Source organism: Herbihabitans rhizosphaerae (assembly GCF_004216555.1).
Classification (GTDB): Bacteria; Actinomycetota; Actinomycetes; order Mycobacteriales; family Pseudonocardiaceae; genus Herbihabitans; species Herbihabitans rhizosphaerae.
The window spans coordinates 57,170-247,260 of sequence record NZ_SGWQ01000010.1; the positions used below are offsets into that span (position 1 = coordinate 57,170).

195 protein-coding genes and 3 pseudogenes (1 of these 198 cut by a window edge) are annotated in these 190,091 nt (G+C 69.7%); 113 read left to right on the forward strand and 85 right to left on the reverse strand.

Annotated elements, in window-relative coordinates; translation table 11 throughout:
* Window positions 1-313 carry the 5' portion of a hypothetical protein gene (locus EV193_RS25185; protein WP_242613656.1) on the reverse strand. The gene continues 182 nt to the left of window position 1, outside the view, so only the first 313 of its 495 coding nucleotides appear in the window; it begins with the start codon at window positions 311-313; its stop codon lies off the left edge, out of view.
* A gap of 163 nt (window positions 314-476) precedes the next feature.
* Window positions 477-1,589 (reverse strand): mannose-1-phosphate guanylyltransferase, encoded by a 1,113-nt coding sequence (locus EV193_RS25190; protein WP_130347151.1) that lies wholly within the window; start codon window positions 1,587-1,589, stop codon window positions 477-479.
* Window positions 1,590-1,625: 36 nt separating this feature from the next.
* Here EV193_RS25190 and EV193_RS25195 point away from each other — a divergent pair, with 36 nt between their 5' ends.
* Window positions 1,626-2,552, forward strand: a complete 927-nt coding sequence (locus EV193_RS25195) for a DNA-3-methyladenine glycosylase family protein (RefSeq protein ID WP_130347153.1) — start codon at window positions 1,626-1,628, stop codon at window positions 2,550-2,552.
* Between the two features lie 274 nt (window positions 2,553-2,826).
* Here the strand turns inward: EV193_RS25195 and EV193_RS25200 are convergent.
* From EV193_RS25200 to EV193_RS25220, 5 genes and pseudogenes are all read right to left on the reverse strand, one after another.
* A pseudogene (locus EV193_RS25200) lies at window positions 2,827-4,377 on the reverse strand (alpha/beta hydrolase); the annotation flags it as partial.
* Window positions 4,313-4,864: an NUDIX hydrolase gene (locus EV193_RS25205; RefSeq protein WP_130347155.1), complete on the reverse strand. Its 552-nt coding sequence runs from the start codon at window positions 4,862-4,864 to the stop codon at window positions 4,313-4,315. The pseudogene EV193_RS25200 and the gene EV193_RS25205, both read right to left, overlap by 65 nt.
* Window positions 4,861-6,261 (reverse strand): coenzyme F420-0:L-glutamate ligase, encoded by a 1,401-nt coding sequence (locus EV193_RS25210; RefSeq protein ID WP_130347157.1) that lies wholly within the window; start codon window positions 6,259-6,261, stop codon window positions 4,861-4,863. Before EV193_RS25210 ends, EV193_RS25205 begins: the two co-directional genes overlap by 4 nt.
* Complete coding sequence (gene cofD, locus EV193_RS25215; protein WP_130347159.1) at window positions 6,197-7,177, reverse strand: 2-phospho-L-lactate transferase; 981 nt, start codon at window positions 7,175-7,177, stop codon at window positions 6,197-6,199. The genes EV193_RS25210 and cofD overlap by 65 nt, the downstream gene beginning before the upstream one ends.
* A 29-nt stretch (window positions 7,178-7,206) precedes the next feature.
* Window positions 7,207-7,962 (reverse strand): site-2 protease family protein, encoded by a 756-nt coding sequence (locus tag EV193_RS25220; protein ID WP_130347161.1) that lies wholly within the window; start codon window positions 7,960-7,962, stop codon window positions 7,207-7,209.
* A gap of 204 nt (window positions 7,963-8,166) precedes the next feature.
* On the opposite strand from EV193_RS25220, the gene EV193_RS25225 reads away from it, so the two are divergent.
* The 3 genes from EV193_RS25225 to EV193_RS25235 all read left to right on the forward strand — a co-directional run bounded on the left by EV193_RS25225 (window position 8,167) and on the right by EV193_RS25235 (window position 13,129).
* Window positions 8,167-8,478: a WhiB family transcriptional regulator gene (locus EV193_RS25225; protein WP_130347163.1), complete on the forward strand. Its 312-nt coding sequence runs from the start codon at window positions 8,167-8,169 to the stop codon at window positions 8,476-8,478.
* A 201-nt stretch (window positions 8,479-8,679) separates the two neighbouring features.
* Window positions 8,680-12,018: a glycosyltransferase family 2 protein gene (locus EV193_RS25230; RefSeq protein WP_242613657.1), complete on the forward strand. Its 3,339-nt coding sequence runs from the start codon at window positions 8,680-8,682 to the stop codon at window positions 12,016-12,018.
* A gap of 31 nt (window positions 12,019-12,049) precedes the next feature.
* A complete protein-coding gene (locus tag EV193_RS25235) occupies window positions 12,050-13,129 on the forward strand; it encodes a DUF2855 family protein (RefSeq protein ID WP_165401498.1) in 1,080 nt (359 codons plus the stop codon).
* Here EV193_RS25235 and EV193_RS25240 read toward each other — a convergent pair.
* Window positions 13,126-14,034 carry a MurR/RpiR family transcriptional regulator gene (locus EV193_RS25240; RefSeq protein WP_165401499.1) on the reverse strand — a complete coding sequence of 303 codons (909 nt, stop codon included), beginning with the start codon at window positions 14,032-14,034 and terminating at the stop codon, window positions 13,126-13,128. The genes EV193_RS25235 and EV193_RS25240 overlap by 4 nt on opposite strands.
* Before the next feature lie 101 nt (window positions 14,035-14,135).
* Here EV193_RS25240 and EV193_RS25245 point away from each other — a divergent pair, with 101 nt between their 5' ends.
* From EV193_RS25245 to EV193_RS25260, 4 genes are read left to right on the forward strand one after another with little or no spacing between them, the layout of a single operon-like run.
* Entirely contained in the window at window positions 14,136-15,029 is an 894-nt protein-coding gene (locus tag EV193_RS25245) for an ABC transporter substrate-binding protein (RefSeq protein ID WP_130347169.1), read from the forward strand.
* 17 nt (window positions 15,030-15,046) lie between these two features.
* Complete coding sequence (locus tag EV193_RS25250) at window positions 15,047-15,949, forward strand: amino acid ABC transporter permease (RefSeq protein ID WP_165401500.1); 903 nt, start codon at window positions 15,047-15,049, stop codon at window positions 15,947-15,949.
* Window positions 15,946-16,734 (forward strand): amino acid ABC transporter ATP-binding protein, encoded by a 789-nt coding sequence (locus EV193_RS25255; RefSeq protein ID WP_130347173.1) that lies wholly within the window; start codon window positions 15,946-15,948, stop codon window positions 16,732-16,734. The genes EV193_RS25250 and EV193_RS25255 overlap by 4 nt, the downstream gene beginning before the upstream one ends.
* Before the next feature lie 15 nt (window positions 16,735-16,749).
* Window positions 16,750-17,901, forward strand: a complete 1,152-nt coding sequence (locus tag EV193_RS25260) for an NAD(P)/FAD-dependent oxidoreductase (protein ID WP_165401501.1) — start codon at window positions 16,750-16,752, stop codon at window positions 17,899-17,901.
* Window positions 17,902-18,020: 119 nt separating this feature from the next.
* Here the strand turns inward: EV193_RS25260 and EV193_RS25265 are convergent, their stop codons facing one another.
* Complete coding sequence (locus EV193_RS25265; protein WP_130347524.1) at window positions 18,021-18,470, reverse strand: metallopeptidase family protein; 450 nt, start codon at window positions 18,468-18,470, stop codon at window positions 18,021-18,023.
* A gap of 87 nt (window positions 18,471-18,557) precedes the next feature.
* Between EV193_RS25265 and EV193_RS25270 the strand changes: the two genes are divergently transcribed.
* From EV193_RS25270 to EV193_RS25315, 10 genes are all read left to right on the forward strand, one after another.
* Window positions 18,558-18,926, forward strand: coding sequence for a DUF3499 domain-containing protein (locus EV193_RS25270; protein ID WP_130347177.1), 369 nt, complete (start codon window positions 18,558-18,560; stop codon window positions 18,924-18,926).
* 3 nt (window positions 18,927-18,929) lie between these two features.
* Window positions 18,930-19,367 carry a hypothetical protein gene (locus EV193_RS25275; protein WP_130347179.1) on the forward strand — a complete coding sequence of 146 codons (438 nt, stop codon included), beginning with the start codon at window positions 18,930-18,932 and terminating at the stop codon, window positions 19,365-19,367.
* Window positions 19,368-19,436: 69 nt separating this feature from the next.
* Complete coding sequence (locus tag EV193_RS25280) at window positions 19,437-20,792, forward strand: phosphomannomutase/phosphoglucomutase (RefSeq protein WP_130347181.1); 1,356 nt, start codon at window positions 19,437-19,439, stop codon at window positions 20,790-20,792.
* Between the two features lie 48 nt (window positions 20,793-20,840).
* Window positions 20,841-21,053 (forward strand): Trm112 family protein, encoded by a 213-nt coding sequence (locus tag EV193_RS25285; protein ID WP_130347183.1) that lies wholly within the window; start codon window positions 20,841-20,843, stop codon window positions 21,051-21,053.
* A complete protein-coding gene (locus tag EV193_RS25290; protein ID WP_130347185.1) occupies window positions 21,050-22,138 on the forward strand; it encodes an SIS domain-containing protein in 1,089 nt (362 codons plus the stop codon). Before EV193_RS25285 ends, EV193_RS25290 begins: the two co-directional genes overlap by 4 nt.
* 42 nt (window positions 22,139-22,180) lie before the next feature.
* Entirely contained in the window at window positions 22,181-23,419 is a 1,239-nt protein-coding gene (gene manA / locus EV193_RS25295) for a mannose-6-phosphate isomerase, class I (RefSeq protein WP_130347187.1), read from the forward strand.
* 64 nt (window positions 23,420-23,483) lie between these two features.
* The gene (locus EV193_RS25300) at window positions 23,484-24,425 is read left to right on the forward strand and encodes a cation diffusion facilitator family transporter (RefSeq protein ID WP_130347189.1); all 942 of its coding nucleotides are present in this window, start codon (window positions 23,484-23,486) and stop codon (window positions 24,423-24,425) included.
* Between the two features lie 88 nt (window positions 24,426-24,513).
* Window positions 24,514-26,079 carry an APC family permease gene (locus EV193_RS25305; protein ID WP_130347191.1) on the forward strand — a complete coding sequence of 522 codons (1,566 nt, stop codon included), beginning with the start codon at window positions 24,514-24,516 and terminating at the stop codon, window positions 26,077-26,079.
* A 281-nt stretch (window positions 26,080-26,360) separates the two neighbouring features.
* Window positions 26,361-26,984, forward strand: a complete 624-nt coding sequence (locus EV193_RS25310; RefSeq protein ID WP_130347193.1) for a DUF4360 domain-containing protein — start codon at window positions 26,361-26,363, stop codon at window positions 26,982-26,984.
* Window positions 26,985-27,081: 97 nt separating this feature from the next.
* Window positions 27,082-28,401 carry a glutamate mutase L gene (locus EV193_RS25315; protein ID WP_130347195.1) on the forward strand — a complete coding sequence of 440 codons (1,320 nt, stop codon included), beginning with the start codon at window positions 27,082-27,084 and terminating at the stop codon, window positions 28,399-28,401.
* A 195-nt stretch (window positions 28,402-28,596) separates the two neighbouring features.
* On the opposite strand, the gene EV193_RS25320 is transcribed toward EV193_RS25315, so the two are convergent.
* Window positions 28,597-31,044 carry a lipase family protein gene (locus tag EV193_RS25320; RefSeq protein ID WP_242613658.1) on the reverse strand — a complete coding sequence of 816 codons (2,448 nt, stop codon included), beginning with the start codon at window positions 31,042-31,044 and terminating at the stop codon, window positions 28,597-28,599.
* Between the two features lie 83 nt (window positions 31,045-31,127).
* Here EV193_RS25320 and ahcY point away from each other — a divergent pair, with 83 nt between their 5' ends.
* The 3 genes from ahcY to EV193_RS25335 all read left to right on the forward strand — a co-directional run bounded on the left by ahcY (window position 31,128) and on the right by EV193_RS25335 (window position 35,807).
* On the forward strand, window positions 31,128-32,612 hold the full coding sequence (ahcY, locus tag EV193_RS25325; protein WP_130347197.1) for an adenosylhomocysteinase: 1,485 nt from the start codon (window positions 31,128-31,130) through the stop codon (window positions 32,610-32,612).
* Between the two features lie 186 nt (window positions 32,613-32,798).
* Complete coding sequence (locus EV193_RS25330; RefSeq protein ID WP_130347199.1) at window positions 32,799-33,779, forward strand: DUF222 domain-containing protein; 981 nt, start codon at window positions 32,799-32,801, stop codon at window positions 33,777-33,779.
* 645 nt (window positions 33,780-34,424) lie between these two features.
* A complete protein-coding gene (locus EV193_RS25335; RefSeq protein WP_130347201.1) occupies window positions 34,425-35,807 on the forward strand; it encodes a hypothetical protein in 1,383 nt (460 codons plus the stop codon).
* On the opposite strand, the gene EV193_RS25340 is transcribed toward EV193_RS25335, so the two are convergent.
* Complete coding sequence (locus tag EV193_RS25340) at window positions 35,777-36,433, reverse strand: peptidylprolyl isomerase (protein ID WP_130347528.1); 657 nt, start codon at window positions 36,431-36,433, stop codon at window positions 35,777-35,779. The two genes, EV193_RS25335 and EV193_RS25340, sit on opposite strands and share 31 nt — an antisense overlap.
* Window positions 36,434-36,524: 91 nt before the next feature.
* Here EV193_RS25340 and EV193_RS25345 point away from each other — a divergent pair, with 91 nt between their 5' ends.
* From EV193_RS25345 to EV193_RS25355, 3 genes are all read left to right on the forward strand, one after another.
* Window positions 36,525-37,658 (forward strand): serine hydrolase domain-containing protein, encoded by a 1,134-nt coding sequence (locus tag EV193_RS25345; RefSeq protein ID WP_130347203.1) that lies wholly within the window; start codon window positions 36,525-36,527, stop codon window positions 37,656-37,658.
* 74 nt (window positions 37,659-37,732) lie between these two features.
* Window positions 37,733-39,133 carry a dihydrolipoyl dehydrogenase gene (gene lpdA, locus EV193_RS25350; RefSeq protein ID WP_130347205.1) on the forward strand — a complete coding sequence of 467 codons (1,401 nt, stop codon included), beginning with the start codon at window positions 37,733-37,735 and terminating at the stop codon, window positions 39,131-39,133.
* 2 nt (window positions 39,134-39,135) lie between these two features.
* Window positions 39,136-39,489 carry a hypothetical protein gene (locus tag EV193_RS25355; protein ID WP_165401502.1) on the forward strand — a complete coding sequence of 118 codons (354 nt, stop codon included), beginning with the start codon at window positions 39,136-39,138 and terminating at the stop codon, window positions 39,487-39,489.
* 113 nt (window positions 39,490-39,602) lie between these two features.
* Here the strand turns inward: EV193_RS25355 and EV193_RS25360 are convergent, their stop codons facing one another.
* From EV193_RS25360 to EV193_RS25375, 4 genes are read right to left on the reverse strand one after another with little or no spacing between them, the layout of a single operon-like run.
* Complete coding sequence (locus EV193_RS25360; RefSeq protein WP_130347207.1) at window positions 39,603-40,097, reverse strand: GNAT family N-acetyltransferase; 495 nt, start codon at window positions 40,095-40,097, stop codon at window positions 39,603-39,605.
* Window positions 40,098-40,125: 28 nt separating this feature from the next.
* On the reverse strand, window positions 40,126-41,412 hold the full coding sequence (locus EV193_RS25365; RefSeq protein WP_130347209.1) for a hypothetical protein: 1,287 nt from the start codon (window positions 41,410-41,412) through the stop codon (window positions 40,126-40,128).
* Complete coding sequence (locus tag EV193_RS25370) at window positions 41,412-41,783, reverse strand: hypothetical protein (protein WP_130347211.1); 372 nt, start codon at window positions 41,781-41,783, stop codon at window positions 41,412-41,414. The genes EV193_RS25365 and EV193_RS25370 overlap by 1 nt, the downstream gene beginning before the upstream one ends.
* A 14-nt stretch (window positions 41,784-41,797) precedes the next feature.
* Window positions 41,798-42,433 carry an SAV_915 family protein gene (locus EV193_RS25375; RefSeq protein WP_130347213.1) on the reverse strand — a complete coding sequence of 212 codons (636 nt, stop codon included), beginning with the start codon at window positions 42,431-42,433 and terminating at the stop codon, window positions 41,798-41,800.
* A 161-nt stretch (window positions 42,434-42,594) separates the two neighbouring features.
* Between EV193_RS25375 and EV193_RS25380 the strand changes: the two genes are divergently transcribed.
* Window positions 42,595-43,005 (forward strand): hypothetical protein, encoded by a 411-nt coding sequence (locus EV193_RS25380; protein WP_242613659.1) that lies wholly within the window; start codon window positions 42,595-42,597, stop codon window positions 43,003-43,005.
* 32 nt (window positions 43,006-43,037) lie between these two features.
* Here EV193_RS25380 and idi read toward each other — a convergent pair whose 3' ends face one another.
* Window positions 43,038-43,574 (reverse strand): isopentenyl-diphosphate Delta-isomerase, encoded by a 537-nt coding sequence (gene idi / locus EV193_RS25385; RefSeq protein ID WP_130347215.1) that lies wholly within the window; start codon window positions 43,572-43,574, stop codon window positions 43,038-43,040.
* A 321-nt stretch (window positions 43,575-43,895) separates the two neighbouring features.
* Here idi and EV193_RS25390 point away from each other — a divergent pair, with 321 nt between their 5' ends.
* Genes EV193_RS25390 through EV193_RS25415 form a run of 6 tightly spaced genes read left to right on the forward strand, consistent with a single transcriptional unit; the run spans window position 43,896 to window position 50,418 of the window.
* Window positions 43,896-44,774 (forward strand): SAM-dependent methyltransferase, encoded by an 879-nt coding sequence (locus tag EV193_RS25390; RefSeq protein ID WP_130347217.1) that lies wholly within the window; start codon window positions 43,896-43,898, stop codon window positions 44,772-44,774.
* Window positions 44,774-45,820 carry a polyprenyl synthetase family protein gene (locus tag EV193_RS25395; RefSeq protein WP_130347219.1) on the forward strand — a complete coding sequence of 349 codons (1,047 nt, stop codon included), beginning with the start codon at window positions 44,774-44,776 and terminating at the stop codon, window positions 45,818-45,820. The genes EV193_RS25390 and EV193_RS25395 overlap by 1 nt, the downstream gene beginning before the upstream one ends.
* A 12-nt stretch (window positions 45,821-45,832) precedes the next feature.
* Window positions 45,833-46,819 (forward strand): polyprenyl synthetase family protein, encoded by a 987-nt coding sequence (locus EV193_RS25400; RefSeq protein WP_130347221.1) that lies wholly within the window; start codon window positions 45,833-45,835, stop codon window positions 46,817-46,819.
* Window positions 46,820-46,842: 23 nt separating this feature from the next.
* A complete protein-coding gene (locus EV193_RS25405; protein ID WP_130347223.1) occupies window positions 46,843-48,315 on the forward strand; it encodes a prenyltransferase/squalene oxidase repeat-containing protein in 1,473 nt (490 codons plus the stop codon).
* On the forward strand, window positions 48,308-49,219 hold the full coding sequence (locus EV193_RS25410; protein WP_130347225.1) for a terpene synthase family protein: 912 nt from the start codon (window positions 48,308-48,310) through the stop codon (window positions 49,217-49,219). The genes EV193_RS25405 and EV193_RS25410 overlap by 8 nt, the downstream gene beginning before the upstream one ends.
* A complete protein-coding gene (locus tag EV193_RS25415) occupies window positions 49,216-50,418 on the forward strand; it encodes a cytochrome P450 (protein WP_130347227.1) in 1,203 nt (400 codons plus the stop codon). Before EV193_RS25410 ends, EV193_RS25415 begins: the two co-directional genes overlap by 4 nt.
* 3 nt (window positions 50,419-50,421) lie before the next feature.
* Here EV193_RS25415 and EV193_RS25420 read toward each other — a convergent pair whose 3' ends face one another.
* Window positions 50,422-52,023, reverse strand: coding sequence for a GMC family oxidoreductase (locus tag EV193_RS25420; RefSeq protein WP_130347229.1), 1,602 nt, complete (start codon window positions 52,021-52,023; stop codon window positions 50,422-50,424).
* Between the two features lie 191 nt (window positions 52,024-52,214).
* On the opposite strand from EV193_RS25420, the gene EV193_RS25425 reads away from it, so the two are divergent.
* The 4 genes from EV193_RS25425 to EV193_RS25440 are packed head-to-tail and all read left to right on the forward strand — an operon-like array spanning window position 52,215 to window position 56,066.
* Window positions 52,215-54,656 (forward strand): sensor histidine kinase, encoded by a 2,442-nt coding sequence (locus EV193_RS25425; protein WP_130347231.1) that lies wholly within the window; start codon window positions 52,215-52,217, stop codon window positions 54,654-54,656.
* 48 nt (window positions 54,657-54,704) lie between these two features.
* Window positions 54,705-55,112 carry a roadblock/LC7 domain-containing protein gene (locus EV193_RS25430; RefSeq protein WP_130347233.1) on the forward strand — a complete coding sequence of 136 codons (408 nt, stop codon included), beginning with the start codon at window positions 54,705-54,707 and terminating at the stop codon, window positions 55,110-55,112.
* Window positions 55,113-55,120: 8 nt separating this feature from the next.
* Complete coding sequence (locus tag EV193_RS25435) at window positions 55,121-55,495, forward strand: DUF742 domain-containing protein (protein ID WP_130347235.1); 375 nt, start codon at window positions 55,121-55,123, stop codon at window positions 55,493-55,495.
* Window positions 55,476-56,066, forward strand: coding sequence for a GTP-binding protein (locus EV193_RS25440; RefSeq protein ID WP_130347237.1), 591 nt, complete (start codon window positions 55,476-55,478; stop codon window positions 56,064-56,066). Before EV193_RS25435 ends, EV193_RS25440 begins: the two co-directional genes overlap by 20 nt.
* 125 nt (window positions 56,067-56,191) lie before the next feature.
* Here EV193_RS25440 and EV193_RS25445 read toward each other — a convergent pair whose 3' ends face one another.
* Both EV193_RS25445 and EV193_RS25450 read right to left on the reverse strand, forming a co-directional pair.
* Window positions 56,192-56,725, reverse strand: a complete 534-nt coding sequence (locus tag EV193_RS25445; protein WP_242613660.1) for an NAD(P)-dependent oxidoreductase — start codon at window positions 56,723-56,725, stop codon at window positions 56,192-56,194.
* Window positions 56,722-57,672 (reverse strand): EamA family transporter, encoded by a 951-nt coding sequence (locus EV193_RS25450; protein ID WP_130347241.1) that lies wholly within the window; start codon window positions 57,670-57,672, stop codon window positions 56,722-56,724. Before EV193_RS25450 ends, EV193_RS25445 begins: the two co-directional genes overlap by 4 nt.
* Window positions 57,673-57,734: 62 nt before the next feature.
* Between EV193_RS25450 and EV193_RS25455 the strand changes: the two genes are divergently transcribed.
* Both EV193_RS25455 and EV193_RS25460 read left to right on the forward strand, forming a co-directional pair.
* Window positions 57,735-58,232 (forward strand): MarR family winged helix-turn-helix transcriptional regulator, encoded by a 498-nt coding sequence (locus EV193_RS25455; RefSeq protein WP_130347243.1) that lies wholly within the window; start codon window positions 57,735-57,737, stop codon window positions 58,230-58,232.
* A gap of 34 nt (window positions 58,233-58,266) precedes the next feature.
* The gene (locus EV193_RS25460) at window positions 58,267-58,572 is read left to right on the forward strand and encodes a hypothetical protein (RefSeq protein ID WP_130347245.1); all 306 of its coding nucleotides are present in this window, start codon (window positions 58,267-58,269) and stop codon (window positions 58,570-58,572) included.
* 208 nt (window positions 58,573-58,780) lie between these two features.
* Here EV193_RS25460 and EV193_RS25465 read toward each other — a convergent pair whose 3' ends face one another.
* Window positions 58,781-59,725 (reverse strand): NAD(P)/FAD-dependent oxidoreductase, encoded by a 945-nt coding sequence (locus EV193_RS25465; RefSeq protein ID WP_130347247.1) that lies wholly within the window; start codon window positions 59,723-59,725, stop codon window positions 58,781-58,783.
* 67 nt (window positions 59,726-59,792) lie between these two features.
* Between EV193_RS25465 and EV193_RS25470 the strand changes: the two genes are divergently transcribed.
* Window positions 59,793-60,365, forward strand: coding sequence for a helix-turn-helix domain-containing protein (locus EV193_RS25470; protein WP_130347249.1), 573 nt, complete (start codon window positions 59,793-59,795; stop codon window positions 60,363-60,365).
* On the opposite strand, the gene EV193_RS25475 is transcribed toward EV193_RS25470, so the two are convergent.
* The 3 genes from EV193_RS25475 to EV193_RS25485 all read right to left on the reverse strand — a co-directional run bounded on the left by EV193_RS25475 (window position 60,366) and on the right by EV193_RS25485 (window position 62,273).
* Window positions 60,366-61,118 carry a hypothetical protein gene (locus tag EV193_RS25475; RefSeq protein ID WP_130347251.1) on the reverse strand — a complete coding sequence of 251 codons (753 nt, stop codon included), beginning with the start codon at window positions 61,116-61,118 and terminating at the stop codon, window positions 60,366-60,368.
* Window positions 61,119-61,207: 89 nt separating this feature from the next.
* Window positions 61,208-61,411 (reverse strand): DUF397 domain-containing protein, encoded by a 204-nt coding sequence (locus EV193_RS25480; protein WP_130347253.1) that lies wholly within the window; start codon window positions 61,409-61,411, stop codon window positions 61,208-61,210.
* 10 nt (window positions 61,412-61,421) lie between these two features.
* Window positions 61,422-62,273 (reverse strand): helix-turn-helix domain-containing protein, encoded by an 852-nt coding sequence (locus EV193_RS25485; protein ID WP_130347255.1) that lies wholly within the window; start codon window positions 62,271-62,273, stop codon window positions 61,422-61,424.
* A 149-nt stretch (window positions 62,274-62,422) separates the two neighbouring features.
* Between EV193_RS25485 and EV193_RS25490 the strand changes: the two genes are divergently transcribed.
* Together EV193_RS25490 and EV193_RS25495 are read left to right on the forward strand one after the other, a co-directional pair.
* Window positions 62,423-62,704, forward strand: a complete 282-nt coding sequence (locus EV193_RS25490; protein ID WP_130347257.1) for a hypothetical protein — start codon at window positions 62,423-62,425, stop codon at window positions 62,702-62,704.
* Window positions 62,673-63,326, forward strand: a complete 654-nt coding sequence (locus EV193_RS25495) for a dTMP kinase (RefSeq protein ID WP_130347258.1) — start codon at window positions 62,673-62,675, stop codon at window positions 63,324-63,326. Before EV193_RS25490 ends, EV193_RS25495 begins: the two co-directional genes overlap by 32 nt.
* A 5-nt stretch (window positions 63,327-63,331) precedes the next feature.
* On the opposite strand, the gene EV193_RS25500 is transcribed toward EV193_RS25495, so the two are convergent.
* On the reverse strand, window positions 63,332-63,601 hold the full coding sequence (locus EV193_RS25500) for a hypothetical protein (protein ID WP_130347259.1): 270 nt from the start codon (window positions 63,599-63,601) through the stop codon (window positions 63,332-63,334).
* A gap of 418 nt (window positions 63,602-64,019) precedes the next feature.
* On the opposite strand from EV193_RS25500, the pseudogene EV193_RS25505 reads away from it, so the two are divergent.
* From EV193_RS25505 to EV193_RS25515, 3 genes and pseudogenes are all read left to right on the forward strand, one after another.
* Window positions 64,020-64,133, forward strand: a pseudogene (locus EV193_RS25505) (DNA-binding response regulator); the annotation flags it as partial.
* 126 nt (window positions 64,134-64,259) lie between these two features.
* On the forward strand, window positions 64,260-64,760 hold the full coding sequence (locus EV193_RS25510) for a nucleoside/nucleotide kinase family protein (RefSeq protein WP_165401503.1): 501 nt from the start codon (window positions 64,260-64,262) through the stop codon (window positions 64,758-64,760).
* A gap of 291 nt (window positions 64,761-65,051) precedes the next feature.
* The gene (locus EV193_RS25515) at window positions 65,052-65,699 is read left to right on the forward strand and encodes a LuxR C-terminal-related transcriptional regulator (protein WP_130347261.1); all 648 of its coding nucleotides are present in this window, start codon (window positions 65,052-65,054) and stop codon (window positions 65,697-65,699) included.
* Here EV193_RS25515 and EV193_RS25520 read toward each other — a convergent pair.
* Entirely contained in the window at window positions 65,696-66,367 is a 672-nt protein-coding gene (locus EV193_RS25520) for a response regulator (protein WP_130347263.1), read from the reverse strand. The two genes, EV193_RS25515 and EV193_RS25520, sit on opposite strands and share 4 nt — an antisense overlap.
* Window positions 66,364-67,551, reverse strand: coding sequence for a sensor histidine kinase (locus EV193_RS25525; protein WP_207222801.1), 1,188 nt, complete (start codon window positions 67,549-67,551; stop codon window positions 66,364-66,366). The genes EV193_RS25520 and EV193_RS25525 overlap by 4 nt, the downstream gene beginning before the upstream one ends.
* 156 nt (window positions 67,552-67,707) lie before the next feature.
* Here EV193_RS25525 and EV193_RS25530 point away from each other — a divergent pair, with 156 nt between their 5' ends.
* The 13 genes from EV193_RS25530 to EV193_RS25590 all read left to right on the forward strand — a co-directional run bounded on the left by EV193_RS25530 (window position 67,708) and on the right by EV193_RS25590 (window position 80,135).
* Window positions 67,708-68,628 (forward strand): ABC transporter ATP-binding protein, encoded by a 921-nt coding sequence (locus tag EV193_RS25530; RefSeq protein ID WP_130347265.1) that lies wholly within the window; start codon window positions 67,708-67,710, stop codon window positions 68,626-68,628.
* A complete protein-coding gene (locus tag EV193_RS25535; RefSeq protein WP_130347267.1) occupies window positions 68,625-69,401 on the forward strand; it encodes an ABC transporter permease subunit in 777 nt (258 codons plus the stop codon). The genes EV193_RS25530 and EV193_RS25535 overlap by 4 nt, the downstream gene beginning before the upstream one ends.
* A 154-nt stretch (window positions 69,402-69,555) precedes the next feature.
* Window positions 69,556-69,687, forward strand: a complete 132-nt coding sequence (locus tag EV193_RS25540) for a lasso RiPP family leader peptide-containing protein (protein ID WP_130347269.1) — start codon at window positions 69,556-69,558, stop codon at window positions 69,685-69,687.
* A gap of 104 nt (window positions 69,688-69,791) precedes the next feature.
* The gene (locus EV193_RS25545) at window positions 69,792-71,621 is read left to right on the forward strand and encodes an asparagine synthase-related protein (protein WP_130347271.1); all 1,830 of its coding nucleotides are present in this window, start codon (window positions 69,792-69,794) and stop codon (window positions 71,619-71,621) included.
* Complete coding sequence (locus EV193_RS25550) at window positions 71,618-71,878, forward strand: lasso peptide biosynthesis PqqD family chaperone (RefSeq protein WP_130347273.1); 261 nt, start codon at window positions 71,618-71,620, stop codon at window positions 71,876-71,878. The genes EV193_RS25545 and EV193_RS25550 overlap by 4 nt, the downstream gene beginning before the upstream one ends.
* Entirely contained in the window at window positions 71,875-72,294 is a 420-nt protein-coding gene (locus EV193_RS25555) for a lasso peptide biosynthesis B2 protein (RefSeq protein WP_130347275.1), read from the forward strand. The genes EV193_RS25550 and EV193_RS25555 overlap by 4 nt, the downstream gene beginning before the upstream one ends.
* Window positions 72,291-73,271 carry an ATP-binding cassette domain-containing protein gene (locus tag EV193_RS25560; protein WP_130347277.1) on the forward strand — a complete coding sequence of 327 codons (981 nt, stop codon included), beginning with the start codon at window positions 72,291-72,293 and terminating at the stop codon, window positions 73,269-73,271. Before EV193_RS25555 ends, EV193_RS25560 begins: the two co-directional genes overlap by 4 nt.
* A complete protein-coding gene (locus EV193_RS25565; protein ID WP_130347279.1) occupies window positions 73,268-74,134 on the forward strand; it encodes an ABC transporter permease in 867 nt (288 codons plus the stop codon). The genes EV193_RS25560 and EV193_RS25565 overlap by 4 nt, the downstream gene beginning before the upstream one ends.
* Before the next feature lie 23 nt (window positions 74,135-74,157).
* Window positions 74,158-74,634, forward strand: coding sequence for a MauE/DoxX family redox-associated membrane protein (locus EV193_RS25570; protein ID WP_130347536.1), 477 nt, complete (start codon window positions 74,158-74,160; stop codon window positions 74,632-74,634).
* The gene (locus EV193_RS25575; protein ID WP_242613661.1) at window positions 74,631-75,416 is read left to right on the forward strand and encodes a DsbA family protein; all 786 of its coding nucleotides are present in this window, start codon (window positions 74,631-74,633) and stop codon (window positions 75,414-75,416) included. Before EV193_RS25570 ends, EV193_RS25575 begins: the two co-directional genes overlap by 4 nt.
* Window positions 75,417-75,476: 60 nt before the next feature.
* Window positions 75,477-75,890 (forward strand): hypothetical protein, encoded by a 414-nt coding sequence (locus EV193_RS25580; RefSeq protein ID WP_130347281.1) that lies wholly within the window; start codon window positions 75,477-75,479, stop codon window positions 75,888-75,890.
* Window positions 75,891-75,908: 18 nt separating this feature from the next.
* The gene (locus EV193_RS25585; RefSeq protein ID WP_130347283.1) at window positions 75,909-77,264 is read left to right on the forward strand and encodes a hypothetical protein; all 1,356 of its coding nucleotides are present in this window, start codon (window positions 75,909-75,911) and stop codon (window positions 77,262-77,264) included.
* 54 nt (window positions 77,265-77,318) lie between these two features.
* Window positions 77,319-80,135, forward strand: a complete 2,817-nt coding sequence (locus EV193_RS25590; RefSeq protein ID WP_130347284.1) for an AfsR/SARP family transcriptional regulator — start codon at window positions 77,319-77,321, stop codon at window positions 80,133-80,135.
* 122 nt (window positions 80,136-80,257) lie between these two features.
* Here EV193_RS25590 and EV193_RS25595 read toward each other — a convergent pair whose 3' ends face one another.
* The 3 genes from EV193_RS25595 to EV193_RS25605 are packed head-to-tail and all read right to left on the reverse strand — an operon-like array spanning window position 80,258 to window position 82,584.
* Complete coding sequence (locus tag EV193_RS25595; RefSeq protein ID WP_130347286.1) at window positions 80,258-81,037, reverse strand: MerR family transcriptional regulator; 780 nt, start codon at window positions 81,035-81,037, stop codon at window positions 80,258-80,260.
* Window positions 81,038-81,052: 15 nt separating this feature from the next.
* Window positions 81,053-81,814: an ABC transporter permease gene (locus EV193_RS25600; protein WP_130347288.1), complete on the reverse strand. Its 762-nt coding sequence runs from the start codon at window positions 81,812-81,814 to the stop codon at window positions 81,053-81,055.
* Complete coding sequence (locus tag EV193_RS25605) at window positions 81,811-82,584, reverse strand: ABC transporter ATP-binding protein (protein WP_130347290.1); 774 nt, start codon at window positions 82,582-82,584, stop codon at window positions 81,811-81,813. Before EV193_RS25605 ends, EV193_RS25600 begins: the two co-directional genes overlap by 4 nt.
* Window positions 82,585-82,735: 151 nt before the next feature.
* Between EV193_RS25605 and mtrA the strand changes: the two genes are divergently transcribed.
* From mtrA to secA, 6 genes are all read left to right on the forward strand, one after another.
* Window positions 82,736-83,413 carry an MtrAB system response regulator MtrA gene (gene mtrA, locus EV193_RS25610; RefSeq protein ID WP_130347292.1) on the forward strand — a complete coding sequence of 226 codons (678 nt, stop codon included), beginning with the start codon at window positions 82,736-82,738 and terminating at the stop codon, window positions 83,411-83,413.
* 56 nt (window positions 83,414-83,469) lie between these two features.
* A complete protein-coding gene (mtrB, locus tag EV193_RS25615) occupies window positions 83,470-85,182 on the forward strand; it encodes an MtrAB system histidine kinase MtrB (RefSeq protein ID WP_130347294.1) in 1,713 nt (570 codons plus the stop codon).
* On the forward strand, window positions 85,179-86,903 hold the full coding sequence (locus EV193_RS25620) for an LpqB family beta-propeller domain-containing protein (protein WP_130347296.1): 1,725 nt from the start codon (window positions 85,179-85,181) through the stop codon (window positions 86,901-86,903). The genes mtrB and EV193_RS25620 overlap by 4 nt, the downstream gene beginning before the upstream one ends.
* A gap of 205 nt (window positions 86,904-87,108) precedes the next feature.
* Entirely contained in the window at window positions 87,109-87,777 is a 669-nt protein-coding gene (locus tag EV193_RS25625; protein WP_130347298.1) for a ComF family protein, read from the forward strand.
* 551 nt (window positions 87,778-88,328) lie between these two features.
* The gene (hpf, locus tag EV193_RS25630; RefSeq protein ID WP_130347300.1) at window positions 88,329-89,003 is read left to right on the forward strand and encodes a ribosome hibernation-promoting factor, HPF/YfiA family; all 675 of its coding nucleotides are present in this window, start codon (window positions 88,329-88,331) and stop codon (window positions 89,001-89,003) included.
* A gap of 482 nt (window positions 89,004-89,485) precedes the next feature.
* Entirely contained in the window at window positions 89,486-92,377 is a 2,892-nt protein-coding gene (gene secA, locus EV193_RS25635; RefSeq protein ID WP_130347302.1) for a preprotein translocase subunit SecA, read from the forward strand.
* Between the two features lie 120 nt (window positions 92,378-92,497).
* Here secA and EV193_RS25640 read toward each other — a convergent pair whose 3' ends face one another.
* A complete protein-coding gene (locus tag EV193_RS25640; protein WP_130347304.1) occupies window positions 92,498-93,346 on the reverse strand; it encodes a nuclear transport factor 2 family protein in 849 nt (282 codons plus the stop codon).
* Window positions 93,347-93,420: 74 nt separating this feature from the next.
* On the opposite strand from EV193_RS25640, the gene EV193_RS25645 reads away from it, so the two are divergent.
* On the forward strand, window positions 93,421-93,855 hold the full coding sequence (locus EV193_RS25645) for a MarR family winged helix-turn-helix transcriptional regulator (protein ID WP_242613663.1): 435 nt from the start codon (window positions 93,421-93,423) through the stop codon (window positions 93,853-93,855).
* Window positions 93,856-93,944: 89 nt separating this feature from the next.
* On the opposite strand, the gene EV193_RS25650 is transcribed toward EV193_RS25645, so the two are convergent.
* The 5 genes from EV193_RS25650 to EV193_RS25670 all read right to left on the reverse strand — a co-directional run bounded on the left by EV193_RS25650 (window position 93,945) and on the right by EV193_RS25670 (window position 98,170).
* A complete protein-coding gene (locus EV193_RS25650) occupies window positions 93,945-94,997 on the reverse strand; it encodes a PQQ-dependent sugar dehydrogenase (protein WP_130347308.1) in 1,053 nt (350 codons plus the stop codon).
* 136 nt (window positions 94,998-95,133) lie between these two features.
* The gene (locus tag EV193_RS25655; protein WP_130347310.1) at window positions 95,134-95,439 is read right to left on the reverse strand and encodes a hypothetical protein; all 306 of its coding nucleotides are present in this window, start codon (window positions 95,437-95,439) and stop codon (window positions 95,134-95,136) included.
* A gap of 378 nt (window positions 95,440-95,817) precedes the next feature.
* Window positions 95,818-96,669: an alpha/beta fold hydrolase gene (locus EV193_RS25660; protein ID WP_242613664.1), complete on the reverse strand. Its 852-nt coding sequence runs from the start codon at window positions 96,667-96,669 to the stop codon at window positions 95,818-95,820.
* A gap of 40 nt (window positions 96,670-96,709) precedes the next feature.
* A complete protein-coding gene (locus tag EV193_RS25665) occupies window positions 96,710-97,270 on the reverse strand; it encodes an Rv3235 family protein (RefSeq protein WP_130347314.1) in 561 nt (186 codons plus the stop codon).
* A gap of 132 nt (window positions 97,271-97,402) precedes the next feature.
* A complete protein-coding gene (locus tag EV193_RS25670; RefSeq protein ID WP_130347316.1) occupies window positions 97,403-98,170 on the reverse strand; it encodes a TrmH family RNA methyltransferase in 768 nt (255 codons plus the stop codon).
* 25 nt (window positions 98,171-98,195) lie between these two features.
* Here EV193_RS25670 and EV193_RS25675 point away from each other — a divergent pair, with 25 nt between their 5' ends.
* Genes EV193_RS25675 through EV193_RS25685 form a run of 3 tightly spaced genes read left to right on the forward strand, consistent with a single transcriptional unit; the run spans window position 98,196 to window position 100,954 of the window.
* Entirely contained in the window at window positions 98,196-99,599 is a 1,404-nt protein-coding gene (locus EV193_RS25675) for a WS/DGAT/MGAT family O-acyltransferase (protein ID WP_130347318.1), read from the forward strand.
* A complete protein-coding gene (locus EV193_RS25680) occupies window positions 99,596-100,090 on the forward strand; it encodes a DUF6912 family protein (RefSeq protein ID WP_130347320.1) in 495 nt (164 codons plus the stop codon). Before EV193_RS25675 ends, EV193_RS25680 begins: the two co-directional genes overlap by 4 nt.
* A gap of 18 nt (window positions 100,091-100,108) precedes the next feature.
* On the forward strand, window positions 100,109-100,954 hold the full coding sequence (locus tag EV193_RS25685; RefSeq protein ID WP_130347322.1) for an LGFP repeat-containing protein: 846 nt from the start codon (window positions 100,109-100,111) through the stop codon (window positions 100,952-100,954).
* Here the strand turns inward: EV193_RS25685 and EV193_RS25690 are convergent.
* Window positions 100,914-101,687 carry a S1 family peptidase gene (locus EV193_RS25690; RefSeq protein WP_130347324.1) on the reverse strand — a complete coding sequence of 258 codons (774 nt, stop codon included), beginning with the start codon at window positions 101,685-101,687 and terminating at the stop codon, window positions 100,914-100,916. The genes EV193_RS25685 and EV193_RS25690 overlap by 41 nt on opposite strands.
* 225 nt (window positions 101,688-101,912) lie before the next feature.
* Here EV193_RS25690 and EV193_RS25695 point away from each other — a divergent pair, with 225 nt between their 5' ends.
* Window positions 101,913-102,779: a poly(ethylene terephthalate) hydrolase family protein gene (locus EV193_RS25695; RefSeq protein WP_242613666.1), complete on the forward strand. Its 867-nt coding sequence runs from the start codon at window positions 101,913-101,915 to the stop codon at window positions 102,777-102,779.
* A 6-nt stretch (window positions 102,780-102,785) separates the two neighbouring features.
* On the opposite strand, the gene EV193_RS25700 is transcribed toward EV193_RS25695, so the two are convergent.
* From EV193_RS25700 to wecB, 5 genes are all read right to left on the reverse strand, one after another.
* Window positions 102,786-103,592, reverse strand: a complete 807-nt coding sequence (locus tag EV193_RS25700; protein WP_130347328.1) for an alpha/beta fold hydrolase — start codon at window positions 103,590-103,592, stop codon at window positions 102,786-102,788.
* A 765-nt stretch (window positions 103,593-104,357) separates the two neighbouring features.
* Window positions 104,358-104,894 carry a hypothetical protein gene (locus EV193_RS25705; RefSeq protein ID WP_242613667.1) on the reverse strand — a complete coding sequence of 179 codons (537 nt, stop codon included), beginning with the start codon at window positions 104,892-104,894 and terminating at the stop codon, window positions 104,358-104,360.
* A gap of 53 nt (window positions 104,895-104,947) precedes the next feature.
* Window positions 104,948-106,552 carry a DUF2334 domain-containing protein gene (locus tag EV193_RS25710; RefSeq protein WP_242613668.1) on the reverse strand — a complete coding sequence of 535 codons (1,605 nt, stop codon included), beginning with the start codon at window positions 106,550-106,552 and terminating at the stop codon, window positions 104,948-104,950.
* A 36-nt stretch (window positions 106,553-106,588) separates the two neighbouring features.
* On the reverse strand, window positions 106,589-108,328 hold the full coding sequence (locus tag EV193_RS25715) for a DUF2334 domain-containing protein (protein ID WP_130347332.1): 1,740 nt from the start codon (window positions 108,326-108,328) through the stop codon (window positions 106,589-106,591).
* Window positions 108,325-109,512, reverse strand: coding sequence for a non-hydrolyzing UDP-N-acetylglucosamine 2-epimerase (gene wecB / locus EV193_RS25720; protein ID WP_130347542.1), 1,188 nt, complete (start codon window positions 109,510-109,512; stop codon window positions 108,325-108,327). Before wecB ends, EV193_RS25715 begins: the two co-directional genes overlap by 4 nt.
* A gap of 213 nt (window positions 109,513-109,725) precedes the next feature.
* Here wecB and EV193_RS25725 point away from each other — a divergent pair, with 213 nt between their 5' ends.
* From EV193_RS25725 to EV193_RS25740, 4 genes are all read left to right on the forward strand, one after another.
* Window positions 109,726-109,938 carry a hypothetical protein gene (locus EV193_RS25725; RefSeq protein WP_130347334.1) on the forward strand — a complete coding sequence of 71 codons (213 nt, stop codon included), beginning with the start codon at window positions 109,726-109,728 and terminating at the stop codon, window positions 109,936-109,938.
* 13 nt (window positions 109,939-109,951) lie between these two features.
* Complete coding sequence (locus EV193_RS25730; protein WP_423202223.1) at window positions 109,952-111,199, forward strand: glycosyltransferase family 2 protein; 1,248 nt, start codon at window positions 109,952-109,954, stop codon at window positions 111,197-111,199.
* A gap of 240 nt (window positions 111,200-111,439) precedes the next feature.
* Complete coding sequence (gene pruA, locus EV193_RS25735) at window positions 111,440-113,068, forward strand: L-glutamate gamma-semialdehyde dehydrogenase (protein WP_130347338.1); 1,629 nt, start codon at window positions 111,440-111,442, stop codon at window positions 113,066-113,068.
* A gap of 79 nt (window positions 113,069-113,147) precedes the next feature.
* Entirely contained in the window at window positions 113,148-113,489 is a 342-nt protein-coding gene (locus tag EV193_RS25740) for a hypothetical protein (RefSeq protein ID WP_130347340.1), read from the forward strand.
* Window positions 113,490-113,656: 167 nt separating this feature from the next.
* Here EV193_RS25740 and EV193_RS25745 read toward each other — a convergent pair whose 3' ends face one another.
* From EV193_RS25745 to aroA, 7 genes are all read right to left on the reverse strand, one after another.
* Complete coding sequence (locus EV193_RS25745; protein WP_130347342.1) at window positions 113,657-114,541, reverse strand: NAD-dependent epimerase/dehydratase family protein; 885 nt, start codon at window positions 114,539-114,541, stop codon at window positions 113,657-113,659.
* Window positions 114,542-114,543: 2 nt separating this feature from the next.
* On the reverse strand, window positions 114,544-115,416 hold the full coding sequence (locus tag EV193_RS25750) for an NAD-dependent epimerase/dehydratase family protein (protein ID WP_130347344.1): 873 nt from the start codon (window positions 115,414-115,416) through the stop codon (window positions 114,544-114,546).
* Between the two features lie 69 nt (window positions 115,417-115,485).
* Window positions 115,486-116,334: an SCO4651 family lipoprotein gene (locus EV193_RS25755; protein ID WP_130347346.1), complete on the reverse strand. Its 849-nt coding sequence runs from the start codon at window positions 116,332-116,334 to the stop codon at window positions 115,486-115,488.
* A gap of 84 nt (window positions 116,335-116,418) precedes the next feature.
* Window positions 116,419-117,117 (reverse strand): hypothetical protein, encoded by a 699-nt coding sequence (locus EV193_RS25760; protein ID WP_130347348.1) that lies wholly within the window; start codon window positions 117,115-117,117, stop codon window positions 116,419-116,421.
* Entirely contained in the window at window positions 117,117-117,914 is a 798-nt protein-coding gene (locus EV193_RS25765; protein ID WP_130347350.1) for an SCO4651 family lipoprotein, read from the reverse strand. The genes EV193_RS25760 and EV193_RS25765 overlap by 1 nt, the downstream gene beginning before the upstream one ends.
* Before the next feature lie 72 nt (window positions 117,915-117,986).
* A complete protein-coding gene (rsgA, locus tag EV193_RS25770) occupies window positions 117,987-118,997 on the reverse strand; it encodes a ribosome small subunit-dependent GTPase A (protein ID WP_130347352.1) in 1,011 nt (336 codons plus the stop codon).
* Complete coding sequence (gene aroA / locus EV193_RS25775; RefSeq protein WP_130347354.1) at window positions 118,994-120,298, reverse strand: 3-phosphoshikimate 1-carboxyvinyltransferase; 1,305 nt, start codon at window positions 120,296-120,298, stop codon at window positions 118,994-118,996. Before aroA ends, rsgA begins: the two co-directional genes overlap by 4 nt.
* Before the next feature lie 97 nt (window positions 120,299-120,395).
* On the opposite strand from aroA, the gene EV193_RS25780 reads away from it, so the two are divergent.
* The 4 genes from EV193_RS25780 (at window position 120,396) to EV193_RS25795 (ending at window position 123,442) form a co-directional block, all read left to right on the forward strand.
* On the forward strand, window positions 120,396-121,172 hold the full coding sequence (locus EV193_RS25780) for an SOS response-associated peptidase (protein WP_130347356.1): 777 nt from the start codon (window positions 120,396-120,398) through the stop codon (window positions 121,170-121,172).
* Window positions 121,169-121,780 carry an alpha/beta hydrolase family protein gene (locus EV193_RS25785; protein ID WP_130347358.1) on the forward strand — a complete coding sequence of 204 codons (612 nt, stop codon included), beginning with the start codon at window positions 121,169-121,171 and terminating at the stop codon, window positions 121,778-121,780. Before EV193_RS25780 ends, EV193_RS25785 begins: the two co-directional genes overlap by 4 nt.
* Window positions 121,781-121,903: 123 nt before the next feature.
* Window positions 121,904-122,353 carry a hypothetical protein gene (locus EV193_RS25790; protein WP_130347360.1) on the forward strand — a complete coding sequence of 150 codons (450 nt, stop codon included), beginning with the start codon at window positions 121,904-121,906 and terminating at the stop codon, window positions 122,351-122,353.
* 27 nt (window positions 122,354-122,380) lie between these two features.
* Window positions 122,381-123,442 (forward strand): hypothetical protein, encoded by a 1,062-nt coding sequence (locus tag EV193_RS25795; RefSeq protein WP_130347362.1) that lies wholly within the window; start codon window positions 122,381-122,383, stop codon window positions 123,440-123,442.
* A gap of 7 nt (window positions 123,443-123,449) precedes the next feature.
* Here the strand turns inward: EV193_RS25795 and EV193_RS25800 are convergent, their stop codons facing one another.
* Complete coding sequence (locus EV193_RS25800; RefSeq protein ID WP_165401504.1) at window positions 123,450-124,310, reverse strand: AfsR/SARP family transcriptional regulator; 861 nt, start codon at window positions 124,308-124,310, stop codon at window positions 123,450-123,452.
* 131 nt (window positions 124,311-124,441) lie between these two features.
* On the opposite strand from EV193_RS25800, the gene EV193_RS25805 reads away from it, so the two are divergent.
* On the forward strand, window positions 124,442-124,912 hold the full coding sequence (locus tag EV193_RS25805; RefSeq protein ID WP_130347366.1) for a hypothetical protein: 471 nt from the start codon (window positions 124,442-124,444) through the stop codon (window positions 124,910-124,912).
* Window positions 124,913-125,166: 254 nt separating this feature from the next.
* Here EV193_RS25805 and EV193_RS25810 read toward each other — a convergent pair whose 3' ends face one another.
* Entirely contained in the window at window positions 125,167-130,635 is a 5,469-nt protein-coding gene (locus tag EV193_RS25810; protein ID WP_130347368.1) for an ATP-binding protein, read from the reverse strand.
* A gap of 208 nt (window positions 130,636-130,843) precedes the next feature.
* A complete protein-coding gene (gene ybaK, locus EV193_RS25815; RefSeq protein ID WP_130347369.1) occupies window positions 130,844-131,320 on the reverse strand; it encodes a Cys-tRNA(Pro) deacylase in 477 nt (158 codons plus the stop codon).
* Between the two features lie 350 nt (window positions 131,321-131,670).
* Between ybaK and EV193_RS25820 the strand changes: the two genes are divergently transcribed.
* Window positions 131,671-132,342, forward strand: a complete 672-nt coding sequence (locus EV193_RS25820; protein ID WP_242613669.1) for a sigma-70 family RNA polymerase sigma factor — start codon at window positions 131,671-131,673, stop codon at window positions 132,340-132,342.
* The gene (rsrA, locus tag EV193_RS25825; RefSeq protein ID WP_130347373.1) at window positions 132,339-132,647 is read left to right on the forward strand and encodes a mycothiol system anti-sigma-R factor; all 309 of its coding nucleotides are present in this window, start codon (window positions 132,339-132,341) and stop codon (window positions 132,645-132,647) included. The genes EV193_RS25820 and rsrA overlap by 4 nt, the downstream gene beginning before the upstream one ends.
* 60 nt (window positions 132,648-132,707) lie before the next feature.
* Here rsrA and EV193_RS34815 read toward each other — a convergent pair whose 3' ends face one another.
* Window positions 132,708-132,782: a 50S ribosomal protein bL37 gene (locus tag EV193_RS34815; protein WP_096498094.1), complete on the reverse strand. Its 75-nt coding sequence runs from the start codon at window positions 132,780-132,782 to the stop codon at window positions 132,708-132,710.
* Window positions 132,783-132,911: 129 nt separating this feature from the next.
* Here EV193_RS34815 and EV193_RS25835 point away from each other — a divergent pair, with 129 nt between their 5' ends.
* Both EV193_RS25835 and EV193_RS25840 read left to right on the forward strand, forming a co-directional pair.
* Complete coding sequence (locus tag EV193_RS25835; RefSeq protein WP_130347375.1) at window positions 132,912-133,127, forward strand: biotin/lipoyl-binding carrier protein; 216 nt, start codon at window positions 132,912-132,914, stop codon at window positions 133,125-133,127.
* A gap of 6 nt (window positions 133,128-133,133) precedes the next feature.
* Window positions 133,134-134,654, forward strand: a complete 1,521-nt coding sequence (locus tag EV193_RS25840) for a sensor histidine kinase (protein ID WP_130347377.1) — start codon at window positions 133,134-133,136, stop codon at window positions 134,652-134,654.
* Window positions 134,655-134,777: 123 nt separating this feature from the next.
* Here EV193_RS25840 and EV193_RS25845 read toward each other — a convergent pair whose 3' ends face one another.
* Entirely contained in the window at window positions 134,778-135,032 is a 255-nt protein-coding gene (locus EV193_RS25845) for a WhiB family transcriptional regulator (protein ID WP_130347379.1), read from the reverse strand.
* Between the two features lie 214 nt (window positions 135,033-135,246).
* Entirely contained in the window at window positions 135,247-136,173 is a 927-nt protein-coding gene (locus EV193_RS25850) for a diacylglycerol/lipid kinase family protein (RefSeq protein ID WP_130347381.1), read from the reverse strand.
* A gap of 236 nt (window positions 136,174-136,409) precedes the next feature.
* On the opposite strand from EV193_RS25850, the gene EV193_RS25855 reads away from it, so the two are divergent.
* On the forward strand, window positions 136,410-136,814 hold the full coding sequence (locus EV193_RS25855) for a hypothetical protein (protein ID WP_130347383.1): 405 nt from the start codon (window positions 136,410-136,412) through the stop codon (window positions 136,812-136,814).
* A 113-nt stretch (window positions 136,815-136,927) separates the two neighbouring features.
* Window positions 136,928-137,665: a S1 family peptidase gene (locus tag EV193_RS25860; RefSeq protein WP_130347385.1), complete on the forward strand. Its 738-nt coding sequence runs from the start codon at window positions 136,928-136,930 to the stop codon at window positions 137,663-137,665.
* Window positions 137,666-137,757: 92 nt separating this feature from the next.
* Here the strand turns inward: EV193_RS25860 and EV193_RS25865 are convergent, their stop codons facing one another.
* Window positions 137,758-138,525, reverse strand: coding sequence for a class I SAM-dependent methyltransferase (locus EV193_RS25865; RefSeq protein ID WP_130347387.1), 768 nt, complete (start codon window positions 138,523-138,525; stop codon window positions 137,758-137,760).
* A gap of 74 nt (window positions 138,526-138,599) precedes the next feature.
* Here EV193_RS25865 and EV193_RS25870 point away from each other — a divergent pair, with 74 nt between their 5' ends.
* Window positions 138,600-139,850 carry an aldehyde dehydrogenase family protein gene (locus tag EV193_RS25870; protein WP_242613670.1) on the forward strand — a complete coding sequence of 417 codons (1,251 nt, stop codon included), beginning with the start codon at window positions 138,600-138,602 and terminating at the stop codon, window positions 139,848-139,850.
* Window positions 139,851-139,955: 105 nt separating this feature from the next.
* Here the strand turns inward: EV193_RS25870 and EV193_RS25875 are convergent, their stop codons facing one another.
* The gene (locus EV193_RS25875; RefSeq protein ID WP_130347389.1) at window positions 139,956-140,666 is read right to left on the reverse strand and encodes a MerR family transcriptional regulator; all 711 of its coding nucleotides are present in this window, start codon (window positions 140,664-140,666) and stop codon (window positions 139,956-139,958) included.
* A gap of 400 nt (window positions 140,667-141,066) precedes the next feature.
* Between EV193_RS25875 and EV193_RS25880 the strand changes: the two genes are divergently transcribed.
* The 3 genes from EV193_RS25880 (at window position 141,067) to EV193_RS25890 (ending at window position 143,045) form a co-directional block, all read left to right on the forward strand.
* A complete protein-coding gene (locus EV193_RS25880) occupies window positions 141,067-141,852 on the forward strand; it encodes an amidohydrolase family protein (RefSeq protein WP_130347391.1) in 786 nt (261 codons plus the stop codon).
* Window positions 141,849-142,388, forward strand: coding sequence for a GNAT family N-acetyltransferase (locus EV193_RS25885; protein ID WP_207222802.1), 540 nt, complete (start codon window positions 141,849-141,851; stop codon window positions 142,386-142,388). The genes EV193_RS25880 and EV193_RS25885 overlap by 4 nt, the downstream gene beginning before the upstream one ends.
* Window positions 142,389-142,451: 63 nt before the next feature.
* A complete protein-coding gene (locus tag EV193_RS25890; protein WP_130347393.1) occupies window positions 142,452-143,045 on the forward strand; it encodes a DinB family protein in 594 nt (197 codons plus the stop codon).
* Here EV193_RS25890 and EV193_RS25895 read toward each other — a convergent pair.
* Both EV193_RS25895 and EV193_RS25900 read right to left on the reverse strand, forming a co-directional pair.
* Window positions 143,000-143,878 (reverse strand): phosphotransferase enzyme family protein, encoded by an 879-nt coding sequence (locus EV193_RS25895; RefSeq protein ID WP_130347395.1) that lies wholly within the window; start codon window positions 143,876-143,878, stop codon window positions 143,000-143,002. The two genes, EV193_RS25890 and EV193_RS25895, sit on opposite strands and share 46 nt — an antisense overlap.
* A 31-nt stretch (window positions 143,879-143,909) precedes the next feature.
* The gene (locus EV193_RS25900; RefSeq protein ID WP_207222803.1) at window positions 143,910-144,479 is read right to left on the reverse strand and encodes a TetR/AcrR family transcriptional regulator; all 570 of its coding nucleotides are present in this window, start codon (window positions 144,477-144,479) and stop codon (window positions 143,910-143,912) included.
* A gap of 59 nt (window positions 144,480-144,538) precedes the next feature.
* Here EV193_RS25900 and EV193_RS25905 point away from each other — a divergent pair, with 59 nt between their 5' ends.
* A complete protein-coding gene (locus EV193_RS25905) occupies window positions 144,539-145,705 on the forward strand; it encodes an FAD-dependent monooxygenase (RefSeq protein ID WP_130347397.1) in 1,167 nt (388 codons plus the stop codon).
* Here EV193_RS25905 and EV193_RS25910 read toward each other — a convergent pair.
* Window positions 145,692-146,222 carry a hypothetical protein gene (locus tag EV193_RS25910; protein WP_130347399.1) on the reverse strand — a complete coding sequence of 177 codons (531 nt, stop codon included), beginning with the start codon at window positions 146,220-146,222 and terminating at the stop codon, window positions 145,692-145,694. The genes EV193_RS25905 and EV193_RS25910 overlap by 14 nt on opposite strands.
* A 195-nt stretch (window positions 146,223-146,417) precedes the next feature.
* On the opposite strand from EV193_RS25910, the gene ctaD reads away from it, so the two are divergent.
* Both ctaD and serB read left to right on the forward strand, forming a co-directional pair.
* Window positions 146,418-148,202 (forward strand): aa3-type cytochrome oxidase subunit I, encoded by a 1,785-nt coding sequence (gene ctaD, locus EV193_RS25915; RefSeq protein ID WP_130347401.1) that lies wholly within the window; start codon window positions 146,418-146,420, stop codon window positions 148,200-148,202.
* Window positions 148,203-148,212: 10 nt separating this feature from the next.
* Window positions 148,213-149,439 (forward strand): phosphoserine phosphatase SerB, encoded by a 1,227-nt coding sequence (gene serB, locus EV193_RS25920; protein WP_130347403.1) that lies wholly within the window; start codon window positions 148,213-148,215, stop codon window positions 149,437-149,439.
* On the opposite strand, the gene EV193_RS25925 is transcribed toward serB, so the two are convergent.
* Window positions 149,426-150,382, reverse strand: coding sequence for a pentapeptide repeat-containing protein (locus EV193_RS25925; protein ID WP_130347405.1), 957 nt, complete (start codon window positions 150,380-150,382; stop codon window positions 149,426-149,428). The two genes, serB and EV193_RS25925, sit on opposite strands and share 14 nt — an antisense overlap.
* 91 nt (window positions 150,383-150,473) lie before the next feature.
* On the opposite strand from EV193_RS25925, the gene EV193_RS25930 reads away from it, so the two are divergent.
* The 4 genes from EV193_RS25930 to EV193_RS25945 all read left to right on the forward strand — a co-directional run bounded on the left by EV193_RS25930 (window position 150,474) and on the right by EV193_RS25945 (window position 153,483).
* Complete coding sequence (locus EV193_RS25930; protein ID WP_130347407.1) at window positions 150,474-150,791, forward strand: type VII secretion target; 318 nt, start codon at window positions 150,474-150,476, stop codon at window positions 150,789-150,791.
* Between the two features lie 12 nt (window positions 150,792-150,803).
* A complete protein-coding gene (locus EV193_RS25935; RefSeq protein ID WP_165401505.1) occupies window positions 150,804-151,916 on the forward strand; it encodes a polymorphic toxin type 44 domain-containing protein in 1,113 nt (370 codons plus the stop codon).
* Window positions 151,917-152,229: 313 nt separating this feature from the next.
* Entirely contained in the window at window positions 152,230-152,616 is a 387-nt protein-coding gene (locus EV193_RS25940; protein WP_130347411.1) for a hypothetical protein, read from the forward strand.
* A 93-nt stretch (window positions 152,617-152,709) separates the two neighbouring features.
* Window positions 152,710-153,483 carry a peptidyl-tRNA hydrolase gene (locus EV193_RS25945; RefSeq protein WP_130347413.1) on the forward strand — a complete coding sequence of 258 codons (774 nt, stop codon included), beginning with the start codon at window positions 152,710-152,712 and terminating at the stop codon, window positions 153,481-153,483.
* A gap of 95 nt (window positions 153,484-153,578) precedes the next feature.
* On the opposite strand, the gene EV193_RS25950 is transcribed toward EV193_RS25945, so the two are convergent.
* The gene (locus EV193_RS25950; protein WP_130347415.1) at window positions 153,579-153,785 is read right to left on the reverse strand and encodes a dodecin family protein; all 207 of its coding nucleotides are present in this window, start codon (window positions 153,783-153,785) and stop codon (window positions 153,579-153,581) included.
* Window positions 153,786-153,870: 85 nt separating this feature from the next.
* Window positions 153,871-154,164, reverse strand: a complete 294-nt coding sequence (locus EV193_RS25955; RefSeq protein ID WP_242613671.1) for an HC3 family zinc finger protein — start codon at window positions 154,162-154,164, stop codon at window positions 153,871-153,873.
* Between the two features lie 310 nt (window positions 154,165-154,474).
* Between EV193_RS25955 and EV193_RS25960 the strand changes: the two genes are divergently transcribed.
* Both EV193_RS25960 and EV193_RS25965 read left to right on the forward strand, forming a co-directional pair.
* Complete coding sequence (locus EV193_RS25960) at window positions 154,475-155,335, forward strand: helix-turn-helix domain-containing protein (RefSeq protein ID WP_165401506.1); 861 nt, start codon at window positions 154,475-154,477, stop codon at window positions 155,333-155,335.
* Between the two features lie 16 nt (window positions 155,336-155,351).
* Window positions 155,352-155,549 (forward strand): DUF397 domain-containing protein, encoded by a 198-nt coding sequence (locus tag EV193_RS25965; protein ID WP_130347419.1) that lies wholly within the window; start codon window positions 155,352-155,354, stop codon window positions 155,547-155,549.
* 32 nt (window positions 155,550-155,581) lie between these two features.
* Here EV193_RS25965 and EV193_RS25970 read toward each other — a convergent pair whose 3' ends face one another.
* The 5 genes from EV193_RS25970 to EV193_RS25990 all read right to left on the reverse strand — a co-directional run bounded on the left by EV193_RS25970 (window position 155,582) and on the right by EV193_RS25990 (window position 158,145).
* Entirely contained in the window at window positions 155,582-156,085 is a 504-nt protein-coding gene (locus tag EV193_RS25970) for a hypothetical protein (protein WP_130347421.1), read from the reverse strand.
* Window positions 156,086-156,099: 14 nt separating this feature from the next.
* Window positions 156,100-156,696: an SAM-dependent methyltransferase gene (locus EV193_RS25975; protein WP_130347423.1), complete on the reverse strand. Its 597-nt coding sequence runs from the start codon at window positions 156,694-156,696 to the stop codon at window positions 156,100-156,102.
* A 17-nt stretch (window positions 156,697-156,713) separates the two neighbouring features.
* Complete coding sequence (locus EV193_RS25980) at window positions 156,714-157,118, reverse strand: hypothetical protein (protein ID WP_130347425.1); 405 nt, start codon at window positions 157,116-157,118, stop codon at window positions 156,714-156,716.
* Complete coding sequence (locus EV193_RS25985) at window positions 157,111-157,491, reverse strand: hypothetical protein (protein ID WP_130347427.1); 381 nt, start codon at window positions 157,489-157,491, stop codon at window positions 157,111-157,113. Before EV193_RS25985 ends, EV193_RS25980 begins: the two co-directional genes overlap by 8 nt.
* A gap of 108 nt (window positions 157,492-157,599) precedes the next feature.
* Window positions 157,600-158,145: a TetR/AcrR family transcriptional regulator gene (locus EV193_RS25990; RefSeq protein ID WP_130347429.1), complete on the reverse strand. Its 546-nt coding sequence runs from the start codon at window positions 158,143-158,145 to the stop codon at window positions 157,600-157,602.
* 85 nt (window positions 158,146-158,230) lie between these two features.
* Between EV193_RS25990 and EV193_RS25995 the strand changes: the two genes are divergently transcribed.
* Entirely contained in the window at window positions 158,231-159,166 is a 936-nt protein-coding gene (locus tag EV193_RS25995) for an NADP-dependent oxidoreductase (RefSeq protein WP_130347431.1), read from the forward strand.
* A 4-nt stretch (window positions 159,167-159,170) separates the two neighbouring features.
* On the opposite strand, the gene EV193_RS26000 is transcribed toward EV193_RS25995, so the two are convergent.
* Both EV193_RS26000 and EV193_RS26005 read right to left on the reverse strand, forming a co-directional pair.
* Window positions 159,171-159,500, reverse strand: a complete 330-nt coding sequence (locus EV193_RS26000) for a hypothetical protein (RefSeq protein WP_242613672.1) — start codon at window positions 159,498-159,500, stop codon at window positions 159,171-159,173.
* Window positions 159,501-159,513: 13 nt separating this feature from the next.
* Entirely contained in the window at window positions 159,514-161,616 is a 2,103-nt protein-coding gene (locus EV193_RS26005) for an ATP-dependent DNA helicase (protein ID WP_242613673.1), read from the reverse strand.
* Between the two features lie 118 nt (window positions 161,617-161,734).
* Between EV193_RS26005 and EV193_RS26010 the strand changes: the two genes are divergently transcribed.
* The gene (locus EV193_RS26010) at window positions 161,735-162,601 is read left to right on the forward strand and encodes an immunity 49 family protein (RefSeq protein WP_130347435.1); all 867 of its coding nucleotides are present in this window, start codon (window positions 161,735-161,737) and stop codon (window positions 162,599-162,601) included.
* 221 nt (window positions 162,602-162,822) lie between these two features.
* Here the strand turns inward: EV193_RS26010 and EV193_RS26015 are convergent, their stop codons facing one another.
* Window positions 162,823-163,392, reverse strand: coding sequence for a nicotinamidase (locus EV193_RS26015; RefSeq protein WP_130347437.1), 570 nt, complete (start codon window positions 163,390-163,392; stop codon window positions 162,823-162,825).
* 23 nt (window positions 163,393-163,415) lie between these two features.
* Window positions 163,416-164,702 (reverse strand): nicotinate phosphoribosyltransferase, encoded by a 1,287-nt coding sequence (locus EV193_RS26020; protein ID WP_130347439.1) that lies wholly within the window; start codon window positions 164,700-164,702, stop codon window positions 163,416-163,418.
* Between the two features lie 76 nt (window positions 164,703-164,778).
* On the opposite strand from EV193_RS26020, the gene clpS reads away from it, so the two are divergent.
* The 6 genes from clpS (at window position 164,779) to EV193_RS26050 (ending at window position 168,766) form a co-directional block, all read left to right on the forward strand.
* Complete coding sequence (gene clpS / locus EV193_RS26025; RefSeq protein WP_130347441.1) at window positions 164,779-165,078, forward strand: ATP-dependent Clp protease adapter ClpS; 300 nt, start codon at window positions 164,779-164,781, stop codon at window positions 165,076-165,078.
* The gene (locus EV193_RS26030) at window positions 165,075-165,638 is read left to right on the forward strand and encodes a DUF2017 domain-containing protein (RefSeq protein WP_130347443.1); all 564 of its coding nucleotides are present in this window, start codon (window positions 165,075-165,077) and stop codon (window positions 165,636-165,638) included. The genes clpS and EV193_RS26030 overlap by 4 nt, the downstream gene beginning before the upstream one ends.
* A 91-nt stretch (window positions 165,639-165,729) precedes the next feature.
* Entirely contained in the window at window positions 165,730-166,731 is a 1,002-nt protein-coding gene (locus EV193_RS26035) for a P1 family peptidase (RefSeq protein ID WP_130347445.1), read from the forward strand.
* A 279-nt stretch (window positions 166,732-167,010) separates the two neighbouring features.
* On the forward strand, window positions 167,011-167,466 hold the full coding sequence (locus tag EV193_RS26040) for a M67 family metallopeptidase (RefSeq protein WP_278044216.1): 456 nt from the start codon (window positions 167,011-167,013) through the stop codon (window positions 167,464-167,466).
* A gap of 73 nt (window positions 167,467-167,539) precedes the next feature.
* On the forward strand, window positions 167,540-167,812 hold the full coding sequence (locus tag EV193_RS26045) for a MoaD family protein (protein ID WP_130347447.1): 273 nt from the start codon (window positions 167,540-167,542) through the stop codon (window positions 167,810-167,812).
* A gap of 3 nt (window positions 167,813-167,815) precedes the next feature.
* Window positions 167,816-168,766 (forward strand): PLP-dependent cysteine synthase family protein, encoded by a 951-nt coding sequence (locus EV193_RS26050; RefSeq protein WP_130347449.1) that lies wholly within the window; start codon window positions 167,816-167,818, stop codon window positions 168,764-168,766.
* A gap of 150 nt (window positions 168,767-168,916) precedes the next feature.
* Here the strand turns inward: EV193_RS26050 and EV193_RS26055 are convergent, their stop codons facing one another.
* On the reverse strand, window positions 168,917-169,543 hold the full coding sequence (locus EV193_RS26055; RefSeq protein WP_130347451.1) for a class I SAM-dependent methyltransferase: 627 nt from the start codon (window positions 169,541-169,543) through the stop codon (window positions 168,917-168,919).
* 89 nt (window positions 169,544-169,632) lie between these two features.
* Here EV193_RS26055 and EV193_RS26060 point away from each other — a divergent pair, with 89 nt between their 5' ends.
* The gene (locus tag EV193_RS26060) at window positions 169,633-170,190 is read left to right on the forward strand and encodes a TetR/AcrR family transcriptional regulator (protein ID WP_130347453.1); all 558 of its coding nucleotides are present in this window, start codon (window positions 169,633-169,635) and stop codon (window positions 170,188-170,190) included.
* Here the strand turns inward: EV193_RS26060 and EV193_RS26065 are convergent.
* Window positions 170,187-171,023, reverse strand: coding sequence for an SMP-30/gluconolactonase/LRE family protein (locus tag EV193_RS26065; protein WP_242613674.1), 837 nt, complete (start codon window positions 171,021-171,023; stop codon window positions 170,187-170,189). The two genes, EV193_RS26060 and EV193_RS26065, sit on opposite strands and share 4 nt — an antisense overlap.
* A 110-nt stretch (window positions 171,024-171,133) precedes the next feature.
* Between EV193_RS26065 and EV193_RS26070 the strand changes: the two genes are divergently transcribed.
* From EV193_RS26070 to EV193_RS26080, 3 genes are read left to right on the forward strand one after another with little or no spacing between them, the layout of a single operon-like run.
* On the forward strand, window positions 171,134-171,790 hold the full coding sequence (locus EV193_RS26070; protein WP_130347457.1) for a rhomboid family intramembrane serine protease: 657 nt from the start codon (window positions 171,134-171,136) through the stop codon (window positions 171,788-171,790).
* Window positions 171,791-171,792: 2 nt separating this feature from the next.
* Window positions 171,793-172,593 (forward strand): glutamate racemase, encoded by an 801-nt coding sequence (gene murI / locus EV193_RS26075; RefSeq protein ID WP_130347556.1) that lies wholly within the window; start codon window positions 171,793-171,795, stop codon window positions 172,591-172,593.
* A 34-nt stretch (window positions 172,594-172,627) separates the two neighbouring features.
* Complete coding sequence (locus EV193_RS26080; protein ID WP_130347459.1) at window positions 172,628-173,398, forward strand: MBL fold metallo-hydrolase; 771 nt, start codon at window positions 172,628-172,630, stop codon at window positions 173,396-173,398.
* 18 nt (window positions 173,399-173,416) lie between these two features.
* Here EV193_RS26080 and EV193_RS34240 read toward each other — a convergent pair.
* Window positions 173,417-174,412, reverse strand: a pseudogene (locus EV193_RS34240) (lysylphosphatidylglycerol synthase transmembrane domain-containing protein); the annotation flags it as partial.
* A 120-nt stretch (window positions 174,413-174,532) separates the two neighbouring features.
* Here EV193_RS34240 and rph point away from each other — a divergent pair.
* Window positions 174,533-175,321, forward strand: a complete 789-nt coding sequence (gene rph / locus EV193_RS26090) for a ribonuclease PH (RefSeq protein ID WP_130347463.1) — start codon at window positions 174,533-174,535, stop codon at window positions 175,319-175,321.
* A complete protein-coding gene (gene rdgB / locus EV193_RS26095) occupies window positions 175,318-175,917 on the forward strand; it encodes an RdgB/HAM1 family non-canonical purine NTP pyrophosphatase (RefSeq protein WP_130347465.1) in 600 nt (199 codons plus the stop codon). Before rph ends, rdgB begins: the two co-directional genes overlap by 4 nt.
* 189 nt (window positions 175,918-176,106) lie before the next feature.
* Here the strand turns inward: rdgB and EV193_RS26100 are convergent, their stop codons facing one another.
* The 4 genes from EV193_RS26100 to EV193_RS26115 all read right to left on the reverse strand — a co-directional run bounded on the left by EV193_RS26100 (window position 176,107) and on the right by EV193_RS26115 (window position 178,638).
* On the reverse strand, window positions 176,107-177,003 hold the full coding sequence (locus tag EV193_RS26100) for a serine hydrolase (protein WP_130347467.1): 897 nt from the start codon (window positions 177,001-177,003) through the stop codon (window positions 176,107-176,109).
* Window positions 177,004-177,139: 136 nt separating this feature from the next.
* Window positions 177,140-177,613: a thioredoxin-dependent thiol peroxidase gene (gene bcp / locus EV193_RS26105; RefSeq protein ID WP_130347469.1), complete on the reverse strand. Its 474-nt coding sequence runs from the start codon at window positions 177,611-177,613 to the stop codon at window positions 177,140-177,142.
* A gap of 34 nt (window positions 177,614-177,647) precedes the next feature.
* Window positions 177,648-178,190: a hypothetical protein gene (locus tag EV193_RS26110; protein WP_130347471.1), complete on the reverse strand. Its 543-nt coding sequence runs from the start codon at window positions 178,188-178,190 to the stop codon at window positions 177,648-177,650.
* A gap of 265 nt (window positions 178,191-178,455) precedes the next feature.
* Window positions 178,456-178,638 (reverse strand): hypothetical protein, encoded by a 183-nt coding sequence (locus EV193_RS26115; protein ID WP_130347473.1) that lies wholly within the window; start codon window positions 178,636-178,638, stop codon window positions 178,456-178,458.
* 135 nt (window positions 178,639-178,773) lie between these two features.
* Here EV193_RS26115 and EV193_RS26120 point away from each other — a divergent pair, with 135 nt between their 5' ends.
* Complete coding sequence (locus EV193_RS26120; RefSeq protein WP_130347475.1) at window positions 178,774-180,180, forward strand: amidase; 1,407 nt, start codon at window positions 178,774-178,776, stop codon at window positions 180,178-180,180.
* On the opposite strand, the gene EV193_RS26125 is transcribed toward EV193_RS26120, so the two are convergent.
* Window positions 180,173-180,589, reverse strand: coding sequence for an RbsD/FucU family protein (locus EV193_RS26125; RefSeq protein ID WP_130347477.1), 417 nt, complete (start codon window positions 180,587-180,589; stop codon window positions 180,173-180,175). The genes EV193_RS26120 and EV193_RS26125 overlap by 8 nt on opposite strands.
* A gap of 97 nt (window positions 180,590-180,686) precedes the next feature.
* Here EV193_RS26125 and EV193_RS26130 point away from each other — a divergent pair, with 97 nt between their 5' ends.
* The gene (locus tag EV193_RS26130; RefSeq protein WP_130347479.1) at window positions 180,687-181,088 is read left to right on the forward strand and encodes a YciI family protein; all 402 of its coding nucleotides are present in this window, start codon (window positions 180,687-180,689) and stop codon (window positions 181,086-181,088) included.
* Here EV193_RS26130 and EV193_RS26135 read toward each other — a convergent pair whose 3' ends face one another.
* Window positions 181,089-182,381 (reverse strand): PucR-like N-terminal domain-containing protein, encoded by a 1,293-nt coding sequence (locus tag EV193_RS26135; RefSeq protein ID WP_130347481.1) that lies wholly within the window; start codon window positions 182,379-182,381, stop codon window positions 181,089-181,091.
* 510 nt (window positions 182,382-182,891) lie between these two features.
* On the opposite strand from EV193_RS26135, the gene EV193_RS33505 reads away from it, so the two are divergent.
* Entirely contained in the window at window positions 182,892-183,881 is a 990-nt protein-coding gene (locus EV193_RS33505; protein ID WP_165401507.1) for a DUF6801 domain-containing protein, read from the forward strand.
* A 196-nt stretch (window positions 183,882-184,077) separates the two neighbouring features.
* Entirely contained in the window at window positions 184,078-185,226 is a 1,149-nt protein-coding gene (locus EV193_RS26145; protein ID WP_242613677.1) for a lipase family protein, read from the forward strand.
* A gap of 199 nt (window positions 185,227-185,425) precedes the next feature.
* On the opposite strand, the gene EV193_RS34500 is transcribed toward EV193_RS26145, so the two are convergent.
* The 5 genes from EV193_RS34500 to EV193_RS26170 form a co-directional block, all read right to left on the reverse strand.
* Window positions 185,426-185,560: a hypothetical protein gene (locus EV193_RS34500; RefSeq protein WP_278044218.1), complete on the reverse strand. Its 135-nt coding sequence runs from the start codon at window positions 185,558-185,560 to the stop codon at window positions 185,426-185,428.
* A complete protein-coding gene (locus tag EV193_RS34600) occupies window positions 185,518-185,934 on the reverse strand; it encodes an amidase family protein (protein ID WP_207222808.1) in 417 nt (138 codons plus the stop codon). The genes EV193_RS34500 and EV193_RS34600 overlap by 43 nt, the downstream gene beginning before the upstream one ends.
* A 130-nt stretch (window positions 185,935-186,064) precedes the next feature.
* On the reverse strand, window positions 186,065-187,348 hold the full coding sequence (locus EV193_RS33510; RefSeq protein WP_165401508.1) for a DUF6801 domain-containing protein: 1,284 nt from the start codon (window positions 187,346-187,348) through the stop codon (window positions 186,065-186,067).
* A gap of 497 nt (window positions 187,349-187,845) precedes the next feature.
* Window positions 187,846-188,496: a DUF6801 domain-containing protein gene (locus tag EV193_RS26165; protein WP_130347489.1), complete on the reverse strand. Its 651-nt coding sequence runs from the start codon at window positions 188,494-188,496 to the stop codon at window positions 187,846-187,848.
* Between the two features lie 385 nt (window positions 188,497-188,881).
* Window positions 188,882-190,091 (reverse strand): fibronectin type III domain-containing protein (locus EV193_RS26170; protein WP_130347558.1); only part of this gene is annotated, 1,210 nt, incomplete at its 5' end.

Genomic DNA, 190,091 nt, shown 5'->3' on the forward strand with positions numbered 1-190,091 from the left:
GCGCCGGCCGCGGCGGGGGGTTGATCGACTGCGTGACGTCCGGGATCTCCAGCTCGGAGATGATCGGCAACGGGCCGGTGGTCGGGTCCGGGTCCCCGGCTTGCGGTGCGGCCGGAACGTCAACGGGCGCAACGGGTTCCGGGTTCTGGCGGGCGTGCGGCACCGGAGGCTTGGCACGCTCGCGGCCGGACCGGTTCGGGTAGACCACCATGGTCATTTCGGGGTCGTCCCGGTCCGCCTCGGCGACAACGGCGCGCGGGATCTGGACCGTGTTCATCGCGTCCATGGGCGACACCGCGTCCTCGGGAGTCACGACGAACGCTCCACGCGCTCGAGCACGCGCCAAGAGCGCGTCGGCCCGTTCGCGGGGGTCCATGCGCTGGCCTCTCCTACCTTGATCGGTGTCTTGTAGGCAGGGTATTCCCTTTCGGGTGCCCGCGTCAGCGGACACGGTAATCAAGTGCTTCGGCAAACGCTCACACGCGGTCGGTGTGACCAAGCTCCTTGAGTACCTCGGTCAGCTTCTTGATGTCCTGGGCCCGGTCCCGCCTGCACACGAGCACGGCGTCCTCGGTGTCGACGATGATCAGATCCTGCACGCCCAGGGTTGCCAGCAGGCGACGCGAGGACGGCACCGCGATGACACCCTCGCTGTCCACGTGCACCACCGGCGCCGCCTCGCCGACCGCGACCGTGCGCCCGCCGTCGGTCTCGGTGCCGAGCAGCTCGCCGAGGGCCGCGAAGTCGCCGATGTCGTTCCACCCGAAATCGCCGGGCACGGTGGCCACCTTGCCCTCTTCCGCGGCCGGCTCCATCACCGCGTACTCGACGGCGACCTTGGGCACGGTCGGCCACAGCTCGGCGAGCACGTCCTCGCGCCGGTCGGTGTCCCAGGCGTCGGCGATCGCGTTGACCGGCTCGGCGACGTCCGGGCGGCGCGCTTCCAGCTCGGCGGCGAACAGGTCCACCCGCCAGACGAACATGCTGGCGTTCCACAGGTAGCTGCCGGACTCGACGTACTCGGTGGCGGTGTCGAGGTCCGGTTTCTCCTTGAACTCCAACACCTTCTGGATGACGCCCCGGCGCACCGGCTCGGTGCAGCGCAGGTAGCCGAAGCCGGTCTCCGGGTGCGTGGGGGAGATGCCGATGGTCATCAGGTGACCCTCGCGTGCGCCGTCCACCGCGCGCGCCACGGTCGCGGCGAACTCCGCGGTGTCGGCGATCAGGTGGTCGGCGGCGAAGGACGCCATGATCGCGCCGGGGCTGCGCCGGGCGATGACGGCGGCGGCCAGTGCGATCGCGGCGCACGAGTCCCGGGCGAGCGGTTCGACGAGGATGTTGCGCTCGGGCAGGCCGGGCAGCTGACGCGCGACCGAGGCGGCGTGCGCGGTGCCGGTGACCACCATGAGGCGCTCCGGCGAGGCCAGCGGCGCGAGCCGGTCGTAGGTGGCCTGCAGCAGGGAGCGGTCGGTACCGGTGAGCGGGTGCAGGAACTTCGGGTTGCCCGCGCGTGAGACCGGCCACAGGCGGGTGCCGCTGCCTCCGGCCGGGACGACGACGTGCAGCTCGGGATTCTCTGGTGGCGTCATGGTGCGTTCGACTCTAGTAGTTGTAGTTTCACGGCGATGACGTCATCCACGGTCGAGGAGCGGCACACCAGGTCGTGGGTGCCGCCGTTCCCGCTCGACATCGCCGGGGTGCTGGCGCCGCTGCGGCGCGGGGCGGGCGATCCGGCGTTCCAGGCCGATGACGCGGGCGTGCGCTGGCTGGCCGCGAACACGGCGAGCGGGGTCGGCACGCTCGCGGTGCGCAGGAGTGGTGGCGCGGTCGAGGCGACCGGGTGGGGCCCGGGCGGACTGTCCCTTGTGGACGGTGTGCCGGCGCTGCTCGGCGCGGCGGACGACGACTCGGATTTCGTTGCGCACCACCAAATCGTGGCCGAGTTGCGGCGGCGCAACCCGCACCTGCGGCTCGGGTCGACCGGCCGCGTGTGGGACGTGCTGGTGCCGTCGATCCTGGAGCAGAAGGTCACCGGGTACGAGGCGCGCCGGTCGTGGCGGGAGCTGTGCCGGCGGTTCGGCACGCCGGCTCCCGGTCCCGCGCCGGCCGGCATGTTCGCGCCGCCGACACCGGCCGCCGTGCTGGCGATCACCGACTGGCAGTGGCACGCCGCCGGGGTGGACGGGGCGCGGCGGCGGGCCCTGATCGCCGCCGCGCGGGTGGCCGGCCGGTTGGAGCGGGCGGCGTCGCTGCGCGGCAAGGAAGGACGATCGCTGCTGCGCAAGGTGCCCGGGATCGGCGTGTGGACGGCGGCCGAGGTGGCGCAGCGGGTGTGGGGTGACCCCGACGCGGTGAGTGTCGGGGACTTCCACATTCCGTCGGTCGTCGGACATGTGCTGCTGGGCCGGAAGTTGGACGACGCCGGCATGTTGGAGGTGCTGGCGCCGTACTCGCCGCAGCGGCAGCGGGTGGTGCGCTACATCGAGGCGGGCGGGATCTCCCGGCCCCGCTTCGGCCCGCGCTACGCCGGCCGGGATTACCGTGCGCTCTGAGGGCGCCCGGCCCGATGCACAGCGCGGGACTCACCGGTGCAGGGCGCGGGACTCGCGGGTGCAGGGCGCGGGACTCGCGGGTCAGGGGCGGTGGACGGTGTGGTCGCGCTGCAGTGCGGGGTAGTCCACGGCGCGTACCCGGGCCCGCGTCGACTCCAGGTCCGACCCGCAGCAGTGCCGCCGTGGCCTCGCGGGACGTCACGAGCTCGTCCAACTCGGCCTTGATCTCCTTGTGCGGCAACGAATTCTCGCGCGGGCAGAACCCGTCCGCCGGCGGCCGGTCGTCCACCAGGAACCGCAGCACGGTGTCGCGACCACACGTGTTCGGACTGGCACGCAGCACGCCGTGACCGCCGTGGTCCACCGTGACCAGCCCGGCGAGGCCGCCCAGCGCCGCGCGCATCTCCCGGGCGCCGACCAGCGGGGTGGCCGGGTCGCGCAGGTTCTGCACCAGCAGCACGTTCGACGGTCCACGATCACCGATCGCCACCGGCCGGCGCCGGTCGGCCTTCCAGAACGCGCACGGGTTGACGTTGGCCGCGGCCGGGCCGAACTTCGGGTGCAGCAGGTGTTCGCGCAGCACCGCCCGTTGATAGAACCCGACGTCGCCCGGCCAGTCGGAGTCGTTGCACAGCACGGTCAACTGTCCGGCGGCGTGGTTCTCGTGGTCGGGATAGCCGCCACCGGGCGGCGGGGTTTCGGGTGGCAACGGCTCGCCCTTGTCCAGCTTGTGCCAGCGGTCGGCGACGCTCGGGAACGCGGCGTCCTTGTACAGCCCGTTGAAGATGCCCGCCCGGAACCTCGCGCCGTCCACGTCGCCGACCGGTCGGTGATCCAGTCGGGCGGCCAGCGCGTGGAACTTGGCCGTCACCTCCGACGGGGAGCGGCCGAGCCGGTAGGTGTCGTGCCGGCGCGCCACCCACTCGGCGAGGTCGGGGAAACGATCGTCGAACCCGACGGCGAACCGTTGGTGCGCAAGGACATCGAGCCCGGCGCGGCCCGTCACGCTGTCCAGCACCACCCGGTCGGTGCGCTCCGGGAACAGGGTCGCGTACGTCGCGCCGAGGTAGCTGCCGTAGGAGGTGCCGTAGAAGGAGATGCGCTCCTCGCCGAGGGCGGCGCGGATCCGGTCGACGTCCCGCGCGGTGTTCTCGGTCGAGATGTGCGGCAGCAGATTCGCGGTCCTCGAGTTCGCACACTGATCGGCGACGGTGCGCGCGGTGTCGGCCTGCCGTGCCACGTCCGCCGGCGTGCGGGCGTACGGGCCGATCACCACCCCGCGCTGGTGTTCGCCGAGGTCGCAGGTCACCGGCGTGCTCATGCCGATCCCGCGCGGGTCGAAGCCGATCAGGTCGTAGCTCTTGAGCACCTCGCCCGCGCCGGCGAGCTGTTCGAACTGCAGCGGCATCGGCAGCGCCGGGCTACCCGGGCCGCCGGGGTTGAGCAGCAGCACGCCGCGCCGCCTCGCCGGGTCGTCGGCCACCCGCCGCGAGATTTCCACGTCGATGGTCACACCATCCGGATGGTCGTAGTCCAGCGGCACTCGCAGGGTGGCGCACCGCAGCTTCTCCATCGGCAGACCGTCGACGCGCACACAATCGTGCCACCCCAACGGTTCCGCGCCGGGGCTCGCGTGCGCCACCACGACTCCGGCCACCGGCACCGCCACGGCGATCACGGCGAGCAGAGCAATCTTCGTCCGTTTGATCACGGCGACGACTCTGCCGCGGTCACGGCGAGCACATCGAACCCAGGGCCGATCAGACCCTGGTACGACGACGAGCGAGCGTGACCATCGTCGCGATGCCCGCCGTGCCGTCCTCATCCCGCGGCAGCGCGTCGACGGGCCACCAGCGCAGATCGTCGGACTCGTCACCGCACACCGGCTCCGCGCCGGCCGGCGCGTGCACCAGGAAGCGCACGTCGAAGTGCCGCGTCGGCTTGCCGAGCGAGCAGGTGATCGGGTGCACGGCCAGGTGCAGCGGGTCCGGCTCGATCACCAGACCGTCCACTCCGGACTCCTCGGTGGCCTCCCGCAGCGCCGCGTCCACCAGCGTCGCGTCCTCCGGCTCGCAATGCCCGCCGAGTTGCAGCCACCGGCCGACCCTCGGGTGCAGCGTCAGCAGCACGTGCTCCCCGGTGGAGTCGAGCACCAGCGCGGAGGCGGTCAGATGCCCCGGCTCACAGGCACGCTCGCACGCGTCCGGCCGGGCGGCGAGCAGGCCGAGGAACGCGTGCCGCAGCGACTCCTGATCCTCCGCCGAAGTGTCCCAAGTGGACAGTGCGGCCACCGCAGCGGGGTGCAGGGTCACCGGGAGACCAGCCCTTCGTCGGGGTCGCGCGGCTCGCGCGGGGTCAGCGGCTCGGCGCCGTGGCCGACCGCGACCGCGCCCAGCGGCTCCCAGTCGGCCGGCAGCTCCAGGATCTCACGCACCGGGTCCGGGCAGAAGATCGTCGAGGACACCCAGCAGGACGCCAGCCCCTCGGCCGCCAGCGCCACCAGCAGTCCCTGCACAGCGGCCCCGCCGGCGACCGTGAACATGGTCCGCTCGGCCTCGGTGCGGCGCGCGTCCGGATAGTCGTGCGACCCGTCCCGCACTAGGAACGGCAGCACGATTTCCGTTGCCCCGTAAAGAATGTCGCCCCGTCGTACCCGCTTGGCGATGCTGTCGTCGGACCGTCCGTCGCCGCGCAGGTCGTCCTTCCACGCCTCGCGCATCCCGTCCAGCAGCCGCTTGCGCCGCGACCGGTCGGCCAGGTGCACGAACCGCACCGGCCGGGTGTGGTGCGGGGCCGGCGCGGTGAGCCCGGAGGCGACCGCACGGCGCAGCGCGTCGACGTCCACCGGCTCGTCGGTGAACGACCGCACCGACCGCCGCAGCAGCACCGCCTCGCGATGCCCCTGCGCGATCGCCTCCGCCGTGCCGAGCCGGAACAGGTCCTCGTCCACCGGGCGCACCAGGTCGGCGGCCACCGCGGTCGGGTGCCCGATGTCCAGCCCGCGCAGCACGGCCACCGGCACGCCGCCCAGCTTCCCCTTCACCAGGTCGGCCGCGGCCGCGATCTCGTCGGCCACCGCGACCTCGGTGACCACCAGCTCGTTGCCCTGCTTGTCGACGGTGCCCTCGTAGGAGTGCAACACCTGGATGCCGGACGCGCCGATCGCCGCGTCGGTCTGCCCGACCCGCCACGTGCGGCCCATCGTGTCGGTGATCACCACGGCCACCTCGACGCCGAGCCGCTCGCGCAGCCCGGCCCGCAGCGCGTGCGCCGAGGCGTCCGGATCCGTTGGCAGCAAAGCGATCTCGCCGGATTCCACATTGGACGCGTCCACTCCGGACGCGGCCTGCACGATGCCGAGGTGGTTCTCCGTGATCAGCGTCCGGCCGTGCCGCGCGACGATCCGCACCGATTCGTCGAACACGGCGCGCCGCCGGGCCGCGTCGCGCTCCTCCGGGTCGGCCGGCACCGACCGCAACCGTCCCTCGATCTTGGAGACCACCTTGCTGGTCACCACGACCACGTCGCCCGATCGCAGCCAGCGCGCCGCTTCGGCGATCGCACCGGTGAGGTCGTCGCCGGGACGGAATTCGGGTAGCCCGGTGACCGGGATGATCTCCAGGCCGCGCGGCGCGGCGTGATCGCTAGCCAAGATCGGCCCCCGCGAGCGACAGCGCGGCGCGGGCGATCTCCGCCGTCGCGTCCACATCGGACATGATCAGCGGCAGCGCGCGGGACGCGACGCCCGGCACGTGCGCGGTGTCGCCGGTGTGCACCAGCCAGCCGTCCAGGATGCCGGTCTCCGAGTCGTGCCGGGAGCCGTAGTGCACGCCGACCGCGGCCGCCGTGGTGTCCACGCCGATCGCCTCCAGGCACTTGTCGGCCATGCCGCGCAACGGTTTCCCGCCGATGATGGGGGACACGCCGACCACGCCGGCGCCGGTCTTGCGCAGCGCGTCGCGCACTCCGGGCACGGCGAGCACGGAGCCGACGCTCACCACCGGGTTGGACGGCGCGAGCAGCACCGCGTCCGCCTTCTCGATCGCGTCCAGCACGCCGGGAGCGGGTGTCGACTCCTCCGCGCCGACCGGCACGATCTTGTGCGCGGTCGGCTCGGCGCGGTGACGCACCCACCACTCCTGGAAGTGGATCGCCTTGCGCTCGCCGTCCTCCGAGATCACCACGTGCGTCTCGACCCGGTCGTCGGTCATCGGCAACAGCCGGACGCCGGGGCGCCACCGGTCGCACAGCGCCTCGGTGACCGCGGACAGCGGGTACCCGGCACGCAGCATCCGCGAGCGGATCAGGTGCGTGGCGATGTCCTTGTCGCCGAGGGAGAACCAGTCCGGGTCGGCGCCGTAGGAGGCGAGTTCCTCCTTGACCGTCCAGGTCTCTCCGGCGCGACCCCAGCCGCGCTCGGAGTCGATTCCTCCGCCGAGGGTGTACATGCACGTGTCCAGGTCGGGACAGATGCGCAGGCCGTGCAGCCACACGTCGTCGCCGGTGTTCACCAGCGCGGTGACCTCGTGCTCGCCCTCGCCGACCGCTGGCAGGTCGAGGGCCTTCTTCACGCCGAGCAGGAACCTGGCTCCGCCGACCCCGCCGACGATTACCGCTACCTTCACGGACGCGAGATTAGCCTCCCGGCCGAAGCTCAGCGCCAGAACATGAAATTCGAGTACCCGACGATCCACCACGGCTCGCCGCCGATGCCCTCGAACACCCAGCCGGCCACGTCGAACAGCACGCCGCTGGCGCCCGGGATGCCGATCAGGACGGCGAACAGCACCAGCGGCGCCCAGGGCCGGGCCTTCGCGCCGAGTTCGCGGGCGCGGTGCGACAGGTAGGGCTCCAGCGCGCCCCAGCCGTCCAGGCCCGGGATCGGCAGCATGTTCAGCACGAACGCCAGGATCTGCACCAGCGCCAGGTAGGACAGCGCGGCGGCGAGCATCGGCGCCGGGTTGGTCAGCGCCATCGCGATCGTGATCAGAATGCCCAGCCCCAGGTTGGCCGCCGGACCGGCCAGGGACACCGCCGACTCAACCCCCTTGGAGCGCAGCGAGTAGTGGTTGATCCACACCGCGCCGCCGGGCAGCGGGATGCCGCCGGCCGCGAGCAGCAGCAGCGGCAGGAACAGGCTCAGTACCGGGTCGGTGTACTTGCGCGGGTCGAGGGTCAGATAGCCCTTGAAGTACACCTCGCGGTCGCCACCCCGGAAGGCGGTGAACGCGTGCCCGAACTCGTGCAGACACAGCGACACCGCCCAGCCGCCGATCACCAGCAGCCAGGTGCCGGCGATCGTGCCGGCGCTCTGGTACTCGTTGTCCAGACCTGTCAGCACACCGCCGGCAACGGTCAGCGCGATCAGGCCGAGGAAGATGGGCGACGGGCGCACCACTGATCTCTGCACCCCACCAGTGTGGCGGATCTTCGTCCCGGGTTTTTCTCGCGCCCTCCCTCACCAGGGTGGACCAGGCAATATCGCGTCACCCATGCGTGGACTCGGCTTGACCCGCCGGCACTACACAGGTGTAATCACATTGATGTCATTCGCCGTTCTGGCGAGTGGTGTCCGCCAACGCGGGGAGTGCGAAAGGCGAGGAGGCGGACGGACATGCAGGGAATCGAAGGAGGTCGCGTCGTGGAGTGGGGGGAGCACCCAACCGACGAGTGGGATGCTCTCGCTGATCTGTTCGACGAGACCGAAGAGCAGGAGTGGCAGGACCGCGCGCTGTGCGCGCAGACCGACCCGGAGGCGTTCTTCCCCGAGAAGGGCGGCTCGACCAGGGAGGCCAAGCGGATCTGTCAGGGCTGTGAGGTGCGCTCCGAGTGCCTCGAGTACGCCCTGGCACACGACGAACGCTTCGGCATCTGGGGCGGCCTGTCCGAGCGCGAGCGGCGCAAGCTGAAAAAGCGGGCCGTCTAGGCGGCGCACGGCCGAACGGGCGACTCGACCCGAGGAGTCCGTTCTGCCAGGCTGCGCCTGTCCATTCGCGCGGCTAGTCGAGCGAGGAGGTGACCGCGTGCCTCCCCGGTTCCCCCACCGCGCGGTCCCCGCTGACTGTCCACAGTGGAGTCCCCACTAGTGCCCCGCAGAACACCTCGCGGCTCCGGCACACCGCCGGCCGTGCGCACCGTTCCCGTGCTCGCCGTGCTCGTATGCCATGACGGCGCCGACTGGTTGCCCGACACGCTCGCCGCGCTGGCCGCGTCCACCCCGCGCCCGAGGCACGTGATCGCGGTCGACACCGGGTCCACCGACGACACCGCGCGCCTGCTCGCCGACGCCGAGCTGGACGGCGTGCTCACCCTGGACCGCACCACCGGTTTCGCCACCGCCGTGGCCGCCGCGGTCGACCACGCCGTCGAACGCTGGGGCGATCCGGGCGGCTGGGTGTGGGTGCTGCACGACGACAGCGCGCCCGAGCCGGACTGCCTCGCCACGCTGCTCACCGCCGCCGAGGCGTCACCGTCGGCCGGCGTGCTCGGCCCGCTCGCCCTGGACTGGGACGATCAGCGGCTAGTCGTGGAGGCGGGCCTGTCCACCGACGCGTCCGGCCACCGGCAGACCGGGTTCCGCCCCGGCCAGCTCGACCGCGGCAAGATCCAGCACAACGGCGAGAGCGGCTCCCACCCGTTCGAGCAGAGCACCGAGGTACTCGCCGTGTCCAGCGCCGGCCTGCTGGTGCGCCGCGAGCTGTGGCACCGGCTCGGCGGGTTCGACGAGCACCTGCCGCTGCTGCGCGAGGACATCGACTTCGGCTGGCGCGCCAACCGCGTGGGCATCGTCGTGCTGTGCGTGCCGTCCGCGCGGATCAGGCACGCGCGCGCGGCGACCCGGGGGCTGCGCGCACCGGACGCGGTCCCAGGAAACGGCACTGGCACGTTCCGGCGCGCCGACCGGGCGCACGGGCTGCGCACGTTCCTGGTCAACTGCTCCACGTTCTCCCTGGTGATCGGCGTTCCCCGGCTGGTGCTGCTGTGCCTGCTGCGGACGATCGGGTACGACGTGCTGCGCCGGTTCGGCGACGCGGGGGCGGAGTTGTACGCGGCCCGCTACGTGCTCGGCGGGCGGGCCGACATCCGTGCCGCCCGGGCCCGCCGCCGTGTCGCCGCTCGCGAGGTGGTCAGCTCCGGCGGCGTGCGCGGACTGTTCACCAGCAGGTGGACGCGGCTGCGCAACGGCCTGCGCAGCCTGCTCACCCACATGGCGCGGCGGCGGATCGAGGCGGACGCGGCGCTGGGCCGGCTGCCGGACACGCACCGGGTCGCCCAGACCTCCGACGGCGAGCGCCGTCCGGTCGGGCCGGACGCGATGCCGGCCGGCGCGGTCGGCGTGTCCCGTACGCGGCGGGCTGGGCTGCGCAGGCCGGCCACCGTCGCGGTGTCCCTGCCGACGACGACACTGCCGGCGACCGCGCCCACCGGTGTGCGCCCGAGTCCCCGGCCACGGCCGTCGCCACGTCCGCGCACCGATCAGCCGGTCGAGCACGAGGAGATCGTGTTCGTCGAGGTCGACCGTCGGCACCTGGTGCGGCAGATCCTGCTCGCGCCGCCGCTGCTGCTCCTGATCGGCCTGCTCGTCGTGTCACTGGCGACCAACTGGGACCGGCTCGGGCTCGACCTCGCCGGCGGGCGGCTGCTCCCGGCCGGCCAGCTCGGCGCGACCTGGTCGGACTACCTCGCGGCGTGGCACCCGGTCACCGGTGGCACCGCCGCGCCCGCGCCCGCCGCCCTCGCGGTGCTCGGCGTGCTGGGCGGGGTGCTCGCGCCGTTCGGGGCGGTGCCGGCCGCGGTGGCGCTGCTGCTGTTGTTCGACGCGCCGCTCGCCGGCCTCGGCGCGTACATCGCCACTCGCCAGCTGCCGGTGCCGCGCTGGGTGCGCGCGCTGGTCGCCGCCGCGTACGCGCTGCTGCCGCCGGCCACCGCCGCGGTCGCGCAGGGACGGCTGGACGCGGTGATCGTGCACGTGATGCTGCCGCCCGTGGTGGCCGGGATCGCCGGCCTGCTGGTGCGCGGGCGCAAGGCGACCGGCTCGACGGCGTGGTTGTCCACGGCGGCCGGCTCGGCGATCGGGCTCGCGGTGATCGGCGCGTTCTCACCGCTGGTGCACCTGCTGCTGGTGCTCACGGCACTCGGCGGGTTCGTCATGGTGCCCGGTCACCGGGGTGACGGTCGGCGCCGGGTCGCCGCGCTGTTCGCGATCGTGCTGCTGCCGCTGGCGCTGTTGCTGCCCTGGCCGGCCGTGGTGATCCAGCACCCGGGCGTGGTGCTGCACGGCGTCGGCGCGTGGGTCGCCGAGACGTCGGCGTCCACGGTCGACCTGCTCGCCCTGCACCCCGGCGGGCCGGGTGCCGCGCCGGTGCTCGGCGCGCTCGTGCTGCTCGCCGTCCTGATCGCGCTGGTGCTGCGGCCCAGCCGGTCGATGCTGCCCGGATTCGGACTGGCCGCACTCGGACTGGCCGGCGTCGTCGTGGTCAGCCAGCTCTCGGCGCGCCCGCTGGTCGGCGGGCCGGACGCGCACGGCTGGACCGGCCCGGTGCTGCTGGTCGCCGGCTGGGGACTGCTGCTGACCGTGCTCGCCGCCTGTCGTCCCGGCGGGCCGGTGCTCGGGCCGGCCGCGGTGGCCCGGGTCGCCGCGGTGCTCGGCGCGCTCGCCGTGCTGTCGTTCGCCGCCGGCTCGGTGCTCGCCGGGCGCAAGGGGCCGCTGCGCGCGGACGACGGCGTGGGCCTCGCCTCGACGCTGCGGCACGAACTGGAGAACACGAACCGGTCGGTGCTCACCCTGGCCGCGGGCGGGCAGCCGGTGCGCCAGAGTGCCGGCCGTGCGCCGAGGCTCGGCGACGACGACCTGGTGCCGGTGCCGTCCGCGACCGCTCGACTGTCCCGATTGGACAGTGAGCTGCGCTCGCCGGAGCCGGCCGTGGCGCGGGCGGCGGTGGCGGACGCGGCGACCTCGGGTGTCGCTTTCGTTGTGCTGCCGGACGAATCGGCGGCGGCCGGGCTGCGCGCGGCGGCCGGCGATCTGGTCGCCGACGCACCGTCCACTTCGGACGGTCGGCCGGTGCTGCGGCTGCAGCCGGCCGGCGGTGCGGCGGTGCTGCTGTCCCCGGAGATGGCCAAGCGGGCGACCACGGGCGGCGCGCCGCCGAGCGAGTTGGGCGCCGGCGGGATCGTGCCGGTGGAGGCCGCGCCGCCGAACGTGGCCGCGCGGGTGTCCGACGGGCCGGACGGACGGCTGCTGGTGATCGCCGCCGAGGAGGAGCCAGGGTGGCGGGCGACGGTGAACGGGCGGCAGGTGCCGGTGGTGCGCTCCTGGGGTGACCTGGTGGGGGTGGCCGTGCCGACGCGGGCGGCCGAGGTCCGGCTGGAGCACTCGTCGGCGTTGCGCAGCGTGCTGCTGTTGTCGCAAGGCGCGGTGGTGCTGTTCGCGCTGCTGACCGCGATCCCGTCCCGGCGCCCGTGAACTGTCGGTGGTGCCGGCTAGCGTCGAGCGCGTGCACACCACAGACCTGCTCGTCCGGCGTGACGATCACCGCCGGTGCGAGGTCCGCGAGTCCGAGTTCGCCCCGCTGCGCGAGGGGCAGGCCCGCTTCCGCGTCGACCGGTTCGCGCTGACCTCCAACAACGTCACCTACGCCCTGCTCGGCGACGTGATGGGCTACTGGGGCTTCTACCCGGCCGAGGACGGCTGGGGCCAGGTGCCCGCCTGGGGCTTCGCCGAGGTGATCGAGTCCGCGACCGGCGCGGTGGCCGTCGGCGACCGGTTCTACGGCTACTGGCCGATGTCCAGCCACGCGATCCTGGAACCCGTGGCGCACGGCGGACCGGTGGTCGACGACGCCGAGCACCGCCGCGCCCTGCCCGCGATGTACAACAACTACCTGCCCGCGTCCGCTCCCGACGCACACACCGAGGAGCTCCAGTCGCTGATCCGACCGCTGTTCGCCTCGGCCTGGCTGATCGACGATTTCCTTGCCGCGCAAGGGTTCCGGGACGCGGCGACGGTGCTGATCACGAGCGCGTCGAGCAAGACGGCGGCGGCCACCGCGTGGTGCCTGGCCCGGCGTGCCGAGCGGCCGGCGCTGGTCGGGCTCACCTCGGCGGCCAACACCGAGTTCGTCGCCGGGCTCGCCGGTTACGACCGCGCGGTCGCCTACTCCGACATCGCCTCGGCGGACCTGGCCGGCCCGGTCATGCTGATCGACATCGCCGGCTCGGCCGACATCCGGCGCGCCGTCCACGAGCGCTTCGGCGACGGGCTGTCCTGGACGCTCGGCGTCGGTGGCACGCATATGAGTGAGATCTCCGGGTTGGCCGCACCCCAGGAGGGCGGTGGCGAGTCCGAGATCTTCTTCGCGCCGACCTACCTGGAACAGCGCACCGCCGAGATCGGCTCGCGGGAGCTGCCCGAAATGATCAGCGGTGCGGAGTCGGAGTACCTGGAAGGCGTCGCGCGCACCTGGCCGATCACCCGCGCGTCCGAGCCGGACGCCGTCCGCGCGGCCTGGATCGACCAGGTCGACGGGAAGCGCGACCCCGCCGGCGGCACGATCTTGTCGTTGGTCCGGTCCTAACGCGAGTCGGGCGGGACGCGTGGCTGGGCGGCTCGTGAGGCCGTGGACCGGTGCAGTGGCACGTCGAGGTTTCCGCCCACGATGTCGGCGCGCAGGCGGTTGGTGGTCTTCCAACTGTCGAGCGCCCGGTCGGGGTCGGCGGCGGCCACACCGAGGATCAACGCGTCCACCAGCAGAAGGTTCGCGATCTCGGGGCCGGGCAGCAGATCGTCCGTGGAGGGCGTGACGAGCACGGTGGCCACCCGGTCGGCGAAATGGCTGGCCAACATCTCCGTGATGAGCACGACCGGGCAGCCGATGCGGGCCGCTTCGCTGATCGCCACGTCCTGTTCGCGAACATGGCGCAGTGGCGCGATGATGACCAGCGCCGACCGGGGGCCGAGTTGGCCGAGTGCGTCGGCGAAGTTGTAACCGGTCAGCGCGGTCGCGGTGGCGCTCCGCCCGATTCGCCGTAGCCCCAGCGACATCGCCATGGCCGCGGGTTCGGCCGATCCGTAGCCGACGATCAGGGTGTCCGACGCGGTCGCGAGGGTCTTGATGGCGGCGTCGAACGCCTCGGCGGGGACGGTGCGCGGAAGAGCGCGCGCGAGATGCGCCGCGTCCAGGCTGATCTTGGCCAGCAGCTGACTGCTGTCGTCGGACTGGGTCAGGTTCTCGGCGAGGGTCTGCTCCGGGTCACGGACCTGGTTGAGCATGGCGGCGGCCGCGCGGCGCAGCTCACCGAGCCCGCCGTAGCCCAGTTGCTTGACGGTTCGGATGACCGTCGCGTCACTGACGCCTGCCTGGTCGGCGATCTCCTGCGCGGAGAACACCGAGGCCTCCGCGGGGTGTAGGGCGAGGAAGTCGACCACGCGGAGACCGCTGTCGCTCAGTTGCTCCCTGACCTGGGCGATTCGTTTCGTCAACGATGGCTCCATCTAGCACCCACTAGACATCTGCGATTTCATGAAGTAGACACTACATCACTGCAGGGCGGACATACCACTCGGCGGGCGGAGGTAGTGAGATGCGGCGAAGCTCGTGGCTGATCGTTGTGTCGTTGTTCCAAGCACTGGCCCTGGTGGGCTGCGGTTTGAGCGCGTCGACCTCGGCGGACCCCGGTCTGACGGACCGTCCGCGGGGGCGCTGTGCTCCGGAATTGGCCGCGAGCGTGCCCGCACCGATCCGGCAGCGCGGCGAACTCCTGGTCGGGATGGTTCCGAACAGTCCGCCCATGGCGTATCACGCGGAAGACCACTCCATCGTCGGTTTCGACCGTGACATGAGTCAGGCGATCACCGATGTGCTCTGTTTGAGAGCGAACCCGATTCCCACGAATCTCGACGCGATCGTCCCGGGTTTGGCGGCCGGGCGATTCGACGTGGTTCTCGCCTCGCTCGCTCCCACCGAGGAGCGCAGGAAGAGCGCCGACTTCGTCACGTATTACAACGGCGGGCAGGGCTTTCTCGCCAGGAGTGACACGAACTTCCCGGTGCGGTCCTATCTGGATCTGTGCGGCCGCGCGGTCGGCGTGATAGTCGGATCCGTTCAGCAGGGGCAGTTGGACGAGGCGGCCGATACGTGCCCCAAGGCCGGACGCCCCTCGTGGCGTCTGAGCCTCTTCCCGGACGGGACGGCGACGGTGCTCGCCCTGCGCAGCAGTCGAATCGATGTCCTGTACATGTCGATTTCGCCCACGCAATATGTGGCGAACACGTCGCCGGAGCTGTTCCGCCTGGCCGGTCGGTACAAGCGGTCTCTCGTGGCCGCCGCCCTCAAGAAGAACTCGCCATTGTCGGCTCCGGTCCACAACGCGGTTCGAGCGCTGCTGTCGGACGGGACGTACCACAAGATTCTGGAGAAATGGAAGCTACAGGAAAACCAGCTCGACTCCACTGATCTTCTGAGCGGAAGGCCATGACAGTGATTTCAGATGCCATGACCGCCAGGGACAAGAACGACATCCCGTCCCGGATCGTGCCGAGGAGCAAGTACGGGACCTGGATCGCGGGCGCACTGGTGGTGCTGTTCGTCTTCCTGGCACTCAGATCCGCGTTCGCGAACGACAATTTCGCGTGGCCGGCGTTCGGCCGCTACTTGTTCAGCGAGTCCATTCTGCTCGGTCTTGTCCGGACAATCGAACTGGCGCTGATCGCGATGGCCCTGTCGATTCTGGCCGGCATGGCGCTGGCGATGATGAGGCAGTCCTCGAACAGGGTGCTCAACGCGGTCGCGGGCACCTACATCTGGCTGTTCCGCGCTGTGCCATTGCTGGTGCTGCTCCTGTTGCTCTACAACCTGGCCGCGCTGTATCCGGAGATCTCACTCAGCGTGCCGTTCGGTCCGATCCTGTTCACGATGGAAACCAATACGGTCATCACCGTGGCCGGCGCCGCGATAATCGGGCTCGCCCTACACGAGTCCGCCTACTGCGCGGAGATATTCCGGGCTGGACTGGTCTCCGTGGACCACGGCCAGCGCGAGGCGGCGGAGGCGCTGGGGATGTCGAGTTGGCTCATGACACGGCGAATCGTCCTTCCCCAGGCCATGCGAGCGATCGTGCCGCCGTTGACCAACCAGTTCGTCAGTGTGGTGAAGACAACGTCGATCGTCAGCGTCATCTCCATGCCCGAATTGCTCTACAGCGCGCAGATCATCTATGCGCGGACGTACGAAACCATTCCACTCTTGCTGGTCGTGACCTTCTGGTATCTCGTGTTGACCGCGGTGCTGACCGTCGCGCAGCACTATGTCGAGAAGCGTTTCAATCGCGGCAGGGCCGGGCTTTCGGACTACACGGCGCGGAAGCTGTCCCGGCTGACCCTGGAGGCGGGAAAATGATCGACCTGGCCGAGAAGTCAACCGGCGTCGCCGCAGTCGAGATCCGCGGTGTGCACAAGCTGTACGGATCCCTGCACGTACTCCACGAGATGGACCTGGTCGTGGCGCCGGGCGAGGTCGTCTGCCTGATCGGCCCGTCCGGGTCCGGTAAGAGCACGCTGCTGCGGTGTATCAACAATCTGGAGAAGATCCAGGCCGGCGTGATCAAGGTATTCGGTGAGCTGATCGGTTACCGCCGAGCCGGTGAGCGGCTGATCGAGACCACGAAGCGGGAGACCTGCCGCGCGCGGCAGCACGTCGGCATGGTTTTCCAACAGTTCAACCTGTTCAGCCATCTCACGGCACTGCAGAATCTGATCGAGGCGCCGACTCGCGTTCAACGCCTACCCCGCGAGAAGGCGACAGAGTATGCCAAGGAACTGCTCGGCAAGGTCGGCCTGGCCGACAAACACGCCAGCTATCCCGCGCAGCTCTCCGGTGGGCAACAGCAGCGGGTCGCGATCGCGCGCGCTCTGTGTATGCGACCGAAACTGATGTTGTTCGACGAGCCGACCAGCGCGTTGGATCCCGAACTCGTCGGTGAGGTCCTGGATGTATTGCGCGATCTGGCGAACAACGAGATGACGATGATGGTCGTCACGCATGAGATCGGATTCGCCCGCCAGGTCGCGGACACCGTCGTGTTCATGGACGAAGGACGAATTGTCGAGCAGGGCCCGGCGGCTCAGGTTCTCGATTCTCCACGACACGAACGAACCAAGCGCTTTCTCGAACGAGTCAGCTGACCGAAGGGGATCACCGTGCAGAGCGTTGAGTACATCGTTGTCGGCGGCGGCGTGGTCGGCACCGCCACCGCGTGGAATCTCGCCAGCCGTGGCGCCGAAGTCACCCTGCTGGAAGCGCGCGAATTCGCGTCCGGTGCCTCCGGCGGCCCAGGGCGGCGGGGCGTCCGCGCGGGCGGGCGCGACCTCCGCGAACTGCCACTGGCTCGTCGCGCGCAGGAAATCTGGCCCGAGCTGGAAACGCGGCTCGGCGCGTCGACCCACTACCGGCGCAACGGCATGCTCAGCCTCTACGACGTCGAGATCGCCGGGGTGCTCGGCTGGGAGAGTCTGCCGGCCAGAGCCCAGGCACAGCGTGCGGCGGGCGTGGCCTGCGACATCGTCGACCGTGAACGGCTGGACGAGATGCAACCGGGAATCGCCGACGACGTGCGGTACGCGCTCTACACCCCGAACGACGGCACCGCTGATCACCCCGCGACGACCAGGGCGTTCGCGAAGGCGGCGGTGGAGTCCGGCGCCACCGTCCGGGAACACACGGGGGTGGCCAGAGTCGTGCCGGGCATTGACGACTCCGTCGTCGTGCACCTGACCACCGACGACCGGCTGCGTGCCACCCGAGGGGTGATCATCGCGGCGAACCGGTCGACTCCGCGTCTGCTCAGCGACTCGGTCGGCTTCTCCCTGCCGATGTGGGAGAAGGCGACCCAGATCGCCTTCGTCACGGCTCCTCCCGGCTTTTCGCTCAACCACCAGATCAGCCACACTCGCCGCCGGTTGTCGGTGAAGACGACCGACGAGGGCTCGGTGATGCTGTCCGGTGGGCGGCCCGGTGGATGGGATCCCGTAACCGGCGTCGGCACGACCGCTCCGGACGTCCTGCGCGCCACGTTGGCCGACCTGGCGGCCACGCTGCCGGAATTGGCCGGTGCGGAGGTTCTCGCCGTCGACAACAGCCGGGCCGACACCAGTACGGTCGATCTGATTCCGGTGATCGACACCGTGCCGGGCCTGAACTCGGTGTTCATCGGCACCGGCTGGAGCGGACACGGCTTCGCCCTCGCGCCCGCCGTGGCCGAGGCGCTCACCACCTGGGCGCTGACCGGCGAACGCCCTGAGTCACTGCGCCCCTTCACCCTCGACCGCTTCCGCGTCGCCTGCCCGACCTGACCGGGTACTACAGGGTCTTTCCGGCGTGTCGTGAGCCAGGCTAACGGGTCGAGCCCGCTGAACCTCTTAGCCGCGCTAACGGGTTCAGCGGGCTCGACCCGGTTGTAGCCCTGTAGTAGCTAGTCCAAGGTCTCCGGGTCGATGCCCAGGTAGTCGGCGATCTGGCGGACCAACACCTCGCGCACCAGCTCGGCCAGGTCGGTGCCGTCCTTGGCGCGTGCCTCCAGAGGCCGGCGGTAGAGCACGATCCGCGCGCTGGTCGGCACGCCCCGGCTGTCCATCCCGGCCGGTACTAGGCGGGCCAGCGGCACCCCGCCGTCGGTGAACACCCCGGACTGCGCGTCGGATTCGTGCGGCACCTCGGGCACCTCGTCGACCGCGACGTCCAGCTTCGCCAACCGGTCGCCCCAGCGCTCCTCGATCGGCTCCAGCTCCTCGAGAACCAGCGCGTCGAACCGCTCCGACCGGGTGCTCGCCGCGGGGAGTGACGGCGGCAGCAGCGGCCCGCGCAGCCCGCGTCCCCTGCGGTCCCGGCGCGCCCTGCGGCGTGCGGCGGAGGAAGAGGTCACCACCCGGGCGACTCTACGGCGTCGGCACGCGTGTCGTCCGGTGCGCCTGCGAGCCGACCGGTGGGATAAGCGCTATCGTCACCGATCGTGCGGAGTGTCCGGAAGTGCTCGCGAAGCGGATGCGGCAACGCGGCCGTTGCGACGCTCACCTATGCCTACGCCGACTCCACCGCCGTGGTCGGTCCGCTGGCCACGTCGACCGAGCCGCACTCCTATGACCTGTGCGAGGAGCACGCGGTCAAGCTCACCGTGCCGCGCGGCTGGGAGGTCGTGCGCTACGACGGCGAGTTCGCCGCACCCGAACCCTCGGTCGACGACCTCACCGCGCTGGCCGAGGCCGTGCGCGAGGCCGGCCGGACCAGCGCCCCCGTCGAGCCGCAGCCGGAAGCCCAGGCCGCCGGCCCCGGTGCCCGCCGCGGCCACCTGCGCGTGCTGCCCGACCCCGTCGTCGACTGATACGTGGCCAGCACCTTCGAGCTGGCGTGGACCGACCGTCGGCTCGTCGGCTCCCAGACACCCCGTCGCTTCCTGGACTACGTGATCGACGGGCGCTCGTTCTACGCCGCGCACGGGGGTGATCGGATCTCCCCGTTCGGCTGGTTCGGTGCCGACGCTGAGGACCTTGCCGCGCGCCGACTGTTCGGTCGCGCCGCGCCCCACCTCGGATCGCGCACCGCACTCGCCGTGTGCCCTGAGTGTGGCGAACTGGAATGCGGCGCGATCACCGCGGAGATCGTCGTCGAGGAGCACACAGTCCGCTGGGTCGAGGTGGCCTTCAGCTCCTTCGACTCCGAGGCCGAGGAATACGGCGTCCAGGCCGTGCAGTTGGATGAGTTCGGCGAGCTGGTCTTCGAGAAGGCGGAGTACCACCACGTGCTGTTCAACCGGCCTCGGTAGGCTGCGGCGGCACCTGCACACACCGTGCCTGCCGGCGCCGGAGGCACTACACCGTCCCGGGGAGCTCGCGTGCGTGACCTGTCAGCCGTCTTCAAGGCCTACGACATCCGCGGCCTGGTCGGCGAGCAACTCGACGTCGACGTGGTGCGCGACATCGGCGCCGCGTTCGCGCGGCTCGTCCATCCCGCGCCGGCCGTGGTGATCGGCCACGACATGCGCTCGTCCTCGCCCGGACTCGCCAGCGCGTTCGCCACCGGCGTGATCCAGCAGGGCGTCGGCGTGATCACGATCGGGCTGGCCAGCACCGACATGCTGTACTACGCCTCCGGCAGCCTCGACCTGCCCGGCGCGATGTTCACCGCGAGCCACAACCCGGCCGCCTACAACGGCATCAAGCTCTGCCGCGCCGGCGCCGCACCCGTCGGCCAGGACACCGGGCTCGCCGAGATCCGCGCCGAGGTGGAGCGCGAGGAGCCCAACCGCGAGGGCGTCGCGCCCGGCACCCTGGACTCCCGCGACCTGCTCGCCGACTACGCCGCGCACCTGCGCACGCTGGTCGACCTGTCCGGCAGCCGCCCGCTCAAGATCGTGGTGGACGCGGGCAACGGCATGGGCGGGCACACCGTCCCCGAGGTGTTCAAGGGCCTGCCGATCGAGATCGTGCCGATGTACTTCGAGCTGGACGGCACCTTCCCCAACCACGAGGCGAACCCGCTGGACCCGAAGAACATCGTGGACCTGCAGCGCAAGGTGCGCGAGGTCGGCGCGGACGCGGGTGTGGCCTTCGACGGCGACGCGGACCGCTGCTTCGTGGTGGACGAGCGCGGCGAGCCGGTCCCGCCGAGCGCGATCACCGCCCTGGTCGCGGTGCGCGAGCTGGCCAAGGACCCGGGCGGCACCGTGATCCACAACCTGATCACCTCCAAGTCGGTGCCGGAGATCGTGGCCGAGCACGGCGGCAAGCCAGTGCGCACCCGCGTCGGACACTCGTTCATCAAGGCGGAGATGGCCACCACCGGGGCGATCTTCGGCGGCGAGCACTCGGCGCACTACTACTTCCGCGACTTCTGGCGCGCGGACACCGGCATGCTGGCCGCCCTGCACGTGCTGGCCGCCCTCGGCGAGCAGCACGAGCCGCTGTCCGAGCTGACCGCCGAGTACACCCGCTACGCCTCCTCCGGGGAGATCAATTCCACTGTGGACGATCAGGCCGCGCGCCTGGCCGCCGTGCGGGAATCCTTTGGCAGCAAGGAGAACACGCGCGTGGACGAGCTGGACGGGCTGACCGTGGAGCTGGCCGACGGCTCCTGGTTCAACCTGCGCGCGTCCAACACCGAGCCGCTGCTGCGGCTGAACGTGGAGGCGGCCGACAACGCGTCGGTGGCCAAGCTGCGCGACGAGGTGCTGGCGATCGTGCGCGCCTGAACGTGCGCGATCCCCGGCGAGTGCCAGACTGGACGGCGAGGAGGAAACATGCCTGTCGAGCTTGATCAGCGGTTGTTGGACATCCTCGCGTGCCCGTCCGACGATCACGCGCCGCTGCGTGTCGGCCGGGCCGGCGATCCGGACGCGGACGTGCTGACCTGCACGTCCTGCGGCCGCGAGTACCCGGTGACGGACGGCATTCCGGTGCTGCTGCTGGACGAGGCGACCGAGCCGGCCGGGGACGTGACAGGGGAACAATGACCGCCGTGCTCGACGACACGCTGCTGGACGACCCGGCCAGGCTGACCGAGGCGGACAGCGACGGGTGGCTGGTCGCGGTCGCGCGGGCCGGCGCCCAGGTGCGCGCCACGATCGAGGCGGCGAACGCGATCAGGCTGGACGACGAGCTGGCCGGCACGCCGCGCGCGCTGGTGCTGGTGTCCCGCCCCGGCCTCGGGCCCGCGGTGACGGAGCTGATCGCCGCGCTGCTCGGCCGGTCGTGCCCGGTGCCGGTGGTGATCACCGACATCGTCCCGCCGTGGATCGGCCCGCTGGACGTGGTGCTCGCGCACACCGAGGACGGCGGCGACGCCGTGCTCGCCGAGTCGATCGACCGCGCGTCCCGGTACGGCGCGCGGGTCGTGGTCACCTCGCCGCCGGACGGTCCGGTCGCCGCGGCCGCCGCCGGACGGGCGCTCGCGCTGCCGTCACCGGTCGACGTGCCGGCCGGGTTCGGACTGCCCCGCGCCCTGGCCGCCGGCCTGCTGGCCACCCGCGCACTCGGTCTGCTGCGCGCCGACGTGGACGCGCTGGCCGACGAGCTGGACCGCGAGGCCGAACGCGATCACATGCAGCACGAGTCGTTCGTCAATCCGGCCAAGTCGCTCGCATTGCGTCTCGCCGAGCGCATCCCGCTGCTGTGGGGCCTGGACGACACGGCGACCGCGGTGGCCGCGCACGCCGCCCAGGCGCTGGGCAGCTACGCGGGCATCGCGTGTGACGTGGCGAGCTACCAGCAGGCGCAGACCCGCTCGGCGCTGCACCGTGCGGCGGTCGGTTCCAACACCGCCGCCGACATCTTCGCCGATCCGGATCTCGACGAGTCGCCCACCGGCACGCCGCCCAGGGTGCTGCTGCTCGGGTTGCGCGACGACGAGGAGACCTCCGCTCTTCGCAGGAGTGCTGCGGCGGCACTGCCTACGGCGGACGCGCCCGCGCTCGCCGAGGAGATCTCGGCCGACGAGCCGGGCAGAGCGGCCGTACTGGCCCTGCGGTTCGAGTTCGCCGCGCTCTACCTGGGATTGGCAACGGGAACCATCGGCGGCACCGGCCACTACGCCGCCTAACGCCTAACGCTTGACACAGTCGGGGCACGAGGGAGTTGTTCGGTGAAGCAGTTGCTTGGCGCCGTGCGGGAGTACGCGTGGGGGTCGCGCACCGCGATCGCGGACCTGCTCGGCCGTCCCGTCCCCACGCCACACCCGGAGGCGGAGCTGTGGCTGGGCGCGCACCCCGGCGATCCGTCCTCCGTGATCGACTCCGGCGGGAAGACCTCACTGCTGGACGTCCTCGCCGCCGATCCCGAGGGGCAGCTCGGCGCGACCACCGCGGCGCGCTGGGGCAACCGGCTGCCGTTCCTGCTGAAGGTGCTCGCCGCCGACGAGCCGCTCAGCATGCAGGCGCACCCGTCCGCGCTGCAGGCCGCCGAGGGCCACGCGCGGGAGGAGCGGGCCGGCATCCCGAGGGAGGCGCCGAACCGCAACTACCCGGACCCGACGGCCAAGCCCGAGCTGCTGTGCGCGCTCACCGAGTTCCACGCGCTGGCCGGTTTCCGCGACCCGCACCGGACCGTCGAGCTGTTGCGCGCGGTGTCCACGCCGAAGCTCGCCGGCTACGTGGATCTGCTCGCCGGCGAGCCGAACTCCGACGGCCTGCGCGCGCTGTTCACCACGTGGATCACGTTGCCGCAGCCGGCGCTGGACTCGCTGCTGCCCGAGTTGCTCGACGTGTGTGTGACACACGTGCGCGAGCACGGCGAGTTCGAGTTGGAGTGCCGCACGGTCCTGGAGCTGGGCGAGCGCTACCCGGGTGACGCCGGCGTGCTGGCCGCGCTGCTGCTGAACCGGCTGGTGCTGCGCCCGAACGAGGCGATCTACCTGCCGGCCGGCAACCTGCACGCCTATCTCGACGGCACCGCCGTGGAGATCCTGGCCAACTCGGACAACACGCTGCGCGGCGGGCTCACCCCCAAGCACGTCGACGTGCCGGAACTGTTGCGGGTGCTCGATTTCGCCTGTGGTGACATGCCGATCCTCACCGGCGAGCCGGACGAGCAGAAGCACCTGCTGACGTACCCGACCGACGCGCCGGAGTTCGAGCTGTCCCGGATCGAGTGGGCCGACGGCGAGTCCGATCCGGTGCGGCTGGCCGCCGACGGCGCGCAGATCCTGCTCTGCCTGGACGGCGCGGTGGAACTGGACGGGCCGGCGAGCATGTCGATGCGGCGCGGCGAGGCGGTGTGGCTGGCCGCGTCCGACCCGGACGTGGTGGTGCGGCCGTCCGGCGAACACACGAAGATCTTCCGCGCGACGGCGGGTTCGGAGTTCCCGGCCCACGACACGCTCTAGAGTTACCGCGGTGATCCGGACGAATCGCCCGTAGCGGTCGGGTACGAGAAAAGGGAGACACGCCGTGTCAGCAGGGGGTAGTACCAAGGCGATTCTGGCCGCGTTGTTCGCCAACGCCGGCATCGCGGTCAGCAAGTTCGTCGGCTTCCTGATCACCGGGTCGTCGTCGATGCTGGCCGAGTCGGTGCACTCGGTCGCTGACACGTCCAACCAGGGTCTGCTGCTGCTCGGCCAGAAGACCTCGCTGCGCAAGGCCACCCGCCAGCACCCGTTCGGGTTCGGCCGCGACCGGTACTTCTACTCGTTCATCGTGGCGCTGATGCTGTTCACGCTCGGCTCCGCGTTCGCGCTGTACGAAGGCTTCCACAAGCTCCAGCATCCTGAGCCGCTGACCTCGCCGATCGTGGCGGTGATCATCCTGGTGGTCGCGATCGGGCTGGAGACCTACAGCTTCCACACCGCGATCGTCGAGTCGAGGAAGGTCAAGGGCGACGTGTCGTGGTGGGGCTTCATCCGCCAGTCGCGCACGCCGGAGCTGCCGGTGGTGCTGCTCGAGGACGCGGGCGCGCTGTTCGGTCTGGTGTTCGCCCTGTTCGGGGTCGGCCTCGCGACGGTCACCGGCGATCCGGTGTGGGACTCCGTCGGCACCCTGATGATCGGTGTGCTGCTCGGCGTGATCGCGATCGTCCTGATCATCGAGATGAAGAGCCTGCTGATCGGTGAGGGCGCCACCGACAAGGAGCTCGAGGACATCGTCCACGAGCTGGAGTCCGGCGAGCAGGTGCAGCGCGTGATCCACATCCGCACCCAGTACCTCGGCCCCGAGGAGCTTCTGGTGGCCGCGAAGATCGCCCTGCGGCCGGGGCTGGAGTTGGCCGACGTGGCACGCGCGATCGACAAGGCCGAGCTCAGCGTGCGTTCCGTGGTACCGGCGGCCAAACTGATCTACCTGGAGCCGGACCTGGATCGCGTGGGGAAGACGGCGAGCGCGCCGACCGAAAGTTGATCGCGGTACCGACTCCTGACGGGTTGAGAACGCGCTCGGTGACGCCGCTACGGTGACACCGGCATTTCCGTCAACGAGGAGGGAAACCGTGCCGGGTAACGGGCTGTGGCGCACGAAGTCGATCGAGCAATCGATCAAGGACACCGACGAGCCGGATTCCAAGCTCCGCAGGGACCTGACGGCCTGGGACCTCACGGTCTTCGGTGTCGCGGTCGTGATCGGCGCCGGAATCTTCACCCTGACCGCGCGGACGGCGGGTGACATCGCCGGACCGTCGGTGTCGCTGGCGTTCGTGCTCGCCGCCGTCGCCTGTGCGCTGGCCGCACTGTGCTACGCGGAGTTCGCCTCCACCGTCCCGGTGGCCGGCAGCGCCTACACCTTCTCCTACGCCACCTTCGGCGAGCTGTTCGCGTGGATCATCGGGTGGGACCTGATCCTCGAGTTCGCCGTCGCGGCGGCCGCGGTGGGCAAGGGCTGGTCGCTGTATCTGCAGACGGTGCTCGGCTACATCTTCGGCAAGGGCAACGTCACCACGACGGTGACCATCGCCGGGCTGGACGTGGACTGGGGCGCGCTGCTGCTCATCGTCGTGCTGACCGGGCTGCTGGTCATGGGCACGAAGCTGTCCTCGCGGGTCAGCCTGGTGATCACCGCCATCAAGGTGGCCGTGGTCCTGTTCGTGGTGGGGCTGGGGATCTCCTACATCAACATGGACAACTACTCGCCCTACATCCCGCCGGGCGCGGAGTCCGGCGGCGGCAAGGGCGGCGTGGAGCAGTCGCTGTTCTCGCTGATCTCCGGCGGCGACACGAGCACGTTCGGGTTCTACGGACTGCTGGCCGGCGCGTCGCTGGTGTTCTTCGCGTTCATCGGGTTCGACGTGGTGGCGACCACCGCCGAGGAGGCGCGCAACCCACAGAAGTCGGTGCCGCGCGGCATCCTCGGCTCGCTGGGCATCGTCACCGTGCTGTACGTCGCGGTCTCGCTCGTGGTCGTCGGCATGGTGTCCTACAAGGAATTGGCCACCACACCGGGGCCGGACGGCAAGAAGACGATCGCCACCGCGTTCTCCTTCCACGGCGCGGACTGGGCGGCGAACGTGATCTCGATCGGTGCGCTGGCCGGCCTGACCACGGTGGTCATGGTGATGCTGCTCGGCCAGGTCCGGATCCTGTTCGCGATGTCGCGTGACGGGCTGCTGCCGCGCAAGCTCGCGCACACCAGCTCGCACGGCACGCCGGTGCGCGCCACCGTCCTGGTCGGCGCGCTGGTCGCGGTCGCGGCGACGTTCTTCTCGGCAGACAAGCTCGAGGAGATGGTGAACGTCGGCACGCTGTTCGCGTTCATCCTGGTGTCGGCCGGTGTGGTCGTGCTGCGTAAGAAGCGGCCCGACCTCAAGCGCGGCTTCAAGGTGCCGCTGGTGCCGCTGGTCCCGATCCTGGCGATCCTCGCGTGCCTGTGGCTGATGCTGAACCTGAGCGTGCTGACCTGGCTGCGGTTCATCGTCTGGATGGTGGCCGGCGTGCTCGTCTACTTCGTGTACAGCAGGCGGCATTCGTTGCTGGGCAAGCAGATGAGCGGCGCGACGGACACGCCGTCCGGGACGCCGCCGCCGGTCGACGAAGCGGATCCGAAGGCCACTCCCGACTCGTAGGCCTCGACACAACCGACGCGTCGCCGGTCCCCGGTGGGGGCCGGCGACGCGTTTTTGTGGATCTCCGACCGTGGCCCGAGCGTGATCGTCCGGATCCCGACGGTAATAAGTTGGGTACACGTACCTACGGCACCCGTATTGCTCCGCGCGGGGACATATCCGACAGTCGAAGACTGAACCGGCGGCCCACCGCGACGTGAGGTCGGGGAGCGTAGGCCGGAGGGCGCCGGTCAGAAGGTCGTAATCCCTGCTGTGCTTTCTGCTCAAAGAAAGGTCAGTCTATGTTGACGCTGCTTACCGCAGCTGGTTTGGCGCTGTCCACAATACTTGCGCCGATGGGTGGCGACGAATCCCCGGCCAGCACCCCAACGCCGGATAAGATCACCATTAACGTCGAAACGGTCAACGGATCCGGCTGCCGTCCGGGAACGGCGAAGGTGACCCCGTCGCCGGACAAGACTTCGTTTGCCGTCACCTACAGCGAGTACACCGCCGAGGCCGGGGGCGCGGAACCCACGGACATGCGAAAGAACTGTCAGCTGGTGCTGCGGATCAGCATTCCGCAGGGCTTCACCTATGCGATCGCCCGGGCCGACTACGGCGGATTCGCACGCCTGGCCGGCGGCGCGCATGCCCTGCAGCAGGCCAACTACTACTTCCAGGGCTCGTCGGACAACAACGTGTCCAGTCACCCGATCGATGGCCCGTACAGCGACGACTGGCATTTCACGGACCGGGCGTCGGAGCCGGTCTACGCGCCGTGCGGTGCGGAGCGAATGCTCAACATCAACACGGAGCTGCGGGTCAACACCGGCAGTTCCGGCGATGCGCGCAGTTTCATGACGATGGATTCGACCTACGCCGGTGTCAGGTCCAATTACCACTTCCAGTGGAAAGAGTGCTGAGCGAGGCGGCGTTTAACTGATTCTTGTGCGGTTGCCGGTCTACGGGTCAGACCGGCAGCCGCGCATCCCATCGTCGTTGCGTAACATTCCCGGCATCATGCTGAACACCGTGCTGTGCGTCGACGTCGGCTCGACGTGGACCAAGGCCGCGCTGGTCGCCGGGGACGGCCGGCTGCTCGGCACCGCGCAGCACGCCACCACTCCGCCCGAGGTGCTGGACGGCGTCGCGGCCGTCACCGATTCCCTGCACGCGGCCGAATCCGAGGTGCTGGTGTGCTCGTCGGCCGGCGGTGGGCTGCGGCTGGCCGTGGTCGGGCACGAGCGGCTGATCAGCGCCGAGGCCGCGCACCGGGTGGCGCTGTCGGCCGGCGCGAAGGTGGTGCACGTCGCCGCCGGCGAGCTGGACGGCTCGGGCGTACGCGAGCTGCGTGCGGCGGCGCCGGACGTCGTGCTGCTGGTCGGCGGTACCGACGGCGGCGACGAGAAAGTGTTGCTGCACAACGCGAAACGGCTCGCCGCGAACCGGATCACGCCGCCGGTCGTACTCGCCGGCAACGTGGCGGTGCGCGAGGAGGCGCACGCCGTGCTGGCCGCGACCGGGCGGCGGGTGGTGCCGACCGGCAACGTGCTGCCGGACGTCGGTGAGCTGGCGCCCGCACCGGCCCGCGCGGCGATCCGCGAGGTGTTCCTGCGGCACGTGATCGGCGGCAAGGGCCTGTCCAAGGGCACGCGCTTCCTGCGGCTGGTGCGCACGGTCACGCCGGACGCGGTGCTCTCCGGTGTCGGGCGGCTGGCGAAAGTCCTTGCCGCACAAGAGGAATCGGCCGGCGCGGTGCTGGTCGTGGACGTCGGCGGCGCGACCACCGACGTGTACTCCGCGGTGTCCACTGTGGACGATGACACGCCGGCGACGGCGGTGGCACTGCCCCCGGACCGGCGCACGGTCGAGGGCGACATCGGCATGCGCTGGTCGGCCCAGGGCATCGTGGCCGAGGCGCGCACGGAGAAGCTGATCACCGCGGAGGAGGCCGCCGTGCTGGCCGAGCCGGCACGGCTGCGCGCCGAGCAGGTCGATCTCATACCGTCCACAGTGGACGAGTCCGAAGTGGACACCCGGCTGGCGGCGTTGGCCGCGGTGCTCGCCGTCCGCCGCCACCTGCGGCTGATCGGCGGCTGGCTCGGGCCGAGGGGAGCCGGCCTCGCCGTGCTGTCCGGCGGCGTGTTCCGGCACGCCGGCCCGGACGCGCTGGCCACCGTCGAGGCGACCCTGCGCGCCGATCCGGTGCTGCGGCCCGTTCTGCGCGCCGCGGCGATCACGGTCGACCGCGACTACGTGCTCGCGCCCGCCGGCCTGCTCGCCGACACCTCCCGCGAGTCCACCGCCGACGCCCTGCTCGCCACCCACCTCACCCGCTGATCAACCCCAGCTTTGCGGACTTTAGCCCGCTAAAGTACGGCGTTCCAGGGCCGCGGAACGTGACGTGGTGTGATCGCGCCAGGTCAGAGGGCTGTGGATACGCGACTTGACACAGTTCGCCGCGTGTGCCCGCGTACTTAAGCCCGCTAAAGTACGCACACACGCGCTGAGCTGGGCAAATGCGCCCGGGTTGGGTCAGTTGGCGGTGCTCGGGTCCGTGTCCGCGGGCTCGGACCGCGGAGTGGTCGCCGTGGTCGAGGAGGCGCCGTTCTGGGTGGCGCGCAGTGCGGGCAGGCCGGCGTGCCAGTCGGTGGTCGGCTCGGTCGGGTCGAGCCCGGCGGCGAGCGCGATCGCGCGGTCCCACTCGGGGTCGGCGAAGTACTCTCGGTGGCCCAGCACGCCGGGCACCCACCGCCGGCCGGGGAACGGCCCGGCGAGCGGGTCGGGCAGCCAGTGGTCGCCGCCGAGGATCAGCGCACCCGTCGGCGCGCGGGTGGCCGGCGGCAGCGGGCCGAGCGCCCCGTCCGGCCGATAGCCGACGCCCAGCAGCTCGCCGTCGCACACCTGCCGCTGCCACGTCGTCACCGCGCCGCCGAGGAAGTCCGTGCCACGGCACAGCGCGCGCCATCGTCCGTCGAGCCCGCCGGCGAGTGCGGCCAGCGCGGTGTGCGGCACGACGGCGGGGAACGCACGGGGGTAGGCCCACTGCAACTGCGAGCCGGCGGTCACCAGTCCGACGCGCTCGCGATCGGCCGGCGGCAGCGTCTCCATCAGCCGCGCCGCGGCGAACGCGGCCAGCAGGCCACCCTGGCTGTGTCCGGTGAGCACCACCCGCACGCCCGGATCGCGCAGGTGCTCGCGCGCCCGCGCGGCCAGCTCCGGCACCACCTTCAGCGCGTAGCACGGCGGCACGGTCGGGTGCGCCTCGCGCGGCCAGAAGCAGGCGAGGTCGGCGATCACACCGAGCTGACGCGCGGTCTCCTTCGCTTTCACCGCAATGTAAACGGCACGCAGCAGCCCGGCGGCGAGCAGGCCGAGTGCGAGCACGCCGAGCCCGGACAGTGGCTCGGTCCAGCCCGGTGGGTCCACATTGGACAGACGCATCACCAGCGCCAGCGCGGATCCGATCAGCAGCACGCCCGCGGTCACCAGCGCGACGTGGTGCACGTGCGCGCGGCGCCACCGCGCCCACCACCACGCGTGGTTGGCCAGCGCCAGGTCGTCGGGCCGGCCGTCGTGCAGCAGCGCCGCCTCCGGATCGACCAGCCCGCGCCGCTCCCTGCGCAGCCGGTACAACACGACCAGCCCGATCACCGGCGTGGCGACCAGCACGGTCAGCACCGCGCCGGCGCCCCACAGCAGGGTCAGCGACTGGTACCCGCGAGGCAGCTCCAGCCCGGGTGCGTCGATCAGCCGGCGCACCGCGATGCCCAGCCCCGCACCGAACCCGCCGCCGAGCAGGCAGGCGATGCCCAGCACGGGCGCGGACATCCAGCCGCCGGCCCACGGCCGCAGTTCGCGCGGCCGGGTCGCCCACATCGGACGCGCGAGCAGTGCGGCCGGAAGCAGCAGGACGGCGAACACCACGCACACCACGAACATCGCCGCCGCGATCAGCTCGGCGGTGGAGTCGGTGCCGGAAAGCCTTGTGGGCAAAGGATTCGTGCTCGCGCCGGCGGCGATGACGAGCGTCACGCCGAGGCCGATCAGCAGCCGCCGGGGGATGCGGCCGAACGAGGCGCGCAGCCACCGTCCGCCGCGCTCCGGTGTGGCGCCGGTCGGGTCGTCGATCAGCAGCGCGCCGGCCAGTGCGAGCACCAGCAGCACCATCGCGGTCGTCCACAGCACTCCGGGCAGCGCGCCGGACGGTGGGCTCAGCGGACCGCCGAGCGGCAGCAGGGACACCGTGGCCAGCGCCGCGACCGTGTGCAGGGCGCGCAACGTGGGTGTGTCCGGGTCGGCGGCGAGCCCGGTACCGGGCATCTGCCCGCGCACGTGCCGGTCCTCCAGCTTGCGGGCCGACAGCAGCGAGGAGTCGCCGGTGATGTCCCAGCACGCGGTGGACACCCGGTGCAGGGTGAAGATCACGAGCAGCACGGGGAGCAGCCCGAGCAGTGCCCGCACGGACGGTGTCTCGCGCAGCCAGTCCGGCGCTCCGGACAGGCACGCGGCACCGGGCGAAAGGCATTGCGCCGCAAGGAGATCCAGGCTCACCACGGCGACCTGGGTGACCAGCAGCATGGTCAGCAGCAGCGCGGCGATCCGCAGCAGCGACCGGATTGCCAGGCCCAGCACGGTGGCCGCGCGGCTGTTCGGCGCGACCGGCGGCAGCATCCAGTGCGCCACGTTCGCCAGGGAGAACGGGAACAGCAGCGCCCACGCCGACTTCGCCAGGCCGCCCGAGGTCATGCCGCCCCAGACGTAACCCTCGACGATGCGGGGCAGCGAGCGGCCGTTGGCCCGCAGCATCGGCCCGGGGGCGGGTCGGCGGAGCCGGTCGGCCGGTCGCACGATGCGGCCGAGCCGGTCGCCGCCGACCTCGACGGCCGCCACCGAGTCGACCAGTGACTCCGCTTTCGTGCCCATGATTCCGTGCACGCGCAGCTCGACGACGCGAGTGTCCGGTCCCGGTGGCAGCAGCACCGTCCCGCCTCCCTCGCGCTCGGCTCCCGTCCCTGTTCACACGGTAGTGTCATGGCGTCGCTGATTCTTGGAGGACGCACACGATGACCGTTGAAGATACGCGCACCACGCCCGGTTACGCCCGTACCGTCGGCGATCTCGACTTCGCTGTTGCGGATCTGTCGCTGGCGGAGTTCGGCCGCAAGGAGATTCGGCTGGCCGAGCACGAGATGCCAGGGCTGATGGCACTACGGCGAGAGTACTCCGAGGTGTACCCGTTGCGGGGCGCGCGGGTCTCCGGGTCGCTGCACATGACGGTGCAGACGGCGGTGTTGATCGAGACCCTGGTGTCGTTGGGCGCCGAGGTGCGGTGGTGCTCGTGCAACATCTTCTCCACCCAGGACCACGCCGCGGCCGCCACTGTGGTGGGCCCGCACGGCACGCCGGAGGAGCCGAAGGGTGTGCCGGTGTTCGCGTGGAAGGGCGAGACGCTTCCGGAGTACTGGTGGGCCACCGAGCAGATGTTGACCTGGCCGGGTGGCGAGGGTCCGAACATGATCCTCGACGACGGTGGGGACGCGACCTTGTTGGTGCACAAGGGAACCGAGTACGAGAAGGCCGGTGTGGTGCCGTCGGCGGAGGCGGACGATCCGGACGAGTGGAAGGTCATCCTGGAGACGCTGCGCGCCTCGCTCGCGGCGGACTCGTCACGGTGGACTCGCCTCGGTGAAGGTGTGAAGGGTGTTACCGAGGAGACCACCACCGGGGTGCTGCGCTTGACGCAGATGGCGGCGGCCGGTGAGTTGTTGTTCCCGGCGATCAACGTGAACGACTCGGTGACCAAGTCGAAGTTCGACAACCGCTACGGCATCCGGCACTCGCTGATCGACGGGATCAACCGTGGCACCGACGTGCTGATCGGCGGCAAGGTCGCGGTCGTGGCCGGCTACGGCGATGTGGGCAAGGGCGCCGCCGAGTCACTGCGGGGTCAGGGTGCCAGGGTGATCGTGACCGAGATCGACCCGATCTGCGGGTTGCAGGCCGCGATGGACGGCTACCAGGTCCGCACGCTGGACGACGTGGTGGGCGAGGCCGACATGGTGATCACCACCACGGGCAACAAGGACGTGGTGACCGTCGAGCACATGGCCAAGATGAAGCATCAGGCGATCCTGGGCAACATCGGGCACTTCGACAACGAGCTGGACATGGCCGGTCTGGCGCGCTATCCGGGTATTCACCGGATCAACATCAAGCCGCAGGTTGACGAGTGGGTGTTCCCGGACGGGCACTCGATCATCGTGCTGTCCGAGGGTCGGCTGCTGAACCTGGGCAACGCGACTGGGCATCCGTCGTTCGTGATGTCGAACAGCTTCTCGAATCAGGTGATCGCGCAGATCGAGCTGTTCACGAAGAACGAGGAGTACGACAAAGAGGTGTATCGGCTGCCGAAGAAGTTGGACGAGAAGGTGGCTCGGATTCATCTGGATGCGCTGGGTGGGGAGCTTACGAAGCTCTCGAAGGACCAAGCTGAGTACATCGACGTTGATGTGGATGGGCCTTACAAGTCGGATCACTATCGGTACTGAGTTCGCTTTCTGACGTTTGGCTGCCGCGGCGGTCGCCGGTTGGTGTGACACAGTGCGCGGGTGTTCCGGCGACCGCCTTGCCAACGGGATTTGGGCACGCCTTTTGCTTTGTGGGTCACCTTAATGGGTGACGTTTTTGGGGCTGGGCGGCGGTAGAATTGTGGTGTGTTGGTAATAGGTGAGGAAATGTCTTGGGACGCGGTTCTTGAAACCGCGCCTCGGGTGTTTGGCGAGCCTGAGTTTGATTGGTCGGATGGGCCGTTTTCGCCGGATGAGGCGAGTACGGTGGCGGAGTTGGAGATTGTTGAGCGGGATAAGGCTGCGTTGTGTGCTGATGAGGTTCGGCTGCTGGCTCGGTACGACCAGTTGCGTGGTGGGGTTGAGAATGTGTCTGAGGAGATTGGGCAGGCGTTGAAGTGGGCGCCGGGGCATGCTTCGCATCAGGTGGTGATGGCTGAGGCGTTGGTGGCTCGGCTGCCGGCGACGTTGGCCGCGTTGGGGCGGGGTGTGATTGATTGGGCGAAGGCTCGGGCGATGTATGAGGTCACGCGCCCGTTGTCCGACGAGCACGCCGCGCAGGTGGAAGCGGCTGTGTTGGCGGATGCGCCGCGTTACTACAAGAACTTTCGGGACAAGGTCAACCAGTGGGTGAAGAAGGTCGACCCTGACGGTGCGGAACAGCGTCGGCTGGTGCGTCGCAAGGATCGGTGTGTCACCTTCAAGGTGGAGGATGACGGGGAGGCTTTCCTTGGTATTCGGGGGCCGGTGGAGCAGTTGTATCCGGCGTATGTGCGGATCGACCAGCACGCGCGTCGGTTGAAGCAGCAGGGTGACGCGCGCAGCCTGGATAATTTGCGGTTCGATGTCGCGATGGATCACTTGTGCGGGGAGAATCAGTCGCATATCAAGACGATTGTGTGGGTGACCGTGCCGCACACCACGCTGTTGGGTGTGGATGACAAGCCGGGTGAGCTATTCGGCGTCGATACGCTGCCCGCGCAAGTCGTGCGGGAGTTGGCGGCCGATCAGAAATCGACGTGGCGGCGAATTCTCTATGATCCGGCGACCGGGATGATCACTGATGTGGGGGCGGAAGCGGTATCCGCCGGCGGCGATGGCCGAGAATGTGCGATTGCGGTTCCGCAGATGTACACATCCCGGGTGTGACAGGCCGGCCACACGGTGCCAGATCGATCACACCCTCCGGCACGCCGACCATGGCCGCACCTGTTTGTGCAATCTGAACCCGCGCTGCGAGCGGCACAACCTGTGCAAGGAGAAGCCTGGCTGGCAGGTCGAACAACCCGAACCCGATGTGGTGATCACCCGCAGCCCACTCGGGCATGAGGCAACCGTGCGCGCGGAGCCGATCGCCGATCCCGACCCACCACCCTTCTAGCCGCTACTCCGTTCAGGTGGGCGGCGTAACGACGCGCCCTACACGCTGACCAATCCTCGCGCGAGACGAGTCGATCTCGTCTGATCGCTGAGGAAATCGCATGGAGGTACAGGGCAGGCGCCGTGCTGTCGCACGCGTGGGCACACACCGGTCGCCGAGTGCGCAACCCGAACTTCGGGCCAGGTTGCCGGACGGCGCATACGACTGGGCGGTGCGGGGCGAGGACCGGACCGACGCGTCGTCGTGGAGCCCGACGTGCCGGATCGCCGTCGACTCGACGAAGCCACCAACAGGTTCTCGAGGTGACGCCCTGACCGTCCACTGTGGATCGTCCATAGTGGACACTTGAGATGTGTGTCGAACTGCTTGTGTTCCGGCGGTGCGGCTCGTAATGGCGGGCTAGGGTTCCGCGCATGTCGCTACCGGAGTACCCAACCATCACGCGTGACACCTCGGGGTCGCGTTCGACCACCGTGCTCGTGTGGTGCGCGGCGGCCAGCGTCGCGCTGCTGTTCACCAAGGCCAGCAACCTGTTCGAGATCGTCCCGCTGACCGCGCGAATGGGTGCCACGCTCACCGAGAGCTTCGCGACCTACGCCGTACTCGCCGCTCCGGCGATCGCGCTGGTCGTGTGGCAGCTCACCCCGAGGCGTGGCTGGCCGTGGCTACTACTCGCCGGCGCCGTGCTGGCCGCGCCCGCCTCGTTGATGCAGGTGTGGCACGCCCTGTACGCCGACTGGATGGACGACATCCTGATCATCGCGACCGGCGCCGCTCCGGCGTTCACGGTCGCCGGCCTGTGCGGGGCGGCCACGGTGCTGTGGCAGGCCGGCAACCGCGCGGCCGGCGGCACACTGGTCGGCGCGACACTGGTAGTGCAACTCGTCGCGCCGGTGGTGCTGATGAGCGGGGGCTTCGACGCGCGCGAGACGATCGCCATCGTCGGTCTGGTGCTCGTGGTGCCCGCGATCGTGGGCGCGGCCATCACCGTGTCGGCGTCGACCGTCATCCCGTCGAGCGTGCCCGTCCGACCCGACCTGCGCACCACGATTGCCGGCGCGGTGGCAGCCGTGACTCCGGCGCTGTTCCCGATTCTGCAGCCGAGCCGGCAGGAGATGCGGAGCAACCCGGACACGATCAGCGACTACTTCCTCTACTGCGGCCTGATCGCGCTGGTGATCGCGATCGCGGCGGGCATGGCCGCCGGCCTGCTCAACCTGCTCGCCTCCGCCGCACTCGGCCTGCTACTCGGGGCGTTCGGCATGATGATCATGCCGTCGGTCGAGGTGCTCAGGGAATTCGCCGTGGTCGCGATCATCGCGGCGATCGGCAGCGTGGTGATCGGCGTGCTGGTCGCGCAGTCCCGCTGGCGATTCCAGATCGGCATGGGCGGCCTCGCCCTCGTCGTGGTGGGCCTGTTCGTGTTCTTCCTGATGGTCAACAGCGACGACGTGCGGTCTTACCGCGACTTCCTGGACGGTGCCACGCCGGTTCTCGTGGTGATCGGCGTGATCGCCGCGCTGTCCACGGTGACCTCGGTCGGGTCGGTCGTGGCACGGCGGTCCGACACACCGGCGATCGTGGTCGGACTCACCGTGCCGTTCACCGTCGCGGTGATCGGGCTCATCACCTGGCTGATGCTGACCGCGCCGGACGACAAGGCACCGCTGACGAACATGCTCCCGGCGTCGGCCGCCGGTGTGCTGATCGCCGGCGTACTCGTCGCGATGATCGTCAACCGGTACGGCGAGTCACAGCGGACCGATCACCGGCCGGGCAGCGACACGATCTTGTAGATCCGCACCGGCTTGGCGGGCGCGCCATCCTGCGACCCCGGCGGGCTGATGCCGGCGGCCACGATCCGGTCGAGCGTGTCCATGCCGTGCGTGACCCGGCCGAGCACGGTGTAGTTCGGCTTGATGTTCGCGTGCGAGTGCACGATGAAGAACTCGCTGCCGTTGGTGCCCGGCCCCTGGTTGCCCATCGCGACCGTGCCGCGCGGGTAGGTCTCCTTGCCGGTCACCTCGTCGTCGAACTTGTAGCCGGGCCCGCCCTCCTCGGCGCGGTAGATGTCACCGCACTGGAGCACGCCGAGCCGGGCGGAGTTGGTCAGCCGCCAGCACTGCGAGTCGTCGTAGAAGTCGTTGCGAGCCAGGTGCGCGAAGTTGTGCACCGCGCACGGCGCGTTGTCCCGGTTCATCACCATGACGACGGCGCCGTGGTTGGTGAACATCAGGATCCGCACGTCGCCGTGCGACTTGGCCTTGGCGCGAGGCGGGTCGACGGGCCGCGCCGCCGGGTTCTCCGGGGTCGGCGTGAACGTGCAGTGCACCGGCTTGTGGCCGGGAGCGGCCTGTGCGGGAGCCGCACAGAGTGTCGCCGTACCGAGCATGACGGCGGCGGCGATGGCGATCCGGGACATCGTTGTCATGCGGTCAACGTAGCGCCTGCCGACCCGGTGATCGAGTCCCTTCGCTTGTCCGGACAGTCGAAGAACAGTAGCGTTCACAAATGTGTTCAGACAATCGACGAAGCGGGTGGCCTTCGCCGCCACCGCGATCGCGGTGGCCACAGTGGCCGCCATCGTGCCGTGGTCCGCGCAGGCGGACGGTCGGGCCGACGATCACAGCGACACACTGCGTGTCCTCATCGGTCACCATAACCACGCCGGCCCTGGCGCGGTGGTGGTCGCGGGCAACGGCGCCGGCCCGTGGCACCTGTGGGCCGGAGCAGGCAACGTGCCCCAGAACAAGCCGATCGGCCCCGCCGACCGGATCCGGATCGCGAGCCAGACCAAGACGATGACCGCGGCGATCGTGCTGCAACTGGTCGGCGAGGGCAAGATCGACCTGGACTCGCCGATCGAGCGGTATCTGCCCGGCCTCGTCCAGGGCAACGGCTACGACGGCAACAAGATCAGCGTCCGGCAGATCCTCCAGCAGACCGCGGGGCTCGCCGAGTTCGTCAAGGGCGGCGACAGCATCAACCGCACCTACACGCTGGAGCAGCTCGTCCGCGCCGGCCTGAGCAACCCGCCGGCGTTCGCACCCGGCACGAGCTGGGGCTACTCGAACACCAACTACGCGGTCGCCGGGATGCTCGTCGAGCGGATCACCGGCACGTCGGTCAACGCGGCGATCGCGGATCGAATCACCGTGCCGCTCGGCCTCTCCCAGACCCGGCTGCCCGCACCGGGCGACCACACGATCGGCGCACCCGCCACGCACGGCTACTCGGGCTTCCAGAACGGCTCGATCTTCTTCTGGCAGGACGTATCCAACAGCTTCGAGCCGTCCTACCTGTCCAGCGCCGGCGGGGTCGTGTCGACTCCGGAGGACATGGCGAAGTTCGTCAGCGCGCTGGTGGCCGGCAAGGTCGTGCCGCAGGCGCAGCTCGCCGAGATGCGCAAGATCGTGCCGACCCCGTACTGGGACGGCTACGGGCTGGGCCTGACTCGCCTGGAATTGCCCTGCGGCGGCGAGGCGTGGGGCCACTACGGCGACTGGCTCGGCTACTCCTCGGGCACGATGGCCACCGCCGACGGACGCTACGCGTCGATGGTGACCAACACTCGGGTCGCGACCGCGCTGCCCGAGGGTTCGACGCGTGACAACGTGTTGGAATCCGCGCTCTGCGGCAGCGGGTGACACCTGTCTCACCCGGCCCCGAGCGCTCCGAGGCGCTCGGGGCCACGGCCTGTTCGTCCCATATCGTGTGTCCCATGAGCACACACTTTGACGTCGTGGTCCTCGGCGCCGGGCCAGGCGGCTATGTCGCCGCGATCCGGGCGGCACAGCTCGGTCTGTCGGCCGCGATCGTGGAGACCCAGTACTGGGGCGGGGTCTGCCTCAACGTCGGGTGCATCCCGTCCAAGGCCCTGCTGCGCAACGCCGAACTCGCGCACATCTTCAACCACGAGGCGAAGACGTTCGGCATCCAGGCCAACGGGGGAGTGACCTTCGACTACGGCGCGGCGTTCACCCGCAGCCGGCAGGTCGCCGAGGGGCGCGTCAAGGGCGTGCACTACCTGATGAAGAAGAACAAGATCGCGCAGTACGAGGGCTGGGGCAGCTTCACCGACGCGAACACGCTGCGGGTGAAGCTGAACGACGGCGGCTCGGAGACGATCACCTTCGGCAACGCGATCATCGCGGCGGGCGCGACCACGAAGTTGTTGCCCGGCACCAAGTTGAGCGAGCGCGTGGTCACCTACGAGGAGCAGATCCTCTCCGACGAGCTGCCGGACAGCATCGTGATCGCCGGCGCCGGCGCGATCGGCGTCGAGTTCGCCTACGTGCTGCACAACTACGGCGTGCAGGTGACCATCGTCGAGTTCCTGGACCGGATGGTGCCGCTGGAGGACGCCGAGGTGTCCAAGGAACTGGCCCGCCAGTACCGCAAGCTCGGCATCGACGTGCTCACCTCCACCAAGGTGGAGTCGATCGACGACAGCGGCGACAAGGTCACGGTGACCGTGTCGAAGAACGGCCAGCAGCAGACCATCGAGACCGACAAGGTGTTGCAGGCCATCGGGTTCCAGCCGCGGGTGGAGGGCTACGGCCTGGAGAACACCGGCGTGAAGCTGACCGAGCGCGGCGCGATCGACATCGACGGCCGGTGCCGCACGAGCGTGCCGAGCATCTACGCGATCGGCGACGTCACGGCGAAGCTGATGCTGGCGCACGCCGCCGAGTCGATGGGCGTGATCGCGGCGGAGACCATCGCGGGTGCGGAGACCATGGAGCTGGACTACGCGATGATCCCGCGCGCGACGTACTGCCAGCCCCAGGTGGCCAGCTTCGGCTACACCGAGGAGCAGGCGCGCGAGCGCGGCTACGACGTGAAGGTGGCCAAGTTCCCGTTCACCGCGAACGGCAAGTCGCACGGTCTCGGCGACCCGACCGGATTCGTGAAGCTGATCAGCGACGCGAAGTACGGCGAGCTGATCGGGGGTCACCTGATCGGGCCCGAGGTGACCGAACTGCTGCCCGAGCTCACCCTGGCCCAGCAGTGGGACCTGACCGTGCACGAGGTCGCGCGCAACGTGCACGCGCACCCGACCCTCGGCGAGGCGGTCAAGGAAGCGATCCACGGCCTGGCCGGCCACATGATCAACTTCTGACGATGGCACGCGTACTGGTGATCGGGCTGGATCCCGCCAAGATCGAGGGCTGGGATCCGGCGCCCGTCCAGGCGGCGATCGCCCGAGGTCAGGCCCGGTTCGACGATCTCGGCATCGAGTCCGACATGTGCCTCGTGGTGCCCGACGAGAACCCGGAAGCGGTGATCGTCGAGGCGCTGACCAGTGCCGAGTACGCCTGCGTGGTGATCGGCGGCGGCATCCGCAAGCACGAGCCGCTGCTCGAACTGTTCGAGAAGGTGGTGAACCTGGTCCGGCGGCACGCGCCCGGCGCGGCCATCGCCTTCAACAGCGGCCCCGAGGACACCGCCGACGCGGCTCAGCGCTGGTTGAGCTAGGACTACAGGGCCTTTCCGGCAAATCGTGAGCCACGCTAACGGGTCGAGCCCGCTGAACCTTTTAGCCGCGCTAACGGGTTCAGCGGGCTCGACCCGGTTGTAGCCCTGTCGTACTAAACGGGCGGCAGGGCGAGCCAGTCCTGCCAGGTGATGTCGCGGCCCAGGTAGCGGGCCTTCTGGAAGGGCCAGTCGGCGGCGATCCATTGCGGCACCAGCGCGTCGAGCGCGCGTTCGACCTCGCCGCCGACCAGGTCGTCCACCACCCACCAGGCGATCTCGCCGTCCGAGCCGGTGCGCTCGGGCGGGTCGATGTAGACGCAGCCGAGGATCGCCGTCTCCGCCTCGTCCAGCAGTGCGTAGTTGAACGACTCGTGCGCGGCGATCTCCTTCTCGTGCCGCAGCAGGTCGATCCGGTCCTCTTCGTAGGTCATCGTCGCCGTCGGCCAACCCCAGGCCGGGCCGAAGATCTCCCACAGGCGCTCCCGCGAGCCCATCACGGCGGGGTAGTCGATCGCGGTGTCCGCCTCCCGGATCGGCCGCAGGTGCAGCGCGGTTCCGGGCACCGGGACGTGCACGGGGTGGACGAAGTCGTCAGGCAGCCAGCTCATGCGGCCGAGACTACGTCCGCCCTCGGCGTCACCGGGGCGCGTGCTTGGCTTCGTCCAGCTTCTCCTGGTTGTACTGGTAGTCGATGGAGTCCGCGTACGCCTTCTTGCTCCACTGGTCGAAGCCCTCGCTGAACTGAATGTCCCCGGTGACCGCGCCGACGATCCCGCCGATGATCCCGCCGACCGGGCCGTACTCCCTGTTCCCCTCGGCGGCACCCGCGGTGCTTCCGACCGCGGCTCCGACGTAACCCATGCCCACCATGCCGATGCTGCGGATCACTCCGGCTTCGATCGTCTGCTTGCCTCTGGCGACGTTGTACAGCTCGTCGCCGACGGTCAGGATGTCGCCGATGATCGGGACCGCCTTGCCGCCGATCGCCGGCGCCGCGAACCGGGCGTCGGACGGCACCGTGGCCCGAGGCCGCCCCGGTCCTTCGTAGTCGGCGAATCCCGGTGGCACCGCCTGGGTCGTGACCCCGGACGGCAGCCCCCGCTCCAGCTGTCGCACGAGCCAGAGCATCATGTCGCGGTTCGCGCCGGAGGTCTTGGCCATCTTGTCGAAGTACGGCCCCAGCTTCGAGGTCGAGACGGATTTCGCCGAGGCGATCTCCGTGTACGTCCTCGCCTCGATGTCCAGGTCGTTCAACACCGTGACTACGCGCCGCCGCGCCGTGTTGTGGTGGTCGATGCCCTTGAGCACCTTCTGCGCCGCGGTCCCGCCGACCTGCCAGTTGTCCAGGTTGAATTCCTTCCGCGGGGCCAGATCGCCCTGCAGGTTCGCGTGTGCCTCGTCCTCTTTCTTCCTGGCGCTCTTCACGATGTCACTGCACTCGTTGAACACCTTGACCCGCTCGTTGAACACGTCGACCCTGGCGTCGTAGGCCTTGACCCCCTGGTCGTACGCGGCCCGGTTGTCGGGGGCGAAGTCGTCTGGCTTCTTCGGCGGCGAGCCGACCATCGCCGCGTGGTCGGGCGGCACGATGGTGAAGTCGGTGACGGTCAGCCCGCCGGCCCGTGCCTTCGCCAGCGCCTCGTTCATGGTCTTGACCACGATGTCGATCGAGTCCGCGAAGTCCGTCATTCCCCTCGCGTACAACTCGCAGGTCAACGCGAGGTCGTCGCAGTTGTCGCGGGGGCCGCGCATGACGTCGATGAACCTCTGCTGCGCCGGTCCCCACCAACCCGCGCTTGCCGTCTGCCTACTGCCCTGGGCGGCGTTCCCGGCCTCGTGCGCACCCTTGCCGAGCGCCGCGAAGTCGGCCGCCACCTGCCTGCACCCACCGATATCGCAGACCACCATGGTGTTGATGCTCATCAGTTGGGCCACTTCCGGCCGGGCAGGTAGTTGCCCCGCTCCGGCGCGTCCCACAGACCACCCGGGTCAGAGGCCTCGCCCGACGGCAACTCCCGCAGGCGCATGTTCCCCGCCTGAGTGTTCTCGATCTCGCCGTAGCTCCCGAACGTGTAGTTGATCTTGCTGGCGTTGTCCTCGAGCACCTCCGCCAGGACCACACGCGCGGTGTTGACCAATCGCACCGCCGCACCGACCTGCGCGGAAGACTGCCCCGCGAAGGCGACACAGGGCTGCTGCGCACCCATCGCGTGGTCCAGCGACCTGGCGGCACCCTTGAGCTGCTCGGCGATCCCCGGCAGCACTCCCGGGTCGAATCCGTATCCGTCGGGCATGTGTCCCACTCCTCTCAGCACACGTCGCGGTGGGCCCAGTCCACGACCGGCCCGCTGTATCTGAGTTCCTGGTCGAGCACCGCGTCGAACAGCACGCCGTGCGCGCCCGCCTCGGCTGTGACGGCGTCCAGGTCCTCGGGGTTCACGCGAATCGCCGCCTGATGCTCGCCGCAGCACGCGCGCAGATCCTCCAGTGAGCCGTACGCGAGCAGCATCGGCTCGCCCGGCCGCACGGCGTACAGCTCCACCTGCGCGGCCCTGGCGCCGGGCACGACCGGCAGGGAGGGGATCCACGCCTCGGTCAGCGGGGGGACGTGCTCGGCGTAGGCGAGCGGCTCCATCTCCCGGACGTCCTGCTCGGCGTAGCGCTCGCCCTCCGGGTGCCACGCGTCGATCGCGACCAGCACGGTCGCCTCCATCCTGGCGGGCAGCGCGGACAGCTCCTCCTTGCGCAGGCGCACCCACGGTTGGGCCGGCCCGCACGACTCCACCAGTTCCCGTGGATCGGAGTAGGCGAACAGCAGGACCTCGTGCCGGTCGGTGCGGCGTCCCTCCAGACCGCCGCCTCGCAGGCTCAGCACGAGCAACTCGTCGTCGCCGCGAAGGTCCTCCGCGGCGATCAGCGTGGCGCGCTCCAGCGGTGTCGGCACGACCTGACGGTAACCACGGCCGGCTTCGTGGTGTGCCGTCCGAACAACCCTCAGGCGCGGCTCGATTCGGCCGAGAAAAATCTTCCGCCGATGTCGATTAGTTCCGATCCGGTTCGACGTCTACATAGAAACGGAACTCCCACCGACCATCGGAGATCGCGATGTCCGCCCAGCTGCTCACCCTGCCGGTCCCCTCCCACACCACTCCTGACCTGCACGTTCCGCCGGAACGCCTGCACCGGGACCTGGCCACCACGCTGGTCGCCGAGGACCTCGCCGAGCAGGAGTGGCGGCTGGACTCGCACGAGCGGCTGACCTGCTCGGAGCACGGCCAGTGGCTGCACCGCTGCGTGCACGCCAAGCCGCACGTCAACAAGATCACCGGCTACCGCTGGTGCCGCCCGTGCCGCGCCGAGCTGGAGGTCGCGGTGGACGAGATCGACGGCACGGTCACCGTGCACTGCCCGAAGTGTGACCGCGGCGCCGAGACCAAGGCCGACTTCCAGCTGATCTCCGCCTGCCGGCAGTCGCTGGACGCCGCGCACACCGCCCGAGCGGCCGTCGCGGCCTGATCGACGCCCGGCCGCCCGGTGGGAGTTCCGTCCTAATGCCGAGCGGCCGTCACGAGTCTCAGTACCGAGGACAGCCACGGCGTGTACGCGTGCGGGTCGTCCGCCATCGCCGAGTGCACGTGCGCCGGGTCGAGCCAGGTGTAGTCGGACACCTCGGCCGGGTCGGGTGCCGGCTCGCCGTCGGTGAGCGTGCCGAGCAGTACGTGATCCCATTCGTGCTCGACGAAGCCGCTGCCGGTGTCCGCCGCGCGATAGGTGAACGAGCCGACCTCGGTCAGGGTGGCCGTCAGCCCGAGTTCCTCCGCGAGCCGGCCGACCGCCGCCTCCTCGACCCGCTGCCCTGGAGCGGGGTGGCCGCAGCAGGTGTTCGACCAGCGCGAGGCGAACCGGGTCTTCACCGGTGCGCGGCGCTGCAGCAGCAGCCGGCCGTCCGGGTCGACGAGCTGTACGGAGAACGCCCGGTGCAGTCGTCCCGGCGCGGTGTGCGCCTCGGTGACCGTGCACGTGCCGATGCCGACGCCGGTCGCGTCCACCAACTCGACGGGGAGCTGTTCGCGTGAATTTCCCATATAGCCACCTTGTTTGTTGATTTTTGTCACCCGCGGCCTCGGATGGTGTACCAAAGATCGCGACGACCCGAGAGTGTGACGTGCCACAGGCAGAAGGGTGCCCGGCCACATGGTGCGACTTGTGACTCCCGCGCGGCCTGGAGCCGCGGTCTGGTGGATCCCGCGCGGCGAACGGCCGTGGGCCGATTATTGGGTGGCACAAGACGCTAGCCGTCGGCGTGATCAGCTACTAGCCTGCCCTCGGTCAGCGCCGACTGTGACGAACTCGTGAATTATCTGTTCCCCCGCCGGATACGACACGAACGGACCGACCAATCAACTATGACCACGACCCCCAACGGTATCGTCCGCAATTCTTACGAACGCGACGTCTGGCGTTACTACCACGAAAAGCGGCAGGACATGATCAACCTGCTGCCCGGCGAACCTGACGGCTTCTATCACCACCATTTTGGTATCGGTGATTTCGACCGTTCCGTCGCCGACCTGCCGGAAGTGGAGCGCGAGCCGAAGGTCTTGGCGGAGATCCATCGACTGGAGAACGCGCTCACCGACCTGATCGTCGACGCGTTGGACACCGTCGGACCGGAAACGCGGATCCTGGACGCCGGCTCCGGCCGAGGCGGAACCAGCTTCGTGCTGCACGACAGGTTCGGCTGCTCGGTCGACGGCGTCAACTTCGCCTCTTATCAGGTGGAGTTCGCCCAGGAACTGGCCAAGGCCAGGGACTGCGCGGACAAGGTGCGGTTCCACCAGCGGAACATGGTGGACACCGGATTCCCCGACGACTACTTCGACGTCATCGTGACGAACGAGACCACGATGTACGTGGACCTGCCCGAGGCGTTCCCGGAGTTCGCGCGCGTACTCAAACCGCACGGCCGCTACGTGCTCATCACCTGGTGCATCAACGACGCCGTCTGCGACGGAAGTTCGGACATCGATCAGATCGACAAGAACTACGTCAGCAAGATGCACCCGCGCAGCGGTTACTTCGCCGAACTGGCCAAGCACGGATTCGTGCCCAACCACGTGTTGGACTTCAGTCGGGACGCCGTGCCCTACTGGGAACTGCGCCAGCTGTCAAAGCATCGCACCGGAATCGAAGACGCGTATCTGTCCGCGTATCGGCAGAACGCGATCCAGGAAATCCTGGTGGCGACCGACTACGTGCCCACCTCCGCCGAGGGGCGAGGCTGATGGGTCGGACACTGTGTGCCCAACCCGTCAAGGACCGCGTCGACGCCGAGCTGATCGCGTTCTTCGACGCGACCGCGAACTCGATGGAACCCGATGCCGCCGAACTGCTGGTCCCGTTGCGGGCGATGCTGACCCGTGGCAAGCACGCGAGCACCGCGTTCTGCCACAACACCTATCGGGCACTCGGCGGCGATGACACCGCCGCCGTCTGGCCGAAGGTGTGCGCCGCGTTGGAACTCGCGCACCTGGCGATGCTCACCCACGACGACGTCATCGACCGCTCCGCCACCCGCCGCGGCCAGGACGCCGTGCACCGCGCCTACGCGAGCCAGCACCTCGCGGCCGGGTGGACCGGCGACGCCAGCCGGTACGGCATGGACATGGCGCTGTGCGTCGGCGACCTGCTGGTCATCCAGTCCGAGACGCTGATGGACTCGGCCAGCCCGGACACCGCGCAGGCCAAGGCCCTGATGCGGGTGATGCGCCAGATGTACCGGGACGAGGTGTACGGCGAGACCCTCGAACTGCGCGCCCAGCAGGACCGCGTCTACCAGCCCGACCGCTGCGCGAAGGTCGCCCGCTGGAAGACCGGCCGCTGGATCGCGTCGGTCAGCGCCTGCGGTGCCGTGTCCGCGCACGCCGATCCGGAAACCGTGGCGGTCATGGACCAGTTCGGCGAGCTGATGGGCTTCGCCTACCAGATGCGCGACGACCTGCTCGGGGTGTTCGGCGACTCGGCGGTCACCGGCAAGCCCACCATGGACGACTTCCGCGACGGCAAACCCACGGTGCTCATCGCGCTCGCGATCAGCCAAGCGGACGCAGCCGGTATCGAGACCATCGAGGAGCTGTACGGGAAGCCGACGCTCAGCGAGGACGACGGAGACGTCCTCCGCGCGGTGATCGAGGAGTCGGGCGCGGTCAAGAGGGTGGAGGAGATGATCAACGCGCACATCGGGAAGGCGGAGGAACTGCTGTCCGCACACCGTGCCGAGAGCTCCGACCTGCTCGCCCTCGCCCACGCGGCGCTGAACCGGTCGTCCTGAGAGGCACGCTCGATGGAGGACCGGATTCGCCGGACGCACGAGCTGATCGGACCGGCCCTGCGGGCCCAGGTGGACGCGATGCACCCGGACCTGGCGCGCGCGGTGGGCTATCACCTCGGATGGTGGGACGAGCACGGCACGCCGTCGCGGGCCTACGGCAAGGCGTCCCGCGCGACGATCTGCCTCGCCGCGTGCACCGCGCTCGGCGGCCGGCAGTCCGACGCCGTGCCCGCGGCGGCCGCGCTGGAGATGGTGCACCAGCAGTCGCTGATCCACGACGACATCATCGACGACGACACCCTGCGCCGGGGCCGGCCCTCGGCGTGGACGGCGTTCGGGACACCGGTCGCGATCCTCGCGGGCGACTCGATGGCCGGCGCCGCGTTCGCGCTGCTGGCAGCGAAGGACGGACATGCCGCCGATGTCCTGCGATCGGCCTATCTCCGCGTGTGCGACGGCCAGGCCGCCGATCTGGCTCTCGAAGGAGATCTGACCGCCACCCCGGAGGCATACGTGGAGATGGCGCTCGGCAAGGCCGGCGCGCTGTTCGGCGCGTCGACCGCGATCGGTGCCGTCATGGCCGGGGCCGACCAGGACACCGTTGAGCGGATGCGGCAGGCCGGCATCGACATGGGCGTGGCGATGCAGGTGGTCGACGACATCCGGTCCATCTGGCAGCCGAGTTCGGGCACCGGCAAGACCACCAAGGGCGACCTGGTCCGCGGCAAGCTGACCTACCCGGTGATCGCCGCCCTGCGGTCGCCGGACTCGGACGAGCTCGCCGCACTCCTACGGGACCCGCAGGAGTGCGACACGGTCAAGGCGGCGGCACTGGTGGAGGACCTCGGTGGCCGGGCCGACGCCGAGGAGTTCGCCGCGCAACGCCTGCGCCTCGCGCTGGGCGGGCTGGCCGCCGTGCCGATGAGCGACGAGGGCCGCGAAGACCTGCTGCGGGTTTTCACCTGGGCGTCCGCCACGCATCTGCTCACCCAATTCTGACAATCTCGAAGGGAGCGTCCTCGATGCGCGATGCGATCGAACGGGCGGACACGATCGTCGGGGAGTTGGACAACCGGCCGGTCGCCGGGTCGGCGTACTCGACCGCGTGGGCCGCCAGACTCGTCCACGACGACGGTCGGCCGGTGTTCGAACAGGCCCGCGAGTGGCTGCGAACCCACCAGCACGCGGACGGCTCGTGGGGCAGCGCTGTACCGAACGCGTACGACCGGCTGGTGTGCACGCTGGCCGCCGTGCTGACCCTGTCCGAGGTGCCCGGCGAGTGGGCGGCCGGGGCGGTGCGCGCCGGGGTCGACTACCTCCGCGAGCACGCGGCGGACTGGCGGGACGCGCCTGGGCAGATCATCGGGTTCGAGATCGTCGCGCCGTACCTGGTCGAGCAGGCGCGCGCGGCCGGCCTGCTGGAGATCGACTCGCGCACCGAACTGGCGCTGCTGCGCGAGGAGAAGCTCGCGCTCGTGCCGGAGGGTGCGCTGACCAGTCAGCCGACGGCGCTGCTGTACTCGCTGGAGGCGTTGGACGATCTGGTCTCCGTGCCCGACGTGTTGAAGTTCGCCGCGCCGGACGGCTCGATGTCCAGCAACCCCGCCGCGACGGCCGCGGTCTGGGCGGCGACGAAGGACCCGGCGGCGTTGACATACCTGCGGGACGCGGCCCGATCCGCCGGTGACGGCGGGCTGCCGGAGATCTATCCGATCGACGTGTTCGAGCCGGCCTGGACGATCTACCTGCTCGATCGGGCCGGCCTGAAACCGAGCGGCGTGCAGCAGCACGTCGAGCGCTTTCTGCGACTGAGCGGCGAGGACGGCGCGCCGCTCGGGAGCAGTGCGGACTTCCCGCTGCCGGATTCCGACTGCACCGCACTGGTCGCGATCGTCGCGCACTCCTTCGGCTACGAGACCACGCCGCTGCTGGAGGCGCTGCTGCCGTTCGAGCGGGACGATCATTTCGCCGGCTTGCCCCATGAGCGGTTCGCGCCGGTGAGCGGCAACGCGCACGTGCTGGAGGCGCTTTCCCAGCAGCCGCACCGGTTCGCCGCACAAATCGGCAAGACCCGGGACTTCTTACTTGACGCCCGGCGCGAATCCGCGTGGTGGCACGACAAATGGCATTTCTCCGACCACTACGCCACCGCGCAAGCCGTGTTCGGACTCGCCGGCGCCACCGAGCCGGGCACGCTCGCGGGGACCTGGCGGTGGCTGCTGGACGGCCAGCACCCGGACGGCTCCTGGGGTGCGGCCGGCGGGCAGGCCGAGGACACCGCCTACGCCGTGCTCAGCCTGGACGCACTCGCGCCGCACCACGGTCCGGTGCCCGAGGACACCTATCGCCGCGCGCACGCCTACCTGCGCGAGCACCTCGACGCGCCGGACTACGCCGAGTTGTGGATCGGCAAGAGCCTGTACACGCCGCCGACCGTCGTGCGCGCGGCGGTCGCCGCCGCCTGGGTCATCAGCGGGCAGGCCGACGATGAGTGAGCCGACCTACGCGACGGCCGCGCAGTGCGTGCACCTGTCCGCGCTGGGCCTGGCGGCCTGTGCAGACCTGCAGCGCTGGGCCGCCGAGGAATGGCCCACCTTCCCGCAACTGCACCTGGCCGGCGCTGGCTACGGCGAGGCGATGGTCGCCCCGTGGGCCACGGCGGACCAGGTGCGGCTGACCGGCCGGATGTGCGTGTGGGCGCACGCGCTGGACAAATTCGTCGACCGCGAGATCACCGAGCGCGCCCAACTCGACGATTTCGTCGACCGCTGCAATACCGTCGTCCGAACAGGCGAACCCGATCACGGTAATCAGTTGCTTCGGATTCTGTCCGACTGGCAGCGGGAATTCGCCGAGCTGCCGGACTATTCGCCGCTGGCCGCGGTGTGGGAGCGGAAGTTCGATTCCTGTCTGCGCGGCCACCAGTACAACTGGGTCGTGGGCTCGGCGCGCGAGCGGGGCGAGGAACCGGAGGTCGATGTCGCCGCGTACCTCGCGCACTCCGACAGCGTCGCGGTCGGACTGGTCCAGGTGCCGCGGTGGGTGGCCTACGGCGGCGCCGAACTGCCCGACCGGTTGGACGTGCTGCTCCCCGCGCTCGACCACATCGCGGTGGCGGTCCGGCTGGCGAACGACCTCGCCACCATCGACCGGGAGCGCGACGAGCCGGGGCAGAACAACATTCTGATGTACGGCGTCTCGCCGGACTGGGTGCGCGCCGAGTACGTCGACCGGGTGGCGGCGGTCCGGCGGCGCCTCGCCCCGCTCGTCGAGGAGAACTTCATGCCGGCGATCGGACTCGTCCGGCTCGCCGAGTGGTCCGTCGGCGTCTACGAGCGCAGGGACATGGCCCCGGCCATGTCGCTCCCCGCAGCAGGAAGTGAGGCACGAACCCGGTGAACACGCGGAATACGACCCCAGCCGATGTCCCGGTTCGGGATTTCAACCATCACGCCGATCCGGATCTCCGTATCGACCCGTTCGCCACATTCGACCGATTCCGCGACGAGCGGGTGTTCTGGACCCCGGAACTGGACGGTTTCTGGGTTCTCACCCGTTATGACGACATTCGCGCGGTATTGCGGGACACGGAGCGATTCTCCAACGAGAGCACCGCGATTCCGCCGATCGACTGGAATGGTCAGCGGCTGATACCGGTCGAACTGGATCCGCCGGACCACGGCAAGTACCGCACCCTGCTCACCCGCTATCTGAACGGCCCCGCCAACGCCGTGCTCGCCACGGCCGTGGAGAAGGAGTGCCTGCGGCTCGTCGAGCGTCTCGCCCCCGCCGGCGAGTGCGAACTCGTCGGGGACTTCGCCCGCAAGCTGCAGAACGCCCTGCTCGGTGCGATGTTCGACGAGCCGGGCGAGGAGGACGACGTGCCCGACTTCGGGCGGTTGTCCGACGACCTCGTGCAGGCCAGCGAACCGGCCCGCCGCAGCCGCGCGATCCGCGACATCATGGCCTACCTGCGGCGGGCCATCGCCGGGCACCAGACGCGGCGCACCGACAGCACCTCGCTGATCGCCTCCCTGTCCGGCGCGGAGATCGACGGCCGGCCGCTCAGTGAATCCGAGACGCTGAACATGGCGTTCCTGATGACCATGGCGGCCATCGACACGCTGACCAGCTCGATGAGCTTCGGCTTCCGCTACCTCGCCGAGCATCCCGCGCACCAGCGCCGGCTCGCCGAGGACCCCGGTGCCGCCGCCGCGGCCGCCGACGAGTTGCTGCGGTTGCACTCGGTGGTCAGCATCGCCCGCATCGTCGCGCGTGACACCGAGTTCGCCGGCGTCCGGATGCGCGCCGGCGAGCGGGTCATGCTCAGCCTGTCACTGGCCGGACGTGACCCGCACCAGTACCCGGAGGCGACCACCGCGGACTTCGATCGCCCGAACCGCGCCAGCCACCTGGCGTTCGGCTTCGGCGCGCACCGCTGCGCCGGCGCGCGCATCGCCACCGGCGGAATGATCGCGGCACTGCGCGAGTGGCACGCCGCCATTCCGGAGTACTCGGTGCGGCTGGGAACCGAGCTGGTCACCGGTGGCGGCGCGGCCGCCTCACTGGAAAGCCTGCCGCTGGTCTGGAAAACCTGACAGTCAGGCGTCCTCAATGATCAGGTCGGCGGCCCGCCAGCCCAGTGCGGAGACCGGGCCGTTGAGGTTGCCGGAGACCAGAGTGGGGAACACCGAGGCGTCGACGACGCGCAGGTTGGCCACGCCGCGCACGCGCAGCCGCGAGTCGACCACGTCGTCGTCGTTCGGGCCCATCGCGCACGTCCCGACGGCGTGGTAGCCGGCACTGCCCACGGTCAGCGCGAAGTCCTGGATCTCCTGGTCGGTGTCGACCTCGGGGCCGGGCAGGGTTTCCCGCTCGACCCGCTTGGCCAGCGGGCCGGTGCCGAACAGGCCGCGCAGGGTGCGGAAGATCGCCACCGTCGTGGTGCGGTCGTACTCGGTGTCGAGGTAGTTGGCGTCGATGTCCACCGGCGCGTCGGGATCCGCCGAGGTGATCCGCACGCTGCCCTCGCTGGTCGGCCGCAGCGCGTAGCCGATGCCCATCATGCCGGGCTCGCGTTCGATCTCCAGCGCCTTGCCCTGCTCCCGGGGCGCGATCGAGAACGGCGCGATCTGGAACTGCGCGTCCGGGCGGTCGAGGTCCGGCCGGGTCTTGAAGAACCCGACGATCTCGAACGCGGGCGCGGCGAGCACCCCGGTCTGGCTCGTCTGGTACTCGACCATCGCCGCCTGCTGGCCCTCGGGAGTGCTCAGAATCTTGTTGTAGCCGAGGTCCTCGGTGAGGCGGACCTGCATCTGGAACGCGCGGTGCTCGCGCATCCGGGCGCCGACATTCGGGCTGTCCACCACGACGTCGACACCGGCTTCGCGCAGCGTCTCGGCGGGGCCGACACCGGAGAGCTGGAGGATCTTGGGACTGGCGAGCGCACCGGCGGCGAGGATCACCTCGCGGGTGGCCGTGGCCTCGAACGCCTCGCCGTCCTGCCGCCCCAGCACGCCGACCGCGCGACCGTCCTCGATCACCACCCGGTCGACCGTCGTGTGCACGGCGACGGTGAGGTTGTCCCGCTCGGCGACCGGGTGCAGGAACGCGCCGGCCGCGCTGACCCGCAGGCCGTCGCGGATCGTGGCCATCGTGTAGCCGACGCGCTCGTCGTCGTTCTCGTTGAGGTCCTCCGCGCGCTGCCAGCCGAGCTCGCCGCCGGCGTCGATCACGTCGTCGAGCAGCGGGTCGCCCTCGGTGCGGGTGGACACCCGCAGCGGCCCGCCGGCGCCGCGGACGTCGGACGCGCCGAATGGATTGTCCTCGATCTCCTTGTAGGCGGCCAGAATGTGGTCCCAGCCCCAACCCGGGTTGCCGAGCCGCTCCAGCTCGTCGTAGTCCTCGCGGCTGCCTCGGTTGTAGACCATGCCGTTGACCGAGCTGGACCCGCCGAGCGTCTTGCCGCGCAGCCAGACCTCTGGCTCGCCCGCGGGTCCGAACGGGTGGGTCGGGTGGAACCACATGGCGTCCGGGTCGCCGAACAGTTGGGCGGCCGCGCCCGGTATGGAGATCATCGGATTGGTGTCCTGGTCACCCGCCTCGATCAGCAGCACGGAGACGTCCGGGTCCGCGGAGAGACGATTGGCCAGCGCACATCCCGCCGGCCCGGCACCCACGATGACGTAGTCGAACTCTGCCACGGAGAACTCCCGTCGTTGCTGGATCATGACCTGCCGACGTCCGGCAGGCGGCACGCTAGTACGCCTGATCGACTGGCGGTAGAACTATTTTCGAACCGCACCTGTAGTGGGTTCACACCACAGCGTTAACCCGATAGTGTGCCGACATTGATCGATCCGGGCGGTGGGTAGATCAGGTTAGGAGTCCGGTTGTGCGGCTTGCTCCCGGAAAGAGCAGCGGGCTTCGGAGCATCAGGCTGCGGATGCTCGCCATCGTGCTCATTCCGAGTGCGGCGCTGTTGATCCTCGGTGTCGGCGCGTCCGGCTACCTGGTCTATCAGGGATCCACGGCCCAGGATTGGGCCACGACCATGCGGGAAACCGCGCCACCCGGCACCCAGTTCGTCGCGGAGGTCGAGGAAGAGCGCCGGCTGAGCCTGTTCCGCCTCGGCGGGGAGCGGGCGGCCGCCGAGCCGCTCGCGGCGCAGCGACAGCGGCTCGACACGTCCCTGCTGGGCATGCAGTCGATGTCGGCCAGCTTCTCCAAGCTGAACCCGGACGCGCTGAAAGAAGGCAACGAGGCCTTCCAGAAGGTGCTCGCGATGCTCCCGACGATCCGTCAGGGAGTCGACGCGGGCCAGGCGCCTCCGATGGACGTCTACGCGTACTACAGCGGGTTGACCGAGGCCGTCCGGATGGGTGTGCAGGGCCTGGCGAAGACCGCGCCGGACCCGGTGACCGCGGTGGAGGAGTCGACCTCGGTCACCGTGTTCACCGCCGCGGACGCCATGTCCAGGGGCCACGCCCTCGCGGTCGGCGCGGTGGTCAACGGCGGGCTGTCCGTCGCGGAGTACCAGGAGTTCTCCCGGCAGGTCGGCCGCTACCGCACCACGATGGAATCCACGGTCCCGCTGCTGAGCAAGCCGCTGCAGGAGCGCTACGCCACGCTGGCCGCGAGCGACCAGTGGAAGCGGCTCGGCGAGGTGGAGAACGCGCTGCTGCTGCGCGGGCCCCGGCCGGGTCCGGCGCGCGACCTGCGGCCGTTGCCGATCAGCATTCCGGACTGGCAGGCCTCGGCGTCCCACGTGAACACCGAGCTGCTCGACATGTACTCCGAGCACCACAGCTACGCCCAGTCCGTCGCCGAGGAGACCGGCGAGCGCACCTTCGTCAACTCGCTGCTGGCCGGCGGCGGGATCCTGCTGCTCACGATCATCGCGACCTGGGTCGCCATCGTGCTGTCCAACCGGGTGGTCCGGCGGTTGAAGAAGCTGCGCGCCGAGACGCTGGAGCTGGCCGACAAGCGCCTGCCGATGATCGTCGACCGGTTGCGCGGCGGCGAGCAGATCGACGTCGCCCGCGAGGTGCCGCCACTGGACCACGGCGCGGACGAGATCGGCCAGGTCGCCGAGGCGTTCAACAAGGCCCAGCGCACCGCGGTCATCGCGGCCGCGCAGGAGGCCGAGATCCAGAACGGCGTCAAGGCGGTGTTCCTCAACATCGCCCACCGCAGCCAGGTCGTGGTGCGCCGCCAGCTCGAGGTGCTGGACAAGGCCGAACGCGAGCAGGAGGACCCCGACCAGCTCGAGTGGCTGTTCCAGCTCGACCACCTGGCCACCCGCGCGCGGCGCAACGCGGAGAACCTGATCATCCTCGGCGGGGAGCAGCCGGGTCGCCAGTGGCGCAACCCGGTGCCACTGCTGGAGATCGTGCGCAGCGCGATCGGCGAGACCGAGCAGTACCGCCGCGTGCAGACCGGCCGGCTGCCCGATCTGGCGATCTCGGGGGCCGCGGTCGCCGACCTCATCCACCTGCTCGCCGAGCTGGTGGACAACGCGACCCAGTTCTCTCCGCCGGACTCGCGGGTGGAGGTGCGCGGCAACACGGTGGGCAAGGGCGTCGTGGTCGAGATCGAGGACCAGGGCCTCGGCATCCTCACCGACATTCGCGAGGGCATCAACACCTCGCTGCAGAACCCGCCGGACTTCAGCGTGATGGCGCTGTCCGAGGAGACACAGCTGGGCCTGTTCGTGGTGTCCCAGCTGGCCGCGCGGCACGGCATCAGCGTCACGCTGGTGGACTCCGCGTACGGCGGAATCCGGGCGATCGTGCTGATTCGGTCGGCGATCATCGCGCAGGACCCGGACGAGCCGGCTCCCGCGGAGCAACCGCAGGAAGGCGCCACCGAGCGGGAGCCGGATATCCTGCGGCGGCTGCGAAGGCTGTCGGACTACTCGGCGCACGAGTACTACTCGTCGGCGGCGCCCACCCAGGTGCTGGACGCTCCGGCGACGAGCACGGGTTCGACGGAAGCCGACCCGGCGGTCCAGTGGCCGCAACAAGAGGTATCGAACGGTGCGCACCACTCCGAGGTCGCCGATCAGCGTGGCTCGGCGCCGACAGAGGTGATCACGGGTAACGGCCGCAACGGGGGCGGCGATGCCCAACGGGCCGAGGACGGGCGGCCGGAACTGCCGCGCAGGCGGCGGCAGGCCAATCTCGCGCCACAACTGGCCAGCGAAACCGAGCTACCGGTGGAGCAGAGCCAGACCCAGCCGGACGACGATGCCGACGGCGTCTCCACCGCCGAGCGTGCTCGCGACCGGATGGCGGCCTTTCAGCGGGGTACCCGGGAGGGGCGGGCGGCACCGTGAGTTGGTCGTCCGCCTGATGTTCGTCGAGTCGATCAAGACAGGGGAGCCATGGAGAACTCCGGCACGACCGATCTGAACTGGTTGCTTGACGACCTGGTCACGCGGGCGGTTGGTGCGCGACACGCGGTCGTGTTGTCCACCGACGGCCTGTGCGTCGGCCGGTCCCGCGACCTGAACAGGGAGGACAGCGAACAGCTTTCGGCGATGGCGTCGGCGTTCCAGAGCCTCGCCAGGGGCGTCGGGCGCCACTTCGAGGGCGGTGAGGTCCGGCAGACGGTCGTCGAACTGGACAACGCCTACCTCGTGGTGACCTCGGCGGGCACCGGCGCCTGCCTCGCGCTGATCGCCTCCGAGGACGCCGACATCGGCATGCTGGCCTACGAGATGAACATCATGGTCAAGAAGGTCGGCGCTTACCTTGTGGCGAAGCCGCGTGTATCCGGCTTCCACATGTGACCGCGCCCATGAAGCACGGTCGGGAGTCCTGGTACGACGACGAGGCCGGTCCGCTGGTCCGGCCCTACACCGTGACGCGCGGTCGTACCAGGTCGGGTCATGGCCTCGACCTGGACATGATCACGCTCGTGGTGAGCAACGCGTCCGGTCACACCGTGGTGGATCCGGAGTACGCGCAGATCCTGCGGATGTGTCGGTACCCGCTGTCGATCGCGGAGGTCAGCGCCAAGCTCGGGCTGCCGCTGGCGGTGATCAAGATCCTGATCGCCGACCTGATCGAGGACGGACTGCTGATCTTCCGTTCGCCCCCCTCGCCCCTGGACACGGAGACCCCGGACATGGACATCCTGCAGGCGGTACTCGATGGCATCCGTAGGCTCTGACCCGCGCACCGAGCCGGGACTCGGGACATCGGCGGTCAAGGTGCTGATCGCCGGCGGCTTCGGCGTCGGCAAGACCACGATGGTCGCCTCGGTGAGCGAGGTGGCGCCGCTGCGCACCGAGGAGCGCATCAGCGACATGGGCGGGAAGGTCGACGACCTCGGCGGCGTGGAGGGCAAGAACACCACGACGGTGGCGCTGGACTTCGGCCGCATCACGATCAACGAATCGCTGATCCTGTACCTGTTCGGCACGCCGGGCCAGGAGCGGTTCTGGTTCATGTGGGACGAGCTGTCCCTGGGCGCGCTCGGCGCGGTGGTGCTCGCCGACACCCGCAGGCTGGACCGCTGTTTCGCCGCCGTGGACTACTTCGAGCGGCGCCAGATCCCGTTCGTCCTCGCGGTCAACAACTTCTTCGGCGAGCAGCGCTACACCGTCGATGAGGTCCGCGACGCCGCCGACCTGGACTCCAACGTGCCGATCATGCAGTGCGACGTGCGCCAGCGGGAGTCCAGCAAGGTCGTCCTGTCCACCCTGCTGGAACACCTCATGACGATGGCCGCACAACGCTGACCTCCGCCAGGGCGACTGCCGAACACGCCGTGCTGTCCGAAACTTAGCGATCGCTCCGTTCATGTTTTGCGTACTTTAGCCCGCTAAAGTCCCTCGGCCACGGAGAAAGCCCAGGTCACGCAAGATCAATAGGCAGCGGTGAATCTGGTCCGGCGGTGTTTGGGGTGCTCGATCTCGTCCAGGAGTACTACCGCGAGGTCCTCGATCGAGATCGTCGACTCGCCGTTCGCGTCCACGACCAGCTCGTCGGACCCCAGCCGGTAGACGCCGGTGCGCTCGCCCGGCACCAGGTTCGCAGGCGGGCTCAGATACGTCCAGTCCACTGTGGACTCACGGAGGACCGCGTGCTGTTCGGCGCACGCGCGGGCGATGTCGGCGGCCACCTCGGGCAGGTATCTCCGGTCGTCCAGCACCAGGCCGCCGCCCGGCGCGCGCAGGGTGGCCGCGCCGCCGACGAGCAGCAGCCGGGTGCCGGACCGGGCCACGCCGGCCAGCAGCGCCTTCGCGGTCTCGACCAACTCGTGCTCGCTGCCGTCCGGCGGGCGGGTGGCGCTGATCGCGGCGTCGTGGTCCCCGGTCAGTCGGGCTACATCGTCCACAGTGGACGCATCGCCCCGGACCTCGTTGGGGTGCAACGGTTTCCGCACGACGGCGGTCACCCGGTGGCCACGGGACTCGGCTTCGGCGACGACCCGCCGGCCGACAGATCCACGTGCTCCGAAAACGACGATTCGCATGTCTTCTCCTTGGGGGTACGGGTCCGGCGGATGTTCTGTCCGACGACGGCGCCCACCGCGAGCAACGCTCCGAGGGCTTGCAGGGCGGTGAGGCTCTGGCCGAGCACGATCCAGCCCAGCGCGGTGGCCACGAGCGGGCTGAGCACGCCGAGGAACGTGACGTTGGTCGGCGAGAGCGCGCGGATGCCGCGGAACCACAGCACATAGGCGAGCGCCGCGCCGATGGTTGTCAGGTAGGTGTACCCGGCGATGTTGCCGGCGGTCAGCACCGGTGGCCCTCCCTCGACGAGCAGGGCTACCGGGAGCAGTAGCAGTCCACCCGCGACGAGCTGCCAGCTCGTGGTGGTCAGCGGCGACTCCGGCGAGGTCCACCGTTTGCTCAGCACCACGCCGAGCGCCATGGACAGCACTCCGCCGAGTGCCGCGGCCACGCCCAGGAAATCCAGCCGCGCGTCGGCCTTGAGTACCAGCAGGCCGACGCCCAGCACGCCGGCCGCACCCGCGACCAGCGTGCGGCCGGTCAGCCGCTCGCCGAGCAGCCCGACCGAGAACGCCGCGACGATCAGGGGTTGCAGCGCGCCGACGGTCGCGGCGACGCCGCCGGGCAGCCGGTAGGCCGCCACGAACAGCAGCGCCATGAAGACGGCCATGTTGAGCGCGCCGAGTACCAGCGCGCGCCACCACCACACCCCGCGCGGCAGCCGTCGCGTGAACGCGAGCAGCAGCAGACCGGCCGGCAGGGTGCGCAGGAGCGCGGCGAGCAGCGGCCGGTCGGGCGGCAGGAGTTCGGTGGTGACCAGGTAGGTGGAGCCCCACACGGCGGGCGCCACCGCGGTGACCAGCAGCACGGTCGTTCGATTGCTTAGCACTAAACTAATGTACCTCAGCGCTAAACTAGTTTGTCAAGATGTCTTACCGCTAAACTGTTCGCGTGGCGGATCACGTTGACATGGTGTTGCGGCAGTGGGCGGACGAGCGGCCAGACCTGGACGCCTCGCCGATGGCGATCGTGGGCCGGCTGAGCAGGCTGTCCCGCATGGTCGACAACGCGTTGACCGACTACTTCGCCGAGCATGGGCTGGACCGGGCGTCCGTCGACGTGCTGTTCACCCTGCGCCGCAGCGGCTCGCCGTACCGGCTGACACCGTCGGAGCTGACGCGCTCCTCGATGGTCACGTCCGGCGCGATCACCCAGCGGCTCGACCGGCTGGAGGCGCGCGGGCTGATCGCCAGGAGGCGCAGCGAGGCCGACGGTCGCGGTGTGGTCGTCGCGCTCACCGACGAAGGGCACGAGCTGACCGAGGCGGTGCTGCCCGGGCACCTCGACAACGAGCGCAGGCTGTTCGACGCGCTCACTCCCAGCCAGCGTGACACGTTCGCTCGAACGCTGCGCAAAGTGCTGGAATCGTTGGGGGACAAGACGGATTGACTTCTAGTTAGCTAGAGGTTCTACCGTTGTGATCATGACTGTTGTACTGCTTGGCAGAGAGCCGAAAGTCGTCAAGAGTGTCGGGTCCGAACTGCGTGCGCGAGGCTTCTCCGTCGTCGAGTGCACGGGTGACGACGAGGCCGTGGCCGCCGTCGATTCCGGCGACGCCACCGCCATCGTGATCGGTGGCGGCGTCGAACCGGCGAGCCGCGAGCGGGTCACCTCGGCCGCGCGGGCGCACGGCGTCGCGGTGGTGGCCGGTCGGCGCGGCGACGGTCCGCTGGCCACCTACGTCGACGAGGTGCTGGTGCCCGAGCTGCGCGAGGTCAGCGCGGCATAACGCTGCTTCGCCTGTCCGCGCGACGAGCGGGATTAAGCCCGCTGAAACCTCTTCACGTCCAGCGCGCCCGTGGCGCTAGATGCGGGGATGAATCGGGCAAACAACCACAACTCGGGCCGCCAAGCGGGAATGAGCCCGCTGAATCCCGTCCGTGGAGCGGGATTGAGCCCGCTGAATCCCGCTCGCGTTCGGCGTGCGGTTGGCGAGGTCAGTGCGGGGTGAGGCTGTTTCGCCTGTCCCGCACGGCATTTCGGGTGTCCTCGCCGACCAGATCGGCGTTGATCATCGCGGCCGCCTTGGCACCCCCGGCGGCGGCGGTGATCACCTGCGCGCTGGGATCGGTGACGTTGCCGGCGACCCACACGCCCGGCACGCTGGTGCGGCCGGTCTCGTCCGAGGCGACGTAGCTGCCGCCCCACGGGTGCTCGGTCGTGGTGATCCCGAGCCCGGCGAGCACGCCGGCGCGGGCCACGAATTTCGGCGTGACGAACAGCGCGCGCAGGCCGATCACCTCGCCGGTGCGCAGCCGCACGCCGGCCAGCTCGTCGGCCACCACCTCCAGCCCGGCCACCTCGCCGTCGACCACGGAGATGTCGCGCGCGGCGAACTGCTCCCACTCCTCGTCGGTGGGCTCGGCGCCGGTGTGCAGCAGCAGCGTGACGTGCGGGGTCCACTGGCGAACCAGCGTCGTCACGTGCATCGCGTTCGGAGTCGTGGCGAGCACGGCCACCGGCTGATCGCGGATCTCCCAGCCGTGGCAGTACGGGCAGTGCAGCACGTCCCGGCCCCACCGATCGCGCAGACCGTCGAGGTCGGGCAGCTCGTCGGTCAGCCCGGTGGTGACCAGCAGCCGGCGCGCTCGCACGGTGCGATTCTCAAGGGAGACAACGAATTCGTCGCCGTCGGCGATCGCGGAGGTCACTTCGGCGGTGACGATCTCGCCGCCGTAGCCGCGCACCTCGTCGCGGCCGATCTCGAGCAGTTCGCGCGGGGGCAGGCCGTCGCGGGACAGAAAGCCGTGCAGGTGCGCGGCCGGTGCGTTGCGCGGCTCGCCGGAGTCCACGACCAGCACCGAGCGCCTTGCCCTGGTGAGCATGAGCGCGGCGTTCAGTCCGGCCGCGCCACCACCGATGATCACTACGTCGTATGTCATGCCGCCACGGTGCGCCTTCCCGCCGCGAACTGGCAAACCACGTTGCCGATCTGGCAAACTGGACGCCATGGCGGAGGAAATGGACGAGGTGCTCACCGCGGTCGGCCCTCGGCTGCGGGAACTGCGCCGGCGCGCTGGCGCCACCCTGGCGTCGCTGTCGGAGATCACCGGGATCTCGGTGAGCACGCTGTCCCGGCTGGAGTCGGGTGAGCGCAAGCCGAGCCTGGAGCTGTTGCTACCGCTCGCGCGGGTGCACCGGGTGCCGCTGGACGAACTGGTCGGCGCACCGGAGACGGGCGACCCTCGGGTGCACGCGCGGCCGATCCGCCGCGACGGGCGCACCTACCTTCCGCTGACCAGGCGGCCGGGCGGCGTGCAGGCGTACAAGCTGATCCTGCCCCCGGGCGAAGGAGAGCCGGACCCGCGCGTGCACGAGGGCTACGAGTGGTTCTACGTGCTCAACGGGCGGGTGCGCCTGGTACTCGGCGAGCGCGAGACCGTGCTGAAACCGGGTGAGGCGGCCGAGTTCGACACGCATGTGCCCCACTGGTTCGCCGCCGCGGACTCGCGACCCGCCGAGATCCTGTCACTGTTCGGGCCGCAGGGAGAGCGGCTGCACGTGCGGGCCCGTACTACCTGATCAGGGCTTCGTGCCGCCGTCGCCCTTCTTGTCGGTGAGCAGCGCCGTGATCCTCTCGATGCCCTTGCGCATGTCGGACATCTCGCCGTGGACCTGCGTGAAGCCCTCGCGCATCTCGCTCCGCAAGGACCTGATCTCGGCACCATGCTGGACCAGCGTTTGGCCTTGTTGGACCTGGGTTTCGCGGAGGGCGCTGATGTCGACGCCTTGTTGGACCTGGGTTTCGCGGAGGGCGCTGATGTCGACGCCTTGTTGGACCTGGGTTTCGCGGAGGGCGCTGATGTCGACGCCTTGTTCGATCTGGGTTTCGCGGAGGGCGCTGATGTCGACGCCTTGCTGGACCTGGGTTTCGCGGAGGGCGCTGATGTCGACGCCTTGCTGGACCTGGGTTTCGCGGAGGGCGCTGATGTCGACGCCTTGTTCGACCTGGGTTTGACGGAGGGCCTTGATCTCCAGGCCGTGCTCGATCTGGACCGTGCGCAGGGTGGTGATCTCGACGCCGTGCTCAGTCTGGGTCTGGCGGATGGCGGTGATGTCGCGCCCGTGGTCGATCTGGATCTGGCGGATGGCGGTGATGTCGCGGCCGTGGTCGATCTGGGTTTCGCGGAGCGCGTTCAGAGATCCGGTGTGGGCGCGCAACTGCTGCTGGACGTCGCCCACGTCTTCGTGGGCCGTGGCGGCCAGGAATCGGGCGGCTATCGCGTGGTCGCGCGCCTCCGCCACTTGGCGTCGGATGCCCTCGTACTTGCTCATGATCTCCCCATGGGGTCGGTGCCTGTGCTGACGAGGCCATCTTCACCAGGAAGCCGGATTACGCCAAATGGCCTATCCACAGGCCGAAGTTATCCACAGGAAGGCATGGGCCCCTTGACAGAGGTGATCAGCGCGGTCACGGTCACGGGCTCGACGGCCATCACCACGTGGGGGTTCTTCGAGTCACGGAACAGCGCGCCGGCGGCGGGCCAGGCCAGCTCGACACAGTCGGTCTGATTGGCGCTGTAGGTGCTCTTGCGCCAGGTGAGCCGGTCGTGATCAGGCGTGGTCATCGTGCTCCTCTCACGGGGCGCCCAGCTCGCTCGCCAGGCTGGCGATCCACTCCCTCGATTGTTCCGGGTCCAGCGCGACGGTGTCGAGCCTTGCCAGGATCTTCTGGTAGGAGGCGACGGTCTCCTTGCGTTCGGGGAACACGCTGGTGTTCTCGTTCTCCAGGTGCAGCACCGGGTTGATCTCGGTGAACTCCATCAGCACGAAGGGCGTCGCGATGGCGGCGTGGAAGCCGACCTCGTCCGGGATCACCCGAATGACGACGCGCGGGCGCACCGACAGCCGCAGCAGGTGGTGCAACTGGTCCGATTTGATCTCAGGCCCGGGGCCGGTGCGGCTCAGCGCGTACTCGTCGACGAAGAACCGGCACAGCGGAGCGCGGCGGCGGTCCAGGATCTCCTGACGGTGCAGCCGTGCTTCGATCCGCTCGTCGATCTCGTCGGGCGGAATGGTCACCGATTCGGCCATGATCGCCCGGCTGTAGTCGGGGATCTGCAGCAGGCCAGGTATGAGATGGCCGTGGTAGGCGTTGATCGCCGCCGCCGCGTCCTCGTGATCGATCAACGTACGGAGTTCAGCCGGCAGGCGGTCGCCGAACTCCTGCAACCAGCCCGGCTCGTGCGCCCGCCGGTTCAGTTCCAGCAGCCGTTCGCGCTCCTCGCCGACGATGTCGCACATGGTCAGCAGCGACGACACGTCCGCTTCGCTCACCCCGCGTGTCGCGCGCAGGATGTGGCTGATCTTGCTCGGCGACCAGCGCATGCGGCGGGCCACCTCCTTGCTCTCCAGTCCGCGCTCGCGAAGCGCACGACGCAGCGCCAGCCCCAGTTCACGCATCCGGACCGTGGATTCCTTGTCGCCCATGGCTTTCCCCTCCTTTAGGTGCCACCACGTTATGGCGGTCGGCCGCCGTGCACCGGCGCGGCGCGCGCGAATTCCCCCTATCGGAGCTGGAAGCACCTCAGGTAACCCGGTCGAGTAGACGTGCCGAACTCCGACAGACGGGACACCACATGCTCGAGCACGACCAGAACCTGTTGGTACGCTTCACAAAGCTCGCCAACGAAGTGTCCACATTGGACACACGGGCGGCCCGCGATCTGGCGCGCGAGCTGTCCCAGGCGCTCGGGTGGACCAACGCGTCGGAGCAGGCGTGCCGGATGCGGCGGCTCGCACTGTGCATGCTCGACCTGGCGCTGGAGTTCCAGGACCGCGCCGCCGACCTGGACCGCGTGATCATCGACATGCCCGTAGGCTGCCCGCGTGGGGCGATTGATCGTGATCGAAGGGCTTGACGGCGCCGGCAAGCGGACCATGTCCGACGGGCTGACCGGTGCGCTGGAGCGTCGTGGCGCGCGCGTGGTGCGCCGGGCGTTCCCGCGCTATGACGAGGACGTGCACGCGGCGTTGATCAAGGACGCGTTGCACGGGCGGCTCGGTGATCTCGGCGAGTCGGCGCACGGTATGGCTGTACTTTTCGCGCTGGATCGCTTGGGCGCCAAGGAAAAGCTGGCCGCGGACCGGGCCTCGGCCGACGTCGTGCTGCTCGACCGCTACATCGCCTCCAACGCGGCTTACCTCGCCGCACGGCTGCGGCAGAGTGCCGCCGGCGAGGGCGTGACCTGGGTGCGTGAGCTGGAGATCGACCGCTTCGGCATTCCCGTGCCGGACGCGCAGATCCTGCTCCGGGTGCCGTCCGACGTGGCCGCCGCCCGGGCCGAGCGCCGCGCTCGCGAAGAGACTGATCGCGAGCGGGACACCTGGGAGTCGGACGGCGGCCTGCAGGCGCGCGTCGAGGTCGTCTACGAGGACCTGGCCGCCGCGTCCTGGCTGTCCCCGTGGCAGGTCGTCGACGGACTGTCCACAGTCGATTTCGACGCCCTCACGGTGACCCTTCTCGGCGGCTCACCGGGATAACCCAATTAGTTGGTGATGAGCCACAAATGCCACGGCACGTTTGGCGCGGGTGCCCCGCCTGGCTCGTAAAGGCAGCTGAAGTTGTCGTACCAGCCGTTGTTCACTTGCCAAATGCCCTGGTTAACGCACGTGTCGGAGTCCTTATACCACCCGCCGGACGTGCTCCCGGCCGGCCCGACGTCGTTCGAGGTCGCCGCGCTCGCCGGGGCCGCGAAAGCCACGGAGCCGACGACCGCCACCGCGGCCAGTACGCCCGCGAAAGTCTTGCTTGTCATGTATTCCAACCTTCGGTCAATGGCACAACAAATGACCACAGATCGGCTATGTCAATGACCCCGCCCCAGATCCCCATTGACCGACACCGAAAACGAGGCCAGTCATGCTGCGCTACAAGGAAATGGTTACACCTCGACTACTACCCACGATTCGGCACGCTGTCAAGGCGAGCGTGCCGCCGTCCGACGGCCGGTCTGGAGTGACCGCCGCCGAGCTTGATCGGCTGGCGCTGATCCGGTAACTCGCGTGGTGCTGGATGTGGACGGCGCTGCGAATGCTCGAGTCGTTGGGGGATCAGAGGTGCACCGCGCAGGTGTGGCTGCGTATCGGCCGTGCCCAGGTGGGCGATGCACAGCGCGGGACTCACGGGTGCAGAGCGCGGGACTCGCGCGTTCACGACACGCGCGAGGCGGGAAGATCGCGTCACGCGTGCTGGTAGTGGATGACGATCCGGCTCTCGCCGAGATGCTGACGATCGTGTTGCGAGGCGAGGGGTTCGACACCGCGGTGGTCGGCGACGGCTCGCGATCTGGCGCGTGAGCTGTCCCAGGCGCTCGGGTGGACCAACGCGTCGGAGCAGGCGTGCCGGATGCGGCGGCTGGCACTGTCCATGCTGGACTTGGCGCTGGAGTTCCAGGACCGCGCCGGCAAGCGGACATGTCCGACGGGTTGACCGGTGCGCTGGAGCGTCGTGGCGCGCGCGTGGTGCGGCGGGCGTTCCCGCGTTACACCGAGGACGTGCACGCCGCGTTGATCAAGGACGCGCTGCACGGGCGGCTCGGCGAGTCGGCGCACGGTATGGCTGTACTCTTCGCGCTGGATCGCTTGGGCGCCAAGGAAAAGCTGGCCGCGGACCTGGCCTCGGCCGACGTGCTGCTGCTCGACCGCTACATCGCCTCCAACGCCGCCTACCTGGCCGCACGGCTGCGGCAGAGCGCCGCCGGCGAGGGCGTGACCTGGGTGCGTGAGCTGGAGATCGACCGGTTCGGCATTCCCGTGCCGGACGCGCAGATCCTGTTGCGGGTGCCGTCCGACGTGGCAGGTCGTAGACGGACTGTCCACAGTAGACTTCGACACCCTCGTGGCGACTCTTCTCGGCGGCTCGCCAGCCCGGCGGTCAGAGTAGTCCACCCATTTTACGATAACGCGGCGCGGTAATCACTACTGCGAATGAGTGCACTGTCGCGCGTCTTTTGAGTATCATCGAAGTGGTTGTCCGGCATATGCCTGATGGGGTACCATTTTGGTGGGGAGATGCGGATCCATCTGGGGTGATTACTACTCGTCCTGGTGCGACTGCCAGGCGTTACGCCGGTCTGGGGAAATAGTTTCACGTGTTTGAGATGGCTTCGTCGAACGCGCCGGCGTGCCTATCTGCTGGGGGAGATCGAATTGGGTGACACGCATTCTGATTGTGACGTTTATTCGGATTCCAATGCGCTCGTTCGGGTGGCATTGATCGAAGAGGATCCGTTGTACCGTTCCGCCGTTCGCCGGGTGGTCGAGGACGCTGGAGCCGTGACCGTCGTCGGCGAGGCGGCCAGCGTCGACGAGTTCGCCGCAGGCCAGTCATCCGGCGGGCACATCGACGTCGCGGTGATCGGCATGTACGACATCACGGCGTGCATCGCGGCGGTCCAGGCACTCACCGATGGTGGCGTGACGACCAACGGCTCGACGCCGCGCGGCGTCCTCGTCATGGCGCCGCGGTACTCCGACGACGCGCTGCTGAGCGTGCTGCGCGCGGGCGCCCGCGGCTACGTGATCAAGGGCGGATCGCACCGAGAACTGCTGCTCGGGCTGCGCGTGGTCGCGGACGGCGGCGCGATGTTCGGCTCCGCGGTCGCGGGCAGGCTCGGCGGTTACCTCGCCGAACCGCGCGACCACGACGGCCAGCACCCGTTCCCGGCGCTGACCGCGCGGGAGCGGCAGGTCCTCGAGTTGATCGCGAAGGGGCACAGCAACAGGAGGATCGCCCGCGCGCTCGTGCTGTCCGAGAAGACCGTGCGCAACCACGTGACCCGGCTGTACCGCAAGCTGGACGTCACCGACAGAATCGCCGCCGCCACTCGCGCCCGCGACAACGGAATCAGTTAGCGCGCAGGCGAGATCAGGCCGGTTTCGTACGCGATGATCACCAGCTGGATCCGGTCCCGCGCGTCCAGCTTGTCGAGCAGGTGGGCCAGGTGCGTCTTCACCGTCGCCGTGCTCACGTGCAGATGCCTGGCGATCTCCGGATTCGACAGGCCCTTGGCGACCAGCACGAGCACCTCGCGCTCGCGCGCGGTCAGCCCGCTCAGTTCCGACGGCACCACTGTCGCCGGCTCCGGGCGGCGACAGAACTCGGTGATCAGCCGGCGGGTCACGGCCGGTGCGAGCAGGCTCTCGCCGTCTGCCACCACCGACACCGCGCGCAGCAGATCGGCCGGCGGGATGTCCTTGAGCAGGAACCCGCTCGCGCCCGCGCGCAGAGCGGCGAACACATAGGCGTCCAGGTCGAACATGGTCAAGATCAGCACCTTGACCGCGCTGGTCGCCTCGCCGTCACACAGCGCCTTGGTCGCCTCGATGCCGTCCATCTCCGGCATCCGCACGTCCATCAGCACCACATCGGGCTTGTGCTCACGCGCCGCGTCGACCGCCGTGCGGCCGTTGTCCGCCTCGGCGACGACCGTGAAGCCGGGCTCGGAGTCGATCAACAGCCGGAAACTCCCGCGCAGCAGCGCCTGATCGTCGGCGACCAGGACGCGGATCGGATCACTCACGAATCCCCCCGCTGGAAGGGAAGCCGCGCGGACACCGCGAACCCGCCGTCGGGTGACGGGCCCGCGTCGAACGTGCCGCCGTAGAGCGCGACCCGCTCCCGCATGCCGATCAAGCCGTGCCCCGCCGTGCTCCCGCCGCGATCGGGGGCGCGGCGAGGACCATGGCCGGCGGCGCCCCCGTCCACCACGTCGATGCACAGCTTGCCGCCACTGTCGGTGACCGTCACCGTGCACGTGGTCGGCGCGGCGTGCTTGATCACGTTGGTGAGCGCCTCCTGCACGATCCGGTACGCCGAGCGGTCGACCCCCTCCGGCAGGTGGACACCGACCCGGGAGTCGATGTCCACCCTCACACCGGCCATCGACGCCCGCTCCACCAGCTCGGGCAGGCGTTCCAAACCGTGCCCTGGCCGGCGGTCGGCCGCCGCCTCCTCGTCCTCGCTGCGCAACACCCCCAGCATGTTGCGCATCTCGGCGAGTGCACTGCGGCTGGCCGACTCGATGTCGCGCAGGGCCGCGCTCGCCTCGTCCGGCCGGCGGGCCAGCACGTGGTTGGCGACTCCGGCCTTCACGGCGATCAACCCGACCTCGTGCGCGACGATGTCGTGCAGTTCGCGGGCGATCCGCAGGCGCTCCTCGGCGACCGCGCTCGCCGCGACCTCGCGGACCGAGCGCGCGGCGTACGCCCGGCGCTCGTGCATCGCCCGCCCGGCCGTCCACGCCGCGCCGGCCAGGGCGGCGCCGACCACGTGCGTCGCCACGGTGCTCGCCTGCCAACTCGACGAGCCCACCATCAGCCCGCCGGCCAGGACGATCACGCTGGTCAGGCCGATCAACGAGGTCGGAATCCAGCGCGACGCCGGCACCGTGGCGCCGACCAGGTACAGGGCGAACGCCGTCGCCAGGAACGGCTCGCGGAGCACGCCGAGCGCGGCGGCGAGGACCGACGCGGCGGCCACCACCACGAGAACCGGCACCGGCCACCGCCGGCGGAACGCGACCGGTAGCCCCATGATCGCCGCGACGCCGAGGCGCACCGGCACCGGGACGGCGCCTATCTGCTGGTAGTTCGAGATCACGAAGAACACCGCGGTGAAGGTGACCGCGGCGATACGGTCGAGGACGACGAGCTCGCGCCGGCTCAGGCGCCTGGTGAACACCTGGTGCCGTGCGGACTCGACCACGCGGCCACCGTACTGCGGTTGATCTGGCCCGGCATCGGCCGCGAGAACGTCATCCTCGCGGATGATGCCGCGCGCCGGCGTCGGTTGCGGGAGCGAGGCGGGAAATCGGGTCGCCGGCCGATGTCGCGCGTACCGGTCCTGCGGCACGGTCGGTACGTGATTGAAATACGCGAGCTGACCAAGCGATACGGGCCGGCGGTCGCCGTCGACGGGCTCACCTTCGACGTCGCTCCCGGGCGGGTGACCGGGTTCCTCGGACCGAACGGCGCCGGTAAGTCCACGACCATGCGGATGCTGCTCGGGCTGGACCACCCGAGCGGCGGGCGCGCCCTGCTCGGCGGCCGCCCGTACCGCGAGCTGCGCGAACCGTTGCGGATCGTGGGCGCGCTGCTGGAGGCACGGTCCACGCACGGCGGCCGGACCGCCTACCACCACCTGCTCTGGCTCGCCGCCACCAACCGGATCCCGCGCCGCAGGGTGGACGAGGTGCTCGGGCTCGTCGGGCTGGAGTCGGCCGCCGGCAAGCGGGCCGGCACGTTCTCACTCGGCATGAGCCAGCGGCTCGGCATCGCGGCGGCGCTGCTCGGCGATCCGGAGATCGTGCTGCTGGACGAGCCGGTCAACGGGCTCGACCCGGAGGGCGTGCGCTGGATCAGGACGCTGATGAAGGACCTCGCGGCCGAGGGGCGCACCGTGCTGGTGTCCAGCCACCTGATGAGCGAGATGGCGATCACCGCCGACCACCTGATCGTGATCGGCCAGGGCCGGCTGCTCGCGGACACCACGGTCGACGAGTTCGTCGCCGCCAGCCGCCGCGGCCATGTGCGGGTCAGCACACCGGAGGCGGACCGGCTCGCCGCGCTGCTCGACGGCCGGGCCGTGACCGTGCGCCGGGTCGATGGCGCGCTGGAGATCACGGGCATGGAGGCCGGCGCGGTCGGGGCCGTCGCCGGGGCCAACGGGATCGCGCTGGACGAGCTGAGCACGCGCTCGTCGTCGCTGGAGGACGCCTTCCTCGAGCTGACCGCCGGCTCGACCGAGTACAGCAGCCGCCCGCAGGCGGAGGAGGTTCGATGAGCGTGTCCAACTCGCCGTTCGCCGTGCTGCACGGCGAGTGGATCAAGATCCGCACGGTGCGGTCGACGCTGCTGTCGCTGGCCGTCGCGGTCGTGGCCAGCGTGGGGCTCGGCATCCTCAACGGCTCGTCGGTCCGCTCCGCGCTGGACGCGAAGAGCGACATGGTGCGGCCGGATTTCGACCCGATCAACTCCGGGTTCGTCGGCGTGCAGTTCGGCCAGCTCGCCCTGATCGCGTTCGGCGTGCTGCTGGTCTGCTCGGAGTACACCTCCGGCACGGTCCGCGCGGCGCTCGGGGCGGTGCCGGGGCGCGGGTTGCTCTACGCCGGCAAGATCACCGTGGCCGCGCTGGTCGCGCTCGCGGTGGCGGCGGTAACCGTGCTGATCGCGTTCGTCGCCACACAACGGGCACTCGGCCCGTACGGCGTGACGCTGGGGCAGGGCGAGTCGGTGCGGGCGGTCGTGGGTGCGCCGCTGTACCTCGCGCTGCTGTGCCTGCTGGCGGTCGGGGTCGGCATGATGCTGCGCAGCTCGGCGCTGGCGCTGACCGTCATGTTCGTGTTCGTCTTCGTGCTCTCGCCGGTCGCGAGCAGCGTCCCCGGGCTGCGCGAGGTCGCGCGGTATCTGCCCGACCAGGCCGGCGCGCAGATCATGAAGGTGGGCGCACAGGCCGACCCGGTGGTCGGGCCGGTCGCCGGGCTGCTGATCCTCCTCGCCTGGACCGTCGCGGCGCTCGCCGGTGGATACGCGGTGCTCGCCCGGCGGGACGCGTGACGAATGTCCCGGAACGGGATCGGGACACGGTGGGGAACATTGTCCCGGCCACCCGGGACATTTTCTCCGATACGTTCGGAAATGTCCGCGGACAAACTGGGGGATTTCAACCGGGCCCCCTTCTTTCCCGATACGCTTTCGGAGGAGATCAATTATGGAGAACACTCAGTACGAGACGCCGATGCTGGCCGAGATCGGCGACTTCGCCGAGCTGACGCTGTGCACCCCGTGGGGCGACTGCCGCGACTTCCTGGGCTGCGGCCGCGCGCCGATCTGCGTCGGCTGACCTCTCGGGTGACAGTTGGCCGGCGATGGCCACAGTCGAATTCGTTCGATTTCAGTCATCGCCGGCTCTCGCCGTGAACATTTATCGAGAAACAAACTGGGGCCATGGAATTCATCGTTCTTCCGGATCATCCGGAAGCGTGGGACGCATTGCGCGATCGGCCGGAACTGGCCGGCGCGCGCACCGTCGGTCACCCGTCGGGCCGGCCGTGGCTGGTCGGCTGGTGGCGCGAGGACGATCTCGCGCTGGTCACCGCGCCGGATCGCCGCCTCGCCCTGATCGGCCGCACCACGCTCGACCCGGACGAGGCCGCCCGCGCGCTGCGGCGGGCCAGGACGCCGCACGACCTGGACGCGTACGCCCGGCGCACGGTCGGCAGCGTGCACCTGGTCGCCTCGCTGGACGGGCAGGTGCGGGCGCAGGGCACGGTGTCCACCGCACGGCAGCTGTTCACCGCGAGGATCGACGGCCGCACCGTCGCGGCGAGCAACCCTGGCCTGCTCGCCGAACTCACCGAGTCCCAGCTGGACGAGCGCGCGCTGGCCGTGCGGCTGCTCGTGCCGCAGGTGCCGTGGCCGCTGTCGGCCGGCTGTGTGTGGTCCGGCGTCGAGCCGCTGGCCGCCGGCTCCTGGCTGCACCTGGACCGGGCCGGCGCCGCCCACCAGATCCGCTGGTGGCGTCCGCCCGTCTCGGACCGGCCGCTCGCCGAGGCCGCCGGCGCGGTGCGAAACGCCCTGACCGACGCGATCACGGCGCGGGTGGCCGGGCGCGGAACGGTCAGCGCCGACCTGTCCGGCGGGCTGGACTCGACCGCGCTGTGCTTCCTGGCCGACGCCGAGGGCGCCGACCTGCTCACCTACCACGTGACACCGCTGGACCGCGCCAACGACGACACCGCGTTCGCCGAGCGCGCCGCGGCCATGATGCCGCGCGCCCGGCACCACACGATCCCGGCGCAGCGCCCGGCCAGCTGGTTCGACGTCGACCCGGAGCGGTACCGGGCAGCCGACACCGGCGAAGGGCCACCGGTGTGGGGCGCCGGGCTCGCGCACCTCGCCGAGCTGTCCGAGACGGCCGCGTCGGCCGGATCCACCCTGCACCTGATGGGCATCGGCGGTGACGAGCTGTTCGGCGCCATGCCCGCCTACCTCTGGTCGCTGATCCGCCACGACCCGCTGCGCAGCCTGCCGGTGATCCACCGGTACCGGCTGCACAACCGGTGGCGGCTGGACGCGGTCGTGCGCGGCCTGGCCGACCGGACCCACTTCGCCGGGGCGCTGGCGCGGGCGGCGCGCGAGCTGACCGCTCCGCTCCCGCGTCCGCCCGCCCTGCAACTGGGATGGACCGGTGGCAGCCGGATGCCCGGCTGGGCAACGCCGCACGCGGTGGACCTGGTGCGCGAAGCGTTCACCGCCGCCGCGCGCGCCGGCACCGAGCCGCTGGACGCCGACCGGGTCCGCCATCAGGTGCTGGAGTACCTGATGTACGAGGGCACCCTCATTCGCCAGACCAGGCGCGCCATGGCGGCGTCCGGGGTGGAGTGGGACGCGCCGTTCCTGGACGACCGGGTGATCGAGGCCGCGCTGTCCGTGCGGATCCAGGACCGTGTGCGGCGCGGCCGGTACAAGCCGGTCCTGGTCGAGTCGCTGCGCGGCGCCGTGCCGGACGACGTCCTCGACCGGCGCACCAAGGGCGAGTTCAGCGCCGAGATGTACCAGGGGATGAGCCGCAACCGGGAGAAGTTCCTCGCGCTGTGCGACGACCTGCGGCTCGCCGATCTCGGGCTGGTCGACCCTGCCGCCCTCCGGTCCGCACTGCACGGCCCGTCGCCGGAGAGCCGGCATCTCGCCCCGTTCGAGAACACCGTGGCGTGCGAGAGCTGGCTGCGCGGCTCGGCGTCGCCCGCCCGTCAACCCGCAGGAGGATCACGATGACCATCGCGTTGTCCCCGCACGTGCTCGCCACCGAGACCGAGGGCGGGCTGGTGCTGCTCGACGAACGAGCCGGAAAGTACTGGCAGCTCAACGGTTCCGGCGCGACCACCCTGCGGCTGCTGCTGGACGGGCGCTCCGCCGAGCAGGTGGCCGACGAGCTGACCAAGGGCGACCCCGGCGCGGTGCCGCGGGCCGTCGCCGACGTGCGCGCGCTGGTCGACTCGCTGCGGGCGGCACGACTGGTGGTGGCGTCATGACGATCCCGGTCACCGCCGAGGAATCGGTGCCGCTCACGCTCGGCGGCCAGGTCCTGACCCGCGTGTCGGTCGGCCTTGCCCGGCTGCTCGTCCTGCTCCCGCCCCGGCGGCTGCGCCAGACGCTGCGGCTGATCAGCACCGGCGCCCGGCCGGCGACCGAGGAGCAGGCGCGCTTCGCCCGGCAGGCGGCCGTCACGGTCAGCCACCGCTGCGCCGGGCTCGGCTGTCTGCAGCGGTCCGTCGCCGCGGCGATCCAGTGCCGGTTGCGCGGCACCTGGCCCGACTGGTGCACCGGCTTCCGGGAGCGACCGTTCGGCGCGCACGCGTGGGTCGAGGTGAACGGATCACCGGTCGGCGAGCCGTCCGACATGTCCAGGTTCCACACGGTGATGGCCGTGCGGGGGTGCCGGCCATGACCTCCGTATCCGACGCGCCGGCCGTGCGCACCGAGGAGCTGTACAAGTTCTACGGCACCACCGAGGCCGTGTCCGGCCTGGACCTCGTCGTGCCGGCGGGCATCACCTTCGGGTTCCTCGGGCCGAACGGCGCCGGCAAGACCACCACCATCGGGATGCTCTGCACCCTGCTGCTGCCGACCTCGGGCCGCGCCGAGGTGTCCGGCTACGACGTGGTCGCCCAACCCCACGAGGTCCGCGACCGGATCGGGCTGGTGTTCCAGGAGTCCACCCTGGACCTGGACCTCACCGCCGAGGAGAACATGCGCTTCCACGCCGAGCTGTTCGGGTTGTCCCGCCGGCAGAGCAAGCCCGCCGTGGACGCGTTGCTGGACCTGGTGGAGCTGACCGATCGCAAGGACAGCCCGGTCCGCGACTACTCCGGCGGGATGCGCAGGCGCCTGGAGATCGCCAGGGGACTGCTGAACACGCCGAGTGTGCTGTTCCTCGACGAGCCGACGACCGGCCTCGACCCGCAGACCCGGGTCGCGATCTGGGAGCACCTGCACCGGCTGCGGCGGGACAGCAACGTGACGCTCTTCCTCACCACGCACCACCTCGAGGAGGCGGAGAACTGCGACCGGATCGCGATCATGGACCACGGGGACGTCGTGGCGCACGGCACGCCCGCCGAGCTCAAGGCCGTCGTCGGCGCCGACCTCGTGGTGCTGCGGACCGGCGACGACCACGCCGCCGTGCGGGCCGCGCGGGAGGGCTTCGGCCTGGACGGCGAGATCGGCGCGGACGGCGTGCGGCTGCGGGTCGACGACGGGGCCACGTTCGTGCCGCGGCTGTGCGCCGGACTCGGTGTCGCCGTGCACTCGGTGACCGTCAAACCGCCGTCGCTGGACGACGTGTTCCTGCACTACACCGGCCGCAGCATCCGAGACGACGCCGGGCCGACCACGCTCGCCGACATCGGCAGGAGGAGCGCATGACCCAGGTCAGCGACACACCCCGGGCGCGCACCGAGGCACCGCCGGAGCCGGCGCCCGCACACCCGCCGCGACGAAACCTGCGCGCGATCAGGATGCTCTGGTACCGCGAGGTCGTCCGGCTCGGCCGCAACCGCACGCGGATCGTGATGGGGCTGGTCACGCCGCTGATGTTCCTGCTGATCCTCGGCACCGGACTGGAGTCCGCCGCCGGCCAGGTCGGCGAGGGCCTGCGGCAGTACCGCAGCTACCTGTTCCCCGGAGTGCTCGTGATGGCCACCCAGGCGCCCGCGATCGCGGTGGGCATCTCCGTGGTGTGGGACCGTCAGGCCGGGTTCCTCCGCCAGGCCCTGGTCGCGCCGGTGCACCGGGTGAGCCTGCTGCTCGGGCTCTGCCTCGGCGGGGCGATGTCCGGCGCGCTCTACGGCGGGCTGGTGCTGCTGATCGCCGGCCCGGTCGGGGTGCCGTACCACCCGGCGCTGCTCATCGCGCTGGTCGAGGTCTCGCTGGTGGCCCTGATGTTCACCGCGCTGGGCATTCTCGCGGCGGTGTGCATCAGGAAGATCGAGACCTTCCAGGTCGTGGTCAGCCTGTGCCTGATGCCGCTGATGTTCCTGTCCGGGGCGATGTTCCCGCCGGGCGGGCTGCCCGGCTGGCTTGGCACCGCCGTTCAGCTGAACCCGCTGACCTACGCCATCGACGCGATCCGCCGGACGCTGCCGGGCGACCTGGACATGGGCGGGTACGCGGTGGGCCCGCAGCTGTGGGGCTGGACGCCGCCGGTGCTGGTCGAGCTGGCCATGGTCGTGGCCCTGGCATTCGGCGCGCTGCTGGTCGCCGCCCGCCGATTCTCCCGCGCGGAGTGACCGTGGGTCGGCTCGCAGCTGTCATCGACCTCGTCGCCCGGCTCGGTCTCGCGGTGGTGTTGCTGGTGTCCGGGGTCCTCAAGATCGCCGATCCCGGCCAGACCTACCTCGCCGTCCGCGCCTACGACGTGCTGCCGGACGCACTGGTGCGGCCGGCGGCGACCGTACTGCCGCTGGCCGAGCTCGCGCTGGGGGCGCTGCTGCTGATCGGTCTCGGCACGCGGGTGGTCGCGGTCCTGTCGGTGCTGCTGCTGGTGGTGCTCACGGCTGGGGTGGCGCAGGCGTGGGCGCGCGGGCTGTCCATCGACTGCGGGTGTTTCGGCGGCGGTGGTGAGGTGGCCGCCGGGCAGACCGAGTACCCGCTGGAGATCGCCCGCGACCTGGTGTTCCTCGCCATGGCGGGGTGGCTCGTGGCGCGGCCGCGCTCGCGGCTGTCGGTGGACGGCGTGCTCGGCGCGCGGGCCGGTGGAGAAGTCGTTCGGAAGGGGGCCGACTGGTGAGTTCGACGGACAGGGACAGGCGTGGCGCGGCGGTGCTGGCGGCCGCACAGCGGGAACGGCGCAGGCGCAGGCTGCTGACCGGCGCGATCGCGGTGGCGGTGGTGGCCGCCGTGGTGGTGGTCGGGCTGCTGGCCACCGACGCGTCGAAGAACGAGACCGAGGGGCAGACCATCCGGGTCGTGGACCGGGCGCGGCTGCTGCCCGAGCACGCCGGCGCCAGGGACGGCGTCGTCGTCGTGTCCGGCAGTCCGACCGCGAAGATCACTCTCGACGTGTACGCGGACTTCCTCTGCCCGGTGTGCGCGAAATTCCACGAATCGAGCGCCGACCGGATCGACCAGCTCACCAACGAGGGCGTGCTGCGCGTGCGCTATCACATGGTGCCGCTGCTGGAGCACGGATCCGATCCGCCCGGCTACTCGGTCGACGCCGCGAACGCGTCGCTGTGCGCCGCCGACGCCGGCCGATTCGTGCCGTTCCACGACAGCCTGCTCGCCGGCCAGCCCAGAGAGGGCGGCCGCGGCTACGACAAGGGTCAGCTGACGACCCTCGGGCGAGACGTGGGCATCACCGCGCCCGCCTTCGCAGAATGCGTCCAGTCGGGACGGTACGACCAGCGGTTGCGCGACGAGTTGGCCAGGACCGTGGCGAACCCGGCGCTGGGACAGCCGGACGGCTCGGGCCGCACCCGGTTCGGCACCCCGACAGTGGTGGCCAACGGGACGCTGGTGCGGACCACCGACGCCGACTGGCTCGCCGGCGTGCTCTCCGCCCGTCCATAGCGGTTCCTTAGTGCCGTGCGATGACATCCCTGCCCAGAGGCGAGGCAGGGGAGGAGCACGATGTCAGCGGCTACCTATCGAGCGTTGCGAGGTATCGACAAGCACCTCGATGAGATGGCCCGTCGCCCCGGTGCGAACGGCACGGACGAGTGGCGGCTGGCGATCATGCGCAGCCGGGCGGCCGTGCGGGTCGACGCCGCCGCGAAGCAGCTCGCGGCCGAGGCACAGGCGAAGGACGCGCCCGCCGAGCTGAGAGGTTTGGCGGAGCTGGTCCGGGCGGGCGGGGCGACCTGGGGTGAGTGCCTGCTCGGCAAGGTCGACGAGCTGCCGGAGGTCAGCGCCTGGCTCGCCGCCGCGCGGGACAGCGGCTCACCGGTGGAACTCCCTCGGGAAGAACCTCCCGAGAAGAAACCGCGCCTCGATTACAACGACGACTACAGCAAGAACACCTACCTGCGGGACGACGACTTCTGAACTCGAAAGGATCTGAACATGTCCAACGCGGATTTTGACGCGCAATACGCAGAGGTTGCCGACGAACCCCGCTCGGGGCCGATCGACAAGTTCATGCATCTCGGCGGCACCTTTGACGAGAAACTCGCCGACCTGTGCCAGAATATCTACGAACGCTACGAAGGCAAGCTCACACCACTTGAGAAGGCCGCAGGGGGCGGGTACGGCAACGATCAGTTACGCGAATTTCGACTGGGCGATTATCTGGACGATATGCGGAAGCTGACCTTGGAAGAGTTTCCAGTGTTCTTCGATGCCGCGAGTTTTGATCGTTTCGCTGATATCACCACATCGCTCGATCTGGCCGTGTCAAAAATCAATGAGGCCAGGGGGTACGAAGGCATTGGCGATCTCCAGTCGCTTTTCCAGCACTGGGAGGGTACCGCGGCGGATCATTTCTCGGATTCGCTGAAACCGCTCGGCACTGCGATGCGGTACCAGATCGCCTTCGCCGGCGAAATCGGCGCGGCCTCGGCGCACTACGAGCACCTGATGAAGTCCATGCGGGTTGACGCGTACGGCCTGGCCAAGAATCTGATGGCGAAGGTCGATCCGCCCGATTCGGGATCAGGTCTGGAAACCGCTCTCCTGGTGGCCGGCCTCATCGCCGGCGGAGCGGCGCTGTTCGCCTCGGGTCCGTTGGCCGGCGTGGCCGGCGCGGTCGCCGTCGGCGAGTGGGGGATCGCCGCGACAAGCGGTCTGCTTCAGGTTCAGGCGCTCGATAAGGATGAAGTCGGCGACCGTGCGATAATTGGTGGACACCCCCGTGAATACATTCCGTCGTGTGAGACGCGGATCGAGGAAATCCTCGGCACCGGTGCCAAGAAGGGTGAGACGGTGATGCATGCGCTCGCCGCGGACATGAAGCACAAGGACATGGACTTTCTTTTCCTGCCCCGGACGGAGCTCCGCGGAATGACCGAGCCGGACAACCGGCGGTTCAAGGCGTCGGAGGGGTACAAGGTCGACCAGGTCGCGGACCTGCGAAAAGCCGGTGTGGCCACGCTTCCGACCATGGCGCAATATTTCGAAGAGGCCCGCAAGGCGGTTGAAGATCTCTCCGTCCATTTTTTCGACGGCATCGGCCAATCGGCGGTCGCGAACCAGCAGCGGAACACGTTCCTGCACGCGGCGACGACTCTCGGCGACTCTTTCACCCGAACACGAGATTACCTGTATGAGGCCGGCGTCGCGATGACGCACATCGCCGACAACTATTCCAGGATGGAAGGCCGGCACGCCGAGATGATCACCAAGTACAAGACCAAGATGGACAACCCGGATGTCACCGCTCCCTACGACAGGTACAAGCCGTCCAAGGAAAAGACCACGTAACCGTCTGCCCCGGGTTAGAGTCCGGAGAAATTTGGTCCGGCGGTGCGAGGTGCGATGGCGGCGGGGGAGCAGGGCTGGTCGTTCGACGTGCTCGGCCCGTTGCGTGTGACGCGCGACGGCGAGCCCGTCGAACTCGGCGCGCCGCAGGCCAGAGCCGTGCTCGCCGTGCTGGTGCTGCACGCCGGCCGCGTGATCTCGGCGGAACGGCTCATCGACGAGGTCTGGGGCGCCTCGCCACCGCCCTCGGCCCGGGTGCAACTGCAGGGCCTGATCTCCCAACTTCGGCGGTCCCTGCGGACCGATGCGCGAGAGGCGTTCATCGCGACCGGAGCGGGCGGCTACGAGCTGCGCGCCCCGGTCGGTACTCGAGACGTCGACCGCTTCGAGGAGCACGTTGCGGCCGCGCGCGACTTGATCTCAGCGGGTGATGTCGTGGAGGGAGCGGCTCGGCTGCGGACGGCGCTGGCGACATGGCGCGGCCGTCCGCTCGACGGCATCGAGGTGCCGGCCGCGCGGCAGGCGGCCGAGCACCTGAGTGAGCTGCGGCTCGGTGCGCTGGAGGACGTGGTCGCGGCCGAACTGGAGTTGGGTGAGCACGGCTCGTTGGTGGGCGAGTTGGCCGCACTGGTCGAGGAGAACCCGCTGCGTGAACGGTTCCGGGGCCAGCGCATGATCGCCCTGGCTCGCTCCGGCCGGGTGCCCGAGGCCCTCGACGCGTACCGCGAGTGGCACTCGCTGCTGGTGGATGAGCTGGGTGTCGAGCCGTCGGCCGAGGTTCGGGCGATCCACGCGGGTGTTCTGCGGGCCGAACCCGGACTGCGACCCGAGGCGGTCAACTCGGTGATCGATCCGGCGAAACCGCGCCAACTTCCGCCGGATCGCAGCGGCTTCATCGGACGGCGGCAGCTTCTCGGCGAATTGACCGACGAGTTCGTCCGGCCACGTGACACGCCACCGGTCGTGGTCGTCACCGGTGCGGCCGGCAGCGGGAAAACGGCATTGTCGGTGCGACTCGCGCATTCGGTCGGCGATTCCTATCCGGACGGGCACTTGTTCGCCCAACTTCGCGGCACCAGCGCCGACCCGGTTTCGCCGAAAGCGGTACTGGCCAGGTTTCTGCGCGCGCTGCGAGTTCCCATCGACATGATTCCCGCCGATCTCGACGAATGCGCGGCGCTCTTCCGGGACATGCTCAGCGGCCGGCGGGTGCTACTCGTACTGGACGACGCCGCCGATGAGGCACAGGTCCGCCTGCTCATTCCGGCGGAGGCGATGTGCGCGGTCGTGATCACCAGTCGGCAGCGGCTGAGCGGCCTGGAATGGGGGCGTTCGGTCAAGATCGGCGCGTTGACCGACACCGAGTCCACCGCGCTGCTCGCCGAGGTGGTCGGCGGAGAACGGGTGGCGGCCGATCCGGAAGCGGCGCGCACTCTCGCGGATTACTGCGGCGGGCTTCCGCTGGCGCTACGCATCGTCGGCGCACAACTGGTCGACCGTCCACATTGGACACTCCTGGACATGGTCGACCGGATGGCGGCCGAGCGCGGCAGGCTGGACTGGCTGGCGGCGGGCGACATCGCCGTGCGGGCCAGCTTCGCGCTGAGCTACGAACGCCTCGGCGCCACACATCAGACGCTGTTTCGCCGGCTCGGCCTGCTGCCGGTGCCCACGTTCGCGTCGTGGGTGGCGGCGGCGTTGGTGGACACCGACGAGGCCACCGGCGAGCGGCTGCTGGCCGACCTGGTCGCCACCAACCTGGTGGAACCGGTCGGCCGGGCGTCCGGTGGGCCTCGGTACCGCCTGCACGACCTGCTGCGGGTGTTCGCCGCCGAGACGGTGGAGCGGGAGCCGGAGGCGGAGCGCACGACTGTGGTCGAGCGCGCGGTCGGGGCGTGGCTGTACCTGGCCGAACAAGCCGCGGCGCGTCTGCCCGGCAGCGTGCTGCAACCCGCGCCGGGGCACGCCACGCGGTGGGCTCGCGGACTCGGTGAGGCCGACCGGTTGGTGGCGGACGCGATCGGCTGGTTCGACGCCGAACTGCCGGGCCTCGACTCGGTGATCGCGGTGGCGGCGGGTCAGGGCTTGGCCGAGCACGCCTGGGAGCTCGCGGTGGTGTGTGGCGTCTACTTCGATCATCAGGCCGTGTACCCGCAGTGGCGCCAGTGCTACCTGCGCGCGCTGCCCGCCGCTCGGGGCGCGGCGGCCGATCGGGGTGTGGCGTCGCTGCTGCGCGGGCTCGGCCAGATCGACATCTACGAGGACCGCTTCGCCGATGCGGTCGCCGCACTCGAGGAGTCCAAGGAGATCAGCGAACGGATCGGCGACCGGCACGGGGTCGCCAGGGCGATCCTCGGTCTGGGCACGATCCACCGGGTGCAGGGGCGCATGGCCGAGGTGCTGGGCTGTGGCGACGAGGCGATTCCGGTTCTGGACGAGCTGGGCGACCTGCACGGCGGCGTGCAGGCGCGGATCGGTCGCTCCGGCGTCTACCTGTCGGAGGGTCGGATCGACGAGGCGCGGGACGTTCTGGACGACGCGATGCAGATGTGCGCGAAGCTGGGCGACCAGCACCGCACCGCGAACGTGCACCTCGCCTACGGCGAGATGCGCCTGCGGGAGAACAACGCGACCGGCGCGATGAAGCACTTTCGGACGGCGTTGCGGATGCTCGAGTCGTTGGGGGACCAGAGGTGCACCGCCCAGGTGCGGCTGCGCATCGGCCGTGCCCACGTGGCGCTCGGCCACGACGCCGAGGCGACCTCGGTGCTGGCCGACGCGTCCGCGCAGTTCGCCACCCTCGGCAACGGCACCCGCGAGGCCGAGTGCGCACTGCTGCTGGGCCAGATCGCCGCCCGTACCCGCACCGTCTGATCGCGAGTTCCGCGCTCGGACACGGTGAGTCCCGCGTTGGCGCACGTGTGGGCGATGCAGGGCGCGGGACTCACGGGTGCACAGCGCGGGACTCGCCGGTGCACAGCGCGGGACTCGCGAGTTCAGCCGTCGGCGGGTACTCGCTCGACGCGGGTCCAGCCCTTCCAGCCTCGCTCCTCCAGGATCGCCAGGAGCCGCTTGGCGCCCGGTGCGTTCTCGAGCAGGGTCGCGTCCAACAGATCGGCGAACTGGTCGTCGAACGTCTCGTCGGTGCCGTCGGCTCTCACCTCGCCGGCCTCCACCGCGCGAACCATCAGGCGTTCCAGGATGTCCGCGATCTCGTAGATCCGCGGATTGTCGGCCGGCAAGTCGAGCGCCCCGTTGATCAGGCTGTAGAGCTTCACCATGTCGGGGTCGTTCAGTCGCTCGTGCTTGTCGGCGATGATGGCGTCGATTTCGTGCGGTATCTGGGCGGCGACCATGATCCAGACATCCCGCTCCATCTCGATGTACCGCTCCTCGACGCCGAGATCGCGCAGCCGGTCGAGGTAGCCCACGACGCTGGCCGGGAGCGCCAGGTGTTCTCCGGCGGCGAGCCGGGCGAGCCGTTCGCGAGTGTCCCGCAGCCGCCGGATCTCGGCGCGCAGGTCCTTGTCGATCTCCCGGACGCCCTCGGCGAACTCCTCCGGGCCGGCGTCGAGGAGTTCCTGTACCCGGGCCAGCGGCACGCCGGCGGCCGCCAGGGTGTGGATCCGGATCAGTCGCACGACCGCGGCGGCGTTGTAGATCCGGTAACCGGAGTGGTCGCGTTCGGGCTCCGGCAGCAGCCCGATCTGGTGGTAGTGGCGTACCGCGCGCACCGTCACCCCGGCGTACGCCGCCAGCTGACTGATGGTGAGCACGGGTCTCAGACTGCCTCAGGAAATCTTCCGGCGATAGGTGACCATCGCGAAGACGTACGCCACGACGAGGATGCCGACGCACCAGGCGAGAGCTGTCCAGATGTCGCCGCCGACCGGCCGCTCGGCGAACAGGTCGCGGATCGTGTTGACGATCGACGTCACCGGCTGGTTCTCGGCGAACCAACGCACCGGGCCGGGCATGGTCTCGGTGGGCACGAACGCCGAGCTGAGGAACGGCAGGAAGATGAGCGGGTAGGAGAACGCGCCGCCACCTTCCGCTGTTTTCGCGGAGAGACCGGCGATCACGGCGATCCAGGTCAACGCCAGGGTGAACAGGAGCAGGATGCCGAGGACCGCGAGCCAGGCCAGCACTCCGGCCCCCGAGCGGAAGCCCATGAGCACAGCCACGCCCACGACGACCACGAGCGAGAGCAGGTTGGCGACCAGCGAGGTCAGCACGTGCGCCCACAGCACGCCCGACCGTGCGATCGGCATGGAGTGGAATCGTTCGAAGATCCCGCTGTTCATGTCGGTGAAGAGCCGGAGCGCGGTGTAGGCGATGCCCGACGCGATCGTGATGAGCAGGATTCCGGGCAGCATGTAGTTCACATACGAGACCGGCCCGGTGTCGATCGCGCCGCCGAATACGTAGACGAACATCAGCATCATCGCGATCGGCGTGATCACGGTCGTGATGATGGTGTCCATGCTGCGTGTGACGTGGCGCAGAGTCCGTCCCGTGAGCACGACGGCGTCGCTGAAGAAGTACGTGGTCATCCTTGTTTCCTCGTGTTCGTGCCGATGACCGCGAGGAAGATCTCCTCCAGGGTCGGCTGCTTCTCGACGTACTCGACGTTGGCCGGCGGGAGGAGCTGCTTGAGCTCGGCGAGGGTGCCGTTCACGATGATCCGGCCCTCGTGCAGGATCGCGATCCGGTCGGCCAGCTGTTCGGCCTCGTCCAGGTACTGCGTGGTGAGCAGCACTGTCGTGCCGTCGCCGGCGAGCTCCTTGACCGTGTGCCACACCTCGATGCGCGCCTCGGGGTCGAGCCCGGCGGTCGGCTCGTCCAGGAAGATCACCGGTGAATTCCCGATCAGGCTCATCGCGATGTCCAGACGGCGGCGCATGCCACCCGAATACGTCGACACCCTGCGTGTGGCCGCGTCGGTCAGCGAGAAACGCCGCAGCAGGTCGTCCGCGATCGCGCCAGGGTCCTCGAGGTGCCGCAGCCTGGCGACCAGAACGAGGTTCTCCCGACCGGTGAGGATCTCGTCGACGGCCGCGAACTGACCCGTGAGGCTGATCGATTCCCGGACGTTCTCGGCCTGCGTGGCGACGTCGAAATCGTTGACGCTCGCCGTCCCCGCGTCGGCCTTGAGCAACGTGGACAGGATCTTCACCACCGTGGTCTTGCCCGCCCCGTTCGAGCCGAGCAGAGCGAAGATGCTCCCTGGCTCCACGTCGAAATCCACACCGCGCAGTACCTCGAGCGTCCCGTACGACTTCTCCAGACCCCGCACACGAATCGCCGTCTTCTCCATGGGCATGGTCAGAGGATGGAGGGTTGACCCGGCGTCAGGGTCAAGGATGAGTTTCCGGCCCGAAATCGAGCGGGGTTCGGGTTCGGGCGACACGCGCGAGGCGGGAAGATCGCGGGTAGTGGGACAACACACCGTGACGAGTGGGACGATGGGCAGCATGAAGTCACGCGTGCTGGTAGTGGACGACGATCCGGCTCTCGCCGAGATGCTGACGATCGTGTTGCGAGGCGAGGGGTTCGACACCGCGGTGGTCGGCGACGGCTCGCGGGCCCTGCCGGCGCTGCGCGAGCTGAAACCCGACCTCGTGCTGCTCGATCTGATGCTGCCCGGAATGAACGGCATCGACGTGTGCAAGGCGATCCGCTCCGAGTCCGGCGTGCCGATCGTCATGCTCACAGCGAAGAGCGACACCGTGGACATCGTGCTCGGCCTCGAGTCCGGCGCCGACGACTACGTGGTGAAGCCGTTCAAGCCCAAGGAGCTGGTCGCGCGCGTACGCGCCCGGCTGCGGCGCACCGAGTCCGAGCCGGCCGAGACGCTGGCGATCGGCGACCTCACCATCGACGTCCCCGGGCACGAGGTCACCCGCGAGGGCGTCGCCATCCAGCTCACCCCGCTGGAGTTCGACCTGCTCGTGGCCCTTGCCCGCAAGCCGCGACAGGTGTTCACTCGCGAAGTCCTGCTCGAGCAGGTGTGGGGTTACCGGCACGCGGCGGACACCCGGTTGGTCAACGTGCATGTCCAGCGGCTGCGCTCCAAGGTCGAGAAGGACCCGGAGCACCCCGAGGTCGTGCTCACCGTCCGCGGTGTCGGCTACAAGGCCGGGCCTCCGTGACCAGTGCCCGGCGGTAAGTATTGAGAACGTTCGTCACCCGCCACGCCCGTGCGGCAGTGCGGAGCGTCGGGCGGGCCGTCGCCTTCTGCCGCAAGCGGTCCGCCGCCTTCGGTGAACTGTGGCGCCGCTCGCTGCAGATCCGCGTCGTGGTCAGCACCCTCGCGCTGTCCTCGGCCGTGGTGTTCGTGCTGGGCATGGTGCTGCAGAGCCAGATCAGCGACCGTCTGCTGGCCACCAAGACCGAGGCGGCCGTGGCCCAGACGATGGCCGCGGTCAAGTCCGTCGAGCCCGCGCTGACCAGTATCAACCCGGTCTCCGACGACGTGCAGCTGCGCCTGGCCAGCGCCCTGAGCGAACTCACCAACAGCTCCGACCAGCAGGGCACGGCCGACTCGGTGGCCGGTGCGTTCGAGCCGGTGTTCGCCTACGACGAGCGCGACCTCAGCTCCTGGAAGGCGGTCGGGCCGTACTCCGACGTGCCGGCCGGTCTGCGCGCCGGCGTGCAGAAGGGCAGCCCCACCTCCCAGATCCACACCGTGGACCGCAACGGCGACCGCACCACGTTCCTCATCGTCGGCGCGCCGGTCCCCAACACCCTGCAGCCGCTGCAGGTGTACCTGCTGTTCCCGCTGACCACCGAGCAGAACACGATCAACCTGGTGCAGAGCACGCTCGTGGTGGGCGGGCTGGTGCTGCTGCTCCTGCTGGCCGGCATCACGAACCTGGTGACCCGCCAGGTGGTGCGCCCGGTCCGGCGCGCGGCCGAGGCGGCGGAACGGTTCGCCGAGGGCGAGCTGGACGAACGCATGGTCGTGATCGGCGAGGACGACGTGGCCCGGCTCGCCGAGTCGTACAACCAGATGGCCGAAAGCATCCAGCGGCAGATCCGGCAGCTCGAGGAGTTCGGCCAACTGCAGCGGCGGTTCACCTCCGACGTGTCGCACGAGCTGCGCACCCCGCTGACCACCGTGCGGATGGCCGCCGACGTGCTGCACGCGTCCCGGGCGCAGTTCCCCGGCGGGTTGGCGCGCTCGACCGAGTTGCTGGTCGACGAGCTGGACCGGTTCGAGGCACTGCTCGCCGACCTGCTGGAGATCAGCCGGTTGGACGCGGGCGTCGAGGAGCTGGCCGCCGAGGCGATCGACGTGCGCGCGATGGTCGAGCGGGCCGTCGAGTCGGTCCGGGTCATCGCGGACAACGCCGGCTCCCCGATCGAGCTGGACCTGCCCGAGCACGAGGCGACCGCCGAGGTGGACGCGCGCCGGGTGGAGCGGATTCTGCGCAACCTGCTGGCCAACGCCGTCGACCACGGCGAGGGGCGGCCGGTCGTGGTCCGCCTGGCCTACGACGAGCACGCGCTGGCGATCAGCGTGCGCGACTACGGCGTCGGGCTGCGTCCCGGCGAGGCGGAGCTGGTGTTCAACCGGTTCTGGCGGGCCGACCCGTCGCGCAACCGGCACACCGGCGGCACCGGTCTCGGCCTCGCGATCAGCGTGGAGGACGCGCGGCTGCACGGTGGCAGACTGGAGGCGTGGGGCGAGCGCGGCGAGGGCGCGCAGTTCCGGCTGACCATCCCGCGCGAGCAGGACGTCGAGCTGGGCGAGAAGGACAGCCCGCTGCCACTGCGCCCGGAAGACGCGTCGTCGGAGCAGGTGCCCGAGGAGGTTACGGTCACGCCGCAGCCCGCCGAAGTGTCCACAGTGGACGGTGAGGTGGACGCGCCGGCCAAGCTGGAGCGTCACACGCAGGAGCGGGAGGAGGTCCGATGACCACACGGTCGCGCGCCGCCGTACTGCTGGCGCTGGTGTTCGCGCTGGTGACGTCGTGCGCGAACATCCCGGAGGAGTCGCTGCCGCAGCCCGTGCGCGAGGGCAACGTGTCCAACCCGAACGCGGTGCCGCAGCCGCCGAAGGACGCCGACCCGTTCACCCTGGTGCGCAACTTCGTGATGGCCAGCGGCGACTCCGACCAGGCCAAGGGCTATCTCACCGAGGACGCGCGGCGGCGCTGGCCCGGCGATGCCGGTCTGCTGATCGTGGACGACACGTTCGGCACCGTGCCGCCGTCCACGTCCGACGACACCTCGCCGAACGAGCAGACCGTGGTGCTGCGCGGCCGCACGTTCGGCCGGATCGGGTCGGACAAGGCGTTCATCGCCAACGCCGGCCAGATCGACGAGCACGTGCGCGTGGTGCGCCAGCAGGACGGCCAGTGGCGGATCACCCAGCCGCCGAGCCGCTACGTGCTCACCAAGGAGGAGTTCGACAGCCGCTACACGCGGACCGACCTGTACTTCTTCGAGACGTCGCTGGGCGTGCTGGTGCCCGATCCGCGCTACGTGCCGACGCAGCCGCGCAACGGCCTGCCCGCGCGCGCGATCGACGCGCTGCTCTCCGGGCCGTCCGACGCGCTGCGGTACTCCCTGCCCCGGCCGTTCCTGCCCGAGACGCGCGCCAACGTCGGTTACAACACCAACGGCACGCTCGTGGTGAACCTGACCAAACTGGGCGAGCCGAACGCCGACCAGCGCAACCTGATCGCCGCGCAGATCGTGCTGTCGCTCAAGGACGTCGCCGCCACCAAGATCCGCATCGAGGCCGACGGCGAGCCGCTGATCGCCGACCATCCCGACTGGCGGGTCACCGATGTGCCGTCCTACTCGCATGTCGCGACGCCGCGGGCCGACCTGCCGGGGCTGCTGGTCAGCACGGACGGCCGGGTGCGCTCGCTGCGCGACGGGCAGCCGGTGCCGGGGCCGGCCGGCAGCGGCGAGTACAACGTGCAGAACGCCGCGCAGTCCATCGACGGCGTCCAGCTCGCCGTGGTGGAGCAGACCGCGACCGGAGCGCGGCTGCGGGTCGGCCGGTTCGGCGAACAGCTGCGCGAGGTGCCGGTCGCCGCCGCGACGCTGACCAGACCGACCTGGCAGGCCAGCAACGCGCCCAACGGCAGCGGCGAGCTGTGGACGGTCGCCGACGGCAACACGATCCTGCGGGTCGTGCGCACCAGTCAGAACAGCTGGGTGCAGACGCCGATCGACGCCTCGGAGCTGTTCCAGTACGGCCCGATCACCGAGCTGCGGCTGTCCCGCGACGGCGCGCGGCTGGCGGCGATCGCGGGCGGCAAGCTGGTCGTCGGCACGGTGGTGCGGACGCCGAACTCGGTGTCGGTGGCCTCACCGCGGCTGCTGCAGCAGGGCATGCTCTCCGACGACGTGGTCGGCGTGGACTGGCTGGACCAGACCAGGCTGGTCGCGGTCACCAGCCAGGGTGGGCTGCCGGTGGTGAACGTGTCGGTGGACGGCATGCAGATGGACCGCTACAGCAGCTCGAACCTGACCGCGCCGGTGCGCGGTGTCACGGCCGCGCCGAGCCGGCAGGTCGTGGTGATCGACAGCGAGGGCATGTGGACCGCCTCGGACGTCGGCCAGGTGTGGCGGCCGCACCCGCAGAAGTGGGGCGCCGGCGCGAAGGTCTTCTACCCCGGTTAGCGCCTGCTACTTGTAGCCCTTCACGGCTACGGCGGGTCGAGCCCGCTGAACCCGTTAGCAAGCCGAACGGGTCGAGCCCGCTGAACCCGTTAGCGTGGCTAACGACACGCCGAGGCGGGCCCCTGGTACTTGTCCGCGCGGACCCAGGGTGGCCTTGGGTGCGCCGAATCGCTGGTTTGTCGGTGCGCGTGCCGATGGTGGGCGCATGACCGATCTTCGCGCGCCGATGCGGCTGCTGCTCGACCTCGTCCTGCCCGTGCGCTGTGCCGGGTGCGGCCGGCCCGAGCACGCCTGGTGTCCCGCCTGCCACGCCGGCGTGGACGGCCCGTTCCCGGTGCGAAGACGCGGCGGCCCGCCGATGTACGCGCTGGCCGCCTACGCCGGTCCAGCCCGCCGGGCGGTGCTCGCCTACAAGGAGCGCGGTCGGCGTGATCTCGCCGCGCCGCTGGGCCGGATGCTCGGCGCAGCGCTGCCGTCGCTGCCCGGCGTCCAGCCGTGCGCCGGCACGTGGGTGCTGGTGCCCGCGCCGTCCCGGCCGTCGGCGGCACGACTGCGCGGCGGCTCGCACATGCTGCGGCTGGCCCGGCACACGGCGGCCACGCTCGCCGAGTCGGGGCGGGCCGCGGCGGTGGCGCCAGCGCTGCGGCTGCACCGGCGCACCCGCGACTCGGTCGGCCTCGACCCGGCCGCGCGCGCCGCGAACCTGGCCGGCGGGATGCTGCCCAACCCAGCCGGCTGTCCGCCGCCGGATACCTCGGTCGTCGTGCTGGACGACGTGATCACCACCGGCGCGACGGCCGCCGCGTGCGTGGCGACGCTGGCGCGCGCCGGCGTCACAGTCACCACCGTGCTCGCCTTGACGGTGGCCGGGTGAAGCCCGCACTGTGGGACGTGGACGCCAGGTGTACCCCCGGAAGAGTGAAGATGGCGGGGGAACCACACCAAGGTGATCAACGTTGGCCGGGTATGAGACGGCTCGGCGAGACGACGGTGAGCCCTTTGGAGGTGCCCGTGACGCCGGTCGACCGAGTCGAGACACCGCCCACAGCGGGGCAGACACTGCGCCAGAGGGGTGAAAGGCGTCCCTTGCGTCTGGACGCGGCGAGCCGACACGAGTATTGGGGTCTTCCCTGGTCGTCGCGCTACGTGACCCTCGGTCGCGGTCGGCCATTCCCCGCCCCGGGGGCTGTTGCTTCCCAGTTTTCCCAGCTAACGTGCGTCGCTATCGGAGAGATCCGAGCTCCGGCGTTCGGTGAGGAGGTGACCAGCCCATGACACTGGCGCCGGAGGACCACTGAGGCCGGTGGAGATCTCGTCCGAGGAGACGTCCCGGCCGACCCCCTTCGCTCTCGTGGCCGCTCGGTTGAACCGGCATTCCGGCGCCGAAGCAGTTGCACCAGAACTCGCAACGAGTGGAGGTCGCGTATGGACATCGTCGTGAAGGGTCGCAACGTCGAGGTGCCCGCTCATTACCGGGCGCACGTCGAGGACAAGCTGACCCGGCTCGAGCGCTACGACCGCAAGGTCATCCGCTACGACGTTGAGTTGTTCCACGAACCCAACAGGCGGCAGCAGAAGAACTGTCAGCGCGTCGAGATCACGGGGAAGGGGAAGGGCCCGGCCGTCAGAGCCGAGGCAAGTGCCGGCGACTTCTATGCCGCACTCGACAGCGCGGTGACAAAACTCGAGAACCGGCTCCGCCGGCTGCACGACCGCAGGCGGGTGCACTACGGACGACGCAGCCCGGCCTCCGTCGCGGAGGCCACCGCCCTGAACAACGGCAGGGCCAACGGGCGCTCGGTCGCCCGTACCGCGGTGCTGGAAGCACCGGAAACCGAGAGCACGGGGAGCATCGACAGCGTCGAAGGCGTGCCCGAGGTTCCGGAACAGCGTTGGGCCGACGGCGTTCGTGACCGTGCGCCAGGCCAGGTGATGCGGGAGAAGGAGCACCCCGCCAAGCCCATGACCGTCGACCAGGCCCTCTACGAGATGGAACTGGTCGGACATGACTTCTACCTGTTCGCCGACGCGGACTCGGGCCAGCCGTCCGTCGTCTACCGCAGGAAGGGATTCGACTACGGCGTGATCCGGCTCGTTTAGCCGAAACAAGCGAATCCCTCCGGTGTGGCCTCGCAGGTCCGGGGGGATTCGCTTGTTTCTTTATCGAGGGCAAGGTCGCCGAGTCGGCTTCGCCGACGGCCTGTGGTTGTTTTGCTTGGGTGGTTGGGGGCCGCGAGGTGGGTGGCTGAGTTGATTGGGTGGTCCAGCCACGCCACCTCCACGACAGCGGGCTCGTTCCTCGCCCGCTGTCCCTCCGGCGTCGTAAGGGCGACCGTCTCGACAATGAGTTTCGACCTCAGCGGGCTTTCGCTCGGTGCGGTCAACACACCCGGCTGCGTGAGGTCAGTGGTGTGTCTGGGGCAGTGGGAACCCTCGGTGGGCGGTGCCCGTTGGGCCTGGGTGGGCCCGGCCGTGACGGATAAGTACCCGCGTCGGTACACCGTGCTGGGAGGGTTGCCTACGATGATGCCGAAGGCACGTCTGTTCGGACGTGTGACGAACCAGCTAGCGAGGTCGACCGGATGGTGTTCTCCCGACTGCTCCGCGCGGGCGAGGGAAAGATGCTCAAGCGTCTGTCGCACATCGCGGCGAGCGTCAACGGGCTCGAGGACGATGTCGTCGACCTGACCGACGCGCAGCTGCGTGCGAAGACAGACGAGTTCCGCAAGCGGCACGATGACGGCGAGAGCCTGGACGACCTGCTGCCCGAGGCGTTCGCGGTGGCCAGGGAGGCCGCCAAGCGGGTGCTCAACCAGCGTCACTTCGACGTGCAGGTGATGGGCGGCGCGGCGCTGCATCTCGGTCAGGTCGCCGAGATGAAGACCGGTGAGGGCAAGACCCTGACCTGTGTGCTTCCCGCGTACCTGAACGCGCTGTCCGGCGACAGCGTGCACGTGGTCACGGTGAACGACTACCTGGCCAAGCGTGACGCCGAGTGGATGGGCCGAATCCACCGGTTCCTCGGGCTCGAGGTCGGCGTGATCCTCTCCGAGCTGACGCCCGACCAGCGCCGCGAGGCCTACCACGCGGACATCACCTACGGCACCAACAACGAGTTCGGCTTCGACTACCTGCGCGACAACATGGCGTGGAGCCTGGACGACTGCGTGCAGCGCGGGCACAACTTCGCCGTGGTGGATGAGGTCGACTCGATCCTGATCGACGAGGCGCGCACCCCGCTGATCATCTCCGGCCCGGCCGACCAGTCCTCCCGCTGGTACACCGAGTTCGCCCGCCTGTCGCCGATGATGCAGAAGGACACCCACTACGAGGTGGACGAGCGCAAGCGCACGGTCGGCGTGACCGAGAAGGGCGTCGAGCTCGTCGAGGACCAGCTCGGCATCGAGAACCTGTACGAGGCGGCCAACACCCCGCTGGTCGGGTACCTGAACAACGCGCTGAAGGCCAAGGAGCTCTACAAGAAGGACAAGGACTACATCGTCCGCAACGGCGAGGTCCTGATCGTCGACGAGTTCACCGGTCGCATCCTCGCCGGGCGCCGCTACAACGAGGGCATGCACCAGGCCATCGAGGCCAAGGAGAAGGTGGAGATCAAGGCCGAGAACCAGACGCTGGCCACGATCACCCTGCAGAACTACTTCCGCCTCTACGACAAGCTCTCCGGCATGACCGGTACCGCCCAGACCGAGGCGGCCGAGCTGCACCAGATCTACAAGGTCGGCGTCGTGCCGATCCCGACCAACCGGCCGATGGTCCGGCTCGACCAGGCCGACCTGATCTACAAGACCGAGCAGGCCAAGTTCGACGCGGTCGCCGAGGACATCGGCGAGCGGCACGAGAAGGGCCAGCCGGTCCTGATCGGTACGACCAGCGTCGAGCGGTCCGAGTACCTGTCGAAACTGTTGGTGCGCAAGGGAATTCCGCACGAGGTGCTGAACGCCAAGCACCACGAGCGGGAGTCGGCGATCATCGCCCAGGCCGGCCACAAGGGCGCGGTCACGGTGGCCACCAACATGGCCGGTCGAGGCACCGACATCATGCTCGGCGGCAACCCCGATCACCTCGCCGAGGAGGAGCTGCGCTCGCGCGGGCTGGACCCGGTCGAGACGTTCGAGGAGTGGAAGGTCGCGCTGCCCCAGGCGCTGGAGAAGGCGCGCGAGGCCGTCTCCGCGGAGGCCGAGGAGGTCATCGACGCCGGCGGCCTGTACGTGCTGGGCACCGAGCGGCACGAGTCGCGCCGTATCGACAACCAGCTGCGTGGCCGCTCCGGCCGTCAGGGTGACCCAGGCGAGTCGCGGTTCTACCTGTCGCTCGGTGACGAGCTGATGCGCCGGTTCAACGCCGCGATGGTCGAGACCGTGATGACCCGGCTGCGGGTGCCCGAGGACGTGCCGATCGAGCACAAGATGGTCACCCGGGCGATCAAGAGCGCCCAGTCGCAGGTCGAGCAGCAGAACTTCGAGGTCCGCAAGAACGTCCTCAAGTACGACGAGGTGATGAACCAGCAGCGCACCGTCATCTACGACGAGCGGCGCCGCGTGCTGGAGGGTGAGGACCTGCAGGACCAGGTCCGGCACATGATCACCGACGTGGCCACCGCATACGTCAACGGTGCCACCGCCGACGGGTACGCCGAGGACTGGGACCACGAGAAGCTGTGGACCGCGCTCAAGCAGCTGTACCCGATCTCGCTCACCTGGGACGAGCTGGTCGACCAGGTCGAGAACGAGGGCTCCGACCTGACCGCCGAGACGCTGCAGGAGGCGATCACCGCCGACGCGCTGGAGGCCTACGAGCGGCGTGAGGCGGACATCAACGCGCAGGTCGGTGACGGTGCGATGCGCGAGCTGGAGCGGCGGGTCCTGCTGTCGGTGCTGGACCGCAAGTGGCGCGAGCACCTCTACGAGATGGACTACCTCAAGGAGGGCATCGGGCTGCGCGCGATGGCCCAGCGCGACCCGGTGATCGAGTACCAGCGCGAGGGCTTCGACATGTTCAACGTCATGCTCGACGCGTTGAAGGAGGAGACCGTCGGCTTCCTGTTCAACCTGCAGGTCGAGCAGGCCGAGACGCAGGAGCAGGCGCCGCAGCAGGCGGTGCCCGCCGGTGTCACGCCGAACGGTGACGGGCAGACGCCCGGCGCCCCGTCCGGCCGGCACGCCGCGCGGCCCTCGCCGGCACCCCGGGACGGTGTGCCGCCGGAGACCGACGCGGAGAAGACCACCCAGATCCCGCCCGCGCTGCGGGGCCGGGGCCTGGACCAGCCGGACCAGCCGCGTGGCCTGACCTACAGCGGGCCGACCGAGTCCGGCGACGTCGAGTCGCACGGCGGCGGTGACGGCGACTCGGACGGCGCGCAGGGCGGCACTCGTCGAGAGCGTCGCGAGGCGGCCCGCGCGCAGGCCAAGCAGACGCGCGGCAAGAAGGGCGGCAAGAAGGGCGCCCGCCGCTAGGCCGCGTCTGACAAACCCATGGTCGCGGTCTTCGCGACGAAGCCCATCGACCGAGGTTCATCAGACACGTCCTGGCCGGTCGATCGCCGGCCGCGGCGTCGCCTTCGGGTGGGGCCGCGGTCAGACGGCGATGTCCTCCTGCTTCGCCGACCTGGACACCGCTTCCCTGATCGTGTCCGCGACGTCGGTGAGGTCCTGGATGTGGACGATCCGGCTGATCAGCCCGTCGTGGAAGTGCACGACCCAGGCCCACTCGGCGCTGTGGGCCACGCCGGTGTCCTTGACCCGGAAGGTCTCGGCGCCCACGATCACCACTCGCGAGCCGTCGCCGTAGTACTCCAGCGGCTTCTCGAACGGGTGGAACTCGACGAGGCCGGCGGCGTGGGTGAAGTAGTCGGCCACGGCGCGCTTACCGTCGAGGTCTCCGACGGGCAGCTCGAAGACCACGTCGTCGGCCAGCGCGTCCATGAAGGGCTGGAAGTCGTCCGACTCGCCGCGCTCCAGTGGATCCCAAATGCGCCGCAGCAGTGCCACGTTCGACGACGCGGCCGCCTCGGGCAGTCGCTGGGCGACGTCCGCTGGATGGAACGCGTCGAGCAGGGCCGCGTGCGGCGACCGCTGCTGGGCGTCCATCCAGAGCGGGTAGGTCACGTAGACCAGCTCGGCGCCGGTGTCACCGGTGGAGTAGACCAGTTCCGTGTCCTTGCGGAGGTAGATCAGCTCGCCGACGCCGGCCGTGGTGCCGTGCCCGTCGGCCGAGGTGACCGTGAAGGTTCCCTTGGTGACCACGAGAACCTCGTCGTAGGTGACCACCCAGGCGTTGGACTCGCCTGGCGCGTACCGGGCGAAGCCGACGCCCATCGCGACGTCGTCGTCCGAGTCGACCACGTCGCCGAGGAAGATCTGGCGCTCGCGCGCCTGGTACCAGGTGTCCACGTCGTCCGGTGTGTAGCGGCTGATTGCCGGCATGACTCGCTCCTTCGTAACCAACTGTGATAGTCAAAAATTGTGACTAACTCAGTTGTACCATAGGATTCCAAAGCGTGAGCTCTCACCGAAGGCCCGGCCTGGGCGTCCTGGCCGCCCGGCTGCTGTTCGCGGTCCAGGACGAGCTGTACGAGCGTCTGGAACTGGCCGGCCACGGGCGGGTCACCCGGCTGCACGGCGCGGTCTTCGCCCACCTCGACGAGGACGGCACCCGCACCAGTGAGATCGCGCGCCGGTCGGGGCGTCACAAGCAGGTCATCGGCCGGATCGTGGACGACCTGGAAGCGCTCGGGTACGTGGCGCGCCGCTCCGAGGAGACCGACCGCCGCGCGAAGCTGGTGATCCCGACCGACCGAGGGCTCGAGGTCCTGCGGCTGTCGGACGAGGCCATCGGGGAGATCGAGGCACGCCTGGCCGACGCCCTCGGCGAGGACGTCTACCAGGTCTTCGACCACACCTTCCGCGCCGTGCTCGACGAGCTGGCCGACTAGCGCCCCGGTGTCCGAAACTTAGCGATCGCTCCGTTCATGTTTGGCGTACTTTAGCCCGCGAAAGTACGCCGGCCACGGGGAGGCGCAGGTCAGGGCGTGCCGGTGACGCTGAGGATCCGGTCGTCGTCGGGTGCGGGGTCGCCCCGGCCGTCCCGGTTGCTCGTGCCGACCCAGAGCGCGTCGCCCGGTGCGGCGGCGACCGCGCGCAGCCGGCCGTAGGTCTCGTGCCACAGCCCCCGGGGCTCGCCGACCGTGCCGTCGCCGTTCACCGGGATCTGCCAGAGCCGCTGGCCGCGCAGGCCCGCCATGTACAGGTGCCCCTGGTAGAAGCCCAGCCCGCTGGGCGAGGCCTCCGCCGTCGACCAGGTGCGCAGCGGGTTCACGAACCGGTCGTCGGAGCAGGTGCCCTCGCACTCCGGCCAGCCGTAGTTGCCGCCTGGGTTGATCAGGTTCAGCTCGTCCCAGGTGTTCTGGCCGAACTCGGAGGCGTACATCCGACCACTGTCGTCCCAGGTCAGCCCCTGCACGTTGCGGTGCCCGAGGCTGTACACCAGCGAGCCGGGGGTCGGGTTGTCCGGCGCGGGCTTGCCGTCCGTCGTCATCCGCAGGATCTTGCCGCCGAGCGAGTCGGGGTTCTGCGCGTTGCCGGTGCTGCCCGCGTCGCCCGCGCCGGCGTACAGGTAGCCGTCCGGGCCGAACTCGATCCGGCCGCCGTTGTGGATCGATGCCTTCGGGATGCCGGTGAGGATCGGCTGTGGCTGCTCGCCGAGCACCAGCTTGGCGATCCGGTTGTCGGACTGGGCGGTGTAGTACACGAAGACCGACTTGTCCTCGGCGTACTTCGGCGAGACGGCGATGCCGAGCAGGCCGCCCTCACCGCTCGCGGCCACGTCGGGCACGGTCTGCACGTCGGCGACCTGGCCGTCCCGGATGGACCTGATCTTGGCGGTGTTCCGCTCGGTGAACAGTGCGGAGCCGTCGGGCAGGAACGCGATCGCCCACGGAACGTTCAACTGGGACGCGACGACCACCGGATCGGCTGCCCGCGGGGGCGCCATCTCCTGGCTGGCCGCCGCGGCGGGTCCTACTGCGACGGTCGCCGCGGCCACCACGGCCAGCGCGACACCTCGATGTGCACGCATAGTGACTCCTCATTAGCAGGGTGTGGCGTCAGTCTGCTACGGCCGGATGAGGAGGACAAGCGCTGGAAGTCTGGTTTGACAATGGCCGACCGCCGCGTCGCACGGATCGGCGAAGCGGCGGTCAGCCACTCGACAGTCAGCGAACCGGCATACCCGGCATGCCCGGCAGCGGCGTGTTCAGCGCGCCACCGACGATTGTCGGAAACGCGCCGGCCCATGCCGCCGAGAGGCCCTCGGCCGCGCCGGCACCCAGACACGCGCCCGCGTTGTTCCAGGCGTTGAGGTAATCGGCGTTGGTCGGCACGTCATTCGTGTACGTCATCGGGCAGGTCACGCCATCGCCACCGGTCCGCTCGTCCGCAGACGCGGTCGAAGCACTTCCGAAGCAGACCAGGCCGGCCGCGGCCAGGGCAATGGCGGATCGAGCTGCGAACTTTCGCATAGAAACTCCCTGATACGACAACACTTCACAGTTATTCGCGATGAGGGTGGGGTCCCTCGGATGACTATGGGGAGGTCAGAGCCCGTGGGTGCGAAGGAGGTGGTCCGTGGGAACGGTCGACTCAATTCCGTCCTGCGGGCTCCGACCGTGCGGCGGACCTTCAATCGCGTCCAGAGCGCAGAACACGATGAAGGAGCCACCGCTGACAATTGCCCATAATCATCAAGGCGGGATGCTGCCAGTCGACGTGTTAACGCGCGGCGCGAGACAAGTGCCATTCCCCCGATGGGATAACTGATTCACTCGACCGTGTGCATTAGCGGGTGCGACAACGTCGTCGAGCGCATAGGGTGCCTGGCTTTTCTTGGCTGTCGGGTTCTATGTCGACACGAGCAGATCGGCGATTTCGGCGGGACGAGAGATCGGCGCGAAGTGGCTGCCGTCCACGGTGTGCACGGTGAACGGGTTGTCCGGCACGAGCCGGTCGGCCTCGGCGATCATGCGGTCCTGCACCTCGGGCGGCACGACCTCGTCGCGGCTGGTGCGGATGTAGCTGCGCGGCACCCGGCCCCAGGTTTTCTCGTCCACCCTGGCGTCGGCGATGATCACCTGGATCGGCTCGTCCGGCTGGGTGGCGTAGGCCAGCACGGCCGGCACTCGCGCGGCGTCCAGGTCGGCCATGAGCAGCGCGTGCTGCACCTCCAGCACGCTCGGGTCGCCGGTGCGCGGGTTGGTGCGGGACACGCCGGTGCGGCGCGGGTCGCCGAGGAACGCGGTGGTCCTGGCCCGTGCGAGCGGGCTGTCCGGCGCGGGATGCGACGGCGCGTAGGACGGCACGGACGCGGAGTCCACGCAGCAGTAGGCGCTCAGGTACACGATTCTGGCCAGCAGGTCCGGCACGGCGTTGGTCACCCGGGTGACCGTGCTGCCGCCGAGGCTGTGTCCGACCAGCACGACCGGACCGTGCTCGGCGACCCGCCGCACGACGCCGGTGGTGTGCTCGGCGTAGTCGGCGAGGCTGAGGCCGGCCAGCGGGGACGGCGCGCCGGTGAGCACCCCGGTGTCCTGCGGGCTGTCGTAGCCGGCCGGGAACACCGCGTCGAAGCCGTGGCCGGGCAGTTCGACGGGCAGCGCGCGGTGGCCGCGCAGGGCGATCTCGGTGACCAGCGGGTTCCACAGGAACGAGGTCGCGCCCGAGCCGGTGACCAGGACGAACGTGGGGTCGCTCAACAGGTGCTCCAATTAGTCGAGTGTCAACTCCAATAATAGATCAGAGCATCCGGAGGACCGTGCACCGCCAGCCCCTGCGGGTCAGCTCCACCCGGCCGGCCGCCGCCAGCACCCTGCGCCGGCCGTCGCGAGTGGTCACGTTCACCGTCGCGCACAGTTCGATCACGCCGTCGGCCGGCCGGCAGGTGTACAGCGACCGCAACCGGTGCCGGGCGGTCGAGGCGCGCACCCTGGTCAGCAGCGACTCGTACGCCGGGTTGGTCAGCAGCGTGCGCAACTGGCCGACCGGCCGGTGCCCGTCCAGCACCTCGAGCACGACCGTCATCATCCGGCGCAGCCCCAGGTCGGTCGCGTCCCGGTCGTCGCGCTCCTGCGACGCCGGCCGCTCGGTGACCGGCAGCACGAGCGTGAGCTGCGGACCGGTCGCCGGGTACAGGTTCGGCCAGTCCTCCTCCGCCGCGTCCGGGTCGCCGTCGGGCGGCAGCCGCTCGGTGGGCGGCTCGTACTCCGGCAGCGGCCGGATGATCAGCCGAGGGCCCCTGCGCCGCCGGGCGGCGGGTCTGAAACGTGGTTCGACGGCGTAGGCGAGCGCGGCGGTCATGGCGTGTCCCCAGTGTCGGTGTCCCGAATCCGGCGAACAGAACGCGATCACTCTCCGCGTGGGGACAGCCGCCACCCGTCACGGTGAATCGGCGGGAAACCCACTCGGGCCACACCCCGCCCGTGTAGTGCGTCAGCCTCGGCGGCGCACCAGTTCGAAGCACAGCACCGCGGCCGCGCTGGCCACGTTCAGCGACTCGACGCCGCCGCTCATCGGGATCGACACCCACCGGTTGACCCGCACGCTCACCTCGTCGGTCACCCCGGCCGTCTCGCTGCCGAGCACGAACGCCGCCCGTGCCGGCATCTCCGCGTCGAACACCGACTCCCGCGCGCCCGCGTCCAGCGCGAACAGCGGGTACCCGGCGGCGCGCAGTTCGCCGGCCGCCTCCGCCGCCGTGCCGCAGCGCAGCACCGGCGCGTGGAACGCCACCCCGGCCGACGCCTTCACCACCAGCGGGTCGATGCTCGCCACTCCCCGCCGGGGCACCGCGATCCCGTCCAGCCCCGCGGCCGTCGCGGTGCGCAGGATCATGCCCACATTGGCCGGCGTGGTGATGCCGTCCAGCAGCAGCACGGTGCGCGGCGGCGCGCCGGACGACAACGCGTCGGACAGCCTACGCATGCGCGGCGCGACCACGTCGGCCAGCACGCCCTGGTCCTGCTTTCCGTTGCCTGCCAACACTTTCACGCGATGCGCACTGGCTCGCTGGACCGGCACCCCACGGCGGCGCGCGGCGTCGGTGATCTCCGCGGCGCCGGCTCCGCGCACCGTCTCGGCGAGTACGACCTTGTCCACGTCCAGCGCGGGGTCGTCCAGCGCCTCCAGCACGGGCCTGCGCCCGTACACCGTGACGAAGCGATCCTTGGGTGACGTGCCTTCCCTCACGGCACTGAGCATCGCACGCGTGTGTCAGGATCGACTCATGGCGGACCGCCTCTCGGCACTCGACGCGTCGTTCCTGTATCTGTCGGACGACGCGCCAGGAATGAACGTGGGCGGTGTCGCGATCTTCCAGCGGCCGCGATCCGGCCTGGACTACACGCAGATGGTGCAGCTGATCGCGTCGCGGCTGTCGCTCGTGCCGCGCTACCGGCAGAAGGTGCTCGGCGTGCCGGGGCATCTCGCGCGCCCGGTGTGGGTCGATGATCCCGACTTCGACCTGACGTATCACGTGCGTCGCTCGGCGCTCCCCGAGCCGGGTACCGACGAGGCACTGCACGACCTGGTCGCGCGGCTGATCTCCCGGCCGCTGGACCACAGCCGGCCGCTGTGGGAGGCGTACTTCGTCGAGGGGCTGGCCGGCAACAAGGTGGCGCTGGTGACCAAGACGCACCCGGCGCTGGTGGACGGCGTGCGCACGATCGACCTCGGTCAGCTCATTCTGGAGCCGTCGCCCGAGGAGGCCGACTCGGACGAGGAGGCGTGGACCCCGCGCCGCTCGCCAAGCGGCACCAAGCTGGTGCTCGACGCCGTGGCGGAAACCGTGCGCAGCCCCATGGGCGCGCTGGACGGCGTGCGCACCGCCGCCACCGACGCGGTCACCACCGCCCGCAAGGCCGGCAACGTGCTCGGCGAGCTGGTGTCCGCGCTCGGCACGGCCGCGCGCAAGGCCCCGAGCGGCCCGCTGAACGTGCCGATCTCCCAGCAGCGGCGGTTCGCCGTGGCGCGGGCGCGGCTGGAGGACCTGCGCGGGGTGCGCGCCGAGCACGGCGGCACGATCAACGACGTGGTGCTCGCGCTGATCACCGGCGCGCTGCGCACCTGGCTGCTGTCCCGCGGCGAGAGCGTGGACGCGTCCACCACGCTGCGCGCGCTGGTGCCGCTGGCGATCAGGGACGAGCTGGACGGCTCCACCCCGACCCTGATCGGCAACAAGGTCAGCCCGCATCTGGTGGACCTGCCGGTCGGCGAGCCGAGTCCGGTGGTGCGGCTGCAGCACGTCGGCCACGCGATGCGGGCGCACAACTACTCGGGCCGCTCGGTCGCGGCCGGCGCGCTGCTGCGGCTCGGCGGGTTCGCGCCGCCCACGCTGCACTCGCTGGGCGCGCGGGCGGCCGGGTCGTTCTCCAAGCGGTTCTTCAACCTGGTGGTTACCAACGTGCCTGGCCCGCAGACGCCGGTGTACGCGGGCAACGCGCGCATGGTGGAGATGTTCCCGGTGATGCCGCTGCTGCCGAACCAGGCGCTGGCGATCGGCGTGACGTCCTACGACGGCGGGGTGTACGTCGGGTTCAACGGCGACCGGGACGCACTGTCCGATGTGGACACGCTGGCCAGGATGCTGGAGGAGTCGGTCGAGGAGTTGACGGCTACGGTGGCGGTATGACCCGCGTTTATCTCCCCGCGACCGTGGCGATGCTGCGTGAGCTGAACGAGAAGGGCGAGCTGGCCGCGGTGAACGGCACGGCGTTCGCGCTCACGCCGGCGCTGCGCGAGTCCTACGCCACCGGATCGGCCGAGGAGCTGGAGTACGCCGCGATGCTGGACGCCGCGCGGGCGTCGCTGCGGCTGATCGCGGGTGACCCGGACGCGCAGCCCCGGCGGGCGGTGGTGTCCGCCGACGTGGAGGACGCGACGCTGCGCCCGGACCTGGACAACGCGGTGGTGAAGCTGGCCGGGCCGATCCCGATGGACACGGTGGCCGCGGTGCACCTGGACACCGCCGAGGCCGAGGACGCCGTGCGGGCCGCCGCCGAGGTGGTGGACGCGGCCGATCTCGGCGACCCGGACGCGGAGTTCACCCTCGGCGACGCCGAGGACCACGAGCTGGCCTGGTACGCGCGCCAGGAGCTGCCGTTTCTCCTCGAGCTGATGTAGGCCGCGTCTGACAAACCCATGGTCGCGGCCATCGCGGCATCGGGTTTCATCGCACTGGGGCAGGGGACCGCGGCGGCCGTCGCGGAATGCGCCTACCGCCCGCCGGATCGGACGGCGCAAATGACCAAGTCCGCGATCGACGCGCGGTATTCGGCTGATTCACAATTGCGTGCGCTGCTCGGCGCACCGGCCGGCGACGAGGTCGGCGAGGGTATTCGGTACCGCGATTACCAGCGCGGCAGAATGTACTGGGCGTCCGACACGGGGGCGCGCGAGTCGCACGGCGCGATCCTCGAGAAGTACCTGTCCAAGGGCGGGCACGAGGCGTACGGCGCGCCGGTCACCGACGAGTGCCCTTCGGCGAACTCGGGGCGGTACAACCACTTCTCGGGTACCTCGGCCAGTGGCGGCACGTCGATCTACTGGCGGGCCGACCTCGGCGTGAAGCTGGTGTCCGGCCAGGTGCACTGGCTGTGGGAGCACTCGGACTGGGAGCGTGGAACCTACGGTCAGCCGATTACCGACACGCTCCCGACGCGTGACCTGAACGGCGAGTACAACGATTTCCTCGGCAATGACGGTGCCGGCGCGTCGATCTACTGGACGCGATTCACCGGCGTGCACGGAGTCAAGGGCGCGATTCGCGACCGGTGGCTCGCCATGGACGCGGAGAAATCATTCCTCGGTTACCCGACGTCCGACGAACTCGACACAACGAGCGGCAAGCGCTCCAATTTCCAGGGCGGTTACGTGACCTGGAACCGTGCCACCGGCGAGGTCGTCGCGCGTCTCTGGTATCGCACACGCAGCACCCCGGCGGGCGTCAGGACAGTGGACCGGTGTGCTGCTCGATCCAGGATTTGAAGTGCGGCACGCTGTTGTAGACCGATGGGGCGCTGGCGCATACCGGGAAGAAGCCGCCGAGGCGACTGGTGGTGCCGCCGAGTTGCCAGCGGCCGTCCACCTTGACCACGAGCGGGCCACCGGAGTCGCCGAAGCAGGCGCCCTTGGCGGACTGATCGCCGACGCACAGCTCGGCCTGCGGGTCCAGTAGGGCGCATCCGGTCACCAGCTTGGTGTCCAGCTCCTGCAGTTGCTGGGGCGGTTCGCCGCAGCCTCGGGTCGGGCAGGTGAGGCCGTGGCCCATGATCCGCACGGCGGCGCCGGTGTCCAGCGGTTCGGACGTGATGCCGACCGGCGCGCCCGTGGCGGGCTTGGCCAGTTTGATCAGGCCGAAGTCGCTGCCGGGGCCGGGATTGTCGCTGCCAGGGCCCGGCACGACCTTCTCGATCGCGATCTCCTCGCCACTGGTCAGTTCGGTGCCGCCCACGCGCACCGAATTCGGGTGGGCCATCGTGATGCAATGCTTGGCCGTCGCCAGCCATTGCGGAGTAATCAGCGCCGCACCGCAGCGGAACTTCCCGCCCTCCAACAGCTTTGTGTAGAAGGAGTAGTCCTCCGACGCGGGCTTGCCACCGATGATCCGTGGCTGGACGTCGTCGGAAGCGTTGTCGGACGCGGCGCCGGCGGCACCGACGAGCGTTGCCGTCAGCGCGAGTGCGATGCCGGTTGCCGAGGCTATGATGCGAAACCGCATCGGCGGACCCCTTTCGTTGCCTGGTTCCCCGGCAGGGTGGCGGGCCGTGCTCGGACGTCACATCGTGCGAACCACGTAGCGGGCTACGTAGCCGGCCGCCAGCATCGAGAAATTTGTCACCGGGCTACGAAGAACCACCCGGTCGAGTACATGCCATGGAGCAGGAACGGCCACGGCCGTAAGGTTTTACCGCAGTGCGTTCTCAGTGCGGAGAAAGGAATCGACGTGCGGCCTTCCAACCGTTTTGGCGGTTCGTTGATCAGAGTGTTCCTGGCGTTCGCGCTGCTGTTCACCGGTGGCGCCGCCGTCACGGTGGCGCACGCGACCGGCGCGCCCGCGAGCACGGTCGCGGTCGCCCCCGACGATCCGGAGAAGCCTGGTCCGTTCCAGGTGGAGAAGGTGGCGGCACCGGCGGGTCCGGGATTCGCCGGCGGGAACCTCTGGATTCCCCGAGGCGGGACAGGCCTGTTCGGCGGGGTCGCCGTGTCGCCGGGCTTCACCGAGTTGGAGCCTGCGATCTCCTGGTACGGCCCGCACCTGGCGTCGCACGGCTTCGTGGTGGTCACCATGAACACGCTGTCCCCGTTCGACCAGCCCGACCAGCGCGGTGACCAACTGCTCGCCGCGCTGGACTACGTGACCAAGTCGAGCCCGGCCAAGGACAAGGTCGACGCCGGGCGGCTGGCCGTGATGGGTCACTCCATGGGCGGTGGCGGAAGCCTTGCCGCCGCGGTGAAACAGCCGGCGCTGAAGGCGGCGGTCCCGCTCGCGCCGTGGCACCTGAACAAGGCGTGGGGGACGGTGCGGACGCCGACGCTGATCATCGGAGCCGAGGCGGACGCCATCGCGCCGGTCGGCCAGCATGCCGAGCCGTTCTACGACAGCCTGCCCACCACTCTGCCCAAGGCGTATCAGGAATTGCGCGGCGCCGACCATATGGTCACCAATTCGCCGAACCCGTGGATCGCGCGGCAGGCCACGTCCTGGCTCAAGCGGTTCGTGGACGGGAACGGCGAGTACAGCGTGTTCCTGTGCCCGCCGCCCCAGCCGGACGACAAGATCTCGGAGTACCGGTCCACCTGCCCGTACTGATCGCGGTCAGCCCGCCAGGGCCTTGCGCAGCGCGTCGGCGAACTCGATCGGCTGAGGGATGAAGCCGCCGTGGTCGCCGGGGAAGTCCGTCACCGTGGTGCCGAGCTTCTCGGCGAGGATTTCTGACGTGCGAGAGACGATCAGGTCACCCGATTCGACGCCCACGCCGACCACGACGCGCCCCACGCCGCGTGCGATCGCGTCGAGGTCCGGCAGGTGCCGGGTGGTGGGCCGGATCTCGGCGGTGAACATGCGGCAGCCGTCGGCGTAGTCCTGCTCCGGGTTGTCGCTCGGCGGCGGGCCCTCGGCGTCGTCGTCGAAGCCGGCGTTGCCCATGAACTTGGCCATCGCGGCCCCGAGCCCGTCGCGGTGGAAGATCTCCACCATCTCGTCCACGGCCGCGCGCTGCTCAGCGGCTTCGGCCGCCGGCAGCAGTTCGAGCAACGGAGGCTCGTGCGCGACCAGCGTGCGCGCCCGGCCGGGGTGCCGCTCGGCGAAGGCCAGCACGGTCACCGCGCCGCCACTGGTACCGAACAGGTCGGCCGACTCGGCACCCAGCGCGTCGAGCAGCGCGGCCACATCGTCGGCGCGCAACTCGGGGGTGGAGGGGCCGTTCGGGTCGTCCAGCTTGCTGGCGGAGATCCCGCGCGGGTCGTGCGTCACGACGGTGTGGTCGCCGGCAAGCGCGTCGGCCAGGGGCGCGAAGTACGAGGCGGCCATGGGCGAGCCCATGACCAGCAGGAGCGGGCCGGAGCCGCGCACCTCGTAGTGCAGCGTGCCGCCGGGGATGTCGAGAGTGTGCGAGGTGGTCATGGCCGTTCCTTCCGTGAGTCTGTGGTGTCACGGGTAGGACCCCGGTCCCCGCGCCGAATCGTCGCCCCGCGGCGAACAATCTCAAAGCCGGTCAGAACGGTGGTGGTTCAGGGCTCGCCTCGACTGGCCGAGTCGCACGCACTGTGGCGATAGAGTGAGCTTCGGTGTCGAAGGGTGTCCGATGAGCAACTTGTGGACGCGACGACCTTTCATTCGAGCGGTCGTAGCGACGGTCGCGGTTCTCGGATTTGTCGTTGCCGTCACCTTGGCCACTACTTCTGAGGGATCTCAGGATCGAAGGTTGGTCAGCCGAGCCGAGGCTGATCAACTGCTTGACCGGGCAGTCCACATGGCGCGAGATGGCAACTTCACTCGACTCTGTGACGAGATCGCAGATGTGGCTCAGATGTGTCGGGCGCATCTGGAGACTGCCCGTACATCGCGGTGGGAGCCGAGTTCCGCCGCGCCGACGGTAGTAGGCACACGGACCGTCAACGGTGCTGGTGCCGAACCTCAACTGTTCATTCTCGAGATCGCAGGCGTGCGAGCAGACGGCAGCACATACCATGGCGACTTCGCCGTGGCTGATGTTCAGGGTCGGTTGGGAAGTCCGACAGCCGCCTACTGGCTGGGAATCAAGATGGTGGTAGCGGGAGAATGTCCAGAGGGCAACTCCCAGGCTAATCATGTTTGTCGGCGAGCGACCGTCAGTGCGCCGTCGCAATAGCTCGATTATGACCTGATCCGCAGGCCACAGCGATACCGTCAGAGAACCCGCACCACCGCATCGTGCAACGTCGTATAGAGCGGATCCTCAGTAAAATCCGGCCCCGTCTCCTCGCCGATGTACAAATCGAGATGCCGCGCCCCACCCAACCCCGGCGTGAACTCGTCCGCGATCACCCAGGTCGGACCACTCAACCGAGCACACACAGCCGACTCGGCACCACGTCCACACCCGGCCACCCGAACCGAAGTGCCACGCGCCAACCCGTCACCCGCCGCCGTCCGAAACGGCACGAGCGCCCCACCATCCGCCCCACGCGGCGCACTGTCCAACCAGAACCCCTTGTCGTGCGACCAGTTCAGATAGCCGCGCCGACTCGTCAGCCGTCCCGTCCCCTCCGTGCGCACCGCGTCCACGAAATCAGCCGGATAACGACCGAGATCGCTGTCCCCGTGCTCACAATCGATCACCCGACACCCGGTCACCCGCGTCCGTGCGCCGTGGTGCACGTTCTCCACCGCCGTGTAGTACACCGTGACCAGCCACCCACCCTCAGGCGCCCGATCGTCAGGCACGGCTGAGCAGCCCGCCGCCACCAAGAGCGCGGCGACGAGCAACCACACACGCCTCATCCCGCGGCGACCGTCGCCGGCGTGGTGAACGTGTAACCGAGACCCTGAACGCCTTCGACCACCTGGCGCAGCATGTCCACGCCGAGGTACGGGTGGTAGAAGAAGCTGGCCACGCCGTCGGTGACCACCCGGCTGGCCCGCGCGGAGGCCAGCAACTGCTCCGGCAGCCGAGGCGGATGGTGGTTCTGCCACTCGGTCTCGATGTTGCCCAGCCCCTCCGGGATCACTGTCGAACCGTAGGAATCCCGCACCAGGTAAGGGAAAGCCTGGCCGTAGGCGCGCGTGTAGTCCGGCGTGCCGGAGCCGCACGTGCCGCCGGCGCACCAGCCGGGGAAGTACAGCCCCCGGTCGTAGCGCAGCCCGAACTCGGAGTTGATCACCTTGTAGTCCACGGCCGACGCGGCGTAGTGCGGCGGCTCGAAGATCGTCGGACGCGGCAGCCCGGCCAAGGCGATCGCGGTGCGCGCCGAGGAGATCCGGCCACGCGCCCAGTTCGCGCTGTCGCCCGGCACCGGACCGTCCAGCCGCACGTAGTCCTGCTCGTCGACGTGCGCGCGGTAGAACTCGAAGTCGTCCCCGCTCACCCCGTTGTACGGGTTGTCGAGATCGCCGAACTGGTGCGTGTACCCGTGCATCAGGATCGTGCCGCCGCGCGCGATCATGTACCGCACCGCCGATACCACCTGCGGCGCCTGGGAAAGGTTGCGGTACAACGGTTTCCCGCCGTTGTAGGTGCCCTGCGGATCGGCGTAGCGGGAGTAGAGCGCGATCGAGAACGGCACCCGCCGGCTGTACAGGTAGTCGGCGATCGCGCGCAGCTCCGCCGGATCCGCGTCCGGTCCGACGTCCTCGATGCGCACCAGCGCGCGCTTGCGGTCCGGCCCGCTCGGGCGCACCTGCTTGGAGATCACGTCGGCGAACGCGAAGTAGCGGTCCGAGTCGCCGATGTAGGACAGCGGCACCTCGCCGAGGTAGGTCAGCCCGCCGGAGCGCACGCCCCACGGGAACGTCGTGCCGTTCTGGCGCACCGCCGTGCCCACGACCGTGGCGCGAGCCGGGTCGGTGACCGCGGCGGACACGATGCCGGATGGCGCGGCGAGCGGGTCGCGGCGCAGGTCGGTGTCCCGGTACCGGATCGTGGTCACCGCGGAGTGGTCGAACTCGCCGGGGTCGAAGCCGTACTGCGCGGCGAAGTTCCCGGCCCGCGTCTCGAGCTGCCAGATGTTGCTGTGCAGCCAGGTGACCGGCGTGCTGCCGGCGAGCGTGTCGTCCAGGAACGCGGCAGGCAGCGGCTCGTCGTAGGTGGAGCCGACGTAGATCACCGAGGCGTAGCCGCGCATCTCGCCGGCGGTGTACGTGCCGACCGGGCGCATCGCCCACGGGCCGCCGTGCGAGGCCAACTGTCCGATTTGGACGGCGTAGGTCTCACCGAGGAAGCCCCACTCGCCGGTGGTGTCGTAGAGCACCAGGGTCTTGCGCGCCGGGTCGGAGCCAGGGGCGCCCGCGTTGAGCGGGACGGCCGCGGCGTAGGCCGGCGCGGCCGGCATGATCAGTGTCGCGGTGATCGCGGCGGCCGCGATCAGTTTGCCCCAGCGTCTCATGTGGACTGTGTCTCTTTTCCTTGTTCCGCAACGGCTTCAGCCGTGCATGATGTCGCCAGGGGAGGCGAACCGGTAACCGAGTTCGCTGATTCCGTCCACCAGTTTGGCCAGACCGGCCGTGCCGAGGAACGGGTGATAGAAGAAGCTCGCCACCGAGTCGCGCACGACCCGGTTGGCCCGCGCGTCGGCCAGCATGTCGGCCTCGGACCGGCTGTTGTGCTGGTTGAACGCGGCCGGCGCGACGTTGCCGACGTTCTCCGGCACGACGACCGAGCCGTACACGTCGCGCACCGCGTACGGGAAGAACTGCCCGTACACCTCGTCGTAGGACACCGAGGTCGAGCCGCACAGCCCGCCGGGGCACTGGCCGGCGTAGTAGCTGCCGCGGTCGTAGCGCGCGCCGAAGATCGACGTCACCTCGTGGTAGTCCACCGCCGAGCCGCCGTAGTGCGGGAACTCGAACATCTCCGGGCGGCCGAGCCCGACCCGCTCGAACTCGCCGAGCCCGGTGGCGATCCGGTCGCGGAACCATTCCGGCGAGTCGCCCGGCACCGGCCCGGTCAGCAACACGTTGCCGCGATCGTCGGTCCTCGCGCCGTAGAACTCGTAGTCGCTGGCGCTCACCCCGTCGTACGGGTTGGCCGCCTCGCCGTTCTGGTGGCTGTAGCCGTGCATGATCAGCGTGCCGCCGCGCCGGGTGGCGTCCCGCAGCACCTCGACCAGCTCCGGCCGGTCGACCAGTCGGGTGAACGTCGGCCGCCCGTTGTTCGCCTTGCCCTGCGGGTCGGCGTAGTACGGGTAGACCGCCAGCGAGAACGGCACGCCCCGGCCGGCCAGGTAGTCGGTGATCGCGCGCAGCTGCTTGGGATCGGTGCGCGGGCCGACGTCCTCGATGCGCACCAGCGCGCGGTGCCGCTCGACCGTCTCGGGGGCGAGCGTGCCGAGCAGGATGTCGGCGGCGGCGAGGTAGCGGTCCTGTGCGGCGGCGTAGGCGTAGGGCACCTCGGCCAGGTAGCTGAACTGTCCACTTCGGACAGCCCAGGGCGAGCGGGCGCCGCCGTCCGGGGTGGACGCCTCGGCCAGCACCTGGGTGCGGCGCGGGTCGGTGACCCGCAGGCCCATCACACCGGTGTCGGCGAACTCGCTGCGGCGCAAGGGAAATCCGCGGTAGTTGACGGTGGTCGGCCGGTCGGTGCGGTAGCCGCCCCAGGTCCAGCCGAGCCGCTTGTCCAGCCCTGGCGTGCGGTCGAACAACTGCCAGATGTTCCCGCCGATCCACAGCACCGGGATCCGCGCGTTCGCGACGTCGGTGAGGAAGTGTTGCGGGAGCAGGCCGTCGTAGACCGATCCGATGTAGACGATCGACTGGTACCGGTTCGCCTCGCCGGGCTCGTAGTCGCCCACCGGGTGCATCCGCCACGCGTTCGCGCGGGACACCAGGTTCGCGGTGAACATCGCGTACGCCTGGGCGCGCTGTGCCTCGGAGGCGGCCGGCGGGTTCGGGGCGTAGCGGCGGCCGTCGTCGTAGAGCACCAGCGTGCGCCGGTCGTTCCGGCCGCCGGGGCCGGCCTCGCCGGGTATGCCCGACCAGCGGGTCGATGCGGCGAGTGGCACGGGCGCGGCGGCCGGTGAGCCGGTCTCCGGGGTCGCGGCCTCGGAGTCGGAGCCGACCACGAACACGGTGGCCACCACCGCGGCGGCGATCACCACGGTGACGGCGCCCAGGCGCACGCCGACGGGCAGCCTCCGGCGCTCTATGGCCGTGTCGCCGCTCATACCGCGGTGAAAGGGCGGGCGCCGGCCGGCGCGAATTCCTTGGGAGGCATGGCCTGTAGACCGAGCAGCCAGGCCAGCGCCTCCTCGGTGCGTTCGGCGGCGCGGCCGTCGCCGAACGGGTTGCCGCCACTGGTCATCGCGGTGCGCGCGGCCGCGTCGGACAGCAGTGCGGACGCGGTGGACACGATCCGCCGGTCGTCCGTGCCGACCAGGATCGCGCAGCCGGCGTCGACCGCCTCCATCCGCTCGGTGACGTCGCGGAGCACCAGCACCGGAACGCCGAACGTGGGCGCTTCCTCTTGAATGCCACCGGAATCCGACAGCACGATGGTGCTCGCCGCGAGCACGCCGGCCAACTGCTCGTAGGGCAGCGGCTCGGTGATCAGCACGCGCGGGTGGTGCGCCAGCGCGTCGGTCACGGTCCTGCGCACGGCCGGGTTCGGGTGCGTCGGGAACACGATCTTGAGATCCTCGTGCTGGCGCAGCAGCTCGGTGATCGCGTCCAGCACGCGGCGCAGCGGAGCGCCCCACGACTCGCGGCGGTGCGCGGTGACCAGCATCAGCTTGTGCTCGGCGCGGGTGGCCCGCTCCACCATGTCGGCCAGTGCCGGGTCCTCGAAGTGCGCCGGCCGGTCGGTGACCGTGGAGATCGCGTCGACCACGGTGTTGCCGGTGACGAGCACCGACTGCGCCGGCACGCCCTCGTCGAGCAGGTGACCTGCGGCGTACGTGGTCGGCGCGAGGTGCAGCGCCGCGGACCGGGTGACCAGCCTGCGGTTGAGCTCCTCGGGGAACGGCGCGGCCAGGTCGAACGAGCGCAGGCCTGCCTCCAGGTGCACCACCGGGATCTTGCGCCAGAACGCGACAAGCGAGCCGGCGAGCGTGGTGGTGGTGTCGCCCTGCACGATCACGGCCGACGGCGGGCGGGCGGTGGCGAGCCGGTCCAGCCCGGTGATCAACTGTGCCATCAGCTCGGCCTGGCCGCCGTCCTCGCGGTGCACGGTCAGCCGCACGTCCGGCGCGCGGCCGAAGGTGGCCAATGCCTGGTCGACCATGGTCGGGTGCTGGCCGGTCGCGATGATCGACGCGCGTAACCGACCGCCTCGGTCGAACGCCTCGGCCACCGGGGCCAGCTTCACCGCCTCCGGTCGTGTCCCGGCTACCAGCCATACCTCGGGCGTCATGCCCTGTCCACCCCGATGCACGGTTGCTCCCCGTCCCTGTTCCGAATCTTGTCGGCCCGCCGACTGGTCACGATCGTGTCGGCTAATCACCCGATCGTGCATCGATTGGTCGGACAATGCCGTTACCGGGCTACCTACGGGAGGTGATTACCCACCAAACATCACCCGAAACGGGTGACTTTTATGACATATCCATCCACGGTGTGTAGCAGCGTGACGGGTGCTGGCGATACGGGCTACGTCTGGTTGATCCATGAAGGCGGGGGTTTTGAAGTGTCGATGACGCGGGTGGTTCCTGCCTCACTGTCGGTCGCCGGTGTCGGTGCCGTCATGGGTGGCACCGTTCTCTACGTGATCTTGTCGCTCGTGGCGCTGATCGCGATGCTGCTCGCCGCGCGGTCGCTGCGCCTGCGCGCTCAACGGTGAGCGCGCCCCGGTGCTGACGGCCACACTGTCCTCGGCCGTCTTGGTCGTTCTGCTGTTCTGGTGGCCGGCGCACAATCTCGCGCTCGCCGCGTTCGCCTGGCGCACTCCCCGGCCGCGCCGCGTCGCGCGGGAGACCGCCGATCCGCTGCTGTTCTGGATCATGATCCCGGCCTTGAACGAGGAGCGGGTGATCGCCAACACGGTGCGTAGCGCGCTGTCGCTGGGCACCGAGGCAACCCCGGTACGGGTACTCGTGATCGACGACGGCTCGGACGACGGTACCCAACAGGTGTTGTCCACACTGGACGATTCGAGGCTGCATGTGTTGCGCCGCAACGCTCCTGAGGCCCGCCAGGGCAAGGGTGAGGCGCTCAACGCTGGCTACCGGTACATCGAGGAGATCGCGCGAGCCGGCGGCACGGTGCACACGACGGTCGTCGGCGTGATCGACGGGGACGGCCGGGGGAGCACCGGCATGCTCGCCGAGATCGCCGCGCTGATGGCCGACCGGTCGGTCGGCGCGGTGCAGTGCCGGGTGCGCATCCACAACCGGCGCAAGGTGCTCGCGCTGCTGCAGGACCTCGAGTTCGCCACGATCGCGGACGCGTCGCAGTCGCTGCGGGACCTGGTCGGCAGCGTCGGCATGGGCGGCAACGGCCAGTTCACCCGGCTGTCGGTACTCGTCGCGTTCGACCCGGCGCCGTGGTCGCAGTGCCTCGTGGAAGACCTCGAACTCGGGCTGCGCCTGCACCTGTCCGGCTATCGGGTCAGGTACACCAAGCGGGCCTGGGTCACCCAGCAGGGGCTGGAGGATCTGCGCAGGCTGCTGCGTCAGCGAGCCCGCTGGGCGCAGGGCAACCTGCAGTGCGTGCGCCACCTGCGGCCGCTGATCGGCTCGCGGTTCATCGGCAGCGTCGGGCTGCTGGATTTCCTCGTCTACCTCGTGGTGCCCTGGCTGACCGTGCCGCTGTCGCTGCTCGCCGTCGGGCTGCTCGTGGTGATGGCCGCCGGTGCGCTCAACGGCACGGTGGCCGCCGTCTGGCTCGGCGTGCTCCTGCTGCCCGGCCTGATCTGGGCCGTCGTGCACCGGCTGCGGCTGGCCGACGAGCCGCTGCACCGGTGCCTGCTCGCCGGCCTGCTGTACCCCGGATTCCTGCTGCTCGGCGTGGTCTCCACCTGGCGCGCGCTGTTCCGCGTGATCACCCGCCGCAACTCGTGGGCCAAGACCGAACGGCTCAGCGACGACGTCGTACCCGCCTGACCGCCGCCCTCGTTTGCTGGTCTTGAAGACCACACACCACCGGGTTTGCTGGTCTTGAAGACCTACAGACGTGGGCCGACCACAGCGTGGCTTTCGTTCGGGGTTGGTGAAGCTGGACGCAGACCGAACGACTGACGGGTGAGGTCGTGCCCGCCGCGTGACACGATGTGGGTGAACGGGTGCGCCGGATGACCCTCGCGCGCCCGTGACCACGCCAAACAGAAGGGGAGGCGCCACACCATGGACGCCGTTTCGTCCGTTCCAGAGCCGGCCAACGAGCCGGTGCACTCCTACGCGCCGGACAGCGCGGAACGGGAGTCGCTGCGGCGCAGGATCGCCGAACTGGAAGGTGAGCGTGCCGAGTTCACCATGACCATCGACGGCGTGCAGCGGATGGCCGGCGGCGACTCGATCGACGTGGTGCAGCCGCACGATCGCGCGCACGTGCTCGGTGTGACCGCGCAGGCCACCCAGTCCGATGTGGCCGACGCGGTGGCCGCGGCCAAGCGTGCCGCGCCCGCGTGGCGGGACCTGCCGTTCGACGAGCGCGCCGCGATCCTGCTGCGCGCGGCCGACCTGCTCGCCGGCCCGTGGCGGGACACCATCAACGCGTCCACGATGCTCGGCCAGTCGAAGTCCGCCCAACAGGCGGAGATCGACTCGGCCTGCGAGCTGATCGACTTCTGGCGGTTCAACGTCGGCTACGCCCAGCGCGTGCTCGGCGAGCAGCCGCGCTCGTCGGCCGGCGTGTGGAACCGGTTCGACCACCGTCCGCTGGACGGGTTCGTCGTGGCCATCACGCCGTTCAACTTCACCGCGATCGCCGGCAACCTGCCGACCGCGCCCGCGCTGATGGGCAACACCGTGGTGTGGAAGCCCTCGCCCACCCAGCAGCTCGCCGCGCACAACACGATGCGCCTGCTCGAGGCGGCCGGCCTGCCGCCGGGCGTGATCAACCTGGTCACCGGCGACGGCGCCGCGGTGAGCGAGGTGGCGCTGCGCGACCCGGAGTTCGCCGGCCTGCACTTCACCGGTTCGACGAAGACGTTCAAGTACCTGTGGCGCGCGATCGCGGAGAACCTGGACACCTACCGGTCCTACCCGAGGATCGTGGGCGAGACCGGCGGCAAGGACTTCATCGTGGCGCACGCGTCGGCCGACCCGGCCGCCGTGGCCACCGGCATGGTGCGCGGCGCCTACGAGTACCAGGGCCAGAAGTGCTCGGCCGCCTCGCGCGCCTACATCGCCCGGTCGCTGTGGGACGGCGGCGTGCGCGAGGGCCTGCTGGACACGGTGAAAACGCTGTCCTTCGGCGACGTCACCGACTTCTCGCACTTCGGCGGCGCGGTGATCGACGAGCGCGCATTCGCCAAGCACTCCGCGCTGTTCGAGCGGGTCGCCGGTGACTCGCACATCGAGGTGCTGGCCGGTGGCACCGCCGACGACTCGGTCGGTTTCTTTGTGCAACCAACTGTTCTGGTGGGCGACGACCCGAGCCACGAGGTGTTCACCACCGAGTACTTCGGGCCGATCCTCGCGGTGCACGTGTACGACGACGCCGACTACGCGAAGGTGCTCGAAACCGTCGACAGCTCCTCGCCGTACGCGCTGACCGGAGCGGTGTTCGCCACCGACCGGCACGCCGTCGAGCAGGCGCACCAGGCCCTGCGGTTCGCCGCCGGCAACTTCTACGTCAACGACAAGCCGACCGGCGCGGTGGTCAGCCAGCAGCCGTTCGGTGGCAGCCGCGCCTCCGGAACGAATGACAAGGCCGGGTCGATCTACAACTTGCAGCGGTGGGTCAGTCCACGGTCTGTCAAGGAGACCTTCGTCCCGCCGACTGATCACACGTACCCGCACATGGGCTGATCACCAGCTCTGAACGGGGCCGCTCGCACTTCGGTGCGGGCGGCCCTTCGCATGGTCGGATTTTGGGGGACCAATGGGCATGGACGAGGGCGCGTTCTTCGTGCTCGTACACAAGGCGCGAGCACTGGACGATCCCGACGAACAAGTGCGGCGGCTGGAGGAGTTGCTCGCCGATCCGACGATCGCGGGGCTGGATCACCTGGCGTTCGTGGTGCGCTGGAACCTGGCCGCCGCGTACGCCGAGGGCAGCCACTGGGGCCGGGTGTTCCCGCTGGTCGACCGGCTGCTCGCGGAGTACGACCGGCACTGGCTGTTCGAGCCGGAGTACGAGCGCGAGCTGCTGGACGAGCTGAACCTGGGCCGAGAGGCCGCCCACCGCTACGAACAAGCCGCCGCCGCAGCCTCGGCCGCCGACGATTGACCGAGATCTCGTGAGTGTGATCTCACCACCGCCCAGGTCCTGACGTGCACCACCTTCACGTTTCCCGCCACCTGTTGATCACGCCTGACCTGCGCTTTCTCCGTGGCCGAGGGACTTTAGCGGGCTAAAGTACGCCGAGGGCGGTTGTGCGGCTTGTCAAGTTCTGATCACTCGCCGCGTAGCCAGGCGGCGGTGATCGTGGGGCGGGCGGGCCGCCAGCCGGTGGCGTCGGCGAGCTTGTGGGACACGACGCGCTGGGAGCGGCCGAGGACTGACAGCGGGCCGACCGCGAACGCTTGCGGCAGCCGGCGAACCCGTCGCACGCGGGCCACCTCGGCGATCACCTTCCTGAGCTGGCCGCGCCGGATCGGGTTCGCGCCGACGTTGTAGACGCCGGACGGCGCGTCGAGTGCCGCCACCGCGCCGGCCGCCGCGTCCGACGGGTGGATCACCAGCGTCCAGCCGTCGTCGTCGCCGGGCAGCGTCGGCAATCCGCGGCGCGCGGCGGCGACCAGCATCCGGGTGCCCGGGTCGCCGGAGACCAGCAGGCCGATGCGCAGCCGCACCCCGGTGCGGCCGTCGCCGGCGAACCCCGCCACGTTCTCGTGCGCGGTCATCACCGCCTGGAGCAGCTTCGGCACGTCGACGGGCGCGGTCTCGTCCAACTCGGTGTCACCGCCGTCGGCGTACATGAACGAGACGCCCTCCTGCACGATGGTCCGCACGTCGCCGGACGCGCGGGCGGCCTCGACGATCGCGGCGCTGCCCTCGGCGCGCAGGTGGTCGTTGTCCTTCATGCCGCGCAGCGCCGTGCGCGCGCTGACCGGGATGCGGGTGGCCAGGTTCAGCACGGCGTCCTGGCCGCGCATCGCGGGCAGCAGCGAGTCGGGGTCGAACACGTCGGCGACCACGGGTTCGATGCCGAGCGCGCGGACGGCGGGCACCCGGCCGTCGTTGCGGGCGAGGCCGGTCACCTGGTGGCCGGCGGCGGCCAGCCGTGGCACCGCCTCGCGGCCGAGTACGCCGGTCGATCCGATCAGCAGAACGCGCACGGTCAGCTCCCGGGGTACCAGTCCGCCGAGGGTTTCGGGCGCTCCGGCCGCCAGCCGGTCGCCTCGGTCAGCTTGTGCGACACCACCCGGTGCGAGCGGCCGAGGTAGGAGGCCAGCGCGGACGGCAGGTGTCGCGCCGTCGACCGGCCGGCGGCCTCGGCGAGCATCGCGCCGTGGTCGCGCTTGCGGATCGGGTCGGCGCCGACGTTGTAGACACCGGTCGGCGCGTCGAGCGCGGCGACGGCGGCGGCCGCGGCGTCCGACGGGTGGATCAGCGTGGTCCACGCGTCCGGTGAACCGGGCACCGACGGGAAGCCGCGGCGGGTGGCTCGCACCAGGATCCTGGACAGCGCGTCGTCCCCGGTGAGCAGGCCGATCCGCAGGCCCACGCCGGTGCGGCCGTCCCGCGCGAACGCGAGCACGTTGTCGTGCGCGGTCACCGCCGAGCGCATCAGCTTCGGCACGTCGAGCCGCGCGTCCTCGTCCAGTTCGGTGTCACCGCCGCTGGCGTACACGAACGAGACGCCCTCCTGCACGATGATCCGCACGTCGCCGGACGCGCGGGCGGCCTCGGCGATGGTGCCGGTGGCCTCCTCGCGCAGCCGGACGGTCTCCTTGAAGGCGGCGAACGCGCCGCGCAGCCGGGACGGGATGCGGGTGGCCAGGTTGATCACCGCATCCTGGCCGCGCGTCGCGGCGGTCATCGACTCGACGTCGAACACGTCGGCGACAACGGGTTCGAGGCCGAGCGCGCGCACGGCGGGCACCCGGCCGTCGTTGCGGGCCAGGCCGGTCACCTGGTGGCCGGCGGCGAGCAGCCGGGGCGCCGCCTCGCGGCCCAGCACCCCGGTCGATCCGATCAGCAGTACACGCACCGGCTCCTCCTCACGTCGAACGCCCCCGTCTCATGGTGGACGAGACGGGGGCGTTCGGCGTGACAGCTGTCAGCGCGGAGGCATCTGCACCTTCGGCGGATCGCCGACCTCGTTCGCCGGCGGGACGGTGATCTGCACCGGAGCACCCCAGTTGGAGTACTTCGCGGTGGTCTTGATCGCCGGCTGGCCCGCGATCGCCGGCGTCTCGTTCACCACCTGGACGGGCAGGTTCTCGTTGTTCAGCCAGAAGTCGAACGGCAGCGTCTTGACGCCCTGGTTGAGCATCAGCTGCATGCCCAGCTTGGCCAGCGCGTTCTTCTCGTTCTCGACTAGCTTCGCGACGTCGGCCTCGATCGTGTAGCGGGTGGTCGGCTGGCCGTCGATCTGCTCTTTGGCGGTCTTGATGATCCGGCCGCTGGCCTTGGCCTTCTCGACCTGCTTGGTCACGTCGGAGCTTTCGACCATGAGGTCGGCCAGCGCGGTGAACAGCTTGGACCCCGGGTCCTCGCCGCCGCGCGCGAACTTGACCCACTTGGTGGTGACGCCCTGCTGGCGCATGGCCTCGTTGGCGGTCGTGTACACGCCGTCGGCGACCATGACCATCTGCTGCTCGCCCTCGGGCGTGTTCATGGTCATCGCCATGCCGGGGTTCGAGCCGAACCGGAGTTGCCCCTTGCCGCTGACGCCGACCGGCTCGGCCTTCACCTCGGCGTGCACGCTCTGCTTGCCGTTGGCCTGCTTGTCGACGGCGCTGGCCAGCGCGCTGGTGTCGGCGAGCGCGTCGCCGCCGCCGGGGTTGGGCTGGCCCGGGGCCGGGGTGCCGGACGCGGCGCTCGCGTTGCCCGACGTCTCACCACCGCAGGCGCCGAGCGTGACGGCCAGCGCGAGGCTGGACACGATCACCGCGATCTTCCGCATGTTGCTGTTTCCCCTCTGACACTTGTGTCCCGTCATCGGCACACTATCGATGCGCCTGGGACGCGGCGACTTCGGCACTCGTTCCTACGGGCCGCTGACCCCGGCGGCCGGCGGCGCCTCGACGGTCACCGGCTCGCCCCACCCGCTGAAGGTGATCGTGATGCCCAGCGCCGGCGTGGCCTTCGGATCCTCGCCCCGGACGAGCCGCAGCGGGAGCCCGTCGCCGTCCACCCACAGTTCGTAGACGACCGTGTCGGGCACCTCGATCGTGTGGTGTGTGGCCGGCCGGCCGTCCAGCGGTTCGCTCGTGCTGCGGGTGACCGTGCCGGCGCGGATCCTGCCGGTGAGCCGTCCGACGTCGACGGCGGCCATGGTCTTCCTCGCGGTGTCGAACGCGCTCCTGTCCAGCGAATCCGTGCTGTGCTCGGTGACTTTCCGCCACGGCCGGTCGATCCGGCGGAGCGCCCGCTCCACCTCGTCCAGCTCGGTGTACACGGTGTCACCGAGCACGACGTACCGCTGCCGCGTCCGCTCGGTGGTGTACCGGATGTCCGCGCCGCCGCCGGGCCCGGTCCGGACGACTCCCTCCCACCGTCCGAAGACCGGGCCGACAGCGACGACCGCGCGTACGTGCACGGTCCGCCTGCTCGCCGTCTGCCGGTCGACCAGGTCCGCGACGGCTTTCGCGTCGATCGGCCGGTGGCCCGGCTCCTCGGTGCCGCATGCGGTGAGGCCGAAGGCGGCGGTGAGGAGGACGGCGATCGCGATGGCGCGCGTGGCCACTACGAGCCGCTGATCTCGGAGGCGTCCACCACCTCGCCGGCCGGCGGCGCGGTGACGGCGGCCGGCTTGCCCCAGTCCGAGAACGTGATCGTGGCCTTCAACGCACCGGTTTCCTTTCCGGCGGGTTGGTGGATGACCTGTCGCACGGGCAGGTTGTCCGCGTCCACCCACAGCTCGTTGGGCATCGTGGTGGCACCGGCGTCCTTGAGTTCCTGTAGGCGTGCCTTGACGTACTTGTTCGGCTCGGCCTCGATCAGCTTGGCCAGGTCGGTCTCGATCTTGAAGTGGGTGGTCGGCCGGCCGTCGACCTGGTCGCTGGTGGTGCTGGTGATCGTGCCGCTGGCCTTGAACTTCGCCGCGGTCTTCGCGACGTCCAGATAGTCGACCATCACGTCCGCCAGCGCGGTCATCATCTGGGCCGCCGGGTCGTCACTGCCGCGCGTGGCACGCATCCAGGGCTTGTCCACCTCGAGGTCGCGCTGCTCGGACTGGGACAGCGAGACGTAGATCGCGTCGCCGGTCACCACGGTGCGACCGGGTCCATCGGGCGAGTCGTACTTGATGTCGGCGGCCTTGTCGGTGCCCGTGCGGATGACGCCCTCCCCGGTGCCCCCGTCCTCGCCGGTGATCTCGAACTTGACGCGCGCGCTCTGTTTGCTCGACGTTTGCTTGTCGACGGCGCCGGCCAGGCTCGCGGCGTCGGTGAACCCTGTCACGGACTGGCCGGTTTCCTTGTCACCACAGGCGGTCAAGGTCAAGGCGGCGAGTCCGACGGCGATGATGGCGATCCTGCGCATGGTGTGCAGCTCCTCGCAATGGCAATGAACAACTTTGCTACTGCGACGAGCGGGTTGGCGGTTCGGTTCCGCCTATTCTTCGGCGACGCCCGCGCGGGAGGACAGCAGCCGGCGCAGCGACGCCAGCCGGCCGGGGCTCGCCGTGCCGTCGGCGACCGCGCCGTCCAGTGCGCAGTCCGGGTCGTCCGGCGCGCCGAGGTGACCGCAGCCGGACGGGCACTCCTCGGCCATCTCCACCAGCTCGGGGAACGCGGCCACGATGTCGTCCGGCTCGATGTGCGCCAGCCCGAACGAGCGGATGCCCGGCGTGTCCACCACCCAGCCGCCGCCGGGCAGCGGCAGCGCGACGGCGGCCACCGAGGTGTGCCGGCCCTTGCCCACCCCGCTCACCGCGGCCGTCTTCCGGTGCGCGTCCGGTACGAGCCGGTTCACCAGCGTGGACTTGCCGACGCCCGAGTGGCCCACCATGGCCGACACCTCGTCGGCGATCCGCTCGCGCAGCTCGTCCGGCTCCTGGTCGTGCCGGGTCACCATGACCGACAGCTCCAGCTCGGCGTACGCGGCGATCAGCTCGTCCGGCTCGGCGAGATCGGCCTTCGTCAAGCACAGCAACGGTTCCAGCCCGCCGGCGTACGCCGCGACCAGGCACCGGTCGATGAACCCGGTGCGCGGCGGCGGATCGGCCAGCGAGCACACGATCAGCAGCGTCTTCGCGTTCGCCACCACCACCCGCTCGTACAGGTCGGTGTCGTCCGCGGTGCGCCGCAGCACACTGGACCGGTCGGCCACCCGCACGATCCTGGCCAGCGTGTCCGGCGCGCCCGAGGTGTCGCCGACGAGATCGACCTGATCACCCACCACGACCGGGGTGCGGCCCAGTTCGCGGGCGCGCATGGCGGTCACCTGGGAGTCCGCGTCGGCGTCCACCGCGCAGGTCCACCGGCCGCGGTCCACGCCGATCACCATGGCGCGCACGGCGTCGGCGTGTTCGGGACGGCGCTTGCTGCGCGGGCGCGATCCGCGGCCGGGTCGGACCCGGACATCGGACTCGTCCAGGTTGCGCCAGTCCTCCCGGCGGCTCACCCGGCGGACTCCACCGAGGACGTCGTCGGAGACAGCATCTCGTTCCACAGCAACGGAAAGTCCGGCATCGTCTTGGACGTGGTGCCGATGTCGTCCACCTCGACACCAGCGACCGCGAGCCCCACGATCGCGCCCGCGGTGGCCATCCGGTGATCGGCGTAGGCGTGCCAGACGCCCGCGCGCAGCGGCGCCGGCGTGATCACCAGACCGTCCTCGGTCTCCTCCGCGGCGCCACCCAGCCCGTTGATCTCCGTGGCCAGCGCGGCCAGCCGGTCGGTCTCGTGGCCGCGCAGGTGCGCGATGCCGCGCAGCCGCGACGGCGACTCGGCCAGCGCGGCGAGGGCCGCGACGGTCGGGGTCAGCTCGCCGACGTCGTGCATGTCCACGTCCACTCCGGACAGTGCGGTCGGACCGTCCACAGTGCACCCGTGCCCGGAAACCGTTACCTGGCAACCCATCCGCGTGAGGATGTGCCGAATCCCATCACCGGCCTGTGTGGTGTCCGCCGGCCAACCGGGCACTGTCACGCTGCCCCCGGTGACCGCGGCGGCGGCCAGGAACGGCGTCGCGTTGGACAGGTCCGGCTCGATCGTCCATACGCGACTGGCGATCGGACCCGGCTCGACCCGCCACGTGTTCACGTCCGAGTCGTTCACGGCGACCCCGGCTTCGCGCAGCATCCGCACGGTCATCTCGATGTGCGGCATCGACGGCACGGGCTTCCCGTCCCTGACGTCGTGGTGGCGCACGGTCACGCCGTCGTCGTAGCGCGCGCCGGACAGCAGCAGCCCGGAGACGAACTGCGAGGAGGCCGAGGCGTCCACGGTCACCTCGCCGCCGCGCATCGAGCCGGTGGCGTGCACGGTGAACGGCAGCGCGTCCCCGGTGATCTGGGCGCCGAGCGTGCGCAGCGCGTCCAGCACCGTGCGCATCGGGCGCTCGCGCGCGTACGGATCGCCGTCGAAGCGAACCGGCCCGTCGGCCAGCACGGCCGCCGGCGGCACGAACCGCATCACCGTGCCGGCCAGGCCACAGTCCACTTCGGACGATCCGCGCAGACCGGCGGAACCGTCCACGCGCACCACACCGTCGTCGGCGATGGTCACCCGCACGCCGAGCGAGCGCAGCGCGGCGATCATCAGATCGGTGTCCCGGCTGCGCAACGCGCCGGCCAGCGATCCGCCGCCGGTGCTCAGCGCGGCGAGCAGCAGCGCCCGGTTGGTGATCGATTTCGAGCCGGGGACGGTGACCGTGGCGTGCACCGGCCCGGTCGCGGTCGGGGCGCGCCAAGCAGTCGTCATGCCTTGATGATCCCGCATCAGCACGAACCGGACGAACTCGCCCGATGTCGGTAGGCCGTGACACGATCAGGGAGACACCTGCGAGGAGGTGGTTTCCGTGTGCGGGAGGTACGCCGCGAAGAAGGATCCGGCGACACTGGCCGCCGAGTTCGACGCCGTCGACCAGACCGACGGGAGCGCGCCCGGCGCGGACTACAACGTGGCGCCCACCAAATCGGTGGTGACCGTCGTGCAGCGGCACCCGCGTGACGAGGACGGCAAGCCCGACCCGGAGCAGACCGTGCGCGGCCTGCGGGTGATGCGCTGGGGCCTGATCCCCGGCTGGGCGAAGTCGAAGTCCATCGGCGCGAAGATGATCAACGCGCGGGTGGAGAGCGCGGCGACCAAGCCGGCGTTCCGCAGCGCCATGAAGCGCAAGCGGTGCCTGATCCCGGCCGACGGCTGGTTCGAGTGGCGGCGCGACGGGCAGACCAAGCAGCCGTTCTACATGACCGACCCGGACGGGAAAAGCCTTGCCATGGCTGGGCTCTGGAGCACTTGGCGGGATCCGGAGGCGGCTGAGGACGCGCCACCGCTGATCACCTGCTCGGTGCTCACCACGGACGCGATCGGCCGGCTCACCGACATTCACGACCGCATGCCGCTGCTGCTGTCGGCCGACGCGTGGCAGGGCTGGCTGGACCCGGATCGCGAGGACGTGGCCGACCTGATCGGCCCGCCGATGCCCGAACTGGTCGACGCGTTGGAGCTGCGCCCGGTCTCGGACACGGTGAACAATGTGCGCAACAACGGGCCGGAGCTGCTCAACCGGGTCGATCCGGCGCAGAATCTGGACGAGCCGAGCTTGTTCGACGTGGAGGAGGCGCGGCCGTGAGCCGCACCGAGATCGAGACCGCGCACGGCATCGCCCGCGCGGAGTTGCACTGCGTGCCGGAGGGGCGGGCGGCGCTGCTGCTCGGCCACGGCGCGGGCGGCGGGATCAGCGCGCCGGACCTGGTCGCCGCCACCCGGGGTGCGCAGGCCGCCGGGCTGCACGTCGCGCTGGTCGAACAGCCGTACCGGGTGGCGGGCCGTCGTGCGCCGGCTCCCGCCGCGCAGTTGGACACCGCGTGGCTGACCGTCGCGGACGCGTTGTCCGGGGAGTGGTTCGACGACGTGCCGCTGGTCTTCGGCGGGCGCTCGTCGGGTGCCCGAGTGGCCTGCCGCACGGCCGGCGACGGGCAGGCGGTGGCCGTGGTGTGCCTGGCTTTCCCCCTGCACCCGCCGGGCAAGCCGGAGAAGAGCCGGGCGGGCGAGCTGGACGGCGTCGAGGTGCCCACGCTGGTCGTGCAGGGCGAGAACGACCCGTTCGGCCGGCCCGAAGGTGCGCACCACCGCGAGATCGTGCTGCTCAAGGGTGACCACTCGCTGAAGTCCGACGCCAAGGGCGTGGCCCGCACGGTGGAGGAGTGGCTGGGCCGAATCCTGCGCCCGCTCGACTGACCAGCGCCTCGCGTGTGCCGGTGAGCGTCGCCGATCCGTCGCCGATCCGTCGCTGTCGCCGGAGAGTCTCGATACCGGTCGCGACAGAAGCTCGCGACCGGGCACGAGACGAAGGGGACGCAGATGAGTACGAGACATCGATTCGCCAGCGCGTTGATGGTCACCGGTCTGCTGACGGCAGGTCTGTTCACCGTGGCATCGACGGCCAGTCCGGGCACCGCGCAGGCCCGCTGCGACGGCCGCAACCAGATCCGAAGTGACTACTGGACGGGCGGTGTTCGGCGCGCGTACGAGGACCCGGTCGGCGGAACGTGCGACGGGAACAACTACTACCAGGGCGACCTCGTCGACCCGGTGAGGGACGGGGCCTGTGTGGAGGTCCAGTTCCTCGACGGGAGCGTGCCCTGGACCCGTGCCGCGGACGGGAGGTCCTGTGTCACGGGCGCTCGGCAGCGGTTCTGGCATCGTGACGTGAACGGCACCTCGGCCGCCTGGGAGCGGTTCTGCGCTGATCAGTACGGCTGCGGCTGGGGCCGCAACGGCGAGAGCCAGGGGCTGAACCACGGCTACTGATCGATCCGGGACCGCACGGAGTTTTCGATGGCCCACCGATTCTTTCGGCTGCCTCGGCGGTGGCGACTTGTCGCCGCCGCCACGGCAGCAGCCGCACTCGGCGCCGGTGTCCTGGTCACGACGACCACCGGTGACCACGACCCACGCCGGCCGCCCGCGTCGCCCGCTCGGCAGGTGACGCCACCACCCGCCGAGCGGCTCGTCTCAGGATCCGAGTACATGACGCTACGTTCGCCCTCGGACGAGCCGCTGGACAGCCTGCCGATCCCCACCTTCGAGGTGCTGCCCGACGGCTCGATCCGGGAGATCCCGCTCGGCCTGCCGGCGGGGAGCGCGCTCGCCGCGGCCCGGGCGATGCCCGACGGACGCATGTTGGCCCTGGCTTCCCGTGATCTGATGCCGGGTGTCCAGCGGCCGGACGGCCCGTTCGTCGAGGGCGTCGCCTTTCCGCTCATCGTCCTCGGCATGGACGGCGCGGTGGTGTCCGATGTGGACATTCGGGTCGTCGGCGAGCACGTGCGACTCGTCGCGGCCACGGCCACCGAGGCCGTCCTGCTGCGCACCGATCCCTTGCGGGGCAAGCCGACGCGGCTCGTCGGTCGGGACTTGGCGACCGGGGCTGAACGTCCACTGTGGACAACGGGCCTCGACGTGACCGCGGGTGACGCGACTCGGGACCGAGTCGTCGTGGCCAGGCTCGACGCCCAGGGCGGCTGCCGGCTGGAGGCGGCGGCGGTGAACATTTCCGTGCCCGCCTGTCAGCACGTCACGGATCTCGACATCGCTCCCGACGGACGGTTCGCCGCCGTCGTGTACCAGCGGTCCGGGCACGAGAACGCGCTGCGGCTGCGGATCCTGGACCTCGGCACGGGCGAGGTGTACGGCGACGAGGCGCTCAAGCCCCAGGATCCGTGTGTGTCCTGCGTCGTCACCGCGCACGGGGCCGGGTACCTCGGCATGGCCTGGTCGGACGGCACCACGCTGCGTGTCGCACAGCTGGATCCGTTGCCGCTGCGATTCGATCCCGCCCGCGTCCTCACCGACATCGCCGAGCGGGTCCACCTGACGACCCGGGCAGTGCCTGGCTGACGCCGCGTCACCCCTTCCGAGCGTCGGGCTGGGCGCCCGACACGACGATGTGGAGGGCCTCGGTGAGAAGCCGCCGAAGGCGCTCGGGGCCGACCTCCGATCTCGGTTGACCGGCCGGCTGGGTGGCCGGGATGGTCCCGGCAAGCGCGTCCGCGTGCAGCCGCCGCAACTCCTGGCCCGGCACCGCACCGAGTTCCTCGCCGAGCAGGTGGTCGGCCTCGTGATAGGTCGCGAGCGCCTCGGCGTGGCGCCCTTCGTGGCACAGAGCCCGCATCAGCAACGCCCAGAACCGTTCCCGCAGCGGGTGTTCGACGACCAGCGAGCGCAGCTCGTCGACCAGGTCACCGGCGGAGCCGAGCAGCAGGTCGAGTTCGACGCGCTGCGCCACCGCCCGGCAGCGCAATTCGACCAGATGCGGGATGTCCGTACGGGCCAACGCGGTCGACGGCACGTCGCTCAGCGGAGCGCCACGCCACAGTGCGAGTGCTTGCCGGAGGCCGGTTCGTGCCGCCGCCAGGTTGTCGGCGGCACGGTGTCTGCCGGCCGACGCGGCGAGTTCGACGAACCGGTCGAGATCCAGTTGATCCCGGTCGAGCCGTATCGCGTACCCCTCGGACCGAGTCTCGATCAGACGACCGGCGGCGCCCAGCTCCCGCCGCAGGCGCATCACGTAAGTCTGCACCGTGCGCCTGGCTCCCGCGGGCGGCGATTCCGGCCACAGCCGGTCGATCAGCTCCTCGACGTGCACCGGCCGGTTGGCGCGCAGTAGCAGCGACGCCAGCAGTATGCGGTGCTTGCGCGGCCCGATCGGCCTGATCTCACCATCGACGACGACCCGAAGCGGGCCGAGAATCCCGAAGTCGAGCACGAATTCACGGTAGGAGGCGCCGAGTCGGTGAACTAGGGCGAAAGGGACATGGGAACCTCGACTGACACACCGGATTCGGACCATTCATACTCGAACGCGATTGTTCACGGAGTCGCCGCTGACGAGCCCGAATGCACCCGAGCCAGCCGCCCATGGCGTGGCCGCACCCCGGCCAGGGCAAGCCCAAGGCCAACGCGGGGGCCGCGGTGATCGCCGGGTTCCTCGGCCTGGTCATCGCCGGTATGTTCGTCTGGTTCGCGGTCTGGAACCTCGATTTCGTCGACACGATCGGCGTGTGGCGGAGCACCGAGCGGATCAACGTCATCTTCGGTTTCGCCACCGCCGCGTTCATGGTGACCGCGTCGGTGTTCACCGTCGCGCGGACGATCACGGGCGCGTGGGTGCTGTGTGTCATGTCCGTGGTGGAGGCGCTGATGGTCGTCGTGGTGTCACCGCTGCTGCTGAACGTCGACTTCGACGCGCACATGGAATTCGTGTTCGGCTTCCACCGGGCCAACGGCGTCGCGATGGCGATCGCCGCCGCCGCGAAGTCCTACGGCCGCCCGTTCACCCTCCAGCCCCACGCCGGGCAACCGCGATAGACCTACCCGACTTCACGCCGCCGGCCCGCTTGACCGCGCCGATCGAAAGCCACGCTGAGGTCGAAATTCATTGTCGAGGGCGGTCGCCCTTACGACGCCGGAGGGACAGCGGGCGAGGAACGAGCCCGCTGTCGTGGAGGTGGCGTGACTGGACCACCCACGCAACCCAGCCACCCACCTCGCGGCCCGCAACCACCAAAGCAAAACAACCACAGGCCGTCGGCGGAGCCGACTCGGCGACCTTGCCCTCGATATCAAACAAGCGCCTCGATGATCTTGGGGCGCAGCTCCGCCGTGCTGATGATCGCGTCCACCGAACCGACGTCCACCGCGCGCTGGATGCTGTGCACCCGGTCGAACTCGGCGGCGACCTCGCCCACCTTCTCCGCCCGCACGGCCGACTGCACCTCGGCGAGCTGAGCGTTCAACGCCGACCGCTCCGCACCACTGGTCTCCGCGACGCGCGCCTGCAACTCGGTCACCCGGGGGTCGGTCGCCGTCCGGTTGTTCACGTCGCCGGAGAACACCACGGCCGCGGCCGGAGCACCGCCGAGCACCGAGGCGAACGAGCCCTCCAGCGCGAGCACGGTCATGTTTGGGTTGAGCGCCTTGGAGAACACCACGAACGCGCCGCCGTGATACCGCGAGATCACGCAGAACACGATCGGCCCGTCGAAGTTGACGATCGCCCGGCCGATCTCCGCGCCGTACTCCAACTGGAGCTTGCGCAGCGACTCCGGTGAGCCGTCGAACCCGGACAGGTTCGCCAGCACCACCAGCGGCCTGTTGCCGGACGCGGAGTTGATCGCCCGTGCGGTCTTCTTCGACGATCGCGGGAACAGCGTGCCCGCGGTGTAGGTGTCCGGGCCGTCGGTTGGCGGGAAACCGCGCCGCGGCACCGACCGCGACTCGATCCCGATCAGACAGACCGGCTGCCCGCCGATGTGCACGTCCTGCACCACCGAGGTGTCCGCGTCGGCCATGCCCGCCCAGCGCTCCAGCACCGGGTGGTCCTGGTCGGACAACGCACGCATCACCGTGCGGATGTCGAACGGCTTCTTGCGGTCCGGGTTGTGCTCGGCCGAGAAGATCTCGCCGACCGTGGTGAAGTCGCTGCCCACGTTCGGGTGCGGGTAGCTCGACACGTCGCGGTCGGCCGGGTCGGCGGTCTCGGCCTTGCGCGGAGCAGGCTCGCCTGGCGCGACGTAGGTGTGCTCGTAGTAGGCCATCAACACGTCCCGCGCGGCCGGCAGGTTCGGCGCCCAGTACTGCGCCTGGCCGTTCGGCCCCATCACGCGGTCGTGGCCGCCGATGCCGTAGTTGTCCTCGGCCGACACACCACCGGAGAAGTCCAGCGCCTGCTTGCCGGTGAGCACCATCGCCGAGTCGGGCGTCATCACCAGGATTCCCTTGGTGTGCATGAGCATTGTGGCCTCGGCGTTCCAGTACGGCTGGGCGCCGACGGCGATGCCGGCGACCACGATGTTGATCTCGCCGCCGTTCTGCGTGAACTCCACGATCCGCTTGAGCGCGGCGGCCACCCAGTCCATGTTCTCGGTACCCGAGGACATCGAGACCCGCGCGCCGGCCGACACCGCGAACCACTCCAGCGGCACGCTCATCCGCTCGGCCAGATCCATCGCGGCGATCACCCGCGTGCACTCCGGCTCCGACAGCGCGCCGAGCGCCTTGGTCGGGTCGCCGAGCAGCAACACCCGGGTGACGCCCTCCGGGTGCCGCTCGGTCGGCGTGCTGACCACCCCGGCGATGATCGCCGCCGTGTTGCGCCCCTTGGGCCGGTCCACCGGAACCAGCACGCCGGAGGAGTCCAGGTCGTGCTCGACGAACCGGCCGGTCGGGCCGGCCAGCAGACCGGTCAGCTCGTACGGGTAGACGTTGCCGCGCCGCGCCGCGCGCAGCACCTTCAGCCGGTAGTCGTCCAGCGGCTGCACCGGCTCGATGGACGGCTCGCCGACGTCGATGTGCGAGCCGTGCCCCGGATCGATGGTGATCCGCGCCGCGACCTCGGTCAGCTCACCCGTCTCGGCGCGCTCCCTGGCCAGGAACTGGATCTCCTCCAGCCCGGCGCCCGCCGTGGTCGGCAGGATCCGCTTGGCCAGCGTGTCCAGCTCGTCGCGGGTCAGGTCGGCCGGCGGCCAGACGTACAACATGATCCGGTTGGTGTCGAACCGCTTGTTCTGCGGCCGCTGCGCCTGGATGTTGCGGATCGCGTCCAGGCATCCGGCGACCGTGTCCTCCAGCGCCGGCAGTGCGACCAGCCGGCCGTCGGTCTCGCGCAGCGGCGTGAGGTCGCGGACCTGGCCGAGCGCGATCAGCCGCTCGTCGGCCGGGTTGCTCTTCGCGACCGCCTTGAACAGGTAGATCTCCTCGTCCGCGGACGGCAGCCGGGTGAGGTCGAACTCGCGCAGCCGGTGCAGCTGCAGCCGCTCGGCGATCTGCGGGTGCAGGCCGCGGATCAGCCGGTCCTCGGTGAAGGACTCCCCGTCCGGGCGGAACGTGAAGTGGTGGTGCATGACCGCGCCGCTGGTGCCGGCGACGGTCGTGGTGATCCGGCCGATGCTGGACGGCAGCGGGTGCTGGGCCAGCATCTCGCCCAGCCGCACCGCGATCGCGTCCGCGTCGGGCTGGTCCTCCCAGGTGACGTACAGATCGGCGACCAGCGCGCCCCCGAGCGCGTCCCCGGTCGCGAACCCGCCGACCGCGTCGATCGCCTTGGGCAACGCGGCGATGTCCACGGCGGTGGTGACCACTCGCGTGTCACCCTCAGGGCCGGTGTGCTCGGCGGTGACGAACCGGCAGCCGGCCGCCTCCCGCGCGGTGACGCCGGTCAGGCCGCGGTTGCCGTAGTAGCGGCGGGTCAGCACCTCCAGCAGCGGCGCGTGGTCAAGGCCCGGCCGCGCGATCCGCTGGCCGATCAGGCGCACCAGCGGCTCGGCGCTGGCCACCATGGCCTGGATTCGCTCTGCGCGGTCCGGCGCGTCCGGGTTCTGATCGAGGTGACGCAGCTCGTTGCGCACGGCGGCGTAGACCTTGGCGCGGTTGCGGCGCAGCAGCGGCTGGGCGAACCAGCGGAACACCACACCCCTGGCCAGGTCGGACACCGCGGGGAAGCGCACCTGGGTGGCTTCGACCAGGTGCTCAAGCGCCAGCCCGGCCCGCTCGCGCAGCGGCTCGGCCGGCGGTGCGACCGCCAGCCACTGCCGCAGCACCTCCGACACCACGGCCACGTCCTCGGCCAGGCGCTGCTGGGCCAGGAAGATCCGGAAGACGGCCGCCTCGAGCTCCGGCGTGCGATCCAGGTCGGTGACGCCGTAGTGGCCGAGCACCTTGCGCAGGCTGGCCTGGAAGCTCTCGGTGAGCCCGGCGCGTTCGACGTCGAGGCTCTGCAGGTAGCTGTGGAAGTACTCGCGCGGGCTGTGCACCGGGCTGCCCGGCTCGACCTCGATATCGCCGACCGGCTTGTTGCGGCTCAGCTCCGACAGGTCGGCGAACACCGACAGCAGGTCCAGCTCGCCGTCGGACGGCCGGCTGCCCAGTTCGGCGCGCGCGGACAGGAAATCGGCCAGCACGGCCTTGCGATCCTGCTGGTCGACGTCGAACCCGAGCAGCAGGCCGCGCAGGTCGCGCAGGGCCCGTTCGAGTCGCTCGGCCGGCGGCACGTACGCGGGACGGTTGGGCAGGTCGATCTCGACGGCGGCACTGGCCGCGGTGTCCTCGGCGGTGCCCTCCTCGGCGAGCGGCTCCAGCCGCATCAGCGGCGCGCCGGTCTCCACCTGGCTGCCGACCGACACCGCGCACTCGCGGATCTTGGCGCGGAACGGCGCGCGCAGCACCGTCTCCATCTTCATGCTCTCCAGCACCAGGATCGGCGCGCCGGACTCGACCTCGTCGCCGGCCGACAGCGGCGTGGCGACCACCAGCGCGGGCGCGGGGGAGCGCACGACACCGCCCTCGTCCCGGCTGATCCGGTGCGTGACGCCGTCCACCTCGACCAGGTGGATCGGGCCGTGTGTGGCCGACACCAGCCGGAAGCGGTGCCCGTTGACCACGATCTGGCCGCTGTGCTTGTCGAATCGCTCGACCTCGACGTCGGCGGTGCGCACGTCCGAGCCGCCGGACACGCCGACCCGGAACCGCGTCTGGCCGATCCGGGTCACGGACACCTGGTAGTCGACCCCGCGCAGCTTGAGGCCGAGCGGGCGGCCGCTCTCGTGCTGCACCTGGGGCCGGCCACCGTGCGCGGTGGACAGCAGCCGCTGCCGGCTGATCTCCTCCTCGTCCTGGTACGCCTCGATCGCGGCCGCGGCCAGGGCGATCGCGGAGTGCCGGTGGGTGACCAGGCGGCCCTCGGCGCGCACCCGGTCGATCCAGCCGGTGTCCGCGCTGGCGTCGATCACCTCGGGCTGGTCGAGCAGGTCGAGCACGAAGCTCTTGTTGGTCGCGCCGCCTTCGATGATCACCGTGGTCTCGGCCATCGCGCGGCGCAGCCGGGCCAGCGCCTCGTTCCGGTCCCGGCCGTAGGCGATGATCTTGGCGATCATCGAGTCGAAGTCGGCCGGGATCGTGTCACCCTCGCTGACGCCGGTGTCCACCCGGATGCCGGGCCCGGCGGGCAGGGCCAGCCGCGCGATGCGGCCGGGGGCCGGCGCGAAGTCGCGGTCCGGGTCCTCGGCGTTGAGCCGCGCCTCGACGGCGTGGCCGATCTCTGCAGGCGGCGCGCCGTCCAGCTTGCCGCCGCCCGCCACGTGCAGTTGCAGCTTCACCAGGTCGGTGCCGGTGGTCAGCTCGGTGATCGGGTGCTCGACCTGCAGGCGGGTGTTGACCTCGAGGAAGGCGAACAGCTTCTCGCCGGGGTGGTAGAGGAACTCGACCGTGCCGGCGCCGCGGTAGTTCACGGCCACGGCGAGCCGTTCGGCCGACGCCTTCAGCTCGGCGGTCTGCTCGGGGGCGAGTACCGGCGACGCCGACTCCTCGATGATCTTCTGGTTGCGCCGCTGCACCGAGCAGTCGCGCACGCCCAGCGCCCACGCCGTCTCGCCGTCGGAGATCACCTGGACCTCGACGTGCCGCGCGCCGGTGACCAGGCGCTCGAGGAAGACCACGCCGGAGCCGAACGCGCGCAGCGCCTCCTGGCTGGTGCGCTCGTAGGCGTCGGCCAGCTCGTCGGCCGAGGTGACCTTGCGGATGCCGCGTCCGCCGCCGCCCGCGGTGGCCTTGAGCATCAGCGGGTAGCCGATCTCGCCGCCGGCGCGCAGCGCGTCCTCCAGGGTGGCGACCTCGCCCCGGCTCCACGGTGCGACCGGGACGCCGACCTCCTCGGCGATCAGCTTGGCGCCGATCTTGTCGCCGAGCTTGCGCATCGCCTCGGCACTCGGCCCGACGAAGGTGACGCCGATCTTGTCGCACAGCTCGGCGAACGCCGGGTCCTCGGCGACGAAGCCCCACCCGACCCACGCGGCGTCGGCGCCGGTCTCGACCAGCGCGCGCTCCAGTACGGCGTGATCGAGGTACGGCCTGGCCGACGCCGGCCCGAGTGGATACGCGACGTCCGCCTCCCGGACGAAGGTCGCACCACGGTCCTCGTCGGTGTAGAGCGCGACCGTCTCGATCCGTGTCCTGGTTTCCGCGGAGAGATCCCGTACGGCGTGAATGAGCCGCATGGCGGCCTCACCACGGTTGACGATGGCGACACGACTGAACACCTGCGAAACCTCCCGAGTAACCCCGCACAGAAGGCGACGTCGTGGGTCTCGAGCGCCGCCCGCGCCTGGCTACACCCTCCTTGATTACCGGCCGGTACACCTATGTCCCGTCCGGTGCATGCCTGCTCTGCCACGTTGTAGGAAACCAACAATCGGAGGCCCAGGCCACACCCCTAGACCCCTGTTCACGCACGATCGGCCACAAAGATCAGCCGGCGATGGGGGCGACCGTCGCGTCCAGCAGGCCGACCAGATCGCCGGGCGCCAGTTCGATCTCCAGACCGCGGCGCCCGCCGGAGCAGTGGATCGTCGGGAACTGCGACGCCGACGAGTCGAGCACGGTCGGCAGCCGCTTGCGCTGCCCCAGAGGGGAGATCCCGCCTGCGACGTAGCCGGTGGTCCGTTCCGCGGCCGTGATGTCGGCCATCTTCGCCCGCTTGCCGCCGACCGCCGCGGCCAGCGCCTTCAGGTCGAGCTGACCGACGACCGGCACGATTCCGACGACCAGCTTCCCGTCCACGTCCGCGAGCAGCGTCTTGAACACCCGCTCGGGCGGCACGTCGAGCGCCTCGGCGGCCTCCAGCCCGAAGGACTCGTGCCGGGGGTCGTGCTCGTAGGTGTGCACGGTGTGCGCGATCTTCCGCTTGGCCAGCAGCGCGGTCGCCGGAGTGCCCTTACCTGCCACGTGGATCACTCTACGGCTCGGCTGATCGACGCGTTCCCGCCCAAAACTTGACAACAGCTCCAACGCCCCCTTGCGTACTTTAGCCCGCTAAAGTCCCTCGGCCACGGAGAAAGCCCAGGTCAGACAAGATCAACAAGTGGCCGGAAATGTGAAGGTGGTGCACGTAAGGCGGTGCGCGGGGCGGAGGTCACACTCACGGCTGCTCGGTGCGCTCCGGGAATGCGCCAACCGGAGCAGGCGTTACTCCGCACGTGCTGACCGATCAGGTGAACGAGACGAAGCCGCGCCGTGCCAACTGCCGCCCCGCCGGCCGCCGCGTATCCTCGGGACCGTCCCATGCGCACTCGACAATGAGCGCGGGTACGTCGCGAGCGACCGGTCGCGCCAGCGGTCGGTTGGAAGGGAGCGCGGTGCCGAGCACCGAAACCCAGGAGACCGCCGACGAACGTGTCGCGCGGTTCGAGCGGGACGCCATGCCGCTGATCGACCAGTTGTATTCGGCAGCCATGCGGATGACCCGCAACCCGGCCGACGCCGAGGACCTGGTCCAGGAGACCTACCTCAAGGCGTACGCGGCGTTCGAGTCGTTCCGCGATGGCACGAACCTCAAGGCGTGGCTCTACCGGATCCTGACCAACACCTACATCAACGGCTACCGCAAGCGTCAGCGCCAGCCGGTGCAGCAGCCGACCGAGGAGATCACCGACTGGCAGCTCGCCAAGGCGGAGAGCCACACATCCCGCGGTCTGCGCAGCGCCGAGGTCGAGGCGATGGACCGGCTGCCGGACAGCGACGTGAAGGACGCCCTGCAGGAGCTGCCCGAGGAGTTCCGGCTCGCCGTGTACCTGGCCGACGTCGAGGGTTTCGCGTACAAGGAGATCGCCGAGATCATGGGCACCCCGATCGGTACGGTCATGTCCCGGCTGCACCGCGGCCGGCGGCAGCTGCGCGACCAGCTCGGCGACCTGGCCCGAGAGCGCGGATTCGTGCGCGCGGGCAAGCAGGAGGTGTCGGAGCCATGAGTTGCGGCAAGCCGCACGAGACGGACTGCTCCGAGGTGCTCGCCGAGGTGTGGCTGTTCCTCGACCAGGAGTGCGACCAGACTCGCAGAGCCAAGCTGGAGCAGCACCTGGACGAGTGCAGCCCGTGCCTCGAGCGCTACGACCTGGAGGAACACCTCAAGGTGTTGCTCGCCCGCAAGTGCGGCGGCGAGCACGCCCCGGACGCGTTGAAGGATCGGCTGCGCGCCTCGATCCGCAAGACGATCCTCGAGAAGGGCGGCGTGCGGGTCGAGCGCACCGAGATCGAGTTGAGAGACGAGAGCTGACCCCGGACACGAAACTGCCCCGGCGACCGAGTGGTCACCGGGGCCGCTTCGTCAACAGCCTCAGGCGTTGGGGCGCTTGCCGTGGTTGGCGCCGCCCTTTTTGCGGTCGCGACGCTTGCGGGCGCGCTTCGACATGAGAACTCCTCCGGGTAACTGCCCCTACGTGACCCGACAATTCTGCCACGCGCTCGTTGTCGACCTTCACGGGTGCGCTCATGGTTGGATTGAATGGTTGCCCGAAGCTGTCCGCGAGGAGGACCGGCCATGGCCGAGCAGATCGAAGCCGAGATCGTGGCCAACGTGCTCAAGGTCGTCGCCGAGGAGGGGCAGGCCGTGGCCGAAGGTGACACGGTGGTCATCCTGGAGTCGATGAAAATGGAGATCCCGGTCCTCACCGAGTCCGCCGGCACGCTGAGCAAGCTCGCCGTCAAAGAAGGCGATGTCGTTCAGGAACACGACCTGATCGCCGTTATCGACTAGGAGCGCATGTCCACCCTCGCTGACCTGCTCGCGGAGCACACCGGTCTGCCCGGTGTGGCGGTCGACCACCTGCAACTGGTGGTCGCGGAGTGGCAGTTGCTGGCCGATCTGTCCTTCGCGGACTTCCTGCTGTGGGTGGATCTCAGCGGGGAGCACGGCAACGAGGAGCACCAGCGGGACGAACCCGGCGACGCCAAGTTCCTCTGCGTCGCGCAGGCGCGCCCCACGACGGCGCCGACCGCGCACGCCGAGGACATCGTGAGCAGCGTGGTCACCGCGGCCGAGCACCCGCAGTTGCGGCGCGCGATCGTCGAGGAGCGGGTCTGCCGCGAGGAGGACCCGCAGTGGTATCTCGGCGTGCCGGTGCGCCGAGAGACGATCCCGGTGATGTTCGAGGGCGGCGTGATCGCCGTGCTGTCCCGGGACACCAACCTGGCCGTGCCGCGGGTACCCAGCCCGCTGGAGATCGCCTACCTCGGCGGCGCGGCCGACCTGTGCCAGATGATCGCGGACGGCACGTTCCCCAGCTCGGAGCCGTCCTCGGACGTGCACACGAGCCCGCGCGTCGGTGACGGGTACCTGCGGCTGGACACCTCCGGCGCGGTGGTGTTCGCGAGTCCGAACGCGCAGTCGGCGTACCACCGGATGGGGCTCACCGAGGAGTTGGTCGGCGCACGGCTGGCCCCGCTGACCCGGACACTGATCTCCGATCCGTTCGACGCGACCGAGGTCGCACAGCGCATTATCGCCGCGCTGGACGGGCAGCACACCACGCGCACCGAGGCCGAGTCGCGCCGTGGTGCGTCGGTGCTGTTCCGCGCGCTTCCGTTGCGCCCCTTGGGAAAGCCGGCCGGCGCGCTGGTGCTGTGCCGGGACGTGACCGAGGTCCGCAGGCGTGATCGCGCGCTGATGAGCAAGGACGCCACGATCCGGGAGATCCACCACCGGGTGAAGAACAACCTGCAGACCGTGGCCGCGCTGCTGCGGCTGCAGTCACGCAGGACGAGCAACGCGGAGGCGAAGCAGGCGCTGGCCGAGTCGGTGCGCCGGGTGTCCGCGATCGCCATGATCCACGAGTCGCTGTCCACCTCGGTGGACGAGCGGGTGGACCTGGATGTCTTGCTGGACAAGGTGATTCCGGTGATCGGCTCGGTGGCGACGACCGAGACGCACGTCCAGGTCCGGCGGGACGGGCAGTTCGGCGTGATCTCCGCGGAGCTGGCCAGCCCGCTGGTGCTGGTGCTCACCGAGCTGGTGCAGAACGCGATGGAGCACGCCTACCCGCGCGAGCGCGCCGGGGAGATCGTGGTCGGTGTGCGGCGTTCGGCGAAGTGGCTCGACGTGCTGGTGTCCGACGACGGAACCGGTCTGCCGCAAGGGTTCTCGCTGGAGCGCACCGAGGGGCTGGGCCTGCAGATCGTGCGCACGCTGGTCGAGTCGGAGCTGCGCGGCTCGCTGTCGCTCGGCCGCCGCCAGTCGGGCATGGGCACCGAGGCGGCGCTGCGTATCCCGCTGCGCCGCCGCTGAGCCGTTCGTGCCAGGCGTTTCGAATGGACTGTCTACAGTGGACAGTCCATTCGGGAAACAAAAGAGCGACGTGGTTCGCGCGAGGGCGAACGCACGTCGCAATTCTGCGTTGTGTGGTCTCGCTCAGACGTTGCTGCGAGCCCGGGTGCGAGCGGTGCGGCGCTTCAGCGCGCGACGCTCGTCTTCGCTCATTCCGCCCCACACGCCGGCGTCCTGTCCGCTCTCCAACGCCCAGGTCAGGCACTGGGAAGCGACGGTGCAGCGGTGGCAGACGGACTTCGCCTCGGTGATCTGCAGCAGCGCGGGACCACTGTTCCCCACGGGGAAGAACAGCTCGGGGTCCTCGTCACGGCAGGCCGCGCGGTGGCGCCAGTCCATTTCTCGTTGCTCCTCGTTCGGGCGCGGGGAGACGCGCCAATGGTGGTCATACGGTCGTTTGGGGTGCTTGTGAATGCTTTCACGAACCAGCTAGATGTCAAGGGTTTACCGAAAACCAGTGCCAGAACTCACCCGATAGATCGACTGGTTGACCTGCTTCGATGCGGATTGCAACGATGCGGCAACGAGTGGGGGACCCTGGATCAGGTCTCGATCACGCAACAACCGACAGTGCGTGTGGCACCGCCAGGAAGTCGACCCGCTGATGTTCACCCAGAAGGTCGCCATCCACCTGTACCCGCATCGGCCGCTCGGAAACCACCCGGATCGCCTGCACGTCGTCGTGCCGCACCATCCGGCGTCCGCGCTGCTCACCGCGCTTGGACAGGGCCTGGCTCAGGTGTCGCAGCACGGTCGGCGCGGCCAGCGACCGCAGCGCGAACAGGCCGAGCCCGCCGTCGAAGGTGCACCCGGCGTTCAGGTGCACCGGCCGGTTGCCGAGGTAGCTCCATGGGTCGGTGTTGGACACGAACACCGTGCGCAGGCCCTCGACGGCCTCCTCGCCGGGGATCTGCACGGTCATCCGTGGTGCCTTGCGCTCCTGGCGCAGGTACCGCGCGACGGCCACCCGCGCGTACAGCGTCGGGCTGGTCTTCTTGCCGCGCTTGCGGTCGACGTCGGCGACCACGTCGGCGTCCCAGCCGACGCCCGCGTTGAAGGTGAACCAGCGCGCGCCCGCGCCGTCCGGGCGGACCTGGCCGAGGCCGACCTGCCGGGAGCGCCCCTCCTCGATCGCGTGCAGCAGCCGGTGGGTCGCCTCGACCGGCGTGCACGGGAGTCCGAGGGCGCGCGCGAAGACGTTTGCCGAACCGCCGGGAACCACGCCGAGCGCCGGGCCACCGGTCCGCCGGCCCGCGAGCAGGCCGTTCACCACCTCGTTCACCGTGCCGTCGCCGCCATGGGCCACGACTAGGTCGGTGCCGTCCTCGGCCGCCTGGGCCGCGGTCACCATCGCGTGGCCGCGGTAGTCGGTCTCAACGACGTCCAGCTTGACCTCGCTGGCCAGTGCGTGCGCCAGCACGTCACGGCCGGCCGGCGTGGTCGCCGTCGCCTGCGGGTTGACCACCAGCACTGCGCGCATTACCGCAGGGTAAGCCAGAACAGTGCCGATCGAGGTTGTCCGGTGACGCTCCTCTCGCCGTTCATGCTCGCCGCCTCCGCTCGCGATCACCGGTTGAATGTCGCACCCAAACGACCGGACCAACGAGGTCGACACAGCGATCTTCTCTCGTGTCTCCGCATGACGGTACGCCCGTACGGGTGGCATAGGATCGCGGGGCTTGACACGCAGGGTCACAGCCCAGCAGAAGGGTGATCATGTCGGCTGCCACCGAGGCTCCCAACACGATTCGCGGCGCCGGGATTCTCGTTGCGCTGCAAGGGATCGCGGGCATCGTGTTCGCCGTACTGCTGATCGTGAAGGCGCCGTCGACACCGGGTGTGAACCCCTACGGCGAGGCCGCGTACTTCACGGTGATCGCCGGCGGCGTGCTGGCCTGCGGGATCGGTCTGCTGCTCGGCAAGCGGTGGGCGCGCAGCCCCGCGATCGTCGCCGAGTTGTTGCTGCTCGGCGTGGCCCTCTACGCGGCGGGGCCGTCGAGCCGCCCGGAATACGGGTTCCCGATCGGCGTGCTGTGCGTGGTGGCGCTCGCCCTGCTGCTCGGTCCGAAGGCGCGCGATTGGTTCGCCGACCTCCACGAGGAGCGCGACACCTCGGAGTGACGCTCGTCGCTTTTCCCGACTAACGGCGGGTACACGTTATTCCTCGATCGGGTGACGCTTGGGGCCACGACCAGCCCCTGTTGCGGGATGACCCGTTGGATCGAGGTAACTCTATGCGTTTACTCCGAATCGGCGCCGTGGTAGCCGGTGTCGCCCTGACCGTGCTCGGCGCGTCGCCGGCGATGGCCGCGCCCGAGCAGCCGTCCGGACCGGTCGGGCCCCGGATCATCGACGGCGACCTGGCCAAGTCCGGCCCGTGGGCCGCGCGCCAGTTCAACGACGGCCGCGAGGCGTGCAGCTCGACGATCATCGCGCCGAAGTGGATCCTCACCGCCCAGCACTGCGTCGACGGTGCCGGCGAGCTCACCTTCCACATCGGCAACCTGGACCAGACCCAGGGCGAGAAGGCCACCGGTGTGAAGGTGCACGAGAGCCCCGACGCCGACCTCGCACTGGTCGAGCTGGACCACGAGGTGCAGGCCACCTACTCGCCGCTGGGCAACCCCGGCGACGCCGAGGTCGGCGAGACCGTCCAGCTCTACGGCTGGGGTGCCACCTGCACTGACAAGCCGGAGATCGAGTGCCAGTCGCAGCACCTCAAGGTGGCCAACACCGAGGTGACCGCCGTCGACGGCTCCTGCCAGGACTACCGCGGCGGCAAGGCCGTGTGTGTCAAGCGCGGTGACGGCATCGCCGCGGGCGGCGACTCGGGCGGGCCGATGTTCGCCAAGAACGCCGACGGCAAGGACGTCCAGGTGGGCGTGGCGTCCACCAGTGACCGCCAGACCCGTTCGACCTACGGCAACATCACTCAGTACCGCGACTGGGTGAAGTCCATCGCCGGAGTCTGATGCCTCCGTTGTCACCCGGCCGCGAGGGCCACGTGCCGGGTGACAACGGCCCCATCGAATGTGACGCGATCGTCCCCAGTGGACGCCTCGCGTCACTCTTTGGTGGCCCCCACGATCTGGATCACGCCGTGCGCACGCTGGTCGATGTCGCCGAAACCCTTGTTACGCAACAGGTTCGCCAGCTCGTCGCGGTCGAACATGCGCTGCCCGCTGAGTGCCACACTGAGCGAGTCCACGGCGCGCAGCGGCTGCCAGGACGGCCGCAGCGTGGTGAGCACGGTGAGCCGGCCGCCGGGCTTGAGCACCCGGGCGAACCCGTCCAGCGCGGCGGCCGGATCGGCGAACAGGTGCAGCGCCGCGTAGCAGCACAGACCGTCCACAATGGACGCCCGCAGCGGTGGGTGGACGGCGTCGCCGCGCAGGTAGGCGACGTTGGCCGGGTTGGTCTCGGCGACCGCACGGGCCAGCATCGTCGGCGAGGCGTCCAGGCCGATCGCCAGCCCGTCGGAGCCGACCGTGCGCGCGAAGGTGCGGGTGAACGCGCCGGTGCCGCACGCGACGTCGAGCGCGGTGTCGCCAGGACGCAGGGCCAGCATGTCGCTCGCGATCCGGTGCTCGCCGGCCATGCTCGGCCCGATTGGCCCCTTCGCGAGGCGGGCGAGGCTCGGCCGCCAGTAGTGCTCGTAGATCCGCGGCACCAGCGAGGTGCGCATCAGGCGTTGGATCAGGCCCGGGTCCGGCCGGTCGCCCTCGTCGAGCAGGTCCAGATAGCCCCGTGACACGTCCGGCTCGGCGGGCGGCTCGTCCAGCAGCGTGAGCAGTTTGCGCGTGGCCGCGGTGGACGTTGTCGCTCCGGTCATCGGCCCTCCCTGTGCGTATTGCACACTTATACCTCTCCTGTGGAACGGTCGAAGGGGTCGCGGTGACTGGCACGGTGACGGGTGCAGCGTCTGCTGAGCGGGTGCAAGACGTGGTCGCGCGCTGCGCGGAGGCGGCGAAGAGCGCCGCGCCGTCGCTGGCGAACGCGGCCGCCGCCGACGTCGACGCGGCGCTCGTCGGGATGGCGGAGCGGCTCGTCTCGGCGCGCGCCGAGGTGCTCGAGGCCAACGAGGCGGACCTCGCCGCCGCGCACGAGTCCGGCATGAGCGAGGGCCTGCGGGACCGGCTGCGGCTGACCGAGGAGCGGCTGGACGCGATGGCCGAGCAGTTGCGCCTGCTCGCCGCGGTGCCGCACCCGGAGCCGGAGCGGCACGTGCGGGATCTGGACGGCGGGCTGCGGCTGGTCGAGCGGCGGCGTCCGGTCGGGGTGATCGGCGCGAACTACGAGGCGCGCGCGAACGTGACCGTGGACGTGGCGTCGCAGTTGGTGAAGTCGCGCAACGCGGGTGTGCTGCGCACCGGATCGGCCGCGCTGCGGTCGGCGCTTTCCTTGCTGCACAACGTGATCGCGCCGGCGTTGGCCGATGCGGGGATCGACGAGCGGGTGATCCAGTTGGTGCCGACGGCCGATCGTGCCGCGGCCGCCGCGCTGGTGTCCCAGCCGGACACGGTGCCGCTGGTGATCCTGCGCGGCAGTGGGGAGAGCACGCGTTTGCTGGCCATGACGGCGGCCGGGCACGGCGTGCGCACGCTGGCGCACGCGGACGGCGGCGGTGTGCTGTACCTGGACGCGGGCGCCGATCCCGCACTGGCCGCCAAGCTGATCACGGCGAGCCTGGACCGGCTGGGCGTGTGCAACCGGCTGAACCTGCTGCTGGTGCACTCCTCGGTCGCGGAATCCTTGCGGCCCTTGGTATCCGAGGCTCTGGCGGACGCCGGAGTGACCGCGTCCTGGCCGCCGCACGACCACCCGCTCGGCTACGAGTGGGCACTGGACTCCGCGCGAGAGGCGACGGTCACGGTGTCCACAGTGGACGGTCCAGCCGACGCGGCGCGCGTGGCGAACGAGGAGACCTCGGGGCTGGCCGCGGCGATCGTGTCGGAAGATCAGGCCGCGGTCGACGAGTTCCTGTCGCTCTACAACGGCACCGGGGTCTTCGTGAACGCCCCGACGCGCTTGCTGGACGGGTTCAAGCTGTTCGGCGTCCCCGAGACGGGCATCAACATCGACAAGGTCCCCGGCCCGCGCGGCCCGGTCACCTACACCGACCTCTGCCTGCGCCAGTTCGCCGTCCTCCCCGCCTGACCTCGCCAGTCCCGCGCCCCGCACCCGCGAGTCCCGCGCTGTGCACCGGCGAGTCCCGCGCTGTGCATCACGAGTCGCACCTTCCGGCCTGCTTGAGCGCGGGACTCAGCGTGCTGGAGGTGGAACTCGCGGGGCGTTGGCGCGCTTGATGTAGTCGATCATCTCGTCGGTCGGGCCACCGTGGTCGGCGATCTCGTCGCTGTTGTCGGCGCGCATCCGGTAGAGCGAGTCCCGCACGTTCGGGTCGTCGCCGTGGAATCGTTCGAGCAGCCGCATCCACTCGCGCGCGAGGCGTCGCACCCGGGGGTGCGCCGGATCCGTGCCACTGTCCATTTCGGACTGTACGGCGGCGATCAGCCGCGGCCACTCCGAAATCGTGGACCCGTCCAGCGCGCTGATCTGCTCCTCGGTGAAGTATCGCTCGAACGTCTGCTGCGCCTTCCGGGAATGGTCCAGCAGGTCGAGCAACTCGGCCGCCTCCGGCGTGCGGTCGGCGTGCGCGGTGAGCACCGCGAGCCGGCGGCGCAACGTGCGCAACGCCTGGAGCTGAGAGTCCACTCTGGACAGATGATCACGCAGCATGCCGGCGATGTCGGGCTCGCCGTCGAGCATCCCGGCGATCTGGTCGAGCGGAATCCCCAAGTCCCGCAACGTGATCACGGCATACAACCGCCGCACGTCGGCCTGCCCGTACAGCCGGTGCCCGGCCGCCGTCCGCCCTAACGGCCGCAGCAGCCCGATCTCGTCGTAGTGGTGCAGCGTGCGCACGGTGAGCCCGGTCATCGCGGCCAGCTCGCCGACCTTCCACGTCGTCATTCGCACTTGCTCCTCACGTCACGTGAGGTTTTACCGTGCCGCCATGACGACTTCAACGACCGTGCGGCACGCTGCTGCCGGGCCTGATCGACGCGCACACGCACGTGCTGCCCGGCGCGCTGGAGCAGGCGCTGGCCTTTCGGCGTGACCACCGAGCTGGACATGTTCAGCAAGCCCGACCTCGTGCGCGCCCTGAGGCACGACGCCGCGAACCGTTGCGACACCGCCGATCTGCGCTCGTCGGGGATCGGTGCGACCGCGCCGGGCGGTCACCCGTCGATGATGTACGCGCCGTTCCGTACGCCACCAGACCGGAGCAGGCCGACGAGTTCGTGCGCGCCAGGATCGACGACGGCTCCGACTATCTCAAGATCATCTACGATGCCGGGCGAAGACGCCGATGTCCATGCCGGGCCTGGACCGGCCGACCCTCGACGCGCTGGCCGCCGCCGGCCGCGCACACGGGCTGACGGTGGTCGCGCACGCGGTGGACGCCGGAGTCCTTGTCCTGCAACACGTTCCGACCGACCCGTTGCCCGACGATCTGATCGCCGAGATCGCCGCACGCGGCGTCGCGGTGACCCCGACGCTGGCGCCCATCGAGAACGTGTGCGGCGAGCCCGGCGGTGCCGCGTTGCTCGACGACCCGGACCTCGAGCCCCTGCTGGGCGGGCCCTGGCGAGAGTTTCTGAGCTACTCGCCAGGCGGTTGGGCGGGCGAGCCGCCGGACTTCGGCGTAGTGCTCGCGAACGTGGCGAAGCTGGCTGCCGTGGGCGTGACCGTCCTCGCGGGGACCGACGCGCCCAATCCGGGCACCGTGCACGGCGCGAGCCTGCACCGCGATCTGGAGCTGTTGGTGCGCGCGGGACTCTCACCGGCGGACGCGCTGCGCTCGGCCACGTCGGTGCCGGCGGTTCGCTACGGGCTGGCCGACCGTAGCACTGTCCACAGTGGACAGCGCGCCGATCTGCTGCTGGTGGACGGCGATCCCACCACGGACATCGCCAGGACGCGGGCGATCTCGCGGATCTGGCGCGGCGGGGTCGAGCACGACCGCACTGTGTTCCTCGGCGGCCCGGCGGAGCGCGAGCTGACCGATTCGCTGCATGCCCAGTTCCGCCGGGTACTCGACCGGATGATGGAGCACCTGCCACCGGGTGTCGATCTCGGTAGCCTTCGTCCGTGACGGACCACGAGCGGCTGAGGACGGCGCGCTTGTCCTTGTGCCGCCCGGAGTTCGGCGACGTGGACGCGATCCTCGAGGTCCACCGCGATCCGCGTGCCTGTGCGCACAACCCGTCCGACGCGCTCGCCGACCGGGCCGGAGCCGAGGCGCTGTTCGCGCGGTGGGACGAGCATTGGACTCGCCACGGATTCGGCTACTGGGTGGTGCGCCGAGCGGCTGCGTCAACCGTGCTCGGGTTCTGCGGCCTGAAGATCATGACCTGGCACGAGCGCCCGATCCTGAACCTGTTGTACCGGCTCGCGCCCTCGACGTGGGGCGATGGCGTCGGCACGGAGGTGGCGACGGCGGCCGTGGAGTGGGCGCGAGCGCATCGTCCGGCGTTGTCGGTCGTGGCGCGGGTTCGGCCGGCAAACGTCGCGTCGGCGCGTGTCGCCACGAAAGCGGGACTGGTGCGGGCGCCCGAACTGGACGGGCCCGGGGAGGACGGACACGATCTGGTCTTCGCCTCGCCGTGGGGAGCGTCGCCGGATGGGTGAGTGTTTACTTACCAGGGGGTGAGCACTCACTCACCTCAGGCGTGAGATGGGAGGCTGATCGGCATGAGCACCTGGGACCCGAAGGCCGACCTGCACCTCTACCTGCGCAGTGCGCGCGAGGCGTTGCTGTGGAAGCTGGACGGACTGTCGGAGTACGACATCCGCCGGCCGCTCACCCCGACGGGCACCAACCTGCTCGGGTTGATCAAGCACGTCGCCACCGTCGAGTTCGGCTACTTCGGTGACACCTTCGCCCGCCCGCACGGCGAGCCGCTCCCGTGGATCAAGGACGACGCCGAGGTCAACGCCGACATGTGGGCCACTCCCGACCAGTCACGCGAGGACATCGTCGCGCTGTACCACCGCGCGTGGGCGCACTCCGACGCCACGATCACCGAACTTGACCTGGACTCGCCGGGCACCGTCCCGTGGTGGCCGAAGGATCGCGCGCCGGTCACGCTGCACCGCATTCTCGTGCACGTCATCGCCGAGACACACCGGCACGCCGGCCACGCCGACATCGTGCGCGAGCTGATCGACGGCACGGTCGGGGTGCGCCAGGACAACGACAACATGAACATGGCACCCGGCGACCAGGCGTGGTGGGCGACCTACCGGGAGCGCCTGGAGCGCGCCGCCCGCGAGGCCGAGCGCTGATCCAGCCACGACGCCAGGTGCGCCTCGGCCTCGGCGCGCCGGTGCGGGAACCGGTCCGCGAAGACCAGCCGCCACAGCACGCCGAACAGCCGGCGCAGCGCGAGGCACGCGTCCAGCGCCTCGGCGTCGGGCGGTGACGGCAACGCCTCCAGCGCCGCCCACCCGTCCAGCCGCCGCGTGTTCGCCAGACACGCGTGGTCCCATGCCGCCGGCCCGCGCCAAGTGTCCTCGAAGTCGTTCCACAGCAAGCCTTTCCGGCTCGCGATCAGGTTCCCGGGATGCGCGTCGCCGTGCAGCGGCTGGACCGGGACGCCGGCCAGCGCGCCGCGCAGCCGGTCGGCCTCGGCGCGGAACAGCTCGGCCTGTTCACCGGTGATCGCACCGGACGCGGCAAGGAACACGACGCTCTGCTCGGTGTCGTCGAACGGCCCGCCGGACGGCAGTTCGCCGGGGTAGGAGCGCAGCGCCGCGTGCAACTCGCCGAGCATCGCGCCGACGGTGGCCGGCGACGGCGTGACGTCGTCGTGCTCCACGTAGGTGAAGAAGCTGATCGCGAACCCGTCCCGCTCGTGCGGCCCTGGCGGCAGGTCCGCAGACGGTGTCACCACCGGAACCCCTTGCGCGGCAAGGAATTCGGCCAGCGCGATGTCGCGGCCGAGCCACGCGGCCACGCCCGGCCGGATCAGCGCGGTCAACGTGGCCACCCGTGCGACCACCGGCGCCGGTCGCAAGTGGACGATCACGTTGGCGCCGTCGGACAGCACCTCCGGCTCGCCGGCGCGCACACCGAGTGAGCGCGCCAGGCCGATCGCCGCGTCCACCGCCGAACTCATGCCGGCGATCGTGTCACGCGTGTCGAATCGATTACCCGGTGAGCACTCCCAGCAGGTCGCGCACGGCGGCGGCGAGGCGGTCCCGGTCCAATGTCCCGCCGCCCGCGCCGGCCACCTCGTCGAACATCAGCCCGTCGAGGTAGGCGACCAGATCCCGCCCCCGGCGCTCGGCGTCCGGCGTGCCGATCGCGACGAGTTGCTCGGTGGCCAGCTCGCGGAACACCGCGCCGGTGCGCCGCAGGTGCTCGCGCAGGGCCGGCCGCCGGGTCGCTTCCAGCGACAGCTCGTAGCGCGCGAGCAGCGCGGCGCGCCCCTCGGTCACCATCGCGCTCACCCAGGTGGTGATCATGTCCGCCAGACCGTCGAGTGTGGTCGCCGGCCGCGGCAGCGCGCCCATCCGGCTCAAGGTCAGGTCCGACAGTCGCGCGACCGTGGCTTCGAGCAGTGCCTCACGGGTACGGAAGTAGTACGACGTCGAGCCTTCCGCGACCCCCGCCGCGCGATCGACGGCGCGGTGGGTCAGGCCGCGCATGCCCAGTTCGGCGAGCGTGGCGATGGCCGCGTCGGTCAACTCGGTGCGACGGTCGGTGGTGGCTGTCACGGTGTCTCCCTGTCTACTACGTGTGTAGAGTACCTACTACAGATGTAGAGGAGGCGGTCATGAGGGCGATCGTGGTGGGCGGCGGCATCGGCGGACTCGCGACAGCTGCGGCGCTGGTGCGCGGCGGATGGGACGTCGAGGTGCTCGAACGGGCCGACCGGTTCGAGCTGGTCGGCTCCGGAATCTCCTTGTGGGCCAACGGTTTCACCGCGCTGGACGTACTCGGGATCGGTGACCGGCTGCGCGCCGCCGGCAGGTTCGACGGGCCGGCCGGTCTGCGTGATCACCGTGGCCGCTGGCTGCTGCGCGCCTCGGACACGATGCGGGCGCGCACCAAGGACCTGGTCGGCGTCGTGCACCGGGCCGAACTGCTCGACGCGCTGCTGAGCGTCGTCCCGCGAGAGTGTCTGCGGTCCGGCGCGGACGTGCGGGCCGTTCGACAGGACGGCCGTCACGTCATCGTGGAACACACCGGCGGAACCTCCCAGGCTGACGTCGTGATCGGCGCGGACGGCTTGCACAGCGCGGTGCGCGCCGCCGTCTGGCCGGACGCGCCGAAGCCCCGCTACACCGGGCAGACCGCGTGGCGGTTCGTACTGCCCCGGCCGAGCGGAGTGGCCGACGAGGGCGGCGAGATCTGGTGCCGCGACGGCGTGTTCGGCTTCTTCCCGATGACCGGCGACCGGATCTACGCCTACACCACCGCGAACACCCCGGCCGGCGGTGACCGGGACGCCGACCAACTCGCGCGCTGGCGGGAGCACTGTGTCGGCTGGCCGGAACCGGCCGGCACGCTGCTGGCCACCGCGCGCGAACAGGACGTGCTGCGGCACGACCTCCACTACCTGCCGGCGCTGCGCACCTACGTCGACGGGCGGGTCGCGCTGCTCGGCGACGCGGCGCACGCGATGCCGCCGTACCTCGGCCAGGGCGGCAATCAGGCGCTGGAGGACGCGGTGACGCTGGCCGCGTTGCTGGCCGGCGTGCTGGTCGACGGTGTGCCCGGCGCACTGCGCGAGTACGACCGGATCCGCCGTCCGCGCGCCCAGGCGATCGCCCGGCAGTCGATCGGTGTCGGGCGGCTCAACCACCTGCGCAATCCGGTCGCGACCCGCGTGCGGAACGCGTTGATCAGGCGCGTGCCGGAATCGCTTGCCACCCGGTCCTACGCCTCGGTGGTCTCCTGGCGACCCCCGGCCGCCGCCGCGAACCTCAGCGCGCCGTGAAGTCCTGGAACGCCCTCACCACGGCGCGCATCCCGGCCGAGGTGATCTCCGACGGCCATGAGCTGAGCACGATCCACGAGCCGTCGGTGAACCGCACCTCGATCCGGTTGCGGGCGATCAGCGCGCGGGGCTTGCGGCGCACCGAGGACACCGCCTCGCGCGGCACCTCGTACGCGATTCCGAGCTGGGTCGCGCGCAGTAGGCCGGCCGTGTTCCGCAGCCACAGCAACCGCTGGTCGCTGACCGCGAGATACCCCTCGAACAGGCCGCAGACCGCCCGCGCGACCGTGCCGTGGCCCGCGTCGAGCACTCGCCCGCCGAACAGCCGTCTGATCCAGGTGTCCGGCATGTCCAGCGCGCCCTCGATCCGGTCCAGCGCGCCACCGCGCGGGCCGGGCGGCTGTGGTGCGGCGCCGAAAGCCAGCGTGGCCGAGGCCATGGCCAGCAGCCGTTCTCCCGGTCGCAGCAGTGCGGCGGCCTGCGGTGACAGCTCTTCGTACTCGTCGAAAGTCCCCACGAGTGCCGATGTCTACCCCGTTCGCTGTGACCTGGGCAACTGCCGGCGTAGGGTCCCGACTGGACTGGCGCGTCGGTATCCGGCCCAGCGATGTCGGCTGGGGGAGTCCGAGCTACGATCCACATCGAGCCGCTGCCCGACTGTTCCCCGGGCGCGGTGAGCGTGACCCGAACTGACTGGTAGCAGGAGGCAGGAGTGACGGCCGTAGCCCCCAAACCGATCGCCACGAGGCCGTATCCGGCCCGTGAGACGGTCAAGGGTTCGTACCTGCTGCGGTTGTTCCGCACGACGGACCACAAGCAGATCGGGATCATGTACCTGGTCACGTCGTTCGCGTTCTTCATGATCGGCGGCGCGATGGCGATGCTCATCCGCACCGAGCTGGCGCGACCGGGTCAGGACATGCTCTCCCAGGAGCAGTACAACCAGCTGTTCACCATGCACGGCACGGTGATGCTGCTGCTCTACGCGACGCCGATCCTGTTCGGCTTCGCGAACTTCATCCTGCCGCTGCAGATCGGCTCGCCGGACGTGGCGTTCCCGAGGCTGAACGCGTTCTCGTACTGGCTGTACCTGTTCGGCGGCATCATCGTGATCTCCGGGTTCCTCACCCCGGGCGGCGCCGCCGACTTCGGCTGGTTCGCCTACACGCCGCTGTCCGACAAGATCCACTCGCCCGGTGTGGGCGCCGACCTGTGGATCACGGGCCTCGCGGTGTCCGGTCTCGGCACGATCCTCGGCGCGGTCAACATGCTGACCACGGTGATCTGCCTGCGCGCCCCCGGCATGACGATGTTCCGGATGCCGATCTTCACCTGGAACATCATGATCACCAGCCTGCTGGTGCTGCTGGCGTTCCCGATCCTGACCGCCGCGCTGTTCGGCCTGCTCGCCGACCGCCACCTCGGCGCGCACGTGTTCGATCCCGCGACCGGCGGCGTGATCCTCTGGCAACATCTGTTCTGGTTCTTCGGCCATCCAGAGGTCTATATCGTCGCTCTACCATTCTTCGGAATCGTGAGCGAGATCTTCCCGGTATTCAGCCGCAAGCCGTTGTTCGGCTACAAGGGCCTGGTGCTCGCGACGCTCGGTATCGCCGCGCTGTCGATGACCGTGTGGGCGCACCACATGTACGCCACCGGTGCGGTGTTGCTGCCGTTCTTCTCGTTCATGACGTTCCTGATCGCGGTGCCGACCGGTGTGAAGTTCTTCAACTGGATCGGCACGATGTGGAAGGGGCAGCTCACCTTCGAGACGCCGATGATGTTCAGCGTCGGCTTCCTGGTGACGTTCCTTTTCGGTGGTCTGACCGGTGTTCTGCTCGCCGCCCCGGCGATCGACTTCCACGTGTCGGACACGTACTTCGTGGTCGCGCACTTCCACTACGTGCTGTACGGCACGATCGTGTTCGCGACATTCGCCGGCATCTATTTCTGGTTCCCGAAGATCACCGGCCGAATGCTCGACGAGCCACTCGGCAAGCTGCATTTCTGGCTGACCTTCATCGGATTTCACGGCACGTTCCTGGTCCAGCACTGGCTGGGCAACGAGGGCATGCCGCGCCGGTACGCCGACTATCTCGCCTCCGACGGGTTCACCACGTTGAACATGATTTCGACGGTGGGCGCGTACATTCTCGGCGCGTCGACGCTGCCGTTCATCTGGAACGTGTTCAAGAGCTACCGGTACGGCGAGATCGTCACGGTGGACGACCCGTGGGGCTACGGCCGCTCGCTGGAGTGGGCCACGTCCTGCCCGCCGCCGAGGCACAACTTCACCGAGCTGCCGCGCATCCGGTCGGAGTCGCCGGCGTTCGACCTGCACTACCCGCACGTCGTGGAGAGGTTCCACCACGACAAGTACGTCGGGCCGGGGGCGGGCAAGCACGCGCCGGCTCCCGCGCCGTCCGAGGTGGCGGTGGCGGTCGCCGAGAAGGAGCCACCTGGCGACTCGGCCGCCGCCGACCCGAAGGACAACTGACGCCGCTGTGATGGCTGACGCGCGGAGTACGCCCGTCCTGATCACGGTCACCGGTCCGGACAAGCCCGGCGTCTCGTCGGTGCTGTTCGCCGTGCTGACCAGGCACAGCGTGGACGTCCTCGACGTCGAGCAGGTGGTGATCCGCGGGCAGCTCGTGCTCGGGGTGCTTGTCGCCACCGCCGAGGATCCCGAGGAGCTGCAGGAGGCCGTCGAGCAGGCGATGGCGACGGTGTCCATGCGGGTCGAGGTCGAGGTCGGCGCCGATCCGCTGTCGTCGGCCAGGGTCGGCTCGTCGCACGTGCTCGTGGTGCTCGGCCGGCCGGTCACCGCGCGTGCGTTCACCGAGGTCGCGCGCGGGCTGGCCGCGCAGGGCGTGAACATCGACGCCATCCGGCGGATCGCCGACTACCCGGTGACCGGGCTCGAGCTGCACGTGTCGGTCGCCCAGGACACGCCGGAGGCGGACGCGGCACTGCGGTCCGCCGTGGTCGAGTTGGCCTCGCGGGTCGAGCTGGACATCGCGGTGGAGCGCGAGGGTTTGAGCCGGCGCGCCAAGAGGCTGATCGTGTTCGACGTCGATTCCACGCTCGTGCAGGGCGAGGTGATCGAGATGCTTGCCGCGAAGGCCGGCTGCGAGGACGAGGTGCGCGCGGTGACCGAGCGCGCGATGCGCGGAGAGCTGGACTTCACCGAGTCGCTGCGCCAGCGGGTCGCGCCGCTGGCCGGGCTGCCGGAGTCGGTGCTGGACGAGGTGGCCGAGGCGATCGAGCTGATGCCGGGCGCGCGCACGACGGTGCGGACGCTCAAGCGCCTCGGGTTCCGGTGCGGGGTGGTGTCCGGCGGGTTCACCCGGGTGATCGCCAAACTGGTGGACGATCTCGGGCTGGACTTCGCCGCGGCCAACGAGCTGGAGGTCGTCGACGGCAAGCTGACCGGGCGGGTGACTGGTGAAGTCGTTGACCGGCAAGGGAAAGCGGTCGCGCTGCGATCGTTCGCCGACGAGTTCGGCGTGTCACTGGCGCAGTGCGTGGCGGTCGGCGACGGCGCGAACGACATCGACATGCTCTCGGCCGCCGGGCTGGGCGTGGCGTTCAACGCGAAGCCGGCGCTGCGCGAAGTGGCCGACACCGCGCTGTCGCACCCATACCTGGACGCTGTGCTGTTCTTGTTGGGCGTAACCCGTGCCGAGGTGGAAGCCGCCGACGCCGCCGACGGCCTGGACCTCACCCGTCCTTGAGCCAATGCACAGCGTCATCGAGGCCTTGCGGTGATATAGCGAACCTGGTGTTCTTGAACGACCTGATTTTCCCTTGACCGGTGAACTGGGTACCAACGAAGAATGCTCCCCGCGCGAAGATGGCGTCCTTGAATGACGTGTTATTACCGAAGGTGGCCGACGTGAAGTAAGCGTGCGCTTCGAAGGTCGCGTCTTCGAACCATGCTGAATACGCGAACATCGCGCTATGGAACGACGCGTTGCCGGTGAACGTGGTCTGCTCGAACGCCGCCGCCTCGGCGAAGGTGGCATGGCTGCACTGCACCGTACCCACCCGTGCGCCCTTGAGTGCGAAGCTGGTCAGGACGGCGCCGGTCAGGTCGAGGTCTAGGGTGCCCCAGTAGTTCGCCTCGTCGGGGCGCAGGTGCGTGACGAGGATTCGCTGTGCGGTGACGCGGACTTCTCGCTCTTGCCGCTGCTCGTCGGGTGCGTTCTCGCCGGGAATTGCGAAAGGCATGCGGAGATAGGCGCAGATGACGTTGACGATTGTTTGCCGTTGATCCGGATTGTTCTGTGCGAGGCGTTCCAAGGCGTAGAGCCCGCCGAGGCGGACGGGCGCTTTGTCCGAGCCGAGTTGTTCGACGGCAGCCGTGTACAGCTCGGTGATTCGGCGTTGTTCGGCATCGACCTCCGTGTTCAACGCCGTTCGTTCCTGGAGCCGCAAACCGATTTCTGTCGAGTGCTGTCGCCGCCAGGCCAGGTACAGCGCGATGACCCCGCCGCCTCCGACGGCGATGCTGAGCCCGATCTTGAGCGCGTCGAACCGGGCGGTCACCAGTGCCTGGCCGGACAGCCCGCTGGTGCCGGCCCACCACAGCACGACGATGACGATCGCGCTCAGCAGTGCCACGCCGCCGAACAACAGAGCCATCGTGCGCCAGGACAGTGGCCTCTGCGTGTTCACGATGATCAGGGTGTGCCGTATGGAACCCGAGGCGTGAACCGATCGTCTCAAACGCAAAGATGACCATTGCGTTTGGTGGGGTGGTTTGAAGATGGGGAACATCGACGTCGATCCGGCGGCGCTGCGGCGGGCGGCCGGTGCGGCGAAGGGGCTCGGCCAGAAGCTCAGTACCGACGGGCGGATCGTGGACAACCCGAACAACCAGGCCGCTGGTGCGCTCAGCGCGCAGAGCTACCAGCTCGGCAAGGCGCTCAAGAACGCGGCCGACACGTGGTACCAGCAGGTCAGCACGCTGTCCGAGGGCTGCGCGAAGCTCGAGCAGGGCCTGCGTGGCTGCGCGGACGATCACCAGCGTATCGACGGAAGAGTCGCGCAGCGTTTGAATCAGATCGCCAAGGGCTTCAGCTGACAGGAGACGATGATGCTCAGCTACAAGAGTGTGTACAACGCCCCGGTCGACCAGCTCAAGGCGGCCGTGGACAAGTGGAACGAGATGGTCGGCAAGCTCAAGGGGCTCGGCCCTGACCTGCGCTCCGACGTGAAGGCGCCGCTGTCCGGGTGGGCCGGCAAGGACGCGACGGCCGCGCGCACGTTCATGGACAAGGCCGGCAAGGAGTTCGACGACGTGGTCAAGGAGGCGACCGGCGTCCGGGATTTGCTGAACGAAACCCAGACGCGGCTTCGTGAGGCGCGTGACGAGATCCGCAGGCTCGGCGATCAGGAGATCCCGTCCAAGGGGCTCAAGATCGACGATGAAGGCAAGGTGGTGTCACTCCACCCAAGTCGGTTCGCGCCCGGCGCGAGTATCAACGAGGAGCTCAAGAAGTCCAAACAGCTTGCAGCCGCCTACCAACTGCGGGTCGACCGGTTGCGCGTGAAGGCGACCGAGGTGGACAAGACCGCGGCGTGGGAGTTGCACGTCAGTCTGAACGGCAAGAACGGCGACTTCACCGGCCTGAAGCACAACGGCCTTGGTGCGGCGTGGAAGGCGGGTAGCGAGAACAACTTCGCCGCGTTGCAGAACTTCATGTTCAACGAGATGAAGGGCAATCTCAACACCAAGGAGTTCGCGGAGCTGCGGAAGCTGTTCGCCAGCGACAATCCTTTTGATCGGGCCAAGGGTTACAAGATGTGGTACGACCTGGTGCACAACAACAGCGTGTGGGATCACAAGGAAGAACTGCAGAAGATGCTCGGCATCGACACCAAGTCGGAGCTGTATCAGAAGATTCCCGGGCAGAACAAGCAGGCCTTCTATGACATCTGGTCGAATCTGCACTACGGCTACGTCGGCGCCGGTGCCGGAATCCCGCCGGACCGACTGGAGCAGGGCGCGACGCTGGACAAGCAGATTCCGGGCGCGGAAAAGTTCGTCGGCAAGAGCGATGTCGGTGACGAGATCACCGTGCGCAAGGGGATCGAGTTGTACCAGAAGTACGGCCCGAACATGACTCAGCAGCAGTTCCAGTCCGAGGTGAACAAGATGCTGCAGGACATGGAGCGACGCGGCGCCCCGCAGATCAAGCCGGGGTGACATGATCGCGCACGATGAACGACGTGCTTGAACCGCTCGCCGCGCTGCGCATCGAGCGGGGCCGAGCCGCCGTATTAGGCCAAATTAGTGTGATCGACGCCTCTGCCTGATGGGCGGCAGTGCATTGACCCACTGTTGATCGACCCCCTACGGTCGCAAACCGTTGTCAAATTCCTGGGGTCGGGGACGGTCCTTCGCTTGGGTTGTATTTCATCGCGCGCGATTTGGAATATCTCTGCATCCCTGGGGCGCTAAGCTGCGCGACATTGGCGGCATCTATCAAGGAGCAAAGATCAGTCCCAGAGGAGGTGTGATGGAGATCGTCTTCGCGGTGGTCATGATAATCGTTGGAGTTGTCGGCACAGTACTCGGCCTGCGAATATTCTGGGAGATCGCACGACGTCGGCGCACTGGGGAGCGTGTCCTGGATGTTCCGGGGACGGCGATAATGCTTTATGCATTCCAGTATGTCGCTTCGATGACGATCTCGTCCATGTTTTCGGGAGTAGAGTCGCCACTCGCTCTCGACCTTTTGATCGGTACAGCATTGTTGCTGGGATTTGATTGCGCTGCCATTTTCGCGCTACTGGAGAGAAGGGGTAGTCAGCGAGTAAGCAAGTTTCTGCGCATCAAATGGCTGCTTCCGATAGTGCCGATCGGATCCGGAATGATTGCTGGGCTCTGGGGTCCTTTTGGCTGACGGCGAGAATGCTCCGCCGTGTGATGGGGGTGTCGCCGAACGACGCGGCACCCCCATCACGGCGGCAGTGACCGGGTGACATGATCGCGCACGATGAACGACGTGCTCGAACCGCTCGCCGCGCGGTACCTGACCTGGCTGGCCTTGCCGGCGTCGTCCACCGTGGACACGTCGGACGAGGACGCGGAACTGGTGCGCGCGATGCCGGTGGTGCTGCGCATCGAGCGGGCCGAGCCGCCGCCCCGCACGGCGTTGCTGGAGGCGGCGGCCACGGCCGCGGTGGCGGTGTGTCTCGATGAGCGGGCGGCGCCGGACGGGGAGTGGCACGACGCGGTGCGCGCCTGGATCGACGGCCGGATCAGGAAGGTGGCCCGCCGGGCACGCGGTGCGCATTGGCAAGCGGCGCAAGGGTTTCCCGGGCTGACCGTCCAGAGCGGAGCGGCTGAGGCTCGCGCGCTGGTGCCCGGGTTGGTCGCCGAGACACCGCGCGAGATCGCCCGGCTGCAGATCTCCGGCAGCGACCTGCCGCACGACGAGCCGGGGCCGCCGCCGGGCGCCGTGCCGGTGCTCTGGCTGAACCCGCACGTGGAGATGACCGTCGGCAAGGCGGCCGCGCAGGTCGGCCACGCCACGATGCTGCTCGCCGCGCTGCTGCACGGCGTGGACGACACGGCTGCGCTGGACGCGTGGGCGAGTGTGGACTACCGGTGCGCCGTCCGGGTGCCGACTCGTCCACAGTGGACCGATCTGCACCCGGCCGACGATCCGGAGGCGGCCTGGGCCGATCGGCGTGTCGTGGCCGTCCGGGACGCCGGGTTCACCGAGGTCGACCCGGGCACGATCACCGTCCTCGCCCAACTGCCCTGATTCGCGAGTCCCGCGCTGTGCACCGGTGAGTCCCGCGCCCTGCACGGTGCAGGGCGCGGGACTCGGGGTGTCTGAGCGCGGGACTCGCGGTTTGCTCAGGTGCCTTCGTACTTGAAGGAGACGCGGAGCTTGGTGCGGTAGGTGAGCTCGCCGCCCTCGTCGACCGCGATGTCCTGTTGCACCACCTCGGCGATGCGCAGGTCGCGCAGGCTCTCCGCCGCGGTTTTCAGTGCCGAGGACGCCGCGTCCTCCCACGATTCGCCGCTCGTCCCGATGATGTCGACCACCTTGTACACACTCACGAGTGCCTCCTTGCGCCCGATCTGGTGTGGGGCTTCTCCACCGTGGTGCGCCCGCGTCACTCTCGCAACTGCGGAAGGACCCTGATCAGGTGTTGCGGCGGGTCGGGTGGTTGCGGTCGATCGGGATGCCCTCAGCTTTGCGCCACTCGGCCTCGCACTCCCAGCAGGTCGGATGCGAGCCGCCGGGGACCTCGGTCAGCGCGGGAAAGTCCTCGACGGCGAGGGTGATCGTCCGTCCACACAGGACGTCCACGTCTTCGCCGGGGCGCGGCGGGAGCGGATAGTCAGCCTTGCGGATCGCGTGGTTGCGGTTGTCGGCGCGCTGCCAGACGAACAGGCGCTGGCGCCACGGCACGTCCGGGATGGGGTTGACCGGCATCGTGATCTCCTTCGTGCGATCCGCGGCGGGGGCCGGAGGAGTCGGGGAGGCGGGACTCCAGCCCCCGCCGCGGCCCGGGGGCGGGTGGCTGCGGAGCACTGCTCGACTGCGCCACCCGCCTGAACCGCCCGGCCGTGTTCGCGGTTGGCCGAGCGGAAGCCTTGGCGGGTAAGGGCTTCACTGTTCCTTGCGGATGAGACAACGGTCGCTCAACCACAGTGGATCGTCAAGTCGAACATCACGAAATCTTTCGTCATTCACCCGATCGTGCGAGCGACAGGGTTTCAGCGACCCGCGTAGGGTTCTCCGCATGACCGAATTTCGACCGGGTGTGCGCACCCGCCGCGTCGCACGTGAGCTGAGGAAATGGCGGGAGCGGATCGGGCTGCAGTCCAAGGAGGCAGCCGACCGGGCACGCTGGTCGGCGGCGAAGATGTCCAAGGTCGAGCACGCCTCGCAACCGATCGCCGGTACCGACGTGCTCGCGCTGGGCATCGTCTACGACATTCCGGAGAAGGAGCGCGATCGGCTCTACCGTGCGGCACTCACCGCAGGTGATCGCGGTTGGTGGCACGACTACGACACCGACGCGTTGGTGCCCGCCGTCCAGGACTTTGTGGAGTTGGAGTCCGAGGCGTCGATGCTGCGCACCTTCAAACCGGATCTTGTACCGGGGCTGCTGCAGACGGAGGCGTACCTGACCGCGCTGGTTCGTGCGATGGTGCCGAAGCCGTCGGAGGACGTGATCCGCCGCCGGATCGAGACCCGCAACGTACGCCAGGAACGCGTGTTGACCGAGCGTGCGATGAGGATCCATGCGGTGATCTGGGAGGCGGCGTTGCGGCAGAACGTCGGCGGCGAGACGGTGATGGAAGGCCAGTTGCGGCGGCTGCTCGATCTGCGCGAGCGGTCCAACATCACGATCCAGGTGCTTCCGCTCGGGTCAGGCGCCCACCCGGCGGCCGGTTCGTCGTTCCAGATGCTGTCGTTCGTGGAGGAGCATCTCGACGACGTCGTCTACATCGAGGACTTCACGCAGGGCTTCTATCTCGAGGAGCCCGAACAGGTCCGTGGCTATAGGCTCAACTTCGACAGGTTGCGGAAGACCGCACTCGATCCCGCGGAGTCGGCTGAGCTGGTCGCGCAGCTCGCCAGGGACCTGCGGAGGTAGTCGAAGGAAGTGGATCATGTCCGCTGTGGATCTCTCGGGCGCACGGTGGCGCCGGAGCAGTTTCAGTGACAACGGCGCGGGCAACTGCGTGGAGATCGCGTTCGTGACGGGGTCGTCCGCGATCCGCGATTCGAAGCAGCCGGCCGGCGGCACGGTGAGCGTCCCGCCGACCGCGTGGCACGCGTTCCGCGAGTACACCAAGTTCGGTGGGTAAGGCCGTACTTTAGCGGGCTAAAGTACGTTCCCTTACGCCCGAACGGGGGCTAGCGCTGTGTGCGTGATCGGCGTACTGGCGCGCACCTTGCCGCCGTTCCACAGTCCGCCGAACCCGTAGTGCACGCCTTCGAGCCGCACGCTCACGCCGTTCGGCTGCGGCTCGGGGTCGTTGTGCGCGGCGGGTGTCCAGGTGAGCTGGGTGAACGCGTGTTGCCCGTCGTCGTCGATCGGCACATCGGTGACCGGCGTCGAGGTGTCACGCTCCAGCGGGTGGTTGATCGGCTCGGACCCGCTGAGCAGCACGATCGCCTCGGCGTACCCGCGCAGCGTGCACCCCGTGGCACCCGGCTTCACCCCGACGTACAGCGGCGCGGTGAGCTTGCCGTCCGGCTTTTCCGTGGCGGGCAACAGGTTCAGCACCAACTCGGGGCCTTGGCAGTTCGCGGCGCGCGCGGGTGCGGCGCTTGCCGAGGTGGCGAGCACTCCGGCGGCCAGCGCGGTGGTCAGGGCGAGCACGGTGGCGATTCGGCGCATCGATTCCTCCGGTGTCAGACAGCGCGGGCGCGCACGAAGTTCTCCTCTTCGGTCCGTTCCGTCCCGACCTTTGCCTGGACCTGGACCAGCCGCAGCACCTCGAAGCCGGCGGCGGTCACGGTCTCGCCGAGCACCTCGGCCGGGTAGGCGCTCACCTTGACCTCCTGGCCGAGGAATTCGATCGGGAACAAGTCGAAGTCGGCCGGCACCATGCTGAGCAGCAACAGCTTCGGGCCGCGCAGCATCGAGGCGATCGTGGACAGCACCTGCGGGATCTCGTCACGGCCGAGCATCAGCAGCGAGAAGAACGCGACCGCGGCGTCGAACTCGCCGAGCCCGTCCAGCTCGCGGAAGTCCTTCTGGAGGTACTGCCCGCCGGGCGCCTGCTGTTCGGCGAGGTCGAGCATGACCCGCGACTCGTCCACGCCGACCACCTCCGCGCCGCCGTCGAGGAGCTGCTTCGCGGTGGGCAGCCCGGAGCCGCATCCGACGTCGAGCACGCGCGCGCCGGGCGGCAACTGCTCGATCAGCCAGGCGACCTCGTCCACCTGCGCGGGTCGGTCACCGTAGGACTCGTCGTAGGCCTTGCCGATCTGATCGAAAATCGCCATGCCGCCAGCATGCCCGATCAGCGCCGGTTCAGGTGGCGAATCCAGAGCAATCCGAGCACCGGTAGCACCAGCGGCACAAAACCGTAGCCCTTGCCGTACTCCGACCACACGGTCGCGTCCGGAAACGCTTGCGGCGCAAGGAGACTGGCGGTTCCGACGACCAGCACGCCGATCAGCTCGATCAGGCAGGACCCGGCCGCGATCAGGCGTGAACGGTCATCGCCCCTGGTCAGGAATACCGTCGCGACGATGTACATGATCGCGGCGAACGCGGACAGCAGGTAGGCAAGCGGCGCGTGCTCGAACTTGGTCACCAGTTGCACGCCGGAGCGCGCGGTGGCGGCCAGCGCGAAGATCGCGTAGACGGCGATCAGCAGTCGGCCGGGCCCGGACCGGGTGGCCTCGGCGGAGGTGTCAGGCATGGCCCGCCCAGAGCTGGTGCATCCGCACGATCAGCGCCGGAATCGACAGGCAGCCGATCATGAGCACGGCCGGGCCGTACCGGCTGCGTTCGGCCAGCGCCATGAATCCGGCGAACGGCACGATCAGCAGCGGCGCGATCAGATAGCCGACGAACGTGGCGCCGTGCAGCTCGCGGTCGGTGGCGATCAGGTTGACGATGCCGACGACGGCCTGCACGAGCAGCCCGACCATGAACACCGCGATCAGGTACATCAGCCAGAGCCCGAGCTTGTGGTCCGGGCGCACCGAGCGGTTGAGGAAGATCAGCACGAGCGCCCACACGGAGGCGAGCAGCGAGACGGTTATCAGCACCGCACTGATCGCGTTGACCACGCCGTGAGCTTAGGTGCTGTCCTGTGAGTCTCGGTCGATGGGCTTCGTGATCGAGATGGTTCCTGGCAAGGCGACCTCGGAGATCGCGGCCGAGCACCCCCGGCTGGGTTAGTGGGTCAGTCCGTCAAGTACGAGTGACACCAGGTGTGCGCGTCGCTCGGCGATCGACTCGGCCTGCTCGGTGATCCAGCCGACCGCGTTGATCAGTGCGAACAGGTCGAGTCCGTCCACATCGTTGCGCACATCGCCGGCCTGTTGCGCGCGTTGCAGCAGCCGGGTGCCGGCGTTGCGCATCGCTGCGCATGATGCGTGCAACGCCGAGGTCGGATCTTGCAACGTTGCGATCATCGACGCGTTGATGCCCCGATAGGGCGCGCCTCCCGCAACGAATTCGCCGACCCAGACGCGCAGCGCCTCGGCCGGCTCGCGGGAATCGGCCAGCGCGTCCGCACGCTCGGCGAGCCGGTCGAACCGGCGGCCGAGCAGCGCCTCGAGCAACGCGTCGCGGGTGGGGAAGTGGCGGTACAGCGTGCCCATGCCGACCTCGGCGCGGCGGGCGATGTCCCTCAGGGACGCCTGGGTGCCGTGCTCCTCGACGACCTCCTTGGCCACGTCGAGCAGCCGGTCGCGGTTGCGTTGCGCGTCGGCGCGCATGGCACCTCCTTGACAAGTGGAACGTCGCTCCGGTTATCTGTTACCGGAACGGTGCTCCGAATTCTACGACGACGGGAGTGTGATCATGCGAGCTGTTCGGCTGCATGCCTTCGGTGGCCCGGAAACCCTTGTGTACGAAGAGGTTCCGAAGCCAGCACCCGGGCAAGGCGAGGTGCTGGTCCAGGTGCGCGCCGTCGCGTTCAACCCGCTCGACGCCGGGTTCCGCGAAGGTTTCACGCAGGTCCCCGAGTCGCTCCGGCCGGTGATCGAGCTGCCCTACACGCCTGGGGTGGACGTCTCCGGCGAGATCGCGGCGCTCGGCGACGGCGTGACCGCGTGGCGGGTGGGCGACGACGTGCTCGGCATGGCGATGAAGGCGCGCGGATACGCCGAGTACGCGGTGCTTCCGGCGGCGGTGCTCGTCGGCAAGCCGGAGTCCGTCGATCACGTCCGGGCGGCCGCCGTCCCGCTGGTCGGGCTGACCGCGGTGCAGTATCTCGACCGGATCGACCCGGCCGCCGGCGCGCGGGTGCTGGTGAACGGCGCCGCCGGCGGGGTCGGGCACGTCACCGTGCAGTTGGCGAAATCGCGCGGCGCGCAGGTGATCGGGGTGGCGTCCGGGCGGCACGAGAACTTCCTGCGCGACCTGGGTGTGGACGAGTTCGTGGACTACACGACCACGGACGTCACCACGGTGTCCACTGTGGACCATGTGATCGACTGTGTCGGCGGGCCGGAGGGGTACCGATTCCTCGACGTGGTTCGGCGCGGCGGCACCATCAGCCCGGTGTACCTCGGGGACTACCGGCCGGATCACGCCGCCGAACTAGGCGTGCGGCTCGTGCCCGGGGAACGGGTCCGATCGGACAGTGGTCAGCTCGCCGAACTCGCGCGGCTGATGGCCGACGGGCGGCTGCGCGTCGCCGTGGACAGCGAGTTCCCGCTCCCCGACGCGGCCAAGGCGCACGAGCGGTACGCGCACGGACACCTGCGGGGCAAGATCGTGCTCAACGTCGGCTGAGTGGTCAGCCTTCTCGTTGCCAGCAGACGAAAAGCCCGTCGGCCGTGGTGGTCATCGCCTCGACGAACGCGTCGTTGTCGAACCCGGGCAGGGTCTGCAGCCGGGACATCAGCTTGTCCGCCGCCGGGTGACCGGCCGGCACCGCGCAGCCGCCACCGCCGGTGCGGATCAGCAGGAAGAACACGTCCTCGTCCCACGGGCCGTCCGGCGTGGTCCTGATCGCCACCTCGGCCAGCTCGTCCCAGGCCACCGACTCCTCGTTGCCGTCGGCCAGCGTCCGCTTGACGCCGACGTCGTCGACGATGATGTTGGCCTGGCCTCGCTGCTCTGGCACGCCACCTCCGGTGTCAGTCTTCATCGTCCGGTCCGTCCGTCGCGACGAGCCTGCGCAACGCGGCACGGACCACGTCACGATCGTAGGTCGTCCAAAATGGAGGGAGCGACGCGCGCAGGAACCCGCCGTAGCGCGCGGTCGCCAGCCTCGGGTCCAACACGGCGACCACACCCCGATCGTTCATCGACCGCAGCAGCCGGCCGGCGCCCTGGGCGAGCAGCAGCGCGGCGTGCGTCGCGGCCACGGTGAGGAATCCGTTGCCACCACTGGCTTCCACGGCCCGCTGGCGCGCCGAGCTGAGCGGATCGTCCGGCCGGGGGAACGGGATCCGGTCCACCACGACCAGTTGCAGCGCGCTGCCCGGCACGTCCACGCCCTGCCACAGCGACAGCGTGCCGAACAGGCAGCTCGTCTCGTCCTCGGCGAACTTGCGCACCAGCAGACCGGTGGAATCCTCGCCCTGGCACAGGATCGGGAAGTCCACCCGGTCGCGCATTTCGGCCGCCGCGCTCTTGGCCGCGCGCATCGAGGAGAACAGGCCGAGCGTGCGGCCGCCGGCCGATTCGACCAACTCGGTCAACTCGTCCACATAGGACGGCTGCAGGCCGTCGCGCCCCGGTGGCGGCAGATGTCGCGCCACATAGAGGATCGCGCTGCGGGCGTAGTCGAACGGCGATCCGACGTCCAGGCCAGTCCACTGTGGACCGTTGTCCACATCGGACGGTGGCGCCTTCTCGGTCGCGGTGCCGTCGGCCTTGGTTACCTTGCCCTGTGCCGGTGGCAGGCCCCACTGGCGGGCCAGCGTGTCGAACGTGCCGCCGAGCGCGAGGGTGGCCGAGGTGAGCACGGTGGTGTGCTGGCCGAACAGGCGCTCGCGCAGCAGACCGGACACCGACAGCGGGGCGACACGCAGGGTCGGCGGGCGCGGGTTCTGCGCACCAGCGTGCCTGCCGGCACTGGAGGCCATGACCGCGTCACCGGTGCGCCAGACCACGTCGCGGCGGCCGGCGTCGTCGGTGTCGAACGCGTCCAGCAGGCGCACGGCGGTGTCGTGCACCTCCTCCAGCGCGGTCCTGGCGATCTTGCGCGCGGTGGCGTCCTCGGGCTCGCCGCCGCGCTCGCGCTCCGGTCCGACGGCGGTCAGGCAGGCGTGCGCGGAGTCACGGATCGCTTGCAGCGCACCGGAAAGCGGCACCGGGAGCGCGTCCAGCCGGCCGGCCGGCGCGTCGTCGAGCAGCATGCCCAGCCCGTCGCCCGATTCGTCGAGCCGGTCGGCCACGTCCTGGTCGATCAGACGCCCCGAGCGGCGGGCGGCGATGTGCACCGCGGACGCGGACAGCTCGGCCGTGGCCGCCGAGGTGACCCGGTCGACCAGGTCGTGCGCCTCGTCCACGATCACCATGTCGTGCTCGGGCAGCACCTGGTAGCCCTGCAGCGCGTCGATGGCGAGCAGGGCGTGGTTGGTCACCACGATGTCGGCGCGGCCGGCCTCGGCGCGGGCGTGCTCGGCGTAGCAGTCGGTGCCGACCGGGCAGCGGGTCGCGCCGAGACACTCGCGCGCGGACACCGACACCTGCCGCCACGCCTGCTCGCCGACGCCGGGCACCAGCTCGTCACGGTCGCCGGTCTTGGTGTCCTCGGCCCAGTCGTGCAGGCGCTTGACGTCGCGGCCGAGGCGGGACGCGGCGAACGGGTCGAACAGTGCGCCGTCCTCGGGCTCGTCCTGCGGGCCGGAGTCGAGACGGTGCAGACACAGGTAGTTGCGGCGGCCCTTGAGGATGGCGAACGTCGGTTTGCGGCCGAGCGGCCCGGCGAGCGCGTCGGCGAGCCGGGGGAGGTCACGGTCGACGAGCTGGCGCTGCAGGGCGATCGTCGCGGTCGAGACGACGACGGTGGCCTCGCGGTCGACGGCGTGCCGAATCGCGGGAACCAGGTAGGCCAGCGACTTGCCGGTGCCGGTGCCGGCCTGCACGGCGAGGTGCTCACCGGTGCGGATGGCCTTCGCGACCGCCTCGGCCATCTCCACCTGGCCGGCGCGCTCGGACCCGCCGACCGCCTCGACGGCGGTGGTCAGCAGCGCGCGCAGGGGCGGCAGAGTGGTGGGGCTGTCCGGCACACGCAGACGGTACCCGTGGGAGGCGACGGTGCCCGCGCAACCCGACGAGGGCGCGTCGGGCCGGGCGTGAAACCATCATCTGCCCGGTGGGGACGGGGATGATCATCGGAGGTCGACGATGACCGTGGTGGCTCGCCACCCGATCGATGTCGCGGCGTCGGACGTCGAGGCTGACCGTTTGCTCAACGGGATGCCGCGGATCGTGGACGCGATCGTGCGTGATCCGGCGGCACTGTTCGCCGTGATGACACAGTCGCTGGACGAGGCCGGTCATCGGACGGCGGGGGACAATCGAGCCGCCTGGGCGGACACCTGGCGCGCGGTCGTGCGCGCGATGCAGGCGTCGTCGGCGATCTTCGTCGTGGCGGGTCAGCCGGCCGGCGAGGTCTCGTTCCGCGTCGACTACGACGTGGTGAGCCGCGCGGGTACCGGGCCGCTCCCGTTCGCCGACGCGTTCACCTGGCTGCGGGCGCTGTACCTGGCGATGATCTGCCGGGAGCGGGCGCGGATCGACGCGCTGGCGGCGACGCCGGTCGAGCTGTTGCGCGCGTCCGGGAGCGCGATGGACGAGTACGCGATCTCGTGGGTGCGCACGTGGCAGACCTACTGGCGGGGCGAGGGCGGCCTGGTCGACCTCATCATCGAGACCATGCGCGGGACGAATCCCGAGCAGTTGCGGCACGTCTCGGAGGAGGCGACGCTGCGGATCCACTACCCGCCGATCGAGCTGTTCTACCGGCTGACCCAGCGCGAGGACGACAAGTTCAACGACGCGCTTGCCGACGCTGTCGATCTGCACAGGCTTTTCTGGACCAAGGACAGCCCGGAGTTCGTGCGCAGCCGGCACCCCGGCGGCTACATCGCACTGGCGCCGCTGGCGATCGCGTGTCTGGCGCGCGACGCCGGGATCGCGATCACGGTGGAGTCGGACTACCTGCCGGTGCACCTGCTCGAGGCGACACGCGTCGGCGAGATCACCACCTGACGGTCAGCCGGCGCTCGTGACGGCGTCGACCCGTTGCCCCGCAACGCTTCTCGCCGCATTTGATCTTGCACTACGTACTGGACGCAGCCCCCACCCGCACCGGGGCACCCCACCAGACCATGGTACCGGCGGGGATGGCCGGGCGGGGGTGCGGTGATCAACTTGTGGATAACACGGGGCCTGTGGATGGATGGGTTTGGCTGGTCTGCGGCTGATGGGTGCTAGCCGACGCGCGGGGAGCCGGTGAGGGTGACGCCGGCGTCGGCGAAGTCGGCCAGCGCTTTGTCCACTGTGGACTGTGCGACGCCCGCGGTGAGATCGAGCAGCACGGTGGTGGCGAAGCCCTCGCGGGCGGCGTCCAGCGCGGTCGCCCGCACGCAGTGGTCGGTCGCGATCCCCACCACGTCGACGGTGTCGATCCCGTTGTCCCGCAACCAGTCCGCGAGCGGCGCGCCGTCGGCCGACGCACCCTCGAAGCCCGAGTACGCCGCCTCGTGCCGGCCCTTGGAGAACACCGCCGCCAGGTTCGCCACGTCCAGCTCCGGGTGGAACGACGCGCCCGGCGTTCCGACCACACAGTGCACCGGCCAGGAATCCACGAAGTTGGGAGTCTCCGAGAAGTGCGCACCCGGATCGATGTGATAGTCCCGCGTGGCCACCACGGCGTCGTACCCGCCCGACTCCTTGTGCCGGCTGATCGCCGCGGCCACCTCGGCCCCGCCTGTCACCGGCAGCGAGCCACCCTCACAGAAGTCGTTCTGCACATCGACGACGATCAGCGCCCGTCCCACGACGGCTCCTCTCGATCAGGCGATCAGGCGAACACAGTCGGGATCGCCGGTTCGCCGTGCGACAGCTTCAAGCCCTCCCACGGCAGGCTCACCAAACCCTGGCGCACCCGCGCGCGATACTCCTCCAGCGTGGGTGCCGCACCCACCGGTTGTCCACCACGCAGCAGCGGCACCGGCAGCACCCGGTCGTGCTCGCCGCGCTCCGGCGCCGCGGAAGCCAGGTGCACGACCTCCTCCAACGCCGTCCCGGTCGGCTTGTGCCGTCGCAGCGCGGACTTCGCCCCGCCCCGCGACTCCTTGTGCGAGCTGCGCTTGGCCACCGGGCGCCCGTCCACCGCGACCAGCTTGTAGACCATTCCGGCGGTCGGCGCACCCGATCCGGTGACCAGCGACGTGCCCACGCCGTAGGCGTCCACCGGCTCCGCGCGCAGCGACGCGATCGCGTACTCGTCCAGGTCGCCGGACACCACGATCTTCGTGTTCTTCGCGCCGAGCGTGTCGAGCTGCTCGCGCGCCTGCCTGGCCAGCACGCCCACATCGCCGGAGTCGATCCGGATCGCGCCGAGCGACGTGCCGGCCACCTCGATCGCGGTGCTGATGCCCTGCGTGATGTCGTAGGTGTCCACCAGCAGTGTGGTGCTCACGCCCAGCGCCTTCACCTGCGCTTCGAACGCGGCCGCCTCACTGTCGTGCAGCAGCGTGAACGCGTGCGCGCAGGTGCCCGTGGTCGGGATGGCGTGCTGGCGGGCCGCCTCCAGGTTCGACGTCGCGGTGAACCCGGCGAGGTAGGCCGCGCGCGCCGAGGACACCGCCGCGTTCTCGTGCGTGCGCCGCGAGCCCATCTCGATGATCGGCCGTCCGTTGGCCGCGCTGACCATGCGGGCCGCCGCGGACAGGATCGCGCTGTCATGGTTGACAATCGACAGCACCAGCGTCTCCAGCACCACCGCGTCGGCGAACGTGCCACGCACCGTGAGAATTGGCGAGCCGGGGAAATACAGCTCACCCTCGGGGTAGCCGTCCACGTCGCCGGAGAAGGAATACCCGGCCAGCCAGTCCAGCGTGCGCGGGTCGACCACCTCGCGATCGGCCAGCAGGCGCAGTTCCTCCTCGCCGAAGGTGAACCGGGTGATCGCCTCGAGCACCCGCGCGGTGCCGCCCACCACGCCATACCGTCGCCCGTCCGGCAGCCGGCGGGCGAAGGTCTCGAACACGCACGGCCGGTCGGCGGTCCCGTCGGACAGCGCCGAGGCCAGCATGGTCAGCTCGTAGTGGTCGGTCAGCAGGGCCGTACTGGAGCCGGTGCGCATATCAGGGAAGCGTAGATCAGATACGAGTGGGCCAACTGGGTGACGTCGCTTCCGGTGGCCATGCCACCATGGACACATGACCACGCCTGCTCACGCGGAACAGACGCAGGTCGACCCCAGCTCCGCGGAGGTCACAGAGGAGGACAAGCCGTGGCAGACGATCGTGTGGAACGACCCGGTCAACCTGATGTCGTACGTGACCTACGTGTTCCAGAAGCTGTTCGGCTACTCCAGGGACCAGGCGACGAAGTTGATGCTCGACGTACACCACAAGGGTAAGGCGATCGTGTCCTCCGGTTCCAAGGAGAAGATGGAGGGCGACGTCGCGCGGCTGCACGCGGCGGGCCTGTGGGCGACGATGCAGCACGAGTCGTGAAACCCTGGCGCCGCAAGGGAAGCAGAGTCGTCGCGGTCATCGAGCAGCAGGAGGCCGCGGTGCTGCGCGGGCTGGTCTCGCAGACCGGCGACATCCTCCGCGCGCGGGCCGAGGAGGCGCCGCAGGACGAGCTGGCCGAGCTGACCGGCATCCGCACCGGGTCGTCCACCTCGCCGGACGACCCGATCCTGTCCCGCCTGCTCCCGGACTTCCACCGGCTCGACGACGACGCGCCCGAGCAGTCCGACATGGACTCCGCGGCGGCGCTGCGCTCGCTGCACGAGCCGGAGCTGCTGGACCGCAAGATCAGCGTGTCCGACGTGGTGCTGGAGACCTGCCCGCCCGAGGGTGGCGAGATCCGGCTCAGCCTGGAGCAGGCCGAGGCGTGGCTGTCCGCGCTGAACGACGTGCGGCTGGCGCTGGGCACCGCGTTGGACGTCACCGAGGACATGCCGGACGAGCTGCCGTCGGAGGACCCGCGATCCGCGCACCTCGGCGTCTACCACTGGTTGACCTGGGTGCAGGACACCATGGTGGGGGCGCTGGCCGGTGAGGAGTGAATGCGCGAGTCCCGCGCCCCGCACCGGTGAGTCCCGCGCCCCGCACCGGTGCACAGCGCGGGACTCGCGAAAACCACGACGGCGGGTGACTGTGGCTAGCAGGTACAACGCGATCACCGACGTGGACGGGATCCTCGTCGGTCACCACTCGCGGCTGGGCGACGGCTGGGCCACCGGCACCACCGTCGTGCTCTGTCCACAGGGGACGGTCGGCGCGGTGGACGGGCGCGGCGGCGCGCCGGGCACCCGGGAGACCGACCTGCTGGAGCCGGAGAACCTGGTGTCCCGAGTGGACGCGATCTGCCTGTCCGGCGGGAGCGCGTTCGGGCTGGCCGCCGCGGACGGCGTGATGCGCTGGCTCGGCGAGCACTCGCGGGGTTTCCCGGTCGGCGCGCAGCCGCACGAGGTGGTGCCGATCGTGCCGGCCGCGGTGGTGTTCGACCTGCCGCGCAGTGACTGGGGCAACCGTCCGGACGCCGAATTCGGTTACGCCGCAACGGAAGCGGCCACCAACGGTCCGGTCGCGCAGGGCACCGTCGGCGCGGGCGCGGGTACCCGCGTCGGGTCGCTCAAGGGCGGTGTGGGCACCGCGTCGGTCACGGTGGACGGCTTCACGGTCGGCTCGCTCGCGGTGGTGAACGCCAAGGGTGAGGCGGTCGACTTCGGCACCGGCCGGGCGTTCGCCGCGGATTTCGAGGTCGCGAGCGAGTTCGGCGCGTGGCCGCAGCGCGCGGGCGAGTTGCCGCTGCACACCGGGCTGGACGATCTGAACACCACGATCGGTGTTGTCGCGGTGGACGCCGCGCTGTCCAAGGCGGAGTGCCGGCGGCTGGCCGTGTCCGCGCAGGACGGGCTGGCCCGCTCGGTGCGGCCGGCGCACTCGATGTTCGACGGCGACACGATCTTCGCGCTGGCTACCGGCGACCGGGAGTTGTCCGAGGTGGAGGGCCCGTTCGCCGCGCAGGCGCGGGCCGCCGCGTTGGACCGGCTGTGCGAGGCCGCGGCCGACACGTTCGCCCGCGCGATGGTGCACGGCGTGCTCACCGCGACCGGGTTGCCCGGTCTGCCCGCCTACCGCGACGTCTGGCACTAGAAACCCCGCCGACCAACGCCACATCGCCCCAGACTTGACAACTTCCGCAACGCCTCTTCGCGTACTTTAGCCCGCTAAAGTACGTCGGCCACGGAGAAAGTGCAGGTCAGGCGAGGTCAGCGAGGGGCGGAGAACGTGAGGGTGATTCCGTGGGCGGCGGGGAGCGGTAGCGGGTCACACTCACGGATCGCGGCGCACGGCCAACCAGCGGATCGCCTACTTGCCGTGGTGTCCGTCTCACGAACTGGGACGAGTACATCCACGTCCTAAGATAGAGCCGTGTTGCAGATCCGCCGTGACCTCGTGGACGCGATGGTGGCGCACGCGCGCCGCGACCACCCGGACGAGGCGTGCGGCGTGATCGCCGGCCCCGACGAGTCGGACCGCCCGGAGCGGTTCATCCCGATGCTGAACGCCGCGCGCTCGCCGACGTTCTACGAGTTCGACTCGGCCGACCTGCTGAAGTTGTACCGCGAACTGGACGCCAACGACGAGGTGCCGGTGGTCATCTACCACTCGCACACCGCCACCGAGGCCTACCCGTCGCGCACCGACGTCGCCTACGCCTCCGAGCCGTTCGCGCACTACGTGCTGATCTCCACCCGCGATCCCGAGACGCACGAGCTGCGGTCGTTCCGGATCGTCGACGGCGAGGTCACCGAGGAGCCGGTCGAGGTCGTCGAGACCTACCTGTTCGCGCACACCGGCGCGGACGACGTTCCAGACCAGGATTGACGGGTCCGGCGGGAATACCACCCGCCGTGCCACGCGTCGTTCATCACGAGAAGGCCGAATCCGGAGGTTGCACATGGCCGTCACCGTTTCCATCCCGACCATTCTGCGCACGCACACCGGCGGGGAGAAGTCCGTCGAGGCGAGCGGGAGCACGCTGGCCGAGGTGATCGAAAGCCTCGAGAACGACCACGGCGGGCTCAAGTCGCGCCTGGTCAAGGAGGGCACGCTGCACCGCTTCGTCAACGTGTACGTCAACGACGAGGACGTGCGCTTCGCCGGCGGGCTGGAGGCCAAGGTGACCGACGGCGACACCGTCACGATCCTGCCCGCAGTCGCCGGCGGCTGACCCATGGCGCGCTACGCCTCGCTGCTCGACGCGCTGGGGGACACCCCGCTCGTCGGGCTGCCCCGGCTCTCCCCGGCCGAGAACGTGCGGCTGTGGGCGAAGCTGGAGGACCGCAACCCGACCGGGTCGATCAAGGACCGCCCCGCGCAGAAGATGATCGAGGCGGCGGAGCAAGACGGTCGGCTGCGGCCGGGCTGCACGATCCTGGAGCCGACGTCCGGCAACACCGGCATCTCGCTGGCCATGGCGGCCAAGCTCAAGGGGTACGGCCTGGTGTGCGTGATGCCGGAGAACACCTCCGAGGAGCGCAAGCAGCTACTGCAGGCCTACGGCGCGCGGATCGTGTACTCGCCGGCGGAGGGCGGTTCCAACGAGGCGGTGCGCCGCGCGAAGGAGCTGGCCAAGCAGAACGCCGACTGGGTGATGCTGTACCAGTACGGCAACCCGGACAACGCGCGCGCGCATTACGAGGGCACCGGCCCGGAGATCCTGCGCGACCTGCCGACCGTGACGCACTTCGTCGCCGGGCTCGGCACCACCGGCACGCTGGTCGGCGTCGGGCGGTACCTGCGCGAGCAGAAGCCGGAGGTGCAGATCGTCGCGGCCGAGCCGCGCTACGGCGAGCTGGTCTACGGGCTGCGCAACCTGGAGGAGGGGTTCGTCCCCGAGCTGTACGACCCGGACGTGCTGACCGGCCGCTACTCGGTCGGCTCGTACGACGCGCTGCGCCGCACCCGGCAGCTGCTGGAGTCCGAGGGCATCTTCGCCGGCATCTCGACCGGCGCGATCCTGCACGCGGCGCTGGCCGTCGCGGACAAGGCGGCGGCCGCCGGCAAGACAGCCGACGTGGTGTTCGTGGTGGCCGACGCGGGCTGGAAGTACCTGTCCACCGGCGCCTACAGCGGCACGATCGACGAGGCCGCCGCCCGCCTCGACGGCCACCTCTGGGCCTGACTCCGTGAAGGTGACCGCATCGCCGCCGACAGCCTGATGCGGACCACCTTCACGTCTCCCGCTCCCTGTTGATCATGTTTGGCCTGGACTTTCTCTGCGGGCGGCGTACTTTAGCGGGCTAAAGTACGCATGGGGTAGCGGGAGCATTTGTCAAGCTTTCTTGTGTGCCAGGAGGATCGTCAGCCTTGGGGTGACGCCGATCCGGTCGACGGTGCCGAACACGCGCTCGACCTCGTCCACGATGTCGGCTCCGGTGAACGCGGTCAGCTTGCGGTAGCCGAACCGCAGCAGCCTGGTGATCGTGCCCTCGACGAACCCGCTTGAGGGCACCAGCCGGACGTCGAACACGAACAGCCGTCCGCCGGGGCGCAGGGCGTCGTGCGCGAGCCGGAGCGCGGCCGGTACGTCCGGCATGGCGTTGAACGCGGTGATCGCGATCATCGCGTCGAACTCCTCGTAGCCGTGTGGTTCCCTGGTCGCGTCGGCCTCGCGCACTTCGGCGTCGATTCCCTTGCGCCGCAAGAACTTCCGCGTGCGATCGACCATGCCGGCGTTGTAGTCGACGCCGACAACCCGACCGGACGGGCCGACGGCGTCACGGAGCGCGGCCAGTGTCGCGCCGGTGCCGCAGCCGATGTCGAGCACCGAGTCACCCGCCTCGAGGCCGAGGTGGTGCAGGGCGAGGTCGTGCATCGGTCCGTTGAACCGGGACAGTGCGCCGTAGTACGTGCGGCTGGCGAACGTCCAGGTTCGGTCGCCGCGTTGGGTCGTCGTCATGAGTCCTCCTCGTTTTACAATGCAGTCGCATCGTAAACGCGAAGGCGGCTCCAGTGCAATACGATTGCATTGGATCGAAGGGAGGCGTGATGCCGAAGCAGGTCGACCACGAGGCGCGCAAGCGCCGGATCGCGGACGCGGTGTGCCGGCTCGCCGGCACGCGGGGCCTTGAGGCGGTCAGCCTGCGGCACGTCGCCACCGAGGCCGGTGTGTCGATGGGCCAGGTGCAGCACTACTTCGCGACCAAGGACGAGATGCTGCTGTTCGCGTTCGCCGTGATCAGCGAGCGCTACGAGCAGCGGATCGCGGCGGCGGTCACCAGCAAGCGCACGCCGCGCACCCGGCTGCGCGCGCTGCTGCTGGCGATGCTGCCGCTGGACGACGCCGGGCTGGCCGAGGGGCCGGTGCTGCTCGCGTTCCTGGCCAGGGCGGCCGTCGCGGCGGAGATCGCCGCGCCGCTGCGCGAGAGCGGAGCCGGCATGCGGGCGTTCCTCGCCGAGATGGTCGGGTCCACCCCGGACGCCGAACGCGAGGCGGTGATCCTGCAGGCACTGGTCGACGGGCTGCTGTCACAGTTGCTGGTCGGCCACATCGACGCGCGCACCGCCATCGCCGCCGTCGACCACCAGCTCGACCGGGTCTGCTAGCCGGCGAACACGGTCGGCGGCAGGCCCTCGCCGGCGTCCGGGAGCACCAGGACCGAGCCGGCCAGTTCGTCGTCGTCGGAATCCCGGGCGGCCGTGGTGACGTACAGGTCGGCCAGCGCGGAACCGCCGAAGCAGCACGACGTCGGCCTGGACACCGGCAGCTCGAACTCGGCGGACAGCGTGCCGTCCGCGGCGTACCGGCGCACCGCGCCCGCGACGGTCAGCCACAACCCGCCCTCGGCATCCGCGCACAGTCCACTCGGGACAGATCCGTCCACAGTGCACAGATCACGTGGATCCGTTGCCGCGCCGGAGGAATCGTCGTAGTCGAACACCTCGATCATGCGACGCGCCGAGTCGAGGTGGTACAGCAGCGCGCCGTCCGGGCTCCAGGTCACCCCGCCGCCGGTGCCCACGTCGGCCTTGACCACGGTGGCGGCGCCGTCCGGGTTGACCCGCGCCAACCACGCGCCGCCCGGCTCGCCGTTCGCCGGCAGCGTGCACACCCACAGCCGGCCGCGCGGATCGACGCCGATCTCGCCGGCCCGGTAACCGTCACGCCCCCAGTACGCCAGCCAGCGCCGCGACACGGTCGCCTCGATCAACGCGACACCGTCACGCAGGTGCGCCACGAAACCGCCGCGCATTCTCGGCCGCACCCCGCCGACCGGCTGCGGCAGCTCGAAGACCTCCCCGGTGCCCGCCGCGGGATTGGATCTGTGCACCACCGAGCCGCGCACGTCGGACCACAACAAGGTGGAACTCGCCAACTCCCACGTCGGCGAGACGCCCCACGCCGCATCGGCGCGCACGGCGACCTCGATGTCGCTCACGTTCTGCACCCTCTTCCCCGAACCAGCCCTCGCAGAAGGTAACCGATGGCAGGGACAGTTCAGGGTTCTTCCGGATACCGGACCGGCTACGAACACGTACCGTGGAACACGTGACCACATTGCCCGCCAAGCCGGCCGGCTCCGATCCGGTCAACCGCGTACTGCCGCCGAACCCGAAGGCAGCCGCCATCGTGGTGCTGGGCTTCACCGCGCTGCTGTACCTGATCGAGTTCCTGGACTCGGTGATTCCCGCGGACCTGGACAAGTTCGGCGTCGAGCCGCGCGAACTGTCCGGTCTGGACGGTGTGCTGTTCGCGCCGCTGCTGCACGCGGGCTGGGATCACCTGTTCAGCAACACGATTCCGGTGCTGGTGTTCGGTTTCCTCGCGATGTCCGCCGGCATCGGCCAGTGGATCGCGGTGACCGGGACGATCTGGATCCTGTCCGGCCTCGGTGTCTGGCTGACCGGCGCGTGGGGCACGGTGACGGTCGGCGCCTCCGGTGTCGCGTTCGGCTGGCTGGCCTTCCTGCTCGTGCGCGGGATGTTCAACCGCAGCTTCAAGCAGTTGCTCGTGGCGGCCGCGCTGTTCCTGTACTGGGGGAGCACCCTGCTCGGCGTGCTGCCCGGCGACCCGGGCATCTCCTGGGAGGGCCACCTGTTCGGCGCCGTGGCCGGCATCCTGGCCGCGTGGCTGGTGTCGGTTGCCAACAAGGCGTCGGCGACCAAGGCGCGCAAGCGAGCCGACACCGGTGGAGTCGTCACGTGACAGTGTTCCCCGACGCGCCGATCGGGGTCTTCGACTCGGGCGTCGGCGGGCTGACCGTGGCCCGCGCGATCATGGACCAGTTGCCCGGCGAGCGGATCCGCTACGTCGGCGACACCGCGCACGGACCGTACGGCCCGCTGCCGATCGCCGAGGTTCGCGCGCACTCGCTCGCGGTGGCCGACGAGCTGGTGGCCGGCGGGGTGAAACTCCTGGTCATGGCGTGCAACACGGCGTCGTCCGCGTGTCTGCGGGACGCCCGCGAGCGCTACGACATCCCGGTCGTGGAGGTGATCGTGCCGGCCGTGCGGCGGGCGATCGCGACCACCCGCACCGGCCGCATCGGCGTGATCGGCACGGTGGGCACGATCCGCTCGCGCGCCTACGAGGACGCGTTCGCCGCCGCGCCGGACATCGAGGTGACCAGCGCGGCGTGCCCGAGGTTCGTGGACTTCGTGGAGCGCGGCACCACGTCCGGCCGGCAGGTGCTCGGGCTCGCGCAGGGCTATCTCGCGCCGCTGCAGCAGGTCGATGTGGACACCGTCGTGCTCGGCTGCACGCACTATCCGCTGCTCACCGGCGTGCTGCAGATCGTCATGGGCGAGAAGGTGACGCTGGTGTCCAGTGCGGAGGAGACCGCGAAGGACGTCGTGCGGGTGCTCACCGAGGGCGATCTCTTCCGCCCCGACGGCGAGGTCGCCGAGCACGAATTCCTGGCCACCGGGTCGACCGAGAAGCTGCTGCGGCTGGCCCGCCGGTTCCTCGGCCCCGATCTTGGTCGAGTGGCGCCGTTCACCAGAACGTAGCTGGCCGTACCACCGATGTGACAGGCTGTCCGGCATGCTGTTGACCGTCCTCGGCTGCTCGGGCAGCGCGCCTGGTCCGAACGCACCCGCGTCGGGCTACCTGCTCGAAGCCGAGGGTTTCACGCTCGCGCTGGAGTTGGGCAACGGCACGCTGGCCGAGCTGATGGCCCTGCGCGACCCGCTCACGGTCGACGCGATGCTGTTCTCGCACCTGCACCCTGATCACTGCGCGGACTTCTCCGCGCTGACCGTGCTGCGCCGCTACCACCCGGAGCCGTCGCGCGACCCCCGGGCGAACCGGCTGCCGGTGTTCGCGCCGAAGGAGGCGCCGAACCGGTTGGTGGCCGCGTACTCACCGGACGAGGCGGACCGGCTCGTCACCGATCTGTCCGATGTGTACTCGTTCACCCCGCTCGACCACGGAACCGTCCACATCGGACCGTTCGAGGTGACCGCGGTGAGCGCGCCACATCCCTGTGAGGCGTTCAGTTTCCGGATCGTCCACAATGGACGATCGCTGGTCTACACCGGTGACACCGGGTGGAACGACCCGCTCGTCGATCTCTCGTCCACGGTGGACGTTCTGCTGTCCGAGGCGTCCTGGACGCACGCCGAGGGCCGGCCGCCGGACCTGCACCTGTCAGGGCGGGAGGCCGGCGAACTGGCGAGCCGTGCCGGCGTCGGGCGGCTGCTCGTCACGCACGTCCCGCCGTGGACCGACGCCGACGCCGTCCTCGCCGAGGCTCGCGGGGCCTTCGACGACGGTGTCGAGCTGGTCCGGCGTGGCGCCAGCTACACGATCTGACCGCCGCGTCTTAAGCACCAGCCAGCCGACGAATCCGAGCGGGATGATCAGCCAGCAGGACAGCAGCCGGTAGACGAGCACGGTCGCGGCCGCCGGCGCCTCCTCGGCACCGGCCGCCAGCAGCCCGGTGAGCAGGCTCAGCTCGATCACGCCGACACCGCCGGGGGTGAGCGGGATCTGGCGCACGACCTGCACGGTCAGGTAGATCGCGGCCAGTTCGACCACCCCGATGTCCAGGTGGAACGCGGTGGCCGCGGCGGCGAGGCAGGCGAGATCGGTGAGCCAGTTGGCCAGCGCCGCGCCGAGTGCGAGCGCCCAGTGCCTCGGTGCGACGTCGCGGGAGCTGCGCACCGCCTCGGCCACCGGGCGCAGCAGCTTCGCCAGACGCGGCCAGCGGGTCGGGTGCGGGCGGCGCGGACCGCGGCGGGGGAGCTGGCGGGTGGCGAGCCAGCCGATGCCGACGGCGACGATCACCGCGTGCGCGGCGAGCATCGGCAGGATCGGCTGCTCGCTCAGCGCCGCGGAGACGTGCACGGTCGCGGTGGCGAGGAAACCCATGGCGTACAACAGAACCAGCGCGCCCATGGACAGCAGTCCGGACAGGATCATCACGGTCGCGGCGATCGTCCGGCTGGCGCCGTCCGTGCGGAACTGGCGGAACGCGAACGCGGCGGACAGCGCGGACCCGGCCGGCAGGCTGATCGCGATCGCCGAGCGGCTGTAGGCCAGCGCGACCGCGCGGTGCCTCGGCATGGTCACGCCGAACGCGGTGAGCAGCCGCCGTTGCTGGCGGGCGAACAGGCCCATCGAGGCCATTTCCGCGAGCACCGCGACGAGCAGCCACTCGGCCTCGGCGGCGCGCAGCGACCGCATCACATCGGCTGGTTCGGGGAGCTGTCCGTGGAGCATGATCGCCACGACGGCCAGGACCGCGAGCACGCCGGCTATCCGAGCCCCAACGAGTAGCCGTGGACGCCACCGCGTGCGGTGCTTCGCTCGATCGTCGTCGACCATGGCGGCTCCATTTCAACCTGTGATGAATTGTGCGCCCGCGTGTGGCCGCCCGTCAATCAGGTATCGCGTGACGCGCGTCCCACCCGCAGCCATGCTCGATGCGCGTCGTAGGGTGACGCCGTGGCTAGGAGCGATGGCAGGAACGACGACCAGCTCCGCGAGGTGCGGATCACCCGGGGCTTTCAGAAGTGGCCGGCGGGATCGGTACTCGTGGAGTTCGGCAACACCCGGGTGCTGTGCGCGGCGAGCGTGTCCGACGGCGTGCCGCGATGGCGCACCGGCTCCGGCCTCGGCTGGGTGACCGCCGAGTACGCGATGCTGCCGTCGGCCACCAACACGCGCGGCGACCGCGAATCCGTGAAGGGCAAGATCGGCGGACGCACGCACGAGATCTCCCGGCTGATCGGGCGCTCGCTGCGCTCGTGCATCGACCTGGCCGCGCTCGGCGAGAACACCATCGTGATCGACTGCGACGTGATCCAGGCCGACGGCGGCACCAGGACCGCGGCGATCACCGGCGGCTACGTCGCCCTCGCGGACGCGATCACCTGGCTCGGCGCCGCCGGCAAGCTGGCCGACCCGCAGCCGCTGTCCTGCCAGATCGCCGGGATCAGCGTCGGCGTGGTGAACGGGCGGGTGCGGCTGGACCTGCCCTACGAGGAGGACTCGATCGCCGAGGTGGACATGAACGTCGTGGCCACCGACACCGGCACGCTGGTCGAGGTGCAGGGCACCGGCGAGGGCGCGACATTCGCACGGTCCACTTTGGACAAGATGCTGGACATGGCGCTGGCCGGATGCGACGAGCTGTGCCGGAAGCAGGCCGCCGCGCTGGCCGAGCCGTACCCCGGCGAGCTGCCGGGGCAGTCGGACGGCGCGAAGGCGACGAAGGTGACCAAGGCCAAGTGACCCGGCTGCTGCTGGCCACCCGCAACGCGAAGAAGCTCGTCGAGCTGCGGCGGATTCTCGACGGCGCCGGCATCGAGGTGATCGGGCTGGACGACGTGCCGGCGTTTCCCGAGGCGCCGGAGACCGGTGCCACGTTCGCGGACAACGCGCTGGCCAAGGCGCGCGACGCCGCGTCGGCCACCGGGCTCGCGTCGGTGGCCGACGACTCCGGGCTGGCCGTGGACGCGCTGAACGGCATGCCGGGCGTGCTGTCCGCGCGCTGGTCCGGCCGGCACGGCGACGACCTGGCGAACCTGGAGCTGCTGCTCGGTCAGCTCGCCGACGTGCCGGACGAGCGGCGGGGCGCGGCGTTCGTGTGCGCCGCCGCGCTGGTGGTGCCCGGCGGCGCGGAGACCGTCGTGCACGGCGAATGGCGTGGCACGATCGCCCGGAAACCTCGTGGTGCCAACGGTTTCGGCTACGACCCGATCTTCGTACCGTACGGCGGGACCCGGACCTCCGCCGAGCTTCCCGCCGAGGTGAAGGACGCGGCGTCACACCGCGGGATCGCGATGCGCGCGCTGCTGCCCCTGCTGCGGGCGCTCACTGTCCACTGAGGACGGTCGGTTCACCGGTGTGCCAGACGTTCTCGGAACTGGTGGAGTTGGAGCGGGTGGGGGCGTCGTGGTTCGGGTTTCGGTGTGACGGTTCGGTATCCGTTCGCTGGCAACGCTCACAGGAAAGCTTTCACCAAAGCTGTCGCGATAGCTTTCGGGATAGCTTTTGCGAAAGCTATCGGCAAAGCTTTACAAGAAGGAAGCCAGTGCCTGGGCGGCGGTGGTCACCGACCGACCGGCCGTGCTCCACGAGCTGAGACCTCGGTGGCCGGTCAGCAGCACCACGACGTACCGGTTGTCGGTGCCGACCAGCCCGGTCGAGTGCAGCACGTGATCAGCCCCGCTGTTGCCCCAGCCCTGCTTCACCGCGAACGGCTTGCCCAGCCCGTCCGGAATCCCGAAGTACTGGTCGAACCCGTCGGCCGCGTGCCGGGGAGCGGACGCCAGCGCGTTGACGATCACGCTTCGGTGCCGCTCCGGCAGCGCCAGCACGTGTTGGTACACCTTCACCACGTCCCGCGCGCTGACCAGCGTGTTGCCCCACCGGCCGGCGATGTCCGGCGGCCGGGTCGCGGTGAGCCCGATCGTGCGCGCCGCGTCGGTGACGATCGACGCCCCGCCGAGCCGCACCCACAGCGCGCTCGCGATCTCGTCGTCGCTGACCGACAGCATCCTGGTGACCTGTGCGGTCGACACGTCGTCGTCCAGCGCTTCCATCGCGATCAGCAGCTTGACCAACGACGCGGAGTAGAACTGCTGATCCGGGTTGACCGACAGCCGGGTGGCGCCGGTCGTCCGGTCCAGCACGATCGCGCCGACCGTCGCCCTCGGCGCCACCGAGCGCACCGCCGAGGTGACCTTCGCCGCGTCGATCGCCGGATCGCCGGGCCGGTCGCCCGGCCGCTTGCGCGGTGACGGCGTGGCCTGCCCCTGTGGCGTCGACTCCGACGGCGGTATCGGCACCGGGACCGGTGCCAGGTTCGGGTCCCACGACGTGCTCGTGGTCAACGGCGGCACCATCATCCCGCCCTGTGAGGAGTCCAGCCCGCAGCCGGCCATGGCGAACGCCAGACCACTGATCAGCACGGCGACGCGACGTGAACCGCATTCCCTCATGTCCAGGCAAACGGGGCCTGAACTGCGGAAAGTTGACCCGAACCGGGGGCAACTATTCGGGGTGCGGCGGCATTACGCGCACCCGGGGAACAACGTTGCCCAGTGCCTAGACCTTCAAATCCTTGCGGAGCTTCGCCACGTGCCCGGTCGCGCGCACGTTGTAGCGGGCCAGCTCGATCGCGCCCGACTCGTCAACGATGAACGTCGACCGGATCACGCCCATGACCGTGCGGCCGTAGTTCTGCTTCTCGCCGAACGCGCCCCACTTCGTCATCACCGTGCGGTCGGCGTCGGACAGCAGCGGGAACGTGAGGCCCTCGTCGGCGGCGAACTTCGCCAGCTTGTCCTGCTTGTCCGGGGAGATGCCGAGCACGTCGTACCCGGCGTCGTTGAGCGCGGCGAGGTTCTCGGTGAAGTCGCACGCCTGCTTGGTGCACCCGGGCGTGGCCGCGGCCGGGTAGAAGTACACGATCACCTTGCGGCCGCGGTAGTCGGACAGCGACACCGGCTTCCCGGTGCTGTCCGGCAGGGTGAAGTCGGGGGCCGCGTCGCCCTCGGCGAGACGGGTCTGCTCGGTCATGGCCCGGACGTTACTGGAGACCTTGCCGGAGGCGTCAGACGATGTCGGCGAACACCGCGGGAACACCGCCGGCCGGCACGTCCGGCTGCACCGAGATCCGCACCGTGACCTTGCCTTCCGGCACCGCGAACGCCAGCGTCACCCGCACGCTCTGACCTGGCGGGATCGCCTCTCCGGCGCTCACGACCCCGGTGTAGCCCTGTGCGGTGTCGATCACCTGCTCCAGCGGTCGCGCGTCGCCGGTGGCGGACACCAGCAGCTGCGACGGGCGGTACGGCGTGTTGCGGTGGTTCTCGATCGTCATCTCGAACGCCAGCGCGCGCGGCTTGCGCGGGTAGGCGGTTTCGCTCGGCACGAACGAGCGCGGCGTGGACATCGAGATGATCAGCCTGTCGAGCTCTCGACGGTCGCCGAACCTCGCCGGCGCCGACGCCGCCGTGACCGTCGGCTGAGGTTGCGCGGCCGCCTGCGGAGATCCGCTGTCGCACGATGCCAGCACGGGCAGCAGCGCGCACGCGACGATCGCCAGTCCGAGCGGGGCTCGGGTGCGACGCCAGTGGGCGCGGCGGATCGTCACAGGGTTCCTCTCTCGATGGTGTGGCGGCTGGCTACCCGGGCAGGGTGGGGCCGGGCAGCGATTCCCACGACTCACCTTGGCCGCCCGGGGTCTCGGAAACGAAACGGAAGGCGTGGTCGATTCAGAGCTGGTGTCGTGCTGTGGCCATCCTGTGATCGAAGGGGTACCACCGGTGACCCTGGACATCTTTCCTTGACCCATTTGTCAAGACTTGTGACAGGTGACCGCCGATACCGCTATCCCTTGACACACAAGGGGAATCGGCTCAACTCGCCATCGCGAAGAACACCAGCAGCATGCCAACCGCGACAAGCCACGCGGCGATCGTCCAGCCGTAGTCGCGCCACGGCGATATCGCCCGATTGTCCTCGCCGGGCACGTACACGCCGCGTTCCTCGAACCGGTCCACCCAGCGCACGATGGCGCTGATCGCTCCCGGCGTCTGCACGGCGTCCTCCTCCCGCGAAAACCTCTCCTGCCCATCCCACCGTGTGACGTGCGCGACCACAACCCTCGGTAGAGGGACACGCCGGGGACATATGCTGGCTTGACCCGGGCGGTGGGGCGAACGGAGGCGCTGCGAATGACCGACACCAGAGTGCACGCGTTCAGCGACGACGTGCTGGCCGACCACGACGCCGTTGCCGTCGCGGACCTGATCCGCCGAGGCGAGATCAGCGCGCGCGAAGCGGCCGACGCCGCGATCAGGCGCGCGGAGAAGGTCGATCCGGTGCTCAACGCCGTGGTGTACGCCGACTACGACCGGGCCCGACCGTCCACTGTGGACGGATTGCTGGCCGGCGTGCCGACCTACGTCAAGGACAACACCGACGTGCACGGGATGCCGACCAACCATGGCACCGCCGCTTATGTCGGTAAGCCCGCCGCCAAGGACGGCCCGTACGCCGCCCAGTACATCAGCTCCGGCATGACCGTCCTCGGCAAGAGCCGGCTGCCCGAGTTCGGGTTCAACGCGAGCACCGAGTTCGCCGACGCGGAGCCGACGCACAACCCGTGGCACACCGAGCACTCGCCGGGCGCGTCCTCCGGCGGCGCGGCTGCGCTGGTGGCCGCCGGGGTGGTCCCGATCGCGCACGCCAACGACGGCGGCGGCTCGATCCGCATCCCGGCCGCGTGCTGCGGCCTGATCGGACTGAAACCCTCGCGCGGCCGGCACGTCGACGGTGACCAGGCCCGCAGCATGCCGATCAACATCGTCTCCGAGGGCGTGGTCAGCCGGTCGGTGCGCGACTCGGCGACGTTCATCGCGGCCATGGAGCGCACCTGGCGCAACCCGTCGCTGCCGCCGGTCGGGCTGGTCGAGGGACCGGCCAACCGGCGCCTGCGGATCGGCGTGCTGACCGACTCGCTCGGCGGCGTGGTGGCCGACGAGGCGACCGCGGCGACCGTCGCGGAGACCGTGGCGCGACTGGAGAAGATGGGCCACGAGGTCAGCCCGGCCGCGCTGCCGGTGGGCGACGAGTTCATCGAGGACTTCATCAACTACTGGGGCTTCCTGGCGTTCTTCATCAGCGCGCTGGGTAAGCGCACGATCGACAAGGAGTTCGACTCCGACAAGCTCGACGGGTTCAGCAAGGGCATTCGCGATGTCTACCGGCGGCAGTTCACCCGGACGCCGCGGACCCTGTGGCGGCTGTCGCGGGTGAAGAACGCGTACGCGGACATGCTGCGCCAGCACGACGTGGTGGTCTCCCCGGTGCTGGCGCACTCGCCGCCGAAGCTCGGCTACCTCAGCCCGAACGTCCCGTTCGACGAGCTGCTCCACCGGCTGCGCAACTACGTCGCGTACACGCCGCTGAACAACGTCGCCGGGACGCCGGCGATCTCGCTGCCGGCCGGCGCGGCGGCCGACGGTCTGCCGGTCGGTGTGCAGATCTCCGCGGCGCACGGTGACGAGCGCACCCTGCTGGAGTTGGCGTTCGCCCTGGAGCAAGACCGTCCCTGGCGGCGGATCCAGGACCTCAGCTGACGACGCCCACGGTCAGCAGCAGGTTCGCGTACAGCCGCTGATCGCCGGAGGCGACGCACACGGCCAGCTCGTCGCCGAGGCAGGTGGCGTAGAAGTCGTGGCGCGCCAACGGTTTCAGCGGCATCTCGGTGCCGAGGTGCTCGGTGTAGGCGGTCCAGACCGGCGGCGTGGAGCTGTCGTCGGTGCGCATCACCTCGGCCGCCTCCACCGGCACCGCGGTCAGCAGCGTCTCCAGGATCACGTCGCTGTTCACCACGCCGGGGCGCAGGTTCAGGTGGATCAGCGCCGCGCGCGGGTTGACGTTGGTGGCGTGCGCGTAGTTGGCGTCCGCGATGAGGATCTTGGACCCGTGGCCGGCCGCGGCGAGCGCGCCGAGCAGCGGCGGGTGGATCAGCGGGTACCGGAGCACGGTGGCGAACTTTACGGCACGATGTCGAGCGCGCGCGGCGTGTTCCGACGTATCCGAGACATGCCAGTGATCGCGCCGTCGAACGAGGAGTGCCGACATGACCAAGTTCATGCTGCTGCTGAACTACGAGCAGATCGAGGGCGTGCCGCCGATGACGAGCTGGGCGCCCGAGGACATCAAGCGGCACATCGATTTCCAGCACCGGCTCAGCGACGAGCTACTGGCCTCCGGCGAGCTGGTCGAGGCGCGCGGACTGGCCGCGCCGGAGCTGGCCAAGTTCGTGGTCTCCGACGGCGTCGGCGCGCCGGTGGTGACCGACGGCCCGTTCCCCGAGACCAAGGAGCTGCTGGCCGGCTACCGGCTGGTGGACGTGGAGTCCGAGCAGCGCGCGGTGGAGATCGCCGCGACGATGTCCGCCTCGCCCGGTCCGGCCGGTGCGCCGATCAAGCAGGCGATCGAGGTGCGCCAGGTGATGAGCGCGCCGAGTACCGACTTCTGATCAGGGAGCGGGCTCCAACAGCCGGCGGGCGCGCAGCGCGATCTCGATGCTGAGGCGCTCGTCGGGGTCGGCGAGCCGCTCGCCGAGGATCTTCTCGATCTGGTGCATCCGGTAGCGCACCGTCTGCGGGTGGATGGCCAGGCGTTCGGCGACCTCGTTGACCCCGCCGCGCGTCTCCAGCCAGGCCAGCAGCGTCGCGGCGAGCCGGTCGCGCTGCTTCACGGTGAGCCCGATGAACGGCTCCATCGCGCGCTCGGTCAGCCGGGACACCAGGAACTCGTCGGACATCAGCGCGAGCGTGGACAGGTGGTCGGCGCACCAGGTCACCGGTTCGGACGGCAGCACGCCGCGCTGCACGAGGGTGAGCGCGCGCCGGGCGCAGTCCAGCGACCTGCGCGCCTCGGACGCCGGGACGGTCGGGCCGACCACGGCGTGGCGCCCGGACAGTCCGGCGGCGATCTCGTCGAGCGCCTCGGCCGGGTTGGCGATCAGCAGGCACGGCTCGGCGCTCTCCAGGTCGACCAGCACGTTCGGCCCGAACACCGTCTGCGGCAGGTCGTGCGGGTCCTCGCCGCACTCCAGGGCGATCGCCGCGACGTGCTCGGGCAGCGGCCAGTCGGTCGCCCCGGCCAGGTCGGCGATCGCCTGCTTGGCTCCGGGTGTCTCGGCGAGCAGCAGTTTGAGCAGCTGGCGGCGGCGACGCTCCCGTGCGCCGCTGGCCTTGGCCTGCGCCTCGGTGTACCCGGTGATCGCCTCGGTGCTGATCTCGTCCACCCAGGCGAAGATCGCGTCGGCGATGACGAACAGCGCGTCGTTCGGGATGCCGAGCTGCTTGCCGGTCGCGGCGACCCGCCGCCACACCGCCCGCGCGCCGACCCGCACGGCGGTCTGCAGCGAGTCCATCGTGCGGCCCTCGAGGAACTCGACCCGCCCGGAGTAGCGGAACACCGCCTTCCAGTCGGTGTCCTGCGCGTTCGGGTTGGACATGTTGTCGAAGCACTTGACGATGGCCATCTCGACGGCGCCGACCAGCACCTCGCGGAACTTGCCCTCCAGCGGCTTGGCGTACACCGGGACGGCCTTCTGGATCTCGTTGACCGCGTCGGTCACGAGCTGCTTGGTGAGCGGGCGCAGCCGGTCGGCGAGGTTGTTCGGGATCGACGACCAGACCTGGCGCGCCGCGCTCATCTGGGCGGCCTTCGGCGGCCGCGCCGAGGTGGGGCGGCTCGGCGCCCGCGCGGGCCGCTGGCGCGGCTCCGGAAGCTGGGTGACGCCAGGCCTCCTGGTTGTCATGCTCGTCCACCTCGCTGTGACAAAAATAGCCGTCTTGCAAACCCGTCGACGGCAGGGACTTTGCTCCGGAGACGATAAATTCGGGACAAGCGGGCGTCAATCCGCTTCACTCGGTCGGTACGGTTCACGGCGTATTCCGCCACTATGGCCGCGACGCCTTCATCCGAAGTGCACAACTTCGGTCGCGGCGACTGTACGTCCGTGACAAAGCGGCCGGTGCGCCGTCTCTCGCCTGGTGGAAGCCGTTGTGGGTCGCCGGAAACCGCTTCGACACCCGCTTGTCACGGTGGCACAGCTACCGGGCGGCCGGACTGTCGGCCGGTGTCAATTTACGTCCCTACGAGGAACTGGTGAAATTCGGATCTTGCCGGGTGGTTCTGGTGGTCGATAATTACACGACCGCCATGCGGCCAGATTCGGGGGAGACACCGTCAGTAGTCGTTTTCGCCAGTGGGGACGCATTCGTGGTTGCCCGTTCCGCTGGCGGACACAAGCAGTGGAAGAGGACACATGAAGGTTCGACCCTCCAGGAGACACCTCGCCGCCGGATTAGCCGGACTGGCCGTCGCCGCTCTCACTACAACCGGCCTCGTGCTCACGGCGGGCACCAGTGCGGCCGACCCGCGCGAGCTGACGCAGACCTATGACTGCCCCTACCCGCTGATCAACATTCAGCCGACCAAGACGATGATCAAGGCTGACATCCCGGCGACCCTGCCGGTCAACCAGCCGAGCCCCGAGTTCGTGATCAATGTCGAGGCGGATGCCGGCCTGAAGGCGACCGAGGGCCTGAACATCGTCGGCGGCAAGACCATCGAGGGCGAGGGAATCTCCAAGGTCAAGCTCACCGGTCCGGGTCTCGACCTGCCGCTGGACGTGCCGGTGGTCATCCCCTCGAACCCGATCCCCGCCGTCGGGAGCCCGCTGATTCTGAAGGGCATCACGGCCAAGGCGCCGTCGATCACGGTGTCCCAGCCGGGCGCCTACAAGATCGACGTCGTTGGCTTGTGGCTCAAGATGACGCCGAAGACGGCCAACGGCAGCCCCACCGGTCTCGGCACCTTCGAGTCGGCCTGCACGCTGCAGGGCGGCATGCCGACCGAGCTGGCCACGATCGAGGGCACGGGTGGTCCTGGCCCCACGGGCACGACGTCGTCCAGCTCGACCTCGAGCTCGTCGTCCACGAAGCCGACGTCATCCACGTCGTCCTCGTCCTCTTCGTCGTCGTCCAGCTCTTCGACGTCGTCGTCGGTGTCGTCCACGTCGTCGGTGCCGTCCACGTCGGGTTCCGTGCCGGTGGTCGACCCGCCGACGGTGACCGGGCCGGGTGGCGCTGGCGTGGTGCCGGTGGCGAACACGAACACGGGAACCGATTCGTCCAGCGGTGACGGGCTGGCCTACACCGGTGCGTCGGTGCTGCTGCCGGCAGCACTCGGTGCGCTGTTGCTCGGCGCCGGCGTGTTCCTGCTGGTCCGGTCGAGGCGCCGCCAGGAGCAGTGACGACGCTTCGTGAAGTTGTCATTCTCGCCAGGCCTGTTCGATGCAATTTGTGGTCAATTTATGAATTGCGCGAACGAATAGCATGATAATCTCTCGAAAGAATGGTGTGCATTTCTACGGGAGGGTTCGAGCGGTGCGAAAGCTGATATCACGTTCTGCTGTTTCGGTATTGGTGGTGGTCGCCGCCGTACTCGCGATGGCCGGACACGCGGCGAGTGCGCCGCGTGCGGCGGCCCCGGCTCAGAAGGCACAGAGCCTTGACGAGTTCTACGTGCCGCCGAACCCCCTGCCGCAGGGCGCGCCCGGAGACATCATCCGGGCGCGCCCTTCCAAGGCCGGGCCGCGCGCGGCCACGGTCAACGCGTGGCAGGTGATGTACCTGTCGACCAACGCGCACGGCCAACCCAACGCGGTGACCGGCACCGTGCTGGTGCCCAAGAACGTCGACCCGGCCACGGCGCCGGTGATCGGGATGGGCCCGGGCACTCATGGGCCGGCCGCCCACTGCGTGGTCTCGAGCATGATCAACGTCGGTGCGTACTACGAGCAGAACGCGCTGAACGACATGTTCGCCAAGGGATACGCGGTCGCGGTGACCGACTACGAGGGGTACCACCCCACGCCGAAGACCACGTACATGAACGGCAAGTCGATGGGCAACGCCGTGGTCAACGTGGTGCGCGCGGCGCAGCGGTTGCCCGAGGCGAAGCTGTCCAAGGACGCCAAGGTGATGTTCCGCGGGTACTCGCAGGGCGGCGCCGCGGCGACCTGGGCCGGGCAGATCCAGCCGGAGGTCGCGCCCGAGCTGAAGCTCGTCGGTGTGGTCGGCGGCGGTGTGCCGGCCGACCTCGTGCAGGTGGCTCTCCCGTTGGACGGGAAGTTCGGTTCAGGGCTGCTGTTCTACGCGCTGCTCGGCTTGAACAACGCCTATTCCGAGCTCAAGTTGGAGAACTATCTCAACGAGGCCGGAAAGGCGGCATTCGCCGACATGTCGGCGAACTCGTGTGCTCTCGAACTGCTCAGCAAGTACCGGGACAAGCGGGCCAACGACTACATGACCTCGAGTCCGATTCTGACGCCGGAGTGGCTGGCTCGGATCGGTGAGAGCAAGCTCGTCGGAAAGGCGTCCGCTGTTCCGATTTACCAGTACCACTCCACGGGCGACGACCTGGTCGACTTCTCGCAGGGCAAGACACTCCGTGACGAGCAGTGCGCGGCCGGCGTCAAGTTGACCTGGCATGAGTTGCCGACCGACCACATCACCGGGGTCTACACCGGCAACCCCGGCGCGCTCGAGTTCATGGTCGACCGGCTGGCCGACAAGCCGGCCACCTCCAACTGCTAGCCGCACCACAAACGTGCCGGCCGGGTCGGGGTTCCAATCCCCGACCCGGCCGGCATTTCCATGTCAGCGCTGTGGTGTTCGCGAGTCCCGCGCCCTGCATCGGCGAGTCCCGCGCCCTGCACCCGCGAGTTCCGCGCCCTGCACCCGCGAGTCCCACGTCCTGCATCGGCGAGTTCCACCTTCTGCACCGCCCGGGAGATCACCGGCGAAGCCGGCTGGCACGTTGATCGCGGGATAGCCGGCGCAGTACGGCGTCGATGCCCTGCTCGCGGGACAGCTGACGCATCGCGCTCAGCGCCTGCCGATACACCGGATCGTCCAGCGAACCACCCATGGCTTGGATGGCTTCCAGCGCGTGCCGCAGCTAGCAATCGGCGTTGCGGCTGTAGCCGTAGTACACGGTTCGCGGAATGCCGATCCGTGCACCGCGCAGCCCGCCGGTTCAAGGAATCGGGCGTGGTCCGAGTGAGCGTGCGCGTCAGCTGTGGCGGGATCGCGCGGGTCGGGTCCGGCGAGCACGCCGAGCACGATCGCGGCGTCGGCGACGCTCCTGGTCATCGGGCCGACGCTGTCCATGCTGGGTGAACCGCCGCCGACGCGAGTTCGGGTCGACCTTGAGATCACCGCCCGCGGCAACGGATTCATCCGCTCGCTCCGGCGCAGCGAGAACGCCGTCAGCCGTGCGGGCGTCGAGCGGCCGGCTACCATCCGCTGGTGCAGCTCGTCGACGCCCAGCTCCACTCGCTCCGGTAGAGCGTTCTCCACAAACAAGTGCCGCCCCCGCCGGTCGGCGGGGGCGGCACTTGTTGTGCTGTGTTGCGTGACTACCTGAACAGACTCAGTTGGTCGGGGTCAGATCGAGGTCGATCGTGTTACCCGGCCCGGCGGTGAACGCGCTGATGAAGTCGTTCAGCGCGCCGCAACCCTTAACCGCGGCGAGCGTGTACCCGCCCACCAGCTTGCCACCCTTGGTGATGTCGAACGGGTCCGCCTTCAGGTCGGTGGTCGACTCGGCCACGGTCTTGCAGTCCGGTCCACCGCCGATCGGGAAGCCGAACGCGGCGACCTCGTCGAGGTGGGTGATGAACGTGGCCTTGGCCGTCAGGTTGGTGCCGCCGTAGACGCCGACGGTCTTCTTCGGGATCTCGAAGGAGATCTTCACCTTGGTGGGCAGGAAGCCCAGGATGTTCATGTCGCCGACCGTCGGGTTCAGCACCAGATCGGCCGTGTAGTTGCCGGTCGCCAGATCGACGTCGGCCACGATGTTGCCGGTCAGCGGCGCGTTCCCGTTGGGTGACTTGACGAACGTGCTCCCCTTCAGATCACCCTTGAAGATCAGGCCACCGCCAGGGTTCGACGTGCTCGTCGTCGGAGTGGTCGGGGTGGTCGGGGTGGTCGGGGTGGTCGGGGTAGTCGGAGTCGTCGGAGTCGTCGGGGTGGTCGGAGTCGTCGGGGTGGTCGGGGTAGTCGGGGTGGTCGGAGTGGTCGGGGTGGTCGGGGTAGTCGTGCCGCCACCAGTGGCCTCGACCGTGGCCAACTCGGTCGGCATGCCGCCCTGCAGCTTGCAGTCCGAGTCGAAGGTGCCGAGACCGGTGGGGCTGCCGTCGGCCTTCTTCGGCGTCATCGTCAGGAACAGGCCAACGACGTCGATCTTGTAGGTGCCCGGCTGGGGCAGCGTGATCGCCGGCGCCTTGGCCGTGATGCCCTTCAGGATCAGCGGGTTCCCGTTGGCGGGGATGGGGTTCGAGGGGATGACCACCGGCACATCCAGCGGAAGATCGAGACCCGGACCTTTGAGCGTGACCTTGGAGATTCCCGTGCCCTCGATGGTCTTGCCGCCGACGATGTTCAGGCCCTCGGTCGCCTTCAGGCCGGCATCCGCCTCGACGTTGATCACGAACTCGGGGGTCGGCTCGCCCACCGGGTGCTTCGCCGGGATGTCAGTCTTGATGACGGTCTTGGTCGGCTGAATGTTGATCAGCGGGTAGGGGCAGTCATAGGTCTGGGTCAGCTCGCGTGGGTCCGCGGAGGCGACGCCACCGCTGAAGGCCATGCCCGCGACTACCAGGCTGGCCGTGGCCGTCGCGGCGATGCCCGCAGCCACCTTCTTGGAAATTCGCATTCGATTCACGAAAAATCCCTCCGTGGGTATCAAGCGCCGAACGCCGCTCCTAGCGATGCTGGGGCGACGTCGTATTTCGGCTCGGTAGAAAGCGCGCTACCTTCGTGCAAATTATCCAGCGGGTTTGGGGAGCGCAAGCATGGACCTGGAGTGGTCCTTCTGCGGTGTGAGAACTTGTCAGATCGGGCCACCGTGGGCTCGTTCGGCTTGGCAGGGCCACACACACCACATGCTCAAGCGGGCATCCGCCAACGCGTTTGCCCGGGTACGGCGCGTCGCGACGGCAGAGCAGTCGTACTCAGATCCTGATAAAGCGGCCCGAAAATTCGTTGCCCTGCACTAATACGGATCCAGGCTTGGCGAGTATCAATACTCAATCTAGCCAACTCTGGGCCAACGAGGAATGTCACCTCGCCCACTCCACTCGTTGACCCGGGGCACGGCACCGCCCCCGCCGTGGGACCTGTGGCAGGGGCGGTGCGGTTGTGTGCTGAGGGTCAGCGCTCGGAGTCCGGACGAACGCCCTCAACCTGGGCAGCGGTGCCCTCGATCGTGGCCAGCTTGGTCGGCTGGCCCTGCTGCAGCGTGCAGTCCGACTCGAAGGTGCCAAGGCCGGTGGGGGTTCCGTCGGCCTTCTTCGGCGTCATCTTCAGGAACAGGTCGGTGACGTCGACCGTGTAGGTGCCCGGCTGGGCCACCGTGATCGACGGCGCCTTGGCCGTGATGCCCTTCAGGACCAGGGGAGACCCGTTGGCGGGTACCGGGTTCGACGGGATCGTCACCGGCACGTCGAGCGGCAGGTCGAGACCCGGTCCGGTGAGCTTGACGTTGGAGACGCCCTCGCCCTCGATGGTCTTGGCTCCGACGATGTTGAGGCCTTCGGTGGCCTTCAGCCCGGCGTCGGCGTCGACGGTGATCTGGAACTCGGGGCTGGGCTGGCCCACCGGCAGCTGCGGCGGGATGTCGGACTTGATGACGATCTTGGTCGGCTGGACGCCGATCAGCGGGTAGGGGCAGTCGTAGGCCTGTGCCAGCTCCACCGGGTCCGCGGAGGCGACGCCACCGCTGAGGGCCATACCCGCGACTACCAGACCGGTCGTGGCCACCGCGGCGATGCCGGTGGCGCCCTTCTTGGAAATTCGATTCACGAAAAATCCCTCCGTGGGTTTGTGCACTGAGGTCAGCCTCGGCTGCCGCGCCGACACCGAAAGCCGATCGGCTTCCTGGACCTCTTGTTGCGGGTTCTGCAAACAATCCTCCGTGACGAGTGGGCCGTAACGGCCTCGATATCGATGAGTAACGAAGCGTCACGGGTGGGCGCAACCGTCAATCGGAGGGTGTTCGTGAAGTTGTCACGAAATTGAAGCCGTTTGCCTGTAACGGTTGGCACACTGCAACAGATAGAAAGATTTCGGCCTACTTCACCCACTTGTCATCGAATGACAAATAACACGATGGGAATCATTCGGAAATGATAAACACCGCCCCCGCCGCGACGAGCGCGACGGGGGCGGTGCGGTCGGGGCGCTGTGGTCAGCGCGTCTTCGGGGTGAGGTTCACATCGACGGTGTTGCCAGGACCAGCGGTGAACGCGCTGATCAAGTTATTCAGGACGCCGCAGCCCTTCAGCGGGGGCAGCGTGTACGTGCCGGCCAGCTTGCCGCCCTTGAGCGGGTCGAAGCCGGCCGGCGACCGCAGGTCGATCTTGGTCGACGTCACGGTCTGGCAGTCCGCGGAACTGCTCAGCGGGAAGCCGAACACGCTCACCTGTGGCAGCTTCACGATCATGTTCGAGCTGGACTTGAGCACGCCGTCCTTGAGCGTTCCCGTGGTCTTCGATGTCTGCACGAACTCGATCTTCGCCGTCGTCGGCAGGAAGCCGAAAAGCGAGAACTTGCCGGTCGTCGGGTTCAACACCATGTCGCCTTCGTACGCCCCTGTCGCCAGGGTGTAGTCGACGTCGATGCCGCCCTTGAGCGCGGTCTTGCCGTTCGGTGCCTTGATGAACGACTCGCCGGCGAGGTCGAACCCGTACTCGATGACCTCGCCGCCGCCCGGTTGTGTCTTGGCGGTGACCGCGTTGCTGGCCGGTGAGACGTTGTTCTTCGCGTCCTTGGCCTTCACGGTGAAGGTGTAGCTGGTGTCGGGCGTCAATCCCGACACGGTGGCGGTGGTGCCGGTGACGCTGGTGGCCAGGGTGGCGCCGTTGTAGACGTCGTAGCCGGTCACGCCCAGGTTGTCGGTCGACGCGTCCCAGGCCAGCGACACGCTGTCCGTGGTCGTGCCGGTTGACTTGGCGTTGCCCGGTGCGGTCGGCGGTTGGGTGTCGACCGGCGGGGTGTCCTCCTTGGTCTTGGCCGTGACCGCCGCGCTGGCGTCGGAGGTGTTGCCGGCGGCGTCCTTGGCCTTGACGGTGAACGTGTAGCTGGTGTTCGGAGTCAGACCGGTGACGGTGGCCGTGGTGCCCGTGACGCTGGTGGCCAGGGTGGAGCCGTTGTAGACGTCGTATCCGGTGACACCGACGTTGTCGGTCGACGCATCCCACGCGAGCGACACGCTGTCGGTGGTCGTGCCAGTGGCTTGCGGGTTACCCGGTGCGGTGGGTTTCTCCGTGTCGACCGGCGGGGTGTCCTCCTTGGTCTTGGCCGTGACCGCCGCGCTGGCGTCGGAGGTGTTGCCGGCGGCGTCCTTGGCCTTGACGGTGAACGTGTAGCTGGTGTTCGGAGTCAGACCGGTGACGGTG

Excerpts from the sequence above, each read along its gene's own strand:
- EV193_RS26045 (WP_130347447.1), top strand. The coding sequence starts at position 167,540 with ATGGCCGTCACCGTTTCCATCCCGACCATTCTGCGCACGCACACCGGC.
- EV193_RS25395 (WP_130347219.1), top strand. The coding sequence starts at position 44,774 with ATGGGTCGGACACTGTGTGCCCAACCCGTCAAGGACCGCGTCGACGCC.
- EV193_RS25315 (WP_130347195.1), top strand. The coding sequence starts at position 27,082 with ATGCTGAACACCGTGCTGTGCGTCGACGTCGGCTCGACGTGGACCAAG.
- wecB (WP_130347542.1), bottom strand. The coding sequence starts at position 109,512 with ATGACGCCCGAGGTATGGCTGGTAGCCGGGACACGACCGGAGGCGGTG.
- ahcY (WP_130347197.1), top strand. The coding sequence starts at position 31,128 with ATGACCGTTGAAGATACGCGCACCACGCCCGGTTACGCCCGTACCGTC.
- aroA (WP_130347354.1), bottom strand. The coding sequence starts at position 120,298 with ATGACGACTGCTTGGCGCGCCCCGACCGCGACCGGGCCGGTGCACGCC.
- EV193_RS25585 (WP_130347283.1), top strand. The coding sequence starts at position 75,909 with ATGTCCAACGCGGATTTTGACGCGCAATACGCAGAGGTTGCCGACGAA.
- EV193_RS25195 (WP_130347153.1), top strand. The coding sequence starts at position 1,626 with ATGACGTCATCCACGGTCGAGGAGCGGCACACCAGGTCGTGGGTGCCG.
- EV193_RS25805 (WP_130347366.1), top strand. The coding sequence starts at position 124,442 with ATGCACCCGAGCCAGCCGCCCATGGCGTGGCCGCACCCCGGCCAGGGC.
- EV193_RS33505 (WP_165401507.1), top strand. The coding sequence starts at position 182,892 with ATGAAGGTTCGACCCTCCAGGAGACACCTCGCCGCCGGATTAGCCGGA.
- EV193_RS25880 (WP_130347391.1), top strand. The coding sequence starts at position 141,067 with ATGTCCATGCCGGGCCTGGACCGGCCGACCCTCGACGCGCTGGCCGCC.
- pruA (WP_130347338.1), top strand. The coding sequence starts at position 111,440 with ATGGACGCCGTTTCGTCCGTTCCAGAGCCGGCCAACGAGCCGGTGCAC.
- EV193_RS25580 (WP_130347281.1), top strand. The coding sequence starts at position 75,477 with ATGTCAGCGGCTACCTATCGAGCGTTGCGAGGTATCGACAAGCACCTC.
- EV193_RS26080 (WP_130347459.1), top strand. The coding sequence starts at position 172,628 with ATGCTGTTGACCGTCCTCGGCTGCTCGGGCAGCGCGCCTGGTCCGAAC.
- secA (WP_130347302.1), top strand. The coding sequence starts at position 89,486 with ATGGTGTTCTCCCGACTGCTCCGCGCGGGCGAGGGAAAGATGCTCAAG.
- EV193_RS34500 (WP_278044218.1), bottom strand. The coding sequence starts at position 185,560 with ATGGGTGGTTCGCTGGACGATCCGGTGTATCGGCAGGCGCTGAGCGCG.
- EV193_RS25895 (WP_130347395.1), bottom strand. The coding sequence starts at position 143,878 with ATGAGTTCGGCGGTGGACGCGGCGATCGGCCTGGCGCGCTCACTCGGT.
- clpS (WP_130347441.1), top strand. The coding sequence starts at position 164,779 with ATGACCACGCCTGCTCACGCGGAACAGACGCAGGTCGACCCCAGCTCC.
- EV193_RS25860 (WP_130347385.1), top strand. The coding sequence starts at position 136,928 with ATGCGTTTACTCCGAATCGGCGCCGTGGTAGCCGGTGTCGCCCTGACC.
- EV193_RS25855 (WP_130347383.1), top strand. The coding sequence starts at position 136,410 with ATGTCGGCTGCCACCGAGGCTCCCAACACGATTCGCGGCGCCGGGATT.
- EV193_RS25410 (WP_130347225.1), top strand. The coding sequence starts at position 48,308 with ATGAGTGAGCCGACCTACGCGACGGCCGCGCAGTGCGTGCACCTGTCC.
- EV193_RS25370 (WP_130347211.1), bottom strand. The coding sequence starts at position 41,783 with ATGCCCGACGGATACGGATTCGACCCGGGAGTGCTGCCGGGGATCGCC.
- EV193_RS25460 (WP_130347245.1), top strand. The coding sequence starts at position 58,267 with ATGACTGTTGTACTGCTTGGCAGAGAGCCGAAAGTCGTCAAGAGTGTC.
- EV193_RS25470 (WP_130347249.1), top strand. The coding sequence starts at position 59,793 with ATGGCGGAGGAAATGGACGAGGTGCTCACCGCGGTCGGCCCTCGGCTG.
- EV193_RS25435 (WP_130347235.1), top strand. The coding sequence starts at position 55,121 with ATGAAGCACGGTCGGGAGTCCTGGTACGACGACGAGGCCGGTCCGCTG.
- EV193_RS25675 (WP_130347318.1), top strand. The coding sequence starts at position 98,196 with ATGGCGGACCGCCTCTCGGCACTCGACGCGTCGTTCCTGTATCTGTCG.
- EV193_RS25835 (WP_130347375.1), top strand. The coding sequence starts at position 132,912 with ATGGCCGAGCAGATCGAAGCCGAGATCGTGGCCAACGTGCTCAAGGTC.
- mtrA (WP_130347292.1), top strand. The coding sequence starts at position 82,736 with ATGAAGTCACGCGTGCTGGTAGTGGACGACGATCCGGCTCTCGCCGAG.
- EV193_RS25510 (WP_165401503.1), top strand. The coding sequence starts at position 64,260 with ATGTCCGACGGGTTGACCGGTGCGCTGGAGCGTCGTGGCGCGCGCGTG.
- EV193_RS25290 (WP_130347185.1), top strand. The coding sequence starts at position 21,050 with ATGACCGCCGTGCTCGACGACACGCTGCTGGACGACCCGGCCAGGCTG.
- EV193_RS25970 (WP_130347421.1), bottom strand. The coding sequence starts at position 156,085 with ATGCGCCGAATCGCCACCGTGCTCGCCCTGACCACCGCGCTGGCCGCC.
- EV193_RS25485 (WP_130347255.1), bottom strand. The coding sequence starts at position 62,273 with ATGGGCGACAAGGAATCCACGGTCCGGATGCGTGAACTGGGGCTGGCG.
- EV193_RS25640 (WP_130347304.1), bottom strand. The coding sequence starts at position 93,346 with ATGCCGGCAATCAGCCGCTACACACCGGACGACGTGGACACCTGGTAC.
- EV193_RS25655 (WP_130347310.1), bottom strand. The coding sequence starts at position 95,439 with ATGCGAAAGTTCGCAGCTCGATCCGCCATTGCCCTGGCCGCGGCCGGC.
- EV193_RS25620 (WP_130347296.1), top strand. The coding sequence starts at position 85,179 with ATGACCACACGGTCGCGCGCCGCCGTACTGCTGGCGCTGGTGTTCGCG.
- EV193_RS25960 (WP_165401506.1), top strand. The coding sequence starts at position 154,475 with ATGACCGAATTTCGACCGGGTGTGCGCACCCGCCGCGTCGCACGTGAG.
- EV193_RS25790 (WP_130347360.1), top strand. The coding sequence starts at position 121,904 with ATGAGTACGAGACATCGATTCGCCAGCGCGTTGATGGTCACCGGTCTG.
- EV193_RS25765 (WP_130347350.1), bottom strand. The coding sequence starts at position 117,914 with ATGCGCAGGATCGCCATCATCGCCGTCGGACTCGCCGCCTTGACCTTG.
- EV193_RS25335 (WP_130347201.1), top strand. The coding sequence starts at position 34,425 with ATGTCGCTACCGGAGTACCCAACCATCACGCGTGACACCTCGGGGTCG.
- EV193_RS33510 (WP_165401508.1), bottom strand. The coding sequence starts at position 187,348 with ATGCGAATTTCCAAGAAGGTGGCTGCGGGCATCGCCGCGACGGCCACG.
- EV193_RS25700 (WP_130347328.1), bottom strand. The coding sequence starts at position 103,592 with ATGACCACCTCGCACACTCTCGACATCCCCGGCGGCACGCTGCACTAC.
- EV193_RS25550 (WP_130347273.1), top strand. The coding sequence starts at position 71,618 with ATGACCATCGCGTTGTCCCCGCACGTGCTCGCCACCGAGACCGAGGGC.
- EV193_RS25845 (WP_130347379.1), bottom strand. The coding sequence starts at position 135,032 with ATGGACTGGCGCCACCGCGCGGCCTGCCGTGACGAGGACCCCGAGCTG.
- EV193_RS26050 (WP_130347449.1), top strand. The coding sequence starts at position 167,816 with ATGGCGCGCTACGCCTCGCTGCTCGACGCGCTGGGGGACACCCCGCTC.
- EV193_RS25710 (WP_242613668.1), bottom strand. The coding sequence starts at position 106,552 with ATGAGACGCTGGGGCAAACTGATCGCGGCCGCCGCGATCACCGCGACA.
- EV193_RS25905 (WP_130347397.1), top strand. The coding sequence starts at position 144,539 with ATGAGGGCGATCGTGGTGGGCGGCGGCATCGGCGGACTCGCGACAGCT.
- EV193_RS26145 (WP_242613677.1), top strand. The coding sequence starts at position 184,078 with ATGGCCGGACACGCGGCGAGTGCGCCGCGTGCGGCGGCCCCGGCTCAG.
- EV193_RS25740 (WP_130347340.1), top strand. The coding sequence starts at position 113,148 with ATGGACGAGGGCGCGTTCTTCGTGCTCGTACACAAGGCGCGAGCACTG.
- EV193_RS25225 (WP_130347163.1), top strand. The coding sequence starts at position 8,167 with ATGCAGGGAATCGAAGGAGGTCGCGTCGTGGAGTGGGGGGAGCACCCA.
- EV193_RS25565 (WP_130347279.1), top strand. The coding sequence starts at position 73,268 with ATGACCCAGGTCAGCGACACACCCCGGGCGCGCACCGAGGCACCGCCG.
- EV193_RS25820 (WP_242613669.1), top strand. The coding sequence starts at position 131,671 with ATGAGCGCGGGTACGTCGCGAGCGACCGGTCGCGCCAGCGGTCGGTTG.
- EV193_RS25355 (WP_165401502.1), top strand. The coding sequence starts at position 39,136 with ATGGCACGCGTACTGGTGATCGGGCTGGATCCCGCCAAGATCGAGGGC.
- EV193_RS25340 (WP_130347528.1), bottom strand. The coding sequence starts at position 36,433 with ATGTCCCGGATCGCCATCGCCGCCGCCGTCATGCTCGGTACGGCGACA.
- EV193_RS26010 (WP_130347435.1), top strand. The coding sequence starts at position 161,735 with ATGACCGTGGTGGCTCGCCACCCGATCGATGTCGCGGCGTCGGACGTC.
- EV193_RS26020 (WP_130347439.1), bottom strand. The coding sequence starts at position 164,702 with ATGCGCACCGGCTCCAGTACGGCCCTGCTGACCGACCACTACGAGCTG.
- EV193_RS25250 (WP_165401500.1), top strand. The coding sequence starts at position 15,047 with ATGACCGCCAGGGACAAGAACGACATCCCGTCCCGGATCGTGCCGAGG.
- EV193_RS25680 (WP_130347320.1), top strand. The coding sequence starts at position 99,596 with ATGACCCGCGTTTATCTCCCCGCGACCGTGGCGATGCTGCGTGAGCTG.
- hpf (WP_130347300.1), top strand. The coding sequence starts at position 88,329 with ATGGACATCGTCGTGAAGGGTCGCAACGTCGAGGTGCCCGCTCATTAC.
- EV193_RS26055 (WP_130347451.1), bottom strand. The coding sequence starts at position 169,543 with ATGACGACGACCCAACGCGGCGACCGAACCTGGACGTTCGCCAGCCGC.
- EV193_RS25480 (WP_130347253.1), bottom strand. The coding sequence starts at position 61,411 with ATGACCACGCCTGATCACGACCGGCTCACCTGGCGCAAGAGCACCTAC.
- EV193_RS25975 (WP_130347423.1), bottom strand. The coding sequence starts at position 156,696 with ATGGCGATTTTCGATCAGATCGGCAAGGCCTACGACGAGTCCTACGGT.
- EV193_RS25600 (WP_130347288.1), bottom strand. The coding sequence starts at position 81,814 with ATGACCACGTACTTCTTCAGCGACGCCGTCGTGCTCACGGGACGGACT.
- EV193_RS25940 (WP_130347411.1), top strand. The coding sequence starts at position 152,230 with ATGGAGATCGTCTTCGCGGTGGTCATGATAATCGTTGGAGTTGTCGGC.
- EV193_RS25190 (WP_130347151.1), bottom strand. The coding sequence starts at position 1,589 with ATGACGCCACCAGAGAATCCCGAGCTGCACGTCGTCGTCCCGGCCGGA.
- EV193_RS25875 (WP_130347389.1), bottom strand. The coding sequence starts at position 140,666 with ATGACGACGTGGAAGGTCGGCGAGCTGGCCGCGATGACCGGGCTCACC.
- EV193_RS25625 (WP_130347298.1), top strand. The coding sequence starts at position 87,109 with ATGACCGATCTTCGCGCGCCGATGCGGCTGCTGCTCGACCTCGTCCTG.
- EV193_RS25690 (WP_130347324.1), bottom strand. The coding sequence starts at position 101,687 with ATGCGGTTTCGCATCATAGCCTCGGCAACCGGCATCGCACTCGCGCTG.
- EV193_RS25465 (WP_130347247.1), bottom strand. The coding sequence starts at position 59,725 with ATGACATACGACGTAGTGATCATCGGTGGTGGCGCGGCCGGACTGAAC.
- EV193_RS25665 (WP_130347314.1), bottom strand. The coding sequence starts at position 97,270 with ATGACCGCCGCGCTCGCCTACGCCGTCGAACCACGTTTCAGACCCGCC.
- EV193_RS25935 (WP_165401505.1), top strand. The coding sequence starts at position 150,804 with ATGCTCAGCTACAAGAGTGTGTACAACGCCCCGGTCGACCAGCTCAAG.
- EV193_RS34600 (WP_207222808.1), bottom strand. The coding sequence starts at position 185,934 with ATGGTAGCCGGCCGCTCGACGCCCGCACGGCTGACGGCGTTCTCGCTG.
- EV193_RS25475 (WP_130347251.1), bottom strand. The coding sequence starts at position 61,118 with ATGAGCAAGTACGAGGGCATCCGACGCCAAGTGGCGGAGGCGCGCGAC.
- EV193_RS25555 (WP_130347275.1), top strand. The coding sequence starts at position 71,875 with ATGACGATCCCGGTCACCGCCGAGGAATCGGTGCCGCTCACGCTCGGC.
- EV193_RS25605 (WP_130347290.1), bottom strand. The coding sequence starts at position 82,584 with ATGCCCATGGAGAAGACGGCGATTCGTGTGCGGGGTCTGGAGAAGTCG.
- EV193_RS25650 (WP_130347308.1), bottom strand. The coding sequence starts at position 94,997 with ATGCGTGCACATCGAGGTGTCGCGCTGGCCGTGGTGGCCGCGGCGACC.
- EV193_RS25390 (WP_130347217.1), top strand. The coding sequence starts at position 43,896 with ATGACCACGACCCCCAACGGTATCGTCCGCAATTCTTACGAACGCGAC.
- EV193_RS26120 (WP_130347475.1), top strand. The coding sequence starts at position 178,774 with ATGACCGACACCAGAGTGCACGCGTTCAGCGACGACGTGCTGGCCGAC.
- EV193_RS25685 (WP_130347322.1), top strand. The coding sequence starts at position 100,109 with ATGGTCGCGGCCATCGCGGCATCGGGTTTCATCGCACTGGGGCAGGGG.
- EV193_RS25405 (WP_130347223.1), top strand. The coding sequence starts at position 46,843 with ATGCGCGATGCGATCGAACGGGCGGACACGATCGTCGGGGAGTTGGAC.
- EV193_RS25500 (WP_130347259.1), bottom strand. The coding sequence starts at position 63,601 with ATGACAAGCAAGACTTTCGCGGGCGTACTGGCCGCGGTGGCGGTCGTC.
- EV193_RS25995 (WP_130347431.1), top strand. The coding sequence starts at position 158,231 with ATGCGAGCTGTTCGGCTGCATGCCTTCGGTGGCCCGGAAACCCTTGTG.
- EV193_RS25540 (WP_130347269.1), top strand. The coding sequence starts at position 69,556 with ATGGAGAACACTCAGTACGAGACGCCGATGCTGGCCGAGATCGGCGAC.
- EV193_RS25715 (WP_130347332.1), bottom strand. The coding sequence starts at position 108,328 with ATGAGCGGCGACACGGCCATAGAGCGCCGGAGGCTGCCCGTCGGCGTG.
- EV193_RS25245 (WP_130347169.1), top strand. The coding sequence starts at position 14,136 with ATGCGGCGAAGCTCGTGGCTGATCGTTGTGTCGTTGTTCCAAGCACTG.
- EV193_RS25840 (WP_130347377.1), top strand. The coding sequence starts at position 133,134 with ATGTCCACCCTCGCTGACCTGCTCGCGGAGCACACCGGTCTGCCCGGT.
- EV193_RS25755 (WP_130347346.1), bottom strand. The coding sequence starts at position 116,334 with ATGCGGAAGATCGCGGTGATCGTGTCCAGCCTCGCGCTGGCCGTCACG.
- EV193_RS25255 (WP_130347173.1), top strand. The coding sequence starts at position 15,946 with ATGATCGACCTGGCCGAGAAGTCAACCGGCGTCGCCGCAGTCGAGATC.
- EV193_RS25285 (WP_130347183.1), top strand. The coding sequence starts at position 20,841 with ATGCCTGTCGAGCTTGATCAGCGGTTGTTGGACATCCTCGCGTGCCCG.
- EV193_RS25365 (WP_130347209.1), bottom strand. The coding sequence starts at position 41,412 with ATGAGCATCAACACCATGGTGGTCTGCGATATCGGTGGGTGCAGGCAG.
- serB (WP_130347403.1), top strand. The coding sequence starts at position 148,213 with ATGGCTGACGCGCGGAGTACGCCCGTCCTGATCACGGTCACCGGTCCG.
- EV193_RS25310 (WP_130347193.1), top strand. The coding sequence starts at position 26,361 with ATGTTGACGCTGCTTACCGCAGCTGGTTTGGCGCTGTCCACAATACTT.
- EV193_RS25490 (WP_130347257.1), top strand. The coding sequence starts at position 62,423 with ATGCTCGAGCACGACCAGAACCTGTTGGTACGCTTCACAAAGCTCGCC.
- idi (WP_130347215.1), bottom strand. The coding sequence starts at position 43,574 with ATGGGAAATTCACGCGAACAGCTCCCCGTCGAGTTGGTGGACGCGACC.
- EV193_RS25990 (WP_130347429.1), bottom strand. The coding sequence starts at position 158,145 with ATGCGCGCCGACGCGCAACGCAACCGCGACCGGCTGCTCGACGTGGCC.
- EV193_RS25945 (WP_130347413.1), top strand. The coding sequence starts at position 152,710 with ATGAACGACGTGCTCGAACCGCTCGCCGCGCGGTACCTGACCTGGCTG.
- EV193_RS26130 (WP_130347479.1), top strand. The coding sequence starts at position 180,687 with ATGACCAAGTTCATGCTGCTGCTGAACTACGAGCAGATCGAGGGCGTG.
- EV193_RS25670 (WP_130347316.1), bottom strand. The coding sequence starts at position 98,170 with ATGCTCAGTGCCGTGAGGGAAGGCACGTCACCCAAGGATCGCTTCGTC.
- EV193_RS25560 (WP_130347277.1), top strand. The coding sequence starts at position 72,291 with ATGACCTCCGTATCCGACGCGCCGGCCGTGCGCACCGAGGAGCTGTAC.
- bcp (WP_130347469.1), bottom strand. The coding sequence starts at position 177,613 with ATGACCGAGCAGACCCGTCTCGCCGAGGGCGACGCGGCCCCCGACTTC.
- EV193_RS25955 (WP_242613671.1), bottom strand. The coding sequence starts at position 154,164 with ATGCCGGTCAACCCCATCCCGGACGTGCCGTGGCGCCAGCGCCTGTTC.
- lpdA (WP_130347205.1), top strand. The coding sequence starts at position 37,733 with ATGAGCACACACTTTGACGTCGTGGTCCTCGGCGCCGGGCCAGGCGGC.
- EV193_RS26135 (WP_130347481.1), bottom strand. The coding sequence starts at position 182,381 with ATGACAACCAGGAGGCCTGGCGTCACCCAGCTTCCGGAGCCGCGCCAG.
- EV193_RS25980 (WP_130347425.1), bottom strand. The coding sequence starts at position 157,118 with ATGCCTGACACCTCCGCCGAGGCCACCCGGTCCGGGCCCGGCCGACTG.
- EV193_RS25535 (WP_130347267.1), top strand. The coding sequence starts at position 68,625 with ATGAGCGTGTCCAACTCGCCGTTCGCCGTGCTGCACGGCGAGTGGATC.
- EV193_RS26060 (WP_130347453.1), top strand. The coding sequence starts at position 169,633 with ATGCCGAAGCAGGTCGACCACGAGGCGCGCAAGCGCCGGATCGCGGAC.
- EV193_RS25380 (WP_242613659.1), top strand. The coding sequence starts at position 42,595 with ATGTCCGCCCAGCTGCTCACCCTGCCGGTCCCCTCCCACACCACTCCT.
- EV193_RS25440 (WP_130347237.1), top strand. The coding sequence starts at position 55,476 with ATGGCATCCGTAGGCTCTGACCCGCGCACCGAGCCGGGACTCGGGACA.
- EV193_RS25330 (WP_130347199.1), top strand. The coding sequence starts at position 32,799 with ATGTCTTGGGACGCGGTTCTTGAAACCGCGCCTCGGGTGTTTGGCGAG.
- EV193_RS25400 (WP_130347221.1), top strand. The coding sequence starts at position 45,833 with ATGGAGGACCGGATTCGCCGGACGCACGAGCTGATCGGACCGGCCCTG.
- EV193_RS25965 (WP_130347419.1), top strand. The coding sequence starts at position 155,352 with ATGTCCGCTGTGGATCTCTCGGGCGCACGGTGGCGCCGGAGCAGTTTC.
- EV193_RS25850 (WP_130347381.1), bottom strand. The coding sequence starts at position 136,173 with ATGCGCGCAGTGCTGGTGGTCAACCCGCAGGCGACGGCGACCACGCCG.
- EV193_RS25430 (WP_130347233.1), top strand. The coding sequence starts at position 54,705 with ATGGAGAACTCCGGCACGACCGATCTGAACTGGTTGCTTGACGACCTG.
- rsrA (WP_130347373.1), top strand. The coding sequence starts at position 132,339 with ATGAGTTGCGGCAAGCCGCACGAGACGGACTGCTCCGAGGTGCTCGCC.
- EV193_RS25360 (WP_130347207.1), bottom strand. The coding sequence starts at position 40,097 with ATGAGCTGGCTGCCTGACGACTTCGTCCACCCCGTGCACGTCCCGGTG.
- EV193_RS25210 (WP_130347157.1), bottom strand. The coding sequence starts at position 6,261 with ATGTGGACGCGACGGCGGAGATCGCCCGCGCCGCGCTGTCGCTCGCGG.
- EV193_RS25930 (WP_130347407.1), top strand. The coding sequence starts at position 150,474 with ATGGGGAACATCGACGTCGATCCGGCGGCGCTGCGGCGGGCGGCCGGT.
- EV193_RS25795 (WP_130347362.1), top strand. The coding sequence starts at position 122,381 with ATGGCCCACCGATTCTTTCGGCTGCCTCGGCGGTGGCGACTTGTCGCC.
- EV193_RS25890 (WP_130347393.1), top strand. The coding sequence starts at position 142,452 with ATGAGCACCTGGGACCCGAAGGCCGACCTGCACCTCTACCTGCGCAGT.
- EV193_RS25545 (WP_130347271.1), top strand. The coding sequence starts at position 69,792 with ATGGAATTCATCGTTCTTCCGGATCATCCGGAAGCGTGGGACGCATTG.
- EV193_RS25590 (WP_130347284.1), top strand. The coding sequence starts at position 77,319 with ATGGCGGCGGGGGAGCAGGGCTGGTCGTTCGACGTGCTCGGCCCGTTG.
- EV193_RS25865 (WP_130347387.1), bottom strand. The coding sequence starts at position 138,525 with ATGACCGGAGCGACAACGTCCACCGCGGCCACGCGCAAACTGCTCACG.